Here is a 227,472-nt window from a genome sequence, read left to right as displayed (position 1 = left end):
AAGAGTTCCCGCAGCTCGGGTGGGTCGAGGGCCTCCACCTCCGGGCCGAGGCGCAGCAGTTGGTGGTAGGCGACCGGGACCGACTCGACGGGCAGCCGCAGCACCGACCAGCCGTCGGCGTCCGGCGGCCCGGCTGCGGCCACCGCCTCGTCTTTGACGAACGGGGCGTCCACCACGTGCCGCAGCATCCGTAGCCCGACCGGGCTGACCCGGACGGTGACCCGCTCGGCCAGCATCCCGCGCAGGAACGTCTCGGCCTGCTCCCGCCAGTACGCCCCCAGCTCGAACCCCGGGTCCCGGTCGAAGGTCCGTCCGCTGACCTCGACCCCGGTCACCCGGTCCACCCGATAGGTACGGGTGGACGCCCCGACCCGGGCGACGAGGTACCAGATGCCGCCCTTGAGCACCAGGCCGTACGGTTCCACCGTCCGGGTCACCTCCCCGTCGCCGCGCCGGTACCGCAGGTCGACCACCAGATCCCGCCAGACCGCCGGGGTCAGCTCGGTCAACCAGGGCGGCGGGTCGGCCTCCCGGAACCAGCCCGGCACGTCCAGGTGGAAACGGGCACCGGTGCGGGCCGGGGCGTCCCGGAGGGCGGGCGGAAGCGCGGCCAGCACCTTCAGTTCGGCGGCGGCGACCGCGTCGGCCAACCCCAGCTCACCGACCGGTCCGGGCAGCCCGGTCAGGAAGAGCGCCTCCGCCTCGTCCCGGGTCAGCCCGGTGAGCCGGGTCCGGTAGCCGCCGACGAGGCGGTAGCCACCGGCCCGTCCCCGGTCGGCGTAGACGGGCACCCCGGCGGCGGAGAGCGCCACCACGTCGCGGTAGACGGTCCGTTCGGAGACCTCCAGCTCACGGGCCAACTCCGCAGCGGTCATCGTCTCCCGCGTCTGCAACAACAACACCAACGAGATCAACCTGGCCGCCCGCACCCCTCCATTCTCCAAGGAAGGCCCCCTGTCGACGGCACCCCACCTGCATGGGGGCGGGGGTCAGCGAGGGGTGGGGGTGAGCAGACCCCGGTCGTACGCGACGGCGACGGCAGCGGCCCGGTCGTTGACCCCGAGCTTGGCGTACACGTGCAGCAGGTGGGTCTTGACGGTGGCCTCGCTGATGAACAGTCGGGCGGCGGCCTCCCGGTTCGACGAACCCCGGGCCACCAGGGTCAGCACCTCCAACTCCCGTTGGCTCAACGGCTCCTCGACCGGTGCCCGCAGCCGCCCCATCAACCGTCCGGCGACAGTGGGGGACAGGACCGACTCGCCCCGGGAGGCGGCCCGTACCGCCCGGACCAGCTCCGCCCGGGGGGCGTCCTTGAGCAGGTAGCCGGTCGCCCCGGCCTCCACCGCCGGGAGGACGTCGGCGTCGGTGTCGTACGTGGTCAACACCAGCACCCGGGCGGCCGAACCGGACCGGGCCAGCCGGCGGATCGCGGTGACCCCGTCCATCCCGGGCATCCGCAGATCCATCAGGACCACGTCCGGGGCGAGGGTGGCCGCCAGCACCAGCGCCTCCGCTCCGTCGCCCGCCTCACCGACCACCTCGAACTCCGGGTCGCCGGTGAACATCCCGCGCAGCCCGTCCCGGACCACCGGATGGTCGTCGACGATCAGCAGCCGGATCGGGTGGGGCCGCCCGCTCACCGGAGGGCCCCCGGCGTCACCGGCACGCTCGCCGACACGGCGGTGCCCCCGCCCGGCTCCGACTCGACGGCCAGGAGGCCACCCACCCCGGTCACCCGCTGGCGCATCCCGGCCAGCCCGAAACCACCGTCCGGGCGGGTCCGGGTCTCACCTGTCGGGTCGAAGCCGGTGCCGTCGTCACGTATGTCAAGGGTCACCACGTCCTCCATGTACGACAGGGTCAGCCCGACCCGGCCGGCGGCGGCGTGCCGGGCCACGTTGGCCAGGGACTCCTGGGCGGTCCGCAACAGGGTCACCTCCACCTCGGGGTGCAGAGGTCGGGGGGTGCCGGTGACCCGTACCTCGGCGGGCACCTCGTTCAGGGCCGACCAGCGTCGGGCCAGGTCGGTGACGACCTCGGGGAGGCGGGCGTGCTCCAACGGCTCGGGGCGGACGGCCCGGACCGACCGGCGGGCCTCGGTGAGGCTCTCCCGGGCCAGGTCGAGGGCGTTGTCCACGTGCCGCTGGCAGTCCACCGGCCGGTTCCGGGCCTGCCCGGCCGCCGACAACTGGGTGATGATCCCGGTGAGGCCCTGGGCCAGGGTGTCGTGGAGTTCCCGGGCCATCCGTTGCCGCTCGTCGAGCACCCCGGCCTCCCGGGCCTGGGCGAGCAGCCGGGCGTGCAGCGCATCGTTCTCCCGCATGGTCTCCGAGAGTCGACGGTTCGCCTCGGCCAGTTCCTCCACCAGCTTCTTGCGGTTGGCGTGCTGCTCGGTGTTGAGGGTTTCGATCCGACTGACCAGGACCGCCACCCCCACGTTGAAGCAGACGAGCACCCCCCACAGGGCCAGGTGCCCCCAGGAGGTGGGGGGTCCGACGCTCTGGGCGGTGGCGACCAGCATCGCGCTGACCCCCACCCCGACCAGCCGCCACCGGCCGTGCAGCACGAAGTACGAGTGGATCAGCCCGATCCAGGCGAAGAAGCCGTACCAGGGGCTGATCACCACCAGGGCGGCGGAGAAGCCGGTGAGCCCGAGGAAGTACGTCCCCATCAGCCTGCGCCGGTCGAGCCACTGCGGATGGAGGGTGACGAACCAGGCGATCCAGGCGGCTGCCGCCGCGCTGATGCTCAGGTGTACGACAGGGGGAGGCTGGCCGGGGACCGGGGCCAGGGTGGCGACCAGGGTCCCGACGAGCAGCCCCCCGAAGGGCACCAGCCGGTACAGCCGGATCTCCTGGCCCGGTTCGGCGTGCCCGCCGGTGGGCTGCTCGACACCACTGGTCATCTTCGGTCCCTCCCCGCTCACTCCCAGCGGAACAGCCGGGCGGCGGCCGTACCGGCCATCACGGCGACCACCGCCATTATGGCCAGCGGAAGCGGGTCCGGGGAGGTGCCCGTCCAGGCGTCCAGCAGGGCCTGGACCCCCGGCGGGGCGTACTCCCCGACCCGGTTCAGGAAGTCCGGCAGCAGGAACCGGGGCACGTACACCCCGCCGAGGAACATGGTCAGCATGAACAGGGGCACCGCGAACCCCTGGGCCGCCTTGCTCGTCGGGGCCACCGCCGCCACCAGCAGACCGAGGGCGAGCAGTGCCGCCGTACCGAGGAGGAAGGCCACCGCGAAGCCGAGCGGACGCTGCGGCAGGGGCACCCCGAAGGCGATCCGGGCGACCACCACCACCAGCACGGCGCTGACCACGATCGAGGCCAGGACGACCAGGAGTTGAGCGACCAACAGGGCGGCCGGGCTGACCGGGGTGGTCGCCATCCGGCGCAGGATGCCGCGTTCCCGGTAGGTGGCCAGGCTGACCGGCAGGGCGGTCAGGCCGGTCACCGCCAGGGTCATCACCAGCAGGCTGGGGGCGAAGTACGCGATGAAGGTCTGCCCCCCGAAGTCGGGGCTGGGCTCCCGCAGGGCCGGGATCGCCCCGAGGCCGAGCAGGAGCACCAGGGGCAACCCGACCACGACCAGGATCGCGGACGGCTCCCGCAGGAAGAGGACCGCCTCGGTCCGGAGGACCTGTCCGAAGGCACGCATGTCGGGGCTCCTCACTCGGCGGGCCGACGCCCGGTCAGCTCGACGAAGGCGTCGTCGAGGGTGGACTGCTCCAACCGCAGCTCGGCGGCGACGATCTCGTGCCGGGCCAGGACCGAGGTGACCGCGTGGAGCAGGTTCCCGGTGCCGGTGACGACCACCTGGGGGCCGTGCCGCCGGACCGAGGTGACCTCGGGCAGGTCGGCGAGGAGACAGTCGTCGACCGGCGCCGAAGGGCGGAACCGGACCCGCTGCCCCGGCAGGACCCCCGCGACCAGACCGGCCGGGCTGTCCAGGGCCACCACCCGGCCGGAGTCGATCACCGCCACGCGGTCGCAGAGCCGTTCGGCCTCCTCCATGAAGTGGGTGACCAGCAGGATCGTCACCCCCCGCTCCCGGACCCGTTCGACGAGTCCCCAGGTCTCCCGGCGGGCCTGCGGGTCCAGCCCGGTGGTCAGCTCGTCCAGGACGGCGATCTGCGGGTTTCCCACCAGGGCGAGCGCGATGGACAGTCGCTGCTTCTGCCCACCCGAGAGCGACTTGTACGCCGCGTCACGCTTCGCCCCCAGCCCCAACTCCTCCATCAACTCACCGGGGTCGGCCGGATTCCGGTAGAACGACGCGTACATCGTGAGGGCCTCGCCGACCCGGAGCCGGTCGGGCAGCCGACTCTCCTGCAACTGCACCCCGACGAGCTGGCGGAGCCGGTCGCGGTCCCGGCGGGGGTCGGCCCCCAGGACCGACACCCCGCCCCCGTCCGGGACCCGCAGACCGGCGACACACTCCACACTCGTGGTCTTGCCCGCCCCGTTCGGGCCGAGCACCCCGAAGATCTCCCCGGCGGCCACCGAGAACGAGACGTCCCGTACCGCCTCCAGATCGCCGTACCGCTTCCGGAGGTTCGTCACCTCTATCACGGCTGTCACGTCGCCTCCCGCTCGATCCGCGTACCCGCAGACCAGCCTCTCGGTTCCGGCGACGCGACGGATCGACCAGCCGGTGGCACCCGGCCTGCGCCTCCCGGTGGATCCCCACGATCCATCGGACGGTGGATGCGCTCGACCGGTCGTGTGTCGGCGGTGCCGTTGCCGATGACCGCTAGGCTTCCCGCTCGTGAGCGCACCCAGGTTCGCCGCGCCGGTGACCGGCGCCGTCCGTCGTTTCTTCACCGGGGTCGGGCTGCTGCGGCGCGGGCTCGGCCTCTACGTCCGCAACCCGAGACTGATGCTCCTCGGGGTGATCCCGGCCCTGATCACCACTGTGCTCTTCGGTGCCGCCCTGTTCACCCTGCTCTACTTCGTCGACGACCTGACCGGTTGGGTCACCCCGTTCGCCGACGACTGGTCGGCCACCGCCCGCAGCCTGGTCCGGGTGATCGCCGGGTTCGCCCTGCTGGCCCTGGCCGGGCTGGTCGGCGTGGTGACCTTCACCGCGGTGACCCTGCTGATCGGCGACCCGTTCTACGAGAAGATCTCCGAGCGGGTCGAGGACCGGTTCGGCGGTACGCCGGACGCCGTCGACCAGCCGTTCTGGCCGTCCCTGCGCCGCAGCGTCCGCGACTCCCTCCGGCTGATCGCGATCTCCGTACCGATCGGCATCACGCTCTTCGCCGCCGGGTTCATCCCGGTTCTCGGGCAGACCGTGGTGCCCGTGGTCGGGGCGACCATCGGTGGTTGGCTGCTCGCCGTCGAGCTGGTCGGAGCCCCCTTCTACCGGCGTGGCAAGGGGCTGACCGAGCGCCGGGCGGTGTTGAAGGCGGACCGCCCGACCGCGCTCGGCTTCGGCGTGGCGGTCTTCCTCTGCTTCCTGATCCCGCTCGGCGCGGTCCTGGTCATGCCGGCGGCCGTCGCCGGGGCCGCCCTGCTCGCCCGCCGTTCCCTCGGCCAGACCATCCAGGAACCCGCGAAGGCCAGGTGACAGGCGCGCCGTCCGACCCCGTCGAGGTCAGGCCGGGGCGGGGTCAGGCCGGGTCGGGTGGTCCCGCCGCTCAGGCCGTCGGCTGGTCCCGGACGGCGGCGACCGCCTCCACCTCGACGAGCTGGTCGTCGTAGCCGAGGACCGTCACGCCGAGCAGGGTGCTGGGCGGGTCGTGGTCGCCGAACGCGTCCCGTACCACCTCCCAGGCCGTGACCAGGTCGGCCTGCCGGGACGACGCCACGTAGACGGTGGTACGGACCACGTCGGTGAGCTGCGCCCCGGCCGCCGCCAGGGCGGTGGTCAGGTTGGCCATCACCTGTCGGGCCTGGGCGGCGTGGTCACCGACGCCGACGGTGGCCCCGTCGGCGTCGAGCGGGCAGGCACCGGCGGTGAAGACCAACCGGGCGGGGGGCTCGACAGTGGCCGCGTAGGCGTACTCGGCGGCGTCGGAGAGCGCGGGTACGCGTACGAGCGTGACGGGGTCCGGCATCCCCACAGGCTAACCGGCCACCCGACCCCCACCGCGACCGATCATGGGCGTCGATGGGGGTCGGCCCCTCCCTCACCCGGAGTCGCGCAGGACGAGGGTGGTGGGGAGGACGACGAAGGGGTCGACGGGGTCCCCGGCCGCGAGGCGGAGCAGGAGTCGGGTCATCACCCGGCCGATCTCCAGGATCGGTTGCCGGACCGTGGTCAACGGTGGGTCGGTGTAGGCAGCCGAGGAGACGTCGTCGAATCCGATCACCGACACGTCGTCCGGCACCCGTCGGCCGGCCTTGCGCAGGGTACGCAGCGCCCCGTGCGCCATCAGGTCGGAGGCGGCGAAGACGGCGTCGAGGTCGGGGTGCCGGTCGAGCAGCTCCTGCATGGCCGCCGCCCCGGAGCCTCGGGTGAAGTCGCCGTACCCGATCAGCTCCGGGCATCCGGCGGCGGTGACGCCGTCGCGGTAGCCGGTGAGCCGGTCGATCCCGGCGACCATGTCCTGTGGTCCGGCGATGGTGGCGATCCGCCGTCGCCCGGAGGCGACCAGGTGTTCGACCGCCCGGGACACCCCTGCGGCATGGTCGACGTCCACGTACGGGACTGTCGTCCCGCCGAGTGGCCGACCGCTGCACACCACCGGCAGCCCCAGGTCGGCGAGGATGCCGGGGAGGGGGTCGGCGCCGTGCAGGGACGCGAAGAGGACCCCGTCGACGTGCCGCCCGGTGGTGTACCGCTCGACCCGTGCGTGTCCGGCCGGTGATCCGGCGAGCATCAGCACGAGCTGTTTGTCGGCGGCCTCCAACTCCCGGCTGACACCCCTGATGATGGCGGGGAAGAAGTGGTCGTCGGAGAAGACCCGGGTGGCCGCCTCGGGCAGGACCAGCGCCACCGAGTCGGTCCGGTGGGTGACCAGGCTCCGGGCGGCGAGGTTCGGTACGTACCCCAGCTCGGCGACGGCCCGGCGGACGGCTTCCTGGATCGGCCCGGCCACCGTCGTGGCGCCGTTGACCACCCGGGAGACGGTGGCCCGGGAGACCCCGGCCCGCCGGGCCACCTCCTCCAACGTCGGGCGTTGTGTCATGGTCGTCGATGATTGCACCACCGGTGGTGGCCGGTGCCGACACCCTCGCGGTCGATTGCCGGTCGGGTGCCGGTCGGGTGGCCGGGGCCGTGCCTCAGCCGGTGCGCAGTCCCGCGAGGAGGGTGGCGTCACCGGTGACGGCGAGGGTGTCGAAGGAGATCCGGCCCCAGAGTGCCAGGACGAGGTCGCTGGCGGTGCCCGCCACCCGTACCCGGGCGTGGTGGTCGTCGTGGTCGAGGATGGTGTCGGTGTCCAGCAGGGCGACTCCCTCCCCGCGCAGCCGGAGGTACCACTCCTGGTCGGCGTCGGTGGCACCGAGGTGGACCACGCCGCGCCACTGCCCGGAGGCGGTCCGTCGACCGGCGGGCAGCATGGTGTCGAGGACCTCGCTGACCCCGTCGGTGGCGAGTTTGGTCTCGATCGGGTCGCCGGCGGCGATGGCGAGCTGGGCGTCCCACCGGTGGACGGCGGTCTCGTGGGCCATCCGGCGGATCCAGAAGCCGGCCTTCTTCGGCTGCGGAGCCCAGTTCCAGGCAGGGGCCTCCGGGTCGAGACCGTCGAGGAGGGCGATCAACTGGTCGTACGAGTGCTGCCAGAACTGCGCCGCACTGGTCCCCGGAGGCAGTTCGATCTCCTCCCGCCGGGCCGGGGCGGAGGTCTCGCCGGTGCCGACGAAGGTGTGCACCCACTGGTAGACGCCGCCGAGGTGCACGGCGAGGTCGGTGACTGTCCAGCCGGGACAGGAGAGGACCGGTGTCTCCGGAGGGGCCTCGGCGAGGGCGGCGGCGAACGCGGGGCCTTCGGCCCGCAGCGCCCCGATCCAGAAGTCCTTCGTGCCGTGCAGTCTGCTCATGCGTCCTCCTGGGCGACCCGGCCACCAATGGGTGCCGCGGCTGTTGTTCAGCCTAGGGTGAAAGGCGTGTCCGACGTTAGTGCCCAACCGACCACCGGAATCCAACCCGACGACGCAGATTCGTTGGCGAGATTCACCACGCTGTGCCTCGGCGGGACCGCGGGGCGGCTGGTGTCCGCCAACAGTTCCCAAGAAATCGTACAAAAGGTTCAAGAAGCGCAGGGGCGGGACGAGCCGGTCCTCCTGCTCGCCGGCGGCAGCAACGTGGTGATCGGAGACGAGGGGTTCACCGGAACCGTCGTCCTGATCCGCTCCCGTGGCCTGGAGGTGGTGGCAGAGGACCCGGAGACCGTCACCGTCCGGGTGGAGGCCGGCGAGCCCTGGGACGACCTGGTCGCCGCCACCGTCGCCAACGGCTGGTCCGGGCTGGAGTGCCTGTCCGGGATCCCCGGCTCCACCGGGGCGACCCCGATCCAGAACGTCGGCGCGTACGGCCAGGAGGTCGCCGAGACCATCACCGGCGTCCAGGTGTACGACCGCCGGGAGGACGCCCTGCTCCGCGTCGCCGCCCCGAACTGTGGATTCGCGTACCGGTCCAGCATCTTCAAGTACAGCGACCGCTGGGCGGTGCTCTCCGTCGACTTCCGGCTGAACCGTTCCCCGCTGTCCGGCCCGGTCCGCTACGCCGAGCTGGCCCGCAGCCTCGGGGTGGCCGTCGGCGACCGGGTGCCCCTCGCCGCCGCCCGGGAGACGGTCCTGCGGCTGCGGGCCGGCAAGGGCATGGTCCTCGACCCGGCGGACCCGGACACCCGTTCGGTGGGTTCGTTCTTCACCAACCCCGTCCTCGACCAGGCCGCCTACGAGCTGTTCCTGCAACGGGCCGAGGAGTTCGGCGAGCCGCCGGCCTGGCCGGGCGCGGGGGACGTGGTGAAGATCAGCGCCGCGTGGCTCATCGACCGGGCCGGATTCGGCAAGGGGCATCCCGGCCCGAACGGGGTGGCCATCTCCAGCAAGCACACCCTGGCGTTGACCAACCGCAGCGGGAACGCCCGGACCGCCGACCTGGTCGTGCTGGCCCGGGAGATCCGCGACGGCGTGCACGACCGCTTCGGCGTCACCCTGCATCCCGAACCCGTGCTGGTCAACTGCGCCGTCTGAGGTTCCCGCAGCCCGGCGGGGCCGGGGTCTCAGGCGGGGGCGACGGCGGTCCAGGGCAGGGTGATCTCCCCCAGCCGCCACCGGCGGGGCCGGTCGAGGACCGGCCACCCGGCCGCCTTCACCGTGGTGACAGTGTGCAGCCACCGCTGCCGGGGGCCGTAGGGCGCGTAACCGGCGGCCGACCGCCAGGCCGCGTCGAGTGCCCGGAGCAGGTCGTGTACGCGCTCTCCGGGCACGTTTCGGTGGATCAGCGCCTTGGGGAGGCGTTCGGCGAACCGGGCCGGCGAGTCCAGGGCGGCCAGCCGGGCGGCCAGGGTCAGGGTGCGGGGGCCGGTGGCGTCGATCAGCAGCCACCCGCCCAGCCGCCCCGGCTCGTCGCAGGTGCCCTCGACGAGTCGACCGCCGGGTGCCAACGCCCCGGTGATCGTCTGCCACGCGGCCGGGACCTCGTCCTCGGGGTACTGGCGCAGCACGTTGAACGCCCGGACCAGGTGGGGGCGGAGTCCGGCCAGCTCGAAGCCGCCCCTGGCGAAGGTCAGTCCGGGCGGGTCGGCGGCAGCCGCCGCGGCGGCCACGCGTACCGGGTCGATCTCCAGCCCGACCAGCCGTACGTCGGCGCGTACCCGGTCGGCGAGGCGGGCGTGCAGCTCCACGGCGGTGGTCGGCGCGGCGCCGTACCCGAGGTCCACGACCAGGGGTTCGGCGGCCGTACGCAGGAGGTCCCCGCAGGACTCCACGATCCAGTTGTCGACCCGGCGGAGCCGGTTCGGGTTGGTGGTACCCCGGGTCACCACGCCCACCGGGCGGTGCTGCGTCACCTCAGGTGATCCGGTGCACCTTGTGCTGGGCGGCCTGGGCCAGCGGGCGCACCACCAGGCGGTCCACGTTGACGTGCTGCGGCCGGGTGGCGCACCAGGCGATGCAGTCGGCGACGTCCTCGGCGACCAGCGGGTCGGGGACCCCGGCGTAGACGGCGTTGGCCCGATCCTCGTCGCCCTCGAACCGGACCAGGCCGAACTCGTCGGTACGGACCATCCCGGGGTCGATCTCGACCACCCGGACCGGTCGCCCGCACAGCTCCAGCCGGAGGGTGCCGGCCACGGCGGTCTGCGCGTGCTTGGCGGCGGTGTAGCCGCCCCCGCCCTCGTACACGACGGTGCCGGCGGTGGAGCTGACGATCACGATGGTGCCGGCCCCGGACGCCTCCAGGGCGGGCAGGAGGGCCTGGGTCACCCGCAGGGTGCCGAGGACGTTGGTGTCGTACATCCACTGCCAGTCGCTGACCGACCCGGACTCCACCGGGTCGAGTCCCCGCGCCCCACCGGCGTTGTTGACCAGCAGGGTGACCGGCCCGGGGGCCTGGGCGGCGGCCTGCGCCAACCCGGCCACCGACTCGTCGGAGGTGACGTCGCAGGCGACAGGGGTGGCCGCGCCACCGGCTCGGGAGATCTGCTCGACCAGCTCGGTCAGTCGGTCGGTACGCCGGGCGGCGGCGAGCACGTGGAAGCCCTCGGTGGCGAGGCGGCGGGCGGTGGCCGCGCCGATTCCGCTGGAGGCGCCGGTGACGATCGCGACAGGTGTCATCAGGTCATTGTGCCCAGCCCGGGGGTCTGTGCCGACGGGCGGTGCCCAGCTCCGGTGAGGTGCGCGTCACCCCGGGGGCCGCGCCGGGGGCATCTCCCCGACCCTGCGGGGAACATGAGTCTGACCTCGCGCGTTGTCCGAAGACGGCGGGCGACGCAGACGGTCTCAATTCACCACATTGAGGAGTGGAAGTGGCGGAGATGCACACCGGTGTCGGACGTCAGCGGGGTGCCCTACCGTGGCCGCGGCCCCGGCGGATCGCCACCGTCTCGGTGCACACCTCGCCGCTGCACCAACCGGGCACCGGGGACGCCGGCGGGATGAACGTCTACATCCTGGAGGTCGCCCGACGGCTCGCCGAGGCCGGCGTCGAGGTGGAGATCTTCACCCGGGCCACCTCCGGCGACCTGCCCCAGGTGGTCGAGATCGCCCCCGGTGTCCAGGTCAGGCACGTCACGGCGGGGCCGCTGGCGGGGCTGACCAAGGAGGAACTCCCCGGTCAGCTCTGCGCCTTCACCGCCGGGGTGCTGCGGGCCGAGGCCGCCCGGCTCCCCGGCCACTACGACCTCATCCACTCCCACTACTGGCTCTCCGGGCAGGTGGGCTGGCTGGCCCGGGACCGCTGGGGCGTACCGCTGGTGCACACCGCCCACACCCTGGCCAAGGTCAAGAACGCCCAGCTCGCCACCGGTGACCGGCCCGAGCCGAAGGCGCGGCTCATCGGCGAGGAGCAGGTCGTCGCCGAGGCCGACCGGCTGGTCGCCAACACCCGGATGGAAGCCCACGACCTGATCACCCGGTACCACGCCGACCCGGACCGGGTCGACGTCGTACAACCGGGTGTGGACCTGGACCGGTTCTGCCCCGCCCCCGGCGACCGGGACGCGGGCCGGATCGCCGCCCGCCGTCGGCTCGGCCTGCCCACCACCGGACACCAGGTGGCGTTCGTCGGGCGGATCCAACCGTTGAAGGCACCGGACGTGCTGGTCCGGGCGGCGGCCGCGCTGCGGGAGCGGGACGCCACCCTGGCCGATCAGCTGACAGTGGTGATCGTGGGCGGCCCGAGCGGCAGTGGACTCGACCGCCCCTCCGCGCTGATCGAGTTGGCCGCCTCCCTCGGCGTCGCCGACCGGGTGCGTTTCCTGCCGCCGCAGACCGGGGACGACCTGCCGGCCGTCTACCGGGCCGCCGACCTGGTCGCGGTCCCGTCGTACAACGAGACGTTCGGCCTGGTCGCCCTGGAGGCCCAGGCCTGCGGTACGCCGGTGGTGGCCGCCGCCGTGGGTGGACTGGTCACGGCGGTACGCGACCAGGTCAGCGGGGTGCTGGTCGACAGCCACGACCCGCAGGACTGGGCCCGTACGCTCGAACACCTGCTGCCGGACCGGGCGAAACGGGTGGCCCTCGGGCGGGGCGCGGAACGGCACGCCCGCGACTTCTCCTGGAACCGGACGGCCGCCGGGCTGCTCGCCGTCTACGACGCGACGATCGCCGAGCACCGGGCCCGGCTCGCCGCCCGGCTGGCCGCCGACCCGGCCCTGTCCTGCACCTGGTGAGCGGGGGCTGAGCGGGCCGTACAGTGGGGCGGATGAGCGCGAAGAGTGACGTCGCCGCCCTGATCGAGACGGTCTGCACCGAGCGGGAGCTGGCCTGGGAGTCGACCGGGGACGGGTCGTACGCGGTCACCCTGCCGGGCACCCACAACCTCAAGACGGTCTGTCACCTGATCGCCGGGGAGCACGCCCTGCGGGTCGAGGCGTTCGTGATGCGTCGACCCGACGAGCGCCACGAGGAGCTCTGGGCCTGGCTGTTGCAGCGCAACGCCCGGATGTACGGGGTGTCGTTCTCCATCGACGCGGCAGGCGACGTCTACCTCACCGGTCGGGTCAACCTGCGCGGGATCGATGCCGACGAGCTGGACCGGTTGCTCGGCTCGGTGTTGACCTACGCCGACGAGTCCTTCGACACCATGCTGGAGATCGGGTTCGGGACCGCGATCCGGCGGGAGTGGCAGTGGCGGGTCAAGCGGGGGGAGTCCACAGCCAACCTGGCCGCCTTCGCCCATCTCTTCGAGCCCTCGGGTGCCGCACCCACGGAGCGTCCCGGCACCGCACCCACGGAGCGTCTCGGCACCTGAGCCGGGTCCGTTCGCCGCTGCGGGGTTCGTCGGCGCTCTGCGGGGTATCCCGCACCGCGCGGTGCGGTGTGAACCGACGCGCTCAGGCACTCTGTCGAGGAGCGTGAACGCCAATGGCTCAGCGCAACAGCTCAGGTCGCGGCGGGACCGCGACGAAACGGCGGGCGGGCAACCAGTCCCCGGCCACGCCGGGGATCTCCGAGTCGGAGCTCTCCCGGCTGCGGGTCGACGAGATCCGGATGCGGCTGCGTCGGCTCGGGGTGACCGGGGTGTCCGCCCTGCGTAAGCCGGACCTGGTGAAGACGTTGGCCCGGAGCCTGCGCTCGGGGCGACGTACCGCCGGGGCCGGCCGGACCAGCACGGGCCCGGCGGGTCGGGCCACCGGCACCGGTGGGGGCCGCAAGGCCGGCTCGACAGCTACCACCGCGTCGCGTAAGGCCGGGTCCACGTCGCCCGCCGCCAAGGCGGGCCCGACCGCTTCGGCCCGCAAGACCACGTCGAGTCGCAAGGCGGCTCCCACCCGGAAGGCCACCTCGACCCGGGCCACCTCGACCCGGGCTGCTTCGGGGCGGGCCGCTTCGACCCGGGCCGCTTCGGGGCGGGGGGCCACGGCGGGCCGGACGGGGGTGCGGACCGGTCGGTCGGCGTCCCGGTCGGTCTCCTCCTCGCAGGTGATCACCTCCCTGGCCGACCGGCCGGAACGCCCGGGGCGCAGTCTGGTCACCACGAACCACGAGGTGATCCGTCGGTGGGCCTCGGCCCGCAACGCCAAGCCCGCCACCATCTCCGGCACCGAGCGTGACGGACGCCCGGGGGTGCTGACCTTCAACCTTCCGGGCTACCGGGAGAGCAGCCGCCTGCGGGAGGTCACCTGGGCCGAGTGGTTCCAGACCTTCGACAGTCGACGACTGAACCTGATCTACCAGGAGCAGTTGCGCGACGGACGGCAGAGCAACTTCTTCCGGACCGAATCCCCGCAACGCGAGGACGCCTGATGTTTACCGGGGGCCGGCCCGGGTATGCGACGGTTGCCGCACCGCAGGACACGGCCCGAGCTGCGAGCAGGGGCTGTGACCGGCGAGACAGCCGCTCCGGGTTGAATTCATAAACTGGGCGAACTAACTTTATTGCACCGCGTTCCGCTCGGAAACGTTCGGGGGAGCGGCGGATCGAACAGATCCGCGCACCGAGGGTGACGCGAAGGGGCGGGTGGACCACACCGTTGGGGGACGGTGCCCACCTGCCGGACCGGCGGCGCGAGCGGGCGACGCTTACGGGGGTGAGTGTCGCCCGCCGCCGCCGGGCACAGCGAGGGGCCGACGCCCGTCACGGTCTACACCGTGGCGGGCGTCCGCACGTCACCAGCGACGCGGTGGACCGCTCCCGGTGGGTGTGGAACCGGGCTCCGAACCGCCACGTGGTGGCCGTCACCACCACCGGCTGCGTGTCCGATCCCGTCTTCGGGCAGGATGATCGGCATGACTGCTAGCGAAGGGCCCACCGTCGGGACGCTGGTCCTGCTGCGGCACGGCGAAAGCGACTGGAACGCCAAGAACCTCTTCACCGGCTGGGTCGACGTGGACCTGACCGAGAAGGGCGAGACCGAGGCGCGCCGCGGCGGTGAGCTGCTGCGCGAGCACGACCTGCTGCCGGACGTGGTGCACACCAGCGTCATGCGCCGGGCCATCCGTACCGCCGAGTTGGCGCTGCACGCCGCCGACCGGCACTGGATCGCGGTCCGCCGCTCGTGGCGGCTCAACGAGCGCCACTACGGCGCCCTCCAGGGCAAGGACAAGAAGCAGACCCTCGACGAGTACGGCGAGGAGCAGTTCATGCTCTGGCGTCGCTCGTACGACACCCCGCCGCCGCCGATCGACGACAACGACGAGTGGTCCCAGGTCGGCGACCCTCGGTACGCCCTGCTGCCGACCGAGCTGATGCCCCGGACGGAGTGCCTCAAGGACGTCGTCGAGCGGATGCTGCCGTACTGGTACGACTCGATCGTGCCGGACATCCTGGCCGGCCGTACCGTCCTGGTGGCCGCGCACGGCAACTCGCTGCGGGCCCTGGTCAAGCACCTCGACCAGATCAGCGACGCGGAGATCGCCAAGCTGAACATCCCGACCGGGATCCCGCTGCGGTACGACCTGGACCCGCAGCTGCGTCCGCTCACCCTGGGCGGCACCTACCTCGACCCGCACGCCGCCAAAGCGGCTGCCGCAGCCGTCGCCAACCAGGGCCGCTGACCGACGGAAGGGTCCCGCACCGACGACGCCTGGGGTGGAGAGGGTCACCCCTCTGCCCGGCGGCCGGTCGGTGCGGGACCCTTCCTCTCGTCCGGGGTTCGACCCTCCCGCCGGGGTTCGGCGTGGGGGTCAGCGGGTGGGGGTCGGTTCGCCGGTGATCAGGTAGACGATGTGCTCGCCGGTGCTGACGGCGTGGTCGGCGAAGCGTTCGTAGAACCGCCCCAGCATCGTCGCGTCGATCGCCGTCTCCACCCCGTACGGCCAGTCCGCGCCGAGGACCACCCCGAACAGCTGCTTGTGCAGTTCGTCCATGGCGTCGTCGTCGCGGTCCAGTTCGGCGGCGAGTTCGGCGTCCGGGTCGGCGAGCAGCCCGGTGATCTTCTCGGCCATCCGGTCGGCCACCCCGTCCATGTCGATGAAGATCGGCCGGAGTTCGGCGGGTACGGCCGGGGAGGGGTGCCGGCGCAGGGCGGTCTTCGCCACGTGGTCGGCGAGGTCGCCCATCCGTTCCAGGTCGGCGGCGACGTGCAGAGCGGTGATCATGGCCCGGAGGTCCGAGGCGACCGGGGACTGGCGGGCCAGCAGGTCGCAGACCCGCTCCTCGATCTCCCGGTATCGCCGGTTGACCTCCTCGTCTCCCGTGATGACCGCCTCGGCGGCCTGCCGGTCGGCCCGGAGCAGCGCCCGGGTGGCCTGCCGGAGTGCGGCGCGTACCTGGTGGGCCATCGCCACCAGTAGGTCGCTCACCGTGTCCAGGTCGGCGTGGAACTCGTTGCGCATCTGTCACCTCCCGTGGTGGGGTGGCACCGGTCCGGCCCTCTCGGCCGCCGGGTGGGTCGAACGGTTCCGACCACCGTAGGTGCAGGTCCCCGGGGTGGGGGAGGGGGCCGGTGAACGACGCCGGGCCGAGGGGTTAACACTTCCAGAAGCGAACATGATTCGCCTCCCAAGGGGGCCGTGGGGCCGACGATGACCCTACGATCGCCTGGTGGAGTGGGTGGTGCCGTTCGCGGTGGTCGCCGGCCTGCTGGTCGGGCTGGCTGCCGGGTTCCTGCTGCCCAGGATCGTGCGCCGGCCCGTTTCGGGTACCGGCACGTCCGGCACGACCGCCCGGCCCACCTCGGGCCGGTCGCTCTTCGGCAGGGGGAGGCCCACGATCTCCGACGACTACCAGGCCGAGGTGCCCGGCCTCGGCCGCAAGACCATCGACTCGCTGCGCGCCGGGGTCGTGGTGCTCGGCCCCGACGACGTGCCGGTGCTCGTCAACCCGGCGGCCCGGGCGATGGGGCTGCTCCGTGCCGGGCCGCAGCCCGGCTCCATCGCCGCCCACCCGTTGATCCGTACCCTCGCCGGGCAGGTCCGGCGGACCGGGGTGCGCCGCGAGATCGAGCTGGACCTGCCGCGTGGCCGCGCCAACGCCGGACCGGACCCGCTCGGTGTGCACCTGCGGGCGATGGGGATCGGTGCCGGCTACATCGCCGTCGAAGCGGCGGACGTGACCGAGTCGCACCGCCTCGCCCGGGTACGCCGGGACTTCGTGGCCAACGTCAGCCACGAGCTGAAGACCCCCATCGGTGCCCTCCAGCTGCTCGCCGAAGCGCTGCTGGACGCCACCGAACCGGCCGACGCGGCCACCCCCGACCTCTCCGAGGACCTCGTCGCGGCCCGCCGGTTCGCCGAGCGGATCCAACACGAGTCGACCCGCCTCGGCCGACTGGTCCAAGAGTTGCTGGAGCTGACCCGGCTCCAGGGCGCCGAGCCGCAGCCGGCACCGGAGCCGGTGACAGTCGACGGGGTGCTCGCCGAGGTGCTGGACCGGACCCGGACCAGCGCCACCGCCCGTCGGGCGGACATCCGGGTGGAGACCGAGGACGGGCTGACCGTGTACGGCAGCGACGCCCAACTCGCCACCGCCGTGGCGAACCTGGTCGAGAACGCGATCAACTACTCGGCCGAGGACACCGTGGTCCGGGTGGTGGCCCGCAGCGACGGCGACGACGTCCACATCTCCGTCACCGACCAGGGCATCGGGATCGCCCCCACCGACGTGGACCGGGTCTTCGAGCGCTTCTACCGGGCCGACCAGGCCCGTTCACGTTCCACCGGTGGCACCGGGCTCGGGCTGGCCATCGTCAAGCACATCGCGAGCAACCACGGCGGACGGGTGGAGGTGTCGAGCACCCTGGGCGGTGGCTCGACGTTCACCCTCCGGTTGCCCGCCCGTCCCCCGGAGGATCTGACCGCGACACTCTCGTCGGTTGGTATCGAGCCTGGTCCGGCCGAGCTACGGCAGGTCTGAGCAGCAGTGGAAAGGAACCCCCGTTGAGCCGCGTTCTGGTGGTCGAGGACGAGGAGTCGTTCTCCGACGCCCTGTCGTACATGCTTCGCAAGGAGGGCTTCGACGTCTCCGTCGCCGCGACGGGCACCTCCGCCCTCACCGAGTTCGACCGCAGCGGAGCCGACATCGTCCTGCTCGACCTGATGCTGCCGGAGATGTCCGGCACCGAGGTCTGCCGGCAGCTGCGGCAGCGTTCACACGTGCCGATCATCATGGTGACCGCCCGGGACAGTGAGATCGACAAGGTGGTCGGCCTGGAGATCGGGGCCGACGACTACGTGACCAAGCCGTACTCGCCCCGGGAGCTGGTCGCCCGGATCCGGGCGGTGCTGCGTCGGCAGACCACCGAGGTCACCGAGTCCGGTACGCCGACCCTCGCCGCCGGGCCGGTCCGGATGGACATCGAGAGGCACGTGGTGACCGTCGACGGCAATGCCGTCCAGCTCCCGCTCAAGGAGTTCGAGCTGCTGGAGCTGCTACTGCGCAACGCCGGTCGGGTGCTCACCCGTGGTCAGCTGATCGACCGGGTCTGGGGCGCGGACTACGTCGGCGACACCAAGACCCTCGACGTGCACGTGAAACGCCTGCGCTCCAAGATCGAGCCGGAGCCCTCCGCCCCGCGCTACATCGTCACCGTCCGGGGCCTGGGCTACAAGTTCGAGCCGTGAGCCGGTGACGACCCGGCGGGTCGGCTCGGGTCGGATGCGAGCCGTGCCAGCAGAGCGGCATGCCGTTCGATGATCTGGTCAGCGAGGCCGGCGAACCGCCTGGCGTCCCGGCGGGTCGGGTGATCACGCAGCGTCATGGCCATCTCGGAATGGTAGCAATTCTGCTATCAAGATCATAAAGGATCGGTAGGCCCTGCCGGGTCCGGGCGGGGCGGGGTGGGGCACGATGCTCCGGTGGGCTTATCGATCATGACTTCCCGGCCGGTCGGGGTGGGGCCGGCGGAGGCCGCGCCCGTCCGTCGGGCGACGCGTCCGACGACGTCCGCCTGAACCGGACGAGGAACGTGCGAGCCCAGACCGGCCTCCTGCTGGCCCACACCGTCGTCGTGCAGGCGGTCACCTTCATGCTCCGCCCCGCGTCGGCGTACCAGGCGCTCGCCCTGGACGTCCCCGGCACCTGGTTGGGGCTGCTCGGGGCCAGTTTCGCCGTGGCGCCCCTGGCCCTGGCGGTCCCCGCCGGACACGCCGTCGACAGGTACGGCGAACGTCGGGTGGTGCTGGCCGGGTCGGTGCTCCTGGCCACCGCCGGCCTCGGATTCCTGCTGTTCGCCGGCTCCATCGGTGGCCTGGTGCTGGCCAGCATGGTGCTCGGCACCGGCCACCTCTGCGCTGTGGTGGCCCAGCAGGCGCTGGTCGCGAACCGGACGCCGGCCCACCGGTACGACTCCGCCTTCGGCTACTACACCTTCGCCGCCTCGATCGGGCAGGCCCTCGGGCCGGGACTGATCGTCGCCTTCGGCGGTGACCAGCCGATCCCGGACACCCGGGCGATCTTCGTCGGGGCCACGGTGGTCGCCCTGCCCCTGCTCGTCACCTCCGCGTTGCTGCGCCCCTCCGGGCACCACCACGACACGGGTGGGCAACGTCCCGTCGGCGGGGTACGGGACCTCCTGCGCCGGCCCGGACTGCGCCGCGCTCTCCTGGTCAGCTGCGTCGTGCTGGCCGCCGTCGACGTCACCCTGGTCTACCTGCCCGCCCTCGGGATGGAGCGGGGCATCGCGGCGGGTTCGATCGGGGTCCTGCTGGCGCTGCGGGCGGTCGCCTCGATGGTCTCCCGGCTCCTGCTCGGCCGACTGGTGGCGGTGTTCGGTCGGCGTACCCTCCTGGTCGGCTCGGTGGCCCTCTCCGCCGTCGGCCTGGGGCTGCTGCTGCCTCCGCTGCCGTTGTGGGCGATGGCGGTGGTGGTGGTCGTCGCCGGACTCGGGCTCGGCGCGGGCCAACCCCTGACCATGTCGTTCCTGGCCGAGGCCGCTCCACCCGGCTCGCGGGGGCGGGCGATGTCGTTGCGGCTGACCGGGAACCGTCTCGGTCAGGTGCTGATTCCCAGTGTCGCCGGTCTGCTCGCGGCCGGGGCGGGGGCGGCAGGGGTGCTCGCCTGCATGGCCGCCGGACTGGCCGGGGTGGCGATGGCGGCGACCGGGCTGCCACTGCCCCGCCGGGACACGCCGGTAGCCGCCTCCACGACGGCGGGCGGCCCGCCGGGGACGAGCGGCTGAACCACGGCGGCCGGCGGCCCGCCGACGGCGAGCGGCCCAGGCGGGGTGGTCAGTCCTGGCCGGCCGGGTGCGGGGCGAGCTGGCCCTGCCGGACCCGGGCCGTGCAGAGTTCGACCAACTTCGCGTACGCGGGCGCGCCGATCAGCGCGGTCAGCTCCGGACCGTAGGAGACGTACATCGGGTCGGCCCCGACGTGGGCGTCGGTCGAGGAGGTGCACCACCAGTCCAGGTCGTGTCCGCCGGCCCCCCACCCGCGACGGTCGAACTCGGTGAGCGTGGAGACCAGCACCTTGCTGTTGTCCGGGCGCTTGGTCCACTCCTGGTCCCGGCGGACCGGCAACTGCCAGCACACGTCCGGCTTGTACTCCAGGGGGTGCACCCCGTCCCGGAGCGCCTGGGCGTGCAGCGCGCACCCGCCCCCGGCGGGGAAGTCGGCGTCGTTGAGGAACACGCAGGGCGCGTCGGTGTCCTGGGTGGCGGTCCGGCGGGCCGGGTTCTTGCCGTCGATGGTGTCGGTCTCGGTCCAGTTCTTGAACCCCCGACGGAAGTGCTGCCAGGTCTGGGGGGTCAACCGTTTGACAGCCGTCCGGACCCGCTTCTCGTCGTCGGTGTCGGTGAAGAAGGCGCCGTGGGAACAGCAGCCGTCGGCCGACCGGCCGGCGACGATGCCGTGGCAGCCCTTGCCGAACACGCACGTCCACCGGGACAGCAGCCAGGTCAGGTCGGCCCGGACCAGGTGCTGGTCGTCGGCGGGGTCGACGAACTCGATCCACTCGCGAGGGAAGTCCAGCCCCACCTCCCGGCTGCGCGGATCCTCCGGGTCGTCCACCAGTATGCGCAGTTCAACCGGGCTCGTCGTCACCCGGACCAGCGTACGCGCGGTCCCGCCCCCCGGCCGGTGAGCCGGAGAAACGTGTTGGCCATAGGGTCTTCAGCATGCGACTGGGTGTCCTCGACGTCGGTTCCAACACGGTGCACCTGCTGGTGGTGGACGCCCACCACGGGGCGCACCCCTGGCCCGCCCACTCCGAGAAGGTGGTGCTCCGCCTCGCCGAACAGATCGGCCCGGATGGCGCGCTCACCGCTTTCGGGGCCGACGAGCTGGTCAAGGCGGTCGAAGGGGCGCGTGCCGCAGCCGTGGGGATGGGCGCCGACGACCTGATCGCCTTCGCCACCTCGGCGGTCCGGGACGCCACGAACGCCGCCGAGGTCCTGGCCCGGGTCCGGGACACCACGGGGGTACGCCTGGAGGTGCTCTCCGGCGCGGACGAGGCCCGGATGACCTTCCTCGCGGTCCGGCGCTGGTTCGGCTGGTCGGCCGGGCGACTGCTGGTGCTGGACATCGGGGGCGGCTCACTGGAGATCGCCGCCGGGATCGACGAGGACCCGGACGTCGCCCAGTCACTGCCGTTGGGGGCCGGTCGACTCACCCGGGAGCGCCTGGGGTCCGCCCCCGGCGATCCGGTCGCGCCGTCGGCCGAGGCGGTGGAGGAGCTGCGGGAGTACGTCGACGGTCTGCTGGATCCGGTGGTGGCCCGGCTGGCCGAGGTGCGCTGGGATCGGCCGGTGGCCACCTCCAAGACGTTCCGCACCCTGGCCCGGCTGGCCGGGGCGGCCCCCTCCGGGGCGGGGCTGTGGGCCCGGCGGAGACTGACCCGTACGGGGCTGCGGCAGGTGATGGGATTCGTCAGGCACATCCCTCCGACCACGTTGCCGGAGCTGGAGGGGGTCAGCGTCGCCCGGGCACACCAGCTGTTGGCCGGTGCGGTGGTGGCCGAGGCGGTGATGCGGCGGCTCGGCGTGGACGCGGTGGACATCTGCCCGTGGGCGCTCCGGGAGGGTGTGATCCTGCGGCGGCTGGATCACCTGGCCCCGATGTGACGTAGAGTGACCGGATGATTCCTGTTTGGGATTGCTCGTCACGATGTCGCAACGGTCCCGGGTTACCCTCGACGGTGTGACTTCCCGCGTCCCGGTTCTCCTGTCCACCTCCTCGGTCTTCCCTGAACGGACGGCGGCGGCCTTCCAGATGGCTGCCGCCCTCGGCTACGACGGGGTCGAGGTGATGGTCTGGACCGACGCCGTCAGCCAGGACGCCGGAGCCCTGCGCGGGCTCGCCGAGCACTACGGCGTCCCGGTCCTCTCGGTGCACGCGCCCTGTCTGCTGGTCACCCAGCGGGTCTGGAGCTCCGACCCGTGGGTCCGGCTCCGCCGGGCCGCCGAGCTGGCCGAGACCCTGGAGGCACCCACGGTGGTGGTGCATCCTCCGTTCACCTGGCAGCGCGACTACGCCCGGACCTTCGCCGACGGGTTGGACACGATCGCCGACCAGTTCTCCGGGCTGCGCTTCGCCGTGGAGAACATGTACCCGGTGCGGATGGCGGGCCGCCAGTTCGTGCCCTACCTGCCGGGGTGGGATCCGACCGAGACCGGGTACGCCTCGTACACCCTGGACCTGTCGCACACCGCCGCCGCGCACACCGACGCGTTGCAGCTGGCCGACCGGATGGGGTCGGGCCTGGCCCACGTGCACCTGGGCGACGGCACCGGGGAGGGCCGTGACGAGCACCTGGTGCCCGGCCGGGGCAACCAGCCCTGCGCCGAACTGCTCCGCTCGCTCGCCGGTCGGGGATTCACCGGCTCGGTGGCGGTCGAGGTGACCACCAGGGGGGCGAAGAGCCGCGAGCTGCGCGAGGCCGACCTCCGCGAGTCGTTGGAGTTCGCCCGTACCCACCTGACCGCCGCCTCCCCGGTCGAGGCCTGAGGCCCCCGGCGTCCCCCTAGGCGTCGTCTGCGGCGGCCCCGACCGTCACCTGTTCGCCGATCGCCGCCCGCTTGCGGGCCCGGTGGGCGGCGACGTGGGACCGGGTGGCGCACCGCTCCGAACAGAACCGTCGGCAACAGTTGGACGAGGTGTCCAGGTAGACGTTGCCGCACCGGTCGTCGGCGCAGACCCCGAACCGGGCGCTGCCGTACTCGCAGAGCCAGACCGACAGCCCCCAGACCGCACCGGCGAGATACTCGGCGCTCACCGAGGCACCCCGGCCGGTGACGTGCATGTGCCAGTCGCTGGAGTCGTGTCCGGAGATCCGGGGCTGCACCGGGTACGCCGCCAGCAGGGCGTTCAGCTCGGCGACCGCTTCGGCGTCCCGCCCGGAGGCGCCGTACCCGAAGACCTCGCGCAGTCGCCGCTGCGTGCGTCGGAGCACTGTGAGGTCCCGTTCCGTCACCTCGTCGCGCATCCAGGCGTTCTCGTCGGGGAAGAGGACCCGTACGGCGTCGAGGTCCTCCAACCGGGCGTTGACCAGGTCGACGCCGGTCCGGGCGTACGCGTCGAAGTTCACGTCGTCAACCGTAGACGACTCACGTAACATGTCGCCCCTCGATGTGCGGGCAGGGGTGGGCCGCCGTCCGGCGGGCGGACGGGGCGAGGGTTACGCTCGGCTCATGCTCCGTTCCGTGATCCTCGCCGCGTCTCGGTCGTCCCGGGTCGAGCGGTTCGTCGCGACGGCCCCGTACACCAGTGACGTCGTCCACCGGTTCGTGGTGGGCGGGGGCACCGACGACGCGTTGCGCGCGACCCGCGCACTCGTCGCCGACGGTTTCGCGGTGACCCTCGACCACCTCGGCGAGGACGTGGTCACGGCCGAGCAGGCGCACGCCGTCCGGGACGAGTACCGCCGGCTGCTGGCCGGCCTCTCCGACGCCGGCCTCACCCCGCCCGCCGAGGTGAGCGTCAAACTCTCCGCGCTCGGGCAGAAGGTCGACGAACGGCTGGCGTACGACAACGCCCTCGCCGTCTGTCAGGCCGCCGATGCGGCGGGCACCACCGTCACCCTCGACATGGAGGACCACACCACCACCGACTCGACCCTCGACGTCCTGACCGAACTCCGCCGGGACCATCCGTCCACCGGGGTGGCCCTCCAGGCGTACCTGCGGCGTACCGAGTCGGACTGTCGGGAGTTGGCGCGGGCCGGTGCCCGGGTCCGGTTGTGCAAGGGCGCCTACCGGGAGCCCGAGTCGGTGGCGCACCAGTCGTCCCGGGACGTCGACAGGTCCTACGTCCGGTGCATGAACGTGCTGATGGCCGGGGACGGCTACCCGATGCTGGCGACCCACGACCCGCGTCTGATCGCCATCGGGGAGGACCGGGCCCGCTGGTTCGACAGGGGACCGGACCGGTTCGAGTTCCAGATGCTGTACGGCATCCGCCCGCAGGAGCAGGAGCGGCTGGTCGCCGAGGGGTACACCATGCGTACCTACGTGCCCTACGGCGACGACTGGTACGGCTACCTGATGCGTCGGCTCGCCGAGCGTCCCGCCAACCTGATCTTCTTCGGCCGGGCCCTCGCCTCCCGGGGGTGACCCACCCGTCCCCGTCGAACCGGACCTGCCACACTGGAATCGCTCCCAGTGTGCGAAGCCTCGGTCCGGGCCTGTCGAGCGCGGTCCGAGGTCTCGCCCCGTCCTGCGGTGTCGCCGCCGACCGGGGGCGACGGATCGCGGTGCGACGATTCGGACATTCGTCGAGTCGGATCCCTTCAGGGCGGAAAAGCTCTGGTCACGCCCGGGTGAACCGGCCCCGGAGGCGTGATCAGTTGCAGGAAGGGATCGCGCCGGTCACAGCCGTCCCGCTACGGTACTGGTAACACGCGCGTTGCCCGCCCGGTGGGAGGAACCCGTCGGTGTGGCGCGCGCCGGGCATGGGATTGGTCGGTGGGCCATGGCCGGATCGCAGTCCGACGGGCGACTGTCGGATGTCAGGTTCCTCACCGTCGCCGAGGTGGCGACGGTGATGCGGGTGTCGAAGATGACCGTCTATCGGCTCGTGCACAGTGGTGAGTTGGCCGCCGTCCGGGTGGGCCGCTCCTTCCGGGTGCCGGAGCACGCCGTGCACGAGTACCTGCGGGGCGCGTTCCAGGAGACCGCCTGACGGGTCGCCGGAGGGCCGTCGAGTGCGACGTAACGGGCATCGACGGGGGCGCGTTGGTCCTGTTGACGCTCTCCGGCTACCCTGGAGGCCGACCGTGACCGCACACCGGTGCGCCCGATGCCACCAGCCTGGTCCGGTTCGTTGTCCGTAAGCGGCCGCGGACGCCACCCGGTGGCGTCGTCCGGTCCGCCCCGCACGTTGCATCGAAAGGCTGTCGTATGGGCTCGGTGGTCAAGAAGCGCCGCAAGCGCATGGCTAAGAAGAAGCACCGCAAGCTGCTTCGCAAGACCCGCGTCCAGCGTCGCCGTCTCGGCAAGTGACCGCTGCCGGGCTGCGGCCCGGCTCCCGGTGACACTTGCCAACTGTCGACCTCCGGAGGCTCAGGTGATCAGGCCGTTGTTCAGGCTCGATCCCGGCTGCCGGGTCAGGTGCGCGTCGTGACCCCCGGTGCCCCCTCGGGCGCGCCGGGGGTCGTCGTCGTGACCGGCGTCGGCCGATACCTCGGTGCCCACGTCGCGGCCCGGCTGGCCGCAGACCCCCGGATCGAGCGGGTGATCGGGGTCGACCCCACCCCGCCCGGTGCCGAACTCGCCGGTCTCCTCGACGGGGTGGAACAGGTCCAGGTGGAACCCGCCGACCTCGGCCCGCTCCTCGGTGACCTGGGCGTCGACGCGGTCGTCCATCTCGCTCTGGTCTCCGCCCCCGACAAGCAGCACGGTGGTCGGGCGGCCATGAAGGAACAGAACGTCATCGGCACCATGCAGATGCTCGCCGCCGGTCAGCGGGCACCCCGGCTGCGCAAGCTGGTGATCCGGTCGTCGACCGCCGCGTACGGTGCGTCCTTCCGGGATCCCGCCGTCTTCACCGAGGACACCGAACCGCGCGAGGTCCCGCGCGGTGGGTTCGCCCGCGACATCCTCGACATCGAGGGGTACGTCAGGGGTTTCCGCCGCCGCCGGTCCGACGTCACCGCCACCGTCCTGCGGTTCGCCCCGTTCATCGGGTCGAGGGCCGACACCACCCTCACCCGGTACTTCTCCCAGCCGCTGGTGCCCACCATCTTCGGGCGGGACGCCCGGTTGCAGTTCGTGCACTTCGACGACGCCTTGGAGGTGCTGCACCGGTCGGTGGTGGAGGACCATCCGGGCACGTACAACGTCGCCGGGTCGGGGGTGCTCTCGCTCTCCCAGGCGATCCGACGGGCCGGGCGGATCGCGGTACCGGTCCTGGAACCGGGTCTGTCCGGGGCGGCGGCGTTGGCCCGTAGCCTCGGCTTCGGGCGCTACGGCCTCGACCAGGTCGACCTGTTCGTCCACGGCCGGGTGGTCGACACCAGCCGACTGGAGCGGGAGTACGCCTTCACCCCGCGCACCACCGCCGAGGCCTTCGACGACTTCATCCGCGCCCACCAGGGCGGAGTGGTGCTGACCCGGGACCGGCTGGCCGCCGCCGAACAGTCCGTCCTGGAGGGCATCCGTCAGGTGCGGGCGGCCGTACGGGAGCGATCGTGAACGGTACCGAGGAGCAGGACGGCCGGGGACGGTTCGACGTACCCCTGCGGTTGGCCGACCCGGAGGCGGAGCCCGCGCGGCGCAACGGACACCACGTGGTCGCGGCCGTTCCGCCAGGCGACGACGTCGAGCCGGCGGGCGCGGTGCCGGACCGGCCGGGCGAGGACGTCGAGACGGTCGGGGCGGTGCCGGACCGGCCGGGTGACCCCTGGGACCGTCGGGTCGCCGCCGGCCTGGCCTTCCTGCGCAAACGGCTCTCCGGTGACTACGAGGTCGACGAGTTCGGGTTCGACCCCGAGCTGACCGGGACGGTCCTGCACCCGATCCTGCGGCGGCTCTACCGGGACTGGTTCCGCACCGAGGTCACCGGCATCGAGAACGTCCCGGTCGACGGGGCGGGGCTGGTGGTGGGCAACCACTCCGGGACCGTCGCGCTCGACGCCCTGGTGCTCTCCGCGGTCCTGCACGACCGGCACCCGGCCCGCCGGTACCTGCGGTTGCTCGGCGCGGACCTGGTCTTCCGGATCCCCGTCGTCTCCGAACTGGCCCGCAAGTCCGGCGGTACGGTCGCCTGCAACGCGGACGCCGAGCGCCTCCTCGGCACCGGTGAGCTGGTCGGCGTCTTCCCGGAGGGGTTCAAGGGGATCGGCAAGCTCTACGCCGACCGCTACCGGCTGCAACGGTTCGGGCGGGGCGGTTTCGTCTCGGCGGCGCTGCGGACGGGCACCCCGATCGTGCCGGTGGCCATCGTCGGGGCCGAGGAGACCTACCCGATGCTCGCCGACATCAAGCCGCTGGCCCGGCTGCTCAAGCTGCCGTACTTCCCGGTGACGCCGACCTTCCCGTGGCTCGGGCCGCTGGGCATGGTGCCGCTGCCGAGCAAGTGGCTGATCGAGTTCTGCCCGCCGATCCCCACCGCGCACCTGACCGACGCGGCGGACGACCCCCTCGTCGTGTTCAACCTCGCCGACCAGGTCCGGGAGACCATCCAACAGACGGTGCACCAGCTGCTGGAGCGACGCCCCGACCCGTTCGGCCCCTGAGCCACCCCGTCAGTCGGGTCGGGTCCGGCGGTGCAGGGCCAGCCCGGCGGCGACCGCCGCGACGGCGGCGGTGGAGGGGACGGCGATCCGGGCGGCCCGGCGGCCGGTCCGGAAGTCCCGTACCTCCCAACCGCGCCGACGGGCCTGCCGCAGCAGGACCCCGTCCGGGTTGACGGCGACGGCCCGCCCGACGGTCGAGAGCATCGGCAGGTCGTTCGCCGAGTCGCTGTAGGCGGTGCAGGAGGCGAGGTCGAGACCCTCGACGGTGGCGAGGTGACCCACCGCCTCGGCCTTGACCGGGCCGTGCATCGGCTCCCCGACCAACCGTCCGGTGTACGCCCCGGCGGCGACCTCGGCGACGGTCCCGATCGCCCCGGTGAGGCCGAGCCGGGCCGCGATCACCCTGCCGATCTCCACCGGCGCGGCGCTGACCAGCCAGACCCGCTGCCCGGCGGCGAGGTGCGCCTCGGCGAGACGGCGGGTTCCGGGCCAGATCCGGGGAGCCATCAACTCGTCGAAGATCTCCTCGGTGAGCCGCTCCACGTCACCGACCCGCCAGCCCGCGACGAAGGCGAGGGCGGCCTCCTTCGCCAGTGACATGTCGCCGGGGTGTTCGGTGGCCATGATCCGGAACCGGAGTTGCCGCCAGGCGAACCGGGCCAGGTCGGAGGTGGTGACGTACCTGCGGGCGGCCAGCCCCCGGGCGAGCCAGTACAGCGAGGCGCCCTGCATGATCGTGTTGTCCACGTCGAAGAACGCGGCGGCGCTCGGGTCGGGGACGGGTGGCCTACCGACCCCGCTGCGGGCCCAACCCGTGGTGTGGCCGTGGCTGTCTGTGCTGACGGTCACCGCACGGTCTCGACCCACGTGCCCCTCCGCTCACCGACCTCGTCGTCCACCGTGACGGGCCTTGCCGGGGCAGGGCCCTGCCATCGGTCGAGCCTATCCGGACTCGCCTGTGGATGGCTGACGGACGACGGGCTGTCGGTGAGCGGAGGCGGGCGGTCGGTCACCGGATGCCCGGCGACCGACGGCCGATCAGCGGGGGCTGGTGCAGGCGGCCGGGATCGGGCCGAGGCCGTCGAACCCGACCACCTTCGGCTCCGCGCAGTCGAGGGCCGTCCGCAACGCCGTCGACCGTTCACCGACCGCGTCCAGCAGGCCGAGCGAGCTGCGGGTCCGGTCCCGCTGACTGCGCGGTGCCGCGTCGAGGAGGCCGTCGACCGACTGCCGCTGGCTGTCGAGGAACGCGTCGACCAGGTCGAGCCCGGCCGGGTCGGAGCGCTGCGAGACGGCGTTGAGGAGCGTGCGTACGCCCTGACGGGTGCCGTTGTCCATGTCGTCGAGTACGGCGTCGTACCGGACGTGGTTGCCGCGCAGCGTTGCGGCCTCGTCGACCCGGGTCCGGGCGAAGTCGAGGAAGAGCTGCCCCCGGTTCAGGTCCGATCCGGCGAGCGCGAGCTGGGCCCGCTCGGTGGAGCGCTTCATGCCGTACAGGGCGTCGCCGGGCAGCGCGTTCTCGCTGGCGGCGGAGATGCCGGAGACGGCGATGGCACCGACGGCGATGCCGGAGAAGATCGCCAGTCGGGCTCGGGCCCGTCGGGCGGTCACCGCCGGCAGCCGTGGGGTCCGCACAGCGGCGAACGGCGGGCGGACGACGTCCGCGTCGGTGGGTGCGATGACCTCGGCTCCGATGCCCTCCCGCTCGGCGGTGGCGATCAGCCTGGCCCGCAGGCTGGTGCGGAAGGCCGCGTCCACCACCGGGGCGGGCCGGTCGACGGTGAGCCGCCGACCGACGGCCGCCAGGGTGACGAGTTCGTCGTCCCGCCGGGACCGGACCCGGTGCCGACGGCAGCCGTTGGCTTCTTCGAGAAGCTGTGCGAAGCGCTCAGCGCGTCGACGCAGGAAGAGGTTGTGGTCCACCGCAGGCACCCCCTCTCGCTGGTCACGGCCACTCGGCCGTGGTGTTCGCCGGCGACCGGAGACAGCTGGCACCGGCGCACGAAGGTCGTGGCCGACGGCGCTGTCCGGACCATGGGGCCCGCTGATGCTGGGGCAACCACCGGTCGCACCCGGAAGAACGGTCCGTGCCGGGCTGCGGTTACGGGATCCGGTGTGGCGAAATCGAGGCGTGTCGCGGAGCACCGTGCGGGACGACCGACCCGGGCGGGCGGACAGCCGACCGGCCGGCCCCGGTCAGGACGGGGCCGGCGGTACGGGCTACGGCGGGTCGTTACGGCTGGAATCCGTCGGGCAGGAGTCGGGCCAGGGCCCGGACCGCCCGGTACTGCAACGCCTTGATCGCGCCCTCGTTCTTGCCCATCGCCCGGGCGGTCTCGGCGACCGAGAAGCCCTGGAGGAAGCGCAGGACGATGCACTCCTGCTGTTCCGGGTTGAGCTGCTTGACCGCGCTGAGCAGGGCGACGTTGGTGATGTGCTCGACCACTGCGGCCTCCGGGCTGCCCTCCGGCCCCCGGTCCTCGCGGTCGGCGTCCAGGACGTCCCCGGTGGTCACCTCCAACCGGTACCGGCCGGACTTGAAGTGGTCGGCGACCAGGTTGCGGGCGATGGTGACCAGCCAGGCGCCGAGGTCGCGCCCCTGCCAGGTGAAGCTGCCGATCCGTTTGAGGGCGCGCAGGAAGGTGTCGGAGGTGAGGTCCTCGGCGAGTTGCCGGTTGCCGACCCGGAAGTAGACGAACCGGAAGACCGTCTCGACGTACCTGTCGTAGATCAGGCCGAAGGCCTCCACCTCACCGGCCTGGGCGCGCTCGACCAGACGCCAGACCTCGGTGGCCGGGTCGGACGGGTCGGGGCGGCTGGGGTAGCCGGTCGGTGCGCCCCCGCCGGTGCCGCCGGCGGGGGCGGCCGGCACGGCGGGGAGGACGGCGGTCTCGGCGTTGGTCGCCTCGGTGGAGGCGGGTGGGTCGGCGCTGCGTCGACCCTGCACCGGCATCGTCGGTCGGACCGGAACCGTCACCCGACCCCCCGACGGTTTGGCGTTGCCCCCGGGAGCCGGGGGCCTGGGTGTCGTCTCGTTGTGGTGTGGTCGGCTCCGTAACCGCCGGGCGGCCTCGTCGCTTTGGGTGGGGGGCCCCCACGTGTCGTCCACCGGTCCGCGTGCGGAGGGCGACCGTTCGTTGACGGCCGGCCGTACCCCGGGGGCACTCAGGCCGACGGGCTGCTCCACCCATCCCGAAGCGGTCATCGGGTCACCCCCGTCGGGTAGGCGACGGGCCGTACCGGGACGGCGTCGACGAGGTGGTCGGACCGGCCTGCACCGGGTCCCGCCGCACAGGCGCGACGAGTTCCCGTGAGGTGCTGGTCCAATGCGCTTACGGGCACGGGGCCTCCTCGGGCTGAGGGGTGTCAACTCACAGCAAATGGGGTGAGTCGACCCGAGTCATGATAAGGCAGACGTCACCCGTGCGTGGTAAGTCAGTTACACAGAGCGGAAGTATTTCCGTCGCCGTCGGGACGTCACCGGACCGGGTGTCCGTCGGGGGCGATTGACTTTCCGCCCGGTCCCAGGGTCCGAAACTGTTGCCCGTTTACCGGGCTCGTCTCGCGCTCGGCCGGGCCGGACGGCGTCGACTGTGCCAGACTCGGCCGGACGACCGCACGTCTAGGAGGTACCGATGTCCACCGACGCCCGGCTCGCCCTGGTCACCCGTCCCGGCTGCCACCTCTGCGAGGACGCCAAGGCGGCCCTCGACCGGGTGGTCGCGGTCACCGGCGACCGGTGGATCGAGAAGGACGTCACCGGGGACGTCGAGTTGGAACGAGAGTACGGCGAGCGGCTGCCGGTGGTGCTCCTCGACGGCAAGGAACACGGCTACTGGCGGGTGGAGGAAGAGCGGCTGCTGCGCGATCTGACCACCCCCCAGTTGTAGGGCGTCCACCGCCGCCCGGCGCAGCGGTGCGAATCCGGGCACTCCACAGCGACCGGGGTCGTCGCCTATCGTGCTGCGATGACCCCTGTTCGCGACCACCTGGTGTGGGACTGGAACGGCACGCTGCTCAACGACCTGAGTCTGATCATCGCCGCCACGAACGCCGCGTTCGCCAGCGTGGGTGGCCCGGTGGTGACAGCCGAGGAACACCGGGTCCGGTTCCGTCGCCCGGTCGTCGACTACTACGCCGAGGTGCTGGGTCGGGCTGTCGACGAGGAGGCGTTCGGGCGTCTCGACCGGATCTTCCACGACGCGTACCGGGCCGGTCTGACCACCTGTGAGCTGGCCGAGGACGCCGTCACCGCGATGGGCGACTGGTCGGGCAGCCAGTCGTTGTTGTCGATGTGGTTCCACGACGAGCTGGTGCCGGCGGTCCGGACGTACGGCCTCGACGGGCGGTTCGTCCGGGTCGACGGGTGGCGGGCGGCGGTCGGTGGCGACCGGAAGGCCGCCTCGCTGACCCGGCACCTGGCCGACCTCGACGTGGACCCCGGCCGGGTGGTGCTGATCGGCGACTCACTCGACGACGCCGAGGCGGCCGAGGCGGTCGGTGCCCGGGCGGTGCTCTACACCGGCGGCTTCACCGACTCGGAGCGCCTGCGCGCCTCGGGTCATCCGGTGGCCACCACGCTCACCGGGGCGGTCCACCTGGCCGCGACCCTGTCCTGAGCTGCGCCGTCCGCCGGGCCGGAGACGTAGTCCGATCTTGGTGATTGGCGTGGGAAGTCTGGATTGCGCAATAATCGGGGAGCGGCACCGCGCGGCCGGTGGATCGATCTTGTGGAATGGAGGCTCGGTGGCACCGCTGCGCCGATCAGCAAGATCGCGATTTGTGCACGTCTTCACAAGCGCCTACTCTGTAATTCCGACGCGCCCTGCTAGCTCAGCCGGCAACCTCGGTCGCCAGCGGGAGTCCCGGAACGGCCGGCGACGGGAGCTGGCAGAGAATCGCACCGCACGGAGTCTCATGAGTCAGCATCGTCACCCTGGCACGCCCAGCCGTGCTGGTGTCGTACCGGCGCTTCCGGACCTGCCCGAAGCGACAGTCGCGCGGCTCCCCGAGTACCTACGTGCCCTGCACGCCGTCGCCGAAACCGGTCACGAGACGATTTCCAGCGAAGGGCTCTCCGCCGCGGCCGGGGTCAACTCGGCCAAGCTCCGCAAGGACCTCTCCCAGCTCGGCTCGTACGGCACCCGTGGGGTGGGGTACGACGTCGCGCTGCTGATCGACCAGATCGAGTATGTGCTCGGGCTCACCCAACGTCGGGCGGTCGCCCTGGTCGGGGTGGGTAATCTCGGTCACGCCCTGGCCGGGTACGACGGCTTCGCCACCCGGGGCTTCCGGATCGCCGCGCTCTTCGACGCCGACCCCGAACGGGTGGGCGAGGAGATCAGCGGGCTGATCGTCAAGCACATCGACGAGCTGCCCCGGGTCGCCGAGGAGGAGTCCCTCGCCATCGGGGTGATCGCCACCCCCGCCGCCTCCGCCCAGCGGGTCGCCGACGTACTGGTCGCCGTCGGCGTCACGAGCATCCTCAACTTCGCTCCGTGCGTACTCTCGGTGCCGGACGGGGTCGACGTGCGGAAGGTCGACCTCGCCATCGAGCTGCAGATTCTGTCGTTCCACGAGCACCGCAAGGCATCGTTGACCACGCTGCCCGCCACCACCGGCGGGTCCACCCTCACCGCGCTGCCCGGCGGGCTCGCGGCCCCCGACACCCAGGAGGCGATCGGCACGTGAAGCTGCTCGTCGTCGGTGCTTCGTACCGCACCGCCCCGGTCGCCGTCCTGGAACAGCTGGCGGTCGCGCCCGCCGAGACCACCCGCACCCTGGACCAGCTGGTCGCCCAGCCGTACGTGACGGAGGCGGTGCTCGTCTCCACCTGCAACAGGGTGGAGGTGTACGCCACGGTCTCCGGATTCCACGGCGGTCTCGGCGACATCTGCGCGGTCCTCGCCGAGCGGGCCGGCTGCCCACCGGCGGCGCTCGCCAACCACCTCTACGTGCACTTCGACGCCGCTGCGGTGGAGCACGTCTTCCGGGTCGCGGCCGGACTGGACTCCCTGGTCGTGGGGGAGGCGCAGATCCTCGGCCAGCTCCGGGACGCGTACCACTGGGCCAGTGGCGCCGACTCCACCGGGCGGCTGCTGCACGAGCTGATGCAGCAGGCGTTGCGGGTGGGCAAGCGGGCGCACGCCGAGACCGGCATCGACCGGGCGGGCCAGAGCGTGGTCACCGCCGCCCTGGACCTCGCCGCGGGCCACCTCGACGAGGGCCTCACCGGCCGACCGGCCCTGGTGGTCGGTGCCGGGGCGATGGGGGCGCTCAGTGTGGCCACCCTCTCCCGGCTGGGGGCGGGTCCGCTCGCGGTGACCAACCGGGGCGCGGACCGGGCCGCCCGGCTCGCCGAGTCGTACGGCGCGGAGGCGGTGCCGATGACCGAACTCGCCGCGGCGTTGTCCACGGTGGACATCGTAGTGGCCGCCACGGCGGCCACCGAACCGGTCCTCACCCGGGACGTCGTGGCCCGTACGCTCGCCGACCGGGACCCGGCCCGGGGGCCGTTGGTCCTGCTCGACCTGGCGGTGCCCCGCGACGTCGAGCGAGGGGTCGCCGAGCTGCCCGGCGTCGAGGTGATCGACATCGACCGGATGGCCGACGTGCTCGCCGACGGCCCGGCCGCGGCCGACGCCGCCGCCGTCGGCCGGATCGTCGCCGCCGAGGTCGAGGGCTTCCTGACCTGGCTGCGCGGTGCCGACGTGGCACCCACAGTGGCCGCCCTGCGGGGACGCGCGGAGGACGTGGTCGGCGTCGAGCTGCGTCGACTGGCCCAACGTCGCCCTGATCTCACCGACGGGCAACGGGCCGAGGTGGCGCGTACCGTGCACCGCGTGGTGCAGCGGCTGTTGCACCAGCCCACCGTGCGGGTCCGGCAGTTGGCCGCGGAACCGGGCGGCGACCAGTACGCCGCACTGCTGCGGGAGCTGTTCGACCTCCAGGTGCCGCAGGCCGCCACCACCGTCGGGGCGGTTCCCGACGTGGTGGACGCCGACACCGACCCGTACGTCGGCACCGGCTCCGCCCCGACGGATCCGGTCCCGCCCGGTACCCAGTCCGATCCGCACCTCGGAGGTGAACGATGACCGCACCCCTGCGTCTGGGAACCCGGGGCAGCGCATTGGCGATGGCCCAGTCGGGGCAGATCGCCGAGGCGCTCACCGCCGCCACCGGTCGGCAGGTCGAGCTGGTCGAGGTGGTCACGGCCGGGGACAGGTCGACGGCACCGGTGCACCGGCTCGGCGTCGGCGTCTTCGTCTCCGCCCTTCGTGACGCGCTCACCGCCGGCACCATCGACTTCGCGGTGCACTCCTACAAGGACCTGCCCACCGCGGAGGCCCCCGGTCTGCACATCGCTGCGGTACCACCCCGCGAGGACCCGCGCGACGCGCTCGTCGCCTCGGGTGGGCGGACCCTCACCGAACTTCCCTCCGGCGCCGCCGTGGGGACGGGCGCACTGCGCCGCATCGCCCAGCTGCACGCTCTCGGGATGCAGCTGACGGTGACCCCGATCCGGGGCAACGTGGACACGCGCCTGGCGCGCGTCCTCGGCCCCGGAGCCGATCTCGACGCGGTGGTCCTGGCTCGGGCCGGGCTGGCCCGGCTGGGCCGGACCGCCGAGATCACCGAGACGCTCGACCCGATGCTGATGCTGCCCGCCCCCGCCCAGGGTGCGCTGGCGGTGGAGTGCCGGATCGACGACTCGGACCTGGTCGAGCTGCTCTCCGTACTCGACCACGCACCGTCCCGGGCCGCGGTCACCGCGGAACGGGCGCTGCTGGCCACCCTGGAGGCCGGGTGCTCCGCTCCGGTCGCCGCCTACGCCATCGTCGCCGAAGGCGAGCCGACCGGCTCGGATGCCGACGGCGACGTCGTCCACGAGATCTACCTGCGCGGGGCGGTGATCAGCCCGGACGGCGCCCGAGACATCCGGCTGTCCCGCACCGGTACGCCCGCCGACGCGGCGGAGATCGGCAAGGCACTCGCCGCCGAACTCCTCGACCTCGGCGCCGACTCGATCCTCGGCCAGGACGGACATGCCGCCGCCCCGGGGACACAGCACATTGGGAGCACAGAATGACCCGCACCCGTAAGCCCGTAGGCCGTATCGCGTTCGTCGGGGCCGGACCCGGCGACCCGGGCCTGCTGACCCGCCGGGCGCACGACGCTCTGGTCGACGCCGACCAGGTGGTGTACGACCGTGGGGTCCCCGAGGCGCTGCTCGACGCCGTGCGTACCCAGGCTCGGGCCGACACCGAGTTCAGCCCGGCCGAGGGTGTGCCGGGGGACGTGGCGAAGGTGCTGATCTCGGCTGCCCGTTCCGGTCTGAACGCCGTACACCTGGTCGCCGGTGACCCGTTCGGCCACGACTCGGTGGTCAAGGAGGTGCAGGCGGTGGCGCGTACCGCCGCGCACTTCGAGGTGGTGCCGGGGGTGTCCCAGGCCGAGGGGGTGGCCACCTACGCGGGCGTACCGCTGCCCGGGGTGCGGACCGCCGCCGACGTGGAGGACGTCGCCAACCTGGACTTCGAGGCGCTGGCCGCCGCCGTGACCCGGGGGTCCCTGGCGCTCGCCGTCGACGCCGGTGACCTGGCCGCGATCCGCGACGGCCTGCTCGCCGCCGGGATGGACGGCACGACCGAGGTCGGGGTGACCGGCGACGGCACCGGGGAGACCCAGTACACCACCACCTCGACCGTCGACTCGTTCGTCGCGGCGGCGCTCGGCTTCACCGGCCGGGTGGTGCTCACCATCGGGTCCGGGGTCGGCCAGCGGGACAAGCTCAGCTGGTGGGAGAACCGGCCGCTGTACGGCTGGAAGGTGCTGGTCCCCCGGACCAAGGAACAGGCCGGGGTGATGAGCGCCCGACTGCGCGCGTACGGGGCGATCCCGTGTGAGGTGCCCACCATCGCGGTGGAGCCGCCCCGGACCCCAGCCCAGATGGAGCGGGCCGTCAAGGGGCTCGTCGACGGCCGGTACGCCTGGGTGATCTTCACGTCGGTGAACGCGGTCCGGGCGGTCTGGGAGAAGTTCGGCGAGCACGGCCTGGACGCCCGGCACTTCGGCGGGGTCAAGATCGCCTGCATCGGGGACGCCACCGCCGACGCGGTCCGCGCCTTCGGCATCCAGCCGGAACTGATCCCCTCCGGTGAGCAGTCCTCCGAGGGGCTGCTCGCCGAGTTCTCGCCGCACGACGAGGTGCTCGACCCGGTGGGCCGGGTCCTGCTGCCGCGCGCCGACATCGCCACCGAGACCCTCGCCGCCGGGCTCACCGAGCGGGGCTGGGAGGTCGACGACGTGACCGCCTACCGGACCGTCCGGGCCGCCCCGCCGCCGGCCGAGATCCGGGACGCGATCAAGTCGGGCGGATTCGACGCGGTCCTCTTCACCTCCTCCTCGACGGTCCGCAATCTCGTGGGTATCGCCGGGAAGCCGCACGCGCGTACCGTGGTTGCTGTCATCGGGCCCAAGACGGCGGAGACCGCGACGGAGTTCGGCCTGCGGGTCGACGTCCAGCCGCCGCACGCCTCGGTCCCCGACCTGGTGGAGGCGCTCGCCGGCTACGCCGTGGAGCTTCGGGAGAAGCTCGCCGCGATGCCGGCCAAGCAGCGTCGTGGCTCGAAGGTGCAGGGCCCCACCGCGCTGCGGTTCCGGTAGTCGTACCGAGGAGGCGTCATGCCGTACCCCGAGATCCGGCCCCGCCGGCTGCGTCGTGACGCGGCCGTGCGGCGGCTGGTCTCCGAGACCCGGGTCGCCCCGGCCGACCTGGTGCTGCCGATGTTCGTCAAGGAGGGGCTGACCGAGCCCCGCCCGATCGGGTCGCTGCCGGGGGTGCTGCAACACTCCCGGGACTCGCTGCGCAAGGCGGCGGTCGAGGCGGTCCAGGCCGGGGTCGGTGGGATCATGCTCTTCGGGGTGCCGGCCGAGCGGGACGCCACCGGGTCCGGCGGGATCGACCCGGCGGGCATCCTCAACGTCGCCATCTCCGACGTGGTCGGCGAGGTCGGGGACGCCACCGTGGTGATGAGCGACCTCTGCCTGGACGAGTTCACCTCGCACGGGCACTGCGGCCTGCTCACCCCGGACGGGGACGTCGACAACGACGCCACCCTGGCCGCCTACGCGCAGATGGCGGTGGCCCAGGCCGCCGCCGGGGTCGGGGTGGTCGGGCCGTCCGGGATGATGGACGGCCAGGTCGGGGTGGTACGCCAGGCGCTCGACGCGGCCGGACACACCGACGTGGCGGTCCTCGCCTACGCCGCCAAGTACGCCTCGGCGTACTACGGGCCGTTCCGCGACGCGGTGGAGTCGGCGTTGCAGGGCGACCGGCGCACCTACCAGCAGGATCCGGCGAACCTGCGGGAATCCCTGCGTGAGGTGGCGTTGGACGTCGCCGAGGGCGCCGACATCGTGATGGTCAAGCCCGCCCTGCCCTACCTCGACGTGGTGTCGGCGGTCCGGGCCGCCGTCGACGTCCCCGTCGCCGCCTACCAGGTCTCCGGTGAGTACGCGATGGTCGAGGCCGCCGCCGCCAACGGCTGGATCGACAGGGAACGGGTGATCCTGGAGTCGCTCACCTCGATCCGGCGGGCCGGGGCGGGGATCATCCTCACCTACTGGGCCGCCGAGGCCGCCCGGCTGCTCCGCGAGAGCTACTGACCCGGACGGGTCCGGGTCAGCACGAACAGGTACGGGTGCTCCGCGCCGCGTACGTCCATCGCCCCGAGCAACCGGTCGTCGTCGACCCGGCGGAACACGTCGTGGATCGGGTGGGCGTCGTAGCACATGGTCGCGGTGACCACGCCCCGGTATTCCGTCATCCGGAGCCGGGCGGCGGGTCTGGGGGTGGCCAGCAGCGGCCGGGCCAGCCGGAACAGGGTGGCCGCAGCGGGGAGCCGGGTCAGCGCCGGGCGACGGAGCAGCGTCCCCACCGGGATCAGCCCCGGGGCGATGCTGGTCAGCCGACCGCCCGGGGTGGTGAAGACCAGCGGGTGGACCTTCTCGGGGCCGTCGAACCGCTTGCCCCACCAGCCGAGCTGCTCCAGCAGGCCGTCGAGCGGATGGCCGGTGGGCAGGCCGGTGCCGCGCCACCAGCCCGGCATCTCCTCGACCGTCACCGCAGGCAGCGTGTCGTAGTAGGCCAACGCCGCGTCCAGGTCCGCCCGGCGACGCAGGTCGTCGAGCCGGTCCGGGCCGTCGTGTCGGATGGTCATCGCCGGTCAGCCCTGGGCGTCGAGGCGGTGCACCAGCTCCGCCACCTCGGCACCGTACTCGCACCAGTGCCGGTCGGGGCGGTAACCCAGGTCGGCGTTGACCGCCAGCATCGCCTCGTTGGACTGGGCGTTCCACGTCTGGACCTGGGTCAGCCCCGGTTGCGCCGAGCGGAGTTCGAGAAGCATCCGTGCCTTGATCGCCCTGTCGATCCCGTGCCCCCGGTGGTGCTGCAACACGATGGTGTCGTACTGGTCGGCCCGGGTCGGGTGCTGGGCCGGCACCACCACCTCGGTCAGCCCGGCGACCTCACCGGTCGGCTCGTGCAGGGCCAACACGATGTACGGCTGCATCCCCCGCCGGTGCAGGCAGTCCAGGCTGTCCCGGAGCCGCTGCGGGTCGTACGAGCTGGGGCGCAACTCGCCGTCGTCGAGGTCCCGTAGCTCGGCCTTGGTCCTGGCGTACGCCTCGATCAGGTCGTCCGGCGGTCCACCCGGGTGGAACTGGAGCCGGTAGCCGTCATCGATCCCGGCGACCGTCGTGGCCAGCGCCGACCAGTCCACCCCGGCGAGGTCGAGGACGCTGCGGGTCTCGACGTAGTCCCTGGTGAACCCGAGCGACTCGTAGAAGGCCACCGCCGGGGTGCCCCCGACCACCTCGACCCCCATCGACTGGAAGCCCTCCTGGTAGACCCGGCGGGCCGCCAACCGGACCAGCCGTCGACCGAGGCCACCACGGCGCTGGGTGGGGTCGACGAGGACCTCCAGCACGCCGATGTCGCCCAGGAGCAGCACCTGCACGTGCCCGAGGATCGCCCCCGGTCGCCCCTCGTCCGGGGTCTCGGCCTGGGCGACCCAGGAGATCCGCCGTTCGCCCGGCATCACCTCGGAGAGGTACTCCCGCATCGAGGTGTCCTGCCAGGGCGGATCCTGCGGCAGATCGGCCGCCAGAATCGCGTTCAGCATCTCCAGCAGAGACGCGATCTCGGCGGACGACGCGGTCCTGGGATCCCACTCGCGCACCATCACGGGTCTAGCTTGCCGTCAACAGCTGCTCGGGGGAAGAGTCCGCTCCTCCAATGTACGCAGACGATCACATCAGGCGCGGCTGGCCTGACCGTACCGGTTGGCGGTGTCGAACACGTCCTGGGCGTACCGGCGTACGTCGTTGTACGACAGGATCGCCTGCCACCAGTCGCTCGCGACGGTGAGGTTCCGGCCCCCCTTGCAGAGGTACCGTCCGGCGGCGAGCGCCGCGTCGTTGAGGTTGTGCGGGTCCTTCACCCCGTCCCCGTCGGCGTCCGCCCCGATCTCCTCCCACGTGGTGGGGATGAACTGCATCGGCCCGACCGCCCGGTCGAAGGTGGTGTCGTTGTCCAGCCGTCCCTGGTCGGTGTCGCGGATCAGCATCCGGCCGCCCTGACCGTCCAACGGCAACCCGAAGATCAACGGGTCCTCGGCGCGGCCGTTCGGCTTCAGGGTGGCCCCGTTGGCCTGCCCGTGCCGGGACTCCACGTACCCGATGGCGGCCAGCGTCGTCCAGCTCAGCTGACAACCGGGTTCGGTCTGGGCGAGGACCAGCTCAGCGTAGCCGTACGCCTGCATCGCGACCGGGGAGATCTCCACCCTGGCACCGGTGGTCTGTGCCCAGCCCGCGAGGGCGTCGACCGGACGGGCGACCACCGGGGCCGCACCCCCGGAGGGCAGCACCCCGGACGGGGCGCCCGAAGCGCCGGGCAGACCCGAGGGAACCTCACCGGGGACACCCGGCACTGCGGTGGCGCCGGGTGGCAGCGGCACCTGCGACTCCGTCTGTGGCCAGGCCGCGTCGGTGGGGCTGCCGACGGCCCCGGCCGCCGTCGGTTGGGCGTTGCGGGCGGCTGCCGGCACCAGCAACGCGCCGGTCGCCGCCATCGCCGCGACCAGCCCGAGAAGGAACAGCCCGGGTACGGCGAGCCGCCCACTGGGCCGCCTCGACCACTCCCGGGTGGCGCGTGCCGCAGCCCCCGCCATCCGCCGGGGTGGCGTCCGCAGGGCGTGGGCGAACGGCACCCGACGACGTGGATTGCCGACCCGGGTCGGAGCCGCCACCGGTGCCGTCTCGCCGACGGCCGGGGCCGCCTTCCCGCCGGTCTCCTCCACCGCCTTGGCGTCGGTATCGCCCGTCGCCTTGTCGTCGGTCTTGTCGGTGGACGGGGTCGGCTCGGCGGGAGTCGGGGTGACGGGTGTCGACTCGGCGGGAGTCGGGGAGACAGGGGTCGGTTCGGCGGGAGTCGGGGTGACGGGTGTCGACTCGGCGGGAGTCGGGGAGACAGGGGTCGGTTCGGCGGGTGTCGGGGTGGTCGCGGGCGCTGGGGGCGCGTCCTGCTCGTCACGCCACCGGGCCAGCCAGGGCCGACGGGGACGGGGAATTCGGGGCGTCCCACCCTGCCCCGTGGGATCAGCGGGCGGCGCGGCCGACCGTAGCTGTCGGTTCGTCGGTTCTTCCTGGCCGTCCACCACCCGTCGAGTATCACCCATGTCACCCCGATAGTCAGGACCGGCCGTACCCTGGATCCATGCCCCGGTACGAGTTCCGTTGCCGCGCCTGCGGCGACACCTTCGAGGTCAACCGCCCGATGGCGGAGGCCGCTGCCCCCGCGTCCTGCCCCCAGGGGCACGACGACACAGTCAAACTCCTCTCCACCGTCGCGTTCACCGGTCGCGGTGGTGGCGGTGCGGCCGGCGGCGCGCCCGCCCCGTCCGGTGGTGGCTGCTGCGGTGGTGGCTGCGGCTGCTGACCCGGCACCGTCGACCGTAACCGTCCTCACTGGACGGTTGCGGCTACGGTTGTCTTGCCCTTGTGCAGGTGGGATGGCACCTTTGGGCGCAACCCCCGTCCCGTCTGGACGAAGGCGGACCGGGTGGCACGGGAGAGCATGACCCCGACGTCAGGTGCGGAGGTTCCACTCATGTCGTCACCCATCGACCTCCCGAGCGGCCTGGTGACCTTCGTGTTCACCGACATCGAGGGGTCGACCCGGCTGGCCCAGCTGCTCGGCCCGGACTACCGGCCGGTCCTGCGGGAGCACCGGCGGTTGCTGCGTCGTACGCTCGCGGGCACCGCCGGGGCCGAGTTGCTGACCGAGGGCGACTCGTTCTTCATCGCGTTCCCGGACGCCACTGCCGCGCTGACCGCCTGCCTGACCGCGCAGCTGGCGCTGACCGGGCACGACTGGCCCAGCCCCGAGTCCGCACCCCGGGTACGGATGGGACTGCACACCGGGTACGCCGAGCCCCGCGACGGCGAGTACGCCAGCCCGGAGGTGCACCGGGCGGCCCGGGTCGCCGCCGCCGCCCACGGTGGGCAGGTGCTCTGCTCGGCGGGGACCGCCCGGCACGCCGACCCGCTGCCGGACGGGTCCTCCCTGCTGGACCTCGGCCTGCACCGGCTGCGCGGCTTCGACGACCGGGAGCGACTGTTCCAACTGGTCGCCCCGGGGCTGGAGCGACAGTTCCCCCGCCCGCGTACCGCCGACGCGGTGGCGCACAACCTGCCCACCCAGGTCACCAGCTTCGTCGGCCGGGAGGTCGAACGCGCCGAACTGGACCGGCTGATGCGTCAGCACCGCCTGGTCACGGTGTTGGGGGCCGGGGGTGCCGGCAAGACCCGACTCGCTGTCGAGTTGGCCGCCGCAGTGGTGGAGGCGTACCCGGACGGGGTGTGGTTCGTCGACATCGCCACGGTGACCGACCCGGGGCTCGTCGCCTTCGCCGTCGCGGCCGTCCTCGGGCTCCGTCCGGAGCCCGGTCGGCCGATGGTGGACACCCTCGTCGAGTACGCGGCCAACCGCGCCATGCTGATCGTCCTGGACACCTGTGACGCGCAGCCGTCCGCGTCGGCCGAGCTGATCTCCCGGCTGCTCGCCGGCTGCGGCGGGGTACGGGTCCTGGCCACCAGCCGGGAGTCCTTCGGCCTGCCCGGGGAGGTGGTGTGGCGGATACCACCGCTGTCGGTGGAGCCCCGACCCGACGGCGCCCAGAGCGACGCGGTGGCGCTGCTGCTGGACCGGACGACTGCGGCCCGGGGAGGTCGGCAACCCGAGTCGGCGGAGGCCGCCGACCTGCGTCGGGTGGCGCAGCGGCTCGACGGGCTGCCGCTCGCCATCGAACTGGCCGCCGCCCGCCTGCGGGTGCTCTCCGCCGGGCAGCTCGCCGAGCGGCTCGACGACGTGCTGGGCACCCTCGACGCCGGGCGGGACCAGTCCGCCCCGGACCCGTGGGAGCGCCGGTCCGGCGGGTACGGCCCCGATCCGTTCGTCGGGTTCCCGGGGCCGGACTGGTCCGGTCAGCAGCACGACACCGTCGACCTGGTGGCCGCCGCCCGGGGGGCCACCCCGCCCACCTCGGCCACCCGGGCGGTACGCCGCTCGGCGGTGGAACGACACGCCACCATGCAGGCCACCGTGACCTGGTCGTACCGGACCCTCGGCCCCCGGGCGGCCCGGCTGCTGCGCTGGCTGTCGGTGTTCGCCCGGCCGGTGGACCTGGCGACGATGCAGTGGCTGCTCGACGACGACCCGCTCGACCCGTTGAGCGTCCTCGTCGACAAGTCGATGATCCTCGCCGAGCCGAGCGCCACCGGAAGCACCTACCGGATGCTCGACCCGATCCGGGCGTACGCCGCCCGTCGGCTGACCGAGGCCGGTGAGGAGCGGACCGCCCGGGACCGGCACGTGGCCTGGTCGACGCGGGCGCTGGAACAGGCCCACCTCGGCCCGGACGGGCAACCTGTGACGCTGTCGCTCTACCGTCTCGACCCGCTGGCCGGGGAGTTGCGGGCCGCGCTGCGCTGGTGCGCCACCGGCGGAAGCGCCCGGGCGGGGCTGCGCCTGGCCGGTGGGCTCGACCAGTGGTGGCGGGAGCGGGGGCTGGCCCGGGAGGGCCGGTTGTGGCTGTTCCGGCTCTACGGACGGATCGCCGAGACCGGGGAGGAGATCCCGGAGGCCGAGCTGGCGGCGGCGTACCACCTGCACTCCCTGCACGCCGGGGCCGACGGCGAGCTGGCCGAGGAGCTGCGTTTCTCGCAGCGGGCCGAGGCGGCGGCCCGGCAGGCGGGGGAGGCCGGACTGCTGGCCCGGGTCCTCGCCGGACGGGCGGCACCGCTCATCGACATGGGACAGTTCGTCGAGGCGGAGCGGGTCTGTCGGGAGGTCATCGACTGGGCGTACGAGCAGGGTGTCGCCGGTGACGTGCTGTTCGCCGTGTTCAGCCTGGCCGAGCTGCTCTGGCGGCGGGGTGCCCTGGACGACGCGGCGGAGCTGCTCGGCGCGGCCCGCCCGATCGAGGCGGCCCGGCCGGTGGAGCGGGGTCGCCGCTCGGTGGACATGCTGCTCGGCATGGTGGCGTTGGCCCGAGGTGACCTGGTGGCAGCGCACGAGCACCTTCAGGCGGCGCTGCGTTCCCGGCTGGCGCACGGGTTCCACGGCCGGGCCTGCGACACACTCGACGCGATCGCCGTGCGGTGCGCCGCCGGAGGCGACCCGTCGACCGCCGCCCGGCTCTTCGGTGCCGCCCAGGCGACCCGGGCGAGCATGCGGTCGACCCCCGGCATCCACGACGCGTACTGGCTGCAACGCCAGACGGAGGTACGTGAGCTGGTCGGCGACGCGGAGTTCGACGCCGCGTACGGCGAGGGCAGCGAGCTGAGCCTGGAGGAGGCGGCCGCCCTGGCGCTCGGTGTGGAACACCCCGACCTGGCCGCCGACTCGACCCGGTTCAAGACCACCGCCCCACCCCTCCTTCCCTGACCGGGGGGTCCCTTCCGCCGTCAGGCGAAGAAGCGGGCCAGGTGGCTGGGGGTGGGCGGGTCGGCGTCCGGTGCCAGGGGGGTGAGGTCGGCGAAGATGCTGGCCCCGTCGCACCCGGCGTGCAGCGGGTGCCACCGGGGGGTGCCGGGCGGCCGCTGCACACAGACCCCCTTGATCGTCTGTACGTCGAGCAGCCGTACGTGGGTCGGGTCGGCCACCGCGTTCACATGCCCCCACCAGGGGCTCATGACGTGCAGGACGCCCCCGGGGCGCAGTACCCGGTGGCACTCGTCCACCAGGGGCAGGAAGTCGATCAGGTGTTCCAGGATGTGCACCGCGAAGAGGACGTCCACCGAGTCGTCGGCCAGGGGCAGCGAGCCGGACAGGTCGGCGATCGCGTTCACCCCGGGGGCGGGGAAGATGTCCAGCCCCAGGTTCTCCGGGTACTGCTTCGTTCCGCCGCAGCCCAGGTCGACGACGACCGGGTCACGCCCGGCGACGCGTACCCGGGACCAGACCCCGAAGACCCCGGCGAGCCGACCCACCCGATCCCGGACCAGCCGGAGCTGCCCGGCGTCGGCGACCTCCCCGGTCAGGTGGGCCACCCCCTGGTCGAAGCGGACCCGCACGGCCAGGTCCCGCAGCCGCGTGTCGTGTCCGGCCTGGTCCGCCCAGGTCTCGGCGAGGAATTCGTCGACCGCCCGCAGCCGTTCGGCCGAGGGCGGGGTCTGGGTCAGCGCGACCATGGGTCACCTCCGGCCGCCCGTTACCCGGTACGCCGCCCGCTACGCCCGGCCCGTCCACGTTCATCCGATCGGGGGTGGTGGCCCGGGTACGCGGAGGACGGTCTCAGAGTTCGGTGACCCGACCGTCCTCGACCTGGAGCCGTCGGGTGGTGTGCACCGCGTCGAGCATCCGCCTGTCGTGCGTGACCAGGAGCAGGGTGCCCGGATATCCGTCCAACGCCGACTCCAGCTGCTCGATCGCCGGCAGGTCCAGGTGGTTCGTCGGCTCGTCGAGGACCAGCAGGTTCACCCCGCGCCCCTGGAGCAGGGCCAGGGCGGCCCGGGTCCGTTCACCGGGGGAGAGGGTGCCGGCGGGACGCAGGACGTGCTCGGCGCGCAGGCCGAACTTGGCCAGCAGGGTCCGTACGTCCGCCGGGGCGGTGTCCGGTACGGCCGCCCGGAAGGCGTCCAGCAGCGGCTGGTCACCGAGGAAGAGGCGACGGGCCTGGTCCACCTCCCCGACCACCACCCCGGAACCGAGGGCGGCATGTCCCCGGTCCAGTGGCAGCCGTCCCAGCAGCGCGCCGAGCAGGGTGGACTTTCCGGACCCGTTGGCCCCGGTCACCGTCACCCGGTCGGCCCAGTCGATCTGCAGGTCCACCGGGCCGAGGGTGAAGTCGCCTCGGCGTACCACCGCGTCCCGGAGGGTGGCCACCACGGACCCGGCGCGGGGCGCGGCGGCGATCTCCATCCGCAGCTCCCACTCCTTGCGCGGCTCCTCGACCACCTCCAGGCGCTCGATCAGCCGTTCGGTCTGCCGGGCCTTGGCGGCCTGCTTCTCGGTCGCCTCGGCCCGGAACTTGCGGCCGATCTTGTCGTTGTCGGTGGCCTTGCGCCGGGCGTTCTTGACGCCCTTCTCCATCCAGGCGCGTTGGGTGCGGGCCCGCGCCAGCAGGTCGGCTTTCGTGTCGGCGTACTCCTCGAACTCGGCTCGGGCGTGCCGACGGGCCACCTCCCGCTCCTCCAGGTATCCCGCGTAACCACCGCCGTAGTGGTTGACCTGCTGCTGGTGCAGGTCCAGCTCCAACACCCGGGTCACCGTCCGGGTGAGGAACTCCCGGTCGTGGCTGACCAGCACGGTGCCCGCCCGCAGGCCGGTGACGAACTGTTCCAGCCGTTGCAGACCGGCCAGGTCCAGGTCGTTCGTGGGCTCGTCGAGCAGGAAGACGTCGTAGCGGCTCAGCAGCAGCGAGGCCAGCCCGGCGCGGGCGGCCTGCCCGCCGGAGAGGCCCGTCATCGGATGGTCCAGGCCGACGGTGAGGCCCAGGTCCGCCCGGACCTGTTCGGCCCGTTCGGTCAGGTCTGCGCCGCCGAGGCCGAGCCACCGGTCCAACGCCTCGGCGTAGGCGTCGTCGGCGCCGGTCGCACCGACTGTGAGCGCCTCGGTCGCGGCGTCCAGGGCGGCCTGGGCGTCGGTCACCCCGGTCCGGCGGGAGAGGAAGTCCCCGACCGTCTCCCCGGCCCGTCGTTCCGGCTCCTGTGGCAGGTATCCGACGGTCGCGGTGGGCGGGCTGAGCGTCACCCCGCCCGCCTCGACCGGCACCGCTCCGGCGAGGGTACGCAGCAGCGTCGACTTGCCGGCGCCGTTCACCCCGACCAGGCCGATCACGTCACCGGGGGCCACCACCAGGTCCAGCCCGGAGAAGAGAAGCCGGTCACCGTGGCCGGCGGCCAACTCCTTCACCACCATCGTCGCGCTCATCAGAGGATGAGCCTAACCACCGCGTCCACCGGGTTTGCCCGCCCGGTGTGCCGGCCGTCCCGACACGAGGCAGACTCGCGGTCGTGGTGACCACTCTGGCGATCGACTGTGGCGGCGGCGGGATCAAGGCGTCGGTCCTCGATGCAGCAGGAACGATTCGGGCCCACCCGATCCGGGTGCCCACCCCGTACCCGCTGCCCCCGGCGCTGTTCGTACGGACCCTCGTGGAGCTGGGGGGCCGGCTGCCGACGGCGGACCGGGTGACGGTGGGCCTGCCGGGCATGATCCGGCACGGGGTGGTGGTGGCCACCCCGCACTACGTGACCCGGTCCGGCCCCCGCTCCCGGGTCGACCCGACGCTGCTTGCCGAGTGGTCCGGGTACGACGCCCGGACCGCCCTGGAGGAGGCCTTCGGGATGCCGGCCCTGGTCCTCAACGACGCCGAGGTGCACGGGGCCGGGGTGGTCGCCGGGGCGGGCTGCGAGCTGATGCTGACCCTCGGCACCGGGCTGGGCAGCGCGCTGTTCGACGGTGGTCGACTCGCCCCGCACCTGGAGCTGTCCCACGCCCCGGTCCGGTGGGGCACCACCTACGACACGTACGTGGGGGAGCCGGAGCGTCGCCGACTCGGTGACGGGTTCTGGTCCCGGCGGATCCGGCAGGTGGTGGAGGGGCTCCGGCCGGTGTTCCACTGGGACCGGCTCTACCTGGGCGGCGGGAACTCCCGACTGATCCGACCCGAGCAGCTGGCCCGGATGGGTGACGACGTCGTGGTGGTGCCCAACACCGCCGGCATCGTCGGCGGGGTCCGCGCCTGGGAACTGGCCGACGACCGGTACGACCGCGCGTAACCCGGGGCCGACGACCGGTACGACCGGGCACGGTGACCGGCCGGCGGTGAACTTCCTTCAGGGGAACACTCCCGGTCCGGGCGGTGTTGTGCCAGCGTCGGGTAAGTGTCGGGCGACAGCAGGAGGTGGGTCGGATGGACTTTCTGGCCGAGTACCGGCGGGCGACCGTGTTCTTCGAGGCGGGCGACCCGACCAGCGCGGCCCGGTTGCTGGAGCCGATCATCGAGGCGGAGCCGGACAACTCCTCGGTACGCCAGCTGCTGGCGCGGGCGTACTTCCAGTCCGCGCAGCTCCCCCGGGCCGAGCAGCAGCTGCGGGAGCTCGTCGACCGGGACCCGAGCGACCACTACGCCCACCACGTCCTCGGTCGGACGCTGGAGCGGATGAACCGGCCGGTGGAGGCCCTGCGGCACCTGCGCATCGCGGCGGCGATGCACGGGACGAACACCGACTACACCACCGCCCTGCGGCGGGTCGAGTCCCGGGTCGGGGGCTCGGCGGCCGGACCTACGATGAGACGTCAGGCGAGCTGAGCGGAGGGGTGGCCGGGCGGTGAAGCTGAAGCTGGACCTGCACGACATCTTCAACAAGGGCCACGACATCGACCGGGCGCTGCGCGGGATCATGGACGAGGCGGTGGCGAAGAAGGCCACCCTCGTGGAGATCATCCCGGGGAAGGGTTCCGGTCAGCTGAAGAAGCGGGTGCTGCGGTTCCTGGACCAGAAGGACGTCAAGCAGCTCTACCACCGGGTGGAGAAGGACTCGAAGAACTTCGGACGGCTCTTCGTGCACTTCCGCTGGAAGTGACGACGACGTGGCACGGGTCCGGCGGCGAGGTGCCGCCGGACCCGCGTCACGTCTACAGCTCGTAGGTCCGGGCGACGGCGAGCAGTTCCGAGCTGTGTGAGCCGACCACCCCGACGTCGGGCGGGCGGGGACGGAACCCGGGCAGGGCGTCGAGGCCGTCGCTGGCGTCCATCGCCCGCAGCCGTACCGGCCGGTCGGGTCGGACCGAGGCGGTCACGGTGATCTCCACGCCCTCCGGCGGCGGGGCGTGGAAGACGACGCCGAGGTCCCAGGAGTGCTCGGGTCGGCCGAGCGGCACCGGCCGTCCGGCGACGGTCATCGCGGAGACCCCCGCCGTGTCGAGGTCGACGTGCAGTGTGGTCAGCCGGACCGGCCGTTGCGGGGTGAGCCGCAGCCGCAGGGTCCGCTGGTTGTCGACAGTCGTGTCGGCCAGCACCTCCAGTGTCGGTGCGGGCAGGTCGGTGGCGGGTGCCGGTCCGGCCCGCAGTTCACGGGACCCGATCCCGGGGAAGTCGTCGACGGATTCGACGGCGTCGACGTACCCGGCGGTCCACGGCTGCGGGTCGGCCTCCCGGCTGAGCCACCGGGCCTGCCCGGTGCCGGCGTCGAGGGCGTACATCAGGTGGGTGGGCGTCGGGTGGTCGGCGTCGAACCGGTCGACGGCCAGGCCGACCCCGGCGAACACCACCGCCGCCAGGGTCGCGGCGACGGCGGGTACCGCGCCGAGCCGGCGGGCTTTCAGGGCGACCATCCCGCGTTGCCCACCGGCGGCCGGGTGCAGCAGGTCGAGAACGGGCAGCACGGCCAGGCCGAGCAGCACCGTGACCAGTGCGGCGACGCCGCCCATCGCCATGCCCAGCGCCGGGAAGAGCAGGACCACGGTGGGGAGCAGGACCACCACCGCGACCGCCCCGGCGGTGGTGACCGCGACGACCGCCCCGGGCCCGTCGAGCCGGGTGCGCAGGGCGACCGACCCCCCGAGCGCGCCGGCCAGGGCCGGGAGACTGAGCAGGTACGCCCCGCCGGGGACCAGTACGGCGAAGAGCACCCCGAGCAGGGCCAGCCAGGTCAACCCGCCGACGGCGAGGGCCGCCGGGCCGACCGGGCGGCGCAGCAGCGCGTACCAGGCGGTGAGGATCGCGGCGGCGAGGGCCACCACGGCGAGCCGGTACCAGGTCGGACGGTACGGGTCGAGCAGTTCGGCGTGGCCGGGGCGGATGGTGGTGATGCCCAGCCAGAGCAGTTGCGCGGCCAGGGGGGCGGCCACCAGCGGCACCACTGTCACGGCGAACCCGGCGGCGAGTCGCTTGGCGTCGGCCCGTCCACGACGTCGGACGGCCCAGCCGAGTGCGCCCACCGCGACCAGGGCGAGCAGGGCCAGCGGCACTGTCAGCCAGCCGGGGTAGCGGACGAGTCCACCCGGCACGGGGAAGTAGGTGGCGTCGTGGTCGGCGTCCAGGTCGGTCAGGTCGGTCCGGCCGAACTCCCGGGCCAGCCCGAGCACGTTGGCGCCGTGGTGTTGGAGGCTGCGCCGGTCCACCGACGCCGCGGTGTCCAACGGGGTGTGGTAGATCGCCCCACCGTCGATGTACGCCGAGTTCAGCCCCACGAAGTCCCGGTCGAGGAAGGCGGTGAAGTCGGTGTCGTTGGGGAGCGCCCGGTAGACCTCCACGGCGAAGGAGGTGCCGACCGGGTGGGGTGCCCCCCGGCCGAAGACGTCGACCAGTCCGGCGTTGTCCCGGGAGGTCTCGAACATGATGACCGGGCCGGTCGATCCGCGTGCCTCCAGGTTGACGACGACCCCGCCGTCGGCGGCGAGCGGGTGGTCGGCGGCGAAGGCGGAGGCCCCGCAGAGACACGCCTCCTCGGCGTCGGTGAGGACGAAGACGATGTCGTTGCGGGGAGGGGGGCCGGTGGTCAGGGCTCGGGCCGCCTCCAGGATGGCGGCGGTCCCGGCGGCGTCGTCGTTGCCGCCCGGGCTGGTCTGCACCGAGTCGTAGTGGGCGACCAGGAACACCCGGCCGGTGGAGTCGGTGCCGGGCAGGTGGGCGACGACGTTGCGGACCCGGGCCAGGGTGGCCCCACCGGCCGCCCCGCTGAGCTGCCCCGCCTCCTGCGCCACGGTGTCCTGGACCTCGGTGGTGAGTCCGAGTCCGCGCAGGGTGTCCACGACGTGTTCGCGTACCCGGTCGTTGGCCGGGCTGCCGGCCGGGTGCGGCTGCGCCGCCACCACCTCGACGTGCCGGTACGCCCGTTCGGCGCTGAACTCCTCGGCGGGGGCGTCGGCCGGGCGGGCCGCCGGGGGACGCAGGTCGAGCAGGCTGCCCACGCCGACGGCGAGCAGGGCGACGACAGCCAGGAGGGCGGCGAGCGGTCGTCGGCGGGGTCGGGACAGGGCGCGGTCCTGATGACGGGTGACGGGTACGCCCACGAAGGTCTCCTCTGGGGCGGGGGTGGGCCACCATCCTGCCCTCTCGCGGCCCGACACGCAGTCCCCCGAGCGCTGCACCCGGTCGGATGCGGTGGACCCCTGCGACACACCCGTGATCGGGAGGAACCAGGCACACGCTTTGCCTGATTACCGGTCGTCCGTAACGTTGTGTCGCAGAAGGGCCTGGACGGGGCGGGATCGCGGTGGGTGGTGCTCGAAGGGGCACCGCCGGTCCCGGCGTGGCCGTGGCGTGTGGGACCGTTGTCTAATACAGCATCGGCGAGGCACTCGGAAGGAGCCAGACATCACCAGCGATCTCCCGCGCCTCGCGGCGGTGACCCGGTCGCACCGGGTGGCCGACCGGGCCGGACCCGTCGTCGTGCCCCCCGTTCACCAGCAGGGTGGCTTCGGGCACCACCCGAACCTGCCCCCTGGCGAACGACTGCGGGTGCTGCTGGTCGAGGACGACGAGGGCGACGCCTTCCTCGTCGGCGAACTGCTCGCCGAGACGAACTCCATGATCGACCTTCTGGTCGCCACGAGTATCAGCGAGGCGCGTCGCCGGGTGATGGGGGTCGACTGTGTCCTGCTCGACCTCGGCCTGCCCGACGCGCAGGGCATCGACGGGCTCCGCCAGGTGCTGGAGATGTCCAGCGGGGCCGCGGTCTGCGTGCTCACCGGCCGCTCCGACGAGCACCTGGGGATCGTCGCGGTCGCCGAGGGGGCCCAGGACTACCTGGTCAAGGGGCAGGTCGACGGGGTCCTGCTGACCCGGGCGCTGCGGTACGCGGTGGAGCGCAAGCGGGCCGACGAGAACGCCCGCCGGTTGCGCGAGGTGGAGCTGCGTCAGGCCGAGTCGGCCCGTCTGGAACGGGGTCTGCTGCCCCAGCCGCTGATGACCACCGACGAGATCGCCGTACACACCTTCTACCGGCCGGGGCGGCACGCCGCGCTCATCGGCGGGGACTTCTACGACGTGGTGCAGACCCGGCCGGACCGGGTCGACCTGATCGTCGGGGACGTCTGTGGACACGGGGTGGACGAGGCGGCGCTCGGGGTCGAGCTGCGGGTCGCCTGGCGGGCCCTGATCCTGGCCGGGGTGCCCGACGACGAGGTGCTGCCGGCACTGGAACAGGTGCTGATGAGCGAACGACGGTTGCAGGAGATCTTCGCCACCGTCGCCACCACCCGACTGGACATCGACGCCAACCGGGCCACCGTCCGCCTGGCGGGTCACCCGCCCCCGCTGCTGCTCTCCGGCGGCAAGGTCGCGCCGGTACCGGCACCGGGTGGTCTGCTGCTCGGCGTACGACCCCGCCGACCCGTCGCCTTCGACCTGGAGTTCGAGACCGATGACTGGTCCCTGCTGATGTACACCGACGGCCTCATCGAGGGGCGGGTGGGCACCGGTGACGAGCGTCTCGACGTGCCCGGCCTGGCCGGGCTGCTCGACGAGACGGCCAGTCGTGACGTGCCACTGCCCGAGCTGCCCCCGTGGCTGGTGGGTCGGGCCGAGCAGATCAACGGGGGCCCGCTCGCCGACGACGTGGCGATGCTCCTGGTGAACCGGGGTGGTGGCCGGTGACCACGCAGACGGTGGAGGAATCCACCACCGATTCGACCCCCCGGCGCGGTGGTTGGACGCTGCGCCGTCGGGTGGTCGCCATGCTCTCCGTGGTGGGCGTCCTGCTGGTCCTCCTGGCCGGGGCCGAGGCGGTGGTGGCCAGTCAGAACCGCCAGTTCACCAACGCGGCGCTGACCGAGACCGGCCCCCTGCGGGTGCAGGGGCAGGAGCTGCTCAGCGTCCTGCTCGACCAGGAGACCGGGGTCCGCGGGTACGCGGTCAGCGGTGACCGGGTCGACCTCCAGCCGTACGACCAGGGGCTCCGGCAGGAGCGTGAGGTCCTGGCCACGATGACCGAGCTGACCGACGACTACCCGGACATCTCCCAGGAGCTGCGGCTGGTCCAGGAGCGGGCCGAGCAGTGGCGGCGGACCGTCGCCGAGCCGGTGATCGCCGCCACCGAGGCCAACGGGCCGGCGGCCGGACAGGCGCTCCTCACCGACGATTCCCGGCAGCAGTTCGACGGGATCCGGGACGCCATAGAGGATCTCCAGGCCGAGATCCTCACCGCCCGGGAGCGGGTGGTGTCGGAGATCGAGCGAACCGGTGACCTGCTGGTCCTGCTGCTGGTCTTCGCGGGTGTGGTGGTCGCGGTGGCCGGTGGGCTGCTGCTGTTCTCGCTGGAGAAGATGGTGGTCCGCCCGCTGACGTCGCTGGCGTCGCAGGTGCGGGAGGTGGCCGACGGGGACTACCAGCACCGGATCGCCGGTTCCGGTCCGCCGGAGTTCCTCGCCCTCGCCGAGGACGTCGACTCGATGCGGCAGAAGATCGCCCGGGACCTGGCCGAGGTCCGGGAGGCCCGGGAGCGGATCGAGTGGGTCAACAGCCAGTTGCAGAAGCAGGCCGAGGAGCTGGTCCGGTCCAACCGTGACCTGGAGCAGTTCGCGTACGTCGCCTCCCACGACCTCCAGGAGCCGCTGCGGAAGGTGGCCAGCTTCTGCCAGCTGCTCCAGCGCCGGTACGCGGGCAAGCTCGACGAGCGGGCCGACCAGTACATCGCCTTCGCGGTGGACGGTGCCCAGCGGATGCAGCGCCTGATCAACGACCTGTTGGCCTTCTCCCGGATCGGTCGGCTCACCACCGGTTTCACCGACGTCGACATGAACAAGGTCATGGAGGACGTCGCCGGGCAGACCGAGCCGGCCCGCCAGTACGTCGACGCGGAGTTGACCTGGTCGGACCTGCCGGTGATCCGGGGTGAGGAACCGTTGTTGACCAACCTGCTGGTCAACCTGGTCAGCAACTCGGTGAAGTTCCGTCGCCCGGACGTGACGCCGAAGGTGCACGTCTCGGCGCGACTGGTCGGTGACGAGTGGGAGATCAGCTGTCAGGACAACGGCATCGGGATCGAGCCGGAGTTCGCCGACAAGATCTTCGTCATCTTCCAACGGCTGCACTCCAAGGATGCCTACCCCGGCACGGGCATCGGGTTGGCTATCGTGAAGAAGATCGTGGAGTACCACGGAGGTCGGGTCTGGGTCGACACCGACACCGCGGAGGGGACGGCCATCCGGTTCACCCTTCCGGCCCGGGCCGAGGACGTCGAGGCCGCCGCCGGGACGGGCGGGGGCGACGGCGACCCGTCCGGGGCGGACGCGGCGTCGGCGACGGTGGCCGGTGACCCTGTGGTGGACGACGCCCCGGCCGACCCCGGCCCGGTCGGTGCCGGTTCCGGGGGCGACGATGCGGATCGGGACGGGCACGTCGTCCGGCAGCCGCAGCCCAGGGACGCCACCGACCCGGCGGACACCCCGTCGGGTGGGGGTGGAGCGACAGGCACGAAGGAGACAGCGCGATGACCGCACCGGCGGACGGCAGGAGCCCGATCGAGGTGCTGCTGGTCGAGGACGATCCGGGTGACGTCCTGATGACCCAGGAGGCGTTCGAGGAGCACAAGCTCCGCAACCGGCTGACCGTCGTGTCGGACGGGGCCGAGGCCCTCGCCTACCTGCGCCAGGAGGGTCGGTACGCGGACGCCGTGCCCCCGGATCTGATCCTGCTCGACCTGAACCTGCCCCGCCGGGACGGCCGGGAGGTGCTGGAGGAGATCAAGAAGGACGAGCATCTCTGCCGGATCCCGGTGGTGGTCCTCACCACCTCGCAGGCGGACGAGGACATCCTGCGCAGCTACCAGCTGCACGCCAACGCGTACGTGACGAAGCCGGTCGACTTCGAGCGGTTCATCTCGGTGGTCCGTCAGATCGACGAGTTCTTCGTCAGCGTCGTCAAGTTGCCGCCCCGTGGCTGACCAGCTGCTGGACGACGTCGCGGCGCTGCTCCGGGAGACCGCCGCCGAGGTCGTCGTGCCGTTGTTCCGTCGGCTGGACGCCTCGGAGATCACCGAGAAGGCTCCCGGGGAGCTGGTGACCGTCGCCGACCAGCGAGCCGAGGAGATGATCTCCGCCGGGCTGCGCCGGTTGCGCCCCGGTTCGGTGGTGGTCGGCGAGGAGGCGTTCGCCGCCGATCCGACCCTGCTGCGGCACCTGCACGACGCCGGGGACGTCTGGGTGGTCGACCCGGTCGACGGCACCGGCAACTTCGCCGCCGGGCGGCGTCCGTTCGCGTTGATGGTCGCCCTGCTGACCGACGGGGAGCCGGTCGCCTCCTGGGTGTTGGATCCGCTCGCCGACGACCTGGCGGTGGCCGGGGTGGGTGTGGGCACCCGGCTCAACGGCCGTCCGGTCGAACCGTCGACGGAGCCGGTCTCCCTGGACCGGCTGCGCGGACCGGCGATGACCCGGTTCCTCCCCCCGTCCACCCGCGCCCGGGTGGAGGCCGGGACGGCCGGGTTGGGGGAGTTGCTGCCGGGGCAGCACTGCGCCGGGCGGGAGTACCTCGACCTGCTGACCGGGGACCAACAGTTCGTGATCTTCTGGCGGACCCTGGCGTGGGACCACGTCCCGGGGGTGCTGCTGGTCCGGGAGGCGGGCGGGGTGGCCCGCCGGTTCGACGGTGCCGACTACCACCCGACCCAGTCCGACAACGGCCTGCTCGTCGCCACCTCGGAACAGGTCTGGTCAGTGGTCCACGAGGCCCTTCTCGGCCGGACACGACCCTGAGGGGTTCGCTGAACGTGAATGAACGGGCGCGGTCTGTCGAGTTTTCCCCGCCTGGAGTCGCACCGGCCGGGTGAGCCGCGCCGGTTCCGGTATCGTGACCGACGGTCTCTGCCAGCCGGTGAGCCGGTCGGTGCCGTTGGGGGCCGCCACCGGCGGCCGACGGAGGGAAGCTTTTCGTGCCGAGGTCCATGTCAACCCGGCGGGGTGGTCACCTGTCGGGTCGCCACCCGCTGATCGTTCTGCTCACTGCCGTGACGCTGCTGCTCGGGGTCGGGGCGGTGCCCGCACACGCGGCACCGGACGAGGGCGGATCGAAGAAGCTGCGCGACGCCCTGGAGTCCACCGCGAAGGGGCACATCGAGGCCAAGAACAAGCTGGATGCCTCGAAGAAGCGTCAGAAGAAGCTCAGCGGTGAGCTCAAGACGATGGAAGAGCGGCTGGGCGGTCTCACCCAGCAGGTCAGCGAGGTGGCCGCCCACTCGTACCGGATGGGTCGGCTGACCGCCCCGGCGATGCTGCTGGGCGCGGACACCCCCGACGCCTTCCTGGACCGGGTGGCCTCCCTGGACGTGATGGCCCAGCGGGACGGCAAGCGGATCCGCGACATGGTCGACGCCCGGGACGAGGCGAACGAGGCCAAGCGCAAGCTCGACGCCGAGGTCCGCGAGCAGCAGAAGCAGGTCGCCGTGATGGCGAACAAGAAGAAGCAGGCCGAGCGGGCGCTCGCGGCGGTCAGCACCGGCAGCAGCGGCGGGTTCAGCGGCGGCAGCTCCTCCTCGGCCCGCCCGGCACCGCGTAACTCCAACGGCTCCTGGCCCGGCGAGTCGTGCTCGGTGAACGACCCGACGCCGGCGAACGGCTGCATCACCCCTCGCACCCTGAACATGCTCCAGCAGACCCAGGCGGCCGGGTACAAGCGTTACGCCTCGTGCTTCCGCAGCGGCGGGTCGGGGGAGCACCCGAAGGGTCGGGCCTGCGACTTCTCGGCGGCCACCAACGGCTTCGAGGACCGCACCGCCACCGGCGGCGACAAGTCGTACGGGGACAACCTCGCCGCCTGGCAGGTACGCAACGCCGACCGGCTCGGCATCCTCTACGTCATCTGGTACCGGCAGATCTGGCACCCGGGTACGGGGTGGCGGGCGTACAGCGGAAGCGGCAGTCCGGCCGCCGACCACACGAACCACGTTCACACCTCGATGTATTGACCCGGGCGGACAGGATGACTGCGTACCATCCCCACGATGAGTAGCTCGACGCCTGATGTGGCGGCCCCGGCCGCCGACGCGGATCCCCCACCGGTGCGTGCCCTGCCGAACGGGCTCGCCGCGTTCCTGGTCTTCTTCTCCAGCGGTGCCGTCCTGGTGCTGGAGACGGTGGCCCTGCGTCTGATCGGCCCGTACGTCGGGGTGACCCTCCAGGTCACCAGTGCGGTGATCGGTGTGGCGCTGGGGGCCATCGCGTACGGGGCGTGGGCTGGTGGATGGTTGGCCGACCGGTGGGATCCCCGACCCATGCTCGCCCCGGCGTTGCTGCTGTCCGGGATCGCCACGGCCGTCACCCTCCCGATGGTCAGGTACGCCGGTGAGGTGCTGCGGGGCAGCGCCGTCAGTGCCGTGCTGCTGTTGACGGCGCTGGCCGTGTTCGTCCCGGCGATGCTGCTCTCGGCGGTCACCCCGCTGGTGGTGAAGCTCCAGCTGGCGGACCTGCGCCGGACCGGGCAGGTGGTGGGGAAGCTCTCCGGGATCGGCACCCTGGGCGGCATCACCGCCACCCTGGCCACCGGGTTCGTGTTGGTGGCGGCGCTGACCAGCACGACCATCGTGCTCGCCACTGCGGTCGCCCTGGGCGTGGTCGGGATCGGCCTGTGGTTCTACTTCCGCCGTCAGGACGGGGCGGGCAAGCTGCCGGGGGCGTCGAAGCTGCGGGCCGGACTGGCGGTGGTGGGGCTCATCGGGGCGGGGTTGACCACGGTCGCCCCGAACCCGTGTGACATCGAGACGGCGTACCACTGCGCGAGCGTGGACCCCGATCCGGCCCGGCCGGACGGTCGGTCGTTGGTGCTCAACTCGGCCCAGCACTCGTACGTCGACCTGGCCGACCCGACGCACCTGGAGTTCGCGTACACCCAGTGGTTCGGTGGGGTGTCGGACGTGGCGGCACCGCCGGGGGCGCGGGTGGACGCCCTGCACATCGGCGGCGGCGGCTTCACCATGCCCCGCTACCTGGCGGCCACCCGGCCGGGCACCGACAACGTGGTGTTCGAGATCGACGGCGGGCTCGTCGACCTGAGCCGGGAGAAGCTCGGCCTGACCACCGGCCCGCAGCTGCGGGCGGAGGTCGGCGACGCGCGGATGCTGCTGGTCGAGGAGCCGTCGGCGAGCCGGGACGTGATCGTCGGGGACGCCTTCGGACACCTGGTGGTGCCCTGGCACCTGGCCACCCGGGAGATGGCGGCCGAGGTCGGTCGGGTCCTCCGTCCCGGGGGCGTCTACATGCAGAACGTCATCGACTACGGGCAGCTGCGCTTCATCCGCAGCGAGGCGGCGACAGTGGCAGCGGAGTTCGCGAACGTCGCCCTCATCGCCCCGCCGGCCGCCCTGAGCGGGGACCGCAACGGCAGCAACTTCGTCATCGTCGCCTCCGACGCCCCGCTGCCGTTGGAGGCGTTGCGGACCCGGCTGGACGAGCTTCCCGAGCCGGTACGGGTGCTCGCCGGTGCCGAGTTCGACGAGTTCGTCGGCGGTGCCCTGGTGCTGACCGACGACTTCGCTCCGGTGGACCAACTCCTCGGTGCCGCCTGATCGGGTGAAACCCGAGCCGGACCCGGCTCGAAAAGGTGTAGGCGAGCCGGGTCGGGCAACACCTCCGAGCATGGATGGAGTCGTCCGTAACGGCGCACAGCTGCTCGGTGGACGGTACCGACTGATCGAGGAACTCGGCGCCGGCGGAATGTCGGTGGTCTGGCGGGGCTACGACGAGGTGCTCGGTCGGCAGGTGGCGGTGAAGGTCCTCGCCACCGGGCTGGCCGCCGACCGGACCTTCCGGCGACGCCTGCGGATCGAGGCCCAGGCCGCGGCCAGGCTGTGCCATCCCCACATCACCGGCGTGTACGACTACGGCGAGTCCGACCAGGGCGGGCTCGCCGTCCCGTACGTGGTGATGGAGCTGGTGGACGGCGGGTCGCTGCACACCCGGCTCGGCCGGGACGAGCGGCTGCCCTGGCGGGAGGCGGTGACGGTGGCCGCCGAGACCGCGTCGGCGCTGGCCACCGCCCACGCCCGGGGGGTCGTGCACCGGGACGTCACCCCGGGCAACGTGATGTTGACCGGGGCCGGGGTGAAGGTGGTTGACTTCGGCATCTCGGCGCTGGTCGGGGCGAAGGAGATGGGGGCCGACGGGGCGCTGTTGGGCACCCCGGCGTACCTGGCCCCGGAGCGGTTGGACGAGGGCCGGGTCTCACCGGCCGTCGACGTGTACGCGGTCGGCCTGCTGCTCTACCGGATGCTCACCGGTCGGCTGCCCTGGGACGCCAGTGGCACCACCGAACTGTTGCAGGCGCACCTGTTCCAGGACCCCGAGCCGATGCCCCCGGTGGTCGACCTGCCGGCACCCGTCCGGGACCTGGTGCACCGGTGCCTGGCGAAGCGTCCGCAGGAGCGGCCGGGCAGCGCCGAGCTGGCCCGTACCCTCGCCGAAGCGGTGGGGTTGCCGGTGGCGGTGCCGTTGCCGCCCACCCTGCCCCTGGATCCGGCGGCCCTGGCCAACGCGGGGACCACGATCCTGCCTCGGTCCTCCTCGACGGACCCGACGTCGACGGACACGATGTCGACGGGTCGTCCCCGGCGGGTTTCGGCCGGACGCCGACGGGTCGAGATGGGAGTGGCGGCCGTCGGGGTGGTGGCGGTGACCGCCGGGCTGTGGGGATTGGCCGGACGGACTCCGGCCAGCGGCGACCAGGAGCCGCCGACACCGGCCCGAATGGGGATCGAACCGCAGGTCAGCTGCGCTGTGGCGTACACCTTGAAGACGGACGACGGGCGGAACTTCGCCGCCGATCTCACGGTGACCAACACCGGGCGGCGGGAACTGCTGGACTGGACCGTCCGGTTCGCGTTCCCCGCCGCGCAGACCCTGACCAAACCCACCCCGACGGTACGCCAGCACGGCAGCGACGTGGTCGTCCGGCCGGCCGTGGGGCGTCCGCAGATCGCCCCGGGCGCCTCGGAGAAGGTGGCCCTGACCGGGAGGTACTCCGGGGTGAACCCGCTGCCTGTGGAGTTCCGGGTGGGCGAGACCCGCTGCGGTGTCCAGGTCGTCGCGGTGACCGCCCCCACACCCAAGCCCGCGAAACCCCCGAAGGCGGTCAAGCCCCCGAAGGCGGTCAAGCCCCCGAAGTCCACCAAGCCTCCGAAGTCCGCCAAACCTTCCAAGGTGGCCAAACCCCTGAAGGCGACCGCCGAACCCCCGAAGGCGGCCGACCCCTCGACGACGACACCTCACTGATCCCTGGAGTCGAACGGCCCTCAGAAGGGGGGGCAGTTCCCGCCAAGATCTATTGAAGGGCGGGGGCGGGTGGGGTCAGGCGAGGTTGGCGAACTGCTGGACCTGGGCGATGCTGCCCTCCACCACCAGGATGCTGCCGGGGGCGAGGACGGTCTCCGGGGAGGCGTACCGGAACGTCTCCCCGGGGAGTTTCGCGCCGACGACCATCACGCCGTACCTGTCGACGGGGGTCACCTCACGCAGTGAGCGCCCGTGCAGCGATTCGGGGGTACGCACCTTGGCGATCGCGAAGTCGTCGTCGAACTCGATGAAGTCGAGCAGGCGGCTGACGATCAGATGGGCGACCCGCTCGCCGGTCTCCGCCTCGGGGAAGACGACGTGCCGGGCGCCGACCCGTTCCAGGATCTTGGCGTGTTGTTCGGAGGTGGCCCGCGCCCAGACCTCGGTCACCCCCAGCTCGACGAGGGCCAGGACGGTGAGGACGCTGGCTTCGACGGAGGCCCCGATGGCGACGACCACCCGTTCGTAGCCGGTCAGGTCGAGTTGGCGCAGCGCCCCCTCCTCGGTGGCGTCGGCCTGCACGACCCGGTCCAGGTACGCCGACCACTTCTGCACCCGTTCGGAGTCGTGGTCGATGGCCAGGACCTCGTGGCCGAGTTGGCTCAGCGAGGTGGCGAGGTGGCAGCCGAACCGACCGAGTCCGATCACCGCCACCGCCTCCGTACGGTGCCTTCTAGCTGACAATGGGTTGCTCCTCTGGGTAGCGGTAGAGCCGACGTCTGGTGTTCAGGGCGATCGCCGATCCGAGGGTGAGGGGGCCGACCCGGCCGACGTACATCAGGGCGGCGAGGAGGTACTCGCCGGGGGCGCTGAGGCTCTCGGCGAGCCCGACGCTGAGTCCGGTGGTGCTGAACGCGCTGACCACCTCGAACAGGACCCGGTAGTCGCGGACGTCCTCGGCCACCCCGATCAGGACCGTGGTGCCGGCGACGACGAGGGCGACGCTGAGCAGCGAGACTGTCAACGCCTGTCGTTGGGTGGAGCTGGCCACCCGTCGGTCGCCGACAGTGACGTCCGGTTCGCCGCGCAGCTCGGCCCAGATGACGAAGCCGAGGAGGAAGAAGGTGGCGACCTTGATGCCACCGGCGGTGCTGGCGCTGCCGCCGCCGATGAACATCAGCGACACCAGCAGGGGGTAGCTCTCCTCGTCGAGGGCGCCGGTGTCGATGAACTGGAATCCTCCGGTCCGCAGGACCGCGTTCTGGGTGCCGACGGCGAGGGCCTTGCCGAGCCACCCGTACGAGCCGATGGTGCGGGGGTTGGCCCATTCGGTGGCGAGCAGGGCGACGAATCCGACGACCAGCAGGACCAGGCTGCCCCAGATGGTCAGTTTGGTGGCCACCCCCCACCGGCCGGGGTGCCGCCAGGTGCGGGTGGCGTCGAGGATGGCCGGGAACCCGAGCCCGCCGATGATCGTTCCGACGGCCAGCGGTACGCAGACCCAGGCGTCCCTGGCGAATCGGATCAGGCTGTCCGGGTAGAGCGAGAATCCCCCGTTGTTGAACGCCTGGACGGCGTGGAACAGGCCGTACCAGAGGGCCCGACCGGGCGGATAGTCGTAGCCGAGCCAGAGCCGCCCGGCGAAGACCAGCGTGATCACCGCCTCGGTGACCAGGGAGATCACCGCGATCCGCAGGAGGAGGCCCCGGACGTTGCCGATGCCGAACTCGGCGGTCTCGGCCTGGACGAGGAGCCGGTTGCGCAGACCGAGCTGCCGGGCCACCACCAGGATCACCAGCGCCGCGCCGGTGAGGATGCCGAGCCCGCCGAGCTGGGTGAGGACGGTGATCAGGATAAGCCCGTACGTGGACCAGTAGTCGTGGGTGTCGACCACTGACATGCCGGTCACCGAGACGGTGGAGGTGGCGGTGAACAGGGCGGTACTGAACGGGGCCTGGTGCCGTCCGGTGGTGGCCTGGGGCAGCATCAGGAGGCCGGTGCCGAGCAGGATCGCCGCGAGGAATCCCACCGGCACCAGCCGTACCGGATGCTTCAGGAACCGGCGCACCTGACCAGCTTGGCGACTGCGGGCCGGTCACGGTGGCCGTTCGCGTTTACCGCGACGTACGCCTTCCGGCCGTCGGTCACCTGGGAGGTCGGGCCTGCCGGGGGGCGCCTCGGGATTCCCCCAGCCCTGAGGGGCGACTGCTCCGGCCGCCGCCGTGACTGCTTCGGCTGCCGCCGTGACTGTTCCGGGGACGATGGGGGGACCGGTTGCCACCGGGGGACACCAGGGGGGCGACCGTTGCGGCGTTCTGCTCGGGGGTGCTGTACCTCGCCATCCGCTCAACGATCCTCGGCAGGAGCCTCCTGGCTTCGATGTGGGCGGCGAGGCTCGCCTCGTAGAGGGCGAATTCCTGCTGTGCCTCCGTCAGGTCGCCCACCAGGTCCTCCCGAAGTGGCTGCGCGGCCTCGTTCGCGGCCTGGATCTGCTCCGGGGTGGCCGAGGGGGGCAGGCCCGCTACGGTCCGCTGGTCGAACTCCGTCAGTTCCCGTGTGTAGTACCTGACGCCGTCGTTGGCTGCTTTGACGTCCTCGCGTGGGTTGGCCGCGTCGAAGGCGGCGCGCTCGTTCCGGGGCAGTGCCCGCAGGACGGCGTCGAATCCCTGCTCGGCGATCAGTTGGTGGGCCGTCTCCGGCGGGAGTGAATCCTCGTGGACCGGAAAGTCGGAGGCTTGCGGGTTGTCGAAGAAACTCATGGCAGACCTCTCGTCGGTGAAAATCTTTCTCACCGACGGGGCGTATGCCGAACCAGTTCACCGTTTGTGCCTTAGGTAACACCTTTCCGAATGGGTGTTTACACCGCCCTGTCGTGGTGGCTGACCGCTGCGGATCAGCCGGTCTGTCGACGGCCGACGATCCGGGGCCAGGACGGTCGGCGCAGCACCGGGGACCGGGTGCCGGGGCTCGGAGTGGCGGGACCACCCTCGGGTGAGCCCGGTGACCGGAGCGCGGCCATGTACCGGGTCATCTCGACACTCCCCACCGACATGCTCCTGGACGGGGTGGCGGGGTCGTCACCCGCCACCGAGGTCGGGACCGAGCCGGCCGGGGAGACCGCCACCGAGGCCGGTGCCGAGCCCGTCGGTGAGGCCACCGCCGAGGCCACCGCCAGGGCCGGGCTGTCCCGGCCGGTGTCGGCTGCCAGCACCCGGGCCACCCGCTCGGCGGTCGCCCGTGCGACGGCGGGGTCGAGCGGCGGGGACCCGGGCGGGGGAAGCAGGCCGAGCGCCTGTTCCGCAGCCGACCGGCCGAGCGCAGCGTGATACTCCCCGACCTGCCGGTTGAGCTCCTTCTGGGCGGCTGTGATCGACTCCAGGGCGGTCCGCAGCGCCCGAAGCTCGTCCACCGGGGTGGACGTACCGGGGAGGGGGCGACGCGCGTCCGTCTCCGGGCGACCGAAGGGATCCTGCCGGAGCCCCACCTGCTCCCAGATCAGGATCTGGGTGGAGTGCAGGATCTCGCGTTGCCTCTCGGCCAGGTCTGGCAGCCGGTGGACGTCGAAAGCCTCCGCACCCTCCTTCGCGGCCAGGGCGATCTGGTCGGCGGCCTGCTCCTGGACCGGGTACGCGGCACGGAGATGACGGGTGACCTTGTCGACGCACTCCGTCAACTGGTGTGGGGTGACCGAAGGTGTCGTCCCGACCGACTCTGCCGACGCTGATGCCGAGTCCGTTGCCGTGGCTGCCTGTGGCTGGGAGGGGCGACGCCCCGTCGCCGCCAGCACGATGTCGAGTTGGACCTGCACCTGGGACGGCCGACGCCGCTGGGCCTGCGCCGCTGCCGCCGCCGTCTCGGCGGCCTCACAGACATGCTCCGCGTTGGCCAGCTCGTACAGGGCCCGTTTCTGGTTCTGTCCGGCCCTGTCGAGGTAGGTGAAGGCCTGTTGGTGGCGGAGCACCGCCTCGCGTACGTCGGTCAGGTCCGGGGTGCCCCCGACCGCCGCGCTCTCGGGGATCAGGGCGAGACCGCCGAGGGCCGGGGTACTGCCCGACCGGGCCAGGCTCACCCGTTCGTAGCTGGCGGTGAGTTCCTCGTCGCCGATCCGGCGTACGGCCGGGACGCTGGGTCTCCTGGTGGGCTCCATGCCTCCCCCTCTCGCTGGGACGACGTCTGTCCCCACGACGGATCCCGGCCGTCGACGGTTCACCACATGGGGTTTCTACCTCCGGGGTGCCGGTGACGAGGCCCGGTTCGGCGGGGTGTGCCCGGGGGGCGGTGCCGAACTGGTGCCGGGTGCCGACCGTCCGTCCCGGTTCTGGAAGAAGTCGCGGGACTGTTGGAGGACGGCGCTGAGGGTGGGTTCCGGCGACGGGCTGGCCGAGCGCCCGAAGTTGTTGGCGGCGGTGCGGTCGAAGTTCTGCTGGGTGAGAGCGAGACCCGCGCCGGGGTCGGACATGCGGTCGCGGTAGCCGTGCTGGATGTCGAAGACGCTGTCGGCGTGCGGGTGGGAGGACATCGTCTGGCGGAACTCGGTCGCCGCCGCCGTGTCCAGCGTGACCTGCCGGGGCGGATTGTCGCGGAGCCACGCCTGCGGCGAGTGGTTCTGCGCGGCGATTCGCTTGTAGTCCCGACCGTCCGCCCGGTCGGTGGACTCGTAGTCGAAGGCACGCATCTGGGCGACCGAGTAGTTGGTGACGCTGGTCACCGTCGGCTCCTTGGTCCAGGCGTCGACCACGACGGACTCCGGGTTGAACGGAGGGCCGATGACCGGGGCGACGTGGTTGAAGCCGTCGATCTCCTCGCCGTTCCTGTCCTTCGCGACCGCGAAGTCCATCACGGTGATCTGGTCACCGATTCCCCGTCGCGGGTCGTGCAGGTGCACGTGGGCCAGGGTGACGACCTCTGCCGAGAAGTGCCCGCACTTGCCTTCGCCGATGCAACGGGCCAGGTTCGCTGCCTGGCCGTACATGGTGTTGAGGTCGGGGGAGTCCTGGATGGCGTCCTCGGGGTCCAGGATCCTCTCCGCGTTCTCGGTGCTTTTGCCGCCGGTGCCGGCGAACCGGTCCACCTGGTTCGCCGGGGCGAAAGCGTTCCGAGCCTCCGTGACGGCTCTGTGGCCGAACTCCATCCGGGCGTCCCGCAGGTCGTTCTCCATCGCGTGTACCTGGGAGAACACACGTGCAGCCCGATCCAGTCGCTGGTGTCCGGCGGCGTCGACCAGGTGGGGGTTCTGCCGGGCCTGATCACGGGCGGATTCGATGAACTGCCGGAGTGGGTTGTCGACCTCGGCGCGAAGGTTCCGCTGGTAACCCTCGAATCTCAGGGATTCGGGAGAGTCGTACGCGGGACCTTCCGACAGGGGTCTGCTCCGCATCTCGGAGACGAATCTGTATCTCTCGAACACCTCTTCGTAGCGCTGCTGGATGTTCTGGTCGGGAGGCCAGTTCGCCAGGGTCGTCGGAAGTTCCCGGAGGTCCTGCATCAACTGTGACCGGCGACCATCCAGGAGCTGCTGAACGTAGGCGATGTCGGTCATCGGAATTCTTGGCATTATTTCCCTCAGATATGGACGTTCGCGGTCTGCCGAGGACTTACCGGGGCATTCATGATCATGCTAGCCGCGCAATGCAGTCGATGCTCACTCGACGACTCGTGGATCACGTGGTGCGGCCCCGAGGGGTGGGGGAGCCGGGGGCGCTGCCGTTGTGGTTCCCGTGAGGTCGCTGGGGGGCTGTCGGCGCAGGTGATCCGGTGAAGGGGGGCCGGGAGCCGATCCCGGTCAGCCGGAAACCCGCCATCCTGGTCAGTTCCGGGTCGGGACCGCGAAGGTCGACGCTGGGAAAGGTCTCGGGCTGGTGCTGGAGCTGGGCGTGGGTCGCCTTCCAGTACAGGCCGTGCTCGCTGCGGTCGACGCCGTGCAGGATCCGACCGACCGCTGCGGCCATCTGCCTGTTGGCCTTCCGGTCGTTCGCATTCTGGGTCGGGGTCCAGACGCCGTTGGAGAACTCCCTGCGTACGGCGTCGACGACTCCAGCCACCCTGTCGGACCTCGCCTGCCACGCGGTTCCGGCATCGATGGTGGAGAGCGGGGTGTCCCAGCTCTCCCCGCTTCTTTTCAGGTCCCTCAGGGAGGACATGGTCAGCTCCACTGCCACGCTCATCTGGCCCGTCCGGCTGGTCACCTCTTTCAGTACATCGAGGACGACCCGGGCATCCGGTCGAGTGGCCTCGGCGAAGTCCCGCCTTGCCTTCCGCAGGTCGGTCAAGCCGTCCGACTCCAGCGGCGCAGGCAGCTCCTTCCTGGCAGCACTGAGGTTTGCCGCCATCCCCTGGAACACTTCCTCGGTCATGGGTTGATCCGCTGTCACCGATCGAGGATGGCTTCTCAACCGCTCATCCAACTGGGCGGCGAGGATGGCGGCTCCGCGTAGCCTCCACTGCGCCTCGTCGATTCCTCGCATGCCGTCGGTGAAACTGCTGACCGTCATGTCAGTGGCTTGGAGAGCACCCCGGCGCGACAGTGCGTCGCCGGGTGCCATGACAAGGAACTCGTAGCAGTCGGAAGCCGTCTTGATCTGGGCACGGGCCTGCTCCAGGTGGCCCCCGGCGCCGATGAGGTGACCGGCGGCCTCCCGGATCGACTCCTGAACCCTCTCGACGACCTGCTCGGCCGGGTGTGCCTCGGCCCAGAGCTGAAGCATCGCCTCATGACCGGTCATGTACGGGTTGCGGCTCCTCATGACCGTGTCATCAGGCCCGGAACGAGCCCAGAGCGTAGGCGAGACCTGTTCCCATTCGGACTTCCGGCTGTCGTCGGGGTTCACTCGTGCATGCTCCTCACCTGTGACTCGACCAGCTCCGTCTTAATGGTGGACGCGTGGTCGTTTGGCGTCCTGCCCGCCGTTCTCGGAGGGTCGGCGCTTGGGGGCCGAGCCGGGTGTGGGGTCGGACGGGGGGTGGGACAGCCGGAGTTGTGCGGCACCCACCGAGCGCGGAGTCCCGCGCACCTCGATACTCGGGCTTCGATGGGGCAGGTGCTGGTGAAGGGCGTGCACGGCTTTGTGGTGAAGGGGGGAGCCCCTGAGGCCGGCGTCCTGCAGGGTCGTGCAGGCGTCACCGATCGTCTTCGCGATTCCGTTCCGCACCGCCGGATGCTGTCGGGCGTACGGACTGGGGTCGAGGTCGATGTCACCCATGAGTGCGATCCGCACGCTCTCGATGACCTGTGCGTCGATGCGTCCGGTGGCGTCAGCCCAGGTGCTTCCGGCTTCCACCGAACCGACCCACCTGGAGAGTCCGGATTCGCTGTCCTGCCAGAATTCGAGGTCGCGCCGAGCGGCGTGAAGACGTTCGATGTCGGGCCGGATCGTCGCTTGCAACTCGATGACGTCTCGGCTCGGTTCAGGATTCGACGGGCGCGGGTCGTCTGCCAGTCGCCGAAGGTCTTCGACCCGTTCGATCGTCCTGTCGAGATTCAACTCGATCCTGTCGATGTCGCCGAGAATCCGAGCGGACTCCCGGGCCAACCTCTGGGTGGAGTCCGTCACGAAGCGGATGTCCGCAGTGGGTGACCGGGAATCCCTCAGCCGATCCGTGAGAAGGGTGAGATAGCCGGGAGTCGCATGGAGCGGGATCCTCGACTTCTCCAGATCGATCTTGAGCTCTCGGAGGCTGGTCCCGACCGCCGCGAGGTGCGCCGAGTGTGGCACCGACCCGGACTCCCAGGAGAGGGCGACGGCGGCCGACGCCAGCTTGAAGACGGCGGCGTCGAGGTGCCCCTGGGACTGCCGGCCGAGCGTCCGCGCCCGTGATATGACAGCTGTGGCCGGGTTCACCTCGTGCCACAGCCGCATCACGGACTCCTGCCGGCTCATGTCCACGTTCCGGCTGCTCGTGTGGGTGTCTCCGTTCTCGTCAGTACGGATCCAGACGTCCGGAGCCCATTGCTGCCAGGACGTGGGTGGGTCGCTGGGTGCCACTGATCTCGTCTCCCGTCATCTGCCGAGCGGCTGCCGGTCGGGCAGGTGGAAGGCCCGGTAGGTCGGTGCGGGGTTGCTGTTGGTGGAGGTCTGCGTCGGGGCGACCGGCCGTTGCTGGTGGGCGGCGTGACGGCTCAGCCAGAATTCGCGGAAGCCGGTCAGCTTCTCGTCTACCTGCTCCTGCCGCCTCGTCAACTCCTGAACCGCATCGAGGTTCGCGCTGTGGGTTCGATGCGCCGCGCCGGCCGCGTGCACCAGTCCGGGGCGGACGGAGGCCCTGTGCAGATCGGCTGATGCTGCCCAGAACTGCAACAGCATCGGGTCGGCGGTCGGTGTCTGCGGTTGGTCCGGCGGCGGGGGGCTCTCCGGAGCCGGGTCACGAAGGACCTCCCGTGTCCTCGCCATCAGGTCCCGGATCAAGGTGACCTGCTCGTCCGTGTACTTCGTCAACTGGCCGACGCTGACCGGGTCGGTGGTGGGCAGGACGCGTACCGTCTGCCACATCTGGACCTGGGCGTCGTTCTGCGCGCCGAGCGCGGCTCGCAGGGGATCCTCGGCCGCGAATCGGCTGTCGACAGCCGAACCGAGTCGATGGTCCGTCACCGTGCCGTGCCGCAGCCCCTCCAACTGATCGACAGTGGCGGCGAGGGGGTTCTCCGCGCTGTTGAGGTTGGCGCCGACGGCCAGGTGGTGCTGCCGCGCCACCCCTGTCAGTGTCTCGACCGCCTCCCCGGGGTCGGCGACAGCGATGTCGATCGTGCGGGCGTGATAGCCGGTCTCCCCCCGGCGGGCCTCCTCCGAGCTGGTGAGATCGGCTTCCAGCCGGGTCAGAAAGTCGTCGAGCGGCTGTCGGTGAGGTGGCATCTGCGGGCCCTTCGCCGAGGTGCTGGTCGTCGTCGGAGCGCTTCTGCTCCATCGACGGGCACACCCCCCACCCGGTTCGACCGAACGTCAGGTGTTCCCCACCTCACACCGCCCCCGACCCCCCAGCCCCCTCCGTTCCCGGTGATCAAGGGATTTGCGTCAACTTCCGCCCCCCACGATGACGCAAACCCCTTGATCACCGGGGCTTACCGGCGGGGCTCACCGCCGGGGGCGGGGTGGGGCAGGAACAGGGGGGCGGAACAAGGGTCAGCTGGGCTGAGGTCAGCTGAGCTGGGGTCAGCTGGGCTGTTCTGGCCGTTCGGCGACGTAGGTGCCCCGCCCGGGCTGCCCGGTGATCAGGTCCCGGTCGTGCAGCAGTGACAGTGCCCGGGAGGCGGTGTTCATGTGCACCTGGTAGGTCTCGGCGAGTTCCCGGGTGGAGGGCAGCTTGTCACCGGGTTTCAGCTCGCCGCTCTTGATCCGAGCAGTGAGGTCGTTGGCGATTCTTCGGTACGGCGGTTCGGCTGTGGGCATGGTGAGGACTCCGGTTGGTTCGGCGTCTTCGATCATGCCGTCCTACACCAGTATCTGCAACAGCTTGTCGTGTCGCGGTGACGTCGAGTAGACCTACACAAGCATTTGGGGTAGCTTCACGGGTGTCCACTCCGGTTGGTTCGGCAAGCCTGTGGAGTGTGGACACGAAGGTTGGCTGCGGGGCCGTACCGCCGATCGAGGCTGCGGTCCCGGGGCCGGTGGCCCGGTCCGTCCCTCGTCGCGGACCGGGCCGCCATCCAGCATCGGCTCCGAGCTTCTGTCCAGGAAGGCGACGTCATGCGTACCCTGCTCTCCCGGTTCCGGCGGGCGCTCCGACGGCCCGAACCGGTCCCCCCACCCGTGGCGATCCGGCCACCGAATTCGGGCTGGTACCGCGCGGCCTCCTGCCGCCGCCTCACCCCCGCCCAGATCCGACACCGGCAGTTCCGCACCGTCCGACGCGGCCTCGACCCCATCGAGGTGTACGCCCACCTGCACCGGATCGCCGGGGAACTCGCCCAGATCCGGCAGGATCTCGGCACCGCCACCGAGGAGAACACCCGGATCAAACTGGCCCTGCGCACCTGGCAGTCCCAGTTCACCCCGGGGGGTCGCTGGTGACCGTGCCACGGTTCGTGGTGCACCTGCCGGTGGCCGCCGAGGACCTCGACACCGCCCGCCGGTACGCCCGCGTCATCGGCCGGGCCGTCAGCTTCCTCGGCAACGTAGACCGGGCGGAGACGACGGTGTCGTACGAGGATGCTCAGGGCGTACACCATCGGGTCTTCTGTGATCGTCTCCTGGGCAGTGGTCGGCGCTGCCCCCGCAACGCCGACCACCACGGCGACTGCTGACCACCAAGGCCGAGGCGCCCGGCTGCCTGCTGCGGCTTTGGCATACCGCACGGCCTCGGTGAGATCAGGGGTCACCGCTGTGGAGATGCCTGCGGCTGTTGGAGACCGAGGGGCGAGTGAGCGCGGGCAGGCTGACTGCTCTGTCCGACGCTTGTCGGGGCACCAGCCAATCGCATGCTTGCGGCATCGACCTGCTGCTCGATCTTAGTGACCTGCGGGCTTCCTGCGGCTACCGATTGATTTGATTGAAGGCTTGCGATGCGGCCAGTAAGGCGTTGCTGCTCTTGGTTCAAAGCGTGGACCATTTCTGGATTCTTTCGCATTTCCAATCTGATCTGTAGCTGATTGCGGGCATCCTGTGCCTTGCTCTTCGCATCGAGCTGAATTTCTGCGGCATCCAGGTTCTCGCGCAGCAGGTTCCCCTGCTGCGTGGCCCGAAGTTCCAGATCCAAAGATCGAGGGAGCTGCTGTCTCCGTTGCGCGGCCACCGCCGCATTCAGCTTCAGCCAGGCATCGGTCTGGAATTTCGCCGCCTTATCCAGATGCGTCAGTGCCTTCCCCTGAAGCCTTGTTGTTTCCAAAAACTTCAATCTGTCATACGGTTCTGCGGGCATTCCCTTGGCGAGTTCACTAAGGACCGATCCGGCCGCTTTTTGATGTTCTACCGCGTTGCCGAAGGCTGCGTCGGCGGATCGCTGGTCTGCTGTCGCCGCATCCGCCAGATCGCGGGCAGCGGGTCCCAATTCCGCCGAGATCGGCCACCCGGGATGGTTACTGGCGTCGGGCAGTTTTCCGATGAGCGGCGGTTCCCCCGGAGCCCGGAGCTCTCTCTGATTGGCTTCCGGATCCAAGGCCTCTGTCACATGGGTCCAGGCACTCTCAAGAGAGGAATATCCGTTGTCCCTGAACCTCTGAGCAGGGAAATTCTCGTTCTGCATGTTCTTTCAAACCCCACTTTCGTCGTTCGGCGTCGGGCGGTCCGCCCGCGTCGTCGACCACACGACGGGGCGGACCGCCCGCCGGTTCAGTCCCGAAGAGGTGATCGACCTCGCAGACCCGGATCGCCCGCCCATCGCCGCTACGACGTGCGGATCCCCGGAGGTGCTGCTACCGTCCCGGCCCTCGGGGGGCCTGCCGGGTCGTGTCCTGGACGGCGGTCTGGCTCGACCCGCCCACGTACGCGTTCGCGCCGGGGGTGGCCGTCACACTCTGCTGCGACGTCGGCGCCTGTTGAGCGGCGAAGTCTCTGACCACGGCGGGGCTCACCCCGCCGGGCAGGTGTCTGAAGACCTGATCCATCGCCTCGATGGCCTGCTTCTGGGCCGCCTTGACCTCGCGGTCGGGGGCGTCATTGTTCAAGAGGTTGACGACATTTGCCTGGTGCCTTTTCGCCGTTCCGAGGTGTCCCTTCGCCTCGACCAGGTTCTCCCAGTTCTGGGTGTTCTGGTCGGTCTTCGGAATGGCCTGGTCGATGTCTCTGCCGAGATTACTCATGGATTCGTTCGCCTGTAACGCGTATTTGTTGATGCTTTCGAAAGATCTCTCCGAGCGGAGTTTCTCCCACACGTTCAGGTAGGCATCGGTCTTTCTCTGGTCCGTGCGGATGGCGGCGACGAGGTCGGTGGTGGGCTGCTCGGGGGTTGTCATCAGATGCTCCGTCCGGCTTGCTGGGGCTTCGGGTTGGCCTGTCGAGGTGGTGATCGGTAACCGTCGGGCCGACGATCGGGCTGTGCTGCGGTGGTGGGGGCCGGCAGTCGGGCGGCACCGCTGGTCTGGAGCTGCTGCCGACACGTCTCCGCCAGCTCACCGAGGGGGTGCTTCGTCCCTTGCAGAGCCTCGGCGACCCTCGTGATCGTCGCCCGGCTGTCGAGACGCTTGTCGGCGTGGGCCAGCAGTAGATCACGGACGGTGGTCAACGCCTCCGGTGCGATCCGCTCCTCCGACGGACGGCCGGAGCCGTGCTGGTTTCGCAGTCCCCGCACCCGTCCTGCGGCGTCCTGCTGATCCGAGATCGCCCCCGTCAGGTGTGCGGCGACAGTTCCCTGCACGCGGGACGACTGATGCAACACCCTCACCGGATCATGCACCCTGCCCGAGTCGGCGGGGAGCCCGGCGTATGCCCGGAGGTACCCGGCGGCCTCCTGATCGTCGATCGCGGCTCGTACCCCGGCGAGCGCCGCCCTCTGACGTTCCGAAGCGGCACCCGCGTTGTTCGCATGCCAATAGGCGCGGTCCTTCACGTCCGGCGTCCGGGCCAGTCCCGCGACGTTCAACTGACGGTGGTGTTCGGCCCGAAGCCAGAGATGCGCCGCACTGCAGGCGTCCTCGCTCTCCTTCAGCTTCCCGATCACCTGCTCCTGCTGCTCGGAAGCGCTGGTCAGGGAATCGGCCGCGATGCGCAACAGCTCTGCGGCCCTGCGCTGTTCGGCCTCCGCTGCGTCGAGCACCTGCCCGGCGGGTAACGCCTTCCACAGGTGTTGGACGTGGTACGCCGCGCCGGTGGGTGGGGATTCGCGTGATCGCTGGTCGGGGTTTTCCATTCTTCGGCCTCTCCGGTTGTCGAACTCCGCCAAACGGCACCCGACCTACGGATGTCGATGCTCGCCGGTTCGAGAGTCCACGCAGAATTCACCTGTGACCCGGGGCACCGGGGCGGGGCTTGTGGGCCGGAGTCGGTGCGGCTGGTAGGAATGCCGGATGGGGGACGAGCAGGCGACCGTACGCGAGCGGGCCGAGGCGGTACTGCGTCGGCTGGCCGGTGAGCACGCCCGGTTCCGGGAGGACCAGTGGCGGGCCATCGAGGCGCTCGTCGTCGACCGGCGGCGGGTGCTCTGCGTCCAGCGGACCGGGTGGGGGAAGTCGGCCGTCTACTTCGTCGCCACCGCACTCCTGCGGGAGCGGGGGGAGCACGGACCGACGGTCATCGTGTCCCCGCTGCTGGCGTTGATGCGTAACCAGGTCGAGGCCGCCGCGCGGGCGGGGATCCGGGCCCGGACCATCAACTCGGCGAACCTCGACGAGTGGGACGAGATCACCGCCGAGATCCACGCCGGTTCGGTGGACGTCCTGCTGATCAGCCCGGAACGGCTGAACAACCCCGACTTCCGCGACGGGGTCCTGCCACAGTTGGCCGCCACCACCGGGCTCCTCGTGGTGGACGAGGCGCACTGCGTCTCCGACTGGGGGCACGACTTCCGCCCCGACTACCGGCGACTGCGGACCTTCCTCGCCGGTCTGCCCGACCGGACCCCGGTCCTGGCCACCACCGCCACCGCCAACGCCCGGGTCACCGCCGACGTCGCCGAGCAGCTCGGCGCCGACGGCACCGGTTCCGCCGGAGCCGGTGCGGTACGCCCCGACGTCCTGGTCCTGCGGGGCAGCCTCGACCGGGAGTCGCTGCGGTTGGGCGTACTCGACCTGCCGACCCCCGCCCACCGGCTGGCCTGGCTCGCCGACCACCTCGACCGGCTCCCCGGGTCGGGGATCGTCTACACCCTGACGGTGGCGGCGGCGGGGGAGACCGCCGAGTTCCTCCGGTCCCGGGGGTGGGCGGTGGCCTCCTACACCGGGCAGGCCGACGACGCCGACCGGCGCGCCGCCGAGCAGGACCTCCTCGACAACAAGATCAAGGCATTGGTGGCCACCAGCGCCCTCGGGATGGGGTTCGACAAGCCGGACCTCGGTTTCGTCGTGCACCTCGGGGCGCCGCCCTCCCCGATCGCCTACTACCAGCAGGTCGGCCGGGCCGGTCGCGCCGTCGAGCACGCCGAGGTGCTGCTCCTGCCCGGCGTCGAGGACGCCGCCATCTGGCGGTACTTCGCCTCCCTCGCCTTCCCACCGGAGGAGCAGGTCAGGACCGTCCTGGCGGCGCTGCGTACCGACCGGCCGCTCTCCACCCAGGCCCTGGAACCCGTCGTCGACCTGCGGCGTACCCGCCTGGAGATGATGCTCAAGGTCCTCGACGTGGACGGGGCGGTCCGTCGGGTGCGCGGCGGGTGGCTGGCCACCGGCGAACCCTGGGCCTACGACGAGGCCCGGTTGCGGCGCGTCGCCCAGGCCCGGTCCGCCGAGCAACAGGCGATGCGGGAGTACGCGACCACCCCCGGCTGCCGCCTTCGCTACCTGCGGGAATGCCTCGACGACGTCGGTGCGACCGACTGTGGCCGGTGCGACAGGTGCGCCGGCCCCCTGTTCACCCCGGAGGTCTCCGACCCCGCGCTGACCGCCGGGGAGTCCTTCCTCGGCCGTCCCGGCGTCGACCTGCCACCGAAGAAGCTCTGGCCGACCGGGCTGGACGCTGTCGGCGTACCCCTGAAGGGCAGGATCCCGCCGGGGGAGCAGGCGCTGCCGGGGCGGGCCGTGGGACGCCTCTCCGACCTCGGGTGGGGTGGGCGGCTGCGCGGACTGCTCGGCCCGGAGTCCCCCGACGGCCCGGTCCCCGACGACGTGGCCGCCGCGGTGGTCGAGGTCCTGAAGGCGTGGGCGCACGGCGACGACCCGTGGCCGTCCCGCCCGGTCGGGGTGGTCGCCGTCGGCTCCCGCCGCCACCCGACCCTGGTTGCCTCGCTCGCCGACCGGATCGCCGCCGTCGGTCGGCTTCCCCTGCTCGGCCAGGTCACTCCGGTCGGTTCGCCCGCCGGGTCCGCCGCCCGGGGTAACAGCGCCCAGCGGGTACGCGCCCTCCACGACGCCTTCACCGTCGACTCCGACCTGGCCACCGCTCTCGCCGGGCTGGACGGCCCGGTCCTGCTCGTGGACGACCTCGCCGACACCGGCTGGACCCTGACCCTCGTCACCCGACTGCTGCGCCGGGCCGGCGCCCCGGCGGTGCTACCCCTCACCCTCGCCGTCTCCGGCTGACCCGGGCCAGAAGGTCCGGAATCCTACCCCGATCCTTTCTCCGCGTCGACTCACCTTCACTTCGAAGTTCGTGAATTTAATCACAGGGTGAGGGGGTTCGGTTACTGAACGGTCGGGTTCCTGGCGCGTAGTACCCGGCAGGTCGGTTCCTGCTGCGAAAGAAAGAGGAGTGAGGGTGGACGAGCGCGCCGAATCACAAGTCGACGATCTATTTGTCGACTACGACGTCGAGAACTGGTGGGAAGGGCTGAATCCGCAAAGGCAGCCCAATGTGCAGGTCCCCTTCGTCACTCAGTTGCTGAAGGAGATGCCTGGTGCGGCAGAGCTCGGGCCGGAAGGTGAGGTGATCCGGCAGCGCCAGGAAGAGGTCGTCGAGGGTGGCCGATCCCTTGCGAAGGAGATCGACAAGCTTTGCGACGAGGTTCGACGGATCAATTCTGACCTCGTTGTCATCGATCGGCTCAGGGGCGCTTCGCCAGAGGATGAAGACGCTCTCATTCTCCGTGAGGAGCCCGGTGGCTGGAGGAGGAAGTTCGAGGCGGCGGGTGGCGGTGATGCGGACGCCAAGATCGAGTCGATGCGCGCGGACGTGCAGGGCCGGTTGTCCAGGATCTCGTTCGACAGGCTCCTTCCTGACGCCGTGAGGTTGAAAGAACTGAGCGACCGCGTAGCTGCGGACCTCAAGCTGAAGTTGGAGGGCGGGGGTGAGGCTGCGGACCTCAGGAGGTTGAACGACGCGGCCGCCGCCCAGCGGTTGGTGAGCGAGGTGTGGCATCGCCATGTCGCTAGCCTGGACCTTGCGCACAAATCGTTGACGTTTCTGGAGGGCAGGACAGTCGGCATTCCAGTCCTCCGAGAGGAGGCTCTACGTGCTGCGGAGTCGGCTGCTCACTCTGCCGAGACGGCGGTCAGATTCGGACAGAAGATCGTGCTCAGGGGGGGGTCGTCAGCCTCGACGGTGCCGTCGACCGCGGGTCCGGTCGCGCCTGGCCGAGCCGAGTCGCGCGGACGGTCCGGAAAAATCGGTCAGGATGGTCCGGAGGAGTCCCGGGAGCGCCCGGGATCTGTCGGGTCCGTAGGGCGTTCGGGGTCAGTCGGGTCCCGAGGGCGTCCGGAGTCAGTTGCCACGCTCGCGTCCATGGCCAGCGCGCCCTTCTCGAACGCGACCATGGCGGGTGACGCTGAGCCATTCGAGCACCCGGTCAGGACCACTCTGGCAGAACTGGGTCCGGAGGGTGGGAAGATCTACGAGCGGCAGAGGGCGATTCTCGATCGGGTGAGAAATCTGGGCGAGCGTGTACTCGACGAGAACGACAAACTAGATGGATGTGTGAAACTGCGCAAAAAACTCGGTGAGTACGAGGGTGGGTTTCACGTCGACTTCGCAAGAGGGGCGGTCTTCCATAGAGCCGGGACCCTGGTCGGTCCCGCCGACAGTGTGGAAGCCACTCTTCGGGATCTCCGAGGGAGCCTGCAGGAGCAGGTCGGAAAGATCTCATACGAGAATGTCATCTCCGAGGCGGACAGGATCAGGGCGGCGAGCGCTGGTTTCGTCGAGGAGCTTCGGCAGATGCGGGGCGATCCGCACTCGCCCATGGACAGGGTCTATCGAGACCAGCGGTTCGTCGATCACCATATAAACCAACTCCTCAGCGATGCGGAAGGGGCGCAGAAGGGGCTCAGGTTCCTGGAGGGTCGTTCAGCTGAAGCCGAGTTGGGATGGGCTCGAGCCGAAGCCGCACCAAGATATGCCAGGGCCGCTTTTTATGACGCGATGGTTGCCGGGACAGTCGCGTTGGTGGTGGTTCCGGGAGCACCGTCGACGACGTCGTCGGAGCGAGATCTCAACCTGGGAGCCGCCGAGACCCGACCGGCCACCCCTGACTCACCCGTGCCGTCGACGGCCGCGCTTGCGGCTGCTCGTATCGATTCGCCTCCGCCTCCGCCGAGGTTTGTCGCCCGAGCCGCCGCGCAGGGGATCGCCGAGGCTGTAGCGAGTGGCCAGCAGCCGCACGTGACGGTGTCAATCTCCGGGTATTCCCCGGTGCCAGCGGCGGCCCGGCCGAGCCGGAGCGGGTCGCCCGCCAGGAGGTAGGCGGGTCGTGGCCGGTGGGGCGTGTCCGCGTCCCACCGGCTGACGGCCTCTGGCGAGATCACCTCGTGGCGGTACGGTGGCGGCATGTCTGAGCAGTCCACCGCCGTCGAGGACGAGGTCGCCGTCGGGCCGTCGAGCGCCGATCCGGCCGGGGCGGCGGCACCGACCGTCGTCGACCCGGGGACGCTGCGGATGGCGCTGGTGGTGGGTGGGCTGCTGGTGGCCGTACTCCTGGGGTTCGGGTTGGGGCGGTTGAACCCCCGCGAGACGGTGCCGGGCGCGATGACCCCGGCGGGCGGGACCATGGGCGGGGCGGCCCCGGTCGGCGGGCACAGTCACGCGCCGGGGACCGGGGCGCACCAGCACGACGGTGCCGACGCCGACGACGCCACCGGGCTGTCGGTCACCTCGGCCGGATACACCCTCGTCCCGCTGACCCCGGAGCTGCCCGCAGGCCAGGCCGGTGAGCTGCGGTTCCAGGTCCACGACGGGGAGCGGAAGCCGGTGACCCGGTTCGCCGTGGTGCACGACAAGCCGATGCACCTCATCGTGGTCCGCCGGGACCTCGGCGGCTACCAGCACCTGCACCCGACGATGGCCCCCGACGGGACCTGGTCCATCCCGCTGACCCTCGCCCAGCCCGGTGTCTGGCGGATGTACGCCGACTTCACCGCCGTCGCCGACGACGGACTCCAGGCTGCCGTCACCCTCGGGGCGGACCTGGTCGCCCCCGGGGACCACATCCCCCGGCCGCTGCCCGAGCCGACCCGGCAGGCCGTCGTCGACGGGTTCGCCGTCTCCTACGACGGCGACCCGCAGCCCGGAACCGCCGTACCACTGGTGTTCACCTTCCGGGGCGCGGACGGCGCGGTGCCGACCCTGGAGCGGTACCTCGGGGCCTACGGGCACCTGGTGGCGTTGCGCGAAGGGGACCTGGGCTACCTGCACGTGCATCCCGAACCGGAACTGGACGGGGAGGCGGTGAAGTTCTGGGTGACCGCCCCCGGCCCCGGTCGGTACCGGCTCTACCTGGACTTCCAGATCGCCGGTGAGGTCCGGACCGCGGAGTTCACGCTGACCGTGGCGTGACGGTCCCGTCGGCCCGGCCGGACGTCCGGGTGATCGGGCGGCGGGCCAGATAACGCAGCAGGTCCCGGATGTGGTGCTTCTCCTCCGCCGGGGTCCGGGGATCGGCCAGTCGGTCCAGGATCACCCGGATGTCCGCCTCGACCGGGTTCTCGTCGCCGCGCCGACGCGGCAACCCTCCGGCCTCGGGCACCCCGAGCGCCCGGAACGCCGCAGTGACCGGCAGGTCCAGGGCGGTGCAGAAACCGCGTACCTTGGCCAACTCCGGGTAGTCCTGCCAGTCCCCGGCCAGCCATCGGAAGACCGTGGACCGACCGACGCCGGTGTGGTGGGCCAGGTCCGTCACCGTCCAACCGCGTGTCTCACGGGCGTCGTCGGTCGCCCGACGGACGAACCGCGCGAACGCGTGCTGCGGTGACACCTGTGCGGAACCCATCGACGTGGGGACTTCCTTCCGGCCTGACGCACCGATCGGCGTGTCAATGAGGGTAGTACGACGCGTAGTCGGGGCGAACCCGCCGATCGACCCAATCTGGTCGTGATGCGTCGAGCGGTCACTGGTGGCGAACGTCGACTCAGGCGTGGGCGCTAGCCCTCGTCGGCCGCCAGGAGGGTCTCCAGGCGCGGGGTCACGCCCCACTGGTCCACCAGGTCCCGGTACTCGGCGCGTTGGGCCCGTGTGCCCTCCGCCCCGGTCCGGCGGGCCCGGATCAGCAGGTTACGGGGGGTGTGCTGGGAGTCGACGAACTCCACCACCTCGGCCCGGTAGCCGTGCAGGCGCAGCAGTGCGGCCCGCAACGCGTCGGTGAGCACGTCGGCGAAGCGCTCCCGGAGGATCCCCTGCCGGGTCAGCAGGTCGTACGCCCCCGGGGCGGGCCGGGTGCGCAGTTGGGCGGCGAGGTCGTGGTGGCAGCACGGCGCGGCGAGCACCCACCGGGCCCCCCACCGCAGGGACCGGGCCAACGCCTCGTCGGTGGCGGTGTCGCAGGCGTGCAGGGCCAGGACCAGGTCCGGAGCCGGGTCCACCACCGCGTCGGCGATCGTCCCGGCGACGAAGGTCACCCGGTCGGCCCAGCCCAGGCGTGCGGCCAGGTCGGTGTTGCGACGACGCTGGTCGGGTCGGACGTCCACCCCGACCAGGTGCACGTCCAGCCCCCGCTGGGACAGGTACCGGTAGGCGGCGAAGGTGAGGTAGGCGTTCCCGCAGCCCAGGTCGACCACGCGCAGCGGGCCGGTCAGGTCGTCGGGGAGGGTGGCCGCCAGAGCCCGCAGGAAGGCGTCCACCTGACGCCGCTTCGCCGCCGAACCGCCGATCTCGGCGAAGATCGGGTCCCCGGGGTCGAGGAGATACTCCTTGACCCGGTCGTGTCCGCCCGGCTCGGCCGCCGTCCGGGCGGTCCTCGCCCGGTGCACCTGGGCCTCGCCGGACTTGGTGACCCGAAGCTGGACGGTGGCGTCGACCGTCTCCACGTGCCAGTTGCCGAACGGCTCGGCGAGCAACGCGTCCACCGCCGCGTCGGCCTCCGCCCCCGGCGCGACGTTACGGGTGAACGGGCGGTCGCCGTCGGAGGTGGCGATCTGCAACCGGGTCCCCGCCTTCAGGGCGACCGGGCGCAACTCGGCGCGGACCACCGAGGGGCGCTGCCCCCGGCGACGCCCGGCGGCGACGGCCCGGGTCAGGGCAGGGTCCAGCAACAGGGCCCGGACCTCGGTCAGGGCGGTGTCCAACGGTTCCGGCATCGCTCCATCATCCACGTCCACCGAACGGCCGACGTCCCCGCACCGGCACGGTACGGGGACGTCGGTTCACACCTGTTCGGGATGCCCGGTCAGTCGGCGGTCACCTCGGCCGGCGTACCACTGCCGTTGGCACCCCCGGCCCCACGGCGGCGACGTCGACGGCGCGGCTTGGCGGCGGTGTCGCCCGACGGCGCTGCGACGTCACCCGTCCCGGCGGTGACCACGGCGGGGGACTCGGCGGTCGGCTCACCCGAGACCACCTCACCGGCGCGGCGGCGACGACGCCGACGGGCCGGGTTGCCCTCTCCTGCGGAGTCGTCCCGGCCGGTGCCGGTCTCGGCGGCGTCCTGGGTGGCCGGCGCGTCACCGTCCTGCCGACGGCGTCGCCGACTCCGGTCACCCCGCTCGCTCCGGTCGGTCCGGTCGCTCCGCTCACCACGGCGGGGCCGGGCGGAGTCGCCCCGCCGGGACCGGCTGCCACCGAGGTCCTCCTCGATCTCGGCGGAGAGCCCGGCCCGGGTCCGCTCGGCGGACGGCAGGGTGCCGCTGACGTCGGTGGGGATCGCCAGGTCGGTGTAGAGGTGCGGGGAGGTGTGGTAGGTCTCCGGCGGCTCCGGCATGTCCAGCCCGAGGGTCTTGTCGATGATCCGCCACCGGGGCATGTCGTCCCAGTCGACGAAGGTCACCGCGACGCCGGTGGCACCGGCCCGGCCGGTACGCCCGATCCGGTGGGTGTAGGTGTCCTGGTCCTCGGGGCAGTCGTAGTTGACGACGTGGGTCACCCCGCTCACGTCGATGCCCCGGGCGGCCACGTCGGTGGCGACCAGGGTGTCGATCTTGCCGGCCCGGAACGCCCGCAGCGCCCGTTCCCGGGCACCCTGACCGAGGTCCCCGTGCACTGCCGCCACCGCGAAGCCCCGGAAGTCGAGGTCCTCGGCCACCCGGTCGGCGGCCCGCTTCGTCCGGGTGAAGATCATCGTCAGGGCGCGACCCTCGGCCTGGAGGATCCGGGCCACGATCTCGATCTTGTTCATCGAGTGGGTCCGGTAGGCCAGCTGGGTGGTCTGCGGATTCGGGCCGGTCTCGGCGGTGTGCCCGGCGTGGATCGTCACCGGACGACGCAGGAACCGCCGCGACAACGCCACGATCGGATCTGGCATCGTCGCCGAGAAGAGCATCGTCTGCCGGTCCTCCGGCAGCATCGCCAGGATCTTCTCCACGTCGTCCAGGAAACCCAGGTCGAGCATCCGGTCGGCCTCGTCCAGGACCAGCGCGTGCACCCGGTCCAGCCGCAGGTGCTTCTGCTTGGCCAGGTCCAGCAGGCGACCCGGCGTACCCACCAGGATCTCCACGCCCTTGCGCAGCGACTCGATCTGCGGCTCGTACGCCACCCCGCCGTAGATCGGCAGGACCCGGACGCCCCGGGTCCGCCCTGCGGCGTCGAGGTCCTTGGCGACCTGGAGACCCAGCTCACGGGTGGGGACGACGACCAGGGCCTGTGGAACGCCGTCGCTGCCCTCGCCCGGGGCGAACACCCGCTCCAGCAGCGGTACGCCGAAGCCGAGGGTCTTGCCGGTGCCGGTGGGGGCCTGGCCGATCAGGTCGGTGCCGCGCATCGCGATCGGCAGCGCGTACTCCTGGATGGCGAAGGCCCGGGTGATACCGGCGGCGGCGAGCGCCTCCACGGTCTCGGACCGTGCGCCCAGGTCGGCGAAGGTCGGGGCCTCGGGGCGCACCGGTACGGTGGCGATCGTTTCCTGCTCGGTTGTCTGCTCTCGGTTCTGTTCGCTCATGTGGATTTCGGGGTGCCCTCTCGTGGTGCGCCCCTGGAGTCCTCAGGGCGCTTCGGTATTGGCGCGGGCCACACGGTCGGGGGCGGGGACCGCCGAGCCGGACCGGGCCGCACGCGCGCCGCAGGCGAAACGTCGAACGGATCGGCGCCCACGGCAACTGGTCCATCCTACCTGAGCCGCAGGGATATGGCTCCATCCATGCGGACAAGCCCACCGCGCCGGGAATCCTGTGAACCAGGTCACCATCCGGCGGGTTCGGGGCGCAGTGGCGGCAGAGACCAGACGACCACGAAGAGAGGCGGAGATGTCGAGGGTCGGGGCCCGTGTCCGGGCCCCGACCGTCAACGAGGGGTGAAACCGACAGCGCGGGGCGAAGCCTCGGCGATCTCGACGTAGGCGACCTTGCTCGCCGGGACGACGAGCCGCCGGCCCTTCTCGTCGGTCAGGGACAGCGTTCCGTCGCTGGCGAGGGCGTCGGCCACGATCTGCTCGATCTCAGCCGGCGTCTGAGCGCTCTCCAACACCAGCTCGCGTGCCGCGTACTGCACGCCGATCTTGACCTCCACTGTGCCTCCTCAACTGGGGCGAAAGAGCCGCCGGACGAAGGCTATCCGATCTGTGGAGCCGATGCTCAGGCTGACTCACCTTGCAGCGGGAAGCTGGCGATTCCCCGCCACGACAGCGCCGCCACCAGGGCCTCCGCCTCCGGCTTCGGCACCTGACGCCCCCCGGCCAACCAGAACTGCGCGGCCGTCTCGGCCGCCCCCACCAGACCCGAGGCGAGCAGCTCGGCGTGCGCCCTGCTGACCCCGGTGTCCGAGATGATGGTGTCGGTGATCGCGGCGATGCACCCCTGCTCGACCCGTTCCACCCGTTGGCGTACCGCCGGGTCGTTGCGCAGGTCCGACTCGAATACCAGCCGGAACGCCTCGCTCTCGTGGTCGACGAAGTCGAAGTAGGCCCGCACCGAGGCGGAGACCCGCTCCTTGTTGTCGTTCGTCCCGACCATCGCCTCCTGGACCTTGGCGACGATCGCGTCACAGTGGGTGTCGAGCAGAGCCAGGTAGAGGTCCATCTTGCCCGGGAAGTGCTGGTAGAGGACGGGCTTGGAGACGCCGGCCCGTTCGGCGATGTCGTCCATCGCCGCAGCGTGGTACCCCTGTGCGACGAACACCTCCTGCGCCGCCGCGAGCAGCTGCTTACGGCGCGCCGAACGTGGCAGACGCGTGGGTCGGCCGGCAGTCTGTGCACCGTTCCCCAACGCGGTCATGGGAACCTCCGAGTTTCTTCGTACGAGCCGGCATCAATCGCCCGAACCGGTCGAGGTGCGACCCGTACTCGGAATTGGCCCGCCGCTGTAACTTATCGCCACTGTCACCACACGGTAGCCTCAGCGAGGGCGACCAAGGAGCGCGCGGTGAGTGAAACAGGTCAACCCGGAGCTGCCACCCCGGGAGAGCACGGTGACGGGACGGGTCAGCACGACGACCTGGCCCGCCCCGGTAGTGGGTGGGCTTCCGCCGCAGCTGCCTGGTCCCCGGAGGGGGAGGCCGGAAGCGGCTGGCAGCCGGAACCACAGTCCGCGTGGTCGGCGTCCGCGCCGCGCTACGGAGACCTGCCCCCACCGCTGCCCGGCCACCATCCCGGCGACGGACTGCCGACCCGGGCCAACGGGCACCGGGTGAACGGCTACGGCCACGGCCCGACCGACGCCCCCGGCGAACGGCAGGTCCCGATCAGTGCGCCGCCCGGCGGCCCCCGGATCCCGGTGAGCTCCCCGCCGTCGCAACCCCAGCATCCGGTCAGCGCCCCGCCCGGCATGCGCGCCGAGCGCCGTCGAGACCACGACACCGACCGGGTCGTCGTGCCCTTCCAGCGGCCCTCGCCGCCGACCGAGCGCCCCACCGGGCGGCCCCCGGTCGCCGGTGACCCGCCGAACGCCCGGCACTCCTCCGACGCCTCCCTCGACCGTCGGGTCGACGACCCCCGGGGTGACCACCGACCGGAGCGGGACCAGGTCGGACGCGACACCGACCCGACCCGGGCACGGGGCGCCGACCCGACCCGGGCACGCGACACCGACCCGACCCGGGGACGCGGCACCGACCCGACCCGGGACGGCCCGTCCAGTGCCCCGCCCGCCCGCCGCCTCGACGACGACGAACCCGACTGGCCGGGACCGAACTGGAACCGCCCGAGCTGGAGCGAGGGGTGGGCCCCGCCCTGGGCCCGTACCGACGAGGAGCCCACCGGCCGACGGGGCCGGGAGGAGCGCGACCCCCCCGAACGCGTGGAGTGGGCCCCCCACCCGGAGCACCTGCAACCGACCCGCCAGCCGGAACAGCCGCTCCGTCCGTCGGAGCAGCCGACCCGCCCGTCGGAGCAGTCGACCCGCCCGCCGGAGCGGACCCGTCCGCAGACCGACCGCAGACCCCCGGCCGACCCGTCGCCGAGACCGTACGAGCCGATGTCACCAGAGGTCCGCCGGTTGTACGAGCCCCCGCCGGCCGACCCCGCACCCCCGTACGACCCGGACGCGACGCAGACCCGTCGCCCGTACGACCCGACGGCGGGCGAGTCCCGCCAGCCGTACGACCCGGCGGCGGGCCGGACCCCCCGCCCGTACGAGCCGACCCCGGCGGCCGAACACCGACCGTACGAGCCGGTCTCGGCCGAGGAGCACCGGCCGTACCAGCCGATGCGCAGCGAACCGAACCGGTACGAGTCGACCCCGCCGGAGGCCTGGCGTGGGTACCCCCCGTCCGCCTCACGGATCAGGTCCCCGGAGGTCGGGGAACGCCCGCCGTGGGCGCTGGGCGGAGCACCCGAGGACCCCACCGGGGCGCCGGGCGTCGGGGCGCAGCCCCCGGAGGAGCCGACCGGCGTCGACACCGGTACGCCCGACGCCGGTGCGCTGGTCCGGCCGTTCCGGCTGCGGCCGGTCCGTACCGAGCCGGAGCCCCTGCCCGCCGAGCCCGCCGACGGCCCGGTGACCCCGCAACCACCGACCCGACCGTTGCCCCCGGCCGACCAGGCCGGCCCGGTCGCCGTCCCCACCACCGGCGTCGACGACCACCCCGATCGTCGTCCGTCCGCGCCTGAACCGGAGAGCGCAGCCCCCTACTCGGCCCGTCGATCCGCCCCCGAACCGGCACCTGCGGCGGACCCGGATGCCGAGGACCGGGCGGAGCTGCTGCCGCAGCGCGTACCGGCCGAGCCGGACGTGCCCGTCGTGCCGGAGCCGCCGACAGTGGAGCCCACCGAATCCCCCGAGCTCGCTCGGATCGCCACCCATCTGCGACGGGAGGAGGAGCCCGACCCGCCGCAGGAACGGCCGGAGGGATTCGACGTCGAAGCGATCCTCGCCGCCGTCCGAGGCGTCGGCGGCGTCCGGGACGCCTCGCTGCGGCGTACCCCCGCCGGGGCGCACAGCCTCCGACTCGACCTCTCCGACGGCGCGGACCCGGCCGACGTGAGTCGGCACGTCGCCCGCCTGCTCCAGGAGCGGATGGGGCTGGCTGCCGCACCGCAGAACCTCCCTGCCCCGCCGGTCCCGCCCGGCCTGCGGTCCGGGACCGAAGCCCGTCCGGTGGAGGGCCAGGCACCCCCGACCCCACCCGTCCGGCCGGAGCACCCGACCGGGGGCGCGACGTCCCCGGTCCCCGCCGGTGCGCCGAGCCCCGCCGGCTTCCGGGAGGACCGGCCGACCGGACCGGCACCGTCGGCACCCCCGCGCCGCCGTCGACAGACCACCCCCTCCGGTACGCAGGAACCCGCCGCCTCGTCGGCCGCGACCGGCATGGCGACCGGGAGCCCGGCGCTGCTCGGCTCCTCGTACTCCGGCGGGCAGATGACGACCACGGAGACGGCCCCGTCGCGCCCGCTGGACACCGGCGGACGACAGGGACCCCGGGTGGTCATCGACCACGTGCAGGTCAGCACCTTCGGGCTGGACGCCACAGTCGAGGTACGCCTGCTCGCGGCGGGGGAGCCCGCCTCGGGCTTCACCAGCGGCCCGGCCGTCGACGGGTACGTGCTCCGGCTCTGCGCCGTCGCCGCCGCAGCGGCCGTGGACGAGCTGTTGCGGGGCACCGGCCGTACCGCCGACTCGGGTCGGTGTTTCGTCGAGCACGCGGCGGTGGTGCCGTTCGGCAACTGCGAGGTCGCCACGGTGGTCGTCCTGCTGGTCTGCGACGGCTGGGTGGAGCAGATCGCCGGCTCCGCCCTGGTCCAGGGTGACCCCCGGCAGGCAGTGGTCAGGGCGACCCTGGCGGCGGTGAACCGTCGGCTGGAGGCCCTGCTGGCCTAGACGGGTGGGGGCAGACTGGATCCATGAAGCGTGCCACCCTCTGGCCGGACGACCTCCTGCCCGACGACCGGTTCCCGCCGCCATGGCCCGGCCGGTCGGTACGCGTCGACGGCGCGGCGACCTACGTCCGGGAGACCCCGGCGACCGCCCCCGACGCCGAACCGGCGCTCTACCTCCACGGACTCGGCGGGTCCTCACAGAACTGGACCGACCTGGCCGGTCTGCTCGCCGGTCGACTCGACGGTCAGGCCATCGACCTGCCCGGTTTCGGCCGCAGCGAGCCGGGTAGCCGGTACACCATCGCGTCCTTCGCCGACCTGACGGTCCGCTGGATCGAGCAGTCCGACAGGGGTCCGGTGCACCTCATCGGCAACTCGCTGGGCGGGTCGGTGGCGGTCCGGGTGGCGGCGCGGCGGCCCGACCTGGTCCGTACCCTGACGTTGATCTCCCCGGCCCTGCCCTTCCTGGACTTCCGACGCTCCCTCCAGGGCCGGATGCTGCCGGTGCTGGCCGTCCCCGGTGGGGAGCGGCTGGTGGCCTGGCGGCTGGCGAAGATCGCCCCGGAGGTGATGGCGCAGCAGACCCTAAAGGCGTGCGTCGGTGACCTGTCCCGGATCAGCCCTCAGCGGCAGGCGGAGGCCCTGGCGGAGATCCAGGCCCGCGCCCAGGTCGAGCACTACGCCGCCGCCTACCTGCGGACCTTCCGTGGCCTGGTCGGCAGCTTCCTGCGGTCCTACCTGCGGGGGACCGACTCGCTGTGGCGCCTGGCCGCCGGGGTACGCGCCCCGACCCTGGTGATCGGCGGCATGAAGGACCGGCTGGTCGACGTCCGGGTGTCACCGCAGACCGCCCGGGTGATCCCGGACAGCCGACTGCTGATGCTCACCGGGGTGGGTCACGTGGCGCAGATGGAGGTGCCGCGTACCGTCGCCCGCGCCGTTCTGGGCCTGCTCGGCGAGTCGCAGGGGGCCTCGGCCGGGTCCGACGTGGCACCCTGGCCGGGTGCTGCCAGCCACTGACCGATCACGATCCGTACCCGACGGGTCCGGACCCGGCCGCCCCCTTCCGGGACCGACGTCGGACGGGCCGGGGGCGGCCCGTCCCGGGTTCGCCCGGCGGGCCAGGTTCTTCGCCCTGTCGTGGGCGCTCGGCGCGGCGCTGCTCGCTGTGGTCGACGCCCCCGACCCGCCCGCCGGTGCGGTGGCCGCCACCGCCGAACCGGGTGACCCCGCGACCGGGATCCCGGCTGCGGACCAACCCGCCCCCCGAGTGTCCGGGCTGGTCACCGCCGCTCTACCCGGCTCGGAGGCCGACGGATTCGGCCCTCGGGGTGCCGGGTCCGGGCCTGAGGGTGTCGGGTCCGGGCCTGGGGGTGTCGGGGTCGGGCCTGAGGGTGTCGGGTCCGGGCCTGGGCGTGCCGGGGTCGGGCCGGTCGTTGACGGGTCGGGGTCGGGGTCGGGGTCGGGGGTCGGGTCCGTCGGGCCGACGGAGCGGGGCGGGCCGGTGGTCGCGCCGGAGGACGACCCCCGACGGGTGCCGAGACTCGCGGGTACGACGCCGTCGGCGGGAAGCGGTCGGTTCTCCCACTCCGACCGGACCGGTCCGGTGCTGGGCCGCTCCGGGAAGGTGCTCCGATACCGGGTCGCCGTGGAGCGTGGCTCCGGTGCCGACGTCGGGTCCTTCGCCGACGGGGTCCACGAGGCGCTGGTCGGGCCGGGAAGCTGGGTGGACGGCGGCCGGCTACGGCTGCGACAGGTGCCCGGGGCGACCGGGCACGACTTCACCGTCTACCTGGCGACGCCCCGAACGGCCGGACGGATGTGCGCCGCCGTCGCAGTGGACATCAGGGTGGAGGGTAAGCCGTACACCTCGTGTCGGGGGCCGGGGAGAGTGATCATCAACCTGGAGCGGTGGCGGACGTCGGTGCCGCACTACGTACGGGCCGGGACCCCCCTCGCCGTCTACCGGCAGTACGTCGTCAACCACGAGGTCGGCCACGAACTGGGACACCGTCACGAGCGGTGCCCCGCTCCCGGGCGTCCCGCGCCGGTGATGATGCAGCAGACCCTCTTCCTGCACGGGTGCACCCCCAACCCCTGGCCCTACCTCGACGGCCGCCGGTACGCGGGTCCCCGTCGCTGACCACGGCGGCACGCCGTTCGGGGTGACGTGAGGATTCTTCGCAGATAATCCGGTTTCCCCGACTTCGGCCGGAATCGGGTGCGACGCTGGGTTTCGTGAGCTTCCTGCCTGCCCTACCCGCTCGACGGCTGCTGCCGGTGCTGGTCCTGGCCGTGGCACTGGTGCTCGCCGTCCTCGTGGTGTCCGCACCGTCCACCGACCCGTCGACGGCCCGGTCCGGCGGTTCCGGCGGCGCGCCGCCGGGCCTGACGAGCCCCTCGGCGGCCGTCCCGAGCCCCTCGGCGGGCCTGTCGAGCCCCTCGGGGGGCGACCGTGGTTCGCCCGGCCGACCGGGAATCCCCACCTTCGGCACCGGCACCTTCGTCACCGCCGACGGTGGTACGCCGGTCCGGGGCGACGGCGGCCCCCTGCACCGCTACCGGGTGGCCGTCGAGGCCGGTGTCGGCCAGGACGTCGCCACGTTCGCCGCCACTGTCGACGAGGCCCTGGCCGACCCGCGTGGGTGGACCGCCGACGCGACGCGTCGGGTGCAGCGGGTGGCCGAGCCCGCCGAGGCCGACTTCACCGTCTACCTGGCCAGCCCGGCAACCTCCGAGCAGATGTGCGCCCTGGGTGGCCTGAGCACCGAGCGCTACACCTCCTGCCGGCTCCCCGGACAGGTGATCGTCAACCTGGCCCGCTGGCTGGAGGCGGTGCCGGACTACGGCGCTCCGTTGGAGGTGTACCGGTCGTACGTGATCAACCACGAGGTCGGGCACGAGTTCGGGTACGGCCACGAGGCGTGCCCGGGTCCGGGGCGTCCCGCCCCCGTCATGCAGCAGCAGACGTACGGGCTGGACGGGTGCGTGGCGTACGCGTGGCCGTACCTGGACGGCCGCCGGTACGCCGGTGACCCGGTCGACGGCATCTGACAAGGCCCCCTGAGGTGCCGGTGCGGTATTCCCGCTCCCGCATGTCGGGCGACGTGGCCCTGCTCATGGCCGACCCCCGCCCCGGCGAGCAACAATGGCGCGGCATACACCGAACGCCGATCCCGGGGAGTCCACCGTGTCGTTGCCCCCGCTCGTCGAACCCGCCGCCGAGCTGTCCGTTGACGAGATCCGTCGCTACTCGCGCCACCTGATCATTCCCGACGTCGGGGTGACCGGGCAGAAGCGGCTGAAGAACGCCAGGGTGCTCTGTGTGGGTGCCGGCGGTCTCGGCTCCCCGGCCCTGCTGTACCTGGCCGCCGCCGGGGTCGGGACGCTCGGCATCATCGACTTCGACACCGTCGACGAGTCCAACCTCCAGCGGCAGGTCATTCACGGGGTCTCCGACGTCGGCCGTTCCAAGGCCGAGTCCGCCGCCGCCTCGATCCGCGAGATCAATCCCTTGGTCACCGTCGAGATCCACGACACGGCGTTGGACCGGGAGAACGTCCGGGAGATCTTCTCCCGGTACGACCTGATCGTCGACGGCACCGACAACTTCGCCACCCGGTACATGGTCAACGACGCGGCGGTCCTGCTCGGGAAGCCGTACGTCTGGGGGTCGATCTACCGGTTCGACGGCCAGGCGTCGGTCTTCTGGGCCGAGCACGGCCCCTGCTACCGGTGCCTCTACCCGGAGCCCCCGCCGCCCGGGATGGTCCCCTCCTGCGCCGAGGGCGGCGTCCTCGGGGTGCTCTGCGCCTCCATCGGGTCGATCCAGGTCAACGAGGCGATCAAGCTCCTGGCCGGGATCGGCGAGCCGCTGGTCGGCCGACTGATGGTCTACGACGCTCTAGAGATGGAGTACCGCAAGATCAAGGTCCGGAAGGACCCGAACTGCGTGCTCTGCGGGGAGAACCCCACCCTGACCGACCTGATGGAGGACTACGAGGACTTCTGCGGGGCGGTCTCGGTCGAGGCCCAGGAGGCGGCTGCCGAGTCCACCATCACCGCCCGGGAGCTGAAGGAGTGGCAGGACGCCGGGAAGGACATCTTCCTCGTCGACGTCCGCGAACCCGCCGAGTACGAGATCGTCTCGATCCCCGGGGCCACCCTGATCCCCAAGGGGGAGATCCTTTCCGGGGAGGCGTTGTCCCGCCTCCCGCAGGACAAGCAGGTCGTCCTGCACTGCAAGTCGGGTGTCCGCTCCGCCGAGGCGCTCGCCGCCCTGAAGGCCGCCGGGTTCACCAACTCGGTCCACGTCCAGGGCGGGGTCCTCTCCTGGATCAAGCAGATCGACCCGTCCCTGCCGACGTACTGACCCCGTGACGTCGAGTCGTCCCGAGCAGGACGTGTCCTGCCGGCTCGGGACGACTCACCTGCGACCCGGTCCGCCCTGGCCGTACCCCACCTCGGTGGGTCAGCCGCGCAGGTGTCCGTCGCCGGTCACGACGTACTTGGTGCTGGTCAGCTCGGGCAGCCCCATCGGACCCCGGGCGTGCAGCTTCTGGGTGGAGATGCCGATCTCGGCCCCGAACCCGAACTCCCCGCCGTCGGTGAACCGGGTCGAGGCGTTCACCATCACCGCCGCCGAGTCGACCCGGGCCACGAACTCCCGGGCCGCCGACTGCGAGTCGGTGACGATGGCCTCGGTGTGGCCGCTGCCATACCTGTTGACGTGGGCGACTGCGGCGTCGAGGGAGTCGACGACGGCGACCGAGATGTCCGCCGACAGGTACTCGGTGCCGAAGTCCTCCTCGGTGGCCGCGACGACCGCGTCCGAGTAGCCGGCCACCCGGGCGTCCCCGTGCACAGTGACCCCGGCCTCGGCGAAGCCGGCCAGCACCGTCGGCAGGAAGACGTCGGCGACGTCGGCGTGCACCAGCAGCGACTCGGCCGTGTTGCAGGTCGACAGGCGCTGGGTTTTCGAGTTGAGGGTCAGCGCGACGGCCTTGTCCAGGTCGGCGGCGGCGTCGACGTACACGTGGCAGTTGCCCACCCCGGTCTCGATCACCGGGACCGTCGACTCCTCGACCACCGTCCGGATCAGCGACGCCCCACCACGCGGGATCAGCACGTCGACAAGGCCCCGGGCCCGCATCAACTCCTTCACCGACTCCCGGCTGGAGGCGTCGAGCAGCTGCACCGCGTCGGCGGGCAGCCCGGCCCCGGCGACCGCGTCCCGCAGGACCGCCACCAGCGCCGCGTTCGAGTGCGCCGCCGAGGACGAGCCGCGCAGGAGCGCCGCGTTGCCGGACTTCAGGCAGATCCCGGCGGCGTCGACGGTGACGTTCGGGCGGGCCTCGTAGATGATCCCGACCACCCCGAACGGAACCCGGATCTGGCGCAGCTCCAGCCCGTTCGGCAGGGTCGCGCCCCGGACCACCTCACCCACCGGGTCGGGCAGCGCTGCCATCTGCCGCAGCGCCTCGGCGATCCCGGCCACCCGCGCCTCGTCGAGCTTCAACCGGTCCAGGATCGCCGCCGACAACCCGGCCTCCCGCCCGGCCGCCAGGTCCGCCGCGTTCGCGGTCAGGATCTCCGGGGTACGCGCCACCAGCGCGTCGGCCATCGCCTGCAACGCGGCGTCCTTGGCGGTACGCGTCGCCACGGCCAGCGCGCCGGCCGCCTCCCGGGCCCGTCGAGCCTGCTCCGAGACGCTCATCCTGTGCTCCTAGTCCTCGTCGTTCTCCGGTCGGCACCGCTGTCGGGAGGGACCCTCATACATCGGAAAGCGCCCTTCCCTACAGGAGTACCAGGTCGTCGCGGTGGACGACTTCGCGCTCGTACGCGGGGCCGAGGGCGGCGGCGAGTTCGCTCGTGGAGCGTCCGAGCAGGCCGGGCAGCTCGACGGCGTCGTAGTTGACCAGTCCCCGGGCCACCGGGTCACCGGCGGTGTCCACCAGGTCCACCGGATCCCCGGCGGTGAAGGCACCGTCCACGGCGGTGATCCCCGCCGGGAGCAGGGACTTGCGCCGGTCGACCACAGCCTGCACCGCCCCCGGATCCAGGTGCAGCCGACCCCGGGGGGCGGTGGCGTGGGCCAGCCAGAACAGTCGGGCGGTCGGACGCTGCGCCACCGGGTGGAACAGGGTGCCGACCTCCTCGCCGCGCAGCGCGGCCGGGGCCAGCGGGGCGGCGGTGAGCACCACCGGGATGCCGAACCCGGTGGCGATCCGGGCCGCCTCGACCTTGGTGACCATCCCGCCGGTGCCGACCCCGGCCCGACCGACCCCGCCGACGTTCACCCCGACCAGGTCCCGCTCGTCGCGGACCTCGGTGATCCGGGTCGAACCGGGTCGGGTCGGGTCACCGGTCCAGAGGGCGTCGACGTCGGAGAGGAGCACCAGCAGGTCGGCGTGGACCAGGGCGGCGACCAGAGCGGCCAGCCTGTCGTTGTCACCGAACCGGATCTCCTCGGTGGCCACCGTGTCGTTCTCGTTGACGATCGGCACCGCCCGCAGGTCGAGCAGCTTGCGCAGGGTTCGGTACGCGTTGCGGTAGTGCGCCCGACGGGTCACGTCGTCGACGGTGAGCAGCACCTGACCGACGGTCCGCTCGTGCCGGGCGAAGCTGGCCGCGTACCGGCCGATCAGCAGGCCCTGACCGACGCTGGCGGCGGCCTGCTGGGTGGCCAGGTCGCGCGGACGTCGGGACAGCCCGAGCGGGGCGAGCCCGGCGGCGATCGCCCCGGAGGAGACCAGCACCACCTCGCAACCCCGGGCGGTCAGCGCGCCGAGCGCGTCCACCAGCGTGTCGACCCGGTCGGTGGCGAGCCCGCCCGTCGCCGTGGTCAACGAGGACGACCCGATCTTGACGACGACCCGTCGGGCCGTCGTGACTGCTTCCCGCACCCGCCCATTCTGCGTGTTCGTCCTGGAGCAGCCCGCGCGGGTTCCCATATCGTGGCCGGTCGTGACCCCTGAGGAGTACGTGGAGGCGGTGCTCGCCCTCGTGGAGCGGATCCCGCCGGGCCGGGTGATGTCCTACGGGGCGGTCGCCGACGCCCTCGCCGACGGTTCCGGGCGCAACTCGGCCCGGCTGATCGGTGCCATCATGTCCCGGCACGGCGGCGGGGTGCCCTGGCACCGGGTGGTGAACTCGGCGGGGCGGCTGCCGCCGGGACACGAGGTGCGGGCGCGGGCACTGCTGCGCGCCGAGGGGACCCCGATGCGGGCGGCCGGGGTGGACATGGCGAAAGCCGGTTGGCACCCCGACGGGGGGATGTGACGCAGGCCATGACATGAGTAGGATTCGATCTCATGGTGCCCGGTCCGCTGCCTCGGCAGGTGCACGTCGGGTACGCCCTCGGCTCCCTCGCCACCGGTGCCTTCGGCACCGTCCCCGGCCTGCTCCTGCTGCCCTATCTGACAGACACCCTGGGCGTCGCCGCCGGGGTGGCCGCGCTGCTGGTGCTCGGACCGAAGGCCTGGGACGTCCTGCTCAACCCCGTCGTGGGACGGCTGTCGGACCGGACCCGCTCCCGGTGGGGTGCCCGCCGTCCGTACCTGCTCCTCGGCGGGCTGGCCCTGGCCGGATCGTTCGCCGCGATCTTCGCCGGACCGTTCGGCCCCGGCCCGGCCGCCGGGGCGTACGTGGCGGTGGCGTTCCTGGTCACCGCCACCGCGTTCGCCTTCTTCCAGGTGCCGTACGTGGCGATGCCCGCCGAGCTGACCGGCGACCACGCCGAACGTACGAGGCTGATGAGCTGGCGGATCGCGGTGCTCGCGCTCGCCATCCTGGTCTCCGGGGCGCTCGCCCCGATGGTGGTCACCGCCGGGGGCGACGGGCTCGCCGGACACCGGTGGATGGGGCTGTTCGTCGCCGCACTGATAGCCGTCGGCGCCCTCGGCGCGTTCCTCGGCACCCGCTCCGCCCCGACCGGCACCGTCGCGGCCACCGAGCCGTCGCTGCGCGCCCAACTCGCCGTCGCCGGGCGGGCCAGGGCGTTCCGGGCCCTGCTGCTCTGCTTCGTGATCCAGTCCGTCGGGGTGGCGACGATCCTGGCCGGGGTCAACTACTTCGCCGGACACGTCCTGCGCGATCCGGGCACCGGCCCGACCCTGCTGTTCGCCTGCTTCGTCGGCCCGGCCCTGCTGGTCATGCCGGTCTGGACTCGGGTCGGCGCCCGACTGGGCAAACGCGCCGGTCTGGTGGCCGCCTCCCTGCTCCTGGCGGTGGGGGCGCTCGCCCTGGTCACCGCCCCGGTCCTGCCGGCCGTCGCCACCTACGCGGTGGTCGCCCTGATCGGCTGCGGGTACGCCGGCCAGCAGGTGTTCGCCCTGGCCATGCTCCCCGACTGCATCGCGTACGACACCGCCCGCACCGGGCGGCGACAGGCCGGCGTCTTCACCGGCCTGTGGACGGCGGGGGAGACGCTCGGTCTGGCGCTGGGTCCGGGCCTCTACGGACTGGTGCTGCACCTGTCCGGGTACGTCTCCTCGGCCACCGGGTCGGTCGCCCAGCCGGACTCGGCCCGCCTCGGCATCCTCCTCGGGTTCACAGTCCTGCCCGCCCTCCTGATCGGCCCGGCCACCCTCCTGCTGCGCGGCTACCACCTCACCCCGGCCGACGCCTCGCCGTCGACCCCGGCCCGGTCGACTCCCACCGCCGTGCGGACCGGTGCCGCTGACGGCCTCGGAAAGGAAGACACATGAGCGAGCGAACCGTCGCTGTCGGTCCCCGTGTCGACGCCGGGGCGCACCGAGGTGACGACACGGGCGAACCGTCCTCGCCGCCACTGCGGGGACTCCCCGCCGACGAGGTGCTGGCCGAGATCCGGGCGCTGCGTGCCGCCGACCGGCCCACCCACGGCGGGCGCCTCTTCGCCTACGTCTACGACCCGGCCGTACCCGGGCTGGACGAGTTGGCGGCCACCGCGTACGCCGAGAGCGCCCACGTCAACGGGCTCGACCCGACAGCCTTCCCGTCCCTGCTGGCCATGGAGAACACGCTGGTCGGGGCGGCGGCCCGGCTGCTGGGCGGCGGCCCCGGCAGCGCCGCCCCCGACGCTGTCGGCTCCGTCACCGGCGGCGGCACCGAGTCGCTGATCCTCGCCGTCAAGGCGGCCCGGGACTCCCGGCCGGAGGTCGCCGAACCCCGACTGGTGGTGCCGGCCAGCGCCCACGCCGCCTTCGCCAAGGCTGCCCACTACCTGCGGGTCGCAGTGGACACGGTGGCCGTGTCGGCGGAGACCCTGCGACCCGACCCCGCCGACGTGGCCGCCGCGATCCGACCGGAGACCGTCCTGGTCGCCTGCTCCGCCCCCTCGTACGCGCACGGGGTGATCGACCCGGTCGAGCAGATCGCCGCCGTCGCCGCCGAGCGGGGGGTCCGCTGCCACGTGGACGCCTGCTTCGGGGGCTGGACCCTGCCGTACCTGCGCCGCCTCGGCGTACCGGTCCCGCCGTTCGACCTCGGCGTCGCCGGAGTCACCTCGATCTCGGTGGACCTGCACAAGTACGCGTACGCCCCGAAGGGGGTGTCGGTCCTCCTGCACCGGGACCCCGCCTCACGCGCCCCGCAGTTCTTCGCCTTCGCCGGATGGCCCGGCTACACGATGGTGAACCCGGTGATCTCGTCCACCCGCTCCGGTGGCCCGATCGCCGCCGCGTACGCCACGGTCCGGCACCTCGGCGACGACGGATACCTGGACCTGGCCCGCCGGACCCGGACGGCGGTGACCGGGTTGGCCGCCGCCGTCCGGGCCGTCGACGGGCTCCGCCTGCTCGCCGAACCCGAGTCCACGGTCGTCTGCTTCACCACGTCCGATCCGGACCTGGACCTGTTCACCCTCGTCGACGAGCTGACCGCCCGGGGTTGGCACACCCAACCCCAGTTCCGGTACGCCGACCTCCCCGCCAGCGTGCACCTGACGGTGACCGCCTCGGTGGCCCCCACCGTCCCCGACTTCGGCGCCGCCCTGGTCGACTCGGTGGCGGCGGCCCGGGCCGCCGGTCCGGTCCGGCTCCCCGCCGACCTGCTCGCCCTGGTCGGGTCCCTGGACCCCGATCAGCTCACCCCCGACCTGGTCGCCACCCTCGCCACCACCCTCGGTCTGGGCAGCCCGGCCGCCGGCGAGGTCCCGGCCGGCGGCGCTTCGGCTGGGGGCGCTTCGGCTGGGGGCGTCCCGGGGGTGCCGGAGCGGATGGCGGTGGTGAACACGCTGCTCGACGCGGCCCCGCCCGCCCTGCGGGAACGGCTGCTCGCCGAGTTCGTCGGGCTGCTCCAACGCCCCACCTACTGAACCCGGACGGTTGTGGTTCACTGTCTGCGGCGGGGAGGAGACCGACGTGCAGCTGCCGCAGGTGCTCGGTGAGCCGATCCGGTTCGTGCTGAACTGGGGGCGGCGTTACTCGCTCTGGGTGTTCAACTTCGGCCTGGCCTGCTGCGCGATCGAGTTCATCGCGACCAGCATGGGTCGGCACGACTTCATCAGGCTCGGCGTCATCCCGTTCGCCCACGGCCCCCGGCAGGCCGACCTGATGGTGGTCTCCGGCACCGTCACCGACAAGATGGCCCCGGCGATCAAGCGCCTCTACGACCAGATGCCCGAGCCGAAGTACGTCATCTCCTTCGGTGCCTGCTCCAACTGCGGCGGCCCCTACTGGGACTCGTACTCGGTGACCAAGGGCGTCGACCAGCTGATCCCGGTCGACGTCTACGTCCCCGGGTGCCCGCCCCGCCCCGAGGCGCTCCTGCACGGCATCCTCCGCCTCCAGGAACGGATCGCCGCCGAACAGTCAGGCATCGGCGGGGTGTCCCGGACCGACCCGCTCGCCCCGTCGGCCGACGTCACCGCCCTGGAGGCCGTCGAGGGTGCCGGGGACGCGGTCCCGCCCCGCCCGGTCGAGTCCCTCACCGCCCCACCCGTACGCCCCCCGACGACCGTCACCGACCGCTGACCCGACCACGGCCAACAGCACGGCGCCAACGGCGTCGTTCGGAAGACCTTGGAAGCTTTCGGCCCCCAGAGGGGCCATTCTTCACCAAGATCTCCTGAATCGGGCCGCAGTCAAGGTCAAGTGTCGTCCTCGCTGTCGGCGAGCGAACGGCGGTGCTCTGCGATCCAGCGCTCGACGTCCTCGGCGAGCCACACCTTGCCCTGCGCCAGTTCGGCGACCGGCTCAGGGAAGTTTCGGCGCATCGTCAGCTCGTAGGCGCGCTGTCGACTGATCCCACCCAGGCGTACGCGGATCTCGTGGGTGCCCATCAGTCGAAGCCGTGTCATGGCCCGACGTTAGAAACACGACCATCGATCACACAACACCCTGTCGTAGGGCAACCCGTACTGGTTGCTTGACGCGTGACCGGCTCAGGTGGGCTCGTCGTCTGACAGTTGCCGGTTGCGACGCTCCGCGTACGTCCGGACCTCGGCGATGTCCCAGATGCGGCCGACGGTCAGTGTGTCGATAGGGGCCGGGAAGTCGGGTCGCTCGACCAGGATCGCGGCACGCTGACGCGATACGCCCAGGTGAGCGGCGATCTCGGAGAGTGCCATGACTCGCACCGTCCCAGCCTCTGGCGCGGTGGGGCGACGACTTGTCACCGGAGGGGTTGACGAGTTGCCTATGGCGGGGGCACGAGCCTGCTCGCATGTTCATTAGACGTAGCCCCAGACCCGTGCCGCTTGGTCCTGCCCACCGTCGGACGTGGCGTTCGTGGTGGCGTCGTTGCTCCTGTGGCCTGCTGGCACCCTGCCCGGATCGGTTCACCTCGGGGACGCCCCGGACCATCCGGCGTCGGCCCAGAAACGGGGGGCGGTGGTGACGGAACGTCCGATCAAGGCGGGTGATCTGCTGCACCTGACCCGGGCCGCGAGCGTGCAGTTCGTCAGCCGCCCGATAGTCGTACGGGTGATCAGGCACCTGGTCGACAGGCAGACGTACCACGGCTGGACCTGGATCGAGGCGTACCAGTTGGACGTCCGGGGTGAGGCGGTCGCCAAGCGTGAGCTGTTCGTGTGGCGCAAGGGGCTGCGGTGGGTCGCACCCGGTTCGACCCCGGTGGTCCGCCGCCCGGCCCGGGGCGTCAGCGGTGCCCGGGTGCGAACGTGAGGTGGCGGGAACACCTGCCGACCCGTCCCACCTGGCGGTGTGTGGCGTGCGGGATCGCCTGGCCGTGCTCACCGGCGAAGCTGCGCCTGCTCGGCAGGTACCGGACCGACCGGGAGACGCTGCTGGTCCACCTGGCCGCGCTCCAGGTCGAGGCCGCCGAGGACCTCGCCCAGCTCGGCGGGGGTGTCCCACCGACCCGCCTGACCGCACGTTTCATCGATTGGGCCGACCCTCGGGGTTAGCCGACCCGGTGGCGGGTGGGGACTAGCGTTCGGGCCATGAACGCGTCTGCGGATCAACGGTCCGCCCACATCGTCGACGTGCTGACCGAGGAGTTCGGCACGTCGATGGCGCTCGACCCGGCGGCCTTCCGCCGGAAGTTCCGGAAGATGGCCGCCTCCCCGTTCGCCTTCTACCGGGGTAGCGCGGCACTCTTCTACGCCGACCAGCTCGGTGACTTCGCCGACGACCGGTTCCTCGATGACCGGACCAGCCGGGTCTGGATCCACGGCGACCTGCACGCGGAGAACTTCGGCACGTACATGAACGCCTCCGGGCGGTTGGTGTTCAACGTCAACGACTTCGACGAGGCGTACGTCGGGCCGTTCACCTGGGACCTGAAGCGGTTCGCCGCCAGCGTCGCCCTGATCGGGTACGCCAAGGCCCTCTCCGACGAGGTGATCGGCGACCTGGTCACCGGGTTCGCCGAGGCGTACCTGACCGAACTGGGGGCCATCGCCCAGGGCGGGGACGACGCGATCGGCTCGATCACCCTGGACAACGCCGACGGTGTGCTGCGTCGGGTGCTCCAGCAGGCCCGGCTCAACAACCGGGTCGACCTGCTCAAGCAGCAGACCACTATCGACAACTACGAGCGTCGGTTCGCCCTGCGCGACGGGATCTACGAGATCGACGACGAGACCCGGGAGAAGGTCTGCGCCGCCTTCACCGACTACCTGGACACCCTGCCGAAGTCCAGCGCCCAGCTCCGTCCCGTGGCCACCCACATCAAGGACGTGGTGCTGCGCAAGGGGGTCGGCATCGGCTCGGCCGGGCTCCCGTCGTACAACCTCCTGCTGGAGGGGCACACCGAGGCGTTGGAGAACGACGTCGTCATCTTCATGAAGCAGGCCCAGGTGCCCGCAGTCGCCAGACACATCACCGACGAGCGGGTCCGGGGCTACTTCCGGCACCAGGGGCACCGTACCGCCGAGTCGCAGCGGGCGTTGCAGGCCTGCGCGGACCCGTGGCTGGGCTTCACCGAGCTGGACGGGGTCGGCCAGCTCGTCGCCGAGGTCTCCCCGTACGCCGCCGACCTGGACTGGGCCGACGTCAACGAACCCGAGGAACTGGCCGGTGTCCTGGCCGACCTGGGTCGGGCGGTGGCCCGGATGCACTCCGTCGCCGACGACGAGTCCAGCCACGACCTGGTCGACTACTCGACCGAGGAGGCGATCACGGCGGCGGTCGAGTCCGACCACGCCGGGTTCGTCGGGCACCTGGTGGAGTTCGGCCAGGCGTACGGCCTGCGCGCGCGCGAGGACCACCAGCTCTTCGTGGACCTCTTCCGCAACGGCAGACTCCCCGGCATCTGAGGTGAGGCGGGGTTACCTGTCGACGTGATGCGCGACCGTGATGCGTCGACAGGGAACCCCGTCACCGGAAGTCGAGGACTGTCTTGATCTCCTCCGAGCCCTGCCGGTACGCGTCGGCGTAGTCGTCGAGCGGGACCCGGCGGGTGATCAACGAGGCCAGCCAGGACTGGTCGGCGCGGGCCAGCGCCTCGGCGGCCAGGTCCCAGTGTCGTCGGTTGGCGTTCACCGAGCCGAAGACCACGTTGTTCTCCAACACCAGGGTCCTGTTCAACGCGCCCGCGTCGAAGTCGACGGTACGGCCACCGGTGGAGACCCCGGTCAGGCAGACGATGCCGGTCGGCGCGGCCTTGCACATCGCGTCCAGCACCACCACCGGTGCTCCGGTGCACTCGACCACCACGTCCGGTTCGAAGGGCAGCTCGTCGACCGACTCGGTGTGGTACGTGGCCCCGAGCGCGGCGGCCAGTGCCGGTTTCGGCCCCGAGGTGGCCAGGTCCAGGACGTGCACCTCAAGTCCCCGCTGGCTGGCCAGCAACGCGGCGAGCAGGCCGATCGGACCGGCCCCGGTGACCAGGACGCTGCGGGGCTGCCACTCGGCCCGGGTGCCGATCCGGTCGATGTGGTCCCAGGCCTTCGCCACCACGCTCGCCGGTTCCAGCAGCATGCCGACCTCGGCGAGCGCCGGATCGAGCCCCACGGCGTAGCGGGGCTGCACCCGCCACCGTTCCCGGGCGAACCCGGGGAGGGCCTTGATGCCGTGCTCGGTGTACTGCCCGTTGCGGCACATGTCCCACTCGCCGACGGCGCAGTTCGGGCACGGTACCGGGTCGGGATGTCTGACGATCCCGGCGACCAGGTCGCCGGGTTCCAGGGTGCCGGTGGGGTCCTCCAGCACCCGGCCCAGCGACTCGTGACCGAGGACCAGGTCGCGCTCACCGGGCGGGGCCTCGCCGTACTGCCCCTCGACGATCTCGTGGTCGGTGCCGCAGACCCCGACCGCGAGCGCCTGCACGAGGATCGCGCCCTCGTCGCTGCTCGGCTCGGGATGGTCGTCGACGAGTCGCAGCGATCCGGGCTCTCCAGGGGTGACGGTGACGGCGCGCATGACCTGGTTTCTTCCCGCCTTCCGCTGCGGTATGCCCTCCGCAGGGGCGGCCCGCGCGGCGTGGGGCCATAGGATCGACGTATGACTGCGGAAGAGGTCGGCCAGCGGGTGGTGGCGCTTCTCGCGCCCGTCGAGGTCACCGCCTCGGTCTCCGGCGGTCAGGGGTACGCCCGCGCGACGGTGGACGTACCCCTGGCGAGTTGGCGGGACGCGGTGCGGGCGGTCCGGGACGACGCCGAGCTGGCCTGCGACTTCTTCGACTGGCTCTCGGCCGTCGACGAGCTGGCCGGCGGGTTCGACGTGGTGGTGCACCTGTGGTCGGTACGCCACCGGCACGGGGTGCTCCTGCGGACCCGGGTGCCCCGGGAGACGCCGACGTTGGCCTCGGTCGTCGACATCTATCCCGGGGCGGCCTGGCACGAGCGGGAGACGTACGAGATGTTCGGCCTCGGTTTCGACGGCCACCCAGACCTGCGCCCCCTGCTCCTGCCGCCCGGTTTCGAGGGGCACCCGCTGCGCAAGGAGTTCGTCCTCGCCTCCCGGGTGGCCAAGCCGTGGCCGGGGGCGAAGGAGCCGGGCGAGTCGGCGGCCGGTGGTGGCCGACGTCCGATCCGTCCGCCGGGCGTACCGGCTCCCGGGGAGTGGGGCGCGAGCTGATGCCGGAGTGGGTGGAACTGCTCGTCCGGGTGGTCGGGGTGTTCGTCGCGTTCCTCACCCTCCCGCTGCTGGTGGGGCAGGCCGAGCACAAGGTGATGGCGCACATGCAGGGTCGACTCGGTCCGATGTACGCGGGCGGGTTCCACGGGTGGGCGCAGTTGATCGCCGACGGGGTGAAGTTCGTCCAGAAGGAGGACGTCACGCCCCGGGAGGCCGACCGGGCGGTGTTCCGGCTGGCCCCGGCGGTCGCGCTGATTCCGTACCTGTTGGTGTTGTTGGTGATTCCGCTCGGGCCGGGCGGTCTGGTCGGGCAGCCGTTGGACGTGGGTCTGTTCTTCGTGCTGGCGGTGGTCGGTGTCGGCGTGCTCGCGGTCCTGATGTCGGCGTGGGCCTCGGCCAACAAGTACAGCCTCCTGGGCGGGCTGCGGGGGGCGGCCCAGCTGCTCGGGTACGAACTGCCCCTGGTGCTGGCCGCCGCGTCGGTGGCGATGGCCGCCGGTACGTTGAGCCTCTCCGGGATCGTCGAGGCGTGGCAGCCCTGGTGGCTGCTGTGGCAGGCCCCCGCCATGGTGATCTTCTTCGTCGCCGGGTTGGCCGAGATCCGACGCCCCCCGTTCGACATGCCGGTCGCCGACTCGGAGCTGGTCTTCGGCTACATGACCGAGTACACCGGCCTGCGGTTCGCGTTCTTCCTGCTCGCCGAGTACGCCGGGATCGTGGTGATCGCCGCCCTGACCACTGTGCTCTTCCTCGGCGGGTGGCAGGGGCCGTTCGCCGACGCCCAGCTCGGGTGGCTCTGGACGCTGCTGAAGGTCTTCGCCGTCTCGTTCGTGATCATCTGGGTCCGGGTGTCGTATCCCCGGCTCCGGGAGGACCAGCTTCAACGCCTCTGCTGGCTGGTCCTCGTCCCGGCCGCCCTGGCCCAGTTGGTCCTCACCGCCGCCGTCCGCCTCACCCTTGCCTGAGTCGGTTCAGCCCAGCGGGGTGTGGGCCGGGGGGACCTGCTCGGCGGTGGGCGGGGGCGGCGGGGGAGCGCCGTCGCCGAACGGTCGGCCGCCGAGTTCCTCCCGCCCGTGCGGGCTCAGCCAGTTGACCAGGTCCGGCCCGAGCGGCACCACCCCGGTCGGGTTGATGTCCCGGTGGACCTCGTAGTAGTGCCGCTTGATGTGGTCGAAGTCGACGGTGTCGCCGAACCCGGGGGTGGCGAACAGGTCCCGGGCGTACGCCCACAGCACCGGCATCTCGCTCAGCTTCTGCCTGTTGCACTTGAAGTGGCCGTGGTAGACGGCGTCGAACCGGACCAACGTGGTGAACAGCCGTACGTCTGCCTCGGTGATCGTGTCGCCGACCAGGTACCGCTGACCGGCCAGCCGGTCGCTGAGCCAGTCCAGCCTGTCGAAGAGCCTGTGGTACGCCCTGTCGTACGCCTCCTGGCTGCCGGCGAACCCACACCGGTACACCCCGTTGTTGACGTCGGCGAAGACCACCGCGTTGACCTCGTCGATCTCGTCCCGCAGCGGCTCCGGGTAGAGCTGGGGTGCGCCGTCGCGGTGGTGCTGCGTCCACTCGGTCGACAGGTCCAGGCTCATCTGCGCGTAGTCGTTGGTGACGACCTGCCCGGTCGGGACGTCAACGATCGCCGGCACCGTGATCCCCCGCTCGTATCCGGGGAACCGGGCGAAGAACGCCTCGGCGAGCCGCTCGATGCCGAGCACCGGGTCCCGCCCGTCCGGGTCCAGGTCGAACGTCCAACTCCGGGCGTCGTGGGTGGGTCCCGCCACCGCCATCGACAGGGCGTCCTCCAGTCCGAGCAACCGCCGTACGATGATCAGCCGGTTCGCCCAGGGGCAGGCCCGACTGACGGCGAGCCGGTACCGGCCCGCCTCGACCGGGTAGCCGTCGCGCCCGTCGGCGGTGATCCGGGTGGCGATGTAGCGCTGGTCGCGGGTGAACTCCCCACCCGGCTCGACGTACTTGCCCCCGGTCTGTCCGTTGCTCTCCGCCATCCTGTCGCCCTTCCGCCGGTGCCTGCTCCCCGTCCGGGTCCCATCATGTCCGATCTGTCGCTCATCGGCTCGGCGACGAGGGGTGGGTGGGGTCGGTCAGGTGGTGGCCTCGACCGCGAAGGCGAGCACGATCATGGTTCCGTTGCTGACGGCGTGGGCCAGGATCGGGACCCAGAGGTTGCGGTACCGGTGCAGGAGCCAGGCGAAGAGCAGGCCGGCGAAGAAGGCGCTGATGGTGTTGAAGGTCCGGGGCAGGTGCATCACCGCGAAGAATCCGGCGGAGACGAGGATCGCGGTGACGGCGGGCAGCCGGGCGGCGAGTCCCCGGAAGAAGACGCCCCGGTAGAGGACCTCCTCGTAGACGGGGGAGGCGACGGCACCGAAGAAGAACGCGAAGGCGAACTGGGCGAGCAGGCCGGCGGGCGGGTATCCGCCCTCGCCGCCGCCGTCGGCGGTCAGCGCCGTGGGGAGGGCGAAGACCAGCACCGTGGTGAACACCGCCTTGACCAATCCCCACCCGGTCGCCGCCCCGAGCTGTCCGGCCCGGGGGCGGTCCAGGAGCAGCGGCCCGCGTACGGCCCCGAACCGGCGGTACGTCACCGTGAGGCCGACCGCCAGTTGGGTGCCGTTGATCAGAAGCCAGGCGACAGTCATGGCGACCAGTTCGGAGGCGCCGAGCGACAGTGGCCCTCGGGCGAGGAGACCGGCTACCCAGGGGTTGGCCAGACCGAAGCCGACCGCCAGCACGATCAGCAGGTCTGGCCAGGTGAAACGGGTGGCGGTGGTGGTCGTCGGCGAGCTGGTTCGGGTGTTCACCGGGGCGAGATTAGTCGCGTGACCTATATCGGTCAAGCGACCGATAACATAGGATCGGCGGGTGCCGAAGATCGTGGATCACGAAGAACGCCGTCGGCGACTCGGAGCCGCCGCCTGCGCGGTGCTCAGCCGGGTCGGTGCTGCCGGCACCACCGTCCGGGCCGTCGCGGGGGAGGCGGGGATGCCGTTGGCCACCGCCCAGCACTACCTGCCGACCCGCGAGTCGATGGTCCGGGCCGCCATGGCCCACCTCGTCGACCGGGTGCTCATGCGGGCTCGGGCCCTCCCGGTCGGGGCGACCGCCCTCGACACCCTGCGGATGGCCGTCCTCCAGGTCGTACCGCTCGACGAGGAACGGACTGTCGAGTCCCGGGTCTGGTTGGTGCTGACCACCGAGGCCCTGGTCGACGAGCAGATCGCCGGGGTCATGCGGGCCAACGCCGACGACCTGCGCGGCAACCTCGTCCGCCTGGTCGACCTGGCCCGGCGGGACGGCAGCGTCGCCGCCGACCTCGACGTGTCACGGGCGGCCGGCGACCTGGCCACCCTGCTGGACGGGATCACCGTTCGACTGTTGTACGCCGCCCTCAGTCCGGCAGAGGCCCGTACCGAGATCGAAGCGCACCTCGCCCGGCTGGCCGCGCCCACCCCCGGCCCGGCAGGACCGGGTCGGAGGTGACGGGGGAGCCAACCGGGCGACCGAGACGTTCACCTCGTGCGGCTCGTATCGGCGGGGCCGGCGCTGAGCCGCTGGTGGGGTGATGACCAGGACGGCGGGGACGAAGGACCGAGCGCTACCAAGAGTCGGGGGGTGGTCGCGCGAGCGGGACACACAGGGCAGGATGGGCGACATGAGCGAGCACGGTGAGCGCAGCCTGCCCGGGGCCGGCCTGGCGAAGGGGTTGGCGGTCACCCTCAAGACGATGACCCGCCGCTCCACCACCCAGCAGTACCCGGACGTGGCGCCCGAACTGCCGCCCCGATCCCGGGGCGTGATCGCCCTGCTGGAGGAGAACTGCACCGTCTGCATGCTCTGCGCCCGGGAGTGTCCGGACTGGTGCATCTACATCGACTCGCACAAGGAGGAGGTCGTCGTCCCCGGCGCGGCCCGCCCCCGCCAGCGCAACGTCCTCGACCGGTTCGACATCGACTTCTCGCTCTGCATGTACTGCGGGATCTGCGTCGAGGTCTGCCCCTTCGACGCGCTCTACTGGTCCCCCGAGTTCGAGTACGCCGAGTACGACATCAAGGACCTGATGCACGACAAGGAGCACCTCGGCGAGTGGATGGCGACCGTACCGCCGCCGCCCGCGCACGACCGTAACGGCGAACCGGCCAAGGAGGAGACCACGGCCGCCCGCAAGGCCGCCGCCCCGGCCCGCCCGGCTGCCCCCGCCGCCGCCCCGGCCCGCCCGACCGGTACCGCCGCAGATCGGGCGCGGCCCGCCGGTCCCGCCGCAGATCGGGTCCGCCCGGCCGGTCCCGCTGTGGACGGGGCGCGGCCCGCCGACGCGAACCCGCCCGACGGGTCGACCTCGTGACCGGGGTGGACCTGCTGCTGCTCGCGCTCGGCGCTGTGGCGGTCGGGTCCGGTGCGTTGGTGGTCGGCACCCGGCACCTGGTCCGGGCCGGGCTCTACCTGGTGGTCTGTCTCGGGGCGGTGGCCGGGATGTACCTGGTCCTCGCCGCCGAACTGGTGGCCTGGGTGCAGGTGCTGATCTACGTCGGCGCGGTGGTGGTCCTCCTCCTGTTCGCGGTGATGTTGACCCGGGCCCCGATCGGGGCCTCCACCGACCTGGACCGACCGGGGTGGCCGGCCGCCCTGATCGGTGGGGGCAGCGGTCTCGGTCTCGCCGTCCTGATGGTCGACGCGTTCCGGTGGTCCACAGTGGATCTTCCTGAGCCGGGTACCGCCGAACGCCTCGGTGAACAGATCTTCGCCCACTGGGTGCTGCCCTTCGAGGTGCTCTCGGTGCTCCTGCTCTCGGCACTGATCGGGGCGATAGTCCTGTCCCGCCCCGAGATCGGTCGACAGGGATCGGAGCGGCGACGGTGAGACCCGTCATTCCGTACGTCGTCGCCGCCCTCCTGTTCGGCCTCGGCGTCTACGGGGTGTTGCGCCGCCGCAACGTGGTCCTGGTGCTGATGGCGGTGGAGTTGATGCTGAACGCGGTCACCCTGATCCTGATCACCGCCGACACCACGGCGAAGGCGGTGCTGCCGCACGGCGGTCAGGTCTTCGCGCTCTTCGTGATCGTGCTGGCCGCCGCCGAGATCGGTGTCGGGTTGGCCATCGTGCTCCAGCTCTACCGGCTGCGCTCCACAGTCTCGGTGGACGACGTGCAGCTGACCGAGGCGTCGACCAGATCCAGCGCGCCGACAGCGAGTCCCGCGTCGGCCGGATCCGCCGGGTCGTCGTCGGCCGGGTCGGTCGTCGTCGACCGGGAGGGGGACCGGTGACCGTCCTGCTCGGCGCGCTGCTCCCGACCGTACCGCTGGTCGCCGGGCTTGTCGGTCTTCTCCTGCCCCCCGCCTCCCGGGAAGCATCCCCCGGACGACTGTCGGCCCGCCGGGCGGCGGTGGCCCTCGGGGTGACCGGCGCGGCCGGTGCCCTGGCCGTCGCGGTGGCGCTCCTGGCCCGCGTCGACACACTCACCGAGGCGAGTACCACCTGGTTGGACCTGGCCGGGCTGCGGATCACCCTCGGGGTACGCCTCGACCCCGCCGCCGCCCTGGTAGCGGTGGCCGTCGCCGCCGTCGCCCTGCTCGTCCAGGTGTACTCGGTCGGCTACCTGCGACCGGAGCACCCCGACGACGACAGGTACCCGCCCTACGCCGCCCAGATCAGCCTCTTCACCGCAGCGATGCTGACAGTCGTCGTCGCCGGGGACCTGATCATGCTCCTGGTCGGCTGGGAGGTGATGGGCGTCTGCTCGTACCTGCTCATCGCCCACGACCGGCGGCTGCCGCAGGCCCCGGCCGCCGCGACGAAGGCGTTCCTGGTCACCCGGGTCGGTGACGTCGGGTTCCTGCTCGGCATCGCCCTGCTCGGCGTCTCGGCGGGCAGTTCCCGGATCGCCGACGTGCTCGCCCACGACCACGCCCCGGGTCTGCTCACCGCCGCCTGCCTCCTCCTGCTCGCCGGGGTGGCAGGCAAGAGCGCCCAGTTCCCCCTGCACACCTGGCTGCCGGACGCGATGGCCGGTCCCACCCCGATCTCCGCGCTGATCCACGCCGCCACCATGGTCGCGGCCGGGGTCTACGCGGTCACCCGGCTCTTCGACCTCTTCGCCGCCACGTCGGTGGTGCCGGCGGTGCTCGGGGTGACGGCGTCGGTGACGCTCCTTCTCGGTGCGCTCGCCGCCACCGCCCAGGACGATCTGAAACGGGTCCTGGCCTGGTCCACGGTGTCCCAGATCGGGTACATGACCGGTGCCCTCGCCGTCGGTGCCCCGGGTGCCGCCCTGTTCCACCTGCTCACCCACGCCGCGTTCAAGGCACTGCTCTTCCTCGCCGCCGGGTCGGTGATCCACGCCGTCGGCACCGCCCTGATGTCCCGGATGGGCGGACTGCGCCGGGGCATGCCGGTGACCTTCTGGTGCACGCTGGTCGGGCTCGGGGCACTCGCCGGGGTGCCCCCGCTGTCCGGGTTCTGGAGCAAGGACGGCGTGTTGGCAGCCGCCCAGGCCGCCGCGCTCGACGGGACCGGACCGGCCCCGACCTGGGTGGCCTGGTCGTTCTGGATCGCCGGGCTGCTCGGCGTGGTGCTGACCGCCTGGTACGCGACCCGGGTCCTGATGCTGACCTTCCTCGGCCGTGCCAGGGAGCCGCTGCCGAACCCGCACGACCCGTCGGCGCTGCTGCGCTGGCCGATGCTGGTGCTCGCCGTACCGGCCACGCTCCTCGGGCTGGCCGGGCTCTCCCCGGCGTTCGCCGCCCGCCTCGCCCCGGCCGCCCCCGACACGACGACCACCCCGGAACTGGTCCACCTGGGGCCGGGGCTGCTCCTGCCGCTGGTGCTGCTCCTGGTCGGGGTGGGAACCGCAGTCGTCGGACGGCGTCGGAACCCCACGGAGGATCCGGCCCGGGTCCTCGGTCCGCTGCGTCAGCTGTTCGCCGCCGGGTTCCGGCTCGACGAGGTGCAACACACCCTCGTCGTACGCCCCGTCCGGGCGTTGGCCCGGCTCGCCCGTACCGGTGACGAGGTGGTCGTCGACGGGGTGGTCGAGGGCACCGGCCGGGCGGCGAGTGGCCTCGGCGGCGGGCTGGCCACCCTGCACCGGGCGGCGCTGCCCCGGGCGGCTGCCGGGGTGCTGGCCGGGGCGTTGCTGATCGGTGTGGCCGCCGTCCTCCTCGCTGGGTGGTCCTCGTCATGACAGTCGGACAGTTCCTTCTGGTGGCGGTCCTGGCGGTGCCGGCGCTCGGTGCGGTGGCGGTCGCCGCCGTGCCCCGGGACCGGGCCGCCCGGCTCGTCGGCACCATCGCCGCCGCGCTCACAGTGCCCCTGGCGGCGCTGCTGGCCACCGGCGACCGGACCTGGACCGCCTACACCGCCACCGCACCGGCGATCCGCCCCTGGCACCGGCTCGACCTCCAGTGGGTGCCCGGCCTGGACCTGCGCCTGCACCTCGGGGTCGACGGGATCTCCTGGCCGTTGGTGGTGCTGACCGCCCTGCTCACCGCCCTGTGCTGCGGGTACACCCTGTGGCGGGTGCCGCCCGGCGGCAGCGGACGCGCCCTGGTCGCGCTGCTGCTCGTGGTCGAGGTGGGCATCCTCGGCACCTTCCTCGCCCTGGACCTGGTCCTGTTCTTCCTCTTCTTCGAGGTCGTCCTCCTGCCGATGTACGCGATCATCGTCGGGTGGGGCGGCAGCACCGGACGGGACGGTCGCCCCGCCCGGGACGCCGCTCGGGCGGCGGCCCGCAAGTTCGCCCTCTACACGCTGTTCGGCTCGGTCCTCCTGCTGGTCGGGGTGTACGCCGTGGTCTCCGCCGCCGGCACCGCCGACCTGATCGTCCTGACCGGGGGCAGTGAGCTGACCCGGGGCACCCAACTCGCCGCGTTCGTCCTGCTGGGACTGGCCTTCGCGGTGAAGAGCCCACTGTGGCCCCTGCACTCCTGGCTGCCCGACGCGCACACCCAGGCCCCCACAGTCGGCAGCGTGGTCCTCGCCGGGGTCCTGCTCAAGATGGGGACGTACGGGCTGATCCGGGTGGCCGTCGGGGTGGCCCCCGAGGGCGCCCGGTGGGCGGCCCCGGTGCTCGGCGCGCTGGCGGTGGCGGCGATCCTGGTCGGCTCCCTGGTCTGCCTGGCCCAGACCGAACTGAAGCGGCTCATCGCGTACTCCAGCGTCGGGCACATGGGCTTCGTCCTGCTCGGCGTCGCCACCCTCACCGCCACCGGGATCCAGGGGGCCCTCATCGGCAACGTCGCCCACGGGGTGATCACCGGACTGCTCTTCTTCCTGGCCGGGGCGATCAAGGACCGGACCGGCACGGGATCCCTCGCCGAGCTGTCCGGGCTGCGGGAGACCGCACCCCGACTCGCCGGTCTGCTCGCCTTCGCCGCGATCGCCTCGCTGGGGCTGCCCGGCCTCGCCGGGTTCTGGGGAGAGGCGCTGGCGGTGATCGCCGCCGTCCAGGTGGGCGGGGCGTACTGGACGACCCTGGCGGTGCTGGCCGCCGTCGGCGGGGCGCTCACCGCCGCGTACCTGCTGCGGTTGTTGCGTCGGGTGACCCACGGCCGACCCGGCCCGGCGGTCGGCTCGGTCACCCCCGTGCTGTCCGGCGCCGAACTGACCGCGTGGGCGCCCCTGGTCGTGCTGACCCTGGCCATCGGACTCGCACCCACACTGGTCCTGGGGGTGGCCGGGGAACCGGTCGCCGCCCTGGTGGAGGTGCTGCGATGACCGGGAGCCTGGTGCAGAGCATCGACCACGTGGCCCTGACCCCCGCCTACCTGGCGGCCGGGACGGCGGTCCTGGTCCTGCTCGCCGACGTCCTGCTGGGCCGGGGGCGGGTGACGCTGGCGGTGGCCGCCGTCGGGGCCGCCGCCACCGCCGTCGGTGCGGCAGTGGTCGGGTCCGGCCCGACCCGTCGGACCTTCTGCGTCGGTGCCGACTGCTCGTACGTCGCCGACAGCCGGTCCGCCCTGGTGGCAGTGGTCTTCGCCCTGCTCGCCCTCGGGGTGCTGGGGTTGTCGGTGCCCCTGCTGCGCACCGGATCCGTCCCGACGGGGGAGTACGCCTTCCTGCTGGCCTGCTCGATGACCGGCGGCGTGGTCCTCGGCGCTGCCGGGGACCTGATCACCCTGATCGTGGCGGTGGAGACCCTGACCCTGCCGATCTACGTCCTGGTCGGGCTCCGCCGGGGCAGCCTGGCCGGAGCCGAGGCGGCCGTCACCTTCTTCGTGGTCAGCGTGGTGGCGACCACCCTGACCCTGCTCGGTGCGGCCCTGCTCTACGCGTCCACCGGCGGCCTGCACCTGGACCGGCTCGGTGCGATCTTCGCCGACCGGCCGGAGTTGACCGACCTGCCGCTGGCCACCGTCGCCGTCGCCCTGGTGGTCCTCGGGCTGGCGTTCAAGGTGGCGGCGGTGCCGATGCACGCCTGGGCACCGGCCACCTACGACGGTGCGCCGGTGCCGGTCGCCGCGTACCTCTCCACCGCGTCGAAGTTCGGTGGCGTGGTGGCCCTCCTCGCCGTCGTCGGGGACGCGCTGCCGGAGACGGTCACCGGCCCGGTCCTCGCCCTGCTCGCGGTGCTGACGATGACGATCGGGAACCTGGTGGCGCTACGTCAGCGACGTACCGTCCGACTCCTCGCCTGGTCGTCGGTGGCCCAGGCCGGTTACGTCCTGGCCCCGCTGGGCGTCCTGGCCCTGGCCGCCGGTCGCACCGAGCAGGCCATGACCGCGGCGTACGCGGCGGCGCTGGCGTACGCGGTCTTCTTCGTGCTCCTGGAGTTGGGCGCGTTCGCGGCGCTGGTCGCGTTGCGTCCGGCGGGCGCGGACGGGGGCACGGTGGAGGAGCTGCGCGGCGCGGCACGACGGCACCCCTGGACGGCGGCGGCCTTCGGGCTGGCCCTGGTCGGCCTGGCCGGCCTCCCCCCGGGGCTGGCCGGGCTCTTCGCCAAGGTCACGGTGGTCCGGTCGCTGCTGACCGGCGGTGCGGGTTGGCTCGCCCTGGTGGTGGCGCTGAACGCCGTCGTCGGTCTGGCCTACTACCTGCGCCTGGCCGCCGTCCTCTGGGCTCCCCCAGCTGCCTCCGGCGGGTCGGCCCAAGCCGGTGCGGGCCGTCCGGCGCTGGTGGTCCTGGTGGTGCTGGCGGTGGCGACGGCGGTAGCGGTCATCGTCGGGTTCGCCCCGCAGATCGTGCTGGACGTCACCGCTCCCAGGTAACTCACAGTCATTAGACGGACTGTTGCGGGGTACCGGCTTGTTGAACCGGTCAGCGGATCCGGTCCTGATCCGTGCACCGAAGGAGTCAACGTGCACCACAACCGTCTGAAGACCGCCGCGCTGCTCGGCCTGCTCACCTCGCTGATCCTGGCGGTGGGCTACTGGTTCGGCGGCAGTGGCGGACTGGTCGTCGCCGTCGTCGTCTCACTGGTGATGAACGGCGTGAGCTACTTCTTCTCCGACAAGATCGCGCTGCGGTCGATGGGGGCGCAGCCGGTCAGCGAGGCGCAGTTCCCCGAGCTGTACCGGATGGTCAGGGAGCTGGCCCAGCAGGCAGAACAGCCGATGCCCCGCCTGTACATGAGCCCCACGGCCCAGCCGAACGCGTTCGCCACCGGCCGGAACCCGCAGAACGCGGCGGTCTGCGTCACGCAGGGGATCACCCAGATCCTCGACTACCGAGAGTTGCGGGGCGTCATCGGGCACGAGCTGTCACACGTGTACAACCGGGACATCCTGATCTCCAGCGTCGCCGCCGGTCTGGCCGGCATCATCACCATGCTGGCGAACCTGGCCCTGTTCATCCCCCTCGGGGGACGCAACGACAACGGCCCCAACCCGCTGGTCCTGCTGATCACCATCATCCTCGGGCCGATCGCCGCGACCGTCATCCAGCTGGCCATCAGCCGGAGCCGGGAGTTCCAGGCGGACGCCTCCGGTGCCGAGCTGACCGGCGACCCGATGGCCCTGGCCAGTGCCCTCCGAAAGATCCACGCGGGGACCCAGGCGCGCCCCCTGCCCGCCCAGGGGCAGCTGACCAGCACCGCTCACCTGATGATCGACAACCCGTTCAAGAAGGGCGGTGGGATCTCGGCCATGTTCGCCACCCACCCCCCGATGGAGGAGCGGGTACGCCGCCTCGAACAGCTCGCCGCGAACAGCGGACCCGTACGGTTCCAGCGCTGACGGTCCCCCACCCGAGACACCCCCGCCCGTGCCCGGCCCACCGGACGCGGGCGGGACGCGTGTGAGCGAAAAAACCCTGTGCCCGGCGAACCGGCGGCGTTAGGGTCGTACGGTCTTTCACTCATTACCGCACGAAACGCTGGAGGGTTCGCCGTGGCCGCAGTCGGTCGCTACGCAGGGGTGTGGCGGATCCCCGGAGCCCCGGTACTCCTGATCACCGGGGTCCTCGGCAGGCTCGGGATCGGGATGACCCCGCTGGCCCTCCTCCTCGTCGTGGAGCAGGTGACCGGGCGGTACTCCCTCGCCGCCGTCGCCGGTGGCCTCTACGCCCTCTCCGGGGCCGCGCTCAGCCCGGTCGCCGGACGGCTCGCCGACCGGCTCGGCCCCACCCCGGTCCTGCTGGTCACCGCCGTGGCCCACCCGGTGGCCCTGATCGCCCTCCTCCTCGCCAGCAACTCCGGGCGACCCACGCTGGGCTGGATCTTCCTGGCCGCCGCAGCGGCCGGGGCGACGTACCCGCCGCTGAGCGCCGCGATCCGGGGAGCCTGGAACGACCTCACCGCCCCCGCCACCGGCCGTTACCACCTGCGCAACACCGCCCTCGCGGCCGAGACCACCCTCTTCGAGGTGGTCTTCGTCCTCGGCCCGCTGCTGGTCGCGGGCTTCGTCCTCTTCGCCGACGCCGCCGCCGCGCTCGTCGGAGCGGCGGTGGTGACCCTGATCGGTACGACAGCGGTGGCGCTCGGCCGGGTGATGCGCGGATGGCGTCCCCACGGACGGGAGCACCACGCCCGAGGACTCGGCCCGCTCGCCGTCGCCGGATTCCCGGCCCTCCTGGTCTGCGTCGGCGGCCTCGGGGTCGCCTTCGGCGCCGCCGGGGTGACAGTCCCCGCCTACGCCTCAAGCCACGCCGGCAGCGGGGAGGCCGAAGGGCTGGCCGGTGTGCTGCTCGCCGTCTGGGGTGTCGGCAGCGCCGCCGGTGGCCTCTGGTTCGGCACCCGGGCCCCGGCCCGCAACATGACCCGTCTCTTCGCCCAACTCCTCGCCGGAGTGGCCGCCTCGTTCGCCGTGTTCGCGGTGATGCCGGGGCCGATCGCACTCGGCGTGGCCCTGGTCGTCGGCGGCGCGCTGATCGCCCCCGCGCTGACCCTGGAGAACACCCTGGTCGGCCGGATCACCCCGAACGGCATGCTCAACGAGGCGTACACCTGGGTGGTCACGGTGTCGGTGGGAGCCAGCGCGGCCGGGGGCGCGATCGCCGGGCTGATCGTCGACCACGGCGGGGGAGTCCCCGGCGCGTTCCTCTTCGCCGGGTCGGCGGTCGCCGTCGGCGCCCTGGTGGCCGCGCTGCCCACCGGCCCGGTCGCCCGCGCCGAGACCCGCACGGCCCTCGACCCCGACGGCCTCCTCACCCCCGAACCGGCCTGACCCGACGGCCTTTCGTCCCCGGACCGGCCCGACCCCGGCCCGCACACCGATCGGTTCCGGCGGCACCTTCTCCGGGGCTCTGCGGGTACGGCGCGGGCCGGCAGCCGGACGGGGAGACGTCCCGTCGACCACCGGCCCGGGCGTGCCCTACCTGTAGTTCGTGAACTGCAGGGCGATACCGAAGTCCTCGCCCTTGAGCAGGGTGATGATCGACTGGAGGTCGTCCTTCTTCTTGCCGGTGACCCGCAGCTGGTCGCCCTGGATCTGCGCCTGCACGCCCTTGGGACCCTCGTCCCGGATCTTCTTGCTGATCGCCTTGGCCTTGTCGGACTCGATGCCCTGGACCACCTTGCAGTCGATCTTGAAGATCTTGCCCGACGGCTTCGGGTCCCCCGCGTCCAGCGACTTCAGCGAGATGTTCCGCTTGACCAACTTCTCCTTGAAGACGTCCAACGCCGCCCGGACCCGTTCCTCGGTCTCGGCCTGCAGGCCGATCGTCTCCTCACCGGACCAGTCGATCTCGGCACCGGTGCCCCGGAAGTCGAACCGCGTGGAGAGCTCCCGCTGCGCCTGACGAAGGGCGTTGTCGACCTCCTGCCGGTCGACCTTGCTCACGATGTCGAACGACGGGTTCGCTGCCATGTTCATGCTCCTGCTGTCCGGCGGTCTTCGTCACGTACTGTCGCCCACCGACCAGGCGGTGGGCACCCTGACCGTACCCGGTTGCGGCGGTGCCGGGGCGAACCGCTATTCTTGCTTCCGCTGCCGCGCACAGCGTGGTGGTACGCCCTGGCGGGTTGCCCGAGCGGCCAATGGGAGCGGACTGTAAATCCGTCGCGAAAGCTTCAGAGGTTCGAATCCTCTACCCGCCACCAGGTGCGAGAACGGCCCCTGATCAGCAGAGATGCCGATCGGGGGCCGTTCTCGTCGGGCTCTCCAACTGCCGGACGGTACCTATCCACCTCCGACCGACACCCAGCGGATCGGGGAACGGCCGGAGGTGGATCGAGGCGGCGTCGGTCAGGACCAGAACAGGGGCTCGCCGGGGTTGTCGACCTCGAACTGCTGCCGTACGGGGGTGCCCGCCCCGTCGAGGGTGGTGGTGTACCAGCCGGTCGAGTCCTGGATGGCGATCATCTTGCCGTCGGGGGAGAGGACCAGGTGCTGGATCCTCGACTTGTTCGGCGGGGCCAGCTTCTTCATGGTGACGGTGCTGGCGGCGCGGTCCACGGTGACCAGCGCGATGCTGCCGAAGTGCTGACGGGTCTCGTCGGTTCTGGCGCTGCACAGGAACCGGTCGGCGTCGACGGGGACTCCGCAGTGGTACTCGAATCCGTCGAGGACGCCGGCGCCGGGGGCGGCCCCGTTCACCAGGACGTGCTCGATGTCGTCACCGAAGGCGTACACCCGGGTGTCCGAGGTGGTCAGCCCGTCGATCTTGTAGACCTTCTCGCTGCGGGGGTCGGCGACGCCCTCGTCCTTCGGGTCGGCGTCGGGGGTGGCCGGGTCCACCGAGACGACCCGTCCGGCCTTGCTGCCGGGGGCCTGACGCTGTCCCACCCCGAGGACGGCGTGGATCCGGCCGTCCTCGGTGAAGCGGGCCTTCTGGTAGCACTGCTCGCCTGCGCCGTACACCTGGGGCGCGGTCCAGGTTCCACTGTCGGTGAAGACGCCGTCGGTCAGGGTGGCGACGCGCAGTTCGCAGTCCTTGACGTACGTCAGGCGGTTCATCGTCTTGTCGAAGGTCGTCCGCTTCGCGCTCGCGGCCTCGTAGGGGACGACGACCGGGGAACCGACGGGGTTGCCGGTGGCGACGTCCCGGACGATGAGCGTCTTCGTCGGCGCGAGGCCCACGCCCTGGGCGAACACGATGCCGGAGGACAGACCCGGCGGCGGGGCCTGCGGTGTCGTCTCCGGGGTGGGGGCACCCTCGTCGACGTTCCCGGCCGAGGGGGCGGCCTCGGGTGTGGAGTCGTCCACCCTGCCGCACCCGCCGAGCAGGAGCAGCACCGCTGCCGACACTGTGATGATCCGCCGCATGTACCGACCTCCAGGGTTCGCGGTTCCGATGTGGTTCCGCACCAAGATCCTAGAGAGGGCCCCGGGAACCTCGATCGACGGCAGGATCTTCGTGGTGCACTTCTCGGGGGGCCGTATCTTCCTGTCGTCTCCTGATTCGGCCATCCCCCGTTCGGTTTCGGGGTCCGGGCTTTGGTCGTCGCCGGTCGCCTGTGATGGCCGGTGCCGGATGATCCCGGCTCGGTAAGGCCGAAGAACGGTCGGTGGTTCTGTGGTGACTTCCGGACCATTTGCGGCTTCGTCGCGGAAATTCTCGGGAGCGGTCGGTAACGGCCGGGTCGGCGTCAATCCGGTGGCGATTCGGCGGGAGCTCGAATGGGCGTCCCCGATGCTTCGCCGGGGCGGCGTCACCAGTGGTGTCGGCGGGGTGGGCGCGGGCCGTCGGGGTGCCGCGGCTCCGGTGGCGCACGGGTGGCCGGATCGGTGGTCCGGTTCAGGCGTCGGGCGGGGCGGAGCGCGGGGGCGCGGCGGCGGGGATCGGGGCTCACCGGGACGGCGCGCCGGTCCGCCCACGGTGGAGGCCGGCCCGACCAATGAATGTGGCGAATGCGGCAAATCGGTCGTTAGTCGGTGGGGTGGGTTCGGCATTGGTTCCGGTGGAATCGGCGTACGGGTCGATGCAGGTGCATCTGCAGATGCGACCGCAAGTGCAGGAACCGGGAGACTGGTGATCCGCACGTTAAGCGGGTGAGGTCGCAATTTGCAGGTTCTGTAGCGGAGTGCGGACCTGTGGTGGTGACGATCTGGTCCAGAGAGGTGATCCGAAGCGTCGAACGGATGAATTACCCGGTCATGGTGCCGACCCACGGCGCTCTCCGCTTTTACCCCCGCTGGCCGTGTGGCACCATCGTGGAACCTTTACTCACTCTGACTAACTCGTGACAGGGAGCGAACATGCTTGCTCGAAGGGTGGGCCGGCTCGTCGGTTCGCTGCTCGCCGCCGCCGCGTTGGTCGTGCTCACGAGCAACGTGATCGTCGACCGTCAGGACGGCTTCGAGTGGCAGGTACGGAGCGTGCAGGCGGACGGCTTCGACTGGCAGATGCCGGCCCTGCAGGCGGTCGTCCGCTAGACGTCAATCACGTCGGCCCGGTTGACCCCGGGCCGACGTGCTCGTTGGAGGGGACGGCATGGTCGAGCACCGGCCGAGGTCACGCCGATCGACCGAGAATGCCTGGCTCGTCAGCGGCCCGATCGCCCTGATCGCGGTCCTCTGCTCGACAGTGCTGGCGCTTGCCGAACGTCCGTCGGTCGGGCAGTGGCCGGCGACGCTGGTCATGACCGCGGTGATGGTCGCCGCCGCGCTGCCGGTCATCAACATCGTGGTACGCCGCCAGGCGCTCGGCGTGCTCCTCACCGAGATCCCCCTGGTGGTCGCCTTCTACCTGCTGCCACCGCTGTCGGTGGTGTTCGCGTACACACTGGCGACCCTGATCGTGCAGATCCGGCGACGACTCGCGCCGGTCAAGTTCTGGTTCAACGTGGCGCTCGCCGCGGCGGCCACCGCGCTGGCCGAGATGACCCTGCTGGCCCTCCCCGAACCGGTCGGGGTCGGCCCACAGACCTGGGCGATCCTCTTCCTCGCCACCAGCGTGCACACCCTGGTGACCCTGACGGCCGTGGCTGTCGTCATCGGTGTGGTGCAGGGCTGGCAGGCCGGATGGCAGTTGATCCGTACCTCACCCCCGGCGCTGCTGGCCGGGGTGATCCAGGTGGCCGCCGGTCTGCTCATCCTGATCACCCTGGTCACCAACCGGTGGGCGGTCGTCCTGCTCGCGGCGATCGCCCTGGCCCTCATGCTGGTGTACCGGTCGTACACCCAGTTCCTGCGCCAGCACCGGACCCTCGCCGACCTGTACGACCTGACCGGTGCGATCACCGAGACCGGCCACGACGGCACCCTCGTCGACGCGCTCCTGGGCCGGGTCCGGACCCTGATGCAGGCCGAGTACGCCACCCTCTGGCTACCCGCCCAGGGGCGTCACCCCGAGGTCCTGCTGACCGCGCGGGAGGACAACAGCGGGCTGTTGGACATCGCCGTCACCCCCGCCGACCTGCGTGAGCAGGCGGTCCGGACGGCGCAGACCGTCACCGTCGGTCCCCGTTTCCGGGACGAGGCCGGTCAGCGGGCCACCGTCCGCGTCGAGCGGGTCAAGGACGCGATAGTCCTGCCACTGCGGGTCGGCTCGGTGGCGATGGGCACGCTGGAGGTCGTCAACCGGCTGGGCGACGCGAACAACTTCACCCCCGAGGACGTACCGGTCCTGGAGACCGTGGCCGCGCACGCCGCCGTGGCGTTGGAGAACTCCCGCCTCGTCGACCGGCTGCGGCACGACGCGTACCACGACGCGCTGACCAAGCTGCCCAACCGGCGGCGGATCACGGCTGCCCTGGACGAGTCGGTCAAGATCAGGGCACCCGGCGAGGTGGTGGCGGTGCTGCTGTTCGACGTGGACGGGCTGCGGCAGGTCAACGAGACGCTCGGGCACGCCGCCGGGGACAAGGTCCTCGCCGAGGTCGCCGGCCGGCTCCGGGCCTGCGCGCCGTCGGCCGCCCTGGTCGGCCGGGCCGGCGGGGACGAGTTCCTGGTCACCCTCCGGCTGGCCAACGTCGACGAGGCGGTCGAGCTGGCCGCCTCCCTGCGCGAGCAGATCCGCGACGAGATGGTCTTCGACCTGCTGACCCTCGACGTCGACACGGCCGTCGGGATCGTCGTGCACCCCGAACACGGCAGCGACGCGGCGACCCTGCTGCAACGGGTCGACCTCGCCGCGACGGCGGCCAAGTCCGTACCCGGCAGCGTCCAGGTCTTCAACCCGGCCCTGGAGAGCGGAACCCTGCACCGGCTCGGTCTCGCCGAGGACCTGCGGCGGGCGCTGGACGAGGGGCAGGTGCAGGTCTACTTCCAACCCAAGGTCACGCTGCGGGACCGGCGCCTGGTCGGGGTCGAGTGCCTGGCCCGGTGGGAGCACCACGCGCACGGCCAGGTGGCCCCGGCGGACTTCGTCGCGGTGGCCGAGCACACCGGCCAGATCGGCCGGCTCACCGAGGTGGTGCTCCGGGAGGGGCTGCGGCGCAGTCGGGACTGGGTCTACTCGGAGCAGCCACTCGCCGTCTCGGTCAACATCTCCGCCCGTACGCTCACCGACAGGGACTTCCCCGACCGGGTCCGCGAACTGCTCACCGAGTACGGCGTACCCCCGCACCGGCTCACCTTCGAGATCCGCGAGTCAGGGGTCCTCGACGGCACCGACCAGCCGATCTCGACCCTGCGTCGGCTCCGGGAGCTGGGCGTACGGCTCTCCCTGGACGACTTCGGCACCGGGGCCACCTCTCTGGCGTACCTGCGTCGCCTGCCGGTGCACGAGGTGAAGGTCGACAGCTCGTTCGTCCAGGGGATGGCGACCGACCCGGGGGATCTGGCCATCGTGAACGCCGTGGTGACCCTCTCCCAGCAGTTCGGCCTCACCGTGGTGGCCGAGGGGGTGGAGAGCGAGCTGACCCTGGAGCTGTTGCAGGACATCGGCTGCGAGATCGGGCAGGGGTTCCTCTTCAGCCGTCCGCTGCCGTACGAGCGCCTGGCCGCCTGGTTCAGCGCCCAGGCCGAGCCGGACTCGGCCGGGAACGTGGACCTGCCCCGGTTGCGGGCGGTGCCCTGACGGCTGGTCGGGATGTCTTCTGACCTGCGCTGGAACGTCGGGTGGCGGCGGGTGGGGGATCCGATTTCACCTCGCCGGGCAGGCCGTGTACTCTTACCTCTGCGCGGCCCCCACGGGGAGATCGCGCAGGCCCCCTTAGCTCAGTCGGCAGAGCGTCTCCATGGTAAGGAGAAGGTCTACGGTTCGATTCCGTAAGGGGGCTCAGAGGGTCCGGCTGGACCCCACCTGCAGCGGTGTAGCTCAGATGGTAGAGCAAGCGGCTCATAATCGCTGTGTCGCCGGTTCAAGTCCGGCCACCGCTACTTTCGGGATCCAGTTGTCCGGGGTTTCGATGGGATGGGCGCCGTTGGCGCCCACTTTGCATGTCCGCGCAGTTAGCGCGTAGGCTGATGCGCTGTAGTTGTTCCGTTAGCGAGGAAGGCACTCCGCCGTGGCGAAGGCGACCGATGTCCGGCCGAAGATCACTTTGGCGTGTGTGGAGTGCAAGGAGCGCAACTACATCACGCGCAAGAACCGCCGTAACGACCCGGACCGTATCGAGATGAAGAAGTTCTGCCCCCGAGACGGGAAGCACACCCTTCACCGCGAGACCCGCTGAGTCGTCGCCGGCGCGAGCCGGCACACCAGAGCACCGATCGCCGATCCGAGCAGGATGCGCGGCACCGCCGCCCGTTGTCTTCCGGGTCGGCTTTCGTGCGTCGGTGCCCTGACCGGGGCCGACGTTCGTCCCGTTGTAGGTTTCTCGGCATGCCCATGGACCCGTCCTTCGTCGGCCGGAGCTATCCGCCGACCGCCCCCTACCAGGTGGGCCGAGAAAAGATCCGCGAGTTCGCCACGGCGATCGGGGCCACCGACCCGGCCCACCACGATCCGGACGCCGCCCGGGCGCTCGGCCACTCCGACGTGGTGGCCCCGCCGACCTTCCCCGTGGTGGTCTCCGAGCGCGCCAGTCAGCAGGTCTTCACCGATCCGCAGCTGGGCGTCGACTTCGCCCGGGTGGTCCACGGGGACCAGCGGTTCGTCTACACCCGCCCGGTGGTCGCCGGGGACGAGCTGGTCTGCCGGACCACCATCGAGGAGATCACCCAGCGGGGCGGACACGACTTCCTCACCACCCGGATCGAGGTCGTGACGACCACCGGCGACCCGGTGGTCACCATGTGGTCCAAGATGGTCGTACGTGGGGAGGGCTGAGATGGAGCTGCCGGTCAGGACGTACCGGGTGACGCGCGCGGACCTGGTCCGCTACGCCGGAGCCTCGGGGGACTTCAACCCGATCCACTGGAACGACCGGGTCGCCACCACCGTCGGCCTGCCCGGGGTGATCGCCCACGGCATGTTCACCATGGCACTGGTCGGTCGGGCGGTCGCCGAGTGGGCCGGCGCCCCGGACGCCGTCGTCGAGTACGGTGTCCGCTTCGCCCGGCCGGTGGTGGTCCCCGACGACGAAGAGGGCACCGAGATCGAGGTGTCGGCGAAGGTTCGCGAGGTCACCGAGACGGGCCTGACCAGGCTCGACGTGACCGCCGTGTGCCGGGGGGAGAAGGTCCTGTCGCAGGCCCGCGCCACGGTGCGCGTCCGCGACTGAGGCTGCCCGCCACGCGTGTGGGGGAGACCGGTTGGGAAACTGGTGCCGGTACCCGTACACTGGTCCGCCGTGGGGTAAGTGGCCCTTCCTCGTCGTGTTCGGCGGGGTGGGGTGAGCTTTTCCGCACAGGGGTGTAGCTCAATTGGCAGAGCAGCGGTCTCCAAAACCGCAGGCTGCAGGTTCAAGTCCTGTCACCCCTGCGCCTCAGGCCTGACCGTTCCCGTGGGTCGCGCCGCCACCTGGTGGCGTCCGGCCCGTGGTGGTGGTACCGGCGGGGTGGTCCCGAGGCATCGGGTCCTCTCGGTCGGTCTGCCGGCCGCGGCCCGTCGCGGGACGGTTCGGTCCGGTCGGCGTGACCAACGCCGCGTACGCCTCCCGGCGTGCGACCCTGATTCCCGCGACGGAGGGCGAAGTGGCCGAGAACAAGCGGCGCGGCGAGGACGCCGGCGACGACCGTCAGCACGACGAGGACGTCGTCGACGAGACCGCCGGCGACGATGTGACCGATGCCAACGCTACCGACGCGGACGAGCCGGTTTCGCGCGGTGGCACCACGACCCGGTCCAAGGCTCGGGCCGAGTCGGCGGACAGCAAGCCGAAGACCAAGGCCGACGACGGCCGGGTCGGCGTGTTCGGCCGCGTGGCGCGGTTCTTCCGCGAGGTCGTGGCCGAATTGCGTAAGGTCATCTGGCCGACCCGCAAGGAGCTGCTGACCTACACCGCCGTGGTGGTCGTGTTCGTCGCGGTCATGCTGACGATCGTGGCCGGGCTCGACTTCGCCTTCGCGAAGGGCGTGCTGTGGGTCTTCGGTAACCCCAGCTGACCGGCTGACCGAGCCGATAAGTGACGGAAGTGAGCAAGCGTGCCTGAGTACGACGAGACCGCCGGACCCACGGACGACCAGTCCACGGTGGCGACGGCGGCGAGTGACGAGTCGGTCGAGGCCGCCAGCGAGCCGGAGTTCCCGACCACCGAGCCGGAGCCGGCCGAGGACTACGACCCGGTCGCCGAGCTGCGCCAGAAGCTGCGGTACGCCCCCGGCGACTGGTACGTGGTCCACTCGTACGCCGGTTACGAGAACAAGGTCAAGACCAACCTCGAGACCCGGATCACGTCCCTCGACATGGAGGACTACATCTACCAGGTCGAGGTGCCGACCCGGGAAGAGGTCGAGGTCAAGAACGGCAAGCGTTCCCAGGTCCAGGCCAAGGTCTTCCCCGGCTACATCCTGGTCCGGATGGAGCTGACCGCCGAGTCGTACTCCTGCGTCCGCAACACCCCCGGTGTGACCGGCTTCGTCGGGGCGACCGACCGGGCCGACCGCCCGGCGCCGCTCTCCCTCGACGAGGTCCTCAAGTGGCTCGCCCCGGCGGTCGAGACCGAGCAGAAGAAGGCGAAGCCGGAGGTCAAGGTCCTCGACTTCGAGGTCGGCGACTCGGTCACGGTCACCGACGGCGCGTTCGCCTCGCTGCCGGCCACGATCAGTGAGATCAACGCCGACCAGCAGAAGCTGAAGGTCCTGGTTTCGATCTTCGGCCGGGAGACCCCGGTCGAGCTGAACTTCAACCAGGTGACCAAGATCTGAGCGGTGACCGGCGGCGGGCTTCGGCTCGCCGCCGGCGCGTCCGTTCCGGCCGTGGTCGGTCGTCGACGGTCTCCTGCGGCACCTCCAGCAGGTGACCGTCGATGACTGCGCTACCCTAGAACGTCGTCGTTGTCGCAGCGCGCTGACCGTGCGTGCCGAGGCCGGCGCCTTTCCCGATCCACGTCCCAGGAAGAGACATGCCTCCGAAGAAGAAGCTCGTCAAGACGTTCACGCTTCAGTTGCCGGCGGGCCAGGCCACCCCGGCGCCGCCGGTCGGCCCCGCGCTCGGTCAGCACGGCGTGAACATCATGGAATTCTGCAAGTCCTACAACGCGCAGACCGAGTCGCAGCGGGGGGACGTCGTTCCCGCCGAGATCAGCGTGTACGAGGACCGTTCCTTCACCTTCGTGCTGAAGACCCCGCCCGCCGCCCGGCTGCTGATCAAGGCCGCCGGTGTGCAGAAGGGCTCGGGCGTCCCGCACAAGGAGAAGGTCGGCTCGGTGTCCCGTGCCCAGGTGCGCGAGATCGCCGAGAAGAAGATGGCTGACCTCAACGCCAACGACCTCGACCAGGCCGAGAAGATCATCGCCGGCACCGCCCGGTCGATGGGCCTGAACGTCACCGACTGATCCGAACCCCGTACGGCCCGATCGTGGGAGGGCGCGCGAAGGCGCGACCCGCCAGACACCACAGGAGTCAGACAGACATGCAGCGCAGCAAGAGCTACCGCAAGGCGGCCGAGGTCATCGACCGCTCGAAGTTCTACACCCCGGCCGAGGCGATCAAGCTCGCCAAGGACACCACCAACACCAAGTTCGACGCCACGGTCGAGGTCGCGATGCGCCTCGGCGTCGACCCCCGTAAGGCGGACCAGATGGTCCGGGGGACGGTCAACCTGCCGCACGGCACCGGTAAGACCGCCCGCGTGATCGTCTTCGCCGCCGGCGCGAAGGCCGAAGAGGCCGTCGCGGCGGGTGCGGACGAGGTGGGGACCGACGAGCTGGTCGCTCGGATCCAGGGTGGCTGGTTGGACTTCGACGCCGCCATCGCCACTCCGGACCAGATGGCCAAGATCGGCCGGATCGCGCGGATCCTGGGCCCGCGCGGTCTCATGCCGAACCCGAAGACCGGCACGGTGACCATGGACGTCACCAAGGCGGTCGCGGACATCAAGGGCGGAAAGATCGCCTTCCGGGTGGACAAGCACTCCAACCTCCACCTGATCATCGGCAAGGCGTCCTTCTCGGCCGCCCAGCTGGTGGACAACTACGCCGCGGTCCTGGACGAGGTCCTGCGGGCCAAGCCCTCCGCGTCCAAGGGCAAGTACCTGAAGAAGGTCACCCTGACGACGACCATGGGCCCGGGTGTCCCGATCGACCCGAACGTGGTGAAGAACCTGCAGGACGGCCTCGCCGAGGGCTGAGCACCGCTGTTCCGACGAAGGCCCTGCCACCGACGGTGGCAGGGCCTTCGCCCGTTCCCGGATGGACCGCTTGGCCGGCCCTCGCCCGGAGTTCCCGGCCCTCGCCCGGAGTCTCGGGCTCTGTTCGAAGGCGACACTCTGCCGGCGGCGCCGCCGCAGTCGTCGGACCCCCCCGGGGGCGGGCCGGTGAGCCGGGACACGTGAACGGGCCGTCGGTGCGGGGCGATTTGGTGTCCGGGTGGAGCGTCGCGTAACCTGACCGAGTTCCACCCAGAGACCGCTGGTCACCATGCTCCGGCATGGTCGAAGGTCCGCGATGACGGGCGACCCGCGCAGGGCGGTAAGCGATACATCGGCTTTCGGGCCGTTCCTCGCCCCGTGCGCCCTGCGCCGGGGCTTTTCGTTTGTCGTGATGCCTACGGTGCCGTCACGGGCGATCCCGCCCCTCCGACGGCGACCAGCTCCGAGCAACGAGAGAGGAGGGACATGGCGGACAAGTCGATCCGGGCCGACAAGGCCTCGGCCGTCGCCGAGCTGACCGAGAGCTTCCGCACTGCGGGTGCGACCGTGCTGACCGAGTACCGCGGTCTGACGGTTTCCCAGCTCACCCAGCTGCGGCGCTCGCTCGGCAAGGAGACCACCTACACCGTCGCGAAGAACACGCTGGCGAAGCGTGCCGCGACCGACGCGGGCATCTCCGGCCTCGACGAGCTGTTCTCCGGTCCTACCGCGCTGACTTTCGTTTCGGGCGACGTCGTCGAGGCGGCGAAGGGCCTTCGTGACTTCGCGAAGGCCAACCCGAAGCTCGTCATCAAGGGCGGTGTCTTCGAGGGCAGGGCCATCACCGCGGCCGAGGTCACGAAGCTCGCCGACCTGGAGTCCCGTGAGGTGCTGCTGGCCAAGCTGGCTGGCGCGATGAAGGGCAACCTGAGCAAGGCCGCGGCCCTGTTCCAGGCTCCGCTCTCCAAGACCGCCCAGCTGGCGGCCGCCCTGCAGGACAAGCGCGAGAAGGAGGGCGCCGAGGCGGCCTGAGGCCGCGCGGCGCACCCACGTTCTTAGTCAACCATTCAGGAAAGGACGCCAGACATGGCGAAGCTCAGCACCGAAGAGCTGCTCGACGCGTTCAAGGAGATGACGCTGATCGAGCTCTCGGAGTTCGTGAAGCAGTTCGAGGAGACCTTCGAGGTCACCGCCGCCGCGCCGGTCGCCCTGGCCGCCGCCCCGGGTGGCCCGGGTGGGGCCGCGCCGGCCGAGGAGGAGAAGGACGAGTTCGACGTCATCCTCGAGGCCGACGGTGGCAAGAAGATCCAGGTCATCAAGGTCGTGCGTGAGCTGACCGGCCTGGGCCTCAAGGAGGCCAAGGACGCGGTCGAGTCCGCGCCGAAGGCGATCCTGGAGAAGGTCAACAAGGAGACCGCCGAGAAGGCGAAGACCAAGCTCGAGGGTGAGGGCGCCAAGGTCACCCTCAAGTGACTTCGGCATCACCTGTGGTGTGCCGCCTCACGTGAGGCGGCACACACCTTGTCGCGACGGGCGGCGATCCGGCAACGGGTCGTCGCCCGTCGCGTTTGTGGACCCCCGGGGGAGACGAGGTGACCAGGGAGTCCGGTGTGGGCGTCGGGTAGCCTGTCGGCTTCGAGGTTCGCCCGGCGGGTGCAAAGAAGTTCTCACCCGTAGGTCCGGCCCTTGACGCGGTACCGACCGGACAGGCACGCTGGCACACAGCAAGACCTTCCGCGCTTGCAACGGCCATCTCTCGGGTAATGGCAGTGGCGGTGACAGCCGCCTCGCCATCGCCGGAGCGGTCCGGTAGGAACGACGCGTTCCGAGCGGCCCGGTAGACCCCGGTTCCAGGGGTCCCGAGGCACGTTCCGCGCCGACCTGCCGGTTGGCTGGACAGCGGTTAGCCTTTCGGCTACACTGCTAGTTTGCGCTGCCTTCCGACTTGACCCCTGCTCGGAATGTCCGATTCTGGATAATTCTGGTGGGGTCATTGGAGTGCACGCATACCAGCCGTTCTGCAGCACCGGTCCTCGGAAGGACGCATCTTGGCAGCTTCCCGCCCTGCGAAGACCAGTCGTACGTCGAGCGCTTTCGCACCCCGCCGAGTCTCTTTCGGCAGGATCACCGAACACCTCGAGGTCCCCAACCTCCTCGCCATCCAGAACGAGTCCTTCGACTGGCTGGTCGGCAACGAGGCTTGGCAGGGCCGGTCGGCGGACGACCCGCACGCACGCTCGGGTCTCGCGGAAATCCTCGACGAGATCAGTCCCATTGAGGACTTCTCCGGCACCATGTCACTCTCCTTCTCGGCACCGCGCTTCGACGAGGTCAAGGCCTCGATCGAGGAGTGCAAGGAGAAGGACCTGACCTACTGCGCTCCGCTCTTCGTCACCGCGGAGTTCACCAACAACACCACCGGCGAGATCAAGAGCCAGACGGTGTTCATGGGTGACTTCCCGATGATGACGCCGAAGGGCACCTTCATCATCAACGGGACCGAGCGGGTAGTGGTCAGCCAGCTGGTCCGCTCCCCGGGTGTGTACTTCTCCAAGGAGCCGGACAAGACCTCCGACCGCGACCTGTCCAGCGTCAAGGTCATCCCCAGCCGGGGTGCCTGGCTGGAGTTCGACATCGACAAGCGCGACACCGTCGGCGTCCGGATCGACCGTAAGCGCCGTCAGGCCGTCACCGTGCTGCTCAAGGCCGTCGGATGGTCGGCGGAGCAGATCCGCGAGAAGTTCGGCTGGTCCGAGCTGCTGATGACCACGCTCGAGAAGGACCACATCGGCGGGCAGGACGAGGCGCTACTCGATATCTACCGGAAGCTGCGCCCTGGCGAGCCGCCGACGCGGGAGAACGCCCAGACCCTGCTCGACAACCTCTTCTTCAACCCGAAGCGGTACGACGTCGCCAAGGTCGGTCGGTACAAGTTCAACAAGAAGCTCGAAGTCGCTGTGCCGATCACCACCGGCACGCTGACCGAGGACGACATCGTCGCCACCGTGGAGTACCTCTGCCGGCTGCACGCCGGTGAGGAGGGCTACGAGGCCGACGACATCGACCACTTCGGCAACCGCCGTCTCCGGACCGTGGGCGAGCTGATCCAGAACCAGGTTCGGGTCGGCCTGTCGCGGATGGAGCGGGTCGTCCGGGAGCGGATGACCACCCAGGACGTCGAGGCGATCACGCCGCAGACCCTGATCAACATCCGACCGGTGGTGGCGGCGATCCGGGAGTTCTTCGGTACCTCCCAGCTGTCCCAGTTCATGGACCAGACCAACCCGCTGGCGGGCCTGACCCACCGGCGCCGGCTGAGCGCGCTCGGCCCGGGTGGTCTGTCCCGGGAGCGGGCCGGCTTCGAGGTCCGTGACGTGCACCCGTCGCACTACGGCCGGATGTGCCCGATCGAGACGCCGGAAGGCCCGAACATCGGTCTTATCGGCGCGCTGTCCACCTTCGCCCGGGTCAACCCGTTCGGCTTCATCGAGACGCCGTACCGGAAGGTCGTCGAGGGTCGGGTCACCGACCAGATCGACTACCTGACCGCGGACGAGGAGGACCGGTTCGTCAAGGCGCAGGCCAACGCCCCGCTGCGGGCCGACGGCACGTTCGCCGAGGACCGGGTCCTGGTCCGTCGTAAGGGCGGCGAGACCGAGGACGTCGCGCCGGGCGCCGTGGACTACATGGACGTGTCGCCGCGGCAGATGACCTCGGTCGCCACCGCGATGATCCCGTTCCTCGAGCACGACGACGCCAACCGCGCACTGATGGGCGCGAACATGCAGCGCCAGGCGGTGCCGCTGGTCAAGGCCGAGTCGCCGCTCGTCGGTACGGGCATGGAGTACCGGGCCGCCGTCGACGCCGGTGACGTGGTCGTCGCCGAGGTCGGTGGTGTGATCGAGGACCTCTGCGCCGACTACATCACGATCCACCAGGACGACGGTCACCGCCGGACGTACCTGCTGCACAAGTTCCGTCGCTCGAACGCCGGCTCCTGCGTCAACCAGAAGCCCGTGGTCTTCGAGGGCGACCGGGTCGAGGCCGGCCAGGTCATCGCGGACGGCCCGTGCACCGACGAGGGCGAGATGGCGCTCGGGCGTAACCTGCTCGTGGCCTTCATGACCTGGGAGGGGCACAACTACGAGGACGCGATCATCCTGTCGCAGCGCCTCGTGCAGCAGGACGTGCTCACCTCGATCCACATCGAGGAGCACGAGGTCGACGCCCGGGACACCAAGCTGGGTCCGGAGGAGATCACCCGCGACATCCCGAACGTCAGCGAGGAGATGCTCGCCGACCTCGACGAGCGCGGCATCATCCGGATCGGCGCCGAGGTCGTCCCCGGCGACATCCTGGTCGGCAAGGTCACCCCGAAGGGTGAGACCGAGCTGACCCCGGAGGAGCGCCTGCTCCGCGCGATCTTCGGTGAGAAGGCGCGGGAGGTCCGGGACACCTCGCTGAAGGTTCCGCACGGTGAGACCGGCACGGTCATCGGCGTGCGTACCTTCTCCCGGGAGGACGGCGACGAGCTGCCTCCGGGCGTCAACGAGCTGGTCCGGGTCTACGTCGCCCAGAAGCGGAAGATCCAGGACGGCGACAAGCTCGCCGGCCGGCACGGCAACAAGGGCGTCATCTCCAAGATCCTGCCGATCGAGGACATGCCCTTCCTGGAGGACGGCACTCCCGTCGACATCGTGCTGAACCCGCTCGGTGTGCCCTCCCGGATGAACATCGGGCAGGTCCTGGAGACCCACCTCGGGTGGGTGGCCAAGACCGGCTGGAGCGTGGACGGCGACGACGCCGAGTGGAAGCGGCAGCTGCGCTCCATCGAGGCGCACGAGTCCGAGCCGGACACCAACGTGGCCACCCCGGTCTTCGACGGTGCCCGCGAGGAGGAGATCTCCGGTCTGCTCGCGTCGACCCTGCCCAACCGGGACGGCAAGCAGCTGATCGGCTCCACCGGCAAGGCCCGGCTCTTCGACGGGCGTTCGGGCGAGCCGCTGCCGGACCCGATCGCTGTCGGGTACATCTACATCCTGAAGCTCAACCACCTGGTCGACGACAAGATCCACGCTCGGTCGACCGGGCCGTACTCGATGATCACGCAGCAGCCGCTGGGTGGTAAGGCACAGTTCGGTGGTCAGCGCTTCGGTGAGATGGAGTGCTGGGCCATGCAGGCCTACGGTGCCGCGTACGCCCTGCAGGAACTGCTGACCATCAAGTCCGACGACGTCCTCGGTCGGGTGAAGGTTTACGAGGCCATCGTCAAGGGCGAGAACATTCCGGAGCCCGGCATCCCGGAGTCGTTCAAGGTGTTGCTCAAGGAGCTCCAGTCGCTCTGCCTCAACGTCGAAGTGCTCTCCAGCGACGGTGTCGCCCTGGAGATGCGCGAGACCGACGACGAGGTGTTCCGGGCGGCGGAGGAACTCGGCATCGACCTCTCCCGCCGCCCCAACGAGGGTGTGAGCAGCGTCGACGAAGTCTGATCGGGCCGGGTGCGGCGACGGCCACCGTCGCCGCACCCGATCCACCGAACCACTCAACCGAGCTGACTTGATGTGAGGGATAACCAAGTGCTCGACGTCAACTTCTTCGACGAGCTCCGGATCGGGCTCGCCACCGCCGACGACATCCGTCAGTGGTCGCACGGCGAGGTCAAGAAGCCCGAGACGATCAACTACCGCACCCTCAAGCCGGAAAAGGACGGACTCTTCTGCGAGAAGATCTTCGGTCCTCAGCGGGACTGGGAGTGCTACTGCGGAAAGTACAAGCGGGTCCGGTTCAAGGGCATCATCTGTGAGCGTTGCGGCGTCGAGGTGACCCGCTCCAAGGTCCGCCGTGAGCGGATGGGGCACATCGAGCTGGCCGCGCCGGTCACCCACATCTGGTACTTCAAGGGTGTCCCGAGTCGGCTCGGTTACCTGCTCGACCTGGCTCCCAAGGATCTCGAAAAGATCATCTATTTCGCATCGTACGTGATCACGAGCGTCGACGCCGAGGCGCGTCACCGTGATCTCTCGACGATCGAGAACGAGATCCTGGCCGAGAAGCGGCAGTCGGAGAACAGCCGCGACTCGGAGATCGAGAAGCGGGCCGCCAAGCTCGAGGGCGACCTGGCCGAGCTGGAGGCCGAGGGCGCGAAGGCGGACGTCCGGCGCAAGGTCAAGGAGGGCGGAGAGCGCGAGATGCGCCAGATCCGCGACCGGGCCCAGCGCGAGATCGACCGCCTCGACGAGGTCCTGGACACCTTCCGCAAGCTGGACTCGAAGCAGCTGGTCACCGACGAGCTGCTCTACCGTGAGCTGCGCGACCGCTTCGGTGAGTACTTCACCGGCGCGATGGGCGCCGAGGCGATCAAGGCGTTGGTCCAGAACATGGACCTCATCGCCGAGGCGGAGAACCTGCGGGAAACCATCCGCAGCGGCAAGGGGCAGCGGAAGATCCGCGCGCTCAAGCGCCTCAAGGTCGTGGCCGCGTTCCTGAACACCCGCAACTCCCCGCTGGGCATGGTGCTGGACTGCGTTCCGGTCATCCCGCCGGACCTGCGTCCGATGGTGCAGCTCGACGGTGGCCGGTTCGCCACCTCCGACCTGAACGACCTGTACCGCCGCGTGATCAACCGGAACAACCGGCTCAAGCGACTGATCGACCTCGGCGCGCCCGAGATCATCGTCAACAACGAGAAGCGGATGCTCCAGGAGGCCGTCGACGCGCTGTTCGACAACGGCCGTCGGGGCCGTCCGGTCACCGGTCCGGGTAACCGGCCGCTGAAGTCGCTGTCGGACATGCTCAAGGGCAAGCAGGGCCGGTTCCGGCAGAACCTGCTCGGCAAGCGCGTCGACTACTCCGGCCGTTCGGTCATCGTGGTCGGCCCGAAGCTGAAGCTGCACCAGTGCGGTCTGCCCAAGCAGATGGCGCTGGAGCTGTTCAAGCCGTTCGTGATGAAGCGGCTGGTCGACCTCAACCACGCCCAGAACATCAAGTCCGCCAAGCGGATGGTCGAGCGGCAGCGGCCGGTCGTGTGGGACGTGCTGGAAGAGGTCATCGGTGAGCACCCGGTGCTGCTGAACCGCGCGCCGACCCTGCACCGACTGGGCATCCAGGCCTTCGAGCCGCAGCTGGTCGAGGGCAAGGCGATCCAGATCCACCCGCTGGTCTGCACCGCGTTCAACGCCGACTTCGACGGTGACCAGATGGCGGTGCACGTACCGCTGTCGGCCGAGGCGCAGGCCGAGGCGCGGATCCTGATGCTGTCGTCGAACAACATCCTCAAGCCGGCCGACGGCAAGCCGGTCACCATGCCCACCCAGGACATGGTCATCGGTCTCTACCACCTCACCCACCTCACCGCCGGTGAGAAGGGCGAGGGGCGGGCGTTCAGCTCGGACGCCGAGGCCCGGATGGCGTTCGACAACGGCGAGCTGCACCTGCAGACGCCGGTGAAGATCCGCCTGCACGGGCTGATCGGGGTCGACAACGGCGCCGGTGCCGAGCAGTGGGTCGCCCCGGAGGGCTGGACCGAGGGTGAGCCGCTCACCGTCGAGACCACCCTGGGCCGGGTGCTGTTCAACGAGACGCTGCCGCAGGGCTACCGGTTCGTGAACTACGAGATCCGCAAGGGTCAGCTCTCGGCGATCGTCAACGACCTCGCCGAGCGGTTCCCGAAGGTGGCGCTGGCCGCCACCCTGGACGGGCTCAAGGAGGCCGGTTTCCACTGGGCCACCTGGTCCGGCGTCACCATCGGCATGGAGGACGTCATCGCTCCGCCGCGCAAGCGGGAGATCCTGGAGCGGTACGAGAAGGAAGCCGACCGGATCGACAAGCAGTACCAGCGTGGTCTGATGACCGCCGAGGAGCGTCGCGGCGAACTCATCGAGATCTGGACCAAGGCGACCAACGAGGTCGCCAAGGAGATGGACACCGCGCTGCCGCAGGAGAACCCGCTGTGGAAGATGATCCACTCGGGTGCTCGCGGTAACCTGCTCCAGCTCCGGCAGATCGCTGCGATCCGTGGCCTGGTGGCCAACCCCAAGGGTGAGATCATCCCGCGTCCGATCAAGGCGTCGTACCGGGAGGGCCTCTCCGTCCTGGAGTACTTCATCTCCACCCACGGTGCCCGTAAGGGTCTGGCGGACACGGCGCTGCGTACCGCCGACTCGGGTTACCTGACCCGGCGTCTGGTGGACGTCTCGCAGGACGTCATCATCCGTGAGGAGGACTGCGGCACCGATCGGGCGATCCCGATGCAGGTGGGTCAGCGCCTCGACGGGAAGCTGGTGGTCCACGAGCACGCCGAGACCAGCGTGCACGCCCGTACCCTGGCCGACGACATCAAGGGGCCGGACGGCACCGTCGTCGCCGAGCGGGGCGTGGACATCAACTCGATCGTGGTCGAGCGGATCGTCGCCGCAGGCGCGGAGACGATCCGGGTCCGCAGCGTCCTCACCTGCGAGTCCAAGCTCGGTGTCTGCGGTGCCTGCTACGGGCGCTCGCTGCCCACCGGCAAGACCGTGGACGTCGGCGAGGCGGTCGGCATCATCGCCGCCCAGTCGATCGGTGAGCCGGGAACGCAGCTGACGATGCGGACCTTCCACACCGGTGGTGTGGCCGGTGAGGACATCACCCAGGGTCTGCCGCGTGTCCAGGAGATCTTCGAGGCCCGGATCCCGAAGGGCAAGGCGCCCATCGCCGACACCCCGGGTCGGGTCCGGATCGAGGACGCCGAGCGGTCGCGGAAGATCATCGTGGTGCCGGACGACGGCAGCGACGAGATCGTCTACGACAAGATCTCCAAGCGGGTCCGGCTGCGGACCCACGACGGAGACCACGTCGAGGTCGGCGAGAAGCTCACCGAGGGCACCATCGACCCGCACGAGCTGCTGCGCATCCTCGGCCCGCGCGCGGTCCAGGTCCACCTGACCCAGGAGGTCCAGGAGGTCTACCGCTCGCAGGGTGTGCTCATCCACGACAAGCACATCGAGATCATCATCCGGCAGATGCTGAAGCGGGTGACGGTCATCGACTCCGGCTCGACCGAGTTCCTGCCGGGTGTGCTCGTCGACCGGGCACTGTTCGAGTCGGAGAACCGCCGGCTCGTCGGTGAGGGTGGCGAGCCCGCTGCCGGTCGTCCGGTCCTGATGGGTATCACCAAGGCCTCGCTGGCCACCGACTCCTGGCTGTCGGCGGCCTCCTTCCAGGAGACCACCCGGGTGCTGACGGACGCGGCGATCCACGCCCGCAGCGACTCGTTGATCGGCCTGAAGGAGAACGTGATCATCGGTAAGCTCATCCCGGCCGGTACGGGCATCAGCAAGTACCGCAACGTCCGGGTCGAGCCGACCGAGGAGGCCAAGGCGAAGGTCTACTCGATGACCGGGTACCCGGAGACCGACTACGGCTTCGGACCGGCCAGCGGGCAGGCAGTGCCGCTGGACGACTTCGACTTCGGGTCGTACCGCTAGATCTGCTGAACCGAAGAGGCCCCCGGCGACCGCCGGGGGCCTCTTCGTCATCGCGGACCCCGACGGGCCGGTGGGTGTCCCGGACACCGCCGGTACGGTTCGGAGCGCCGGTGCCGACCGGCGGGGCATGATGGGGACATGACGATCGCAGCCGGGCAGGTGCCCATCGGGTACCAACCGCCGCGTCACCCGCTCGACCCGGAGCCGGTCCGCTCGACGAAGGCCCGGGCGGTCTTCGCCCTGGGGCTGGTGGCGGCGTGCACCGGGCTGTTCGTCGGTGGTGTGGTACCGGCCACGGTGGCGCTGCTGCTCGCCCGGCAGGCCCGCCGGGAGGCGTACGCCTCGGGGGGTTTCCTGACCGGTGCGGCCTGGCTGCGCCGGGGAGAGCGGCTGGCCTGGACCGGTCTGGTGCTCTTCGCGGCCTGCCTGGTGGTGCTCCTGATCGCCGGTGTGGTGGGGCTGGCCCAGGCGCCGGTCGGCCAGGACTTCGACTCGAACGTCGACTGACCCCCGGGACGGGGGAGCCGGCCGGCGGGTGACGATCACCCGCCGGGGCCGGACGTCCGCCCCTGCGGCGGTAGCCTGACCGGGTGACCGCCGGTGGGCGGGGCACTCTGCGACAGGAGGACCGCGTGACGGAACCGGCGTGGCCGTCGGAGGCCGGACGGGGAGGACCGCCTCAGGGGGCACCCGAGATGCCGTCGGCTCATCCGACGACGGGTCCGCCACCACCGCCGTCCCCGGCCTCCGGTGGTGGGTGGCCGCCACCGTGGAACCAGACGCCGGAGGGCGGGTGGTCGCCGCCGCCGTCCCAGTCGCCCGGGGGCGGGTGGTCGCCGTACCCTGCGGCACCGGTGTCCCACCCGGGATGGGGCCCGGGACCCGGTTGGGGAGCACCGTCTGTCCCTCCACCTCCAGCGGACGCGCTCAGTCGCCCGGCCCGGGTGGACGCGGTGCCGGGTACCCCCTTCGGGGTGGTGCACCTCGACGTCGCGCCGGTGACCTCCGGTCTGGCTATCGGTTCGCTCGTCGCCGGGGTCGCCTCGATCCTGGTGTCGATGCTGGTCGGCTGCCTGGGGATCGCCGCGGGCGAACTCTCCGGGGCCTGGGCGGCCGGGGCTTTCACCGCGTTGGGGGTGCTGACCGGGGCGGGTGCGATCGTCGCCGGTCTGTCCGCCCTCCGCCAGATCCGCCGGCCGTCGACCCCGCCCGCAGTGCGGTTCACCGGCCGCGGGCTGGCCATCGCCGGGATCAGTTGCGGCGGGGTGGGCGCGGTGTGCACCCTCCTGGGGTTGGCTCTCGGACTCCTGGTGACGTACGTCTGACCGCCTCGGGTGGGTCCGGGGCGGGGACCGGCCGGTCCGGGGCGGAGTGCGGCCGACGACGACGGCCGGTCGGAGGGCTCCGGCGGTACGGCCGACGCCGGCAGCCGGTCGGAGGGCTCCGGTGGTGCCGGCGAGGCGGCTCTCGGGGGCGCTGAGTCGTTTCCGGTTCGAGCGGCTACACTTGCGTTCATAGGTGCCCATCGCGGGTGGGCAGGCGAGACGGTTGGTCGACGATCGGATCGAGCCCTTGGCCGAATGCGGCCGGGGGGCCGGTTCCGTTTTGACCTGTGCGCCTGTGGTAGGTACTCTTTCCCCTTGTGCCCGGGCTTGCCCGGGCAACTCGTGCGTGCGCTGAACCGGTGACTCGGTGATCGTGTAGCGACACGGCAAGCCACATATCCGGCTGGTGGCGGTTGCGTCCCGGTCGACAAGACGATTCGGTGGGCGGCGGAAGCGGCGTCACCGGAACCGCGGGAAGGTCGACACGCCCGACCGCGGGTGCCGGGACCCCCGACAAGGGGACCTGGTCGGAAGGTAGGAGAGCTGTCCAGCAGGGCGGCTAACGAGCAGACGGCGCGGCCGCGACAGGCGGCCGAAGGGAGCGGAGAAACCCGGTGCCCACCATTCAGCAGCTGGTCCGTAAGGGCCGCCAGGCCAAGACGACCAAGACCAAGACGCCCGCACTGAAGGGAAGCCCGCAGCGGCGAGGCGTCTGCACGCGGGTCTACACCACCACCCCGAAGAAGCCGAACTCGGCGCTGCGCAAGGTCGCTCGTGTCAAGCTCAGCAGCCAGATCGAGGTGACCGCCTACATCCCCGGCGTCGGTCACAACCTGCAGGAGCACTCCATCGTGCTCGTGCGTGGTGGCCGGGTGAAGGACCTCCCCGGCGTGCGGTACAAGATCGTCCGCGGTTCGCTCGACACCCAGGGTGTCCGTAACCGCAAGCAGGCGCGCAGCCGTTACGGCGCGAAGAAGGAGAAGAGCTGACATGCCGCGTAAGGGACCCGCTCCGCGGAAGCCGCTGGTCGCTGACCCGGTGTACAACTCGCCGCTGGTCACCCAGCTGGTGAACAAGATCCTGATGCGCGGTAAGCGTCAGCTCGCCGAGCGCATCGTGTACGCCGCCCTGGAGGGTTGCCGCGAGAAGTCCGGCACCGACCCGGTCGTCACCCTGAAGCGGGCGATGGACAACGTCAAGCCGACCCTCGAGGTGCGCAGCCGCCGGGTCGGTGGCGCCACCTACCAGGTCCCGGTCGAGGTCCGCCCCGCCCGGGCGACCACCCTGGGCCTGCGTTGGCTGGTCAGCTACAGCCGGGCCCGTCGGGAGAAGACGATCGTCGAGCGGCTCATGAACGAGCTGCTGGACGCCAGCAACGGTCTGGGCGCTGCGGTCAAGCGGCGCGAGGACACTCACAAGATGGCGGAGTCCAACAAGGCCTTCGCGCACTACCGCTGGTAACACACTGGTTCCGGCGCCCACCCGGCGCCGGAACCGCAGCCAGTTGTGTCGGGACGACGATAAGTAGGGATTGAAGTGGCCGCCGCAGACGCGCTCGCCAACGTACGCAACATCGGCATCATGGCGCACATCGATGCCGGTAAGACCACGACCACTGAGCGGATCCTGTTCTACACCGGCATCACGTACAAGATCGGTGAGGTCCACGAGGGCGCCGCCGTCATGGACTGGATGGAGCAGGAGCAGGAGCGGGGGATCACGATCACCTCCGCCGCCACCAAGTGTGAGTGGAAGGGCCACACGATCCAGATCATCGACACGCCCGGCCACGTCGACTTCACGGTCGAGGTCGAGCGGTCGCTGCGGGTCCTCGACGGTGCTGTCGCCGTCTACGACGGGGTCGCCGGTGTCGAGCCCCAGACGGAGAACGTCTGGCGTCAGGCCGACAAGTACGACGTTCCGCGGATGTGCTTCGTCAACAAGCTCGACCGCACCGGTGCCGACTTCTTCCGCTGCGTGCAGATGATGATCGACCGGCTCAACGCGACTCCGCTGGTCCTCCAGATCCCGATCGGGCTCGAGGGCGACCACATCGGCGTCGTCGACCTGATCGGCATGCGTGCCCTCACCTGGCGTGGCGAGACCCAGAAGGGCGAGGACTACGCGGTCGAGGAGATCCCGGCCGAGCTGGCCGACTCCGCCGCCGAGTGGCGCGAGAAGCTGATGGAGACCCTGGCCGACGTCGACGACGCGGTCATGGAGAAGTACCTGGAGGGCGAGGAGATCTCCGCCGAGGAGATCAAGGCCGCCATCCGGCGGGCCACCATCGCCAGCAAGGCCAACCCGGTGCTCTGTGGCTCGGCGTTCAAGAACAAGGGCGTGCAGCCCATGCTCGACGCCGTCATCGACTTCCTGCCGTCGCCGCTGGACATCCCGGCGATCGAGGGTACGGCGACCGACGGCGAGACGCCGCTGCTGCGTAAGCCCTCGCCCTCGGAGCCCTTCTCCGGCCTGGCCTTCAAGATCCAGACCGACAAGCACCTCGGTAAGCTCACCTACGTCCGGGTCTACTCCGGCGTGGTCGAGACCGGGTCCCAGGTGGTCAACTCCACCAAGGACCGCAAGGAGCGGGTCGGCAAGATCTACCAGATGCACGCCAACAAGCGTGAGGAGCGCGGCTCCGCCAAGGCCGGCGACATCATCGCGGTGCAGGGTCTGAAGCAGACCACCACCGGTGACACCCTCTGCGACTCGGCGAACCCGGTCATCCTGGAGTCGATGACCTTCCCGGAGCCGGTCATCGAGGTGGCGATCGAGCCCAAGACCAAGGCCGACCAGGAGAAGCTCAGCACCGCCATCCAGCGGCTCGCCGAGGAGGACCCGACCTTCCGCGTGAAGCTGGACGACCAGACCGGTCAGACGGTCATCTCCGGCATGGGCGAACTGCACCTGGACATCCTGGTCGACCGGATGCGCCGCGAGTTCAACGTCGAGGCGAACATCGGCAAGCCGCAGGTGGCGTACCGCGAGACCATCCGCCGCAAGGTGGAGAAGGTCGAGTACACCCACAAGAAGCAGACCGGTGGTTCCGGCCAGTACGCCCGGGTGATCATCAGCCTGGAGCCGCTGCCGCTGGGCAACGACGCGCCGACCTACGAGTTCGCCAACGCCGTGACCGGTGGCCGTATCCCCCGGGAGTTCATCCCGTCGGTGGACGCCGGTGCGCAGGACGCCATGCAGTACGGCATCCTGGCCGGCTTCCCCCTGGTGGGTGTCAAGCTGACCCTGCTCGACGGTCAGTACCACGAGGTCGACTCGTCCGAGATGGCATTCAAGATCGCCGGCTCGATGGTGATGAAGGACGCGGCCCGCAAGGCCGATCCCGCGCTGCTCGAGCCGATGATGGCCGTTGAGGTCACCACTCCCGAGGAGAACATGGGTGACGTCATCGGTGACCTGAACTCCCGCCGTGGCATCATCCAGGCGATGGAGGAGCGCAGCGGCGCCCGTGTCGTCCGGGCCCTGGTGCCGTTGTCGGAGATGTTCGGCTACGTCGGCGACCTGCGGTCGAAGACCCAGGGCCGGGCTAGCTACAGCATGCAGTTCGACTCCTACGCGGAGGTTCCGCAGAGCGTCGCGAAGGAGATCATCGCCAAGGCCACGGGTGAGTGACGCTCAACCGGGCATGATCTGATGAGCCGTCGGTGGTCGTGGGTGGTTACCCGCGTCCGCGACCACCGCGGTCGGATTGCGTGAGACCGGGCCTGTAGGCTTCATCGCCGCAGAACCCACCAAAGCTCTCCGGTCACCAAGGCCGGAAAGGCTGTCGACAGAGTCCTGAAACGCCACACGGCGGGCCGGGCGTACGAACCAAGAAAGTCCACAGGAGGACACCAGTGGCGAAGGCGAAGTTCGAGCGGACTAAGCCGCACGTCAACATCGGCACCATTGGTCACATCGACCACGGTAAGACGACGCTGACGGCGGCCATCACCAAGGTCCTGCACGACCAGTACCCCGACCTCAACCCGTACACGCCGTTCGACGAGATCGACAAGGCGCCGGAGGAGAAGGCCCGGGGCATCACGATCTCGATCGCGCACGTCGAGTACCAGACCGAGGCGCGGCACTACGCGCACGTCGACTGCCCCGGGCACGCCGACTACATCAAGAACATGATCACCGGTGCCGCGCAGATGGACGGCGCGATCCTGGTGGTGGCGGCGACCGACGGCCCGATGCCGCAGACCCGCGAGCACGTGCTGCTGGCCCGTCAGGTCGGTGTGCCGTACATCGTCGTGGCGCTCAACAAGAGCGACATGGTCGACGACGAGGAGCTCCTGGAGCTCGTCGAGCTCGAGGTCCGTGAGCTGCTCTCGGCTCAGGACTACCCGGGTGACGACCTGCCGGTCGTCCAGGTCTCCGCGCTGAAGGCCCTCGAGGGCGACCCGGCCTGGACCGAGAAGCTGCTCGAGCTGATGAGCGCGGTGGACACCGCGATCCCGCAGCCCGAGCGCGAGACCGAGAAGCCGTTCCTCATGCCCGTCGAGGACGTCTTCACCATCACCGGTCGTGGCACCGTGGTCACCGGTCGCGTCGAGCGTGGCGTGCTGCTCCCGAACGAGGACGTCGAGGTCGTCGGCATCCGCGAGAAGGGCTTCAAGACCAAGGTCACCGCGATCGAGATGTTCCGGAAGACCCTGGACGACGCTCGCGCAGGCGAGAACGTCGGTCTGCTGCTCCGCGGCACCAAGCGCGAGGACGTCGAGCGCGGCATGGTGGTCGTCAAGCCGGGCACCACGACCCCGCACACGGAGTTCGAGGCGACCGTCTACATCCTCTCCAAGGAGGAGGGTGGACGGCACACCCCGTTCTTCCAGAACTACCGTCCGCAGTTCTACTTCCGCACCACTGACGTCACCGGCGTCGTCACGCTGCCCGAGGGCACCGAGATGGTCATGCCGGGTGACAACACCTCCATGGCGGTGAAGCTGATCCAGCCCATCGCCATGGAGGAGAACCTCAAGTTCGCGATCCGCGAGGGTGGCCGCACCGTCGGCGCCGGGTTCGTCACCAAGATCGTCAAGTGAGCTAGGTAACCCCGATTAGCGTTGCCGTCGAGCGTGCGGCATACTAGTCAGGTTGCGTAACGACGGTTCGCCGTTCGAGTTCGGTTTGTGTTGAATCGCCGGACGGAAGAACAGTCGGGCGTAGGGTGGTTGACGGCCATGCCGTCAACCACCCTCGCACGGCGTTCAGGTCGCGGTAGTGCGATCGGCGCCTTGACCCATACGCGGGTCGGGATCGCTCCGAAGCCTCGGGGCGGAGCCCGGTCACCGGGCGCGACACGCCCGACCGCGGGGGTCGGCGAAGAGGGTTCGTGCCAGCCGGCACGGGCACCCGCGACACAGCGGCATCGAGAGAAGGAACAGAAGCCACCATGGCGGGACAGAAGATCCGCATCCGGCTCAAGGCCTATGACCACGAGGTCGTCGACTCCTCGGCTCGGAAGATCGTCGAGACGGTGACGCGTACCGGGGCGCAGGTCGCTGGCCCGGTGCCGCTGCCCACGGAAATCAACCGTTTCTGCGTCATCCGCTCGCCGCACAAGTACAAGGACTCGCGCGAGCACTTCGAGATGCGTACGCACAAGCGGCTGATCGACATCATCGACCCGACCCCGAAGACGGTCGACTCGCTCATGCGCCTCGACCTGCCGGCTGGCGTCGACATCGAGATCAAGCTGTAGGGACCGGACAAATGGACAGGGAAGTTAAGGGGATCCTGGGCGCAAAGCTCGGCATGACCCAGGTCTGGGACAACAACCGAGTTGTCCCGGTGACCGTGGTTCAGGCCGGTCCCTGCGTCATCAGCCAGATCCGTGACGCCGAGAAGGACGGTTACTCCGCGGTCCAGTTGGCGTACGGAGCGATCGACCCGCGCAAGGTCAAGAAGCCGGTCAGCGGGCACTACGCCAAGGCGGACGTCGCGCCGCGCCGGCACATCGTCGAGCTGCGCACCAGCACCGCCGCCGACTACTCGCTCGGCCAGGAGGTCACGGTCGAGGAGTTCCCGGCCGGCCTCTCGATCGACGTGACCGGCCGGACCAAGGGCAAGGGCTACGCCGGACCGATGAAGCGTCACGGCTTCCACGGTCTGCGGGCCAGCCACGGTGTCCAGCGCAAGCACCGCTCGCCGGGCTCCATCGGCGCGTGTGCCACGCCGGGCCGGGTCTTCAAGGGCACCCGGATGGCCGGTCGGATGGGTGGCGTTCGTTTCACCGTCCAGAACCTGACCGTCCAGGCGGTCGACACCGAGAACAACCTCCTGCTCGTCCGCGGGGCCATCCCGGGCCCGAAGGGCGCGCTGGTGCTGGTCCGTACCGCGGCCAAGACCAAGGCGAAGAAGGGTGGTGCTGGCAAGTGACCACCGTCGACGTCCTGACCGTCGAAGGCGGCAAGAGCGGCTCCGTCGAGCTGCCGGCCGACATCTTCGACGTCCAGGCGAACGTCGCGCTGATGCACCAGGTCGTGGTGGGTCAGCTCGCGGCGGCACGCCAGGGCACGCACAAGACCAAGACCCGCGGCGAGGTCGCCGGTGGCGGCAAGAAGCCGTACAAGCAGAAGGGCACCGGTCGTGCCCGGCAGGGCTCGATCCGCGCGCCGCAGTTCGCCGGCGGTGGCGTGGTCCACGGCCCGGTGCCGCGCGACTACAGCCAGCGGACCCCGAAGAAGATGAAGGCCGCCGCGCTCCGCGGTGCCCTCTCCGACCGGGCCCGCGCCGGACGGGTGCACGTCGTGGAGGCCTTCCTCTCCGGCGACAAGCCTTCGACCAAGGCGGCACTGGCCACCCTGGAGAAGCTGACCACGGCCAAGCGCGTACTGGTCGTTCTGACCAGCACCGACGAGTTGAACTGGCTGTCCCTGCGCAACGAGTCGCGGGTGCACCTCATCGAGGCCGGTCAGCTCAACACGTACGACGTGCTGGTGGCTGACGACGTGGTCTTCACCAAGGACGCCCTGGACGAGTTCCTCGGGGTGCCCGCCGAGACCACCGAGGAGGGTGGCAAGTGAGCACGATCGCCGACCCGCGCGACATCATCGTGGCGCCGGTCGTCTCGGAGAAGAGCTACAGCGAGCTGAACCGCAACTGGTACACCTTCCTGGTGCACCCGGACGCCAACAAGACCGCGATCAAGATCGCTATCCAGCAGATCTTCAACGTCCGCGTCCTGACGGTCAACACGCTCAACCGCGAGGGCAAGCGCAAGCGGACCCGTACGGGTTTCGGCCAGCGCAAGGCCACCAAGCGGGCGATCGTGAAGCTGGCTGACGGTGACCGTATCGAGGCCTTCGGCGGCCCGGTCAGCTGAGGGGTGTAGACAATGGCTATCCGTAAGTACAAGCCGACGACGCCGGGCCGCCGTGGCTCCAGCGTCGCCGACTTCGCCGAGATCACCCGGTCCACGCCGGAGAAGTCGCTGCTGGTTCCGCTGCCGAAGAAGGGTGGACGTAACGTCCACGGCCGGATCACGGCGCGGCACCAGGGTGGTGGCCACAAGCGCCAGTACCGTCTGATCGACTTCAAGCGGGTCGACAAGGACGGCGTGCCGGCGAAGGTCGCCCACATCGAGTACGACCCGAACCGCACCTCGCGGATCGCGCTGCTGCACTACGCCGACGGCGAGAAGCGGTACATTCTCGCGCCGAAGGACCTCAAGCAGGGCGACATCGTCGAGTCGGGCCCGGGCGCGGACATCAAGCCGGGCAACAACCTGGCGCTGCGCAACATCCCGGTCGGTAGCACCGTGCACGCGGTGGAGCTGCGGCCCGGCGGTGGGGCGAAGCTGGCCCGTTCGGCCGGCACCGGCATCCAGCTGCTCGGCCGTGAGGGCGCGTACGCGACCCTGCGGATGCCCTCCGGTGAGATCCGGCGGGTCGACGTGCGCTGCCGGGCCAGCATCGGCGAGATCGGCAACGCCGACCAGTCGAACATCAACTGGGGCAAGGCCGGCCGGATGCGGTGGAAGGGCAAGCGCCCGACCGTCCGTGGTGTCGCCATGAACCCGGTCGACCACCCGCACGGTGGTGGTGAGGGTAAGACCTCCGGTGGTCGCCACCCGGTGAACCCGCAGGGTAAGCCCGAGGGCCGCACCCGTCGCAAGGGCCAGCCGAGTGACCGGCTGATCGTCCGCCGTCGCTACGCCACGCGTAAGCGCGGCTGAGGGAGATAGAAGATGCCTCGCAGCCTGAAGAAGGGCCCGTTCGTCGACGACCACCTGTACAAGAAGGTGGTGGTGCAGAACGAAAAGGGCACGAAGAACGTGATCAAGACCTGGTCGCGGCGCTCGATGATCATCCCGGACATGCTCGGGCACACGATCGCGGTGCACGACGGTCGCAAGCACGTGCCGGTGTTCGTGACCGAGGCGATGGTCGGGCACAAGCTCGGCGAGTTCGCGCTGACCCGTACGTTCAAGGGTCACGAGAAGGACGACCGGAAGAGCCGTCGGCGCTGAAGCCGCGGGCATACGGATAGAGGATCAAGGGGTTACAGCGATGCCAGGAAAGGGCGACGCTCCGGTGCTTCCGGGCGCGCGGGCGGTTGCGCGGTACGTGCGCATCTCGCCGATGAAGGCGCGCCGGGTGGTCAACCTCGTCCGCGGCCTGCCCGCGAAGGAGGCGCTCACGGTGCTGCAGTTCGCGCCGCAGGCTGCGAGCGAGCAGGTGTACAAGGTGCTCGCGAGCGCGATCGCCAACGCGGAGAACAACGAGCGGCTGGACCCCGATGCGCTGCTCGTGAGCGAGGCGTTCGTCGACGAGGGCCCGACCATGAAGCGGTTCCAGCCTCGGGCGCAGGGCCGGGCGTACCGGATCCGGAAGCGGACCTGTCACATCACCGTGGCGGTCGAGGCGGTCGCACCGGCCGCTCCGAAGAAGTCCGCGGCGAAGAAGGCCACTCCGGCGAAGCCGGCCGAGGCCGCCGAGACGGAGAGCAAGACGGAGGGCGCCGAGTAATGGGTCAGAAGGTTCACCCGCACGGGTTCCGGCTCGGCATCTCGACCGACTGGAAGTCCCGCTGGTTCGCGGACAAGCTCTACAAGGACTACATCGGCGAGGACGTGAAGATCCGCCGGATGATGTCCAGTGGGCTGGAGCGGGCCGGCATCTCCAAGGTCGACATCGAGCGGACCCGGGACCGGGTCCGGGTCGACATTCACACCGCCCGGCCGGGCATCGTCATCGGCCGTAAGGGTGCGGAGGCCGACAAGATCCGCGGCAAGCTGGAGAAGCTCACCGGCAAGCAGGTGCAGCTGAACATCATCGAGGTGAAGAACCCCGAGTCGGATGCGCAGCTGGTCGCCCAGGGCGTCGCCGAGCAGCTCTCCAGCCGGGTCAGCTTCCGTCGTGCGATGCGTAAGGCCATGCAGTCGGCCATGAAGAACCCGGTCTGCAAGGGCATCCGGGTGCAGGTCTCGGGTCGACTCGGCGGTGCCGAGATGAGCCGGACCGAGTTCTACCGCGAGGGTCGGGTTCCGCTGCACACGCTGCGGGCCAACATCGAGTACGGCTTCTTCGAGGCCCGTACCACCTTCGGCCGGATCGGTGTGAAGGTCTGGATCTACAAGGGTGACGCGGTGCCGGGTCGGGAGACTCCGGCCGAGGCTCCGTCGCGCCCGCGCCGTGAGCGCGGTGACCGCCCCGAGCGGCCGCGCCGTGGTCGTTCCGGCTCCTCCGGTACGACCCCCGGCGGCACCGACGCCGGCCGGGCTGCCGCGACCACCGTCGCGCAGCAGGCCGAGACGCCGAGCGGCGAGCCGGTCGACAGCTCCGCTGTCGCCTCGGCCGTTTCGACTCCGGCAGAAACGCAGCAGGAGGGCTGACAGATGCTGATGCCGCGCAAGCCCCCGAAGGGCTTCCGCAAGCCGCACCACCCGGACCGCAGTGGAATGTCCAAGGGTGGTAACCGGGTGGTGTTCGGCGAGTTCGGGATCCAGGCTCTCGAGCCGGCGTACGTGACCAACCGTCAGATCGAGTCGGCGCGTATCGCGATGACCCGTCACATCAAGCGTGGCGGCAAGGTCTGGATCTCGGTCTTCCCGGACCAGGCCCTCACCAAGAAGCCTGCCGAGACCCGGATGGGTTCCGGTAAGGGTTCGCCGGAGTGGTGGGTCGCGAACGTGAAGCCGGGGCGGATCCTGTTCGAGATGTCCTTCCCCAACGAGCAGGTGGCCCGCGAGGCGATGCGTCGCGCGATCCACAAGCTCCCGATGAAGTGCCGGATTGTGACGCGCGAAGTGGGTGAATCCTGATGGCAGCGGGCGTTAAGGCCTCCGAGCTGCGTGAGCTCTCCGAGGAGGAGCTGGTCACGAAGCTGCGGGAGGCCAAGGCGGAGCTGTTCAACCTCCGCGTGCAGGCCGCAACCGGGCAGCTGGACAACAACCGGCGGCTGCAGGTCATCCGTCGGGAGATCGCCCGGATCTACACGATCATGCGTGAGCGTGAGCTGGGGCTCTCGGCTGCGCCGAGTGAGGTGACTGCATCATGAGCGAGACCGAGAACACCGCCACGGCGCCCGTACGGGCCCGCCGGAAGGTCCGTGAGGGCCTGGTGGTCAGCGACAAGATGGACAAGACCGTCGTCGTCGAGGTCGAGGACCGGGTCAAGCACGCGCTGTACGGCAAGATCATGCGCCGGACCAGCAAGCTGAAGGTGCACGACGAGCAGAACAGCGCCGGCATCGGCGACCGGGTTCTGATCATGGAGACCCGGCCGCTGTCCGCCACCAAGCGCTGGCGGCTCGTGGAGATCCTGGAAAAGGCCAAGTAGCGAAGGCTCGATCTCGCCCGGCGTCGGCCGGGCGCAGGTTCCGCCAGGCTCCGGCCGCGGTTGCGGCTGCGAGAACCGGCAGACATAGGAGATAGACGTGATTCAGCAGGAGTCGCGACTGCGCGTCGCCGACAACACGGGTGCCCGGGAGATCCTGTGCATCCGGGTTCTCGGTGGCTCCGGTCGGCGCTACGCGAGCATCGGCGACGTCATCGTGGCCACCGTGAAGGACGCGATCCCGGGCGCCGGTGTGAAGAAGGGCGACGTGGTCAAGGCCGTCGTCGTCCGCACCGCGAAGGAGAGGCGGCGGCCGGACGGCTCGTACATCCGCTTCGACGAGAACGCCGCCGTCATCATCAAGGACGGTGGTGACCCGCGCGGCACCCGTATCTTCGGCCCGGTGGGTCGGGAGCTGCGGGACAAGCGGTTCATGAAGATCATTTCCCTCGCGCCGGAGGTGTTGTGACCGTGAAGGTCAAGAAGGGCGACACGGTCGTCGTCATCGCCGGCAAGGACAAGGGTGCCAAGGGCAAGGTCATCGTGGCCTACCCGCGGCAGGACAAGGTCCTGGTCGAGGGCGTGAACCGGGTCAAGAAGCACACCCGCGTCAGCACCACTCAGCGCGGCGCGAAGACCGGTGGCATCGTCACCCAGGAGGCCCCGATCCACATCTCCAACGTGATGGTGCTGGACTCCGACGGTAAGCCGACCCGGGTCGGTTACCGGATCGACGACAACGGCCAGAAGGTCCGCATCGCGCGTAGCACCGGTAAGGACCTGTGATGACCACGGCGACCGAAACGAAGACCATGCCGCGCCTCAAGGAGCGGTACCGCAACGAGATCGCGGCGCAGCTGCAGGAGCAGCACAACTTCGGCAACCCCATGCAGGTGCCGCGGTTGGTCAAGATCGTCGTCAACATGGGTGTGGGCGAGGCCGCCCGGGACGCCAAATTGATCGACGGCGCGGTGCGTGACCTGACCACCATCACCGGTCAGAAGCCGCAGGTGCGGCGGGCGACGAAGTCGATCGCGCAGTTCAAGCTCCGCGAGGGCATGCCGATCGGCGCGAAGGTGACCCTTCGCGGCGACCGGATGTGGGAGTTCCTGGACCGGCTGCTGTCGATCGCCCTGCCGCGTATCCGCGACTTCCGCGGTCTCGACGGGCGCAAGCTCGACGGGCACGGCAACTACACGTTCGGCCTGACCGAGCAGTCGGTGTTCCACGAGATCGACCAGGACCGGATCGATCGGCAGCGGGGCATGGACATCACGGTGGTCACCACCGCCAAGACCGACGACGAGGGCCGGGCGCTGCTCAAGCTCCTGGGCTTCCCGTTCAAGGAGAACTGAGATGGCCAAGAAGGCGCTGATCCTCAAGGCGGCCGCGAAGCCGAAGTTCTCGGTTCGCGCTTACACCCGCTGCCAGCGGTGCGGGCGCCCGAAGGCGGTCTACCGTAAGTTCGGTCTCTGCCGGGTGTGCATCCGGGAGATGGCCCACCGCGGTGAGCTGCCGGGCGTGTCCAAGGCTTCCTGGTAAGGGCGACGGCGCTCCGGCTCGTGCCGGGGCCCCCGCACCGATCATGTATTGCTCTTCGCCGTAGGCCCGGGGCGGACCGCCCCGGGAACCCCGGCGAGAAAGGCTGACGAAATCCATGACGATGACCGACCCGATCGCAGACATGCTCACGCGTCTGCGTAACGCCAACCAGGCGTACCACGACCGGGTGACGATGCCGTACTCCAAGATCAAGGCGAACATCGCCGAGGTCCTGAAGGCCGAGGGCTACATCGCCACCTGGTCGGTCGAGGAGCCCGAGGAGGGCGCCGTCGGCAAGCGACTGGTCGTCGAGCTGAAGTACGGCCAGAACCGGGAGCGGAGCCTGGCCGGCATCAAGCGCGTCTCCAAGCCCGGTCTGCGGGTGTACGCCAAGACCGACGGGCTCCCGCGGGTGCTCGGTGGCCTGGGCGTGGCGATCATTTCGACGTCCCAGGGACTGCTGACCGACCGGCAGGCCCGCAAGCGGAGCGTTGGCGGGGAAGTCCTCGCCTTCGTCTGGTAACGGGAGACAGGTAGAAATGTCGCGTATTGGACGTAAGTCGATCCCGGTACCCGCCGGCGTCGACGTCACCATCGACGGGCAGACCGTCAGGGTCAAGGGCCCGAAGGGCGAGCTGAGCCACACCGTCGTCGAGCCGATCACGGTCGAGCGGGGCGAGGACGGCGAGCTGGTCGTCAAGCGGCCCAACGACGAGCGCAAGGCCAAGGAGCGGCACGGCCTCAGCCGTACCCTGCTCTTCAACCTGATCGAGGGCTCGACCAAGGGCTACCGCAAGAGCCTGGAGATCGCCGGTACCGGTTACCGGGTCACCGCCAAGGGCAAGGACCTCGAGTTCGCGCTCGGGTTCTCCCACCCGGTTCTGGTGCGGGCTCCCGAGGGCATCACCTTCACGGTGGAGAAGCCGACGCTGTTCCACGTGGACGGCATCGACAAGCAGTTGGTCGGCGAGGTCGCCGCCAACATCCGGAAGATCCGCCCCCCGGAGCCGTACAAGGGCAAGGGTGTGAAGTACCAGGGCGAGGTCATCCGCCGCAAGGCCGGAAAGGCAGGTAAGAAGTGAGCGCCACGCTGCTCAAGCGCCGCCGCGGCGTCGCCGCCAAGCGCGCCGTCGGTCGGGCGCGCCGGCACTTCCGGGTCCGCAAGAACATCAGCGGCACCGCCGAGCGTCCCCGCCTGGTGGTCACCCGGTCGCTGCGCCACATCGTGGCCCAGATCGTGGACGACACCAAGGGTCACACCCTGGCGTCGGCCTCGACCCTGGACGCCTCCGTGCGTGGCGGCGAGGGCGACAAGAGCGCTCTGGCCGGCAAGGTCGGTGCGCTGCTCGCCGAGCGGGCGAAGGCCGCCGGCGTCTCGAAGGTCGTCTTCGACCGCGGTGGCAGTCGGTACGCGGGGCGGGTAGCTGCTCTGGCCGACGCCGCTCGCGAAGCCGGGCTCGAGTTCTAAGAAACCCCGTCACGAGAGAGAAGGAAGGCTGCTGATGCCAGGTCAACAGCGCCGTGGCGGCGGGTCCGGTGGCAACGAGGGTGGTCGCCGCGACAACCGCCGTGAGGGCGGCCGCGGAAACGCGCCCGTCGAGAAGACCCCGCACCTCGAGCGGGTCGTCGCGATCAACCGCGTCGCCAAGGTCGTGAAGGGTGGTCGTCGCTTCAGCTTCACCGCCCTGGTGATCGTGGGCGACGGCGACGGCACCGTCGGCGTGGGGTACGGAAAGGCCAAGGAGGTGCCCGCGGCGATCGCCAAGGGCGTCGAGGAGGCCAAGAAGCACTTCTTCAAGGTGCCCCGGATCGGTGCCTCGATCCCGCACCCGGTGCAGGGCGAGGACGCCGCCGGTGTGGTGCTGCTCAAGCCGGCCTCGGCCGGTACGGGCGTCATCGCCGGTGGCCCGGTGCGCGCGGTGCTGGAGTGCGCGGGCATCCACGACGTGCTCTCCAAGAGCCTCGGCTCGTCGAACCCGATCAACATCGTGCACGCCACGGTGGCGGCGCTGAAGGGGCTCGAGTCCCCGGAGGCCGTCGCGGCCCGTCGTGGCCTGCCGGTCGAGGACGTAGCGCCGGCGGCCATGCTCGCGTCGCGGGCGGGGGTGGCGTCCTGATGGCGCGCCTGAAGGTCACCCAGGTCCGGTCCGGGATCGGGACCAAGCACAACCAGCGTGAGTCGCTGCGTTCGCTCGGTCTCAAGCGGATCAACGACGTGGTGGTCAAGGAGGACCGGCCGGAGATCCGCGGCATGATCTTCACGGTCAACCACCTCGTGAAGGTCGAGGAGGTCGAGTAATGACGATCAAGGTCCACCACCTGCGCCCGGCGCCGGGGTCCAAGACCGCCAAGACCCGGGTGGGTCGTGGTGAGGGCTCCAAGGGCAAGACCGCCGGTCGCGGTACCAAGGGTTCCAAGGCCCGCAAGAACATCTCGGCGGCGTTCGAGGGTGGGCAGATGCCCATCCACATGCGCCTGCCGAAGATGAAGGGCTTCAAGAACAAGTTCAAGGTGGTCTTCCAGGTGATCAACCTGGACCGGCTCGCCGAACTGTTCCCCAACGGCGGCGAGGTCGGCCCGGTCGAGCTGATCGAGTCCGGCGCGGTCCGCAAGGGTCACCCGGTCAAGGTGCTCGGCACCGGTGACCTCGGTGGAGTGGCGCTCCAGGTGTCGGCGCACGCGTTCAGCGCGTCGGCCAAGGAGAAGATCACCGCCGCCGGTGGCACTGTCACCGAGCTGTAGGACATATCAACACCATGGCGCCCGCCCGGTTGTTCGCAACTGGCGGGCGCCATGGTGCACCCGGGAGATGTGTGCCAGGTAACATCGGAATTGATTTATGTAGCCAGGCACACCTGCCCACAAGCGGACAGGACTGTTAGAGTCCTGTCCCAGCTACGGATATCGGGCGTGTGCCCGGCACCCACCCCGCCCCGCCAGGGTTCACCGGCGGCCCGCCTCGCGCAGGAGGAAGAAGTTGCTGTCCGCCTTTCTCAGTGCGTTCCGTACGCCTGACCTGCGCAAGAAGCTGCTGTTCACAGTAGGCATCATCGCGGTCTACCGTCTCGGTGCCACTTTGCCCAGCCCCGGCGTCTCGTACGGCAACGTGCAGCGCTGTCTGGATGCGTTGGAGGGCGGTTCGGCAGGTGTGCTGAACCTGCTCAACCTCTTCTCCGGCGGCGCGTTGTTGCAGCTCTCGGTCTTCGCGCTGGGCATCATGCCCTACATCACCGCGTCGATCATCCTGCAACTCCTGACCGTGGTGATCCCCCGGCTCGAGCAGCTCCGCAAGGAGGGGCAGGCCGGCCAGGCGAAGATCACCCAGTACACCCGCTACCTCACCCTCGGCCTGGGCGTGCTCCAGGCCTCGGCGTTCGTGGCGCTGGCCCGCTCCGGGCAGCTCTTCAACAACCAGTGCGACCAGTGGCCGATCATTCCGCGGGACACCGGTATCCCGGACTGGCTGACCCTGACGATCCTGGTCATGACGATGACCGCCGGTACCGGCGTGGTCATGTGGCTGGGTGAGCTGATCACCGACCGGGGCGTCGGCAACGGCATGTCCGTGCTGATCTTCACCTCGATCGCGGCCCGCCTCCCCAGCGAGGGTTGGCAGATCAAGCAGTCCAAGGGCTGGGGGATGTTCTTCCTGGTGATCGCCCTGGTTCTGGTGGTCATCTGCGCCGTCACCTTCATCGAGCAGGCGCAGCGCCGGATCCCGGTGCAGTACGCCAAGCGGATGATCGGCCGGCGGATGTACGGCGGCACCTCGACCTACATCCCGTTGAAGGTCAACCAGGCGGGTGTCATCCCGGTCATCTTCGGCTCCTCGCTGCTGTACCTCCCGCAGCTGGGCCTGCAGTTCTTCGACCAGAACGACCCGGGCAAGACCCAGGCGTGGATCCAGAACAACCTGGTCAACCCGACCAGCCCGATCTACATCGCGGTCTTCTTCCTGCTGATCATCTTCTTCACGTACTTCTACGTCTCGATCACGTTCAACCCGACCGAGGTCGCAGACAACATGAAGAAGTACGGCGGCTTCGTGCCGGGGATCCGTCCCGGCAAGCCGACCGCCGACTACCTCGATTTCATCCTCAGCCGGATCACCCTGCCGGGCTCTCTCTACCTGGCGGTCATCTCGATCCTGCCGAGCTTCTTCTTCATCTGGTTGGACAGCGAGCAGTACGTCAACTTCCCGTTCGGCGGTACCGCTGTGCTCATCATGGTCGGCGTCGGTCTGGAGACCGTGAAGCAGATCGAGAGCCAACTGATGCAGCGGAACTACGAAGGGTTCCTGCGGTAGATGCGACTCGTTCTGGTTGGCCCGCCGGGCGCGGGCAAAGGCACACAGGCAGAGTTCATCGCCGCGCACCTCTCGGTGCCGAAGATCTCCACCGGGGACATCTTCCGGGCCAACGTCACCCAGGGCACGCCCCTGGGGGTCGAGGCCAAGCGGTACATGGACGCGGGCAAGCTGGTTCCGGACGAGGTGACCATCAACATGGTCCGGGACCGGCTCGCCGAGGCGGACGCCGCCGAGGGATTCCTCCTCGACGGCTTCCCCCGGACCACCCCGCAGGCTGCCGCCCTGGACAAGCTCCTCGCCGACCTCGGCACCGCCCTGGACCTGGTCCTGGAGTTGGTGGTCGACGACGACGAGGTGATCCGACGGCTCTCCGGCCGGCGTACCTGCCGGGGCTGCGGCAAGATCTGGCACGTCGAGTTCGACGCCACGCTCCGGGACGGCATCTGCGACAGGTGCGGTGCCGAACTGTTCCAGCGTGACGACGACAAGCCGGAGACCATCGCCGCCCGACTGCGGGAGTACGCCGAGAAGACCGCCCCGTTGGTGGACTACTACGGCGCTCAGGGCAAGCTGGTGGGCATCGACGCCACCGGCCCGGTCGAGGACGTCACGGTCCGGGCGATCGACGCCCTGCGCTCGTACGGCGGCTGATTCACCGCCCGGGTGCTCCGGCTGCCGGTGACCGCCGGCGTGGTTAGAGTGCGAGGCACGGGTACGCGTTCGCGTACCCGTGCCCTGCGGTGTGTGCACCCGAATCGCCGACGGAAGGTGAATGCGTCATGCGTCGTCCCCAGCTGGACATCCAGCTGAAGACCCCCGAGCAGGTCGAGAAGATGCGGGCCGCCGGACTGGTGGTCGCCGAGGCCCTGCGCCGGATGCGGGAGGCGGTGGCCCCCGGGGTCAGCACCGCCGACCTGGACGCGATCGCGGAGTCCACCATCCGTGAGGCGGGCGGCCAGCCCTCGTTCAAGGGCTACCACGGGTTCCCGGGCTCGATCTGCTCCTCGGTCAACGAGCAGATCGTGCACGCCATCCCCTCCCCGAAGCAGGTGCTCGCCGAGGGAGACCTGATCTCCATCGACTGCGGTGCGGTGCTCGACGGTTGGCACGGCGACGCGGCCATCACCGTCGGGGTCGGCGAGGTGGACCCGGCGCTGCTGCGGATGGCCGAGGTGGCCGAGGACGCCATGTGGGCCGGGATCGCCGCCGCCGCGCGGGGCGCGGCCAGCGGCAAGGGACGCCTCACCGACATCTCCCACGCGGTGGAGAAGGCCGTCCGCAAGGGCGGGCGGTACGGCATCGTCGACGGGTACGGCGGCCACGGCATCGGTACCGAGATGCACCAGGACCCGCACGTGCTCAACCACGGGCGGCCGGGCAAGGGACCCCGTCTGGTGCCCGGGATGGCGCTGGCCATCGAACCGATGATCACCATGGGGTCGCCCAGGACGGCGGAGCTGGCCGACGGGTGGACGGTGGTGACCCGGGACCGGTCCTTCGCGGCCCACGTCGAGCACTCGATGGCGTTGTTGCCCGACGGGGTCTGGGTGCTGACGGCCTTCGACGGCGGCCGGACCCGACTCGGCGACCTGGTGACCGAGCGACAGCCCGCCGACTCCCCGGCCACCTGACGCCGCGTCTGGCGGCCGAGGGGCAACTCGCCGACTCCCCGGGCCACCTGACGCCGTCAGGCCGTCCGGCTGACGGGCTCCTGGAGGGCGTACCGCGGCCCTTGACCGCCCGGCGACCACCTTGCGGGGTGGCACCGGCGGTCGAGGTCGTAGGCGGCGGCCGGGGGTGACGTCGTGAGCGGGGGTTGGCGGGTTGATGGCATGCTTGGCGCCATGGACCAACGCGACGGGATGCGGGCGGCCGACGCGGACCGCGAGGTAGTGGCCGGGCGGTTGCGGGCGGCGCTCGACGAGGGCCGGCTGGACCTGCACGAATACGACGAGCGGTTGCAACGCACCTTCACCGCGCGCACCTACGGCGAGTTGGACGCGATCCTGACGGACCTGCCGGTGACCAAGGTTCCCCGACCGGCGGGGTACGCCGCCGCGGAGGTCGCCGCTCCGACGCCGAGTGACCCGGCGGCGGTGGCGCAGCCGGCGCCGACCAGGTCGGCGACGCTGCGCTGGCTGGCCGACACCTGGGAGGGGTACCTGACGACCGTCGCCGTCACCACGGCGGTCTGGGGCATGATCAGCCTACTGAGCGGCGAGCTGCTCTACTTCTGGCCGGGCTGGGTGGCCGGGCCGTGGGGGGCGGTGCTGATGGTGAGCACCGTGATCGGGCTCTCGAAGGGTGAGCCGGAACGGTGGGCCGCCAAGGAGGAGCAGAAGCGCCTGCGTAAGGCGGAGAAGCGGGCCCGTAAGCGGGAGGCCAAGGCCGCCGAGCAGGGGCTGACTGCTGATCCGGGCGGGGGCGCGACCTTCCTCGGCGGGGGAGTCGGCAGTGCCCCGGCCTCCGGGCCGCAGACCTTCCCGGTCCCGCCGGCCCGTTCCGCCGGCGGGGACGGGGTGACACCGCAGGTGTGGTCCGCCGAGCGGCAGAACCCGCCCCAGACGACCGGGTCGGCCCAGCAGGGCGGTCAGGCGGCCCAGCCGGCGGGGGAGGAGCTGCGGGAGTCGAATCCTCGGCGCCGTTCCTCCGAGGGTGGAATTTCCGCCTGATCCGAGGTTCTTCGCCCGAATCGGTGACCTACGGGGTGGCCGGTTTGGCGACCGCCGGTCGACCGGCGTAGACTTTCGGATCGGCGCACAGCGTCCACTCCGGCATGCCCACCCGCGCTTCGGTGGGGCCGGAGCCGCGGCTGGCCGGGCTTGCAGTTCGCGATCCTCCTGGATCGTGACCTCGGGTCCGTGTAAGGCGTTGTGAGCCGTCCGGAGCAACCGACGTCAGGACAGCGGAGGACATGCCGAAAAAAGACGGAGCCATCGAGATCGAGGGTCGGGTCATCGAGCCCCTGCCGAACGCAATGTTCCGGGTGGAGCTCGCGAACGGCCACAAGGTGCTGGCTCACATCAGCGGCAAGATGCGGCAGCACTACATCCGCATCCTGCCGGAGGACCGGGTCGTCGTCGAACTCTCGCCGTACGACTTGACTCGCGGGCGCATCGTCTACCGCTACAAGTAACCGAACCTGACGGCGGGCCGGGAAGTCCCGTGTCCGTCTTCGACGTCCGGGCGCGTGAAGACGCGGCTCCGGGCCAGATGGGAAGTAAGGCAACCGTGAAGGTCAAGCCGAGCGTCAAGAGGATCTGCAACAAGTGCCGGGTGATCCGTCGGCACGGTCGGGTCATGGTCATCTGCACCGACCCGCGCCACAAGCAGCGCCAGGGTTGATCAGCCTGACCGGTCGGTGACGTCCGGTCGAGATCTTTCCGGGCCGTAGATCCTGCCAACATCACCAGCTCGTTCCAGCTCCGGGCGGTGCGCAGTGCGTACCTGCTCGTGGTTGACCCCCGGTCGGAGGCCGGGGCCCGCTCGGGCAACGACCGATCCCGGTCGCCGGTGCGTCACGCACCGGAAAGACGGGACGGACGGTAGCGGGGTGGGACGGGTCCACACCTCCGCCAGAACATCACAGAGGAGCAAGCCCGCACATGGCACGTCTAGTCGGCGTCGACCTCCCCCGCGAGAAGCGGATGGAGATCGCGCTCACCTACATCTTCGGCGTGGGTCGGACCCGCGCCCAGGAGACGCTCGCCGCCACCGGCATCTCGCCGGACAAGCGCGCCCGGGACCTCACGGACGAGGAGCTGGTCCAGCTCCGCGACCACATCGAGGGCAACTACAAGGTTGAAGGCGACCTGCGCCGCGAGGTCGCCGCCGACATCCGCCGCAAGGTCGAGATCGGCTGCTACGCCGGTATCCGGCACCGCCGGGGTCTGCCCGTGCGTGGGCAGCGGACCCGTACGAACGCCCGGACCCGGAAGGGCCCGAAGCGGACCGTCGCCGGCAAGAAGAAGCCCGGCAAGAAGTAGGGCCCAGCCGGAATTCTGGTCACTCGCTGTCGAGGCACCCCGCAACGGGGGCCAGGTGATCGACAGGGCGGGCAGCCGGAAGCCGATCGAGAACCAACACAGGAGCGCATACACACATGCCACCGAAGGCTCGTGCCGGAGCCGCCGTCAAGAAGGTCCGGCGCAAGGAACGCAAGAACGTCGCCCACGGGCAGGCGCATATCAAGAGCACCTTCAACAACACCATCGTGTCCATCACGGACCCGACCGGTGCCGTCATCTCCTGGGCCTCCGCCGGCCAGGTCGGCTTCAAGGGGTCCCGCAAGTCGACCCCGTTCGCCGCGCAGCTGGCCGCCGAGGCCGCCGCTCGCCGGGCGATGGAGCACGGCATGCGCAAGGTCGACGTTTTCGTCAAGGGCCCCGGCTCCGGCCGGGAGACCGCGATCCGTTCGCTGCAGGCCGTCGGGCTGGAGGTCGGGCAGATCTCCGACGTCACGCCGCAGCCGCACAACGGGTGCCGTCCGCCGAAGCGTCGCCGGGTCTGAGAGGTTAGAGAGAGATGGCTCGTTATACCGGTGCTGACTGCCGCCGTTGCCGGCGGGAGAAGATGAAGCTGTTCCTCAAGGGCAGCAAGTGCGATGGTCCGAAGTGCCCGTTCGAGTCCCGGCCGTTCCCGCCCGGGCAGCACGGCCGAGGACGTACCAAGGAGACGGAGTACCTGCTCCAGCTCCGTGAGAAGCAGAAGGCCCGCCGCATCTACGGCGTGCTGGAGAAGCAGTTCCACGGTTACTACGTGGAGGCCGTGGCGAAGCAGGCCAAGACCGGTGAGGTCCTCCTGCAGATCCTCGAGTCGCGGCTCGACAACGTGGTGTACCGGGCCGGCTTCGGCAAGTCGCGGGACATGGCTCGCCAGCTGGTCAAGCACGGTCACCTCACGGTGAACGGCAAGAAGGTCGACATCCCGTCGTACCGGGTCAAGGAGCACGACATCATCGAGGTTCGGGGCAAGAGCAAGGAGCTCACCCCGTTCATCGTGGCGCAGGCCGAGGCCGGTTCGCGGACCGTCCCCGCCTGGCTCGAGGTGATCCCGAGCAACATGAAGATCCTCGTGCACTCCCTCCCGGCCCGGCAGGTCATCGACACGCAGGTCCAGGAGCAGCTGATCGTCGAGCTCTACTCCAAGTAGGCATCGACTCGTCGCGGTGGCCCGTCCCTGGGGGCGGGCCACCGGAGACATTCACCTGAGCGTCATATGGCGGGCGCTCCGGAAGAGAAGAGAAACAATGCTCATCAGTCAGCGACCGACTCTCTCCGAAGAGTCGATCAACGAGACCCGGTCCCGGTTCACCATCGAGCCGCTGGAGCCGGGCTTCGGGTACACCCTGGGCAACTCGCTGCGGCGTACGCTGCTGTCGTCCATCCCGGGCGCGGCGGTGACCTCGATCAAGATCGACGGGGTGCTGCACGAGTTCACCACGATCCCCGGGGTCAAGGAGGACGTGGTCGAGCTCGTCATGAACGTCAAGGAGCTCTGCGTCAGCTCCGAGCACGACGAGCCGGTCAGCATGTACCTGCGCAAGCAGGGCCCGGGCGACGTGACGGCGGGGGACATCCAGCCGCCGGCCGGCGTCTCGGTGCACAACCCGGACCTCAAGCTCGCCACCCTCAACGGCAAGGGCCGGCTCGACATGGAGCTGACCGTCGAGCGGGGTCGCGGCTACGTCACGGCGGCACAGAACAAGCAGGCGGGTGCCGAGATCGGCCGGATCCCGGTCGACTCGATCTACTCGCCCGTGCTGAAGGTGACGTACCGCGTCGAGGCCACCCGGGTCGAGCAGCGGACCGACTTCGACCGGCTGATCATCGACGTCGAGACCAAGCCGTCGATGGGCCCGCGTACCGCGCTGGCCTCCGCCGGTTCGACGCTGGTGGAGCTCTTCGGTCTGGCTCGGGAGCTGGACGAGACCGCCGAGGGCATCGACATCGGCCCGTCCCCGCAGGACGCTCAGCTGGCGGCGGACCTGGCACTGCCGATCGAGGAGCTGGACCTCACGGTCCGTTCCTACAACTGCCTCAAGCGCGAGGGCATCAACTCCGTCGGTGAGCTGATCGGGCGCACCGAGGCCGACCTCCTCGACATCCGCAACTTCGGTCAGAAGTCGATCGACGAGGTCAAGATGAAGCTGGCCGGGATGGGGCTGGGGCTGAAGGATTCGGCTCCCAACTTCGACCCGGCGCACGTCGTGGACGCCTTTGGTGAGGCCGACTACGACACGGACGACTACCGCGAGACCGAGCAGCTCTAGTCCGCGCTGCCGCCACACCTGAGGAGCAAGCATGCCCACGCCCACGAAAGGCGCCCGCCTCGGCGGCAGCCCCGCGCACGAGCGGCTGATGTTGGCCAACCTGGCCACCTCGCTGTTCCAGCACGGCAAGATCAAGACCACCGAGACCAAGGCTCGTCGCCTGCGCCCGGTCGCCGAGCGGCTCATCACCAAGGCCAAGCGCGGTGATCTGGCCTCCCGGCGTCGGGTCCTGGGTGTGGTCAAGGACAAGGACGTGGTCTACGCCCTGTTCGACCAGATCGCGCCCCGGTTCGCCAACCGCAACGGCGGTTACACCCGGATCGTGAAGGTCGGCCCCCGCAAGGGCGACAACGCTCCGATGGCGATCATCGAGCTGGTCGAGGAGCTGCAGGTCGTCGAGCCGACGGCGAACAAGAAGACCGCCGACCGCAAGGCGGCGCAACAGGACAAGGTCGAGGCCCTGGCCCCGGCCGACGAGACCCCCCGGTCCAGCGAGGGTGACCAGGACTCCGAGGCTCCGGTCTCGGCTTCCGGCGACACCGCCGCCGCCCGTGAGGACAGCGACGAGGCCACCGAGAACAAGGCCTGATCGCACAGCAGCACACGTCGGGCCCGGCACCCTCTCACGGGGTGCCGGGCTCGACCCGTCAGTGGAGGTACGAGTGGACGAGCGGACCCGGTTGCGGTTGGACGTCTCGTACGACGGCACGGACTTCTCCGGCTGGGCCCCCCAGCCGAGCCGGCGTACGGTCGCCGGAGTGCTCGTCGAGAAGCTGGACCTGGTGCTCGGGGCGGGGACCGTGGTCGGGTTGACGGTGGCCGGTCGGACCGACGCCGGGGTGCACGCCACCGGGCAGGTCTGCCACGTCGACCTGCCGACGGTGGTGTGGCGGGAGCACGAAGGGCTGCTCGTCAGGCGGCTGGCCCGGATCCTGCCCACCGACGTCCGGGTGCGGGCGGCGACGGAGGTGCCCGCCGACTTCGACGCCCGGTTCTCGGCCACCTTCCGCCGCTACGAGTACCGGGTGACCGACGCCGCGTTCGGGGCGGATCCGTTACGCCGGCATGCGGTCCTGGCCTGGCCGAAGCCGCTCGACGTCGACCTGCTCAACGCCGCCGCAGCCGGGCTGGTGGGGGAGCACGACTTCGCCGCGTACTGCCGGCGCAAGGAGAACGCGACCACTTTGCGGGCGGTGTCCCGGTTGGACTGGCGGCGGGACCCGGACGGTGTCCTGGTGGCCACCGTGCAGGCCGACGCGTTCTGCCAGGCGATGGTCCGCAGCCTGGTCGGGGCGATGCTGGTGGCCGGGGACGGTCGGCGGCCGGTGGAGTGGCCGGCGGGTCTGTTGACCCGACGGGACCGGGCCAGTGAGGTGACGGTGGCCGCCGCACACGGGTTGACGCTGGTGGCGGTCGGCTATCCGGACGATCCCGCCGAGTACGCCCGCCGCGCCGATCTCACCCGGCGGTTGCGGGTCCCGGCCGGCTCCTGACCTGGGTGGCTCCTGACCCGGTCGGCTCCTGACCCGGGTGGCGGTCGGCCTCGGACCCGGTCGCCTTCGGACCCGGTCGCCTTCGGACCCGGTCGCCTTCGGACCTGGACGTCTTCGGACCCGGACGCCGCCCACCCGGGTCCTTCCGCAGCGTCCGTCAGTCGCCCTCGGGGGAGTCGCCGTCGCCGGTGCGCCCGTCGAGGTCGGGGTCGGGCTGACCGGCGGTCCCGCCGTTGGCCCGTGCCTCCAGGACCGTCTTGTCCAGGTGCAGCTCGATCAGGTCGAACATGATGTCGCGCACTGTCGGGTCGCCGGACGGGATCGGCTCTCCGTCCGTCCGGACGACCAGGGTGAACGCCAGGTAGTGGCCGCGTACCTGCCAGCCGACCCGGGACGGCGCGGTGCCCAGTACGGCGGTGTCGGTCCCGGCGGTCATCCCCTGGAACCGGCCCTGCCGTTCGTCGAGGAGTTCCCGGATCCGGTCCCTGGCCCGTTCGGCGTTGGCGACGTCGGGCAGGTTGAACAGGCCGGCGGTGACCAGGTGTCGGCCGTCGGGGCTGCGCAGGGTGCCCCGGACCACCTGGCTGCATCCGACCCGGGACAGCAGGTCGGCGACCTCCCCGGTGGCGGCTGTCGCGCAGCTGCCGCTGCTGTGGGTCCGCAAGACCTGGTAGGGGCCGGTGCCGTCGAGCGTCAGCCGCTTGGTGCCGAAGACCTCCTTGGTGGTCAGCGGTGCCTGGTCGGTGTCCCGGGAGTCGATGTTCTGCGGTTCGGCGCGGGGCGGTGCGGTGACCGGTGCGGCGGCCGGGGTCCCGGGGACCTCCGGATCCCGGTCGACGATCAGGGCGGCGGCGGTGAGCCCGCAGAGGGCGAGCAGGACCAGTACCGCCGCGCTTCCGATCAGGACCTGCCAGGGGCGGGCGCCCCGGCCTGCCTCGCGGTGGCTGTGCGCCGGTCCGAGGGGCTGCATCGGCGGTGACAGGCGGCTGGTGTGTGCCGGGGGTGGGGCGGGTGCCGGCTCGGGTTCTGGTTCGGCTATCGGTTCCGCCTCGACGACCGGTGCCGGACGGCTGGCCCGGGTCAGGATCGGGGTCGGGAAGCGCGACGGTGACGGGCCGGTGTGGGTGGGTCGACCCGTCACCACCGACAGTTCGGTCCCGGGGCGGGGGGATTCCATGGGGCGGTCCTCACCGGACTCGTACCGATAAACCATGTTGCCCAGGTTAAGGAACAATGCCCCCTTAAGGGGTATTTCCCGGAAATCAACTTCCCACGCCGCCGGGGCCACCGCCCCGGCCGTCGACAGCCCCGATCCGGGTCGGTGCGAGAATGCCGGACGTGACCGGGGACCACTACTTCACCGCCGAACCCACGGCTGCCGCCGCACCACGGGAGGTGGAGTTCACCGCCGCCGGACGCGAGTGGACACTCGCCTCCGCAGCCAACGTCTTCTCCGCCGACCGGCTCGACGCGGGCACCGCCGTACTGCTGCGAAAGGCCCGGCTGCCGCACGCCGCCACCACCGGCGCGCTGCTCGACCTGGGCTGCGGGTTCGGTCCCATCACCTGCGTCCTGGCCGTCTCGGCCCCGGCCGGCACCGTCTGGGCGGTCGACGTCAACGAGCGGGCCCGCGACCTGACCACGGCGAACGCGGCACGGGTCGGGGTGGCCGACCGGGTCCGGGTGCACGCTCCGGACGACGTCCCGCAGGACGTCACCTTCACCCAGATCTGGTCCAACCCGCCGATCCGGATCGGCAAGACCGAGCTGCACGACCTGCTGCGACGGTGGCTGCCCCGACTCGCCCCGGACGGCGTCGGCTGGCTGGTGGTGGCCCGGCACCTCGGCGGGGACTCCCTGCACCGGTGGCTGGTCGACCAGGGTTGGCAGGTCGAACGGCACGCGAGCCAGAAGGGTTACCGGGTCCTGCGGATCACCAGGTAAATGGTTGTCGCGTCCGGGCCTGACTCGGGCAGGATGCCGTCGTGGGATATGTGGACGTGGCAGCCGTCGGACACGTCCTACCCGACGGCCGTGAGTTGCTACGCGACGTGTCGTTCCGGGTGGGCGAGGGGACCAAGGTAGCCCTGGTCGGGCCGAACGGCGCGGGGAAGACGACACTGCTGCGGTTGGTCGCCGGAGACCAACCGGTGCACACCGGGGCCGTGGCCCGTGCCGGTGGGCTCGGGGTGATGCGCCAGTTCATCGGCATGATCGGGGACGAGCAGACCCTCGCCGACCTGGCGCTGTCGCTGCTCCCGCCCGCCGTACGGGACGCCGGCCACCGGCTCGCCGACACCGAGCAGGCCATGCGCGAGGCCGAGGCGCGCGACAGCAGATCCGCCGGTCGGAGCCAACTCGCGTACGCCGACGCCCTGGCCGCCTGGGGGGAGGTCGGCGGGTACGACGCCGAGGTGCTCCTGGACACCGTCGCCACCATCGTGCTCGACCGGCAGTGGGAGGCGGTACGCGACCGTCCGGTGCGGACCCTCTCCGGCGGCCAGCAGAAGCGGTTCGCCCTGGAACTGCTGCTGCGCGGCACCGACGAGGTGCTGCTCCTCGACGAGCCGGACAACTTCCTCGACGTGCCGGGCAAACGCTGGCTGGAGGGCCGGCTGCGGGAGTCGACGAAGTCGGTCCTCTACGTCTCGCACGACCGGGAACTGCTGGCCCGGACCGCCGAGCGGGTGGTCACAGTCGAAGGCGGCAGCGCCTGGGTGCACCCGGGCGGCTTCGCCAGCTGGTACGAGGCCCGGGTCGCCCGGCACGCCCGCCTCGACGAGCTGCGTCGGCGGTGGGACGAGGAGCACCAGAAGTTGCGTGAGCTGATGCTGATGTACAAGCAGAAGGCCGCGTACAACGACGGGCTGGCGTCGCGGTACCAGGCCGCCCAGACCCGGCTGCGTAAGTTCGAGGAGGCCGGGCCGCCGCCCGTACCCCCGAAGGAGCAGGACATCCGGATGCAGCTCTCCGGCGGTCGGACCGGGCGGCGCGCGGTGATCTGCGAGCAGCTGGAGCTGGACGGCCTGACCTACCCCTTCGACCTGGAGCTCTGGTACGGCGACCGGGTGGCGGTCCTCGGTGCCAACGGCACCGGCAAGTCCCACTTCCTGCGGCTGCTGGCCCGGGGCGGCACCGACCCGGACGCGACGGTCGTCGACCAGGACGCGGCGTCCGGGCTCACCCCGGTGGCCCACGACGGGGTGGCCCGACTCGGGGCACGGGTCCGTCCCGGACACTTCTCCCAGACCCACGACCGGCCCGAGCTGACCGGGAGGACACTCGTCGAGATCCTCTGGCGGGGGGACGACCACCGGACCGGGATGGACCGGCACGCCGCCATGGCCGCACTGAGTCGGTACGAGCTGGCCGGGCAGGGCGACCAGCGGTTCGGCAGCCTCTCCGGCGGGCAGCAGGCCCGGTTCCTGGTGCTCCTGCTGGAGCTGTCCGGGGCGACCCTGCTCCTGCTCGACGAGCCCACCGACAACCTGGACCTGGCCAGTGCGGAGGCGCTGGAGGCGGGGCTGGCCGGATTCGCCGGCACCGTCGTCGCGGTCACCCACGACCGCTGGTTCACCCGCTCGTTCGACAGGTTCGTGCTGTTCCGTGGCGACGGTGAGGTGGTCGAGACCGACGAGCCGTTCTGGGACGTCGCCTGACAGTGACCCCGGGGACGCCGTAGGTCGTGCCCGGGGCGCGGGTGCCCGGCTCGGCATAGGGTGGCCTGGTGACTGAGATGACGTATCGCCGGCTGGGCGACTCCGGGCTCGTGGTGTCCGTGGTCGGCGTCGGCTGCAACAACTTCGGCCGCAAGCTCGACCTCGACGGCACCCGGGAGGTGGTCGACGCCGCGCTGGACGTCGGGATCAACCTCTTCGACACCGCCGACATCTACGGTGAGCCGCAGGGCGCCTCCGAGGAACTGCTCGGCCAGGTGCTCAAGGGCCGCCGGGACGACGTGGTGCTGGCCAGCAAGTTCGGTATGGACATGCACGGACTCAACGGCCCCGACCACGGTGCCCGTGGCGCCCGGCGGTACCTGACCCGTGCGGTGGAGGCCTCCCTGCGCCGCCTCGGCACCGACCACATCGACCTGTACCAGATGCACGAGCCGGACCCGGGCACCCCGATCGAGGAGACCCTGGCCGCCCTGGACGACCTGGTCCGCGCCGGGAAGGTCCGCTACCTCGGCAACTCCAACTTCACCGGCTGGCAGATCGCCGACGCCGACTGGACGGCCCGGACCGCCGGCACCAACCGGTTCGTCAGCGCCCAGAACCAGTACAGCCTGCTGGAGCGGGGGGTCGAGGCGGAGGTGGTGCCGGCCTGTGAGCGCTTCGGGCTGGGGCTGCTGCCGTTCTTCCCGCTCGCCGACGGGCTGCTCACCGGCAAGTACCGCCGGGACCAGGCCCCGCCCGGCGGCAGCCGGCTCTCCGGCAGCGGCACCCGTTACCAGCAGCGCCTGGCCGCCGCCGACTGGGACACCATCGAGGCCCTGGAGGCGTACGCCGCCGAGCGGGACGTGTCCCTGCTCCAGGTGGCCGTCGGCGGTCTCGCCGCCCAACCGGCGGTGACCTCGGTGATCGCCGGTGCCACCACCGCCGACCAGGTCCGGTCCAACGCCGCCGCCGGTGCCTGGCGACCCACCCTCGACGACCTGGCAGCCCTGAACACCCTCCTGACCCCCTGACCCCACCCTCTCCCCGCCCTTCGGCCTCCCGGCGTCCGGTGACCAAGGGGTTCGTGTCACCAGTAGGTGCCTCGGTGACACGAACCCCTTGGTCGACGAGGTGATCCGGGTGGACGGGGAGTTGGGGGTTAGAGGGGGGTGGCGGGGTTGATTCGGGTGGGGTCCTTGGGGAGGCGGCCGGTTCCCTTGACCGTCCGGCCGTCGTTGGCGGCTACGCCGGCGCGGCTGGCCGTACCGCCCAGCCGGACGATCATGGCGTCGGCGTCCCGGACCAGCACCTCACGGACCTCGGCCTCGCCCACCAGCGCGGAGTCGGCGGCGAGCCCTCGGAACGCGGTGAGCTGCTGGACGGCCCGCCTGTCGTCGCCCGCCGCCTCCGAGGTCCGGGCCGCCGTCAGCTTGTTCGTCAGCTTCCGGTGGGCCGGTTCGGAGATCCGCCCGGTGGCGCGGAACCTGTCGATCAGGTTCTGCATGTCCCGCAGCGAGGTGGTGACGAAGAACCGGACCGTGGCGGTGGTGCCGTTGCCCGCCCGGTCGGTGGCGGTGACTGTCAGCTCGTGCAGGCCGAGCGGCAGCTCGTACATGGCCTGCAGGGTTCCGGAGGCGTACGGTCGGCCGTCGAGCGTCCCCACCACCGACCGGATCCCGGAGGTCGGGTCGACCGCCTGCCAGGAGACGCGGACGTCCTGGCTGTCGCCGTAGAGCTGGCCGTCGGCGACCCCGGACACCAGCAGCGTCGGCTTGGTGCCGTCGATGCGGACCACCGCCGACTTCAGCGACTCGACGTTGCCGGCGTTGTCGGTGGCCCGGTAGAGCAGCTCGTGCTCGCCGTCCCCGCTGATCTGCACCGGACCGGCGTACGGCTGCCACTCACCACCGTCGAGCGACCACTCCAGGAGCCGTACCCCGGAGCCTCCGTCGGTGGAGGTGAGCACCACCGGGACCGTACCGTCGTGCCAGCCCTCGTCGTTCGGGGACGCGAACGACGCCGAACTCACCGGGGCGGTGGTGTCGACGGTGCTGGCGGTGAGCCGGAAGTAGTCGAACGACACCGTCTTCGAGGCCGTCTGGGCGGCCCCGAGGGTGAACAGACCCACCCTGGGGGTGGCCCCGACGGCGGCGTTCGTCAACTCTCCCAGGACCGTCCACTCCGACCCGTCCGCCGAGTACGACGCGGTGTACGTGTCACCGCTACGGGCCACCCGCAGGTGCCACACCCCCTGGGTGAGGCTGCCCGCGTCCGGTTGGGGGTTCTGGACCGCCCCGCCGATCTCGTTACGGAACTCGATCCGGCGGTTGACCGGTTGGCCGGGGGAGTTGTCCACCAGGTAGTCGAGCTTGAGGTAGTTGTCGTCGTCCGCGTACACCAGGAGCCCGGCCTGCTGGTACTGCTCGTCGAGGAGGCTCCCGTCGACCTTCGTCTGGATGGTCCAGTCACCCTGCGGTGCGGTCTGCAGGATGAAGTTGGTCGGCCCGGAGTTGCCGCCACCGTAGATGTCACCGTTCGGGACGTCCACGTGCAGCGCGCCGTCGGTCACCCGGTAGCCGTCCGGGTCCTCCCTGACGACCGCGTTCCACCGGCACACGTCCAGGGCGTCCCCGGTGAACTCGTCCGACGGGGTCACCGGCTCGGCCGGGATGTCCGGGGCGACCTGGAACCAGTCGAAGGCCGCCTGCACCACCGGGGCGGTGGTGCCGCCGTTGAGGGCGAACAGACCGATCTGCGGGGCGGTGATGCCGGCCAGCGCGGCCGGTCGGCCGACCGGAGTGTAGGTCTGCCCGTCGGCCGAGAAGGCGGCGGTCACGTTCGTCCCGTCGCTGGTCAGCCGCAGGTGGATGGTGTCACCGTCCGGGGCGGGGCCACTGTCGGTCCCCTCGTTGCGGGGCACCCCGGCGGTCTCCCGGATGAACTCCACCCGACGGTTTCCGCCGTAGAGCAGGTCGAGCTTGGCGTAGTTGTCGTCGTCGCCGTAGACGATCAGACCGGCCTGCTGGTAGTCGGCGGTGGTCGGCACCGTCACCTTCGTGGTCACCTGCCAGGCCCCGGTCGGCGCGGGCTGGAGGACCAGGTTCGTCGCGTCGTTGCGGTCACCGTAGAGGTCCCCGACCCCGGTGGGCAGGCGCAGCGAGCCGCCGGAGACCGCGTACGACTGGTTCTCCCGGACGATCGTCTTCCACCGGTCCCGGTCCAGGGAGTTGCCGTCGAAGGCGTCCGACCGGGCACCGAAGCAGGAGGTGTTCGGCGCCTCCACCCGTACCTGGGCGGTGGCGTACGAGGTGGCCCCCCGCTTGTCGGTCACCGTCAGGGTGGCGGTGAACGTACCCGGGACGGTGTAGGTGTGTTCGGCGTTCAGGGTGTCCGCCGTGGCACCGTCACCGAAGTCCCAGGCGTACGTGAGCGGGGTGTCGCCCTCCGGGTCCGTGGCGGTGCCGACGAAGGCGACGGTGACCGGGGCGGTGCCGGTGGTGGGGGTGGCGGTGGCCGTCACTGTCGGCGGGGCGTTGTCGGTCACGCCCCTGCCGACGAAGTCCATCCAGTTGACGTTGAACAGACTGTTCGCGCCTCCGCCCGGGTCCCGGGCCACGAAGAAGAGCGTGCCGCCCGAGTCGGCGTCCGCCGGCACCTGCGCGGTGACGTCGGTGTACGTCTGCCACTGCCCCGTCGTGGGGACGTCGACCGAGGTGAGCAGCGGGCCGTCGGGCGCACCGGCGCGTACCTCGACACGTCCACCGGAGGTCGCCGAGGCGACCCGGAACCGGATGGCGTCGATGCCGGTCAGGCTGGCCGGCTTGACCGACCACCAGTCGCCGTCCTCGATGAACCCGATGTTCTGTCCACCCCCGGCGGTGTCCCCGGTGGTCTCCCGCCCGACGCCCGGGTCGCCGCCCCCGGTGCTGCCCGGGATCCGGCCGGTGGCGGTGAAGTACTCGGCCTGCTTGCGCTTGGGCTGGAGGATCTCCAGGGACCGGCCGGTCAGTGCCCCGGCGCCGCCCGTACCGCCGTTGTCGGTGTAGGTCGCCTCCAGGACGGTGAAGACGTTCGCCTCGGCCCCGTGGCCGGCGGCGAGCTGGGTCTGCACGGTGCCGGTGCAGCCGGTGTGCTGCTCCAGCGGGTGGGCGTGCTCGTCGTGGCCGAGCAGGACCTGCAGGTTCACCTTGGCGCAGTCGATCTCCCCGTCCTCCGGGTCGGTCACCTTGACCGTGTACTCGACCTGGTCACCCCAGTCGAAGAAGCCGCCGTCCGGGGGGAACTCGATGGTCACCGTCGGGGCGGTGTTGCCGACCGTCACCCGGACGTTCGCCACCGCGGTCCGCCCCCGGTCGTTGGTGACGGTGAGCTGGGCGTTGTAGTTGCCCGCAGCGTCGTACGTGTGGGTGGGGTTCGCCGCCGTGGAGGACTCGCCGTCGCCGAAGGTCCAGGCGTACGTCAGCGACCCGCCGTCGGGGTCCCGGGAACCGGCGCTGGAGAAGGTGACGGTCAGCGGTGACGGCCCGGAGGTCGGGTCCGCCTCGGCCTGCGCGATGGGGGCCCGGTCACCGGCGACGTAGTCGATCCGGTAGACCCCCGAGTTGTCGTTGTTGCCGCCGAACCCGCTGCCCCACTCGATCAGGTACAGCGCGCCGTCCGGCCCGAACTCGAAGTCCATCGGCCGGATGAAGGTCATCCCGGTGAGCAGCTGGTTGATGTCGACCAGGGACTTCCCGTCCTCGGTGACCTGCATGGTGTACATCTTCGACTGGTTCCACTCGCCGAGGAGGGCCTTGCCGTCGTAGTACGCGGGCCACTTGCGGGTCGACTGGTTGTCGGCGTCGTACCGGTAGACCGGGCCGCCCATCGGGGCCCCGCCGCCGCCGATCTCGGGGAAGCGCGGGTTGGGAGCGTAGCCGTAGTCGACGGTGGCCGGGATGGCCGCCGGCAGGGTGGTCAGGCCGGTGTTGTTGGGGGAGTCGTTCACCGGGGCGGCGCAGTCGAACTTCGCCCCGCTCGGGCCGGAGGGGAACTGGTAGTCGTTGTACGCCTGGTTGGCCCCGTGGCAGTACGGCCAGCCGTAGTTGCCGGGCCGGTCGACGATGTTCCACTCGACCAGACCCTCGGGTCCCCGGTCGGGGTTGGCCGCACCGGCGTCCGGCCCGTAGTCGGCGACGTAGAGCACGTCGGTACGGAGGTCGACACCGATCCGGAACGGGTTGCGGAAGCCCATCGCGTAGATCTCGGGGCGGGTCCTCTCGGTGCCGGCCGGGAAGAGGTTGCCCTCCGGAACCGTGTACGTCCCGTCGTCCTCCGGGTGGATCCGGAGGACCTTCCCGCGCAGGTCGTTGGTGTTCCCGGAGGACCGCTGGGCGTCGTAGTCCTGGCGTCCCGGTCGCTCGTCGATCGGGGTGAACGCGCTGGACTCGAAGGGGTTGGTGTTGTCCCCGGTGGCCAGGTAGAGGTTGCCGGCCGAGTCGAACGTCATCGTCCCGCCCGCGTGGCAGCAGGTGTTGCGCTGGGTGGTGACCTCCAGGACGACCTTCTCGCTGGCGGTGTCGATGGTGTCGCCGGTGACGGTGAACCGGGACAGCAGGTTGCGGGGGCCGCCCCCGTTGGGCGCGTAGTAGAGGTACACCCAGTTGTTCGTGGCGAAGTCCGGGTCGAGGCGGATGCCGATCAGGCCGTCCTCGTTTCCGGTGAAGACGTCCAGGTCGGCGGCGGTGACCGTGGTGCCGGTGTCCGGCTTGACGATCTGGACCCGGCCGTCACGCTCGATGTAGAAGACCCGGCCGTCGGCGGCGACGTCCAACTCCATCGGGTTGCTGGTGTCGTCGTCGAGCGTCACCTTCTCGAAGCTGTCGGTCTTCGAGGCGGCACAGTCGGAGTCGACCACTCCGGCGGCGGTCTGGATGCCGCCCAGCAGGTGTTGCAGGAACTCCGGTTCGGCGAAGGACTCGTCGGTGTGGCCGCCGCCGGTGTACCAGGCCCGGCCGCCGTCGTACTCCTGGCACCAGGCGATCGGGTGGTCGTGTCCCATCGCGCCGCTGCCGGGGGAGTAGGTGCTCTCGTCCAGGCTGGACAGGACGTGGACCTGGGAGCGCGGGTTGGACCGGAAGTTGTACCACTCGTCGTACCGGGTCCAGCGCTCCGGCAGGTGTGCCGTCGACTCGTGCGCGTGGTCCTCGACCTTGATCGTCGCGGTCTGGTTGGCCGGGTGGCTGGCGAAGTACGCGCCGACCAGCTTGCCGTACCACTCCCAGCTGTACTCGGTGTCCGAGGCGGCGTGCACACCGGCGTAGCCGCCACCGGCCTGGATGTAGCGCTCGAACGCCGCCTGCTGACCGGCGTCGAGGACGTCCCCGGTGGTGGAGAGCCAGACGACCGCCTGGTAGCGGGCCAGGTTGGCGTCGGTGAACGCGCCGCCGTCCTCGGTGGTGTCGACTGTGAACCCGTGTTCGGCGCCGAGTCGTTGGATGGCGGCGATGCCGGCCGGAATGGAACCGTGCCGGAACCCGGCGGTCTTGGAGAAGACCAGCACGGAGTACGGCTCGACCTCGTCCGCCGCCGGGGCGGGTGGCGCCGGTGCCGGGGCGGCCTGCGCGGCTGCGGGTGCGACGGTCGGGGCGGCCTGGGCGGGCACACCCATGAGCATGGTGGTGGTGAGGGTGAGCGCGAGCAGGGCCGCGGGGAGGGGACCCCGTGGCGATCTGATGCGGCGGAATCGGGACACCAAGGTCTCCTCTGTCCGTGCGGGACGACGGGTGTCGGAGCGGCCCGCCGAAGACCGCTCCGATCCGACCCGACAGCACTGACGACCAGGAGGCGCCGACGCCCGGACGGTCATTCTGACGAATCGATAAACAAATTAATTCGGATGTATCTATGTCCGACAAGATGCAGTCCGGTCACGGTTGTGTAACGCCATTCCGCAATAGCCCCGACTCCCGCCAAACCCGACCGGAACGCGCCCGGTCACCCGACCGGCCCCGGGTGAGCTGCGGCACGGCCCGGTCGACACCCCCTTGGCGGATCCGCCGATCCGTCGTACGGTGGCACCCAACCAACCCACGGGAGCCCGGTACACCGGGCTGAGAGGGGGGCTAGGAGCCCCCGACCGTCGAACCTGATCCGGGTAATGCCGGCGCAGGGAGGAGCGTTGCCGTGCCGTCCCTGGGACGATTGCATCTGGTCACCGACACCCGCCCCGGGCGGGATCCGCTCGCCGTGGTCCGTGCCGCGCTGGCCGTCGCCGACAGCGAACTCGTCGTCCAGGTCCGGGTCGCCGACGAGGCCACCGACCGCGAGGCGTACGACCTGGCCGCCCGGGTCCTCGGGCTCTGCACCCCGTACCGGGCCACCTGCCTGGTCAACGATCGACTGCACGTCGCCCTGGCGGTCGGTGCGGCCGGTGGGCACGTCGGCGCCGACGACCTGCCCGTCCCCGCCGCCCGCCGGGTCCTCGGCCCGGACGGGGTGCTCGGCGCCACCGCCCGGGAACCCGTCGCCGCCCGGGCCGCCGTCGCCGCCGGGGCCGACTACCTGGGCGTCGGCCCGTGCCACCGAACCACCACCAAGGACGGTCTGCCCGACCCGATCGGCCCCGCCGGGGTACGCGCCGTCGCCGACGCCGTCGACGTACCGGTCATCGCGATCGGCGGGGTGACGGTGGCGACAGTCCCGGCGCTGCGCGCCGCCGGAGCGTACGGGGTGGCGGTGGTGGGGGCGCTCTCCGACGCCGCCGACCCGGGCCGGACCACCGCCGAGTTCCTGCGGGAACTGACGTGTTAGGAACGGCCTCCGCCCCGTCGACGGGCGAGGTCGACGGTCCCGTCGGTGCATCCGAGGTCGACGGATCCGTCGGTGCACCCGAGGTGGCGGTGATCGGGGCGGGGGTGATCGGGCTGGCGGTGGCCTGGCGCTGCGCCCGACGCGGGCTCCGGGTCACAGTGCACGATCCCACCCCCGGCAGCGGAGCCTCGCACGTCGCGGCCGGGATGCTCTCCCCGGTCGTCGAGGCGCACTTCGGCGAGGGCGAGTTGACCGGGCTGCTGGCCGACTCGGCGGCCCGGTGGCCGGCCTTCGCCGCCGAGCTGACCGAGGCCGCCGACACCGACTTCGGATACCGCACCGAGGGCACCCTCGTGGTCGGACTGACCGGCGACGACCTGGCCGAGGCGCGACGACTCTGGACGTACCAGGCGGGGCTGGGGCTGCCGATCACCCCGCTGCGCCCCTCGCAGCTGCGCGAACGCGAACCGGCGCTGGCCCTGCGGCTGCGCGGTGGTGCGCTGGCCGCCACCGACCACCAGGTCGACCCGCGCCTGTTGGTCGCCGCGCTGCGGACCGCCGCCCGCCGGGCCGGCGCCCGACTCGTCGGAACCCGGGTCGCCGACCTGGCCGAGGTGACCGCCCGGACCACTGTGGTCGCCGCCGGGTGCGGGGCCGCCGCACTGACCGGGCTCCCGATCCGGCCGGTCAAGGGGCAGATCCTCCGACTCCGGGCCCCCGACGGCGGCCCGCCGGGGCTGCGCCACGTCATCAGGGGACACGCCGACGGGGAACCGGTCTACCTGGTCCCCCGCGCCGACGGAGAGGTGGTCGTCGGGGCGACCGTCGAGGAACGGTCCGACACCACCGTCACCGCCGGCGCCGTCCTGCGACTCCTGCGCGCCGCCGTCGACCTGGTGCCCGAGCTGGCCGAGTACGACCTGGTGGAGACGGTCGCCGGGCTGCGCCCCGGTACGCCCGACAACGCCCCGGTCCTGGGGACGCTCCCCGGTCGGCCGGACGTCCTGGTCGCCACCGGACACCACAGGCACGGGATCGCCCTCACCCCGGTCACCGCAGACCTGATCGCCGACCTGGTGACCACCGGCGTGCCCGACCCCCGGCTCGCCCCCTTCGCCGCCGACCGGTTCGACACCGGCGGCCAGTCGATCGAGGAGGACAGGTGGAAGTGACTGTGAACGGGGTGGCCCGGACGGTGACCGAGGGGCTGAGCGTGGCCGACCTGGTCCGCGTGGTCACCGCGGAGCAGCGGGGACTGGCCGTGGCGGTCAACGGCGAGGTGGTGCCGCGTACGGGGTGGCCGGACGAGGTCCTGCACCCGGGGGACCGGGTCGAGGTCCTCAGCGCGGCACAGGGCGGGTGAACGCGGTGACCACCACCGACGGGCTCGTCCTCGGCGGGCGGACCTTCGACTCCCGGCTCATCCTCGGCACCGGTGGGGCGGCCAACCTGCACGTCCTGGAGCAGGCGATCCGCGCCTCCGGCACCGGACTGGTCACGCTGGCACTGCGTCGGGTGGACACCGCCCCCGGCACCTCCGGTGGGCTGCTCGACCTGCTCGACCGGTGCGGCGTACGCCTGCTGCCCAACACGGCCGGCTGCTACACCGCCGCCGAGGCGGTCAAGGTGGCCCACCTGGCCCGGGACGCCTTCGACACCGACTGGATCAAGCTGGAGGTGATCGGCGACGAGCGTACGCTGCTGCCCGACGGGGTGGAGCTGCTGCGCGCCGCCGAGGAACTGGTCGCCGAGGGCTTCACCGTCCTGCCGTACACCAGTGACGATCCGATTCTCGCCCGTCGGCTCGCCGACGTCGGCTGCGCTGCGGTGATGCCTGCCGGTTCGCCGATCGGGTCGGGGCTGGGCGTGGGCAACCCGCACCACATCCGGCTGATCCGGCAGAGCGTCGACGTACCGGTGATCCTGGACGCCGGGATCGGCACCGCCTCCGACGCGGCCCTGGCGATGGAACTCGGCTGCGACGCGGTGTTGCTGGCCAGCGCCGTCACCCGGGCGGTGGATCCAGTGGCGATGGCCACCGCGATGCGGTACGCGACCGAGGCCGGTCGGCTGGCCCACGTCGCCGGTCGGATCCCCCGCCGGTTCCACGCCCTCGCCTCCACCCCGGACGAGGGGCGACCCGACCTGTGACGGCCGACCCCGCGTCTCGTGCCACACCACCATCCGGGCGGGAGCGGCCGACCGGAGAATCCGGCAGGAGGCGGCCCCCGGCCGGGCCGGAACCCTCCCCGACGCCCTCCGGGGTGGTGGTGCTCACCGGTCGGGCCGACGCCCCGAGAGGGGTGGAACGGGTGGTCGCCGGGGCGGTGGCCGGGGGAGTGCGGTGGGTGGTCCTGCGGGAGCGGGACCTTCCCCGGGCCGAACGCGCCGCCCTCGCCGTCGAGCTGCGCGCGATCCTCGCCGAGGTGGACGGCACGCTGATCGTGGCCGGGCCGGACCCGCTCGACGGGGACGCCGTGCACCTGTCGGCCCGGGGGCCGTACCCGCCGCCGACCGTCGGCCTGGTCGGGCGCTCCTGCCACGACGCCGCCGAGCTGGCCCGACTGACCACTGAGGACTACGTCACCCTCTCCCCGGTCTGGCCCACCGAGACCAAACCCGGCCACGGTCCACCCCTGCACCCCGACGGGCTGGCCCGGTTGATCGGACGCAGTCCCGTTCCGGTCCTGGCCCTCGGCGGGGTGACCACCCCAGCCCGGGTGTCCGCAGCCGTCGCGGCGGGTGCCGCCGGTGTCGCAGTCCTCGGCGCGATCATGCGGGCCGGGGACCCGGCCGAGACGGCCGTCACCCTCACCGCAGCCTTCACCGCAGCCTTCACCGCCGCCGCCGCAGGCGTCCCCACCGCTGCCGCCTTGACCGCTGCCGCCGTGACCGACGCCGCCGTGACCGACGCCGCCTCCGCCGAGGCCGCCTTGACCGACGTCGCTGCAGGCGTCGGCTCGGCCGTCGGCGATCAGCCGAACCAGCTCACCAGCACGCCCAGGAGGGGAACGCCGTGACGCCCAGGACCGTACTCACCATCGCCGGCTCGGACTCCGGTGGCGGCGCCGGAATCCAAGCCGACCTCAAGACCTTCGCCGCCCTCGGCGCGTACGGCACGAGTGTCCTCACCGCGGTCACCGCCCAGAACACCAGGGGCGTCGACGGGGTCCTCCCGTTGCCCCCGCAGACAGTCACCGAGCAGCTCGACAGCGTCCTGACCGACTTCACCGTCCGGGCGGTGAAGACCGGCGTCCTGGGCACCCCGGCCGTCGCCGACGCCATCGCCGACGCGGCCCGCTCGGGGCGGCTGCCGCATCTGGTGGTGGACCCGGTGCTGGTGGCCACCAGCGGGCACACCCTCGGGGTGACGGCGGCGGTCGAGCGGCTCCTACCGTACGCGCAGGTGGCGACACCGAACTGTGCGGAGGCCGCAGCCCTCACCGGTGGCCCGGTGACCACTGTGGAGGAGATGGTCGCCGCCGCCGAGGCGCTGGCCGCCGGCGGACCGGCGCACGTGGTGGTGACCGGCGGTGACGTGGACGCCGACGGGGAGTCCGTCGACGTCCTGGTCGGGGCCGGGGGCACCACGCTGCTGCGGGGTCCGAGGGTGGACACCGTCAACAACCACGGGACCGGCTGCTCGTTCTCGGCGGCGGTGGCCGTCCGGTTGGCCGCCGGGGACCCGGTGGCGGTGGCGGTGGCGACCGCCAAGGAGTACGTCGCCCGTGCGCTGACCGGCGGGCGGGACTGGAAGCTGGGCGCGGGAGCCGGTCCGTTGGACCACTTCGGCTGGGCCTGCGCCCCGGGTCAGGGGACCGCAGGGGCGTCCCGCCCCGCGTGAAGCACAGGGAGGCTGTCATGCACACACGCCGCAAGGTCTACGTCGAGGGATCCCGGCCGGACGTCCGGGTGCCCTTCGCCGAGGTGGAGTTGACCGGCGACAACCCGCCCGTGCGGTTGTACGACACGTCGGGGCCGGGCTCCGACCCGGAGGTGGGGCTGCCGCCGCTGCGCGGACCGTGGATCGCCGAACGGGGGGACGTGGCCCCGGTCCGGGGCGGGGGCACCCCGCTGGTGGGCGTGGACGGTCGGCGACCGACCCAGCTCGCGTACGCCCGCGCCGGGGTGGTGACCCCGGAGATGGAGTTCGTGGCGATCCGGGAGCAGGTGACGCCGGAACTGGTGCGCGACGAGATCGCCGCCGGTCGGGCGGTGCTCCCGCTCAACGTCAACCACCCCGAGTGCGAACCGGCGATCATCGGCAAGGCGTTCCTGGTGAAGGTGAACGCCAACATCGGCACCTCGGCTGTCACCTCCTCGGTGGCCGAGGAGGTGGAGAAGATGACGTGGGCGACCCGTTGGGGTGCGGACACGGTGATGGACCTCTCCACCGGAAAGCGGATCCACCAGACCCGCGAGGCGATCGTGCGCAACTCGCCGGTGCCGATCGGGACGGTCCCCATCTACCAGGCGTTGGAGAAGGTCGACGGCGACCCGGTGAAGCTCACCTGGGAGGTGTTCCGGGAGACCGTGATCGAGCAGGCCGAGCAGGGCGTGGACTACATGACGGTGCACGCCGGGGTGCTGCTGCCGTACGTGCCGATGGCGGTGGACCGGGTCACCGGGATCGTCTCCCGGGGCGGGTCGATCATGGCCGCCTGGTGCCTGGCACACCACACGGAGAACTTCCTCTACACCAACTTCCGGGAACTCTGCGAGATCCTGGCCCGCTACGACGTGACCTTCTCCCTCGGGGACGGGCTGCGCCCGGGTTCCATCGCGGACGCCAACGACGAGGCGCAGTTCGCCGAACTCCGTACCCTCGGCGAACTCACCAGGATCGCCTGGGAGTACGACGTCCAGGTCATGATCGAGGGACCGGGGCACGTACCGATGCACAAGATCAAGGAGAACGTCGACCTCCAGCAGGAGTGGTGCCACGAGGCGCCCTTCTACACCCTCGGTCCGCTGACCACCGACATCGCCCCGGCGTACGACCACATCACCTCGGCGATCGGTGCCGCGATGATCGGCATGTTCGGCACCGCGATGCTCTGTTACGTCACGCCGAAGGAGCACCTCGGGCTGCCGGACCGGGACGACGTCAAGGCCGGGGTCATCGCGTACAAGATCGCCGCGCACGCGGCCGACCTGGCCAAGGGCCACCCCGGGGCGCAGGACTGGGACGACGCGCTGTCGAAGGCCCGGTTCGAGTTCCGGTGGGAGGACCAGTTCAACCTCTCCCTGGACCCGCAGACGGCGCGGTCGTACCACGACGCGACCCTGCCGGCCGCGCCGGCGAAGACGGCCCACTTCTGCTCCATGTGCGGACCGAAGTTCTGCTCCATGAAGATCACCCAGGAGCTGAAGGAGTACGCCGCCCGGGGCATGCAGGCCAAGTCCGACGAGTTCCTCTCCGCCGGGGGACGGGTCTACCTGCCCCTCGCCTGAGGGTCCCCTGTCAGTCCCGGCTGTGTCGGCCGGAGGAGCCCAGCCGCCGCTTACCGGTCTCCGGCTCCGTGGTCGGCCGACCCAGTCCGGTGACCCAGTCGACGTACTCCTCGTCCTGGGCCGGTACCTCCGGTTCGGGGCGTTCCCTGCCGCCCCGCTCCCGAGGGGCCTCGGCGGTCGGGTCGCCCGACTCGGTCCGGTTCCGGTTGCGTCGGAAGAAGCGCAGCACGGACCGGGTCGGGGTCGCCTCGTCGGCGTTCGGATCGGCCTCCGTCGACTCGGCGGTGACCCCGACCGGCACCGGTTCCGGCTTGTGCTCGACCGGTTCCAGATCCAGGTCCGGCTCCGGCTCCGGCTCGGACCGCCGGGGCGGGGTGAAGGCGTTCCAACTGCTCACGTTGCTCAGGTCGGGCAGGGACGGGAACCGACTGCTGACCCTCGGCGCCGTCGGCTCGGTCTCCCGGACGGGGGGCTTCGGCTCTGCCTCCCGGACGACCGCCGGCGGCTCGGCCTTCCAGGCGGCGGGCTTCGGCTCCGCCTCCCAGGCGGCGGGCGACGGCTGCGCCTCCCGGGTGGCGGGCGGCGGCTCGGCCGGTCGGGCGGCGGGGACCGGCGCGGCCGGGGGTCGGGGCGCGTCGTCGTCGGCGAAGATCGGTCGGGGGGTCTCGGCCCGGGTCACCGTCGGCCAGTCCCAGTGGGCCGGGGTGGCCGCTGCCGGGGAACCGGCGTCCGGCCCCGGCCCCCTGTCGGCGGGGTCGGTCGCCCCGTCGGCACCGGTCGCCACGACCGGGGAGAGGTTCCCGGTCGTGGCCACCTGGTCGACGGGGCCGTCGGTCGGGACCGGGTCGCCATCGGTCGGGGCGCTGTCCCCGTCGGTCGGGGTACGGCCTGCGTCGGTCGGGGTCGGGGCCTCGGCTGGTGGACGGGTCGGGGTGTCGGGGGTGGACATGCTGCTGAGGCTCTCCGAAGTCTTCGGGTGGATGGGTTCGCCGGTGGTCGGCAGGTCGTCGCCGTCGGCGGGAAGCGGATCGAGGATGTCGGTCGGCTCGATGGCCCCGGTGGTCCGAGCCGCCGGGGTGAACAGCGGCCAACGCCACGCGGTCGCGGCGGCGGAACCGAGCGCGCCGGTGCCCACCGCGATCAGCGCACCGAGGTACGGGGCGAACTGGAGTTGGTCGGCGCCGTTACCCGGCCCGGCGGTCAGATAGGTGAAGGCGACCAACGCCGGCCCGGCCACCCCGACCACCGCGGTCAGCACCGTCGGGTGGCCCTGCTCGCGGGCCAGCCAACCGGTCACCGCCCCGGCGAGGAGGGCCAGCAGGGGCAGCAGTAGCGGCGCCAGACGCTGGGCCGCGGTGGCGTCGAGCCAGGCGGGCTCCACCACACCCAACCGGACGAAGGGCAGGGGACCCGTGCCGAGGACCGACGGGGCGACCGAGAAGAGGGCGACCAGCCAGATCGCGGCGGTGATCAGCGCCATGTTCCACCCCAGCGGGGGGAACCACAGGGCGGCGATCGCGGCACCGGTGCCGACCACCGCGCCGAGCACCGCGCAGACCGCCACCGGCCAGGCCGGGTTCCCGGTGCCGATCTCGGCGGCGCGGGCCGGCAGGGTGCAGAGCGGGACGACGACCGTCGCCCCGAGCCCGGCGACCCCGGCGACCGCCAGGCGACGCGCCGTGGTGGCCGTCGGTCCGTCGCGGCCGAGCAGCCGATCGGCGACGACCGCACCGGTCGTCGCGGCCACCGCCGCGCACCAGCCCACCCAGACGAGCTGTCCGGGCCAGCGGTTGGCGTCCGCGCCGTCGTACTCGCCGATCAGACGGAGAATGCCGAAGGCGTACGTCACGCCGAGCTGACCGGCACCGGCGAGCGTGCTCACCGCGAGGGCGGTGAGCAGCAGCCTGCTCCAGGTCCGAATCGCCATGTCGGGCACGTTACGGCCAGGTGGGGCCGATCGCCACCTTCGCCCAGCGTGCCGCCACGACGTGGTCCGGCGGGTCTACGTGGGTTTCCCCGTCACCGGTGTGCCGGGCCGGTGGAGGTGGCGCCCGCCGACGCCCCGACCGGCACCTGGCTCTGCTGTCCGCTGTCCGGCGCGTGCTGCTCCATGAGGAGTTCGTGCAGGTCCGCGCTGACCTGGGCCACGTCGGCCAGGTGGGCGTTGCGGCCCAGCGACCGGGGTCGGGGGATGGTCACCTCGACCACCTTGCGGATCCGGCCCGGACGGGGGCTGAGCACCACCACCCGGTCGGCGAGCAGCACCGCCTCGTCGATCGAGTGGGTGACGAAGACGATGGTGGCCCGGGTCTCCATGTGGACCCGCTGGAGTTCACCGGAGAGTTCCTCGCGGGTCAGCGCGTCGAGCGCGGAGAACGGCTCGTCCATCAGCATCACCCGGGGTTCACCGATCAACGACCGGCACAGCGACACCCGCTGCTGCATGCCGCCGGAGAGCTCGTGCGGCAGCCGCTTCTCGAATCCGGCGAGCCCGGCGAGGTCGAGCAGTTGCCGGGCGCGGTCCCGGTACTTCGCCCGACTCCAGCCGAAGATCTCGACCGGCAGCAGGACGTTGTCCAGGACCGTGCGCCAGGGGAGCAGCGCCGGCTTCTGGAAGAGCATGGCGATGTCCTGGCGGGGCTTGGTGATCGGCGTACCGGCCACGGTGATCTCGCCACCGGTGACCGGCAGGAGCCCGGCGATCATCCGCAACAGAGTGGACTTGCCGCACCCGGATCTACCGAGGACGGCGACGAACTCACCTTCGGTGACGGAGAGGTCGATGTTGCGTAACGCCTCGACCTGACCGGTGCGACCGGTGAAGGTGCGGGAAACTCCGGTCAGTCGGATCATCCCGACCCGCCTCCTTGAGCTGGGATCTTGCGGGGGACGGTCAGGGTAGCGAAGGACTGTTCACTACGAACAGTCCGGGGTGGATTTCCTCATGTTTTCCTTTCTCGACCGGAAGTGACTGGTGACCACCAGGTAGGAGTCTCGTACGCTGTGCGCGCGAAGAGTCCCCCTCTGATGCCGGAGTGAGCCACCCCCTGGGCTCGCCCGGCCTAGTTCGACGACCCTCCCGGGCGGTGAACCCTGCCCGGTGGGAAAGGACATGGTGCACTGATGAGAAGGCTGACCCGTACGGTCTTTGCCGCTGCGCTGGCCACCACCCTGGCCATGACGGCTGCCTGCAGCAGCGGATCGACCGCCTCCGAGGAGTCAGCGGGTGGTAACGGTGGGTCCCTTGAGAAGGTGACCTACCTCACCTCGTTCGCGAATTTCGGCCGTGACTCGTATGCCTGGGTGGCGAAGGAGAAGGGCTTCTTCAAGGAAGCCGGCTTCGACGTCGAGATCAAGCCCGGTCAGGGTACGGGCGCGGTGATCCAGAACATCGTCGGTGGTCAGGCCCACTTCGGCACCGGTGACCTCACCGCCGCACTGCTGCTGTACGGCAACGGCCAGGCGAAGGACTTCGTCTCGGTGGCCGCCATCCACCAGCGCACCATGGCGGGCATCGCCACGGTCGAGGGCAGCGGGATCGTGGCGCCGAAGGACCTGGAGGGCAAGAAGCTCGCCGACACCGCCGGTTCCGTGGTCCGGAACCTGTTCCCCACCTACGCGCAGCTCTCGGGCATCGACGTCAACAAGGTGACGTGGGTCAACGGTGACGCACAGAGCCTGATGGGGATGCTCGCCTCAGACTCGGTCGACGGCATCGGACAGTTCGTCGTGGGCCAGCCGACCATCGAGGCGGTCACCAAGAAGAAGGCGGTCATGCTGCCGTACAGCGAGGTCATGCAGGACCTCTACGGCAACGTGCTGTTCACCTCCAGCAAGACCGCGCAGGAGCAGCCGGAGATGGTCAAGCGGTTCACCGGCGCGTTGCTCAAGGGCCTGGAGTACGCCCTGGCCAACCCGCAGGAGGCCGGCGAGATCCTGAAGAAGAACGTCGAGGCGACCAACGCCGCCGCCGCCGCCGCCGAGCTTCAGCTGATGGCCGGGTACGTCCGGTCCAGCAACTCCGGCACCGTCGTGGGCACCCTGGACAACGGCCGGGTCGCCAAGAGCATCGCGATCCTGCAGGGCGCCGGTGCGTTGAAGCAGAACCTCACCCCGGACCAGGTGGTCGACTTCCGCCTGACGCCGCAGAGCTGATCGAAGCATCCATGACCAGGGGGTACGCCCCACCGATCATTCGGTGGGGCGTACCCCCTGTCGTCCCGGCCGACGGGCCGGGAGGTTTGAGGAGGAGAAGATGACCGACGTCCGGGTGCCGGCGGTGGCTCCACCACCGACCACGACGGACAGTCCGGCGGCGAGGGAGCCGACCGGGAAGGGCGTGCACGTGCGCGCCGGGACATCGGCGCTGGGGCTGCCGGTGGTCGGGCTGCTGATCGCGATCGGCGTGTGGTGGCTGACCGCCCGGCTGGAGCTGGTCCACCCGGCCGCACTGCCCCCACCGGGATCGGTGCTCGCCGCGTTCGTCGAGAAGCCGTCCCTGATGCTGGACCACACCTGGACCACCACCCTGGAGATCCTGCTGGGTTTCCTGCTCTCGGCGGTGGCCGGTATCGCGATCGGCCTCTCGCTCGCCGCGTCGCGGACCGTCGAGCGGATGTTCACCCCGTTGCTGGTGGCGATCAACGCGGTTCCGAAGATCACCCTGGGGCCGCTGCTGGTGGTGGCGTTCGGGTGGGGTCAGATGCCGATCCTGACCATGGTGTTCCTGCTCTGCTTCTTCCCGATCGTGCTCTCCACCGCCACGGGTCTGACCACCACCCCGGCCGACCTGGCCGAGCTGGTCCGGTCCTGGAACGCGTCCTGGTGGCAGTCGTTCCGCAAGGTCCGGTTCCCGGCCGCGCTGCCGCAGATCTTCGTCGGGCTGAAGGTGGCGATGCCGTTGGCCGCGATCGGTGCGGTGATCGGTGAGTTCCAGGCCGGTGAGGCCGGCCTCGGTTTCGTCATCCAGCAGTACGCCGGGATCGGGGACACCGCCACCTCGTGGGCGGCGATCATCCTGGTCGCGCTGGCGAGCATCCTGCTCTACTCGGCGCTGGTGGCCGTCGAGCGGTTCGCCCTGCCCTGGGTCCGCGAGACCACCTCGCACCGCTGACCGGGTTCCGACGCCGTCGGCGACGGACCACCGGACGCAGAGCCGGCCGGCCTCCTGACCCAGGAGGCCGGCCGGTTCGTCACCGAGGGCCGGTCAGCCGGCCAGACGCCACCGACCGCCCCGGGCGACCAGGGTGGTGAGGGCCTGCGGCATCAGCGCCGAGTGGTTGTCCGGGGTGATCCGGATCGGGCCGGAGAGCCCGTCGAGCTGAGCGGTCTCCAGGACGTCCCGGATGCCGTCCCGGTCGACCTGCCCGGCCGGGCCGGAGCGACGCAGTTCGGCGTCGGCGATCAGCTGTACGGCGTCCGCCGCGAAGGAGGAGAAGCCGTGGTAGCTGCCGTACCGGGCGGTGTAGTCCTGGAACCACTGGCGGCGGGCCGCCTTGGCCGGGGTCGTGGCGATGACGTCGTCGATCGCCATGGTCTGGGTGAAGACCAGTGTCGACCGGGCGTTCGCCCGCCCCGAGCCACCGAGGAACAGCTCGCCCCCGGCCACCGCGTCGAAGTAGAGGTTCCCGTCGAAGTCCGCCTGCTGGGCGGCGTTCGCGGCGATGGTGGCCTGCTCGGCGTTGGTCCAGAGGACGACGGCGTCCGGTCCTCCGGAGACCAGCTGCTGGACCGGCTGGGCGAGGTCGGTGACGGTGCTGCCGATCGCGATCCGGCGCTGCAGTTCGATGTTGGCCTTGGTCAGCTCCCGGCGCAGGGCGGCCAGGCCCTCCCGGCCGTAGCTGTCGTCGCTGTGCAGCACGGCCACCGTACGGTTGCGGGCCCGCTGGAGTTCGTCGACCAGGACGCTGGCGCTGGCCCCGGCGCCGGGGGCGAGCTGGAACACGTACCGGCGGTCGACGACGGGGTTGACGACCTCGCTGGACGCGGCGAGTGCGATGGTGGGGACCCGCCGTTCGTTGATGGTCCGGACCGCCCCCACGGCGCACTCGTTGCAGCCGCCCATGACGACGGCGCTGATCCCGCTGTCGTTGCCGAACTCACCGACGTTGCGCAGCGACTCCGCCGCGTCCGATCGGTTGTCCTTGATCCGCAGTTCGATCCGGCGACCGTTGAGGGCGCCGGAGGCGTTGAGCTGTTCTACCTTCAGTTCCAGGGCACGCTGGTACGCCTGTCCCACCGGCGCCGAGGCGCCGGACAACTCCAGGTCCGCGCCGATGACGATGGGGCTGGTGTCCTCCTCGGCGGCGCCGAACTGGCAGCCGGTGAGCGTCGTGGCCAGGACGGCCGATGCTAGCGCCGCGATGGTCGCGGTGCGGATGGGGATCAACTCTGTCCTCCAGGGTGCGGCACGGGTCCAAGCCCGGTCACCGCCGGTTCCGCCGTCCTCATTGCAGGATCGGGAATCGTGTGCCGTACGGTGTGCGCGAAGCCTGCAAAACCTTGCCAATGCCAAGCGCTGCGGTCAAGCGCGGGCACCGGCAGCGTTTCGGGACAGCCGTCCCACATGCTGGAGACATCAGCTGTTCACAGACGCTCACTTTGCAGATTCATCCGACCACTCTGGATCATATGCCCTGGTCAGGGGCGGTAGAGAATTGGCGGTATCAGGTGATCGCTGCGGGTGTCGGGCTGGGCTCGACGGTTTTCTCCCTCACTGCGGCTTCCCAAACCGGATCTTCTTTGATGAAATCGCGGCCGTGCCGAGCGCGGCCCTGCCCGCCGCACTCGGCGTGGGTCGGCGGGTCAGGCGTGGAAGAAACGACGGAGGCGATGCCGTGAGCACCGGACCTACGACCATGCCCGACGCTGGTGACGGCAAGCTGGAGACAGTACGTCGCCGACTGCCCCGGCTACGGGACGCCCGGATCCGGTCCAAGCTGGCCCTCATTCTCGTCGTTCCGGTCGCGGCAGTCATCGCATTGGCGACTATCCGACTGATCGCCACCGGCGAGGGCGCCGTCGAGGCCACCCGGATCCGTGCCCTCACCGCGCTCTCCGTCGACGTCTCGGCGCTGACCCAGGACCTGCACCGGGAGCGGATGGCCGCCGCCGCCTACCTGGCCACCCCCGGTCAGTCGGCCGACGACTACAACCTGCGGGTACGCCGTACCGACGAGCGCATCGCCGACTACCGCGAGGAGCGGGCGCGGGTCGGGGCCGTACCGACCTCGGTCGACAACCGGCTCGACGTGATCGACAACCACCTGGAAACCCTCAGCGGCACCCGGCAGGGCGTGCTGGACCGGCGGCAGATGCCGGTCGCCGCCGCCGCGCTGCGCTACGGCGTGGTCCTGGGCGACCTGGTCTCCTACGGTGACGTGCTCGCCCAGCTCTCCGGCGACGACCGGCTGGCCGAGAACCGCCGGGCGGTGGCCGCGTTCAGCCGCGCCAAGGGCGCCGTCGCCGAGCAGGAGGCCGTCGCCTTCACCGCCCTGGTCGGTGGTCGCCTCGACGAGGAACAGTTCTCCTCCTTCGTGGCCACCCTGACCGGTCAGCAGGAGGCGCTGCTCGCCTTCTCCCTCGCCGCCGACCCCGCTCAACGGGCACTCGTCGACAGCACCGTCTCCGGTGACGCCGTCGGCCTGGCCGACAAGATCGCCAGCGACATCACCCGCTCGGTCGGGCAGAGCGCGCTGGTCACCAAGGAGGAGGCGGCCAACTCGATCGGTGCCGTCAACGACCTGATGCGCTGGGCCGAGGTGCGGCTCCAGGACGAGCTGCTCGCCGACGCCGAACAGGCCCGTACCGAGGTGATCCGGCAGGCGATCGTCGAGGCGATCCTGGTGCTGCTCACCCTGATCATCGCCGTGACGCTGGCCGTGATGCTCGCCCGCTCCCTCAACCAGTCGCTGCGTCGACTGCGGGAGGGCGCCCTCTCGGTGGCCAACCACGACCTGCCCGAGGCGGTGAGCCGGCTCCAGAACATCAACAACGTCGGCGACGGCGGTGTGGAGGAGATCGTCCGGCAGGTCCGGGACCCGATCAAGCTCAACACCCGCGACGAGGTCGGGCAGGTGGCCCTGGCCTTCAACGTCGTCCACCAGGAGGCCGTCCGGGTCGCCGCCGAGCAGGCCGCCCTGCGGACCAGCGTCTCGGCGATGTTCCTCAACCTGGCCCGGCGCTCCCAGACGCTCGTCGACCGGATGATCGGTGAGCTGGACGCCATCGAGCGCTCCGAGGAGGACCCGAAGCGGCTCGCCCGGCTCTTCGAGCTGGACCACCTGGCCACCCGAATGCGCCGCAACGACGAGAACCTGCTGGTCCTCGCCGGTGCCGACTCCGCAGTACCGCGCCGCGACGACGCCCTCCTGGTCGACGTGCTGCGCGCCGCCCAATCCGAGGTGGAGCAGTACAACCGGATCGAGTTCGGCACCGTCGACACCGACGTCTCCGTCGCCGCCCACGCCGTCAACGACGTGGTCCGGCTCGTCGCCGAACTGCTCGACAACGCGACCCGGTTCTCCGCACCGAACACCACCGTCGTGGCGGACGGACGCCGGATCCGGGACTACGTCCTCATCCAGATCGAGGACCGGGGGCTCGGGCTCAGCGACGAGCAGCTCGACTCGCTCAACCGCCGCCTGGCCGCGCCCCCCACCGTCGACGTGGCGGCGTTCCGCCTGATGGGTCTGGCAGTGGTGAGCCGGCTCGCCTCCCGGTACCAGATCCGGGTGGAGCTGCGCCGCAACGTCGAGGGCGGGACCGTCGCCCAGGTGACCCTGCCCGCCGCGGCAGTGGTCCTGCCCAGCCAGCGGGGCCGGGACCAGATCGAGAGCCGGCCGCGTCAGCCGGAGCCGACCCCCCTGACCCCGGCGAGCGTCAACGGCGACGCCCCGGCCGGTGCCGGTCGCAGCTCGGCGGCGACCATGACCGAGCAGTGGCGCACCCCCGCCACGACCCCCACCCCCACCCCACCGGTCAGTTGGCAGACCCCTGTCGACGCCCGGACCACCGCCCCGCCCGTCCGGGCGGGTGGGTCACCGCTGACCACGCCCGAACCGACCCCGGCCGACCCGGCGGTCCGCAACGGCGGCCTGCCTGCGGTGGGTGGCCCCACCGTGGCGATCCCCGCCCTGGACCCGCTGCCTCGGCGGGCACCGGTCGACGAGCCGACCCGACCGGCGACCCCGGTGCTGCCGGCCGGCCCGACCGCCGGGCTGCCGGCCGCCACCTCCACCCCGGCACCGACTCCACTGCCCGCTGTTCCGGCACCGACTTCCCCGGCCGCCAACCCCCCGGTGACGGGACGTCGGAACCAACCGGCCGAGGCGCCGATATTCCGGGAGATGGAGGCGGTCTGGTTCCGGTCGCACGGCAACGACGAGACCGCCATCTTCACCCGGCCCAGCTTCGACCAACCGCCCACCACCGGCACCACGACCCCGACTCCGGCGGCTCCCGCCGCGCCGTCCCGACCGCCGCTGCCGACCCGGACCCCCGGAGCGGTGGCCACCCCACCGCCGGCACCGGCACCGGCCCAGACGCCACCGCCGTCGTACACCCCTCCGGCGGCGAGCGCGCCACCGGCCGTACCGACGGCCCCCGCCGAGCCGGCACCGAGCAGCCTTCCGCCCGTCTCCGCCCCGTCGGCCGCCGAACCCGAGGCATGGCAGACCGCTGCCGACGACGGTTGGAGTCGGGCGAGCCGGGCCGCCGAGCCGACCAACTCCGGCACCACCCGTTCCGGGTTGCCGAAGCGGGTCCCGCAGGCCCAGCTCGTACCGGGCGGGATCGAGAACAAGAGCGGACGGGACCGGAGCCGACGGACGCCCGACGAGGTACGCGGTCTACTCTCCGCCTACCACCGGGGTGTCCAACGTGGCCGCACGGCCGGGGCCGACCAGAACAGCACCTCGACCAAGGAGACGAGCCGATGAACAGGCCAGCGGCTATGCAGGACATGGGTTGGCTGCTCACCAACTTCGCCGACAGTGTGGCGGGTATCGCACACGTGGTGGCGGTGTCCGCCGACGGGCTGTTGCTCGCCTCGTCCCGGGACCTCCCGGGGGACCGGGCCGACCAGCTCGCGGCGATCACCTCCGGTGTGGTCAGCCTGACCGAGGGGGCGGCCCGGATGTTCAGCGCCGGTGGCGTCCTCCAGACCGTCATCGAGATGGACAGCGGATACCTGTTCCTCATGTCGATCAGCGACGGCTCCTCGATGGCGGTCCTCGCCGCCCGCAGCTGCGACGTCGGCCAGGTCGGGTACGAGATGGCGCTGCTCGTCGAAAGGGTCGGTGCCGCACTGGTTCCGCTGCCGCGGGATGCCGTGCGATCGTGATACGCATCACCACAGAGGCCGGTGGCCAGAGCGCACCGGGACAGACGTGAACGGCAACCCACCAGTGCCGTACGGGAGGAGGTGACCAGGGATGGACCAACGTCGCTCGGACCCACGGGGCGCGCTCGTACGGCCTTACGCGGTCACCCGCGGTCGCACCGAGCCCCGACAGGACATCGCGCTGGAGGCGGTGCTGACGGCCAGCCCCACCGCCGTCGCGGAGTCCCGTTTCGCCGGACACGACAAGCACCGGATCGCCTCGGTCTGCGAGGGACGGCCGCAGTCGCTGGCGGAGATCGCCGCGTACACCCGGATGCCGTTGGGCGTCTCCCGGGTGCTGGTCGCCGACATGGTGGCCGAGGGTCTGCTGACGCTACACACTGCCGCTCCCGCCGACGGGTACGAGGAGCGCATGGAAATCCTTGGAAGGGTGCTAAGTGGACTTCGCAGGCTATGACCCCGCCGGGGCCCGCCAGAACCGGGGAATCGTCTCGGCGAAGATCGTGGTCGCGGGTGGCTTCGGCGTAGGCAAGACGACCCTCGTCGGAGCGATCTCGGAGATCACTCCGCTGACCACCGAGGCGGTGATGACCGCAGCGGGTGTGGGGATCGACGATCCGTCCAAGGTGCCCGGCAAGGAGACCACCACGGTCGCCATGGACTTCGGTCGTATCACGATGGCCCAGGACCTGATCCTGTACCTGTTCGGTACGCCCGGTCAGACCCGGTTCTGGTTCATGTGGGACGAGATCATCAGGGGTGCGGTGGGGGCCGCCGTCCTGGTGGACACCCGTCGGATCACCGACGCCTTCGCTCCCCTGGACTACTTCGAGAACCGCAAGCTGCCGTACGTCGTGGCGCTCAACCACTTCGACGGCGCGTCCCAGTACGAGCTCGAAGAGGTACGCGAGGCGCTGGCGATCTCGCCCGACGTACCGCTGGTGTGGACCGACGCCCGGCACCGGGAGTCGGTCAAGCAGGTCCTGGTGACAGTGGTGGAGCACGCCATGATGCGGCTCGAAGCCGAGCACGGACGGGGTTTCCCCGCCCCCGTCGGCTGACCGACCCGACCCACCCCGGAGCCCTCCCCGACGCCCCCCAGCGCCGGGGAGGGCTCCGCCCTGTCCCCACCCTCCCGCGCCCCCACCCTCCCGCGCCCCCACCCTCCCGCGCCCCGCCCCCTCCCGCGCCCCCCACCCTCCCGCCCTCCCGCCGTCTCGTGCGTTGATCAAGGGGTTTGCGTCATGGATCCGGCCGCGGGTGACGCAAACCCCTTGATCAACGAACAGATCGCGGGTGGGGACGGTGGGGGAGGGGTGGGGTCAGTCGGTGTGGAGGCGGTAGCCGCGTTTGACGACGGTCTGGACGACTCGGGGGGTCTTCAGGCCGGCTCGGAGTCTGGCCACCGCCATCTCCACGGCGTGCTCGTCGGCCCCCCGGGGCAGGGTGCGCAGCAGGGCGGCACGGGACATGACCCGGCCGGGCGAGCGGGCCAGTTCGCGCAGGATCGCCATCGGGGCGGGGGCCAGGAGACGCAGCTCCCCGTCCACCACGGCGGCGTGGCCGCGCAGGGTGATGAGGTGACCGGCCGCCTTGACGGTGGTGGTCCGCCTGGGCAGTTCGTCGACGATGGTGCGGGCCAGGGCGCCGAGGCGGGCCCGGGTCGGGGTGGTGACCGGTACGCCCCGACGGCGCAACGGTTCGGCGGTGACCGGCCCCACGCAGCCGGCCATCACCTCCGCCCGCAGGGCGTCGAGCACCGCCGAGGTCCGGTCCCCGGCAGCCCGGATCAGTGCCTCCGTCGCCATCGCGGAGGTGAAGGTGACAGCGTCGACGAGTCGTCCGGCGATCAGGTCGATCAGCCGGTGCAGGGGGGCCGGGTCGGTCGGGGGAGCCCACCGGTAGACCGGGATCTCGATGACGGTGGCCCCGGCCGACTCCAGGGCCAGGGTGCACTCCGGCTGGCGTTCCCCGTGCAGCTGCATGGCGATGACCTGCCCGGCCACCCCGCGTCGCCGAAGGTGGTCGACCACCTCGTCGCAGCTCTCGGAGTCGGGGGACCACTGGTCGTGCAGCCCGGCGGCCCGGATGGCACCCCGGGCCTTGGGGCCCCGGGCCACCACGTACGCGTCGGTCAGCACCGACCGTAGGGGCTCGGCCAGCCCCCAGCCCTCGGCCGCCTCCAGCCAGCCCCGCATCCCGATCCCGGTGTTCGCCATCAGGATGTCCGGCGGACGGTCCAGGCAGGCCCGGGTCGCCTCGCGCAGTTCGGTGTCGTCGGCCAACGGCACGATCCGCAGGGCCGGGGCGAGCACCACCCGGGCCCCCCGCCGTTCCAGGAGGGCGGCGAGTTCGTCTCGCCGTCGGTCGGCGGTCACCCCGATGGTGAAGCCTGCCAGTTCCCCACCCATCATTCCTCCTGTCGCAGCCGCACCTCGACCAGACCGTCGCGGCACCGCACCTCGTGTCGGGACACACCGGCCCCGGGTCGGTCGAGGCAGTCACCGGTCCGCAGGTCGTACACCTGCTTGTGCAGGGGTGAGGCCACTGTCGGCACCCCTTCGCGGCTGCCGACGATGCCCCGGCTCAACACGTTCGCGCCGCTGGCCGGGTCGAGGTTGTCGACGGCGTACAACCCCTCGGTGGTCCGGAAGACGGCCACCTGGACCCCCTCGACGAGGGCGGCGACCCCCCTGTCGTACTCCAGCCGGGTCAGGGGGCAGACCGGGGTCCAGGCCGGGGCGAGGGTCGAGGTCATCGCGGCACCTCCGGACGTCGGGCCTGGGGCAGACCGAGCCGGACCGGCCCGGCGACCGCCGGTTCCCCCCGGTCCGGGCCTCGCCGGTCGGGCCCTTCCTGCGCCGGTCCTCCTCGGTCCGCACCGACCTGCGCGGGGCCGACCCGCGCCGGGACCGGTTGGCCCCGGACCAGTTGGAAGTCGATCGAGGGGTCGGGGACCCCCGGGGCGTTGACGAAGGAGGTGAACCGGCGCAACCGCTCCGGGTCGGCCAGGGTGTCCCGCCACTCGTCGGAGTAGGAGTCGACGTGCCGGGCCATGGCGGCGTCCAGTTCGGCGCAGAGACCCAGGGAGTCCTCGACGATCACCTCCCGCAGGTGCTCCAGACCCCCCTCCATCGCCTCGATCCAGGCCGACGTGCGCTGCAACCGGTCGGCGGTCCGGACGTAGTAGACGAGGAACCTGTCGATCAGCCGGATCAGGGTCTCGGTGGACAGGTCGGTGGCGAAGAGGTCGGCGTGCCGGGGCTTGAAACCCCCGTTGCCGCCCAGGTAGAGGTTCCACCCGTTGTCGGTGGCGATGATGCCGAAGTCCTTGCTGCGGGCCTCGGCACACTCCCTGGCGCACCCGGAGACCGCCGACTTGAGCTTGTGGGGGGCGCGCAGCCCCCGGTACCGCTGTTCCAGGGCGATCGCCAGCCCGACGGAGTCCTGCACCCCGTACCGGCACCAGGTGTCCCCGACGCAGGATTTCACCGTACGCAGGGCCTTGCCGTAGGCGTGACCGGACTCGAAGCCCGCGTCCACCAGCCGCCGCCAGATCTCCGGCAACTGCTCGACCCGGGCCCCGAACAGGTCGATCCGCTGACCTCCGGTGATCTTCGTGTAGAGGTCGAAGTCCCGGGCCACCTCCCCGATGACGATCAGCTTCTCCGGGGAGATCTCCCCGCCGGGGATCCGGGGCACCACCGAGTAGCTGCCGTCGCGTTGCAGGTTGGCGAGGAAGTGGTCGTTGGTGTCCTGGAGGCTGGCCTGCTCCCCGTCGAGGACGTACCCGTTGCCGAGGCTGGCCAGGATCGAGGCGACCACCGGCTTGCAGATGTCGCAGCCCCGGCCCACCCCGTGTTCGGCGACGAGCTGGGAGAAGGTACGGATCCCCCGGACCCGGACGATGTCGAACAGCTCCCGGCGGCTGACCGCGAAGTGTTCACACAGGGCGGTGGACTGGCGTACCCCGGCCGCGTCCAGGAGCTGCTTGAGCATCGGTACGCAGGAGCCGCAGCTCGTCCCGGCCCGGGTGCACGCCTTCAACCCCGGTACGTCGGTGCACCCCTGGGCGATGGCGGCCTCGACGTCGTCCCGGGTCACCGCGTTGCAGGAACAGACCTGGGCGGTGCCGGGCAGGGCCGCCGCCCCGACGCCGACACCAGTGGCGTCGGCGGGGGCCAGCAGGGCCAGCGGGGGACCGGGGAGGGGACCCCCGACACCGGCCCGCAGGGTGGGGTAGGCGGTGGCGTCCCCGACCAGGATCCCCCCGAGCAGGGTCCGGGCGTCGTCGGAGAGGACCAGCTTCGCGTACGAGCGGGTGGCCGGGTCGGTGTAGGTGACGTCCAGGCAGCCCGGGGTGGTGCCGTGGGCGTCCCCGAAGGAGGCCACGTCCACGCCGAGCAGCTTCAGTTTGGTGGCGGTGTCCGCGCCGGGGAAGGTGGCCGTCCCGTCGAGCAGCCGGTCGGCGACCACCTCGGCCATGGCGTACCCGGGGGCGACCAGGCCGTGGCAGGTGCCGTCCACCGCCGCGCACTCCCCGACCGCCCAGATCCGGTCGTCGGCGGTCCGGCAGGAGTCGTCGACCGCCACCCCGCCCCGGGGGCCGAGGGCCAGCCCGGCGGCCCTGGCCAGCTCGTCGCGGGGGCGGATGCCGGCGGCGACCACCACCAGGTCGGTGTCGACCCGGGTGCCGTCGCCGAGTTCCAGGGCGGCCACCCCGCCCGCCGGGCCGGGGAGCAGGGCGGTGGTGGCCGTCCCCAGGTGACAGGTCACCCCCAACTCCTCGACGTACCGGCGCAGCATCGCCCCACCGGCGGTGTCCACCTGTACCGGCATCAGCCGGGGGGCGAACTCCACCACGTGGGTGGTCAGGCCCAGCAGACGCAGGGCGTTCGCCGCCTCCAGTCCGAGGAGCCCCCCGCCGATCACCGCCCCGGTGTGGCGGCCGGCGGCGTACGCCCGGATGGCGGTCAGGTCCTCCAGGGTGCGGTACGCGAAGACCCCGGGCAGGTCGGTGCCGGGCACCGGGGGCACGAACGGGTACGAGCCGGTGGCCAGCACCAGCGCGTCGTACGGGTACTCCCCGACTGCCGTGGTGACCACCCGCCGGTTCCGGTCCAGGGCGGTGACCGGCTCGTCCAGGCGCAGCCGGACCCCCTCGTCCGGGGTGTGCAGGTTCAGCTCCTCGGCGTCGACCCCGTCGAGGTACGCCGACAGCCGCACCCGGTCGTACGCCGGTCGGTCCTCCTCGGCGAGGACCGTGACCTGCCACCGTCGCCCGGTGTCGCGGGCGCGCAGGGCCTCGACGAAGCGCTGCCCGACCATCCCGTTCCCGACGACGACCAACCGTCCGCCGTTCATCCGTCCACCTCCATCATCTCCTCCGCTGCTCCCCCCACCCCCACCCCCACCCCCACCCCTGCTCCCACCCACCTGCCCCCGCCCCCTTCCCCGTCTCGCCCCGTTGACCAAGGGGTTTGCGTCAGGAACCACGACGGAGCTGACGCAAATCCCTTGATCGACCCCGAAGGGGGGGTGGGTCATGGGGTGGGGGGTGGGTCGGTGGTGGCCAGCCAGGTGGCTATGCCGGTGAGGGCTTCTCGGCAGGTTCCGCAGCCGGTGGCGGCCCGGGTGGCCGCCGACAGCTCCGCCGGGGTTCGGGCACCGGCCCGCCAGCAGGCCACCAGGGCTCCCTTCGTCACGTCGTTGCACTGGCAGATCGTCGTCGCGTCCGGCATCAGGGCCGGGGATCCGGCCGTGCTGACCGGGGCCGTCCCGAAGGCCCGGCCGAGCAGGAGGGACCGTCGGTCGGCGGGGACCGGGGTGCCCCTGTCGAAGAGCTGGACCACGGTGCCGACGGAAGGGTTCTCGCCGACCAGGATCGCCCCGGTCAGGCGATCCCGGTCGATGCGCAGCCGGGCGTAGGTGCCCCGCGTCGGGTCGGTGAAGGTCAACTCCTCCACTCCCGGGGTCTGTGTCGACCCGGTGGTGTCGCCCATCGCGGCCAGGTCGACCCCGGCCGCCTTCAACCGGGTCACCCCCGGTCGGGGCCGGTACCGGGCCGCCGGGTCGGTCCCGGTGAGCAGGTCGGCCACCACCCGGGCCTGCGCCCAGGCCGGGGCGACCAGGCCGGTCAGGGTGTCCCGGTGCTCGGCGCAGTCCCCGACCGCCGAGATCGCCGGGTCGCTGGTGCGCAGCCGGTCGTCGACCACCACCCCCCGCCGCACCGTCAGCCCGGCAGCAGCCGCGACTGCGGTGTCGGGGCGTACCCCGCAGGAGAGCACCAGCAGGTCGGCGGTGAGTCGCCGGCCGTCGGCGAGGTCGAGGTGGACCCGGTCGCCCTCGGCGGCCACGCCCGCAGCCGGAACCCCCAGCAGGGTACGGACCCCCAGCCGGTCCAGGGTGCCGGCGAGCACCGCCCCCGCCGTCGGGTCGAGTTGCCGTTCCATGAGGTGCGGCCTGGGGTGGACCACAGTGACCCGGAGCCCTCGCGCGGCGAGCCCCCGGGCGGCCTCCAACCCCAGCAGCCCGCCGCCCAGGACCAGGGCCTCGCCGGCACCCTCGGCGGCGGCGAGGATCCGCCGACAGTCCGCCAGGGTGCGGAAGGGCACCACCCGGTCGGGTACCGGGTCCAGCCCCGGCAGGGGCGGCACCACCGCCCGGGCCCCGGTGGCCAGGACCAGGTGGTCGTAGTCGTACCGCTCGCCCTGGTCGGTGTGCACCTGCCGGGCGGCCCTGTCGATCCCGGTGACCGTCACCCCGGTCCGGACCTCCACGCCCGGCCCGGCGGGGTCGGTCAGCTCCAGGTCCGGCTCCTCGATCTTCCCGGCGAGCAGGGTGGAGAGCATGATCCGGTTGTACGCCCGGTGCGGCTCCGCGCCCAGGGTCGTCACCTTCCGGTCCCCGCCCCGGGCCTGGAGGTCGGCGGCGAGCCGGGACCCGGCCATGCCGTTCCCGACGACCAGGACTCTCATGCCGGCTCCCTCTCCGTGGCCGGGGCCACCCGCTCGACCCGTACCGCGCAGATCTTGAACTCGGGCATTCCGGAGACCGGGTCCACAGCGTCGTTGGTGACCGAGTTGGCCCGGGCCGCACCCGGCCAGTGGAAGGGAGCGAAGACGGTGTCGGGGCGGATCGTCGGGCTGATCCGGGCCGGGGCCTGCAGCTCCCCCCGGCGGGAGAGCACCCGCACCGGATCCCCTTCGGCCACCCCCAGCCTGTCGGCCAGGTCGGGGTGCAGCTCCACGAAGCCCGTCGGGGCGGCCCGGCGCAGGGCTGCGACCCGACGGGTCTGGGTCCCCGACTGGTACTGGGCGAGGACCCGACCGGTGGTGAAGTGCAGCGGGTAGTCGGCGCAGACCGGTTCGGCGGCGGGACGGTGGGAGACCGCCCGGAGTCGGGCCCGACCGTCAGGGGTCGGGAAGGAGTCGGCGAAGAGCCGGGGGGTGTCCGGGCCGGTCGGGTCGGGGCAGGGCCAGAACACCCCGGTGTCGGACTCGATGCGCTCCCAGGTGACTCCGGCGTAGTCGGCCGGGCCTCCGGCCGAGGCCCGGCGCAGCTCGGTGAAGACCGTCGCCGGGTCGGTGGGGAAGTCCACCGGGGAGTCGAGGCGGTCGGCGAGCCCGGCCAGGACCTCCAGGTCGGTACGGACCCCGTCCGGTGGCGGGCGCAGGGCCCGGCGACGCAGCACCCGACCCTCCAGGTTGGTCATGGTGCCGTCCTCCTCGGCCCACTGGGCCACCGGGAGCACCACGTCGGCCAGTTCGGCGGTCTCCGACCGGAGGAAGTCGGCCACCACCAGCAGGTCCAGGTCGCGTAGCCGGGACTCGACCCGGGCGGCCCGGGGGGCGGAGACCACCGGGTTGGAGCCGAAGACCAGCAGGGCTTTCGGGCCGGTGTCGGTGCCGAGGGAGTCCAGGAGCTGGTAGGCGGGGACCCCGGGGCCGGGCAGGGACTCGGGGGTCACCCCCCAGACCCCTGCCACGTGGGACCGGGCCGCCGGGTCGTCGATCCGCCGGTAGCCGGGGAGCTGGTCGGCCTTCTGCCCGTGCTCGCGTCCCCCCTGGCCGTTGCCCTGCCCGGTGAGGCATCCGTACCCGGAGCCGGGGCGGCCGGGCAGGCCCAGGGCGAGGGCCAGGTTGATGAAGGCGGTGACGGTGTCCACCCCCTTGGCGTGCTGCTCGGCCCCCCGGGCGGTGAGGATGACGGCCCGGTCCACGGTGGCCAGATCCCGGGCGGTCGTCTCCAGGTCGGCCACCGGCACCCCGGAGAGCCGCTCCACCTCCGCCGGCCAGTACCCGGCCACCGTCCGCCGGACCTCGTCGAAGCCGGTGGTCCGCTCGGCGAGGTACGCCCGGTCCAGCCGGCCCTCGACGAGGGCGACGTGCAGGAGGGCGTTGGCGACCGCCAGGTCGGTACCGGGCAGGGGTTGCAGGTGCAGGTCGGCCTGTCGGGCGGTGGCGGTGACCCGGGGGTCGACCACTATCAGCCGGCCACCCCGCTCCCGCATCGCGGCCAGGTGGCGCATCAGCGGGGGCATGGTCTCCGCCGGGTTCGCCCCGACCAGCAGCAGGGTCTGCGCCTGCGCCAGGTCGGTGACGGGAAAGGGGAGCCCCCTGTCGATCCCGAAGGCCCGCAGCCCGGCCGCCGCCGCCGAGGACATGCACCAGCGTCCGTTGTAGTCGATGTTCCGGGTGCCCAGGGCCACCCGGGCGAACTTGCCCAGGGCGTACGCCTTCTCGTTCGTCAGCCCACCCCCGCCGAAGACCGCCACCGCGTCCCGGTCGTACCGCTGCCAGGTGGCCCGGATCCCGGCGGCGACCCGGTCCAGGGCCTCCGCCCACCCGGCCGGACGCAGCGGCCCGTGGGGACGGTCCCGCACCAGGGGGGTGGTCAGCCGGTCCGGGTGGTCGAGCAGTTCGGCGGCGGTCCAGCCCTTCTGGCACAGGCCCCCCTGGTTGGTGGGGAACTGCCGGGGGGTGACCTCGATCCGGGTCCCGGAGGTGCGCAGCACCATGCCGCACTGGAGGGCGCAGTAGGGACAGTGCGTGGCCGCCTGTCGGGGCCCGACCCCCGGAAGCGTCGCCGTCTGCGCACCGTCTGTCATGTCCGGAAGCGTGCCGGGAGGCAGTTTCCGGTCCGGGTCTGCTCTGTTTCGGTCCTGTCAAGAGCGGCTCACACCGCACCGGAGTTGCAGGTCAGACGGCATGGTCTAAAATGTGAGAAGACCGTCTCATATTTCAGGACATCCCGAGGAGGGAGCGGCATGGGTGTGGTGGACTCCTTCGATGCCGTGGCGGGCGGCTACGACCAGGCCCGTCGTCGGCTGGTGCCCTGCTTCGACGCCTTCTACGGCACCGCCGTCGAGGTCGCGGCACCCCCGATCCGGGCGGCCCTCGCCGCCGGGCGTACCCCCGAGGTCCTGGACCTGGGGGCCGGCACCGGCCTGCTCTCCCTGCTCCTGACAGCGGCCCTCCCGCAGGCCCGGGTGACCCTGGTCGACGCGGCCCCGGCCATGCTCGCGGTCGCCGCCGGGCACCTGAAGACCCGGGGGATCGCCCACCGGATCGTCCGGGCCGACCTCGCCGACCCCCTCCCCGAGGGGCGGTACGACGCGGTGGTCTCCGCCCTCGCCGTGCACCACCTCGACGACGAGGGCAAGCGAGGGCTCTACCGGCGGGCCGCCGGAGCACTGGTGCCCGGCGGGGTCCTCGTCAACGCCGAACAGGTCGCCGGCCCCACCCCGACCCTGGACCGACGGTACGACGAGGTGTGGACCGCCCGGATCACCGAACTCGGCTCCGACCCCGCCGAGATCGCCGGGGCCCGGGAGCGGATGCGCCACGACCGCCCGGCCACCGTCGGCGACCAGTGTCGGTGGCTCACCGAGGCCGGCCTGGTCGACGTGGACTGCTTCTTCAAGGAGTGGCGCTTCGCGGTCTTCGGCGGACGCCGGCCGGAGACTGACCCAGGGTGACGTCGGGGGCGGATGTCCACCGACACCGTGCAGCAGGCGGTCCGGATCCGGCGACAGCTCCGAGCCCTCACCGACGGCCCCGGGCGGCGGTGCGGTTGTCGTATCCGGCCCGACCCGGGACGGGCACCCGGCGGTAACGGCCCCTTCCTAGCGTCGGCGGGCAGACCGACGAGGAGGAGCCGCCGTGAGCACGCTCGCCCCCACCACGCCCCCCGCCGCAGCAGCAGCGCCCAGGGGTCGACACCGCCTCGAACACTGGCGTCCGGAGGACCCCGCCTTCTGGCGGGACACCGGGGCCCGGGTCGCCCGCCGCAACCTGTGGGTCTCCATCCTCGCCGAACACGTCGGGTTCTCCGTCTGGAGCCTCTGGTCGGTGACCGTCCTGTTCCTCGGCCCCCAGTACGGCATCGACCCCGCCGGGAAGTTCCTGCTCACCGCCGTACCCGCCGCCCTGGGGGCGGTGCTGCGGCTGCCGTACACCCTGGCGGTGGCCCGGTTCGGTGGCCGGAACTGGACCATCGTCAGCGCCCTGCTCCTGCTGGTGCCGACGGTGCCCATGGCGGTGCTGCTGGAACCGGGGGTCTCCTACTCCACCCTGATGGTGCTGGCCTGCCTGACCGGGGTGGGCGGGGGGAACTTCGCCTCCTCCATGGCCAACATCAACCTGTTCTTCCCGGACCGGCTCAAGGGGCGGGCCCTCGGCTTCAACGCGGGCGGGGGCAACCTGGGGGTGCCGGCGGTGCAGCTCGTGGGGCTCGCCGTGCTGGCCACCGCCGGAGCCGCGTACCCCCGGCTGGTCCCGGCGGTCTACATCCCCCTGATCGTGCTGGCCGCCCTCGCCTCGGCCCGGTGGCTGGACAACATCCCCGCCGCCCGCAACGAGCCGGGTGCCCTGCGGGCCGCCGCCGCCGACCGGCACACCTGGGCGATGTCGGTGCTGTACGTCGGCACCTTCGGCTCCTTCATCGGGTTCGGGTTCGCCTTCGGCCAGGTGCTCCAACTCCAGTTCGCCGAGCGGTTCCCCACCCCCGTCCACGCCGCCTGGCTGACCTTTCTCGGCCCCCTGATCGGATCGCTGGTCCGGCCGGTCGGGGGACAGCTCGCCGACCGGCTGGGCGGGGCCCGGGTGACCTTCTGGAACTTCGTCGCCATGGCCGCCGGGGCCGGACTGGTCCTGTACGCCGCCCGGGACCGCTCCTTCGGGCTGTACCTGGTGGGCTTCCTGGCCCTGTTCGTCTTCTCCGGCGTCGGCAACGGATCGACGTACAAGATGATCCCGGCGATCTTCCGGGCCCGGGCCGGGGCCTCGGTGGCGGCGGGACAGCGGGAGGCGGAGGCCGCCGAGCGGTGGGCCCGCCGGATGACCGGCTCCCTGATCGGCATCGCCGGGGCGGTCGGGGCCTTCGGTGGGGTCCTGGTGAACGTGGCCTTCCGGCAGTCGTTCCTCGTCTCCGGTACCGCCGACGCCGCCTACCTCGCCTTCATCGGCTGGTACGCCCTCTGCTTCCTGGTCACCTGGGCGGTGTACCTACGCCCGGGCGCCCACCGGCTCTCGGGCGTCTGACCGGCTCCCGGGTGTCTGGCGACCTCGCAGGCGGGTGATTCTGATCTCTCTTTGCCGCCGGGGCGCGCCCGGGGGGACCCGTTTTGACCAGGCGACCCGGTGCCGGGTATCGTTGCCTGCTGTTGTACGACATCAAGAGGCGTTCCCCTCAGGGTACGCTTGGTCGTTCGTGCGCGCTGGTCCGGCTTGGAGTCCTGGTCAACTCGGAAACGAGTCCTGGTCAACTCGGAACACCTGGTCATCTCGGCGCGCGACCCCAGACCGACGACGAGACAAGGTAGACCTGTGCGTACGTACAGCCCGAAGCCGGGTGAGATCGAGCGTCAGTGGCACATCATCGACGCCTCTGATGTCGTGCTGGGCCGCCTGGCCACCCACACCGCCACGCTGCTGCGCGGAAAGCACAAGCCGACTTTCGCGCCGCACGTCGACACGGGCGACTTCGTCGTCATCGTGAACGCGGGCAAGGTTGCGCTGACCGGCAACAAGCGGCAGCAGAAGATCGCCTACCGCCACTCCGGTTACCCGGGCGGTCTCAAGCAGGTCGGCTACGAGGAGCTGCTCTCCAAGCGTCCCGAGCGGGCCATCGAGCTGGCCGTGAAGGGGATGCTCCCGCACAACAAGCTCGGCCGGAAGCTCATCAAGAAGCTGAAGGTCTACGCCGGTGCCGAGCACCCGCACGCCGCGCAGCAGCCGGTGCCGTTCGAGATCAAGCAGATCGCGCAGTGAGCGCGGGCGAAGGAAACAGCATGACCGACATCACCGAGACCGAGGTCGCCCCCGAGGTGACCGAGGCCGCCGAGGCCCCCGAGGCCGCCGAGGTGCCGGCGCCCGTCGCCCGCACCCACCGTGGCGAGCGGCCGATCCAGACCGTGGGCCGCCGCAAGGAGGCCATCGTCCGGGTCCGGATCGTCCCCGGCACCGGCAAGATCACCTGCAACGGCCGGGACCTTGAGGCCTACTTCCCGAGCAAGGTGCACCAGCAGCTGATCAAGGACCCGCTGGTCACCGCCGAGAAGGCCGAGAGCTTCGACGTCATCGCCAACCTGCGTGGTGGCGGCACCACCGGCCAGGCCGGTGCGCTGCGACTGGCGATCGCCCGGGCGCTGATCGTCAGCGAGCCCGAGGACCGCCCCGCGCTGAAGAAGGCCGGCTTCCTGACCCGGGACGCCCGGGTCAAGGAGAGCAAGAAGTACGGCCTCAAGAAGGCCCGTAAGGCTCCTCAGTACTCGAAGCGCTGATCTTCAGCAGCGCGTTGCACTTCTGACGAACGGCCGGTCCACCCCCCTGTCGCGGGAGGCGGACCGGCCGTTTCGTTTTGCACGATCTTCTCTTCAGAACCGACATCGTTAGCGAAGGTAGGCGGGTATGGGCCGGTTGTTCGGTACGGACGGCGTCCGCGGACGGGCGAACGTTGACCTCACGCCCGAGTTGGCGCTCGCGGTGGCGGTGGCCGCCGCGCACACGCTCGCCGAGACGGACCGCACCCATCCGCCGTTGGCGGTGGTGGGCCGGGACACCCGGGCCAGCGGCGAGATGCTGGAGGCGGCGGTGGTCGCCGGTCTGACCAGCGCCGGGGCCAACGTGGTCCGGGTCGGGGTGCTGCCCACCCCGGCGGTGGCGTTCCTCACCGCCGAGGCCAAGGCCGACCTGGGGGTGATGCTCTCCGCCTCGCACAACCCGATGCCGGACAACGGGATCAAGCTCTTCGCCGCCGGGGGGCACAAGCTTCCCGACGAGATCGAGGCCCGGATCGAGGCCGCCGTCGAGGCGAACGCCACCACCGCGTGGGATCGGCCTGTGGGTGCCGGTGTCGGTCGGGTGCACGACCTGCTCGACGGTGCCGACCACTACGTCCAGCACCTGATCGGGACCCTTCCGCACCGCCTCGACGGGCTCAAGGTCGTGGTCGACTGCGCCAACGGCGCCGCCGCCGAGGTCGCCCCGGTCGTGTACCGCGAGGCCGGTGCCGACGTCCACGCCATCTACGCCGAGCCGGACGGCCTCAACATCAACGACGGCTGCGGCTCCAACGACATCGCCCAGCTCCGCGAGACGGTGGTCAAGCTCGGCGCTGACCTCGGCATCGCCCACGACGGCGACGCCGACCGCTGCGTGGCGGTCACCGCCGACGGCGAGGAGGTCGACGGCGACCAGGTCATGGCGATCCTCGCCCTGGCCATGCAGGAGGCCGGCACCCTCGCCGAGAACACGCTCGTCGCGACGGTGATGAGCAACCTCGGCCTGCGTCTGGCCATGTCCGCCGAGGGCATCCGGCTGGTCGAGACCAAGGTCGGCGACAGGTACGTCCTGGAGGAGCTGCGCGCCTCCGGCCTGGCCCTCGGTGGGGAGCAGAGCGGACACATCGTGATGCCGGCGTACGCGACCACCGGCGACGGGGTGTTGACCGGGCTGCACCTGATGGCCCGACTGGCCCAGACCGGCAAGTCCCTGGCCGAGCTGGCCTCGGTGGTGACCAAGCTGCCGCAGGTGCTGATCAACGTCCCGGTCGGGGACCGGACCGTCGGTGCCGCCGCCCCGACCGTCCGCACCGAGGTCGAGCGGGCCGAGGCCGAACTGGGCGACACCGGTCGGGTGCTGCTGCGCCCCTCGGGCACCGAGCCGCTGGTCCGGGTCATGGTGGAGGCCGCCACCGAGGCCACCGCCCGGGAGGTCGCCGAGCGCATCGCCGACCGGGTCCGGGTCGCCAGCCCGGTGGCCTGAGGCTCGACGACAGTAGTCAGCCGGTGAGCCGGTGAGCTGACGCAGCCGGGTGAACTGGTGACCGGCGACGGCCGGTGAGCCGGTCAGCCGGTCAGCCGGTGAGCTGACGCAGCCGGGTGACCGCTTCGGTGAGGACCTCCGGACGCTTGCAGAAGGCGAACCGGACCAGCCTCCGGCCGGCTTCGGCGTCGTCGTAGAAGACCTGGGTCGGCACGGCGACTACGCCACACCGCTCCGGCAGGGACAGGCAGAACTCCACCCCGTCCGAGGCGCCCAGGGCGGTGACGTCGGCGGTGACGAAGTACGTCCCCGCCGGGGTGAGCACGTCGAATCCGGCGTCGGAGAGCCCGGCGGTCAGCTGGTCCCTGCGCTGCTGGAGACCGTCACGGAAACCGGTGTAGTAGTCGTCGGGCAGCGCCAGCGCCACCGCCACCGCCGGTTGGAGGGGGGCCGCGTTGACGAAGGTGAGGAACTGCTTGACCCGTAGCAGCGCCGAGACCAGCGTCGCCGGACCGCTCGCCCAGCCGACCTTCCACCCCGTGCAGGAGAACGTCTTGCCGGCCGAGGAGATGCGCAGGGTCCGCTCCCGCATTCCGGGCAGGGTGGCCAGTGGGACGTGCGGGGTGTCGGCGTCGGTGAAGACCAGGTGCTCGTAGACCTCGTCGGTGACCGCGTACGCGTCGTGCTCCTGGCAGAGTTCGGCGATCAGGGCCAGTTCGGCGGGGGTGAAGACCTTCCCGGTCGGGTTGTGTGGGGAGTTCAACAGCACGAGTCGGGTGCGGGGGCCGAACGCCGAGCGCAGCGCCTGCCTGTCGAAGGCGTACCGGCCGTCGGGGGCGGGACGGAGTGTCACCGGTCGCCGGACCGCCCCGGCCAGTGCGATCGAGGCGGCGTAGGAGTCGTAGTACGGCTCGAAGCAGACCACCTCGTCGCCCGGCTCGCACAGGGAGAGGATGGCGGCGGCGATCGCCTCGGTGGCACCGGCGGTGACGACGACCTCGCCGTCGGGGTCGTACTCCAGTCCCCAGAACCGGCGCTGGTGTTCGGCGACCGCCGCGCGCAGCGCCGGGATCCCGGGGCCGGGCGGGTACTGGTTCTGCCCGGTGCGCAGGGCCTCGGCGGCGGCGGCCAGCATCTCGGGCGGGCCGTCGGTGTCCGGGAAGCCCTGACCGAGGTTGACGGCGCCGGTGCGCAGGGCGAGCGCGGACATCTCGGCGAAGATGGTCGTTCCGAACGGCCGCATCCGGGCCACCAACGGGTCGTTCGTGGTCGTCGTCACATTCGCCAGGGTACGGCGCGGTGACGCCCCGTCGCACGCCCGCGCGGCGGCCCTGGCGCGCCGACGGCGGTTTGTCCGGCCGGTGCCCCCGGTGACCCAAACGATCAAAATGCCTGTTCGTTTACCAGGGTTCCGCGCACGCGTGGTGAGCGTAACTCCGCTAGGCTTCGGGTCATGTGTGGAATCGTGGGGTACGCCGGCAGTCGGCCGGCGCTGGGGATCGTGCTCGACGGGCTGCGGCGTCTGGAGTATCGCGGCTACGACTCGGCCGGCGTGGCGGTCGTCTGCGACGACGAGCTGCTGACCGAGAAGAAGGCGGGCAAGCTGGCCAACCTTGAGAAGGCGCTCGCCGAGGGGACCGCCTGCGCCGACGGCTCGGTCGGCATCGGCGACGGCACCACCGGGATCGGACACACCCGCTGGGCCACCCACGGCGGCCCCACCGACCGCAACGCCCACCCGCACGTCTCGCCCGACGGGCGGGTCGCCGTCATCCACAACGGCATCATCGAGAACTTCGCCAAGCTGCGTACCGAACTGGAGGACGCCGGAGTCCAGTTCACCAGCGACACCGACACCGAGTGCGCCGCCCACCTGCTCTCGGCAGCCCTCGCCGACCTGCGGTCGACGGGTGCCGACGACGGCCCCCGACTGCTCGCCGCCGCCATGCGCGCCGTCTGTGCCCGGTTGGAGGGTGCCTTCACCCTGCTCGCTGTGGACGCGGCCATCCCGGGCGCGGTGGTCGGTGCCCGACGCAACTCGCCGCTCGTCGTCGGCCGGGGCGACGGGGAGAACTACCTGGCCAGTGACGTCGCCGCGTTCATCGAACACACCCGGGAAGCGGTCGAGCTGGGCCAGGACCAGATCGTGCTGATCACCGGCGACACCATCGAGATCACCGACTTCGCCGGGCTCCCCGCCACCGGCAAGGACTTCCACATCGACTGGGACGCCTCCGCCGCCGAGAAGGGCGGGTACGACTGGTTCATGCTCAAGGAGATCGAGGAGCAGCCGCAGGCGATCGCCGACACCCTCCTCGGTCGACTCACCGAGACCGGCGAGATCGTGCTCGACGAGGTCCGCCTCAGCGACCAGGACCTCCGCGACGTCGACAAGATCTTCATCGTGGCCTGCGGCACTGCGTACCACTCCGGGCTGGTCGCCAAGTACGCCATCGAGCACTGGACCCGGATCCCCTGTGAGGTGGAGCTGGCCAGCGAGTTCCGCTACCGCGACCCGGTGCTGGACCGGGCCACCCTGATCGTGGTGATCTCCCAGTCCGGGGAGACCATGGACACCCTGATGGCGTTGCGCCACGCCAAGGAGCAGAAGGCCCGGGTGCTGGCGATCTGCAACACCAACGGATCCACCATCCCGCGTGAGTCCGACGCGGTCCTCTACACCCACGGCGGGCCGGAGATCGCCGTCGCCTCCACCAAGGCCTTCCTCACCCAGCTCGTCGCCTGTTACCTGATCGGCCTGCACCTGGCCCAGGTACGCGGGGTCAAGTTCGCCGACGAGGTGGCGGCCGTGGTGGAGCAGCTGCACCAGATGCCCGGCAAACTGCGCGAGCTGCTGGAGCGCATCGAGCCGGTCCGGGAACTGGCCCGGGAGATCAAGTCCGAGCCGACGGTGCTCTTCATCGGCCGGCACGTCGGCTACCCGGTGGCCCTGGAGGGCGCACTCAAGCTCAAGGAACTGGCGTACATGCACGCCGAGGGGTTCGCCGCCGGTGAGCTCAAGCACGGCCCGATCGCCCTGATCGACCAGGGGACGCCGGTGATCTGCATCGTCCCCTCGCCGGTCAGCCGGGGACTCCTGCACGACAAGGTCGTCTCCAACATCCAGGAGGTACGCGCCCGGGGCGCCCGGACCATCGTCATCGCCGAGGAGGGCGACGAGGCCGTGCAGCGCTACGCCGACCACCTGATCTACGTTCCGCGTACCCCGACGTTGCTCGCCCCGCTGATGACCACGGTCCCGTTGCAGGTGCTCGCCGCCGAGATCGCCGCAGCCCGGGGACACGACGTGGACCAGCCGCGCAACCTGGCCAAGTCCGTCACCGTCGAGTAACCGGGCACCGTCGGGCGGGAGGGACCGGCCGGGGCGGTGGTGGCCGGCCGGGCCGGTCATCCTCGACCCAGCACGATCCCGGCCATCCCGTCCAGCGCCGGATTGCCGTCCTCCCAGTAGCCGGTGTGACCGTGCCGGCTGCTGGGGAAGGTCCGCCCGCCGAACCCGGGGTGGCTCGGGTCGCGACCGAACCAGAGCCCGCCGTCGCTGCCGTCGACGAGTCCGGTCACCACTCCCAGCGGCGTCCCGGCCAGGGCCGCCCGTCGCAGCAGGTCCTCCGGCGGGCGGGTCAGTCGGATGACGTCGTCCGGTGCGGTGCTCGACCAGACCTGCCCGGCGGGCACCCGCAGCTGCCCGGCGTGGTCCACCCCCACCCCGGGGGATCCGACGAAGACCAGGGCGTCGGCGGCGAGACCGTGGTCTCGGGCGGCGGTGCCCACCACGGTCGAGCCGTAGCTGTGCCCGAGGACCGTCTGCCGGGCCGGCGGCCCCTCGTGGGTGGCCCGTAACCCCTCCTGGAACTGGTGCAGGGTCGGCCCGGCGTCGCGGGCCGGCCCGGACCGCAGCGCCTCGTGCAGGAAGTCCGGGGCGTCGTAGTCGAGCCAGAGCAGCGCGGCGGTCTCCCGGTCGGGGGCGAGCTCGGCGCAGCGGGACCGGACCCGGGCCGCCCGGCTCAGCTCCCCTGTCGCGTCGGCCAGCCCCGAGGTCATCCCCGGCACGTAGGTGAGCACGTTGTCGGCCCGGTCCGGGTTGCCCAACGCCACGATCGTCCGGCCCTCCCCGCCGGTCTCCAGACCCAGCAGGTACGCCCGGGGTGACTCGTCGCGGGTCAGCCGCTCGGTGAGGGCGCCCAGCCCGGCCAGTGCCAGGTCGACCCGGCGTAGGTCCAGCAGCTCCGCCGGGCCGCGCGGAAGGCGGGTCAGGACCCGGTCCCGCTCGGCCAGCAACTCGGCCCGCCGGTCCTCGACGAGCAGCCGGTTGGCCTGGTCCCGGGCGGCGGCCGGCACCCCGTCCAGGCGGCCCACGACTGTCGACTCGTGAAGGACCAGCCAGCGGCGCATGGCCGGGGTGAGCCCGTCCCACCAGGCACGGACCCGGGCCGGGTCGGCGTCGGCCGGTGGGCGCCCCGGGGGCGGTGGGCGGGTCCATCCCGACCCGGCGGCGTCGACGAGTTCGGCGAGCCGGGCCGCCGCCTCCCGGTCCGCCTGCCCGGCCAGGGTGAGCGCGGCGGTGATCCCACCGGCCACCTGGACCACTGCCGGACCGCTCTGGTGGGTCGGGCGCAGGGCTGCCGGGTCCGCCGACACCCGGCCCTGCCTGTCGATCAGCACCCCGGCGGAGTCGGCCCGCTCGACCGCGGCGGCCAGGCGGGCCTTGGCCACCACCAGCCGACCGGCGAACTCGGCGAGCACCTGATCGGCCTCGATCAGGGCGGGGGCGACGGACCGCAGCTCGCCCCGGAGCCCACCGATCCGGGTGCCGGCCGCCACGGCGGCCCCACCGGACCAGCCGGTGTGCAGCCGCCCGACGCGCTCCGTCAGCTCCTCGGCCCACCTGTCGACCCGGCCGACGAGCCCGCCCCAGGCGGCACCGGCCCGGCCCCAGGCCGGTGGGTCGGCGGCCCAGAGCTGGGCGTACCCGGTCATCGGGACAGCCGGGTCAGTCGTCCGGCGGCCCGCCGGTCGACGGTCTCGTACCCGTCGGCGGCGTGACCGAGCGCCCCGGCGGTCTCCGCCATCCGTGCCCCCAGGCGGCCACACCACCGGTGCACCGCCGCCTCCCACCCGACGAGGGCGGCCCCGGTCGACCACTGTGGTGCCGGCACGACGAGCCCGGGCACCCCGGCCAGCCCGTGGGCCAGCCGGTACGCCTGGTCGGCGAGCCGCCCCGACACCTCGCGCAGCACACCCGGATCCACCTCGAACGACTCCTGTCCCATCCTCGCCCCCTCGTGGCCGCCGCCCCGTCGAACCTCGCCCCCGGTGCCGCCGATCCGTCGGCCCTCGCCCCCGGTGCCGCAGACGTTAGGACGCCGGTCCACCGTCCGGAACGCCCTGTGGACAACCCGTGGCGGTCGTCCACCGGGGTCGTCCACAGGTCTTGCCGCCGGTGGAGCCGATGGGTAATCTGCGCGACCCGTGACCGATAGGGTGGCGGGGGCGATCGATGCGGTACGGCCCGAGAACCGACGAGACGGGGTGCCATGAGGCCGGTGTGGCGGGTCGCGGACGTACGGGCGGCGGAGGCCGGCCTGCTGGCCACCCTTCCCCCCGGCACGCTGATGCGGCGTGCCGCCGCCGGACTGGCCCGGCGCTGCGCGCTCCTGCTGGTCGACCGGGGCGGGGTGTACGGCGCCCGGGTGCTGCTCCTGGTCGGCTCCGGGGACAACGGCGGGGACGCCCTCTTCGCCGGTGAACACCTGGCCCGGCGCGGGGCGGCGGTCTCGGCGTTGCTCGTCGACAGGGATCGGGTGCACGCCGAAGGGTTAGCCGCGCTGCGGGCCGCCGGTGGGCGGGTGGTCGACGGTCCCCCGCCCACAGTCGACCTGGTGGTCGACGGCATCGTCGGGATCGGCGGCCGGGGCGGCCTGCGGGAGACCGCCCAGCAGTTGGCCGGTGGGCTGATCCGGCACCGGGGACGCGACGGCCACCGGGCCGTTGTCGTCGCCGTGGACGTACCCAGCGGGGTCGCCGTGGACACCGGTGACGTCCCGTCGACCGCCGCCGGGCGACCCGCCGCGGTCCACGCCGACGTGACGGTGACGTTCGGGGCCTGGAAACCGGCGTTGGTGGTCGGTCCGGCCGCCGCTTTGACCGGCGAGGTGGAACTCGTCGACATCGGCCTCGGCCCGTGGCTGCGCGGCACCCCGGCGCTGCACGTCGTGGAGGGTTCGGACGTGGCCGACTGGTGGCCCGACCTGGGGCCCGCGTCGGAGAAGTACACCCGGGGCGTGGTCGGGGTGGCGACCGGTTCCCGGACGTACCCCGGGGCGGCGGTGCTCTCGGTGGGCGGCGCGCTCGCCGGGCCGGCCGGCCTGGTGAGGTACGCAGGTGGTGCACGGGACGAGGTGCTCCGTGACCACCCGTCGGTGATCGCCACCGGGCGGGTCGCCGACGCCGGCCGGGTGCAGGCCTGGGTCTGCGGCTCCGGGCTGGGCACCGGTGCCGAGGCGGCCGGTGAACTGCGGGCGGTGCTCGCCACGTCGGTGCCGGTGGTGCTCGACGCCGACGCGCTGACCCTGCTCGTCGACGGGTCGATGGCGGATCTGCTGCGCCGTCGGGACGCACCGGTGGTGGTCACCCCGCACGACCGGGAGTACGCCCGGCTCTGTGGGGAGCAGCCGGGGGCCGACCGGGTGGCGGCGACGCTGCGGCTGGCCGCCTGGATGAACGCCGTGGTCCTGCTCAAGGGGGACCGCACCGTGATCGGTACGCCGGACGGCCGGGCGTACGTGAATCCGACCGGTTCTGCGGCGCTGTCCACCGGGGGGACCGGGGACGTACTGGCCGGGCTGCTCGGTTCGCTGCTCGCCGCCGGGGTACGCGCGGACCGGGCGGCGGCCGTCGCCGCGTACCTCCACGGGTCGGCCGGTCGGGAGGCGGCCCGGGGCGGCCCGGTGACCGCGCCCGACGTGGTGGCGGCGCTCCGCCCGGTGCTTGGTCGGGCCGGGGAGATCCCCTGGAAGTAGGCTGGGCGCATGTGGCAGGCCGAGGTACGCGTCGACCTCGACGCGATCCGTGAGAACGTGGCACGACTCCGGTCGGGCACCACCGCCGAGATGATGGCGGTGGTCAAGGCCGACGGGTACGGCCACGGCATGGTCCCGTCGGCCCGTGCCGCGCTGGAGGCGGGGGCGGAGTGGCTCGGGGTCTGCACCCTCGACGAGGCGCTGACGCTGCGCCGGGCCGGGATCACCGCACCGGTGCTGGCCTGGCTGCTCGCCCCCGGGCTGCCGTTGCACGAGGGGGTGACGGCCGGGGTCGACCTGAGCGCGGCCAGCCTCCCGCAGCTCGACGAGATGATCGAGGCGAGCCGTCGGGCGGAGCGCCCGGCCCGACTCCATCTCAAGATCGATACCGGGTTGAGCCGGGGTGGGGCCACCGTCGCCGACTGGCCGGCGCTGCTGGACGCCGCCGCCAAGGCCCAGGCCGACGGGCTGGTCGAGGTGGTCGGGGTGTGGAGCCACTTCGTCTACGCCGACCTGCCCGGCCATCCGACCACCGACAGGCAGCTCGCCGTCTTCCACGAGGGCCTGGACATGGTCGAACGGGCCGGTCTGCGTCCCCGGTACCGGCACCTCGCCAACTCGGCGGCCACGCTCACCCGCCCGGACACCCACTTCGACCTGGTCCGCCCCGGGATCGCCGTGTACGGGCTCTCCCCGGTCGCCGGTGAGCGGTACGGGCTACGCCCGGCGATGACCGCCCGGGCCCGGGTGATGCTCACCAAACGGGTGTCGGCCGGGACCGGGATCTCCTACGGCCACACGTACCACGTGGACCGGGACGCGACGGTGGCCGTGGTGCCCCTCGGGTACGCCGACGGGGTGCCCCGGCACGCCTCCAACTCCGGGCCGGTGCAGCTCGGTGGCGTCCGCCGCAGCATCGCCGGACGGGTCTGCATGGACCAGTTCGTCGTCGACTGCGGCGACGACCCGGTGGCCGCCGGGGACGTGGTCACCCTCTTCGGTGACGGTGCCGACGGCGCACCGACCGCCGACGACTGGGCCGAGGTGGTCGGCACCATCAACTACGAGATCGTCACCCGGTTCGGCGGTACTCGGGTGCCCCGGACCTACCACGGGGAGCGCAGCTCATGAGCGCGAGGAGTGCGCCGGTTCTGCGCGCCCCGCAGTCGCGAATCGGAGGTCGACCATGAGCCCTGCTCGATTTCGGTTGCCCCGGCCCCGGACCGCCGCCGGGAAGGTCGCCGGACTGGTCGGGGCGGTGGGGGTGGCCGCCGCCGGTCTCGCCGCCGGGGTGGCCACCGAACGCCGGATGGTCCGCCGGTTCAAGTCCGACCCCACCGACAGGTACGCCGACGAGGTCTTCGGCGACCAGCGGTACGACCAGGCGTACCGGTTGGAGATGCCGGACGGCACCGACATCCACGTGGAGGTGGTGGAGCCGACCCGCCCGGTCGACGGCAACCCGACCGTCGTCCTGGTGCACGGCTTCTGCCTGGACATGGGGACCTTCCACTTCCAGCGGAAGCTGCTGGCGGAGCGGGGTGAACACCGGATCGTCGCGTACGACCAGCCGGGGCACGGGTTGTCCGGTCGGCTGGAGAGCGGCGAGTACGACCTGACCGCCCTGGGCCACACGCTCCGCCGGGTGATCGACCGGACGGCCGCTCAGGGGCCGCTGGTGCTGGTCGGCCACTCACTGGGCGGGATGGTCATCATGGCGCTGGCCGAGCTGTACCCGGAGTTCTTCGCCGACCGGGTCGCCGGGACGGTCCTGATCGCCACCTCCGGCGGTCTGCTGGCGGAGACGAAACTGGTCGCACCGGCTCTGCTCGGTCGGCTCGGTTCCCCGATGCTCGCCATGGTCAGCAACGCCACCCGGTACGGCGGGACGGTGATCGACAGGGCCCGTCGATCCACCTCCAACGTGGCCTGGCTGCTCACCCGCCGGTACGGCTTCGGCACGCCGAACCCCAGCCCGGCCCTGGTGTCGTACGTGGAGACGATGAACTCGCGTACCTCGGCCGACACGGTGACCAGGTACCTGCGGACCATCGCCACCCACTCCCGGTATCCGGCCCTGGGTGCGCTGTCGGGGGCCCCGGTCCTCGTGGTGGTCGGCGACAAGGACATGATCACGCCGGTGGTCCACTCCGAGGAGATCGTCAGGCGGCTGCCGCACGCCGAGTACGTGAAGATCTCCGACAGTGGGCACGTGGTGATGCTGGAGCACGCGGACGAGGTCAACGCCGCGCTGGAGCGGTTCCTGGAGGGGTTGTGAGCGACACCGTGCGGCTGCCGACACCGGCCGACACGTACGATTTCGGCCGCCGCCTGGCCGCCCTGCTGCGCCCCGGCGACCTGGTGCTGCTCACCGGCCCGCTGGGTGCCGGGAAGACCGCCCTGACCCAGGGCATCGGCGCCGGCCTGGGGGTGTCCGGTGACGTCACCTCGCCGACGTTCGTGATCGCCCGGGTGCACCGCCCGGACCCGGCACGGGGCGGCCGGACGGCGCTGGTGCACGCCGACGCGTACCGGCTGGGCGACGCTGCCGATCCCCGCGCCGAGATCGACGACCTCGACCTGGACGCCTCGGTCGAGGACTCGGTCACCGTGGTCGAGTGGGGCGAAGGGCTCGCCGAGCACCTGACCGACGCCCACCTGCGGATCAGGCTCGACCGTCGCGACGACGACACCCGCTTCGTCGAGCTGGACCCGGTCGGTGGCGACTGGGCGGGACGGCTCCGCGCCCTGGACGGCCGGCTCAGCGAATCAGCCTGACGAACTCACCGGGCGTCAGTCCGGCCTGACGCAGAATCGAAGCCAGGGTGCCGCGTTTGATCGTGGCGTGTTGCGGCACGACCACCACGTTACCGGCGGCACTCCGGTAGACGGCGTGACTACCCTTCGTCCGAACCTGCTCGAAGCCGGCGCGTCTCAGCCCCTTCGAGGACTTTCCGCAGAGGGAGGTCGGCGAGGGCCGGGCTCACGCGGCCCGGCCCACCTGGAACGAGGTGACCAGTGGAGTCGTCTCGATAGTCGGGTGGGTGACCTCGTCGAGGTACGTCTCGACGGCTTCTCGGAGGTTCGAAAGCGCCTCGTCCACGGTCTCGCCCTGGCTGGCCACATCGAGCTCCAGGCATCGGGCGACGTACCAGTCGTCTTCCTGGTGCACGGCGGCAGTGAGCGTCCGAATCATCGTTCCTCCGCGAGACCTCGACCGACCAGGTGATTCTACGCAGCCACCTCGGTGCGGGGGGCTTCCGCGCGGAGGCGGATCAGGCGGGCGTAGGCGTACTCGCAGATCACCGCGTGCTCGTAGACAGCCCGGGGCACGTCGACGGTGGAGTCGACCCGCAGGACCGACCCGCCGGGCCGCCAGGCCAGGAAGGTCGGGTCACCGGTGAGCTGGGTCAGCAGTCCCAGCAGGGAGATGTCCAGCCGCATCGAGTGCACCGCCCGGCGGTACTCCTCACTGGTGAGGCAGAGCGCGAACGGCACGTTCATCAGGTAGAGCGCGGTCTGGATGTCGATGTTCAGCCACCGGCGGCGGCCCGGCTCGGTGTCCAGGCGGGGGACCGTCAACATCGAGGTGTCCAGGGGGCCGGCGGGCCGGGGCAGGTCGCCGGGGGCACCACCGGGGGGTGCCGCCGCCCGGCCGAGCGCGATCAGGACGTCGTACACGTTGAGGTCGTGTTCGATGACCGCCCGGTCGCCCAGCTCCCGCAGGTTCGTCGGGAGCAGGTCCACCTCGTGCTGCCCGGACACGTTCGCGTTGCGGACCACGAAGTTCAGCAGCTGGGTCTCCACCACGAAGTGCCGGATCAGCAGCTCACCGGCCTCCGGGGAGACGAAGTTGCGGAGGAACCAGACGCAGAGGGTGTCCATGGTGGTGTGGGCGCGCAGCTGCCCGGGGAGGACCCGTTTGACCACGCTGATCAGGGTCACCGCCAGCCGGGACAGGATCCGTACCCAGGGCAGGAGCCAGGTCCGCGACCACCGCTGCTGGTCCCGGACCACCAGTTCCAGGGTCCGTCGGCTGATCGGCACCGTGGGGTCGGACATGATCGCGTCCCACACCGAGGGTTCGGATCGACCCGCCGTGGCCCGTCCGTCGGGCTTGCGCTCAACCATCGATCTCCTCCAGTTGCAGCGCGTAGAGCCGGGCGACCACCCGGGCGGTCCGCACGATCCGCTCGGCGCGGGGCCTGTCGATCAGCGGCGACCGCAGGACGTTGCGCAGCGCCGCGAAGTGGTCGTCGTCGTTGGCACCGTGGTAGAGCAGGAACCGCAGCTGGTCGTCGGCGAGGCCGAGCTGGTCGCGGAGCAGCCCCGCCCACCGGGCCGCCTTCGCGGTGCCCAGCCCCTCGATGACGAACATGGCGCCGAGCAGGTCCACCGGGTCGGGCTGACCGGCCTGGTGGAACATGTACGCCGAGAGCGCCTCCGAGCCGAGGTTCTTCGTCGCCGTACGGATCTCGTCCGGGTCGCCACCGATGGCCGCGAAGTCGGCGTCGAGCAGCCGGAAGTCGCGGTGTTCCTCCAGCCCGTGGTGCAGGGCGGCGCTGCGCAGCTCGAACAGCTCCTCGGAGAAGTTCGACGCTGCCCTGGCGATCCACCGTCCCCCCTCGACGACCTGGGGGCGCAGGGTGAGCAGGAGCCGACGGTAGTCGCCGAGGGTGGCGGTGCCGGTCTCGATCCGGCGCAGCACCGGCACCCGGCGCAGCCGGGACTCCAGCTCGGCCCAGACCCCGGCCAGTTCCAGGACGGTCCAGCGGACCACCTCGTCGTCGGCCGCCTCCGGCTCGCCCAGCGGGGACGCGACGGTCCCGGCCGGTGAGTCGGCGGCGGTGCCCTCCGCTGTCGACAGGGACGGCGCGGTCCCCTCGACGGCAGACCCGGTCCGTCCGGTCCCGGCGACGGCCGAAGCGGTGCTCCCCGTCGTGCCGACGACCTCGGGGCCGGTCGGTCCGACGCAGGTCAGGTGGGCGAAGGCGAAGGAGAACCGGCCCGACTCGGGGACGACCAGCAGGATCCGGTCACCGGGGGTGAACCGACCGGTCTGCCAGGCCTCGGCGAGCATCACGAAGATGCTGGCGGCCCCGGTGTTCCCCCGGGTCGACAGGTTGGTGAACCACCGCTCCTCGTCGATCATCAGGCCGGCCTCCCGCATGAGCCGGAAGATGTCCGCCCGGAAGTGCTGGGAGCTGTAGTGGCACAGGACGTGCTCGATCTGACGCGGGTCGAAACGGCCGTCCCGGACCAGCCGGACGTACTCGGCGATCCCTGCGGTGAACAGGTCGGGCAGGGCGCGGACGTCCTGGCGCAGCCGCAGCAGACCGTCCCGTTCGGCCTCGGCGGCGGTGGCCCGGTCGAGCCAGGTCCGCCCGGGTCGGGGGCCGTCGTCGCCCGCTGCGCCGTCGGCCAGTCCGGCGCGCATGCAGGTGTCGTGCTCGTGGGCGTGCGAGACCAGGTGGACCCAGTCGACACGCAGGCTGGGCCGGTCCGGTCGGGCTGTCGGTTCGAGGACCACCGCACCGGCACCGTCGGAGAGCGTCCACCGCAGGAACTGGGCGTCGTACCCGATCCGCTCGGGGGAGGTGGTGGTGGCGTACCGGCTCTGCTTGAGGCCCCGGCTGACCAGCTCGGAGCCGACCACGGCGGCCACGTCGTGCTCACCGAGGCGGACCCCGGCGACCGCCGACTTGAAGGCCGCCATGCTCGACGCGCAGACCCCGGACGCCGAGAGGGTCTCCATCGGGCCGCCACCCAACCGGCCGTGGACCATCGAGGCGAACCCCGGTACCAGGAGGTCACCCTGGGTGGTTCCGGTGGCCAGCAGGCCCAGCTGGTCGAGGTCACGACCGCTGTCCTTGAGCGCCTGCCGGACCGCCTCGACGGCCAGCTCCTCGTTGAGCATCGTGGTCCGCCCGTCCCGGTCGAGGGCGTAGTGCCGGGTCTGGATGCCGTTGGCGGACAGGACCCGACGTCGTACGGCGGCGCCGGCCGTACTGCCGTCGTCGCCGAGCAGACTGACCAGGTCGTCGTTGCCCACCGGGTCGCCGGGAAGGAAGGAAGCACAGCCGGTGATGTGGACCTCTCGTGTCATGGCGTCCATTCGGCCAGCTCAACGGGGTCGGTGAACATCCGCCGTGAGGCCCAGTCTTCTGCGTACGGATACTCAGTCGCCCGCACCGGCGACCGGCGGAGTGCGCCCGTGTCGGAGGCGACTGGTAGGAAGTAGCCGATCCGTACGCGTGAAAGGTGGCCCATGCCCGACGACGTTGCGCCTCTCGACCTGCCGACCCTGCTCCCCTCGGACTGGCAGGCCGTCCTGACCCCGCACCTGGACCCGGCGGTCACCGCCGACCTGGGCCGGTTCGTCGCCGGGGAGTACGCCACCCAGACGGTCTTCCCGCCGGTCGAGGACCTCTTCTCGGCGTACCGGCACTGCGCTCCGCAGGACTGCCGGGTGCTCATCCTCGGGCAGGATCCGTACCACAAGGCCGGGCAGGCGCACGGGTTGAGCTTCAGCGTCCGGGACGGGGTGGCGGTGCCGCCCTCCCTGCGCAACGTCTTCAAGGAGCTGGGGGAGGACCTCGGGGTGCCGAAGCCGGCCGGGGGCAACCTGAGCGGCTGGGCCGACCAGGGGGTCCTCCTGCTCAACTCGGTCCTGACGGTCCGGCAGGCGACCCCGGGGTCGCACGCCAACAAGGGCTGGGAGGAGTTCACCGACGCCACCATCCGCGCCCTCGACGCGCTGGAGCACCGGGTGGTGTTCCTGCTCTGGGGTGGGTACGCCCGGAAGAAGGCGGCGCTGGTCACGAACTCCCGGCACGTGGTGCTGGAGGCCGGGCACCCCAGCCCGATGAACCCCCGTGGTTTCCTGGGCAGCCGTCCGTTCAGCGCCGCCAACAAGGCGCTGGCCGACGCGGGGCTGCCGACCGTCGAGTGGGAACGTACGGCCGGCTGACCCGACGCCCCGGCGCCACCATCGTGGGGCGTCACCGGTGGCGGCGTCCGGGGCGACTAGGGTGACAGCCGTGCTCGTACTCGTGGTGGACTCATCGACCCCGGCGGTGACCGCGGCGCTGGTCGAGGTCTCGACGGACGGCGTCGCGCTCCGGGCGACCCGGTGCACCGTCGACGCCCGAGCCCACGGCGAACTGCTCGCCCCCCAGGTCGACGCGGTGCTGGCCGACGCCGACGCCCGGCCGGGTGACCTGACGGCGATCGTCGCCGGTCTCGGCCCCGGTCCGTTCACCGGGCTGCGGGTGGGGCTGGTGACGGCCGCCACCATGGGCCAGGTGCTCGGCGTGCCGACGTACGGTGTCTGTTCGCTGGACGGGATCGGCCACCCGGCGGCGGCCGGGGAACCGGTGCTGGCGGCGAGCGACGCCCGCCGTCGGGAGATCTACTGGGCGGTGTACGACGGGTCCGGTCAGCGGATCGCCGGGCCGGAGGTGGACACCCCGACGGTCGCCGCCGCCCGGGCCCGGGACCTCGCCGTGACGGTCGCCGTCGGTGACGGGGCGCACCGGTACGCCGACGTGCTCGGCCTGCCGGTGCGGGCCGAGCCGCGCTACCCGGACGCCACCACCCTGGCGGTGCTCGCCGCCGAGCGGATCCGCGCCGGGGCTCCCGGGGAGCGGCTCACCCCGCTCTACCTGCGCCGCCCGGACGCGGTGGCGGCGGCCGGCCGCAAGCCGGTCCTGCCGTGACCGACGATCTCCACCCGGGCGCGCCGCAGGCCGGTCCCGCCGACCTCAACCCTGCGCCGCAGGCCGGTCCCGGCGGTCCCCGCCCGGGGGCGGTGCCGGAGGCGTCGGGGGAGGGGTCGGTCCGACTGGCCCGGTTCCGGTGGTGGCACATCGACGAGGTGCTGCCGATCGAGGCGGACCTGTTCGGCGCGGAGCGCTGGTCCCCGGCGATGTTCTGGAACGAGTTGGCGAACGGCCATCACTACCTGGTCGCCCAGGATCCGGCGGGGGCCGTGCTCGGCTACGCCGGATTGACGGCCCAGCCACCCGACGAGTCCTGGGTGCAGAACATCGCGGTCCGCCGCGACGCCCAACGGCGCGGGGTGGGCCGGATGCTGTTGGAGGCGCTGCTCGCCGAGGCTGCCCGACAGGGGGCGGGGAGCACGTTGCTGGAGGTCGCCGCCGACAACGCCGCCGCCCAGCGGCTCTACGCGGCCTACGGGTTCGAGCCGATCGGCGTACGCCGGGGCTACTACCAACCGAGCAACACCGACGCGCTGGTGATGCGTCGGGACTCGACGCCGGACCGGTCGGCGGCGTCGACCGGGGAGGGGACAGACGAGCATGGCTGACGAACCGCTGATTCTCGGCATCGAGACCTCGTGTGACGAGACCGGGGTCGGGATCGTGCGCGGCCACACCCTGCTGGCCGACGCGCTGGCGTCGAGCGTCGCCGAGCACGCCCGGTTCGGCGGTGTGGTGCCGGAGGTGGCCAGCCGGGCGCACCTGGAGGCGATCGTGCCGACGATGGACCGGGCCCTGGCCGAGGCCGGGGTGACCATCGCCGACATCGACGCGATCGCGGTGACCTCCGGGCCGGGCCTGGCCGGTGCGTTGCTCGTCGGCGTCGCCGCCGCCAAGGGGTACGCGGTGGCCGCCGAGAAGCCGCTGTACGGGGTCAACCACCTCGCCGCGCACGTGGCGGTGGACACTCTGGAGCACGGCCCGTTGCCCGAACCGGCGATCGCCCTGCTGGTCTCCGGCGGACACTCGTCCCTCCTGCGCGTCGACGACCTGGCCCGGGGCGTCACCCCGCTCGGCGCGACGATCGACGACGCGGCCGGTGAGGCGTTCGACAAGGTGGCCCGCCTGCTCGGGCTGCCGTTCCCGGGTGGCCCGCCGATCGACAGGGAGGCCCGCGTCGGCGACGCCGGGTCCATCGCGTTCCCGCGCGGACTGAGCGCCGCCAAGGACCTGGCGGCCCACCGGTACGACTTCTCCTTCTCCGGGTTGAAGACGGCGGTGGCCCGGTGGGTCGAGGCCCGGCAGCGGGCCGGTGAGACGGTGCCGGTCGCCGACGTGGCCGCGTCCTTCCAGGAGGCGGTCTGCGACGTGTTGACCAACAAGGCGATCGACGCCTGCCGGACCGAGGGGATCGACACGTTGGTGATCGGTGGGGGAGTCGCGGCGAACTCCCGGCTGCGGGCGATGGCCGAACAGCGGGCCGCGAAGTACGACATCCGGGTCCGGGTGCCCCGGCCGAAGCTCTGCACCGACAACGGGGCGATGGTGGCGGCGCTCGGCTCGCACCTGGTCGCCGCCGGGGTCGCGCCCAGTCGGCTGACCCTGCCCGCCGACTCGGCCATGCCGTTGACTCTGGTCAGCGTGGCGGGAGAGGAGAAGACGGCATGATCGTCCGGATGTGGGAGGTGAAGGCCGAGCCGTACGCGGTCGCCGAGCTGATCACCTGGGTCTGCGAGACGGCGCTGCCCGAGTTCGACCACGACCCGCTGCACCTGTCCAGCGAGGTCTTCTCCTCCACCGACCACCGGGTGGTGGTCATCTCCAAGTGGCGCAGCAGCGCCCACTCCCTGCCGGACCCGCCGGCGAAGCTCGTCGCCCGCCCGCCGCACTCCTGGGACTTCACCCAGGTCGACCGCTGACCCGACCGGCCCCGGGTCACCGACTGGCCCGGTCCGGCCGCTGACCCGACCGACCCCGGCGCGCCGACGGCCCGGGTCACCGACGGCCCGGACCGGTTACTGACCCGGACGACCCCGGACACGACGGTGCCCCGGCGCGCCCGATCGCGCCGGGGCACCGCCCGGACGGGGTCCCTAGTTTCGGCGCATCATCTTCCAGGTCGCCGCCCCGCCGGTGGCCAGGGCGGCGAGGAACACCAGCCAGATCACCGTGGTGCTGACCCCGACCCCGGGACCGGTGTTGGCACCGGCCTTGGCCAGGAGGGTGTCGTTGCCGGAGGCGGGCAGGACCGCCGGCGGAAGCTGCTCCCACCGGACCAGGTTGGTCCGTTCGAGCATCTCCATGTGGGCCAGGACGAACTTGTTGGCGTCGTCGGCGAGCTTGCGGACCGTGGCGTTGCGGGTGGCGGCGCGGACCGCCCCGATCACCGGGAAGATGGCGCCGTGGGCCACCCGGAGCCGGGTGACGAAGATCTGGTCGAACCGGGCTCCGCTGGCGTTCTGCATCTCCAGCAGCCAGCCCTTCTGCTCGGCGGTCGGCTCCGAGGGGATGGCGGCACCGAGCTTGTTCGCCGCCTCGACGGTGAGCCGGTCCAACTCCTCGTGCTGCTTGGCGATCTCGGCACCGATCTCCCGGACCACCGCCGACTGGCCCTTCTCGGCGGCCATCTGACCCGCCGGCATCTCCCACAGCCCGGCGAGTCGGACCCCCGCCAGGAGCGCCTGGTCGGCCGCGTTCAGCGACTGCGGGGGTGCCGGCACGGCGGTGGCCGCCCCGGGCAGCACACCGATCCCCGCCACGATCGCGATGATGAGCACCGTCAGCCGGTGGGTCGTGCGCCCTGCCCGACGGTGTGCGGTCTTCAGCGGTGCCATCTCTGCGGTGCCTCCTCGTCCGGGCCGAAACGCGGGTCGGCGGGCGCCGTAGGCCTGCCGGCCGCCCGTCCGTGCAGTGGTACGCACCGAGCGGCCGATCAGTTCAGCGTTCCGGCAGGTCGATGGTGGACGTCGGCGAAGCCCGATGGCCGACCGGCCGGTGGCACCGCTCGGGCAGTCGACGACGCGGGATCGTCGACCGGTCGGCGGGGGCTGGTCAGGGCCGGTCGAGCGGGTCGGCGAGGAGCCGTTCGAAGGCGAGTTCGGCGGCACCGAGCAGGGGGGCGTCCGGGCCGAGTTTCGGGGTCCGGAGGCGGACGTGTTCCAGGCAGGCGGGCAGGGCGTTGGCGTTGAGCCGACTGCGTACCTGTGCTGCGGAGGCCAGATAGAGGTCGCGCATGGTGCCGCCGAAGATGACGAGCTCCGGGTTGAAGATGTTGACCAGGTTGGCCACCCCGAAGCCGAGCCAGTCCCCGGCCTGCCGGACTGCCGTCTGGGCGGTCGCGTCGCCCCGGTCGGCGGCGTCGAAGACGCCCAGCAGCGCCTCCCGGCCCCGGGAGCCGGACCGTCCGGCGGCGTGGAGCAGCCCGTGCTCGCCGATCTCGGTCTCCCAGCACCCCTGCCGACCGCACTCGCAGCGTCGGCCGTCCCGGACCACCACCATGTGGCCGACCTCGCCGCCGTAGCCGCCGTGCCCGGTGAGCCGTCGCCCCCCGGCGATGATCCCGGCCCCGACCCCGACGTCACCGTAGAGGTAGATGACGTTGTCGCAGCCCGCCGCGACGCCCCGGATGTGCTCGGCGAAGGCCGCCACGTCGGCCACGTTCCCGGTGGTCACCGGCACGTCACTGCCGAGTTCGGCGGCGAGCGTCGACCCGATCGGCTCGTCGACCCACCCGGTGGTGGGACTCAGCCGGACCAGACCGTCCTCGCGGCGGACCATGCCGCAGACCGCGACGCCCGCGCCCACGCAGACCGCGTCGGCCGGTACCGCCTGGTGCATCTCCTTGACCGCCCCGGTCAGCAGCGGAGCGGCGTCGGCGGCCAGCAGGTCCCGGGGGCGGTCCAGCTCCCGCTGGTCGAGCAGGACCCCGCCCAACCCGACGCGCGCGGCCCGCAGCCGGTCCACCTCGATCGAGTACGCGTACGCGTAGATCCTCGCCGACTCGGGCCGGACGACGAGCGACGGTCGTCCGGCCCGGCCGGTCTCCTTCGGTGCTCCCTCGCTGACCAGTCCGGCCCCGGCCAGGTCGGCGGTGAGCGCCCCGATGGTGCTGCGGTTGAGCCCCAACCGGTTGGTCAGCTCGGCGCGGGTGGTGGCACCGTGCACGTGCACGTACCGCAGCAGGGCACCGAGGTTCTGCCGACGGATCTCGTCCTGGGTCGGTCCTGTACGCATCCGGTCGGTGCTTCCCTGTGCAGCGGCGTCAACGGGTGCCGGTGGCGACGGCCCGTCGACGTGACAGGGCGTCGACGCTCGCGGCGAGCAGGAGGACCACCCCGGTCACCACGAACTTCGTCCCAGCGCTGTAGCCCAACAGACCCATCCCGTTGTCGATGACGGCCACCACCGCGCCGCCGAGCACCGCGTCGAGCACCCGGCCCTTGCCCCCGAAGAGGCTGGTGCCGCCGATCACCGCCGCGCCCACGGCGTAGAGCAGAACGTTACTCCCCCCGGTGTTCGGGTCGACCGAGTTCCCCCTGCTCGCGGCCACGATGCCGCCGACGGCGGCCATCGCCGAGCAGATCACGAAGACCGAGATGCGGATCCGGTCGACGTTGATCCCGGCGCGCCGGGCGGCCTCCTTGTTGCCGCCGACGGCGTAGACGTGCCGGCCGTAGCTGGTGCGCTGGAGGACGAAGGTCCAGAAGATCAACAGGACCGCGATGATCGGGACCACGATCGGGACGCCCTTGAGCGAGGTGACCAGCACGTTGCGGCTGCGTTCGAGGTTCAGGATGTAGACGGCCACGCCGAGGATCAGCGCCAGCCCCCCGATCCGGGCCAGGACGACAGGCATCGGGTCGGTGAGCAGCCCGCGCGCCGACCGGGTGCGGTACCTGTTGAGCTGCACGAGTGCGTACCCGCCGACGGCGATCGCGACGAGCAGCCACCCGACCAGCGGGGGGAGGTTCCGGTTGGCGATGGCGAGCAGGACGTCGTCACGGATCGCGATGTTGCTGCCCTGGTCGATCAGGAGCAGGACGACGCCCTGGAAACCGAGGAAGGCGGCCAGGGTGACCACGAAGGACGGAATCCCGATCTTGGACACCAGGAAGCCGAGGAAGGTGCCGATGAGTACGCCGGTGGCGATCGCCGCCACCACCGCGACGTACCACGGCTGGCCCAGGACGGTGGCGATGTTGGCCAGGATCGCCGCACAGACCCCGCTGGCGAAGCCGGCCGAGAGGTCGATCTCCCCGAGCAGCAGGACGAAGACCAGCCCCATGGCGATCAGGGTCACCGCGGCACCCTGGGTGAACAGGTTCGCGAAGTTGCCGGCGGTGAGGAAGGTCGGCCGCATGACCGAGAAGACGGTGCAGAGCACCACGAGTCCGAGGACGGCGGGCAGCGATCCGATGTCGCCACCGCGTACCCGGTCCCAGTAGTTGCGGACGTGTTCGGCGACGGTCGGGGCGGGGGCGACCGCCGCCGGACCCTTCTTCTTGACGACGGTGGTGGTCATCGGACGGCTCCTGGGGTGTGCGAATCTGCGGGTGCGGCACCGACACCGCTGTCCGGGGCGGCCGGGTCGGCGGACAGCCCGAGATTGCCGGAGCGTCCGGCGGTGATCAGCTCGACCACCTGTGCGTGGGTGATCTCGGTGGTCTTCACCTGGGCGACCATCTGGCCGAGGTAGAGCGCGGCGATCCGGTCGGAGACGGCGAAGACGTCGTTCATGTTGTGCGAGATGAGGATGACGGCCAGGCCGCTGTCGGCCAGCCGGCGGACCAGTTCGAGCACCTGGGCGGTCTGCGCCACCCCGAGCGCGGCGGTCGGCTCGTCCAGGATCACCACCCGGCTGTTCCAGAGCACCGCCTTGGCGATCGCCACCGTCTGCCGCTGCCCACCGGAGAGGCTGGCGACGTGCTGACGCAGCGACTTGACGGTCCGTACGCTCAGTCCGGCGAGGGTCTCGGCGGCGAGCTGCTCCATCGTCGGCTCGTCGAGCACGATGCCGTTGCGCTTCTCCCGGCCGAGGAACATGTTCTGGACGATGTCCAGGTTGTCGCAGAGCGCCAGATCCTGGTAGACGATCTCGATGCCGAGGTCGGCGGCGTCCCGGGGGCTGTTCACCGTCACCGGCTGGCCGTCGAAGAGGAACTCGCCGGAGTCGGTCGGGTAGATGCCGCTGATGCACTTGACCAGCGTCGACTTGCCGGCACCGTTGTCGCCGACGAGGGCGGTCACCTCCCCGGCGTGGGCGGAGAGTGCGACGTCACGCAGAACCTGGACGGGACCGAAGCTCTTGTCGATCCCGCGTAGCTCCAACAGGGGGGTCCCGGACACGGGGTCTCCTTCGTCTCACGGAGGGGAGGTCTCGATCAGCTGTGCACCGCAGCGCCGCCCGGCACGCTGGTGGTCGTGCCGGGCGGCGCTGCCGTCGACGGCGGTACGGGTCAGCTGATGCCCGCGTCCGCGCAGAGCTTGGCGAAGGAGCCCTCGCAGAGCTTGGCCTTGTCGACGTAACCGTCGGCCACGACGTCCTTGACGTTCTCCTTGTAGATCAGCTTCGGCTCCAGCAGGCGGGCGGGGACGTCCCGGCCGCTCTCCGGGTCCTTGACCGTCTGCCCGGTGTCCTTCCGCTCGCCCTTGGCGATGGAGATGGCCAGCTCGGCCGCCGCGTCCGCCTCCTGCTTGACCGCCTTGTAGACGGTCATGCACTGGTCACCGGCGAGGATGTTCTGCAGGCCCTGGAGGTCGGCGTCCTGACCGGTCACCGGCACCTTGCCGTTGAGCTTGTTCTTCTTCAGCACCGAGATGGCCGCGTTGCCGAGACCGTCGTTGGCCGAGAGCACCCCGTCGATCTTGCCGCCGGTCTGGGTCAGCATCTGCTCGAAGAGCGTGGCCCCCTGCGCCGGGTCCCAGTCCGGCACCGACTGCTCCGGACCCTTGGTGTACTCGCCGCTGTCGAACTTCGGCTTCAGGACGGAGTCGTACCCGGCCTTGAACAGGGTGGCGTTGTTGTCAGTCGGCGAGCCGTTGAGGTACGCGATCGTCGGCTTCTGCACGCCCTGGTCGGCCAGGCACTTGCTCAGGCCCTCGCCCTGGAGCTTGCCGACCGCCTCGTTGTCGAAGCTGACGTAGTACTCCGCCGAACCGCCCAGGGTCAGCCGGTCGTAGTCGATGGTGGCCACGCCCTGCGACTTGGCCTTGTCCAGCACCGCCTTGCCGGTGCCGGAGTCCAGGTTGACGATCATCAGGACGGTCGCCCCGTTGGTGATCATCTGGTCGGCGATGGTCTGGAACGCGTTCTTGTCGTTCTGCGCGTTCTGGATGTCGTACTCGACTCCGGCGGCCTTGAACGCCTCTTCCAGGAACCGGCGGTCGGCGGTCTCCCAGCGGGCCGAGGACTTGCTGTCCGGCAGGATGACGCCGATCTTCGCCTTGGTGTCGCTGCCGGCCTCGGTCCCGGCGGAGTCGTCGCCGCAGGCGGTCAGGCTGCCGGTGGCCAGCAGGCCCACGGCGGCGACGGTGAGGAAGCCCTTGCGCATGTGCACGGGTCCTTTCGGGGTGGGTTTCGACGTGGCGGTGGTTTGTTGTGTCCGGCAACGTATTCCGGGTCACACTTCGCCCGCAAGGCCATCGAGGCCAGAAAATTGTTGGCGGCGGTAACAATCCCGCAACGCGCCCGTCGCCGAGGCCTGTCAGACGAGGGCGTCGACGGTCGTCGGTGGGGACGTACGGCCGGTCAGGCGGGGGCGGCGATGAGGGCGACGGTGGCCCCGGTGAGGGCGACCAGGTCCGTCGGGGCGAGTTCGACCTGGAGACCCCGACGCCCCGCCGACACGTACACGGTGTCCCGGTCCAGGGCCGACGAGTCGACCACCGTGGGCAGCCGTCGGCGCTGGCCGAGCGGGCTGATCCCGCCACGGACGTACCCGGTGACCCGCTCCGCGACCGGCCGCTCGGCCAGGACGGCCCGCTTGCCGCCCGTCGCCGCCGCGAGCCTCCTGAGGTCGAGTTCGCCGGTCACCGGTACGACGGCCACCACCAGGACCCCGTCGACCTCACCCACCAAGGTCTTGAACAGCCGGTCCCCGGGCACCCCGAGCGCCTCGGCGACCGACGCCCCGTAGTGCGGCGCGTCCGGCGACACGTCGTACGGATGAAGGCGGTGGGTGATCCCCTGCCGGGTCAACAGTGCCGTCGCCGGCGTACCCCGTCCCGCCATGCCCTCACGCTATACCGGCCCTGCCGTGCCCCGCCGTGTCCGGCCGTGTCCGGCCGTGTCCGGCCGTGTCCCGGTCCGCCGTGCCCTGGCGGCCGGTGGGTGGCTCAGACCGGACGGCAGACCAGGACGGTGGGGGCGGCGGCGACCCGGGTCAACACCAGGCTGGCCGGGAGGTCACCGGCGAGCCGCAGGTCGCGGCGGAGTTTCTCGGGCTCCAGGGCCGACCCGCGCTTGAGGATCTCCACCCGGCCGACCCCCCGATCCCGCAGCAGGCTCCGGAGCCGTTTGAGGGAGAACGGCAGCACGTCGGTGACCTCCAGACACCGGGCGTACGGGGTGTCGACCGCCCGGTCGGCGTAGAGGTAGGCGATCGTCGGGTCGGCCAGGGTGGCACCCAGTTCGGCGGAGAGTTCGGCGACCAGGTGGGCGCGGACCACTGCGGGGTCGGGGTCGTACAGGTAGCGACCGACCGGCCCGACCGGTGCCTCGGCCGTCCCGTCCCCGGTCAACCCGGCGGCGTCGACGGGGGGCCCTTCCTTGCCGAGGAGGGTGGCGCGGCGGGGGAACCCGGCGAGGGGGCCGCACCAGAGGGCCGCCTCGACCAGGTCACCGCCCACGCTCACCCATTCGGCCTCGGCACCGGCCGGGATCAGCGCGTGGTCGATCCCCGGGGCCACCTTGACCACCGTGTGGGGAACCCGCTCGGCCAGCCCGGTGACGAAGTCCCAGGGCGGGGAGTACGAGTTCGGGTCGAAGATCCGTCGGCCGGTGCCGCCCCGGCGGCGGGCCGGATCGCAGAAGACCGCGTCGACGGTGGTCACGTCGAAGGTGGTGGCGTCGCCGCAGGTCACCGTGAACATGCCGGCCAGCCCGGCGGCCTCGGCGTTGGCGGCGGCCATCGCGGCGGTGAGCGGGTCGGCCTCCACGCCGTACACCCGGATGCCGGAGCGGGCGGCGGCGAGCGCGTCGGCCCCGAGGCCGCACCCGAGGTCGGCGAGGGTCCGCACCCCGGCGGCCCGCAGCCGGTCGGCCCGCCGCCGGGCGACGACCCCCCGGGTGGCCTGTTCCAGGCCGGGGCGGGTGAGGAACATCCCGGCGGCGGCCGGGCCGAACTTCCCGACCGCCCGACGGCGCAGCTCGGCCTGGGTCAGTGCAGCGGCGGCGAGGCCGGGCGCGACACCCGTCGTGCGGAGCGCCGCCGCCGCGTGCAGCGGGTCACCGCCGGCCAGCTGCGCGGCCTCGGCGAGCACCGCCGACCCCTCGGGGGTACGCAGCGCGGCGAGCTGTTCCAGATCCACCGGGCCATTGTCGCGGGCCGGTCGACAGCCGACGCCCCCACCCGTCAGCCCCGACTGTCCCGTCGACTCCGTCGGTGTCCAACCGGCTCTGGCGTCGCAGGGTAGGGATCCGGTCACGCTCTGGCGAGAGGTCGTCGGCGTGGTGCGGTCATCAGTGGCGAAAGCCTGGCGACGGTGGTCGAGGGGGCGGCGGGGGTGGACACGACGGGGGTCTCGTTGGCACTCTCCTTGACGGAGTGCTAGCCGAGGAATAACCTGCGATTAGCACTCTCACCCTGAGGGTGCCAGCATCCTGACCCCTGCGGTCGGGGTGCTGAACGCCAGGCGGACCGACACCCGCGACGACGGCCCCGCCCGGTGGCATGTGGCAGATTGACGCTGGTCGGATTGTCGACCGGCTACGAAACTCAATACCCCAGGAGGGTATGCCCGTGACTACCGCGACCAAGGTTGCGATCAAGCCGCTCGAGGACCGGATCGTGGTCCAGGCGAACGAGGCTGAGACCACCACTGCGTCGGGCATCGTGATTCCCGACACCGCCAAGGAGAAGCCGCAGGAGGGCACCGTCCTCGCCGTCGGCCCGGGTCGTATCGACGACAAGGGCAACCGGGTTCCGGTCGACGTGCAGGTCGGCGACGTCGTCCTCTACTCCAAGTACGGCGGCACCGAGGTCAAGTACGCCGGCGAGGAGTACCTGGTCCTCTCCGCGCGCGACGTCCTCGCGGTCATCGAGAAGTAAGCAACCGATCCGTGTCGCTGCCCCGGTCCGGCTCGCCGGGCCGGGGCAGCGACGCTTCGAAGGGACATTGATGGCGAAGATCCTGAGCTTCTCGGACGACGCCCGGCACCTGCTGGAGCACGGTGTCAACGCCCTCGCGGACGCGGTCAAGGTCACTCTCGGCCCGCGCGGGCGCAACGTCGTCCTGGACAAGAAATTCGGTGCGCCGACGATCACCAACGATGGTGTGACCATCGCCAAGGAGATCGAGCTCACCAACCCGTACGAGAACCTCGGCGCGCAGCTGGTCAAGGAGGTGGCGACCAAGACCAACGACGTCGCCGGCGACGGGACCACCACCGCGACCGTGCTGGCCCAGGCGATGATCCGCGAGGGTCTGCGCAACGTGACCGCCGGATCGAACCCGATCGGGCTGAAGCGGGGCCTGGACGCCGCGGCGCAGAAGGTCTCCGAGGCCCTGCTGGACCGGGCGGTGGAGGTCTCCAGCAAGGAGTCCATCGCGCACGTCGCGACGATCTCCGCGCAGGACGCCACGATCGGCGAGCTGATCGCCGAGGCGATGGAGCGGGTCGGCCGCGACGGTGTGATCACCGTCGAGGAGGGCTCCGCCCTGCACACCGAGCTGGACGTGACCGAGGGTCTCCAGTTCGACAAGGGCTTCATCTCGCCCAACTTCGTCACCGACGCGGAGTCCCAGGAGTCCGTCCTCGAAGACGCGTACATCCTGATCACCACGCAGAAGATCTCGGCGATCGAGGAGCTGCTGCCGCTGCTGGAGAAGGTGCTCTCCGACAGCAAGCCGCTGCTGATCGTCGCCGAGGACGTCGAGGGACAGGCGCTCTCCACCCTGGTGGTCAACGCCCTGCGCAAGACCGTCAAGGTCTGCGCGGTCAAGGCCCCCGGCTTCGGTGACCGCCGTAAGGCGATGCTCCAGGACCTGGCGATCGCCACCGGGGCCGAGCTGGTCGCCCCGGAGCTGGGCCACAAGCTCGACCAGGTCGGCCTGGAGGTGCTCGGCTCTGCCCGGCGCATCGTGGTCGACAAGGAGACCACCACCATCGTCGACGGTGGCGGGCAGTCCTCGGAGGTCTCCGACCGGGTCGCGCAGATCCGCAAGGAGATCGAGGCCACCGACTCCGACTGGGACCGGGAGAAGCTCTCCGAGCGTCTCGCGAAGCTCTCCGGCGGCATCGCCGTCATCAAGGCCGGGGCGGCGACCGAGGTCGAGATGAAGGAGCGCAAGCACCGCATCGAGGACGCCATCGCCGCGACCA

General features: G+C 71.4%; 219 protein-coding genes, 4 tRNA genes, 1 pseudogene and 1 riboswitch (2 of these 225 only partly in view). Of the genes and pseudogenes, 152 read left to right on the top strand and 72 right to left on the bottom strand.

Annotated elements, in window-relative coordinates; genetic code table 11:
- The 5 genes from WHN02_RS02345 to WHN02_RS02325 all read right to left on the bottom strand — a co-directional run.
- Positions 1–929, bottom strand: the 5' portion of a protein-coding gene (locus WHN02_RS02345) for a helix-turn-helix transcriptional regulator (RefSeq protein ID WP_434741844.1). It extends 94 nt beyond the left edge of the window; 929 of the gene's 1,023 nt are visible here — the first part of the coding sequence; it begins with the start codon at positions 927–929; its stop codon lies off the left edge, out of view.
- Positions 930–989: 60 nt separating this feature from the next.
- The gene (locus tag WHN02_RS02340) at positions 990–1,565 is read right to left on the bottom strand and encodes a response regulator (RefSeq protein WP_434743789.1); all 576 of its coding nucleotides are present in this window, start codon (positions 1,563–1,565) and stop codon (positions 990–992) included.
- Between the two features lie 71 nt (positions 1,566–1,636).
- Positions 1,637–2,905: a sensor histidine kinase gene (locus tag WHN02_RS02335; RefSeq protein ID WP_434741843.1), complete on the bottom strand. Its 1,269-nt coding sequence runs from the start codon at positions 2,903–2,905 to the stop codon at positions 1,637–1,639.
- A gap of 17 nt (positions 2,906–2,922) precedes the next feature.
- A complete protein-coding gene (locus tag WHN02_RS02330; protein ID WP_434741842.1) occupies positions 2,923–3,657 on the bottom strand; it encodes an ABC transporter permease in 735 nt (244 codons plus the stop codon).
- An 11-nt stretch (positions 3,658–3,668) separates the two neighbouring features.
- A complete protein-coding gene (locus WHN02_RS02325) occupies positions 3,669–4,580 on the bottom strand; it encodes an ABC transporter ATP-binding protein (RefSeq protein ID WP_434741841.1) in 912 nt (303 codons plus the stop codon).
- 187 nt (positions 4,581–4,767) lie between these two features.
- On the opposite strand from WHN02_RS02325, the gene WHN02_RS02320 reads away from it, so the two are divergent.
- On the top strand, positions 4,768–5,571 hold the full coding sequence (locus tag WHN02_RS02320) for an EI24 domain-containing protein (RefSeq protein ID WP_434741840.1): 804 nt from the start codon (positions 4,768–4,770) through the stop codon (positions 5,569–5,571).
- A 70-nt stretch (positions 5,572–5,641) separates the two neighbouring features.
- Here the strand turns inward: WHN02_RS02320 and WHN02_RS02315 are convergent, their stop codons facing one another.
- The 3 genes from WHN02_RS02315 to WHN02_RS02305 form a co-directional block, all read right to left on the bottom strand.
- Complete coding sequence (locus WHN02_RS02315; RefSeq protein WP_434741839.1) at positions 5,642–6,061, bottom strand: RidA family protein; 420 nt, start codon at positions 6,059–6,061, stop codon at positions 5,642–5,644.
- A 72-nt stretch (positions 6,062–6,133) separates the two neighbouring features.
- Positions 6,134–7,135 carry a LacI family DNA-binding transcriptional regulator gene (locus WHN02_RS02310; RefSeq protein ID WP_434741838.1) on the bottom strand — a complete coding sequence of 334 codons (1,002 nt, stop codon included), beginning with the start codon at positions 7,133–7,135 and terminating at the stop codon, positions 6,134–6,136.
- Positions 7,136–7,229: 94 nt separating this feature from the next.
- On the bottom strand, positions 7,230–7,988 hold the full coding sequence (locus tag WHN02_RS02305) for a maleylpyruvate isomerase family mycothiol-dependent enzyme (RefSeq protein ID WP_434741837.1): 759 nt from the start codon (positions 7,986–7,988) through the stop codon (positions 7,230–7,232).
- A gap of 66 nt (positions 7,989–8,054) precedes the next feature.
- Here WHN02_RS02305 and WHN02_RS02300 point away from each other — a divergent pair, with 66 nt between their 5' ends.
- Positions 8,055–9,146 (top strand): UDP-N-acetylmuramate dehydrogenase, encoded by a 1,092-nt coding sequence (locus tag WHN02_RS02300; protein ID WP_434741836.1) that lies wholly within the window; start codon positions 8,055–8,057, stop codon positions 9,144–9,146.
- A 29-nt stretch (positions 9,147–9,175) separates the two neighbouring features.
- Here WHN02_RS02300 and WHN02_RS02295 read toward each other — a convergent pair whose 3' ends face one another.
- The gene (locus WHN02_RS02295; protein WP_434741835.1) at positions 9,176–9,964 is read right to left on the bottom strand and encodes a class I SAM-dependent methyltransferase; all 789 of its coding nucleotides are present in this window, start codon (positions 9,962–9,964) and stop codon (positions 9,176–9,178) included.
- Position 9,965: 1 nt separating this feature from the next.
- Positions 9,966–10,730 (bottom strand): SDR family NAD(P)-dependent oxidoreductase, encoded by a 765-nt coding sequence (locus WHN02_RS02290; RefSeq protein WP_434741834.1) that lies wholly within the window; start codon positions 10,728–10,730, stop codon positions 9,966–9,968.
- A gap of 191 nt (positions 10,731–10,921) precedes the next feature.
- Here WHN02_RS02290 and mshA point away from each other — a divergent pair, with 191 nt between their 5' ends.
- The 4 genes from mshA (at position 10,922) to WHN02_RS02270 (ending at position 15,113) form a co-directional block, all read left to right on the top strand.
- The gene (gene mshA, locus WHN02_RS02285; RefSeq protein WP_434741833.1) at positions 10,922–12,286 is read left to right on the top strand and encodes a D-inositol-3-phosphate glycosyltransferase; all 1,365 of its coding nucleotides are present in this window, start codon (positions 10,922–10,924) and stop codon (positions 12,284–12,286) included.
- A 32-nt stretch (positions 12,287–12,318) separates the two neighbouring features.
- A complete protein-coding gene (locus tag WHN02_RS02280; protein ID WP_434741832.1) occupies positions 12,319–12,867 on the top strand; it encodes a YbjN domain-containing protein in 549 nt (182 codons plus the stop codon).
- Positions 12,868–12,980: 113 nt separating this feature from the next.
- Positions 12,981–13,862 (top strand): hypothetical protein, encoded by an 882-nt coding sequence (locus WHN02_RS02275; protein ID WP_434741831.1) that lies wholly within the window; start codon positions 12,981–12,983, stop codon positions 13,860–13,862.
- 483 nt (positions 13,863–14,345) lie between these two features.
- A complete protein-coding gene (locus tag WHN02_RS02270) occupies positions 14,346–15,113 on the top strand; it encodes a phosphoglyceromutase (protein WP_434741830.1) in 768 nt (255 codons plus the stop codon).
- A 129-nt stretch (positions 15,114–15,242) separates the two neighbouring features.
- Here WHN02_RS02270 and phoU read toward each other — a convergent pair whose 3' ends face one another.
- The gene (gene phoU / locus WHN02_RS02265) at positions 15,243–15,893 is read right to left on the bottom strand and encodes a phosphate signaling complex protein PhoU (protein WP_434741829.1); all 651 of its coding nucleotides are present in this window, start codon (positions 15,891–15,893) and stop codon (positions 15,243–15,245) included.
- Between the two features lie 208 nt (positions 15,894–16,101).
- Between phoU and WHN02_RS02260 the strand changes: the two genes are divergently transcribed.
- The 3 genes from WHN02_RS02260 (at position 16,102) to WHN02_RS02250 (ending at position 19,675) form a co-directional block, all read left to right on the top strand.
- A complete protein-coding gene (locus WHN02_RS02260; RefSeq protein WP_434741828.1) occupies positions 16,102–17,412 on the top strand; it encodes a sensor histidine kinase in 1,311 nt (436 codons plus the stop codon).
- 23 nt (positions 17,413–17,435) lie between these two features.
- The gene (locus tag WHN02_RS02255) at positions 17,436–18,119 is read left to right on the top strand and encodes a response regulator (protein WP_434741827.1); all 684 of its coding nucleotides are present in this window, start codon (positions 17,436–17,438) and stop codon (positions 18,117–18,119) included.
- Between the two features lie 344 nt (positions 18,120–18,463).
- On the top strand, positions 18,464–19,675 hold the full coding sequence (locus WHN02_RS02250; protein ID WP_434741826.1) for an MFS transporter: 1,212 nt from the start codon (positions 18,464–18,466) through the stop codon (positions 19,673–19,675).
- 49 nt (positions 19,676–19,724) lie between these two features.
- Here the strand turns inward: WHN02_RS02250 and WHN02_RS02245 are convergent, their stop codons facing one another.
- Entirely contained in the window at positions 19,725–20,510 is a 786-nt protein-coding gene (locus WHN02_RS02245; RefSeq protein ID WP_434743788.1) for a hypothetical protein, read from the bottom strand.
- A 101-nt stretch (positions 20,511–20,611) separates the two neighbouring features.
- Here WHN02_RS02245 and WHN02_RS02240 point away from each other — a divergent pair, with 101 nt between their 5' ends.
- Both WHN02_RS02240 and WHN02_RS02235 read left to right on the top strand, forming a co-directional pair.
- On the top strand, positions 20,612–21,556 hold the full coding sequence (locus WHN02_RS02240) for a Ppx/GppA phosphatase family protein (protein WP_434741825.1): 945 nt from the start codon (positions 20,612–20,614) through the stop codon (positions 21,554–21,556).
- A gap of 76 nt (positions 21,557–21,632) precedes the next feature.
- Entirely contained in the window at positions 21,633–22,439 is an 807-nt protein-coding gene (locus WHN02_RS02235; RefSeq protein WP_434741824.1) for a sugar phosphate isomerase/epimerase family protein, read from the top strand.
- 16 nt (positions 22,440–22,455) lie between these two features.
- Here the strand turns inward: WHN02_RS02235 and WHN02_RS02230 are convergent, their stop codons facing one another.
- Positions 22,456–23,019, bottom strand: coding sequence for a CGNR zinc finger domain-containing protein (locus WHN02_RS02230; RefSeq protein WP_434741823.1), 564 nt, complete (start codon positions 23,017–23,019; stop codon positions 22,456–22,458).
- A gap of 103 nt (positions 23,020–23,122) precedes the next feature.
- Here WHN02_RS02230 and WHN02_RS02225 point away from each other — a divergent pair, with 103 nt between their 5' ends.
- The 5 genes from WHN02_RS02225 to WHN02_RS02205 all read left to right on the top strand — a co-directional run bounded on the left by WHN02_RS02225 (position 23,123) and on the right by WHN02_RS02205 (position 27,165).
- Complete coding sequence (locus tag WHN02_RS02225; RefSeq protein WP_434741822.1) at positions 23,123–24,043, top strand: proline dehydrogenase family protein; 921 nt, start codon at positions 23,123–23,125, stop codon at positions 24,041–24,043.
- A gap of 358 nt (positions 24,044–24,401) precedes the next feature.
- A complete protein-coding gene (locus WHN02_RS02220) occupies positions 24,402–24,611 on the top strand; it encodes a helix-turn-helix domain-containing protein (protein ID WP_067367634.1) in 210 nt (69 codons plus the stop codon).
- A gap of 218 nt (positions 24,612–24,829) precedes the next feature.
- Entirely contained in the window at positions 24,830–24,931 is a 102-nt protein-coding gene (locus WHN02_RS02215) for a 30S ribosomal protein bS22 (protein WP_007465623.1), read from the top strand.
- Positions 24,932–25,048: 117 nt separating this feature from the next.
- Complete coding sequence (locus tag WHN02_RS02210) at positions 25,049–26,122, top strand: NAD-dependent epimerase/dehydratase family protein (protein WP_434741821.1); 1,074 nt, start codon at positions 25,049–25,051, stop codon at positions 26,120–26,122.
- Positions 26,123–26,265: 143 nt separating this feature from the next.
- On the top strand, positions 26,266–27,165 hold the full coding sequence (locus WHN02_RS02205; protein WP_434743787.1) for a lysophospholipid acyltransferase family protein: 900 nt from the start codon (positions 26,266–26,268) through the stop codon (positions 27,163–27,165).
- A gap of 9 nt (positions 27,166–27,174) precedes the next feature.
- Here the strand turns inward: WHN02_RS02205 and WHN02_RS02200 are convergent, their stop codons facing one another.
- The 3 genes from WHN02_RS02200 to WHN02_RS02190 form a co-directional block, all read right to left on the bottom strand.
- The gene (locus tag WHN02_RS02200; RefSeq protein ID WP_434741820.1) at positions 27,175–28,032 is read right to left on the bottom strand and encodes an HAD family hydrolase; all 858 of its coding nucleotides are present in this window, start codon (positions 28,030–28,032) and stop codon (positions 27,175–27,177) included.
- A 171-nt stretch (positions 28,033–28,203) separates the two neighbouring features.
- A complete protein-coding gene (locus WHN02_RS02195) occupies positions 28,204–29,088 on the bottom strand; it encodes a DUF5667 domain-containing protein (RefSeq protein WP_434741819.1) in 885 nt (294 codons plus the stop codon).
- Positions 29,089–29,398: 310 nt separating this feature from the next.
- On the bottom strand, positions 29,399–30,370 hold the full coding sequence (locus WHN02_RS02190; protein ID WP_434741818.1) for an ECF subfamily RNA polymerase sigma factor, BldN family: 972 nt from the start codon (positions 30,368–30,370) through the stop codon (positions 29,399–29,401).
- 430 nt (positions 30,371–30,800) lie between these two features.
- Here WHN02_RS02190 and WHN02_RS02185 point away from each other — a divergent pair, with 430 nt between their 5' ends.
- The 7 genes from WHN02_RS02185 (at position 30,801) to hemB (ending at position 37,833) form a co-directional block, all read left to right on the top strand.
- Positions 30,801–31,055, top strand: coding sequence for a glutaredoxin family protein (locus tag WHN02_RS02185; RefSeq protein ID WP_350894557.1), 255 nt, complete (start codon positions 30,801–30,803; stop codon positions 31,053–31,055).
- Positions 31,056–31,133: 78 nt separating this feature from the next.
- Positions 31,134–31,784 carry an HAD family hydrolase gene (locus WHN02_RS02180; protein WP_434741817.1) on the top strand — a complete coding sequence of 217 codons (651 nt, stop codon included), beginning with the start codon at positions 31,134–31,136 and terminating at the stop codon, positions 31,782–31,784.
- 298 nt (positions 31,785–32,082) lie between these two features.
- Positions 32,083–32,856, top strand: coding sequence for a redox-sensing transcriptional repressor Rex (locus tag WHN02_RS02175; protein ID WP_434741816.1), 774 nt, complete (start codon positions 32,083–32,085; stop codon positions 32,854–32,856).
- On the top strand, positions 32,853–34,259 hold the full coding sequence (locus WHN02_RS02170) for a glutamyl-tRNA reductase (protein WP_434741815.1): 1,407 nt from the start codon (positions 32,853–32,855) through the stop codon (positions 34,257–34,259). The genes WHN02_RS02175 and WHN02_RS02170 overlap by 4 nt, the downstream gene beginning before the upstream one ends.
- Positions 34,256–35,254 (top strand): hydroxymethylbilane synthase, encoded by a 999-nt coding sequence (gene hemC, locus WHN02_RS02165; protein ID WP_434741814.1) that lies wholly within the window; start codon positions 34,256–34,258, stop codon positions 35,252–35,254. The genes WHN02_RS02170 and hemC overlap by 4 nt, the downstream gene beginning before the upstream one ends.
- Entirely contained in the window at positions 35,251–36,831 is a 1,581-nt protein-coding gene (locus tag WHN02_RS02160; RefSeq protein WP_434741813.1) for a uroporphyrinogen-III synthase, read from the top strand. The genes hemC and WHN02_RS02160 overlap by 4 nt, the downstream gene beginning before the upstream one ends.
- Before the next feature lie 18 nt (positions 36,832–36,849).
- Positions 36,850–37,833 carry a porphobilinogen synthase gene (hemB, locus tag WHN02_RS02155; RefSeq protein ID WP_434741812.1) on the top strand — a complete coding sequence of 328 codons (984 nt, stop codon included), beginning with the start codon at positions 36,850–36,852 and terminating at the stop codon, positions 37,831–37,833.
- Here hemB and WHN02_RS02150 read toward each other — a convergent pair.
- From WHN02_RS02150 to WHN02_RS02140, 3 genes are all read right to left on the bottom strand, one after another.
- The gene (locus WHN02_RS02150; protein ID WP_434741811.1) at positions 37,827–38,387 is read right to left on the bottom strand and encodes a DUF4334 domain-containing protein; all 561 of its coding nucleotides are present in this window, start codon (positions 38,385–38,387) and stop codon (positions 37,827–37,829) included. The two genes, hemB and WHN02_RS02150, sit on opposite strands and share 7 nt — an antisense overlap.
- A 6-nt stretch (positions 38,388–38,393) precedes the next feature.
- The gene (locus WHN02_RS02145) at positions 38,394–39,410 is read right to left on the bottom strand and encodes a GNAT family N-acetyltransferase (RefSeq protein ID WP_434743786.1); all 1,017 of its coding nucleotides are present in this window, start codon (positions 39,408–39,410) and stop codon (positions 38,394–38,396) included.
- Positions 39,411–39,482: 72 nt separating this feature from the next.
- Positions 39,483–40,904: a lytic murein transglycosylase gene (locus WHN02_RS02140; protein ID WP_434741810.1), complete on the bottom strand. Its 1,422-nt coding sequence runs from the start codon at positions 40,902–40,904 to the stop codon at positions 39,483–39,485.
- A 38-nt stretch (positions 40,905–40,942) separates the two neighbouring features.
- Between WHN02_RS02140 and WHN02_RS02135 the strand changes: the two genes are divergently transcribed.
- Both WHN02_RS02135 and WHN02_RS02130 read left to right on the top strand, forming a co-directional pair.
- The gene (locus WHN02_RS02135; RefSeq protein WP_434741809.1) at positions 40,943–41,164 is read left to right on the top strand and encodes an FmdB family zinc ribbon protein; all 222 of its coding nucleotides are present in this window, start codon (positions 40,943–40,945) and stop codon (positions 41,162–41,164) included.
- A gap of 171 nt (positions 41,165–41,335) precedes the next feature.
- Complete coding sequence (locus tag WHN02_RS02130) at positions 41,336–44,173, top strand: ATP-binding protein (RefSeq protein WP_434741808.1); 2,838 nt, start codon at positions 41,336–41,338, stop codon at positions 44,171–44,173.
- A gap of 20 nt (positions 44,174–44,193) precedes the next feature.
- On the opposite strand, the gene WHN02_RS02125 is transcribed toward WHN02_RS02130, so the two are convergent.
- Complete coding sequence (locus WHN02_RS02125; RefSeq protein WP_434741807.1) at positions 44,194–44,919, bottom strand: methyltransferase domain-containing protein; 726 nt, start codon at positions 44,917–44,919, stop codon at positions 44,194–44,196.
- A gap of 103 nt (positions 44,920–45,022) precedes the next feature.
- Positions 45,023–46,660 (bottom strand): ABC-F family ATP-binding cassette domain-containing protein, encoded by a 1,638-nt coding sequence (locus tag WHN02_RS02120; RefSeq protein ID WP_434741806.1) that lies wholly within the window; start codon positions 46,658–46,660, stop codon positions 45,023–45,025.
- 83 nt (positions 46,661–46,743) lie between these two features.
- Here WHN02_RS02120 and WHN02_RS02115 point away from each other — a divergent pair, with 83 nt between their 5' ends.
- The 3 genes from WHN02_RS02115 to WHN02_RS02105 all read left to right on the top strand — a co-directional run bounded on the left by WHN02_RS02115 (position 46,744) and on the right by WHN02_RS02105 (position 48,318).
- Positions 46,744–47,511 carry an ROK family protein gene (locus tag WHN02_RS02115; protein WP_434741805.1) on the top strand — a complete coding sequence of 256 codons (768 nt, stop codon included), beginning with the start codon at positions 46,744–46,746 and terminating at the stop codon, positions 47,509–47,511.
- A gap of 134 nt (positions 47,512–47,645) precedes the next feature.
- Complete coding sequence (locus WHN02_RS02110) at positions 47,646–48,044, top strand: tetratricopeptide repeat protein (protein WP_434741804.1); 399 nt, start codon at positions 47,646–47,648, stop codon at positions 48,042–48,044.
- 19 nt (positions 48,045–48,063) lie between these two features.
- Positions 48,064–48,318: a Smr/MutS family protein gene (locus WHN02_RS02105; protein ID WP_013736060.1), complete on the top strand. Its 255-nt coding sequence runs from the start codon at positions 48,064–48,066 to the stop codon at positions 48,316–48,318.
- A 52-nt stretch (positions 48,319–48,370) separates the two neighbouring features.
- On the opposite strand, the gene WHN02_RS02100 is transcribed toward WHN02_RS02105, so the two are convergent.
- Positions 48,371–50,749, bottom strand: a complete 2,379-nt coding sequence (locus tag WHN02_RS02100) for a M28 family peptidase (protein WP_434741803.1) — start codon at positions 50,747–50,749, stop codon at positions 48,371–48,373.
- A 334-nt stretch (positions 50,750–51,083) separates the two neighbouring features.
- Between WHN02_RS02100 and WHN02_RS02095 the strand changes: the two genes are divergently transcribed.
- From WHN02_RS02095 to WHN02_RS02065, 7 genes are all read left to right on the top strand, one after another.
- On the top strand, positions 51,084–52,334 hold the full coding sequence (locus WHN02_RS02095) for a PP2C family protein-serine/threonine phosphatase (protein ID WP_434741802.1): 1,251 nt from the start codon (positions 51,084–51,086) through the stop codon (positions 52,332–52,334).
- A gap of 80 nt (positions 52,335–52,414) precedes the next feature.
- Positions 52,415–54,172 carry a sensor histidine kinase gene (locus WHN02_RS02090; protein WP_434743785.1) on the top strand — a complete coding sequence of 586 codons (1,758 nt, stop codon included), beginning with the start codon at positions 52,415–52,417 and terminating at the stop codon, positions 54,170–54,172.
- On the top strand, positions 54,169–54,621 hold the full coding sequence (locus tag WHN02_RS02085; protein WP_434741801.1) for a response regulator: 453 nt from the start codon (positions 54,169–54,171) through the stop codon (positions 54,619–54,621). Before WHN02_RS02090 ends, WHN02_RS02085 begins: the two co-directional genes overlap by 4 nt.
- Positions 54,614–55,432 carry an inositol monophosphatase family protein gene (locus tag WHN02_RS02080; protein ID WP_434741800.1) on the top strand — a complete coding sequence of 273 codons (819 nt, stop codon included), beginning with the start codon at positions 54,614–54,616 and terminating at the stop codon, positions 55,430–55,432. The genes WHN02_RS02085 and WHN02_RS02080 overlap by 8 nt, the downstream gene beginning before the upstream one ends.
- A 188-nt stretch (positions 55,433–55,620) precedes the next feature.
- Positions 55,621–56,640: a coiled-coil domain-containing protein gene (locus WHN02_RS02075; RefSeq protein WP_434741799.1), complete on the top strand. Its 1,020-nt coding sequence runs from the start codon at positions 55,621–55,623 to the stop codon at positions 56,638–56,640.
- A 36-nt stretch (positions 56,641–56,676) separates the two neighbouring features.
- A complete protein-coding gene (locus WHN02_RS02070; RefSeq protein ID WP_434741798.1) occupies positions 56,677–58,236 on the top strand; it encodes a fused MFS/spermidine synthase in 1,560 nt (519 codons plus the stop codon).
- A gap of 70 nt (positions 58,237–58,306) precedes the next feature.
- Positions 58,307–59,938 (top strand): protein kinase domain-containing protein, encoded by a 1,632-nt coding sequence (locus WHN02_RS02065; RefSeq protein ID WP_434741797.1) that lies wholly within the window; start codon positions 58,307–58,309, stop codon positions 59,936–59,938.
- 75 nt (positions 59,939–60,013) lie between these two features.
- Here WHN02_RS02065 and WHN02_RS02060 read toward each other — a convergent pair whose 3' ends face one another.
- From WHN02_RS02060 to WHN02_RS02020, 9 genes are all read right to left on the bottom strand, one after another.
- The gene (locus tag WHN02_RS02060; protein ID WP_434741796.1) at positions 60,014–60,682 is read right to left on the bottom strand and encodes a potassium channel family protein; all 669 of its coding nucleotides are present in this window, start codon (positions 60,680–60,682) and stop codon (positions 60,014–60,016) included.
- The gene (locus tag WHN02_RS02055) at positions 60,672–62,006 is read right to left on the bottom strand and encodes a TrkH family potassium uptake protein (RefSeq protein WP_434741795.1); all 1,335 of its coding nucleotides are present in this window, start codon (positions 62,004–62,006) and stop codon (positions 60,672–60,674) included. Before WHN02_RS02055 ends, WHN02_RS02060 begins: the two co-directional genes overlap by 11 nt.
- A gap of 76 nt (positions 62,007–62,082) precedes the next feature.
- On the bottom strand, positions 62,083–62,697 hold the full coding sequence (locus WHN02_RS02050) for a hypothetical protein (protein ID WP_434741794.1): 615 nt from the start codon (positions 62,695–62,697) through the stop codon (positions 62,083–62,085).
- A gap of 134 nt (positions 62,698–62,831) precedes the next feature.
- Positions 62,832–64,085 carry a hypothetical protein gene (locus tag WHN02_RS02045; RefSeq protein ID WP_434741793.1) on the bottom strand — a complete coding sequence of 418 codons (1,254 nt, stop codon included), beginning with the start codon at positions 64,083–64,085 and terminating at the stop codon, positions 62,832–62,834.
- Between the two features lie 75 nt (positions 64,086–64,160).
- Entirely contained in the window at positions 64,161–65,477 is a 1,317-nt protein-coding gene (locus tag WHN02_RS02040; RefSeq protein ID WP_434741792.1) for a hypothetical protein, read from the bottom strand.
- 121 nt (positions 65,478–65,598) lie between these two features.
- The gene (locus WHN02_RS02035; RefSeq protein WP_434741791.1) at positions 65,599–66,765 is read right to left on the bottom strand and encodes a hypothetical protein; all 1,167 of its coding nucleotides are present in this window, start codon (positions 66,763–66,765) and stop codon (positions 65,599–65,601) included.
- Positions 66,766–66,804: 39 nt separating this feature from the next.
- Positions 66,805–67,794: a hypothetical protein gene (locus WHN02_RS02030; RefSeq protein ID WP_434741790.1), complete on the bottom strand. Its 990-nt coding sequence runs from the start codon at positions 67,792–67,794 to the stop codon at positions 66,805–66,807.
- Between the two features lie 141 nt (positions 67,795–67,935).
- Entirely contained in the window at positions 67,936–68,784 is an 849-nt protein-coding gene (locus WHN02_RS02025; protein ID WP_434741789.1) for a hypothetical protein, read from the bottom strand.
- 297 nt (positions 68,785–69,081) lie between these two features.
- A complete protein-coding gene (locus tag WHN02_RS02020) occupies positions 69,082–69,318 on the bottom strand; it encodes a GntR family transcriptional regulator (RefSeq protein WP_434743784.1) in 237 nt (78 codons plus the stop codon).
- 297 nt (positions 69,319–69,615) lie between these two features.
- On the opposite strand from WHN02_RS02020, the gene WHN02_RS02015 reads away from it, so the two are divergent.
- Both WHN02_RS02015 and WHN02_RS02010 read left to right on the top strand, forming a co-directional pair.
- Positions 69,616–69,939: a DivIVA domain-containing protein gene (locus tag WHN02_RS02015; protein ID WP_434741788.1), complete on the top strand. Its 324-nt coding sequence runs from the start codon at positions 69,616–69,618 to the stop codon at positions 69,937–69,939.
- Complete coding sequence (locus WHN02_RS02010) at positions 69,936–70,172, top strand: hypothetical protein (RefSeq protein ID WP_434741787.1); 237 nt, start codon at positions 69,936–69,938, stop codon at positions 70,170–70,172. Before WHN02_RS02015 ends, WHN02_RS02010 begins: the two co-directional genes overlap by 4 nt.
- A gap of 71 nt (positions 70,173–70,243) precedes the next feature.
- Here WHN02_RS02010 and WHN02_RS02005 read toward each other — a convergent pair whose 3' ends face one another.
- The 3 genes from WHN02_RS02005 to WHN02_RS01995 form a co-directional block, all read right to left on the bottom strand.
- Positions 70,244–71,110 (bottom strand): hypothetical protein, encoded by an 867-nt coding sequence (locus WHN02_RS02005; RefSeq protein ID WP_434741786.1) that lies wholly within the window; start codon positions 71,108–71,110, stop codon positions 70,244–70,246.
- Between the two features lie 169 nt (positions 71,111–71,279).
- Positions 71,280–71,819 carry a hypothetical protein gene (locus WHN02_RS02000; RefSeq protein ID WP_434741785.1) on the bottom strand — a complete coding sequence of 180 codons (540 nt, stop codon included), beginning with the start codon at positions 71,817–71,819 and terminating at the stop codon, positions 71,280–71,282.
- Positions 71,819–72,712, bottom strand: a complete 894-nt coding sequence (locus WHN02_RS01995; RefSeq protein WP_434741784.1) for a hypothetical protein — start codon at positions 72,710–72,712, stop codon at positions 71,819–71,821. Before WHN02_RS01995 ends, WHN02_RS02000 begins: the two co-directional genes overlap by 1 nt.
- Before the next feature lie 157 nt (positions 72,713–72,869).
- Between WHN02_RS01995 and WHN02_RS01990 the strand changes: the two genes are divergently transcribed.
- The 3 genes from WHN02_RS01990 to WHN02_RS01980 all read left to right on the top strand — a co-directional run bounded on the left by WHN02_RS01990 (position 72,870) and on the right by WHN02_RS01980 (position 78,216).
- Entirely contained in the window at positions 72,870–75,032 is a 2,163-nt protein-coding gene (locus tag WHN02_RS01990) for a DEAD/DEAH box helicase (RefSeq protein ID WP_434741783.1), read from the top strand.
- Between the two features lie 175 nt (positions 75,033–75,207).
- Positions 75,208–77,127: a hypothetical protein gene (locus tag WHN02_RS01985; protein ID WP_434741782.1), complete on the top strand. Its 1,920-nt coding sequence runs from the start codon at positions 75,208–75,210 to the stop codon at positions 77,125–77,127.
- A gap of 84 nt (positions 77,128–77,211) precedes the next feature.
- Positions 77,212–78,216 carry a hypothetical protein gene (locus tag WHN02_RS01980; protein WP_434741781.1) on the top strand — a complete coding sequence of 335 codons (1,005 nt, stop codon included), beginning with the start codon at positions 77,212–77,214 and terminating at the stop codon, positions 78,214–78,216.
- Here the strand turns inward: WHN02_RS01980 and WHN02_RS01975 are convergent.
- The 5 genes from WHN02_RS01975 to WHN02_RS01955 form a co-directional block, all read right to left on the bottom strand.
- A complete protein-coding gene (locus WHN02_RS01975; protein ID WP_434741780.1) occupies positions 78,197–78,649 on the bottom strand; it encodes a helix-turn-helix domain-containing protein in 453 nt (150 codons plus the stop codon). The genes WHN02_RS01980 and WHN02_RS01975 overlap by 20 nt on opposite strands.
- Positions 78,650–78,801: 152 nt before the next feature.
- On the bottom strand, positions 78,802–79,953 hold the full coding sequence (locus WHN02_RS01970) for a class I SAM-dependent methyltransferase (RefSeq protein ID WP_434741779.1): 1,152 nt from the start codon (positions 79,951–79,953) through the stop codon (positions 78,802–78,804).
- Between the two features lie 89 nt (positions 79,954–80,042).
- Positions 80,043–81,746: a DEAD/DEAH box helicase gene (locus tag WHN02_RS01965; protein ID WP_434741778.1), complete on the bottom strand. Its 1,704-nt coding sequence runs from the start codon at positions 81,744–81,746 to the stop codon at positions 80,043–80,045.
- 341 nt (positions 81,747–82,087) lie between these two features.
- Positions 82,088–82,312, bottom strand: a complete 225-nt coding sequence (locus WHN02_RS01960; RefSeq protein ID WP_350897430.1) for a DUF3107 domain-containing protein — start codon at positions 82,310–82,312, stop codon at positions 82,088–82,090.
- A gap of 65 nt (positions 82,313–82,377) precedes the next feature.
- On the bottom strand, positions 82,378–83,016 hold the full coding sequence (locus WHN02_RS01955) for a TetR/AcrR family transcriptional regulator (protein WP_350897431.1): 639 nt from the start codon (positions 83,014–83,016) through the stop codon (positions 82,378–82,380).
- 147 nt (positions 83,017–83,163) lie between these two features.
- Here WHN02_RS01955 and WHN02_RS01950 point away from each other — a divergent pair, with 147 nt between their 5' ends.
- The 5 genes from WHN02_RS01950 to moeZ all read left to right on the top strand — a co-directional run bounded on the left by WHN02_RS01950 (position 83,164) and on the right by moeZ (position 90,426).
- Entirely contained in the window at positions 83,164–86,055 is a 2,892-nt protein-coding gene (locus tag WHN02_RS01950) for a hypothetical protein (protein ID WP_434741777.1), read from the top strand.
- Positions 86,056–86,078: 23 nt separating this feature from the next.
- Complete coding sequence (locus tag WHN02_RS01945) at positions 86,079–87,074, top strand: alpha/beta fold hydrolase (protein ID WP_434741776.1); 996 nt, start codon at positions 86,079–86,081, stop codon at positions 87,072–87,074.
- Between the two features lie 484 nt (positions 87,075–87,558).
- On the top strand, positions 87,559–88,197 hold the full coding sequence (locus WHN02_RS01940; RefSeq protein ID WP_434741775.1) for a DUF3152 domain-containing protein: 639 nt from the start codon (positions 87,559–87,561) through the stop codon (positions 88,195–88,197).
- 95 nt (positions 88,198–88,292) lie between these two features.
- Positions 88,293–89,108 (top strand): DUF3152 domain-containing protein, encoded by an 816-nt coding sequence (locus tag WHN02_RS01935; protein WP_434741774.1) that lies wholly within the window; start codon positions 88,293–88,295, stop codon positions 89,106–89,108.
- A 94-nt stretch (positions 89,109–89,202) separates the two neighbouring features.
- On the top strand, positions 89,203–90,426 hold the full coding sequence (gene moeZ, locus WHN02_RS01930; RefSeq protein WP_434741773.1) for an adenylyltransferase/sulfurtransferase MoeZ: 1,224 nt from the start codon (positions 89,203–89,205) through the stop codon (positions 90,424–90,426).
- A 99-nt stretch (positions 90,427–90,525) separates the two neighbouring features.
- Here moeZ and WHN02_RS01925 read toward each other — a convergent pair whose 3' ends face one another.
- Together WHN02_RS01925 and proB are read right to left on the bottom strand one after the other, a co-directional pair.
- Positions 90,526–91,770, bottom strand: a complete 1,245-nt coding sequence (locus WHN02_RS01925; protein ID WP_434741772.1) for a glutamate-5-semialdehyde dehydrogenase — start codon at positions 91,768–91,770, stop codon at positions 90,526–90,528.
- 79 nt (positions 91,771–91,849) lie between these two features.
- Positions 91,850–93,007, bottom strand: a complete 1,158-nt coding sequence (proB, locus tag WHN02_RS01920; RefSeq protein ID WP_434741771.1) for a glutamate 5-kinase — start codon at positions 93,005–93,007, stop codon at positions 91,850–91,852.
- 13 nt (positions 93,008–93,020) lie between these two features.
- Between proB and WHN02_RS01915 the strand changes: the two genes are divergently transcribed.
- The 4 genes from WHN02_RS01915 to WHN02_RS01900 are packed head-to-tail and all read left to right on the top strand — an operon-like array spanning position 93,021 to position 97,009.
- Positions 93,021–93,335 carry an MGMT family protein gene (locus tag WHN02_RS01915; RefSeq protein ID WP_434741770.1) on the top strand — a complete coding sequence of 105 codons (315 nt, stop codon included), beginning with the start codon at positions 93,021–93,023 and terminating at the stop codon, positions 93,333–93,335.
- A gap of 32 nt (positions 93,336–93,367) precedes the next feature.
- Positions 93,368–94,762: an MFS transporter gene (locus WHN02_RS01910; RefSeq protein ID WP_434741769.1), complete on the top strand. Its 1,395-nt coding sequence runs from the start codon at positions 93,368–93,370 to the stop codon at positions 94,760–94,762.
- Positions 94,759–96,351: a pyridoxal phosphate-dependent decarboxylase family protein gene (locus WHN02_RS01905; RefSeq protein ID WP_434741768.1), complete on the top strand. Its 1,593-nt coding sequence runs from the start codon at positions 94,759–94,761 to the stop codon at positions 96,349–96,351. Before WHN02_RS01910 ends, WHN02_RS01905 begins: the two co-directional genes overlap by 4 nt.
- Before the next feature lie 46 nt (positions 96,352–96,397).
- The gene (locus tag WHN02_RS01900; RefSeq protein WP_434741767.1) at positions 96,398–97,009 is read left to right on the top strand and encodes an NADH-quinone oxidoreductase subunit B; all 612 of its coding nucleotides are present in this window, start codon (positions 96,398–96,400) and stop codon (positions 97,007–97,009) included.
- Between the two features lie 116 nt (positions 97,010–97,125).
- On the opposite strand, the gene WHN02_RS01895 is transcribed toward WHN02_RS01900, so the two are convergent.
- Together WHN02_RS01895 and WHN02_RS01890 are read right to left on the bottom strand one after the other, a co-directional pair.
- Positions 97,126–97,335, bottom strand: coding sequence for a helix-turn-helix transcriptional regulator (locus tag WHN02_RS01895; RefSeq protein ID WP_434741766.1), 210 nt, complete (start codon positions 97,333–97,335; stop codon positions 97,126–97,128).
- Between the two features lie 84 nt (positions 97,336–97,419).
- The gene (locus tag WHN02_RS01890) at positions 97,420–97,605 is read right to left on the bottom strand and encodes a hypothetical protein (protein WP_434741765.1); all 186 of its coding nucleotides are present in this window, start codon (positions 97,603–97,605) and stop codon (positions 97,420–97,422) included.
- Positions 97,606–97,756: 151 nt separating this feature from the next.
- On the opposite strand from WHN02_RS01890, the gene WHN02_RS01885 reads away from it, so the two are divergent.
- Genes WHN02_RS01885 through WHN02_RS01875 form a run of 3 tightly spaced genes read left to right on the top strand, consistent with a single transcriptional unit; the run spans position 97,757 to position 99,756 of the window.
- Positions 97,757–98,161 carry a hypothetical protein gene (locus WHN02_RS01885; protein WP_434741764.1) on the top strand — a complete coding sequence of 135 codons (405 nt, stop codon included), beginning with the start codon at positions 97,757–97,759 and terminating at the stop codon, positions 98,159–98,161.
- On the top strand, positions 98,158–98,403 hold the full coding sequence (locus WHN02_RS01880; protein WP_434741763.1) for a flavin reductase: 246 nt from the start codon (positions 98,158–98,160) through the stop codon (positions 98,401–98,403). Before WHN02_RS01885 ends, WHN02_RS01880 begins: the two co-directional genes overlap by 4 nt.
- Before the next feature lie 36 nt (positions 98,404–98,439).
- Positions 98,440–99,756: a DUF2252 domain-containing protein gene (locus WHN02_RS01875; protein WP_434741762.1), complete on the top strand. Its 1,317-nt coding sequence runs from the start codon at positions 98,440–98,442 to the stop codon at positions 99,754–99,756.
- A gap of 61 nt (positions 99,757–99,817) precedes the next feature.
- On the opposite strand, the gene WHN02_RS01870 is transcribed toward WHN02_RS01875, so the two are convergent.
- Complete coding sequence (locus WHN02_RS01870; RefSeq protein ID WP_434741761.1) at positions 99,818–100,861, bottom strand: glucose 1-dehydrogenase; 1,044 nt, start codon at positions 100,859–100,861, stop codon at positions 99,818–99,820.
- Positions 100,862–100,942: 81 nt separating this feature from the next.
- On the opposite strand from WHN02_RS01870, the gene WHN02_RS01865 reads away from it, so the two are divergent.
- Complete coding sequence (locus WHN02_RS01865) at positions 100,943–101,518, top strand: NADH-quinone oxidoreductase subunit C (protein ID WP_434741760.1); 576 nt, start codon at positions 100,943–100,945, stop codon at positions 101,516–101,518.
- Positions 101,518–102,483 (top strand): complex I subunit 1/NuoH family protein, encoded by a 966-nt coding sequence (locus WHN02_RS01860; RefSeq protein ID WP_350897450.1) that lies wholly within the window; start codon positions 101,518–101,520, stop codon positions 102,481–102,483. Before WHN02_RS01865 ends, WHN02_RS01860 begins: the two co-directional genes overlap by 1 nt.
- Positions 102,484–102,489: 6 nt before the next feature.
- Here the strand turns inward: WHN02_RS01860 and WHN02_RS01855 are convergent, their stop codons facing one another.
- Positions 102,490–103,524 (bottom strand): glutathione S-transferase family protein, encoded by a 1,035-nt coding sequence (locus tag WHN02_RS01855; RefSeq protein WP_434741759.1) that lies wholly within the window; start codon positions 103,522–103,524, stop codon positions 102,490–102,492.
- Positions 103,525–103,620: 96 nt separating this feature from the next.
- The gene (locus tag WHN02_RS01850) at positions 103,621–104,340 is read right to left on the bottom strand and encodes a lysostaphin resistance A-like protein (RefSeq protein ID WP_434741758.1); all 720 of its coding nucleotides are present in this window, start codon (positions 104,338–104,340) and stop codon (positions 103,621–103,623) included.
- Between the two features lie 61 nt (positions 104,341–104,401).
- On the opposite strand from WHN02_RS01850, the gene WHN02_RS01845 reads away from it, so the two are divergent.
- The 9 genes from WHN02_RS01845 to WHN02_RS01805 all read left to right on the top strand — a co-directional run bounded on the left by WHN02_RS01845 (position 104,402) and on the right by WHN02_RS01805 (position 114,132).
- Positions 104,402–105,019, top strand: coding sequence for a TetR/AcrR family transcriptional regulator (locus tag WHN02_RS01845; protein WP_434741757.1), 618 nt, complete (start codon positions 104,402–104,404; stop codon positions 105,017–105,019).
- Positions 105,020–105,182: 163 nt separating this feature from the next.
- Entirely contained in the window at positions 105,183–105,881 is a 699-nt protein-coding gene (locus WHN02_RS01840) for a NuoI/complex I 23 kDa subunit family protein (RefSeq protein WP_434741756.1), read from the top strand.
- On the top strand, positions 105,878–106,396 hold the full coding sequence (locus tag WHN02_RS01835) for an NADH-quinone oxidoreductase subunit J family protein (protein WP_434741755.1): 519 nt from the start codon (positions 105,878–105,880) through the stop codon (positions 106,394–106,396). Before WHN02_RS01840 ends, WHN02_RS01835 begins: the two co-directional genes overlap by 4 nt.
- The gene (nuoK, locus tag WHN02_RS01830) at positions 106,393–106,800 is read left to right on the top strand and encodes an NADH-quinone oxidoreductase subunit NuoK (RefSeq protein ID WP_434741754.1); all 408 of its coding nucleotides are present in this window, start codon (positions 106,393–106,395) and stop codon (positions 106,798–106,800) included. Before WHN02_RS01835 ends, nuoK begins: the two co-directional genes overlap by 4 nt.
- The gene (locus WHN02_RS01825; RefSeq protein ID WP_434741753.1) at positions 106,797–108,716 is read left to right on the top strand and encodes an NADH-quinone oxidoreductase subunit 5 family protein; all 1,920 of its coding nucleotides are present in this window, start codon (positions 106,797–106,799) and stop codon (positions 108,714–108,716) included. Before nuoK ends, WHN02_RS01825 begins: the two co-directional genes overlap by 4 nt.
- Positions 108,713–110,248 carry a complex I subunit 4 family protein gene (locus WHN02_RS01820; RefSeq protein ID WP_434741752.1) on the top strand — a complete coding sequence of 512 codons (1,536 nt, stop codon included), beginning with the start codon at positions 108,713–108,715 and terminating at the stop codon, positions 110,246–110,248. Before WHN02_RS01825 ends, WHN02_RS01820 begins: the two co-directional genes overlap by 4 nt.
- Entirely contained in the window at positions 110,245–111,738 is a 1,494-nt protein-coding gene (locus tag WHN02_RS01815; RefSeq protein ID WP_434741751.1) for an NADH-quinone oxidoreductase subunit N, read from the top strand. Before WHN02_RS01820 ends, WHN02_RS01815 begins: the two co-directional genes overlap by 4 nt.
- A gap of 90 nt (positions 111,739–111,828) precedes the next feature.
- Complete coding sequence (gene htpX / locus WHN02_RS01810; RefSeq protein WP_434741750.1) at positions 111,829–112,704, top strand: zinc metalloprotease HtpX; 876 nt, start codon at positions 111,829–111,831, stop codon at positions 112,702–112,704.
- A 153-nt stretch (positions 112,705–112,857) separates the two neighbouring features.
- Positions 112,858–114,132, top strand: coding sequence for an MFS transporter (locus WHN02_RS01805; protein WP_434741749.1), 1,275 nt, complete (start codon positions 112,858–112,860; stop codon positions 114,130–114,132).
- A gap of 147 nt (positions 114,133–114,279) precedes the next feature.
- On the opposite strand, the gene WHN02_RS01800 is transcribed toward WHN02_RS01805, so the two are convergent.
- The gene (locus tag WHN02_RS01800) at positions 114,280–114,774 is read right to left on the bottom strand and encodes a YajQ family cyclic di-GMP-binding protein (RefSeq protein ID WP_350896441.1); all 495 of its coding nucleotides are present in this window, start codon (positions 114,772–114,774) and stop codon (positions 114,280–114,282) included.
- A 149-nt stretch (positions 114,775–114,923) separates the two neighbouring features.
- Here WHN02_RS01800 and WHN02_RS01795 point away from each other — a divergent pair.
- Positions 114,924–115,007, top strand: a tRNA-Tyr gene (locus WHN02_RS01795).
- A 145-nt stretch (positions 115,008–115,152) separates the two neighbouring features.
- Here the strand turns inward: WHN02_RS01795 and WHN02_RS01790 are convergent.
- Positions 115,153–116,172 (bottom strand): hypothetical protein, encoded by a 1,020-nt coding sequence (locus tag WHN02_RS01790; protein WP_434741748.1) that lies wholly within the window; start codon positions 116,170–116,172, stop codon positions 115,153–115,155.
- Between the two features lie 933 nt (positions 116,173–117,105).
- On the opposite strand from WHN02_RS01790, the gene WHN02_RS01785 reads away from it, so the two are divergent.
- From WHN02_RS01785 to truA, 55 genes are all read left to right on the top strand, one after another.
- Positions 117,106–117,282: a hypothetical protein gene (locus WHN02_RS01785; RefSeq protein WP_434741747.1), complete on the top strand. Its 177-nt coding sequence runs from the start codon at positions 117,106–117,108 to the stop codon at positions 117,280–117,282.
- Positions 117,283–117,340: 58 nt separating this feature from the next.
- The gene (locus tag WHN02_RS01780) at positions 117,341–119,869 is read left to right on the top strand and encodes a putative bifunctional diguanylate cyclase/phosphodiesterase (RefSeq protein WP_434741746.1); all 2,529 of its coding nucleotides are present in this window, start codon (positions 117,341–117,343) and stop codon (positions 119,867–119,869) included.
- Between the two features lie 129 nt (positions 119,870–119,998).
- A tRNA-Thr gene (locus WHN02_RS01775) sits at positions 119,999–120,071 on the top strand.
- Between the two features lie 27 nt (positions 120,072–120,098).
- Positions 120,099–120,171, top strand: a tRNA-Met gene (locus tag WHN02_RS01770).
- A gap of 128 nt (positions 120,172–120,299) precedes the next feature.
- Positions 120,300–120,467, top strand: a complete 168-nt coding sequence (rpmG, locus tag WHN02_RS01765; RefSeq protein WP_203860687.1) for a 50S ribosomal protein L33 — start codon at positions 120,300–120,302, stop codon at positions 120,465–120,467.
- Between the two features lie 149 nt (positions 120,468–120,616).
- A complete protein-coding gene (locus WHN02_RS01760; RefSeq protein ID WP_434741745.1) occupies positions 120,617–121,063 on the top strand; it encodes an FAS1-like dehydratase domain-containing protein in 447 nt (148 codons plus the stop codon).
- A 1-nt stretch (position 121,064) separates the two neighbouring features.
- On the top strand, positions 121,065–121,457 hold the full coding sequence (locus WHN02_RS01755) for a MaoC family dehydratase (RefSeq protein WP_434741744.1): 393 nt from the start codon (positions 121,065–121,067) through the stop codon (positions 121,455–121,457).
- A gap of 127 nt (positions 121,458–121,584) precedes the next feature.
- Positions 121,585–121,657 (top strand) — tRNA-Trp (locus WHN02_RS01750).
- Between the two features lie 212 nt (positions 121,658–121,869).
- Positions 121,870–122,280 (top strand): preprotein translocase subunit SecE, encoded by a 411-nt coding sequence (secE, locus tag WHN02_RS01745; RefSeq protein ID WP_434743783.1) that lies wholly within the window; start codon positions 121,870–121,872, stop codon positions 122,278–122,280.
- Positions 122,281–122,319: 39 nt separating this feature from the next.
- Entirely contained in the window at positions 122,320–123,042 is a 723-nt protein-coding gene (gene nusG, locus WHN02_RS01740) for a transcription termination/antitermination protein NusG (protein WP_434741743.1), read from the top strand.
- 197 nt (positions 123,043–123,239) lie between these two features.
- Positions 123,240–123,671: a 50S ribosomal protein L11 gene (gene rplK, locus WHN02_RS01735; protein WP_350896433.1), complete on the top strand. Its 432-nt coding sequence runs from the start codon at positions 123,240–123,242 to the stop codon at positions 123,669–123,671.
- Between the two features lie 77 nt (positions 123,672–123,748).
- Entirely contained in the window at positions 123,749–124,465 is a 717-nt protein-coding gene (rplA, locus tag WHN02_RS01730; RefSeq protein WP_350896432.1) for a 50S ribosomal protein L1, read from the top strand.
- A 486-nt stretch (positions 124,466–124,951) separates the two neighbouring features.
- Complete coding sequence (rplJ, locus tag WHN02_RS01725; RefSeq protein WP_350896431.1) at positions 124,952–125,497, top strand: 50S ribosomal protein L10; 546 nt, start codon at positions 124,952–124,954, stop codon at positions 125,495–125,497.
- 54 nt (positions 125,498–125,551) lie between these two features.
- Entirely contained in the window at positions 125,552–125,938 is a 387-nt protein-coding gene (gene rplL / locus WHN02_RS01720) for a 50S ribosomal protein L7/L12 (protein WP_350896430.1), read from the top strand.
- 575 nt (positions 125,939–126,513) lie between these two features.
- The gene (locus WHN02_RS01715) at positions 126,514–129,954 is read left to right on the top strand and encodes a DNA-directed RNA polymerase subunit beta (protein WP_350896429.1); all 3,441 of its coding nucleotides are present in this window, start codon (positions 126,514–126,516) and stop codon (positions 129,952–129,954) included.
- 87 nt (positions 129,955–130,041) lie between these two features.
- Positions 130,042–133,929, top strand: coding sequence for a DNA-directed RNA polymerase subunit beta' (locus WHN02_RS01710; protein WP_434741742.1), 3,888 nt, complete (start codon positions 130,042–130,044; stop codon positions 133,927–133,929).
- Between the two features lie 138 nt (positions 133,930–134,067).
- Positions 134,068–134,436, top strand: a complete 369-nt coding sequence (locus WHN02_RS01705) for a hypothetical protein (protein ID WP_434741741.1) — start codon at positions 134,068–134,070, stop codon at positions 134,434–134,436.
- Between the two features lie 437 nt (positions 134,437–134,873).
- Positions 134,874–135,254, top strand: a complete 381-nt coding sequence (locus tag WHN02_RS01700; protein WP_434741740.1) for a hypothetical protein — start codon at positions 134,874–134,876, stop codon at positions 135,252–135,254.
- Between the two features lie 614 nt (positions 135,255–135,868).
- On the top strand, positions 135,869–136,243 hold the full coding sequence (gene rpsL / locus WHN02_RS01695) for a 30S ribosomal protein S12 (RefSeq protein WP_007465318.1): 375 nt from the start codon (positions 135,869–135,871) through the stop codon (positions 136,241–136,243).
- A 1-nt stretch (position 136,244) separates the two neighbouring features.
- A complete protein-coding gene (rpsG, locus tag WHN02_RS01690) occupies positions 136,245–136,715 on the top strand; it encodes a 30S ribosomal protein S7 (RefSeq protein WP_350896425.1) in 471 nt (156 codons plus the stop codon).
- Positions 136,716–136,790: 75 nt separating this feature from the next.
- Positions 136,791–138,887 carry an elongation factor G gene (fusA, locus tag WHN02_RS01685; RefSeq protein ID WP_350896424.1) on the top strand — a complete coding sequence of 699 codons (2,097 nt, stop codon included), beginning with the start codon at positions 136,791–136,793 and terminating at the stop codon, positions 138,885–138,887.
- Between the two features lie 224 nt (positions 138,888–139,111).
- A complete protein-coding gene (gene tuf, locus WHN02_RS01680) occupies positions 139,112–140,305 on the top strand; it encodes an elongation factor Tu (protein ID WP_434741739.1) in 1,194 nt (397 codons plus the stop codon).
- A gap of 350 nt (positions 140,306–140,655) precedes the next feature.
- Positions 140,656–140,964, top strand: coding sequence for a 30S ribosomal protein S10 (gene rpsJ / locus WHN02_RS01675; RefSeq protein WP_007073037.1), 309 nt, complete (start codon positions 140,656–140,658; stop codon positions 140,962–140,964).
- Between the two features lie 11 nt (positions 140,965–140,975).
- The gene (rplC, locus tag WHN02_RS01670; protein ID WP_434741738.1) at positions 140,976–141,641 is read left to right on the top strand and encodes a 50S ribosomal protein L3; all 666 of its coding nucleotides are present in this window, start codon (positions 140,976–140,978) and stop codon (positions 141,639–141,641) included.
- On the top strand, positions 141,638–142,288 hold the full coding sequence (gene rplD, locus WHN02_RS01665; RefSeq protein ID WP_434741737.1) for a 50S ribosomal protein L4: 651 nt from the start codon (positions 141,638–141,640) through the stop codon (positions 142,286–142,288). The genes rplC and rplD overlap by 4 nt, the downstream gene beginning before the upstream one ends.
- Complete coding sequence (gene rplW / locus WHN02_RS01660; protein WP_350896420.1) at positions 142,285–142,587, top strand: 50S ribosomal protein L23; 303 nt, start codon at positions 142,285–142,287, stop codon at positions 142,585–142,587. The genes rplD and rplW overlap by 4 nt, the downstream gene beginning before the upstream one ends.
- A 12-nt stretch (positions 142,588–142,599) precedes the next feature.
- Entirely contained in the window at positions 142,600–143,439 is an 840-nt protein-coding gene (rplB, locus tag WHN02_RS01655) for a 50S ribosomal protein L2 (RefSeq protein ID WP_434741736.1), read from the top strand.
- 12 nt (positions 143,440–143,451) lie between these two features.
- Positions 143,452–143,733: a 30S ribosomal protein S19 gene (rpsS, locus tag WHN02_RS01650; protein WP_350896418.1), complete on the top strand. Its 282-nt coding sequence runs from the start codon at positions 143,452–143,454 to the stop codon at positions 143,731–143,733.
- Between the two features lie 40 nt (positions 143,734–143,773).
- Entirely contained in the window at positions 143,774–144,232 is a 459-nt protein-coding gene (gene rplV, locus WHN02_RS01645) for a 50S ribosomal protein L22 (protein WP_434741735.1), read from the top strand.
- A complete protein-coding gene (rpsC, locus tag WHN02_RS01640) occupies positions 144,232–145,098 on the top strand; it encodes a 30S ribosomal protein S3 (RefSeq protein ID WP_434741734.1) in 867 nt (288 codons plus the stop codon). The genes rplV and rpsC overlap by 1 nt, the downstream gene beginning before the upstream one ends.
- Before the next feature lie 3 nt (positions 145,099–145,101).
- Positions 145,102–145,527 (top strand): 50S ribosomal protein L16, encoded by a 426-nt coding sequence (gene rplP, locus WHN02_RS01635; RefSeq protein ID WP_350896415.1) that lies wholly within the window; start codon positions 145,102–145,104, stop codon positions 145,525–145,527.
- The gene (gene rpmC, locus WHN02_RS01630; protein ID WP_350896414.1) at positions 145,527–145,763 is read left to right on the top strand and encodes a 50S ribosomal protein L29; all 237 of its coding nucleotides are present in this window, start codon (positions 145,527–145,529) and stop codon (positions 145,761–145,763) included. Before rplP ends, rpmC begins: the two co-directional genes overlap by 1 nt.
- A complete protein-coding gene (rpsQ, locus tag WHN02_RS01625; RefSeq protein WP_434741733.1) occupies positions 145,760–146,044 on the top strand; it encodes a 30S ribosomal protein S17 in 285 nt (94 codons plus the stop codon). The genes rpmC and rpsQ overlap by 4 nt, the downstream gene beginning before the upstream one ends.
- 97 nt (positions 146,045–146,141) lie before the next feature.
- Positions 146,142–146,510, top strand: a complete 369-nt coding sequence (gene rplN, locus WHN02_RS01620; RefSeq protein ID WP_007465279.1) for a 50S ribosomal protein L14 — start codon at positions 146,142–146,144, stop codon at positions 146,508–146,510.
- The gene (gene rplX / locus WHN02_RS01615) at positions 146,507–146,827 is read left to right on the top strand and encodes a 50S ribosomal protein L24 (RefSeq protein WP_350896412.1); all 321 of its coding nucleotides are present in this window, start codon (positions 146,507–146,509) and stop codon (positions 146,825–146,827) included. Before rplN ends, rplX begins: the two co-directional genes overlap by 4 nt.
- A complete protein-coding gene (gene rplE / locus WHN02_RS01610) occupies positions 146,827–147,396 on the top strand; it encodes a 50S ribosomal protein L5 (RefSeq protein WP_350896411.1) in 570 nt (189 codons plus the stop codon). The genes rplX and rplE overlap by 1 nt, the downstream gene beginning before the upstream one ends.
- 1 nt (position 147,397) lies before the next feature.
- Positions 147,398–147,583: a type Z 30S ribosomal protein S14 gene (locus WHN02_RS01605; protein WP_007073023.1), complete on the top strand. Its 186-nt coding sequence runs from the start codon at positions 147,398–147,400 to the stop codon at positions 147,581–147,583.
- Positions 147,584–147,698: 115 nt separating this feature from the next.
- Complete coding sequence (gene rpsH / locus WHN02_RS01600; protein WP_350896410.1) at positions 147,699–148,106, top strand: 30S ribosomal protein S8; 408 nt, start codon at positions 147,699–147,701, stop codon at positions 148,104–148,106.
- Between the two features lie 16 nt (positions 148,107–148,122).
- A complete protein-coding gene (gene rplF, locus WHN02_RS01595; RefSeq protein WP_350896409.1) occupies positions 148,123–148,665 on the top strand; it encodes a 50S ribosomal protein L6 in 543 nt (180 codons plus the stop codon).
- A complete protein-coding gene (gene rplR, locus WHN02_RS01590) occupies positions 148,662–149,051 on the top strand; it encodes a 50S ribosomal protein L18 (protein WP_434741732.1) in 390 nt (129 codons plus the stop codon). The genes rplF and rplR overlap by 4 nt, the downstream gene beginning before the upstream one ends.
- A 34-nt stretch (positions 149,052–149,085) precedes the next feature.
- Positions 149,086–149,700, top strand: a complete 615-nt coding sequence (gene rpsE / locus WHN02_RS01585; protein ID WP_067359624.1) for a 30S ribosomal protein S5 — start codon at positions 149,086–149,088, stop codon at positions 149,698–149,700.
- The gene (rpmD, locus tag WHN02_RS01580; RefSeq protein ID WP_326551337.1) at positions 149,700–149,882 is read left to right on the top strand and encodes a 50S ribosomal protein L30; all 183 of its coding nucleotides are present in this window, start codon (positions 149,700–149,702) and stop codon (positions 149,880–149,882) included. Before rpsE ends, rpmD begins: the two co-directional genes overlap by 1 nt.
- On the top strand, positions 149,882–150,325 hold the full coding sequence (gene rplO, locus WHN02_RS01575) for a 50S ribosomal protein L15 (RefSeq protein WP_350896408.1): 444 nt from the start codon (positions 149,882–149,884) through the stop codon (positions 150,323–150,325). The genes rpmD and rplO overlap by 1 nt, the downstream gene beginning before the upstream one ends.
- A gap of 235 nt (positions 150,326–150,560) precedes the next feature.
- Positions 150,561–151,889, top strand: coding sequence for a preprotein translocase subunit SecY (gene secY / locus WHN02_RS01570; RefSeq protein WP_350896407.1), 1,329 nt, complete (start codon positions 150,561–150,563; stop codon positions 151,887–151,889).
- Positions 151,890–152,543, top strand: a complete 654-nt coding sequence (locus tag WHN02_RS01565; protein WP_350896406.1) for an adenylate kinase — start codon at positions 151,890–151,892, stop codon at positions 152,541–152,543.
- Between the two features lie 128 nt (positions 152,544–152,671).
- Positions 152,672–153,523 (top strand): type I methionyl aminopeptidase, encoded by an 852-nt coding sequence (map, locus tag WHN02_RS01560; RefSeq protein WP_434741731.1) that lies wholly within the window; start codon positions 152,672–152,674, stop codon positions 153,521–153,523.
- A 213-nt stretch (positions 153,524–153,736) separates the two neighbouring features.
- Positions 153,737–154,564 (top strand): DUF1707 SHOCT-like domain-containing protein, encoded by an 828-nt coding sequence (locus WHN02_RS01555; RefSeq protein ID WP_434741730.1) that lies wholly within the window; start codon positions 153,737–153,739, stop codon positions 154,562–154,564.
- 242 nt (positions 154,565–154,806) lie between these two features.
- Positions 154,807–155,028, top strand: a complete 222-nt coding sequence (gene infA / locus WHN02_RS01550; RefSeq protein WP_007073013.1) for a translation initiation factor IF-1 — start codon at positions 154,807–154,809, stop codon at positions 155,026–155,028.
- Positions 155,029–155,123: 95 nt separating this feature from the next.
- Positions 155,124–155,237 (top strand): 50S ribosomal protein L36, encoded by a 114-nt coding sequence (gene rpmJ, locus WHN02_RS01545; RefSeq protein ID WP_012184307.1) that lies wholly within the window; start codon positions 155,124–155,126, stop codon positions 155,235–155,237.
- A 260-nt stretch (positions 155,238–155,497) separates the two neighbouring features.
- Entirely contained in the window at positions 155,498–155,878 is a 381-nt protein-coding gene (gene rpsM / locus WHN02_RS01540; RefSeq protein ID WP_350895647.1) for a 30S ribosomal protein S13, read from the top strand.
- Between the two features lie 116 nt (positions 155,879–155,994).
- The gene (gene rpsK / locus WHN02_RS01535) at positions 155,995–156,402 is read left to right on the top strand and encodes a 30S ribosomal protein S11 (RefSeq protein WP_007073011.1); all 408 of its coding nucleotides are present in this window, start codon (positions 155,995–155,997) and stop codon (positions 156,400–156,402) included.
- 14 nt (positions 156,403–156,416) lie between these two features.
- Positions 156,417–157,043 (top strand): 30S ribosomal protein S4, encoded by a 627-nt coding sequence (rpsD, locus tag WHN02_RS01530; RefSeq protein WP_350895646.1) that lies wholly within the window; start codon positions 156,417–156,419, stop codon positions 157,041–157,043.
- Between the two features lie 97 nt (positions 157,044–157,140).
- Complete coding sequence (locus tag WHN02_RS01525) at positions 157,141–158,163, top strand: DNA-directed RNA polymerase subunit alpha (RefSeq protein ID WP_350895645.1); 1,023 nt, start codon at positions 157,141–157,143, stop codon at positions 158,161–158,163.
- Positions 158,164–158,194: 31 nt separating this feature from the next.
- Positions 158,195–158,752, top strand: a complete 558-nt coding sequence (gene rplQ / locus WHN02_RS01520) for a 50S ribosomal protein L17 (RefSeq protein WP_434741729.1) — start codon at positions 158,195–158,197, stop codon at positions 158,750–158,752.
- Between the two features lie 73 nt (positions 158,753–158,825).
- Entirely contained in the window at positions 158,826–159,656 is an 831-nt protein-coding gene (truA, locus tag WHN02_RS01515) for a tRNA pseudouridine(38-40) synthase TruA (protein WP_434741728.1), read from the top strand.
- A 157-nt stretch (positions 159,657–159,813) separates the two neighbouring features.
- On the opposite strand, the gene WHN02_RS01510 is transcribed toward truA, so the two are convergent.
- Complete coding sequence (locus tag WHN02_RS01510; protein WP_434741727.1) at positions 159,814–160,833, bottom strand: hypothetical protein; 1,020 nt, start codon at positions 160,831–160,833, stop codon at positions 159,814–159,816.
- A 161-nt stretch (positions 160,834–160,994) separates the two neighbouring features.
- Between WHN02_RS01510 and WHN02_RS01505 the strand changes: the two genes are divergently transcribed.
- From WHN02_RS01505 to WHN02_RS01495, 3 genes are all read left to right on the top strand, one after another.
- Positions 160,995–161,600, top strand: a complete 606-nt coding sequence (locus WHN02_RS01505; RefSeq protein WP_434743782.1) for a class I SAM-dependent methyltransferase — start codon at positions 160,995–160,997, stop codon at positions 161,598–161,600.
- A gap of 41 nt (positions 161,601–161,641) precedes the next feature.
- Positions 161,642–163,315: an ABC-F family ATP-binding cassette domain-containing protein gene (locus WHN02_RS01500; RefSeq protein WP_434741726.1), complete on the top strand. Its 1,674-nt coding sequence runs from the start codon at positions 161,642–161,644 to the stop codon at positions 163,313–163,315.
- A 77-nt stretch (positions 163,316–163,392) separates the two neighbouring features.
- A complete protein-coding gene (locus WHN02_RS01495) occupies positions 163,393–164,346 on the top strand; it encodes an aldo/keto reductase (RefSeq protein ID WP_434743781.1) in 954 nt (317 codons plus the stop codon).
- A gap of 128 nt (positions 164,347–164,474) precedes the next feature.
- On the opposite strand, the gene WHN02_RS01490 is transcribed toward WHN02_RS01495, so the two are convergent.
- Positions 164,475–170,048 (bottom strand): ThuA domain-containing protein, encoded by a 5,574-nt coding sequence (locus WHN02_RS01490; RefSeq protein ID WP_434741725.1) that lies wholly within the window; start codon positions 170,046–170,048, stop codon positions 164,475–164,477.
- A 327-nt stretch (positions 170,049–170,375) separates the two neighbouring features.
- Positions 170,376–170,485, top strand: a riboswitch (TPP riboswitch).
- Between WHN02_RS01490 and thiE the strand changes: the two genes are divergently transcribed.
- The 7 genes and pseudogenes from thiE to thiC all read left to right on the top strand — a co-directional run bounded on the left by thiE (position 170,480) and on the right by thiC (position 176,560).
- Complete coding sequence (gene thiE / locus WHN02_RS01485; RefSeq protein WP_434741724.1) at positions 170,480–171,106, top strand: thiamine phosphate synthase; 627 nt, start codon at positions 170,480–170,482, stop codon at positions 171,104–171,106. (Overlaps the previous riboswitch by 6 nt.)
- An 83-nt stretch (positions 171,107–171,189) precedes the next feature.
- A complete protein-coding gene (gene thiO, locus WHN02_RS01480) occupies positions 171,190–172,278 on the top strand; it encodes a glycine oxidase ThiO (RefSeq protein ID WP_350895652.1) in 1,089 nt (362 codons plus the stop codon).
- On the top strand, positions 172,269–172,469 hold the full coding sequence (gene thiS / locus WHN02_RS01475; protein WP_434741723.1) for a sulfur carrier protein ThiS: 201 nt from the start codon (positions 172,269–172,271) through the stop codon (positions 172,467–172,469). The genes thiO and thiS overlap by 10 nt, the downstream gene beginning before the upstream one ends.
- Before the next feature lie 5 nt (positions 172,470–172,474).
- Entirely contained in the window at positions 172,475–173,257 is a 783-nt protein-coding gene (locus WHN02_RS01470) for a thiazole synthase (RefSeq protein ID WP_434741722.1), read from the top strand.
- Between the two features lie 116 nt (positions 173,258–173,373).
- Positions 173,374–173,964, top strand: a pseudogene (locus tag WHN02_RS01465) (thiamine phosphate synthase); the annotation flags it as partial.
- A 158-nt stretch (positions 173,965–174,122) separates the two neighbouring features.
- On the top strand, positions 174,123–174,950 hold the full coding sequence (gene thiD / locus WHN02_RS01460) for a bifunctional hydroxymethylpyrimidine kinase/phosphomethylpyrimidine kinase (protein ID WP_434741721.1): 828 nt from the start codon (positions 174,123–174,125) through the stop codon (positions 174,948–174,950).
- Positions 174,951–174,967: 17 nt separating this feature from the next.
- Entirely contained in the window at positions 174,968–176,560 is a 1,593-nt protein-coding gene (gene thiC, locus WHN02_RS01455) for a phosphomethylpyrimidine synthase ThiC (RefSeq protein ID WP_434741720.1), read from the top strand.
- Between the two features lie 10 nt (positions 176,561–176,570).
- Here thiC and WHN02_RS01450 read toward each other — a convergent pair whose 3' ends face one another.
- Together WHN02_RS01450 and WHN02_RS01445 are read right to left on the bottom strand one after the other, a co-directional pair.
- Positions 176,571–178,487: a hypothetical protein gene (locus tag WHN02_RS01450; protein ID WP_434741719.1), complete on the bottom strand. Its 1,917-nt coding sequence runs from the start codon at positions 178,485–178,487 to the stop codon at positions 176,571–176,573.
- Between the two features lie 92 nt (positions 178,488–178,579).
- Positions 178,580–179,413, bottom strand: coding sequence for an ABC transporter ATP-binding protein (locus tag WHN02_RS01445; RefSeq protein WP_434741718.1), 834 nt, complete (start codon positions 179,411–179,413; stop codon positions 178,580–178,582).
- Positions 179,414–179,683: 270 nt separating this feature from the next.
- Between WHN02_RS01445 and WHN02_RS01440 the strand changes: the two genes are divergently transcribed.
- A complete protein-coding gene (locus WHN02_RS01440) occupies positions 179,684–180,715 on the top strand; it encodes an ABC transporter substrate-binding protein (RefSeq protein WP_434741717.1) in 1,032 nt (343 codons plus the stop codon).
- A gap of 100 nt (positions 180,716–180,815) precedes the next feature.
- Positions 180,816–181,673, top strand: coding sequence for an ABC transporter permease (locus tag WHN02_RS01435; RefSeq protein ID WP_434741716.1), 858 nt, complete (start codon positions 180,816–180,818; stop codon positions 181,671–181,673).
- 93 nt (positions 181,674–181,766) lie between these two features.
- Here the strand turns inward: WHN02_RS01435 and WHN02_RS01430 are convergent, their stop codons facing one another.
- Entirely contained in the window at positions 181,767–182,948 is a 1,182-nt protein-coding gene (locus tag WHN02_RS01430; RefSeq protein WP_434741715.1) for an ABC transporter substrate-binding protein, read from the bottom strand.
- Positions 182,949–183,396: 448 nt separating this feature from the next.
- Between WHN02_RS01430 and WHN02_RS01425 the strand changes: the two genes are divergently transcribed.
- From WHN02_RS01425 to WHN02_RS01410, 4 genes are all read left to right on the top strand, one after another.
- Positions 183,397–186,498, top strand: coding sequence for a nitrate- and nitrite sensing domain-containing protein (locus WHN02_RS01425; protein WP_434741714.1), 3,102 nt, complete (start codon positions 183,397–183,399; stop codon positions 186,496–186,498).
- Positions 186,495–186,902 (top strand): roadblock/LC7 domain-containing protein, encoded by a 408-nt coding sequence (locus WHN02_RS01420; RefSeq protein WP_007465177.1) that lies wholly within the window; start codon positions 186,495–186,497, stop codon positions 186,900–186,902. The genes WHN02_RS01425 and WHN02_RS01420 overlap by 4 nt, the downstream gene beginning before the upstream one ends.
- A gap of 91 nt (positions 186,903–186,993) precedes the next feature.
- Positions 186,994–187,359: a DUF742 domain-containing protein gene (locus tag WHN02_RS01415; protein WP_350895627.1), complete on the top strand. Its 366-nt coding sequence runs from the start codon at positions 186,994–186,996 to the stop codon at positions 187,357–187,359.
- Positions 187,340–187,963 carry a GTP-binding protein gene (locus tag WHN02_RS01410; RefSeq protein ID WP_350895626.1) on the top strand — a complete coding sequence of 208 codons (624 nt, stop codon included), beginning with the start codon at positions 187,340–187,342 and terminating at the stop codon, positions 187,961–187,963. Before WHN02_RS01415 ends, WHN02_RS01410 begins: the two co-directional genes overlap by 20 nt.
- A gap of 261 nt (positions 187,964–188,224) precedes the next feature.
- Here the strand turns inward: WHN02_RS01410 and WHN02_RS01405 are convergent, their stop codons facing one another.
- The 5 genes from WHN02_RS01405 to WHN02_RS01385 form a co-directional block, all read right to left on the bottom strand.
- On the bottom strand, positions 188,225–189,313 hold the full coding sequence (locus tag WHN02_RS01405; RefSeq protein WP_434741713.1) for a uroporphyrinogen-III synthase: 1,089 nt from the start codon (positions 189,311–189,313) through the stop codon (positions 188,225–188,227).
- Entirely contained in the window at positions 189,313–189,660 is a 348-nt protein-coding gene (nirD, locus tag WHN02_RS01400; RefSeq protein ID WP_434741712.1) for a nitrite reductase small subunit NirD, read from the bottom strand. Before nirD ends, WHN02_RS01405 begins: the two co-directional genes overlap by 1 nt.
- Positions 189,657–192,266 (bottom strand): nitrite reductase large subunit NirB, encoded by a 2,610-nt coding sequence (nirB, locus tag WHN02_RS01395; protein ID WP_434741711.1) that lies wholly within the window; start codon positions 192,264–192,266, stop codon positions 189,657–189,659. The genes nirD and nirB overlap by 4 nt, the downstream gene beginning before the upstream one ends.
- 179 nt (positions 192,267–192,445) lie before the next feature.
- The gene (locus tag WHN02_RS01390; RefSeq protein WP_434741710.1) at positions 192,446–193,879 is read right to left on the bottom strand and encodes an FAD-dependent oxidoreductase; all 1,434 of its coding nucleotides are present in this window, start codon (positions 193,877–193,879) and stop codon (positions 192,446–192,448) included.
- Positions 193,876–195,921, bottom strand: a complete 2,046-nt coding sequence (locus WHN02_RS01385; RefSeq protein ID WP_434744123.1) for a molybdopterin oxidoreductase family protein — start codon at positions 195,919–195,921, stop codon at positions 193,876–193,878. The genes WHN02_RS01390 and WHN02_RS01385 overlap by 4 nt, the downstream gene beginning before the upstream one ends.
- Before the next feature lie 249 nt (positions 195,922–196,170).
- On the opposite strand from WHN02_RS01385, the gene WHN02_RS01380 reads away from it, so the two are divergent.
- The 5 genes from WHN02_RS01380 (at position 196,171) to glmM (ending at position 201,169) form a co-directional block, all read left to right on the top strand.
- Positions 196,171–196,881 (top strand): class I SAM-dependent methyltransferase, encoded by a 711-nt coding sequence (locus WHN02_RS01380; RefSeq protein WP_434741709.1) that lies wholly within the window; start codon positions 196,171–196,173, stop codon positions 196,879–196,881.
- Between the two features lie 184 nt (positions 196,882–197,065).
- Entirely contained in the window at positions 197,066–198,445 is a 1,380-nt protein-coding gene (locus WHN02_RS01375; protein WP_434741708.1) for an MFS transporter, read from the top strand.
- A gap of 285 nt (positions 198,446–198,730) precedes the next feature.
- Complete coding sequence (rplM, locus tag WHN02_RS01370; RefSeq protein ID WP_434741707.1) at positions 198,731–199,174, top strand: 50S ribosomal protein L13; 444 nt, start codon at positions 198,731–198,733, stop codon at positions 199,172–199,174.
- A 20-nt stretch (positions 199,175–199,194) separates the two neighbouring features.
- Complete coding sequence (gene rpsI, locus WHN02_RS01365) at positions 199,195–199,686, top strand: 30S ribosomal protein S9 (RefSeq protein ID WP_434741706.1); 492 nt, start codon at positions 199,195–199,197, stop codon at positions 199,684–199,686.
- A 127-nt stretch (positions 199,687–199,813) separates the two neighbouring features.
- Positions 199,814–201,169, top strand: a complete 1,356-nt coding sequence (gene glmM, locus WHN02_RS01360) for a phosphoglucosamine mutase (protein ID WP_434741705.1) — start codon at positions 199,814–199,816, stop codon at positions 201,167–201,169.
- Between the two features lie 91 nt (positions 201,170–201,260).
- On the opposite strand, the gene WHN02_RS01355 is transcribed toward glmM, so the two are convergent.
- The gene (locus WHN02_RS01355; RefSeq protein WP_434741704.1) at positions 201,261–202,448 is read right to left on the bottom strand and encodes a pyridoxal phosphate-dependent aminotransferase; all 1,188 of its coding nucleotides are present in this window, start codon (positions 202,446–202,448) and stop codon (positions 201,261–201,263) included.
- 174 nt (positions 202,449–202,622) lie between these two features.
- Between WHN02_RS01355 and glmS the strand changes: the two genes are divergently transcribed.
- Positions 202,623–204,521: a glutamine--fructose-6-phosphate transaminase (isomerizing) gene (gene glmS, locus WHN02_RS01350; protein ID WP_434741703.1), complete on the top strand. Its 1,899-nt coding sequence runs from the start codon at positions 202,623–202,625 to the stop codon at positions 204,519–204,521.
- Between the two features lie 56 nt (positions 204,522–204,577).
- Here glmS and WHN02_RS01345 read toward each other — a convergent pair whose 3' ends face one another.
- Both WHN02_RS01345 and WHN02_RS01340 read right to left on the bottom strand, forming a co-directional pair.
- Complete coding sequence (locus tag WHN02_RS01345; RefSeq protein WP_434741702.1) at positions 204,578–206,167, bottom strand: alpha/beta hydrolase; 1,590 nt, start codon at positions 206,165–206,167, stop codon at positions 204,578–204,580.
- On the bottom strand, positions 206,164–206,562 hold the full coding sequence (locus tag WHN02_RS01340; protein WP_434741701.1) for a WXG100 family type VII secretion target: 399 nt from the start codon (positions 206,560–206,562) through the stop codon (positions 206,164–206,166). Before WHN02_RS01340 ends, WHN02_RS01345 begins: the two co-directional genes overlap by 4 nt.
- A gap of 162 nt (positions 206,563–206,724) precedes the next feature.
- Between WHN02_RS01340 and WHN02_RS01335 the strand changes: the two genes are divergently transcribed.
- Genes WHN02_RS01335 through tsaE form a run of 4 tightly spaced genes read left to right on the top strand, consistent with a single transcriptional unit; the run spans position 206,725 to position 210,987 of the window.
- Positions 206,725–208,209, top strand: a complete 1,485-nt coding sequence (locus WHN02_RS01335) for an NAD(P)H-hydrate dehydratase (protein WP_434741700.1) — start codon at positions 206,725–206,727, stop codon at positions 208,207–208,209.
- 9 nt (positions 208,210–208,218) lie between these two features.
- Positions 208,219–209,340, top strand: a complete 1,122-nt coding sequence (gene alr, locus WHN02_RS01330) for an alanine racemase (RefSeq protein ID WP_434741699.1) — start codon at positions 208,219–208,221, stop codon at positions 209,338–209,340.
- A 55-nt stretch (positions 209,341–209,395) separates the two neighbouring features.
- Entirely contained in the window at positions 209,396–210,487 is a 1,092-nt protein-coding gene (locus WHN02_RS01325; RefSeq protein ID WP_434741698.1) for an alpha/beta fold hydrolase, read from the top strand.
- Positions 210,484–210,987 (top strand): tRNA (adenosine(37)-N6)-threonylcarbamoyltransferase complex ATPase subunit type 1 TsaE, encoded by a 504-nt coding sequence (tsaE, locus tag WHN02_RS01320; RefSeq protein WP_434741697.1) that lies wholly within the window; start codon positions 210,484–210,486, stop codon positions 210,985–210,987. The genes WHN02_RS01325 and tsaE overlap by 4 nt, the downstream gene beginning before the upstream one ends.
- On the opposite strand, the gene WHN02_RS01315 is transcribed toward tsaE, so the two are convergent.
- From WHN02_RS01315 to WHN02_RS01300, 4 genes are read right to left on the bottom strand one after another with little or no spacing between them, the layout of a single operon-like run.
- On the bottom strand, positions 210,971–211,147 hold the full coding sequence (locus tag WHN02_RS01315; RefSeq protein ID WP_434744122.1) for a type II toxin-antitoxin system HicA family toxin: 177 nt from the start codon (positions 211,145–211,147) through the stop codon (positions 210,971–210,973). The two genes, tsaE and WHN02_RS01315, sit on opposite strands and share 17 nt — an antisense overlap.
- Positions 211,148–211,192: 45 nt before the next feature.
- Positions 211,193–211,405, bottom strand: coding sequence for a type II toxin-antitoxin system HicB family antitoxin (locus WHN02_RS01310; RefSeq protein WP_434741696.1), 213 nt, complete (start codon positions 211,403–211,405; stop codon positions 211,193–211,195).
- A 35-nt stretch (positions 211,406–211,440) separates the two neighbouring features.
- Positions 211,441–212,340, bottom strand: coding sequence for a DUF6999 family protein (locus tag WHN02_RS01305; RefSeq protein ID WP_434741695.1), 900 nt, complete (start codon positions 212,338–212,340; stop codon positions 211,441–211,443).
- Positions 212,333–214,315, bottom strand: a complete 1,983-nt coding sequence (locus tag WHN02_RS01300; protein WP_434741694.1) for a 3-oxoacyl-[acyl-carrier-protein] synthase III C-terminal domain-containing protein — start codon at positions 214,313–214,315, stop codon at positions 212,333–212,335. The genes WHN02_RS01305 and WHN02_RS01300 overlap by 8 nt, the downstream gene beginning before the upstream one ends.
- 162 nt (positions 214,316–214,477) lie before the next feature.
- On the opposite strand from WHN02_RS01300, the gene ung reads away from it, so the two are divergent.
- From ung to WHN02_RS01275, 5 genes are all read left to right on the top strand, one after another.
- A complete protein-coding gene (ung, locus tag WHN02_RS01295; RefSeq protein ID WP_434741693.1) occupies positions 214,478–215,179 on the top strand; it encodes a uracil-DNA glycosylase in 702 nt (233 codons plus the stop codon).
- 70 nt (positions 215,180–215,249) lie between these two features.
- Positions 215,250–215,927, top strand: coding sequence for a tRNA (adenosine(37)-N6)-threonylcarbamoyltransferase complex dimerization subunit type 1 TsaB (gene tsaB / locus WHN02_RS01290; RefSeq protein WP_434741692.1), 678 nt, complete (start codon positions 215,250–215,252; stop codon positions 215,925–215,927).
- 92 nt (positions 215,928–216,019) lie between these two features.
- Positions 216,020–216,538 carry a ribosomal protein S18-alanine N-acetyltransferase gene (rimI, locus tag WHN02_RS01285; RefSeq protein WP_434744121.1) on the top strand — a complete coding sequence of 173 codons (519 nt, stop codon included), beginning with the start codon at positions 216,020–216,022 and terminating at the stop codon, positions 216,536–216,538.
- A complete protein-coding gene (tsaD, locus tag WHN02_RS01280) occupies positions 216,531–217,598 on the top strand; it encodes a tRNA (adenosine(37)-N6)-threonylcarbamoyltransferase complex transferase subunit TsaD (RefSeq protein ID WP_434741691.1) in 1,068 nt (355 codons plus the stop codon). The genes rimI and tsaD overlap by 8 nt, the downstream gene beginning before the upstream one ends.
- Positions 217,595–217,849, top strand: coding sequence for a hypothetical protein (locus WHN02_RS01275; protein ID WP_350895603.1), 255 nt, complete (start codon positions 217,595–217,597; stop codon positions 217,847–217,849). The genes tsaD and WHN02_RS01275 overlap by 4 nt, the downstream gene beginning before the upstream one ends.
- 174 nt (positions 217,850–218,023) lie before the next feature.
- Here the strand turns inward: WHN02_RS01275 and WHN02_RS01270 are convergent, their stop codons facing one another.
- From WHN02_RS01270 to WHN02_RS01240, 7 genes are all read right to left on the bottom strand, one after another.
- Positions 218,024–218,764, bottom strand: a complete 741-nt coding sequence (locus tag WHN02_RS01270; protein ID WP_434741690.1) for a DUF4142 domain-containing protein — start codon at positions 218,762–218,764, stop codon at positions 218,024–218,026.
- Between the two features lie 217 nt (positions 218,765–218,981).
- The gene (locus tag WHN02_RS01265) at positions 218,982–220,163 is read right to left on the bottom strand and encodes an ROK family transcriptional regulator (protein WP_434741689.1); all 1,182 of its coding nucleotides are present in this window, start codon (positions 220,161–220,163) and stop codon (positions 218,982–218,984) included.
- Positions 220,164–220,191: 28 nt separating this feature from the next.
- On the bottom strand, positions 220,192–221,451 hold the full coding sequence (locus WHN02_RS01260; RefSeq protein ID WP_434741688.1) for a sugar ABC transporter permease: 1,260 nt from the start codon (positions 221,449–221,451) through the stop codon (positions 220,192–220,194).
- Positions 221,448–222,275 (bottom strand): ATP-binding cassette domain-containing protein, encoded by an 828-nt coding sequence (locus WHN02_RS01255; RefSeq protein WP_434741687.1) that lies wholly within the window; start codon positions 222,273–222,275, stop codon positions 221,448–221,450. Before WHN02_RS01255 ends, WHN02_RS01260 begins: the two co-directional genes overlap by 4 nt.
- Positions 222,276–222,385: 110 nt before the next feature.
- Positions 222,386–223,480 carry a sugar ABC transporter substrate-binding protein gene (locus WHN02_RS01250; protein ID WP_434741686.1) on the bottom strand — a complete coding sequence of 365 codons (1,095 nt, stop codon included), beginning with the start codon at positions 223,478–223,480 and terminating at the stop codon, positions 222,386–222,388.
- Positions 223,481–223,677: 197 nt separating this feature from the next.
- Positions 223,678–224,160 carry a Cys-tRNA(Pro) deacylase gene (gene ybaK, locus WHN02_RS01245; RefSeq protein ID WP_434741685.1) on the bottom strand — a complete coding sequence of 161 codons (483 nt, stop codon included), beginning with the start codon at positions 224,158–224,160 and terminating at the stop codon, positions 223,678–223,680.
- Positions 224,161–224,264: 104 nt separating this feature from the next.
- Positions 224,265–225,458 carry a THUMP-like domain-containing protein gene (locus WHN02_RS01240; protein WP_434741684.1) on the bottom strand — a complete coding sequence of 398 codons (1,194 nt, stop codon included), beginning with the start codon at positions 225,456–225,458 and terminating at the stop codon, positions 224,265–224,267.
- A gap of 425 nt (positions 225,459–225,883) precedes the next feature.
- On the opposite strand from WHN02_RS01240, the gene groES reads away from it, so the two are divergent.
- Complete coding sequence (gene groES / locus WHN02_RS01235) at positions 225,884–226,198, top strand: co-chaperone GroES (protein ID WP_350899742.1); 315 nt, start codon at positions 225,884–225,886, stop codon at positions 226,196–226,198.
- 70 nt (positions 226,199–226,268) lie between these two features.
- A protein-coding gene (groL, locus tag WHN02_RS01230) for a chaperonin GroEL (protein ID WP_434741683.1) crosses the window boundary here: on the top strand, positions 226,269–227,472 show its 5' portion. 443 nt of this gene lie beyond the right edge of the window; only the first 1,204 of its 1,647 coding nucleotides appear in the window; it begins with the start codon at positions 226,269–226,271; its stop codon lies off the right edge, out of view.

The organism is Micromonospora sp. SH-82, from assembly GCF_051132485.1.
Classification (GTDB): Bacteria; Actinomycetota; Actinomycetes; order Mycobacteriales; family Micromonosporaceae; genus Micromonospora.
Note: the sequence above shows the minus strand (reverse complement) of the source record. Positions and strands in the feature narration are given on the sequence as shown.

Bases quoted from the DNA above. Each gene is read 5' to 3' on its own strand.
- WHN02_RS02340 (WP_434743789.1), bottom strand. From the start codon at position 1,565: ATGTTCACCGGCGACCCGGAGTTCGAGGTGGTCGGTGAGGCGGGCGAC.
- WHN02_RS02335 (WP_434741843.1), bottom strand. From the start codon at position 2,905: ATGACCAGTGGTGTCGAGCAGCCCACCGGCGGGCACGCCGAACCGGGC.
- WHN02_RS02330 (WP_434741842.1), bottom strand. From the start codon at position 3,657: ATGCGTGCCTTCGGACAGGTCCTCCGGACCGAGGCGGTCCTCTTCCTG.
- WHN02_RS02315 (WP_434741839.1), bottom strand. From the start codon at position 6,061: ATGCCGGACCCCGTCACGCTCGTACGCGTACCCGCGCTCTCCGACGCC.
- WHN02_RS02310 (WP_434741838.1), bottom strand. From the start codon at position 7,135: ATGACACAACGCCCGACGTTGGAGGAGGTGGCCCGGCGGGCCGGGGTC.
- WHN02_RS02305 (WP_434741837.1), bottom strand. From the start codon at position 7,988: ATGAGCAGACTGCACGGCACGAAGGACTTCTGGATCGGGGCGCTGCGG.
- WHN02_RS02290 (WP_434741834.1), bottom strand. From the start codon at position 10,730: ATGACACCTGTCGCGATCGTCACCGGCGCCTCCAGCGGAATCGGCGCG.
- WHN02_RS02280 (WP_434741832.1), top strand. From the start codon at position 12,319: ATGAGCGCGAAGAGTGACGTCGCCGCCCTGATCGAGACGGTCTGCACC.
- WHN02_RS02275 (WP_434741831.1), top strand. From the start codon at position 12,981: ATGGCTCAGCGCAACAGCTCAGGTCGCGGCGGGACCGCGACGAAACGG.
- WHN02_RS02270 (WP_434741830.1), top strand. From the start codon at position 14,346: ATGACTGCTAGCGAAGGGCCCACCGTCGGGACGCTGGTCCTGCTGCGG.
- phoU (WP_434741829.1), bottom strand. From the start codon at position 15,893: ATGCGCAACGAGTTCCACGCCGACCTGGACACGGTGAGCGACCTACTG.
- WHN02_RS02240 (WP_434741825.1), top strand. From the start codon at position 20,612: ATGCGACTGGGTGTCCTCGACGTCGGTTCCAACACGGTGCACCTGCTG.
- WHN02_RS02225 (WP_434741822.1), top strand. From the start codon at position 23,123: ATGCTCCGTTCCGTGATCCTCGCCGCGTCTCGGTCGTCCCGGGTCGAG.
- WHN02_RS02220 (WP_067367634.1), top strand. From the start codon at position 24,402: ATGGCCGGATCGCAGTCCGACGGGCGACTGTCGGATGTCAGGTTCCTC.
- WHN02_RS02215 (WP_007465623.1), top strand. From the start codon at position 24,830: ATGGGCTCGGTGGTCAAGAAGCGCCGCAAGCGCATGGCTAAGAAGAAG.
- WHN02_RS02190 (WP_434741818.1), bottom strand. From the start codon at position 30,370: ATGACCGCTTCGGGATGGGTGGAGCAGCCCGTCGGCCTGAGTGCCCCC.
- WHN02_RS02185 (WP_350894557.1), top strand. From the start codon at position 30,801: ATGTCCACCGACGCCCGGCTCGCCCTGGTCACCCGTCCCGGCTGCCAC.
- WHN02_RS02180 (WP_434741817.1), top strand. From the start codon at position 31,134: ATGACCCCTGTTCGCGACCACCTGGTGTGGGACTGGAACGGCACGCTG.
- WHN02_RS02175 (WP_434741816.1), top strand. From the start codon at position 32,083: ATGAGTCAGCATCGTCACCCTGGCACGCCCAGCCGTGCTGGTGTCGTA.
- hemC (WP_434741814.1), top strand. From the start codon at position 34,256: ATGACCGCACCCCTGCGTCTGGGAACCCGGGGCAGCGCATTGGCGATG.
- WHN02_RS02160 (WP_434741813.1), top strand. From the start codon at position 35,251: ATGACCCGCACCCGTAAGCCCGTAGGCCGTATCGCGTTCGTCGGGGCC.
- hemB (WP_434741812.1), top strand. From the start codon at position 36,850: ATGCCGTACCCCGAGATCCGGCCCCGCCGGCTGCGTCGTGACGCGGCC.
- WHN02_RS02150 (WP_434741811.1), bottom strand. From the start codon at position 38,387: ATGACCATCCGACACGACGGCCCGGACCGGCTCGACGACCTGCGTCGC.
- WHN02_RS02145 (WP_434743786.1), bottom strand. From the start codon at position 39,410: ATGGTGCGCGAGTGGGATCCCAGGACCGCGTCGTCCGCCGAGATCGCG.
- WHN02_RS02140 (WP_434741810.1), bottom strand. From the start codon at position 40,904: ATGGGTGATACTCGACGGGTGGTGGACGGCCAGGAAGAACCGACGAAC.
- WHN02_RS02135 (WP_434741809.1), top strand. From the start codon at position 40,943: ATGCCCCGGTACGAGTTCCGTTGCCGCGCCTGCGGCGACACCTTCGAG.
- WHN02_RS02130 (WP_434741808.1), top strand. From the start codon at position 41,336: ATGTCGTCACCCATCGACCTCCCGAGCGGCCTGGTGACCTTCGTGTTC.
- WHN02_RS02125 (WP_434741807.1), bottom strand. From the start codon at position 44,919: ATGGTCGCGCTGACCCAGACCCCGCCCTCGGCCGAACGGCTGCGGGCG.
- WHN02_RS02120 (WP_434741806.1), bottom strand. From the start codon at position 46,660: ATGAGCGCGACGATGGTGGTGAAGGAGTTGGCCGCCGGCCACGGTGAC.
- WHN02_RS02110 (WP_434741804.1), top strand. From the start codon at position 47,646: ATGGACTTTCTGGCCGAGTACCGGCGGGCGACCGTGTTCTTCGAGGCG.
- WHN02_RS02090 (WP_434743785.1), top strand. From the start codon at position 52,415: ATGCTCTCCGTGGTGGGCGTCCTGCTGGTCCTCCTGGCCGGGGCCGAG.
- WHN02_RS02085 (WP_434741801.1), top strand. From the start codon at position 54,169: ATGACCGCACCGGCGGACGGCAGGAGCCCGATCGAGGTGCTGCTGGTC.
- WHN02_RS02075 (WP_434741799.1), top strand. From the start codon at position 55,621: ATGTCAACCCGGCGGGGTGGTCACCTGTCGGGTCGCCACCCGCTGATC.
- WHN02_RS02070 (WP_434741798.1), top strand. From the start codon at position 56,677: ATGAGTAGCTCGACGCCTGATGTGGCGGCCCCGGCCGCCGACGCGGAT.
- WHN02_RS02065 (WP_434741797.1), top strand. From the start codon at position 58,307: ATGGATGGAGTCGTCCGTAACGGCGCACAGCTGCTCGGTGGACGGTAC.
- WHN02_RS02050 (WP_434741794.1), bottom strand. From the start codon at position 62,697: ATGAGTTTCTTCGACAACCCGCAAGCCTCCGACTTTCCGGTCCACGAG.
- WHN02_RS02045 (WP_434741793.1), bottom strand. From the start codon at position 64,085: ATGGAGCCCACCAGGAGACCCAGCGTCCCGGCCGTACGCCGGATCGGC.
- WHN02_RS02040 (WP_434741792.1), bottom strand. From the start codon at position 65,477: ATGACCGACATCGCCTACGTTCAGCAGCTCCTGGATGGTCGCCGGTCA.
- WHN02_RS02030 (WP_434741790.1), bottom strand. From the start codon at position 67,794: ATGCGGCTGTGGCACGAGGTGAACCCGGCCACAGCTGTCATATCACGG.
- WHN02_RS02025 (WP_434741789.1), bottom strand. From the start codon at position 68,784: ATGCCACCTCACCGACAGCCGCTCGACGACTTTCTGACCCGGCTGGAA.
- WHN02_RS02020 (WP_434743784.1), bottom strand. From the start codon at position 69,318: ATGCCCACAGCCGAACCGCCGTACCGAAGAATCGCCAACGACCTCACT.
- WHN02_RS02015 (WP_434741788.1), top strand. From the start codon at position 69,616: ATGCGTACCCTGCTCTCCCGGTTCCGGCGGGCGCTCCGACGGCCCGAA.
- WHN02_RS02005 (WP_434741786.1), bottom strand. From the start codon at position 71,110: ATGCAGAACGAGAATTTCCCTGCTCAGAGGTTCAGGGACAACGGATAT.
- WHN02_RS02000 (WP_434741785.1), bottom strand. From the start codon at position 71,819: ATGACAACCCCCGAGCAGCCCACCACCGACCTCGTCGCCGCCATCCGC.
- WHN02_RS01995 (WP_434741784.1), bottom strand. From the start codon at position 72,712: ATGGAAAACCCCGACCAGCGATCACGCGAATCCCCACCCACCGGCGCG.
- WHN02_RS01990 (WP_434741783.1), top strand. From the start codon at position 72,870: ATGGGGGACGAGCAGGCGACCGTACGCGAGCGGGCCGAGGCGGTACTG.
- WHN02_RS01980 (WP_434741781.1), top strand. From the start codon at position 77,212: ATGTCTGAGCAGTCCACCGCCGTCGAGGACGAGGTCGCCGTCGGGCCG.
- WHN02_RS01975 (WP_434741780.1), bottom strand. From the start codon at position 78,649: ATGGGTTCCGCACAGGTGTCACCGCAGCACGCGTTCGCGCGGTTCGTC.
- WHN02_RS01970 (WP_434741779.1), bottom strand. From the start codon at position 79,953: ATGCCGGAACCGTTGGACACCGCCCTGACCGAGGTCCGGGCCCTGTTG.
- WHN02_RS01965 (WP_434741778.1), bottom strand. From the start codon at position 81,746: ATGAGCGAACAGAACCGAGAGCAGACAACCGAGCAGGAAACGATCGCC.
- WHN02_RS01955 (WP_350897431.1), bottom strand. From the start codon at position 83,016: ATGACCGCGTTGGGGAACGGTGCACAGACTGCCGGCCGACCCACGCGT.
- WHN02_RS01945 (WP_434741776.1), top strand. From the start codon at position 86,079: ATGAAGCGTGCCACCCTCTGGCCGGACGACCTCCTGCCCGACGACCGG.
- moeZ (WP_434741773.1), top strand. From the start codon at position 89,203: ATGGCGCGGCATACACCGAACGCCGATCCCGGGGAGTCCACCGTGTCG.
- WHN02_RS01925 (WP_434741772.1), bottom strand. From the start codon at position 91,770: ATGAGCGTCTCGGAGCAGGCTCGACGGGCCCGGGAGGCGGCCGGCGCG.
- proB (WP_434741771.1), bottom strand. From the start codon at position 93,007: ATGGGAACCCGCGCGGGCTGCTCCAGGACGAACACGCAGAATGGGCGG.
- WHN02_RS01910 (WP_434741769.1), top strand. From the start codon at position 93,368: ATGGTGCCCGGTCCGCTGCCTCGGCAGGTGCACGTCGGGTACGCCCTC.
- WHN02_RS01905 (WP_434741768.1), top strand. From the start codon at position 94,759: ATGAGCGAGCGAACCGTCGCTGTCGGTCCCCGTGTCGACGCCGGGGCG.
- WHN02_RS01895 (WP_434741766.1), bottom strand. From the start codon at position 97,335: ATGACACGGCTTCGACTGATGGGCACCCACGAGATCCGCGTACGCCTG.
- WHN02_RS01890 (WP_434741765.1), bottom strand. From the start codon at position 97,605: ATGGCACTCTCCGAGATCGCCGCTCACCTGGGCGTATCGCGTCAGCGT.
- WHN02_RS01875 (WP_434741762.1), top strand. From the start codon at position 98,440: ATGAACGCGTCTGCGGATCAACGGTCCGCCCACATCGTCGACGTGCTG.
- WHN02_RS01870 (WP_434741761.1), bottom strand. From the start codon at position 100,861: ATGCGCGCCGTCACCGTCACCCCTGGAGAGCCCGGATCGCTGCGACTC.
- WHN02_RS01865 (WP_434741760.1), top strand. From the start codon at position 100,943: ATGACTGCGGAAGAGGTCGGCCAGCGGGTGGTGGCGCTTCTCGCGCCC.
- WHN02_RS01860 (WP_350897450.1), top strand. From the start codon at position 101,518: ATGCCGGAGTGGGTGGAACTGCTCGTCCGGGTGGTCGGGGTGTTCGTC.
- WHN02_RS01855 (WP_434741759.1), bottom strand. From the start codon at position 103,524: ATGGCGGAGAGCAACGGACAGACCGGGGGCAAGTACGTCGAGCCGGGT.
- WHN02_RS01840 (WP_434741756.1), top strand. From the start codon at position 105,183: ATGGGCGACATGAGCGAGCACGGTGAGCGCAGCCTGCCCGGGGCCGGC.
- WHN02_RS01820 (WP_434741752.1), top strand. From the start codon at position 108,713: ATGACAGTCGGACAGTTCCTTCTGGTGGCGGTCCTGGCGGTGCCGGCG.
- WHN02_RS01815 (WP_434741751.1), top strand. From the start codon at position 110,245: ATGACCGGGAGCCTGGTGCAGAGCATCGACCACGTGGCCCTGACCCCC.
- WHN02_RS01800 (WP_350896441.1), bottom strand. From the start codon at position 114,774: ATGGCAGCGAACCCGTCGTTCGACATCGTGAGCAAGGTCGACCGGCAG.
- WHN02_RS01790 (WP_434741748.1), bottom strand. From the start codon at position 116,172: ATGCGGCGGATCATCACAGTGTCGGCAGCGGTGCTGCTCCTGCTCGGC.
- WHN02_RS01785 (WP_434741747.1), top strand. From the start codon at position 117,106: ATGCTTGCTCGAAGGGTGGGCCGGCTCGTCGGTTCGCTGCTCGCCGCC.
- WHN02_RS01780 (WP_434741746.1), top strand. From the start codon at position 117,341: ATGGTCGAGCACCGGCCGAGGTCACGCCGATCGACCGAGAATGCCTGG.
- WHN02_RS01760 (WP_434741745.1), top strand. From the start codon at position 120,617: ATGCCCATGGACCCGTCCTTCGTCGGCCGGAGCTATCCGCCGACCGCC.
- WHN02_RS01755 (WP_434741744.1), top strand. From the start codon at position 121,065: ATGGAGCTGCCGGTCAGGACGTACCGGGTGACGCGCGCGGACCTGGTC.
- rplK (WP_350896433.1), top strand. From the start codon at position 123,240: ATGCCTCCGAAGAAGAAGCTCGTCAAGACGTTCACGCTTCAGTTGCCG.
- rplA (WP_350896432.1), top strand. From the start codon at position 123,749: ATGCAGCGCAGCAAGAGCTACCGCAAGGCGGCCGAGGTCATCGACCGC.
- rplJ (WP_350896431.1), top strand. From the start codon at position 124,952: ATGGCGGACAAGTCGATCCGGGCCGACAAGGCCTCGGCCGTCGCCGAG.
- rplL (WP_350896430.1), top strand. From the start codon at position 125,552: ATGGCGAAGCTCAGCACCGAAGAGCTGCTCGACGCGTTCAAGGAGATG.
- WHN02_RS01705 (WP_434741741.1), top strand. From the start codon at position 134,068: ATGACGATCGCAGCCGGGCAGGTGCCCATCGGGTACCAACCGCCGCGT.
- rpsG (WP_350896425.1), top strand. From the start codon at position 136,245: ATGCCGCGTAAGGGACCCGCTCCGCGGAAGCCGCTGGTCGCTGACCCG.
- rpsJ (WP_007073037.1), top strand. From the start codon at position 140,656: ATGGCGGGACAGAAGATCCGCATCCGGCTCAAGGCCTATGACCACGAG.
- rplC (WP_434741738.1), top strand. From the start codon at position 140,976: ATGGACAGGGAAGTTAAGGGGATCCTGGGCGCAAAGCTCGGCATGACC.
- rplB (WP_434741736.1), top strand. From the start codon at position 142,600: ATGGCTATCCGTAAGTACAAGCCGACGACGCCGGGCCGCCGTGGCTCC.
- rpsS (WP_350896418.1), top strand. From the start codon at position 143,452: ATGCCTCGCAGCCTGAAGAAGGGCCCGTTCGTCGACGACCACCTGTAC.
- rplV (WP_434741735.1), top strand. From the start codon at position 143,774: ATGCCAGGAAAGGGCGACGCTCCGGTGCTTCCGGGCGCGCGGGCGGTT.
- rpsC (WP_434741734.1), top strand. From the start codon at position 144,232: ATGGGTCAGAAGGTTCACCCGCACGGGTTCCGGCTCGGCATCTCGACC.
- rplP (WP_350896415.1), top strand. From the start codon at position 145,102: ATGCTGATGCCGCGCAAGCCCCCGAAGGGCTTCCGCAAGCCGCACCAC.
- rpmC (WP_350896414.1), top strand. From the start codon at position 145,527: ATGGCAGCGGGCGTTAAGGCCTCCGAGCTGCGTGAGCTCTCCGAGGAG.
- rpsQ (WP_434741733.1), top strand. From the start codon at position 145,760: ATGAGCGAGACCGAGAACACCGCCACGGCGCCCGTACGGGCCCGCCGG.
- rplE (WP_350896411.1), top strand. From the start codon at position 146,827: ATGACCACGGCGACCGAAACGAAGACCATGCCGCGCCTCAAGGAGCGG.
- WHN02_RS01605 (WP_007073023.1), top strand. From the start codon at position 147,398: ATGGCCAAGAAGGCGCTGATCCTCAAGGCGGCCGCGAAGCCGAAGTTC.
- rpsH (WP_350896410.1), top strand. From the start codon at position 147,699: ATGACGATGACCGACCCGATCGCAGACATGCTCACGCGTCTGCGTAAC.
- rplF (WP_350896409.1), top strand. From the start codon at position 148,123: ATGTCGCGTATTGGACGTAAGTCGATCCCGGTACCCGCCGGCGTCGAC.
- rpsE (WP_067359624.1), top strand. From the start codon at position 149,086: ATGCCAGGTCAACAGCGCCGTGGCGGCGGGTCCGGTGGCAACGAGGGT.
- rpmD (WP_326551337.1), top strand. From the start codon at position 149,700: ATGGCGCGCCTGAAGGTCACCCAGGTCCGGTCCGGGATCGGGACCAAG.
- rplO (WP_350896408.1), top strand. From the start codon at position 149,882: ATGACGATCAAGGTCCACCACCTGCGCCCGGCGCCGGGGTCCAAGACC.
- WHN02_RS01565 (WP_350896406.1), top strand. From the start codon at position 151,890: ATGCGACTCGTTCTGGTTGGCCCGCCGGGCGCGGGCAAAGGCACACAG.
- map (WP_434741731.1), top strand. From the start codon at position 152,672: ATGCGTCGTCCCCAGCTGGACATCCAGCTGAAGACCCCCGAGCAGGTC.
- WHN02_RS01555 (WP_434741730.1), top strand. From the start codon at position 153,737: ATGGACCAACGCGACGGGATGCGGGCGGCCGACGCGGACCGCGAGGTA.
- infA (WP_007073013.1), top strand. From the start codon at position 154,807: ATGCCGAAAAAAGACGGAGCCATCGAGATCGAGGGTCGGGTCATCGAG.
- rpsM (WP_350895647.1), top strand. From the start codon at position 155,498: ATGGCACGTCTAGTCGGCGTCGACCTCCCCCGCGAGAAGCGGATGGAG.
- rpsK (WP_007073011.1), top strand. From the start codon at position 155,995: ATGCCACCGAAGGCTCGTGCCGGAGCCGCCGTCAAGAAGGTCCGGCGC.
- rpsD (WP_350895646.1), top strand. From the start codon at position 156,417: ATGGCTCGTTATACCGGTGCTGACTGCCGCCGTTGCCGGCGGGAGAAG.
- WHN02_RS01525 (WP_350895645.1), top strand. From the start codon at position 157,141: ATGCTCATCAGTCAGCGACCGACTCTCTCCGAAGAGTCGATCAACGAG.
- rplQ (WP_434741729.1), top strand. From the start codon at position 158,195: ATGCCCACGCCCACGAAAGGCGCCCGCCTCGGCGGCAGCCCCGCGCAC.
- WHN02_RS01510 (WP_434741727.1), bottom strand. From the start codon at position 160,833: ATGGAATCCCCCCGCCCCGGGACCGAACTGTCGGTGGTGACGGGTCGA.
- WHN02_RS01495 (WP_434743781.1), top strand. From the start codon at position 163,393: ATGACGTATCGCCGGCTGGGCGACTCCGGGCTCGTGGTGTCCGTGGTC.
- thiC (WP_434741720.1), top strand. From the start codon at position 174,968: ATGCACACACGCCGCAAGGTCTACGTCGAGGGATCCCGGCCGGACGTC.
- WHN02_RS01450 (WP_434741719.1), bottom strand. From the start codon at position 178,487: ATGGCGATTCGGACCTGGAGCAGGCTGCTGCTCACCGCCCTCGCGGTG.
- WHN02_RS01445 (WP_434741718.1), bottom strand. From the start codon at position 179,413: ATGATCCGACTGACCGGAGTTTCCCGCACCTTCACCGGTCGCACCGGT.
- WHN02_RS01440 (WP_434741717.1), top strand. From the start codon at position 179,684: ATGAGAAGGCTGACCCGTACGGTCTTTGCCGCTGCGCTGGCCACCACC.
- WHN02_RS01435 (WP_434741716.1), top strand. From the start codon at position 180,816: ATGACCGACGTCCGGGTGCCGGCGGTGGCTCCACCACCGACCACGACG.
- WHN02_RS01420 (WP_007465177.1), top strand. From the start codon at position 186,495: ATGAACAGGCCAGCGGCTATGCAGGACATGGGTTGGCTGCTCACCAAC.
- WHN02_RS01415 (WP_350895627.1), top strand. From the start codon at position 186,994: ATGGACCAACGTCGCTCGGACCCACGGGGCGCGCTCGTACGGCCTTAC.
- WHN02_RS01405 (WP_434741713.1), bottom strand. From the start codon at position 189,313: ATGGGTGGGGAACTGGCAGGCTTCACCATCGGGGTGACCGCCGACCGA.
- nirD (WP_434741712.1), bottom strand. From the start codon at position 189,660: ATGACCTCGACCCTCGCCCCGGCCTGGACCCCGGTCTGCCCCCTGACC.
- nirB (WP_434741711.1), bottom strand. From the start codon at position 192,266: ATGAACGGCGGACGGTTGGTCGTCGTCGGGAACGGGATGGTCGGGCAG.
- WHN02_RS01390 (WP_434741710.1), bottom strand. From the start codon at position 193,879: ATGAGAGTCCTGGTCGTCGGGAACGGCATGGCCGGGTCCCGGCTCGCC.
- WHN02_RS01385 (WP_434744123.1), bottom strand. From the start codon at position 195,921: ATGGTGCTGCGCACCTCCGGGACCCGGATCGAGGTCACCCCCCGGCAG.
- WHN02_RS01380 (WP_434741709.1), top strand. From the start codon at position 196,171: ATGGGTGTGGTGGACTCCTTCGATGCCGTGGCGGGCGGCTACGACCAG.
- rpsI (WP_434741706.1), top strand. From the start codon at position 199,195: ATGACCGACATCACCGAGACCGAGGTCGCCCCCGAGGTGACCGAGGCC.
- glmM (WP_434741705.1), top strand. From the start codon at position 199,814: ATGGGCCGGTTGTTCGGTACGGACGGCGTCCGCGGACGGGCGAACGTT.
- glmS (WP_434741703.1), top strand. From the start codon at position 202,623: ATGTGTGGAATCGTGGGGTACGCCGGCAGTCGGCCGGCGCTGGGGATC.
- WHN02_RS01345 (WP_434741702.1), bottom strand. From the start codon at position 206,167: ATGACCGGGTACGCCCAGCTCTGGGCCGCCGACCCACCGGCCTGGGGC.
- WHN02_RS01335 (WP_434741700.1), top strand. From the start codon at position 206,725: ATGAGGCCGGTGTGGCGGGTCGCGGACGTACGGGCGGCGGAGGCCGGC.
- alr (WP_434741699.1), top strand. From the start codon at position 208,219: ATGTGGCAGGCCGAGGTACGCGTCGACCTCGACGCGATCCGTGAGAAC.
- WHN02_RS01325 (WP_434741698.1), top strand. From the start codon at position 209,396: ATGAGCCCTGCTCGATTTCGGTTGCCCCGGCCCCGGACCGCCGCCGGG.
- WHN02_RS01310 (WP_434741696.1), bottom strand. From the start codon at position 211,405: ATGATTCGGACGCTCACTGCCGCCGTGCACCAGGAAGACGACTGGTAC.
- WHN02_RS01305 (WP_434741695.1), bottom strand. From the start codon at position 212,340: ATGGTTGAGCGCAAGCCCGACGGACGGGCCACGGCGGGTCGATCCGAA.
- WHN02_RS01300 (WP_434741694.1), bottom strand. From the start codon at position 214,315: ATGACACGAGAGGTCCACATCACCGGCTGTGCTTCCTTCCTTCCCGGC.
- ung (WP_434741693.1), top strand. From the start codon at position 214,478: ATGCCCGACGACGTTGCGCCTCTCGACCTGCCGACCCTGCTCCCCTCG.
- tsaD (WP_434741691.1), top strand. From the start codon at position 216,531: ATGGCTGACGAACCGCTGATTCTCGGCATCGAGACCTCGTGTGACGAG.
- WHN02_RS01275 (WP_350895603.1), top strand. From the start codon at position 217,595: ATGATCGTCCGGATGTGGGAGGTGAAGGCCGAGCCGTACGCGGTCGCC.
- WHN02_RS01270 (WP_434741690.1), bottom strand. From the start codon at position 218,764: ATGGCACCGCTGAAGACCGCACACCGTCGGGCAGGGCGCACGACCCAC.
- WHN02_RS01265 (WP_434741689.1), bottom strand. From the start codon at position 220,163: ATGCGTACAGGACCGACCCAGGACGAGATCCGTCGGCAGAACCTCGGT.
- WHN02_RS01260 (WP_434741688.1), bottom strand. From the start codon at position 221,451: ATGACCACCACCGTCGTCAAGAAGAAGGGTCCGGCGGCGGTCGCCCCC.
- WHN02_RS01250 (WP_434741686.1), bottom strand. From the start codon at position 223,480: ATGCGCAAGGGCTTCCTCACCGTCGCCGCCGTGGGCCTGCTGGCCACC.
- ybaK (WP_434741685.1), bottom strand. From the start codon at position 224,160: ATGGCGGGACGGGGTACGCCGGCGACGGCACTGTTGACCCGGCAGGGG.
- groES (WP_350899742.1), top strand. From the start codon at position 225,884: ATGCCCGTGACTACCGCGACCAAGGTTGCGATCAAGCCGCTCGAGGAC.